The following is a 220,743-nucleotide window of genomic DNA, read 5'->3' as shown; positions in this document are numbered from 1 at the left end:
CGGCTGTGCCAATCTTCAGGTCAGCGGCTATCCCTTGAGCTTCACCGTCTCCTGCGACAACCTCGCCTACGAGGACGATGCCAAGAACATCGCCGCCTCGGCCGGCTCCTTCAATGCCGTCGCCCAGATCATTCAACCCTTGTCCCCGGTTGCCAATCTGCGCGGACCGCTCAGAACCTCCGTCCCGGGCATGATGCCGCTGTGGATCGACTGGGACAATCTGCAGGCCAACGTCAAATTGTGGTACCCGCTGCCGCAGCGTATATCGCTGCAGGCCGAGGGCCTGTCCGGCCAGACCGATCCGGCTGACGACACCGATCCGGTTGAACTGTTCAGCGCCGGCAAGGCCGCTGGCCAGTTGCAGCCGAATGGCGGCGATCTCGACTATATCGGCAGCTTTGGTGATCTCGAGATCGACCCGGATACGATCGGCGGGCGCGTGCTGCCGGCGCTCGATGCCAGCGGCGACGCCACGCTGAAGAACGGCGTTGCGCTGATCGGCACGCAGGTGAAGAGCCTGCGCGGCCAAAGGATAGAGATCTCGCAACCTCGATGTGTCCTCGGGCACGGCGCGGGTTACCGTTTCCGGGCCGCTGTCGGTCGACACCGAAGGCCTGATCGACGCCGATCTGATGATCCGGATCAAGGATCCGAAGGCCGTGGCGTCTATCCTTGCCGGCGCCATACCCGAGCAGAAGAATGCGATCGAACAGGGCTTTGCCGCCCTAGCCATGCTCGGCAGCGAACCGTCGATGCCGCTGAAAGTGGTCAAGGGCAAAGCCTCGCTCGGCTTCATTCCGCTCGGCAAGATCAAGCCGGTGCAATAGCGCGGCCATGGCAAAACCGGTGAGGCTCCTGAGCGTCGGCGCGCTGACACTGGACACCATCCTGCGTGTCGAGACGCTGCCGACGCATCAGGGAAAATTCATTGCCTCCGACGGTGTCCAGATCGCCTCGGGCATGGCAACCAGTGCTGCCTGCGCCGCGCATCGCCTGGGCGCCGACGTATCGCTGTGGGCGAGCGCCGGCGACGATCCCATCGGCGATCAGCTGATTGCCGGGGTCGAGGCCGAGGGCGTCGATTGCACCTATGTCCGCCGCGTCAGCGGCGCCCGCTCAGCACTGGCCTCGATCCTGGTCGACGCGCATGGCGAGCGCATCATCGTGCCTTTCTACGACAAACGCGCCCAGACCGATCCCGAGGCTTTGCCTTTCGCAGACATCGCGGCGTTCGATGCCGTGCTGGTGGACGTGCGCTGGCCGGGTGCCGCTGCCCTTGCCCTCAAGGCGGCGCACGCCGCCGGCCGGCCGGCGATCCTCGATGCCGACACCGCGCCGCTGGCGGTGCTGGAGCAGTTGCTGCCGCTGGCCTCGCACATCGTCGCCTCCGAGCCGGCAGTCCGCATCATATGCGGCCAGGCGCTGGATCTGGAAACCGCTTGCACCGACATGGCCTCCCGCACCGACGCCTTCGTCGCGGTCACCGGCGGCGCGTCAGGCACCTGGTGGTTCGATCGCGCAGCGCGATCATCCCGTCATGTCGCGGCGCCAAAAATCAAGGCAGTCGACACGCTGGCGGCGGGTGATGTCTTTCACGGCGCCTTTGCCGTCGGGCTGGCGGAAGCCATGCCAGTCGAGCAAGCCTTGCGCTTCGCCAGTGCCGCCGCCGCCCTCAAATGCCAGCGCTTCGGCGGCAGGCTGGGCGCACCGGACCGGACCGAGACGCTGGCAATGGTCGCGGCGACCTGGCCTGAAACAGCCTAGCTCTTGACGGGATGCTCGACCGCCTGACGGCCGAAGTCGGGTGCGTCGATATCCTGGCCGGCCTCGATGATCGACCGGCGCACCGCCCGGGTGCGGGTGAACAGGTCGAACAGCTTGTCGCCGTCACCCCAGCGGATCGCGCGCTGCAGGAACGCCAGATCTTCCGAGAACCGCGCCAGCATTTCAAGGATGGCGTCCTTGTTGTGCAGGCAGACGTCGCGCCACATGGTCGGATCCGAGGCGGCCAGACGCGTAAAGTCGCGAAAGCCGGAGGCGGAATATTTGATCACTTCCGTCTTGGTCACCGATTCCAGATCGTCGGCGGTGCCGACGATGTTGTAGGCGATGATGTGCGGCAGATGCGAGACGATGGCGAGCGTCATGTCGTGATGCTGCGGGTCCATCGTGTCGATGTTGGCGCCGCAGCGGCGCCAGAATTCCGACAGCCTCTCCAGCGCTTCCGGATCGGTGCCCGGTACCGGCGTGAAGATGCACCAGCGATTGTCGAACAAATCGGCAAACCCGGCATCAGGGCCGGATTTTTCCGTGCCCGCCAGCGGATGGCCCGGAATGAAATGCACGCCGTCAGGCACATGCGGCTGCATCTGCGCGATCACCGATGCCTTGGTCGAGCCGACATCGGTGAGGATCGCACCCTTCTTCAGCGCCGGCGCAATCTCCTGCGCCACTGCGCCGGACGAGCCGACCGGCACCGAGACGATGACCAGATCGGCATCGCGAACCGCTTCTTTCGCATCGGTCGTGTAGGAGTCGCCCAGTCCAAGTTCCTCCGCCCGCGCCAGCGTCGCGGCGCTGCGGGTCGAGATGGCGACATGGCCAGCCAGCCCCTCGCGGCGGATGACGCGGGCCAGCGACGAGCCGATCAGGCCGATGCCGACCAGCGCGATCTTTTCAAACATCGGTGAGGTCATGGCGTTCAGCTTTTCAGGAATGTCGCGAGAGCGGCGACAACGCCGCGATTGGCCTCTTCGGTGCCGACGGTCATGCGCAGCGCGTTGGGGAAGCCGTAGCCTGAAACGCGCCGCAATATGTAGCCGCGCGCCGTCAGATAATCGTCGGCCGCCGCCGCCGAATGCTTCTGGTCGTCGGGAAAATGGATGAGGAGGAAATTGCCGACGCTGGGTGTCACCCGCAGTCCAAGCCCTGTCATCTCCTGGCTCAGCCAGGTAAGCCAGGTCTCGTTGTGCGCCACGCTGCGCTCGACATGGGCGCGGTCGCGGATCGCCGCGATGCCAGCTTCGATCGCCGTCGCATTGACGTTGAAGGGACCGCGCACGCGGTTGATGGCGTCGACGATGTGCATTGGGCCATACATCCAGCCGATCCGCGCGCCGCCAAGGCCGATCTTGGAGAAGGTGCGGGTCATCACCACGTTCTCGGTGCCGCCGACCAGCTCGATGCCGGCTTCATAATCGTTGCGGCGGACATATTCGGCATAAGCCGCGTCGAGCACCAACAGCACATGCCTGGGCAGGCCGGCATGCAGGCGCCGCACCTCCTGGAACGGCACATAGGTGCCGGTCGGATTGTTGGGATTGGCGAGGAACACGATTTTCGTATGCGGCGTGACGGCGGCCAGTATCGCATCGATGTCGGCGCGCTCGTCGGTCTCCTTGACCGCGATCGGCGCGGCACCGGCCGACTGGATGTAGATCTTGTAGACCATGAAGGCATGTTCGGTGAAAATCGCTTCGTCACCGGGCGCGAGATAGGTTTGTGCCAGCAGGCCCAGAATCTCGTCGGAACCGTTCGAGCAGATGATGTTCTGCGCATTGAGGCCGTGCACCTCGGCGATCGCCTCGCGCAGCCGTTTGGCAGTGCCATCGGGATAGATGTCGAGTTTGGCGGCAACCTCACGCGCGGCCTCAATAGCCTTCGGCGACGGGCCGAGCGGGTTCTCGTTGGACGACAGCTTGTAGACCTTGGCGACACCGGCGGGTGCGGCGCTCTTGCCGGGCACATAGGCGTCGATGTCCATGATGCCCGCGCGCGGGGTTGGACGTGCCTGATCCGGTGTCTGGTTCATTTTTTGCAAAATCCGTCGAAAATGCCTCCATCCGGAGGCCGCAGCGGAAATACAAGCCATGGCCCGCAATGTCGAGAGGCGGCAGTGGTGCCAGCAGCCGGCCCAGACAGCTGGCATTGACGGCAGAGCGGGCGAGTTCTAGAAGGGCAGCGACAGTTCCGTGGTGATTTGGCCGGTCGGCTTGCAGCCACGTTAAACAATTCGCTAAAGGGCCGTTTGCGTGACGTAACCGGCTTTGCGAATGGCAATGCCGGTTTTTTATTGTCCGCGACCGGCCGGACGGACGCATCGTCGGCGATTTTTCGCCTGATATAATGCAGCAAGTGAGACGAGAATGGCCGCTCTGCGCGCAGGAAAGACCAACAACGAGGCCGACCAGCCGTCGAGCCCGGTGTTGCGCTTCGGGTCCGACAAGCCGCTCAAGCTCGACGCCGGCACGCTTTTGTCGCCGTTCCAGATCGCCTATCAGACCTATGGCGCGCTGAACGATGCCCGCTCCAATGCCATCCTCGTCTGCCACGCGCTGACCGGCGACCAGCATGTCGCCAACACCAACCCGGTGACCGGAAAGCCGGGCTGGTGGGAAGTGCTGATCGGCCCCGGCAAGATCATCGACACCAACCGCTTCTTCGTCATCTGCTCCAACGTCATCGGCGGCTGCCTCGGCTCCACCGGCCCAGCCTCGACCAACCCCGCCACCGGCAAGCCGTATGGGCTCGACCTACCCATCATCACCATCCGCGACATGGTGCGCGCGCAGCAGATGTTGATCGACCATTTCGGCATCGAGAAACTGTTCTGCGTGCTCGGCGGCTCGATGGGCGGGATGCAAGTGCTGGAATGGGCGTCGTGCTATCCCGAGCGCGTCTTCTCGGCACTGCCGATCGCCACCGGCGCCCGCCATTCCTCACAGAACATCGCCTTCCACGAGGTCGGCCGGCAAGCCGTCATGGCCGATCCGGATTGGCATGGCGGCAAATATTTCGAGCACGGCAAGCGCCCGGAAAAGGGCCTGGCGGTGGCGCGCATGGCCGCCCACATCACCTACCTTTCGGAAGCCGCCCTGCACCGAAAATTCGGCCGCAATTTGCAGGACCGCGACCACCTGACTTTCGGCTTCGATGCCGACTTCCAGATCGAAAGCTATCTGCGCCACCAGGGCATGACCTTCGTCGACCGCTTCGACGCCAATTCCTACCTCTACATGACGCGGTCGATGGACTATTTCGACCTCGCCGCCGACCATGGCGGCAGGCTGGCGGACGCCTTTGCCGGCACCAAGACCCGCTTCTGCCTGGTCTCGTTCACATCGGACTGGTTGTTTCCGACGGAAGAGAGCCGCTCCATCGTGCATGCGCTCAACGCCGCCGGCGCCTCGGTATCTTTCGTCGAGATCGAGACCGATCGCGGCCACGACGCTTTCCTGCTCGACGAGCCGGAGCTGTTCGCCGCCATCAACGGCTTCATAGGCTCGGCGGCGCGTGCCAGAGGGCTGAGCGCATGACCCCGGAAAGTTGCAGACTTTACGGATCAGGATCATGCGCCATCCAGGAGACGACATCATGAGCGTCAACGGCAGCCAGCGCGTCGACCTCGAGGTCGTCGCCAACCTCATCCCGCCGCAGTCACGCGTGCTCGACGTCGGTTCGGGCGACGGCTCATTGCTTGAATTGCTGCAGGACACCAAGCAGGTCGACGGTCGCGGGCTTGAGCTGTCGCAGCGCGGCGTCAACGAATGTGTGGCGCGCGGCCTCTCGGTCATCCAGGGCGATGCCGACAAGGATCTCGAATTCTATCCCGACAAGGGTTTTGACTTCGTCGTCCTGTCGCAGACCTTGCAGGCCACCCGCAACCCGAAGCTGGTGCTCGACGAACTGCTTAGGATCGGCGACCGGGCGATCGTGTCCTTCCCGAATTTCGGCCATTGGCGGGTGCGCCTGTCGCTGTTCGTCAAAGGCCGTATGCCGGTGACCGCGGACTTGCCCTATTCCTGGTACGACACGCCCAACATCCATTTCTGCACCATCCGCGACTTCGTCAATCTGTGCGAGGAGCTCGGTGCGACGGTGGAGAAGGCAACCGCGCTCGACGCCGCCGGCCAGAAGATCGGCCTGTCTATGCCCTGGTGGTTCTGGAATTTCTTCGGCCAGCAGGCGGTGTTCTTGCTGAAGCGATAGGGCACGGCCCGTCTAGCCAAGCACATCCGTAGCCTTGTGCGGATGCTCGACGCCGTCAACGATGATGACGTCTGAGTGCGAATTATCGATGCGCAGTGGAAGGATCGCCCGGTAGGCTGGCGAATTGTACCAGCTGTGCACCTGATTCCGGTCGGGAAATTCGATGATGATAAGGTTGCCCGGCCATTCGTTCTCGATCACCTCGACGTCGCCGCCATGGACCAGGAAACGGCCGCCGAAAGGTTCCAGCGTGGCATCGATCTTGTGCAGGTACTCGACGATCTGCGGGCCCATCGTGACTTGGCGCATATGGGCAACGGCGTAAGCGGTCATGACGTAACTCCCTTGTCGATCGAGGCCGATTTGCCGGCCTGATGACTGCAGATTGCCAAAGGAAGTGACGGACTTCGATTATGCCAGAGGTAATGGGAGCGATATCGACGCTGCGACCGAATCAGTCCTCGATCGCGCGGAACTGCATTCCTTCCGACCTGCTAACGTGTTGCTATTGGGGCGCGAAATCTCAAATTCGACGTTTCAGACCGGCTGCATTTCGCATCGTGGGATGACACACGAAGATGTTCTTTGTAGCGTCGCGCCGAACGTAATGCTTTGGGCGGGGCATGGAACGCAAATCCCAGACCTATTCAATCGTAGTCGAAATGGAAAATGCCAAATCCATCAACGAAGATGAGATTGGCGTTTCATTTCGCGCTTTGGCGCGGGAGATAGACGGCGCAACGACGCACGATCAATACCCCAAACCGGAGGTTATTGTCGTTCACGGCGGGCAGAAGACCGAGACGCCGTTCCTCCAGCAGCGTATCGCCGAGCTTGTTCCGCAACTTGGCGCGGTTGCCAATCTGGTCTTCAGCGCCAGCACCGGCAGCCGATACTATGAGATCAAGAACGCGGGCATCGGACTGGCCACGGGCGACATCGTCATTTTCTGCGATTCCGACACGGTCATGGAAACAGGCTGGCTGCCGGCGCTCCTTAAGCCGCTACAGGATCGCAAGACGATCGCCGTGAACGGCTACACCTATCTCGGCTACGACGATTTCGCCTCGCGCGCCTTTGCACTCCTATGGTTCTTTCCGCTGCGCGACGGGGATCAGCGTTTCGCTTCCAGACGGGCGATGAACGCCAACAATTGCGCTTTTCGCAGAGACTGGTTGGCCAGCCACCCCTATCCCGCCAGCAATGGTTTCAAGGTTTCCTGCACCTTGCTCACCAGCCAATTGAAAGAGAGCGGACATGACTTCGTCCGGGTCGACGCCCGGGCCAGCCACTATCCTCCGCGCGGCTGGCGGTTTTTCTTCTGGCGCGCGCTGGTCACCGGCCGCGATGCCGACCGGAAGTATGTGGCGCTGGAATCGCCGTCGCGAGCCGCACGGGTGGTGAAGGCAACTAGGCGCTGGTTTTCGACATCCCGCCGGGTGGGCGGTCGCATCCTTACCCATGCGGCGCGGGTCGGGATGCCGATCTGGCAAATCCCGTTTGCGCTGATCGTCGGGATGATCTTTTGCACGCTGGTATTCGTTGCCCAGGCGGCCATGGCGCTGGGCCTGGTCCGCGACGAGCCGGAACACCTCCCTCTCTATGTCGGGCATAGCTGAATGGCCAAGGCCCAGGATACGGCACCCCTCATCACGGTCATCACGCCGACGCACAACCGGCGCGAAACGGTGTTGCGCGCCGTCGAAAGCGTGCTTTCCCAGAGCATGCCGAGGCTCGAGCATATCGTCGTCGACGATGGCTCCACCGATGGCACTGAGGCCGCGCTGGCCCGCATCAGCGACCCGCGGCTGATCTATGTCGGTGCGAAATGGCGAGGCGCCAACGCTGCCAGGAATGCCGGAATCGAGCGTGCGCGGGCGCCGGTGGTGACATTTCTCGATTCCGACGACGTCTACATGCCGCATCGGCTCGAACGGACCTTGGCCTGGTTCGATGACAATCCCACGCTTCAGGTGCTGCTCAGTTCGTTCGTCTCCTTGAAGAGCGGCCGCACCACCAACTGCATCAACCCCGAGGCATTCGTCAGCCCGGCGATGCTGGAGCGGACGCTTGTGGCGCAAACGATCTTCATCGCCGGCTCGGCGATATCAGCCCGCCGCGAGGCCTTGCTGGCCATTGGCGGCTATGACAGCGACATCACCCGGATGCAGGATCGGGAATTGCTGCTGCGCCTTGCCCGGCGCTTCGGCGCGCAACTGTCCGGAGATCTCGACTGGACGAAGCACAATTCGGAGAATTCGATTTCAGGCCGCCGCGACGGCTATGTCGAAGCCTATGCAAATCTGATGGGCAAGCACCCGCATATTGCCCACGCCTATCCGCACATTCCCCCCTACATGATCTCGCGCCAGCTCATTGCCGATATTCTCAGGGGCCGTTTGCCCGAGGCATTTGCCGGGTACATGGCCAACCGGTCTTCCAAGGAGCTTGGCTACTCGCTGCCGCAACTGGTCAACGGCTATGTCTGCGGCCGGCGTTGGCGCCGCGATCTCTACACCGAGTTTCGCAACAAGGTCGGCGTCCGGCCTGCCTGAATCCGTTGCAAGGTCAACGGTCGAGTTCCGGGAAATACGGATCCGACAAAAAGCGCCTGTCCCGTTCGCCTTGCAGGCAGTCGATCGGCGTGTCCGCGTCGACGGGGGTGACCCTCGCCTTGTCCTGAATACCGCTCACTTCAAGGATCAGCTTGCGCCGGATGGCGGTGGAAAATTCGGCGGCCGCATAAATCGGCAGCACGAAGGAGCCGGGGCCACCGGTCACGCATTGCGCATAGTACTGGTCGAGATGGCTGAAGGTCGTCGATGGGTTGATCAGGATCGGCAGGCCGTTGATGACGATGCCTTTGGCTGTTGCCGCATCACGCGTCGCAGTGACCGGCGGGCCGATATTGTTGGGGCCATCGCCCGATATGTCTATGACGCTGCGTTCGCCGGCGACATCCGTCCTGTCGAACAGCCCGGCGCCGAAGGCAAGTGCCGTGGAAATCGAGGTGCCGCGAAAACTCCGAAACGGACGCGCCGCCACCTTGTCGGCAAAGCGGTTGGCGCTCTCTGTGCTGTCGATGATCTGCCAATTGATGACCGCGTCGTCGCGCACCGTGCCTGCCCATTCGAAATAGGCGAGCGCGATACGGCCCGTATTGCCGGAGCGGACGGCCTGGATGAAGTCGGGATGCCGCAGCGCCTCAACATAGCCGGCGCGCTGCAGGGCGAATTCCTTCTCGTCCATCGACAGGGAGATATCGACCGCCAAAACAAGCTTGACATCAACGGCCGGCGCATCCGGCGATGAAGCGACGGGAACTGCCTGGGCGCAGGCAAGGCAGGCAAGCAGGCGCAGCGCATCAAGCATGGCCAATGCCGGGGTTGTTTCTTCGGGAAATCTTCCATTGCGATCACGGCGAAATAAGGTTTGAGCGCAACCAGAGAAAGCAGCCTACTTCTTGCGGCGGGCGGCAGCCGGCGGCGGATCGATGGCGCCGGCTCTGACGCGGGCGGGTTTCAGCGCCGGCGCGCCGGAATCCTTCACGATCGTCAGGCCACGCGGGAAGAACTGATTGTTGTGCTGGCCGCGCCCGATATTGATGATTGTGGCTCCCTTCAGATGCTTTTCCAGCATCGCCAGCACGCGGCGCAGCGCGGGTCCGTCGAACGCATCCATCGCTTCGTCGATGATCACCCATTTCGGCTGCCGCAAGGCGAGCCTGGCCACGCCCAGCAGGCGCTGTTCGTCATCGCCCAACTCATGGTCCCAGCGCCCGACGCGGTCGAGCGACGACGACAGCCGTTCAAGACCGACCTCGGCAAGCACCGCCGCAATGTCGGCATCACTCGCGGGCGCATGTCCGTTCGCGTGATTGAGCACGTCGCGCAACGTGCCGGCCGGCAAATACGGCACGCGCGGCACAAAGATAAGGGTTTCTCCAGCCGGCAGGCCGATCTTTCCGCTGCCCCAGGGCCAAAGCCCGGCAATGGAGCGGAAGAATAGCGTCTTGCCAGCGCCCGGCTCACCGGTGATCATGACGCGCTCGCCGGGGTGGATTTCGACATGCTGGTCGGAGAGTTTTGTGCAACCCTCCGGCGAGGCCACTTGAAGCTTCTCGAAGGTCAGGCTGCCATTGGCGTTTTGATCGAAGGTGATGCGCCTTTCGGTATCGTGCAGCACATCGGTTTCATCGAGCGCGATGCGGAAGTCGGCGACGCGCATCAGCGTGGCGCGCCAGTCGGCGATGCTGCCGATGTTGTTGATGAACCAGCGCAACGAAGAGTGCACCTGGTTGAAGGCGCCGACCGCCATCATCAGCCCGCCAAAGCTGATATCGCCCGAGAAATAGACCGGCGAGGCGACCAGGATCGGCGCCACGACCGTGATCCAGCCATAGGTATCGGTCACCCAGGACAGGTTGATCTGCGCGGTGTAGATGCGCCGCATGGCGCCCAGCACGGTGCCGAGGTCGAGTTCGAGCCGTTGCCTGGCATCGGCTTCGCCATGATAGAGGGCGATAGCATCGACATTCTCGTTGACGCGCACCATCGAGGAGCGCAGCTCCGCCTCTCGCGTGTAGCGGTCGCTGTTGAGGCTGATCAGCGGTCGCCCGACCAGCCAGCTCAGCCATGAGGCGATGCCGGCATAGAGGAACGCGGCCCAGACCATGTAGCCCGGTATGGCCAGCGACCAGCCGTTGACGTGGAAGACGAAGCCCGAAGACAGTTCCCACAGCACACCGACGAAGGACACGAGCAGGATGAGCGACTGTAGGAGCCCGACGCCGAGGTCGGTCGACAGGTCGGACAGATGCGCGGCATCCTGCTGCATGCGCTGGTCGGGATTGACGCCGATGGCGCCGGCATTGGCCAGCCGGAAGGCGCGCGCCGGCCGCATCCACTGGTCGATCAGGTCCAGCGTCAGCGCCTCGCGCAGCTTCAGCCGGATCATCTGGTTGAGCCAGGTCTGGCCGATATTGAGCACCAGCAGCCCGCCGGCGATCATCGCAAAGACAAGAAGCTGGTGCAGGAAAGCCGCCATGTCGCGGCGCGCGAGCGCGTCGTAGAAGGGCTGGTTCCAGCTGTTGAGCAGGACCTGGCCGATCGACGTCGCGATGATGACGGCCATGATGCCGACCGACGTCCACAGCAACCACTTGCGAACCGGCGATCCCACCAGCGCCCGCTTGATCGTCGCCACCTGATCGCGCAGGCTGCTGGCCACAGCGACCGGCTGAACGGTGGCCTGATTGTCCAGTTGATCAGCCATGTCAGGGGTCCTTGCGTTCAGGTGCGATGCTGAAACCGGATGAAGAAAGCCGCCGCCTGTCAACCAGTCCGCGAGACAGATAGGTCGGGAAAATGCCGCGCGAGGAAAGTTTCCGCCTTGATCACGAAGGTTTCACCTGGTGGGACGGCCCTGCCGCGCCTGCGGCCTCGGCCCGGCGGCCGAGACGCGTGGCGCCATGCGGCGACAGCACCGGCACGAAGACGCGGCGAGACGCGCGCTGGGCCACCGGCACACCCTGATAGAGCCGTTTCTGCGCCTCGACGACGATGACGCCGGAAAAGATCGGCCACAGACGCCGGCCGGCGCGCTCCAGCACATTGTGGAAGCGCATCATGAAGCGTCGCCGCGATGGTGGGAAGAACAGTGCATCCGACCAGGAAGCGGGCGTGAAATTCGCCTCGCGCAGCAACTCGGTGAGCTGGCCGCGTGAAAAAGGCCGGCCACTGCCGAACGGCGTATGTTCGAAACGCGCCCAGACACCGCGCCGGTTGGGCACGACGATGACGACGCGTCCCGCCGGCGACAGCACCCGCCAGATCTCGTTCAGTGTCTCGCGCGGGTTTTCGACATGTTCGAGCGAATGGACAAGCAGCATGCGGTCGATGCAGGAATCGACCAGCGGCAGTTCTTCGTCGAAGACCAGCGCCGTTGCCGTCGGCCCCGTCGCCGGCCAGACCACGGCGCCCTGCGTCGCTGGCATGAAGGCAAACACCCTCTCGGCATCGGTGCCGAACCGCTCAAGCCACGGCAACGTATAGCCGAGCCCGACCAGCCGTTCATTGGGGACAGTAGCCCATATCGACGATAGCGCCATGGTGATCGAACGTTCGGCGAACCGGCCGAGCGTTGTCGAATAGAAGGAGCGAAGGTCGACGATGTCGGAATGCATGTCAGGGATGTAGCCGTGATATCTGCCGGTTTCAACAAAGGGCCGGAGGCAGCTGACACATACGCGGATGACATTCGTCATCTCCGGGAATGACATTCAGTCATCTCGTGGATGACATCCGCCCTCTGGCGCCCTATGTCTGCGGCGACAAAGGGAGAGATGCGATGGCGGTCGAAATCGAACAGTTCATGTGCCGCAGCGATAATTTCGGCGTGCTGGTGCATGACCCCAAAAGCGGGCAGACCGCGATCATCGATGCCCCCGAGGAGGCGTCGATCCTGGCCGCGATCAAGCGCACCGGCTGGACACCGACGATGATCCTGACCACCCATCATCATATGGACCACGTGGAGGCCAATCTGGCGCTGAAGGAGCGCTTCAAGCTGCGCATCGTCGGCCCGGAAGCTGAAAAGGCCAAGATTCCCGGCATCGACCAAACCGTCGAAGAGGGCTCCGTGCTTCATCTCGGCGGGGAGCGTATCGAGGTAATCGCCACTCCCGGCCACACCGCCGGCCACGTTTCCTATCACCTGCCGGCATCAAAAGTGGCGTTCACCGCGGACACGCTGTTCGCACTGGGCTGTGGACGCCTGTTCGAGTGCAAGCCGCCGGTGATGTACGAATCGCTGAAGAAACTTGCCGCCCTTCCCGCCGCGACGTCTATCTATTGCGGTCATGAATATACGCTCGCCAACGCCCGTTTCGCACTCACTGTCGACCCGACCAATTCAGCCTTGAAGGAGCGCGCCGCCCGGATCGAGGCGCTGCGGGCCGACAACAAGCCGACGCTGCCGACGACGATCGGCGAGGAATTGTCGACCAATCCCTTCCTGCGCTGGCACGATCCCGCGATCCGCAAGCATCTCGGCATGGAAAAGGCCGGGGATGCCGAGGTGTTCGCCGAAATCCGCAAGCGCAAGGACAATTTCTGAGCACCTTCGACCGATGACCAGTTCAGCAGAAATCATCGCCACGCTCGGACTGAAGCCGCACCCGGAAGGCGGCTGGTACGCGGAGACCTTTCGTGACGAAGCCGGCGGTGTGCGCGGCCATTCAACCGCCATCTATTTCCTGCTGGAACAGCACCAGCTTTCGGCCTGGCATCGGGTCAAGGATGCGGCCGAGGTCTGGCATTTCCATGCCGGCGCGCCACTGGCGCTGTCGATGTGGGAAGAAGGCGCGTCCGTGATCGAGCAGGTGCTCGGCATCGGGCTCACGGCGGGCGAACGGCCGCAGATCGTCGTGCCGGCGGGCTGGTGGCAATCGGCGCGCAGCCTGGGCGAATGGACGCTGGTCGGCTGCACCGTCGCCCCGGGTTTCGACTTCGCCGCCTTCGAATTGGCCGCACCGGGCTGGGAGCCAGGAGAATGATCCCGAAAGGTGCGCCATTTAAACTCTGGTGCAACCAACGTCTGCCAGCCATGTTAGCCGATCCGGCTACGCACCGGATGCCCATCAAGGCCATGCCGATATGAATGATTATCGGCTGCCTATGCGAAACAAAGTGCTCATTGCCGCTTTTTCCGCAGTTGGCGTAGCAGGCCTTCTGCTCCGACCTATTTATCCAAAGAGCATCTTTGTCGCACTATTTGTAATGAGCGTGTTCTTTGCAGCGTATTCAATTTTCTACGTATGCATGTTGTTTCGCGAATGGAATGAGGTTCCGACGTTTCAGAGGCGATTGCTCATGATGATTCTTCTCACCTCTCTCGGTGTTTCCTTGTACATGATTTACCTGACACTGCGTTCCATGCTGGCGCAATGACAGTAGCTAACCACTGAGCATCATCAGCATTGGTTCATCGAATTCGACGGCAAATCCTAACCCAACAGGAACCGGAGCGTGATCGCCAGTTGGGCAGCATAGTACAAAACCCAGACGGCCAAACGCATCCAGGCGCGATGCGGTGAAATTGCGGCGACCAGAAACTTCTCCGTGGCGAGCAGCCCGTCCGATGCCATGAACAGCACCGCCCCGCCGATGACCCAGGCGCTGTTGGTGGTCAGCGCCGCCATGCCCATCGCCAAGATTGCCACGACATAGATCGCGATCGGAATACGCAGGCTGGGGCCGACCCGACGCCAGAGCGCGGCGAGCATGACGACCACGAACACCGCCAGTGCCAGCGCGATCGCCCCGCGCCAGGATTCGGTGCCGAGCAGTCCCAATCCGCCACCGCTGCGCAGGAACAGCGCGATGTAGACGATGTGGGCGACGAGGAAGCTGGCCAGCCCGCCGAGAAACGCCTTTTCGCCGTCGCGCGACAGGAAGGCGTCGCCGACCGCGCTGAGCGCAAGGGCCACGACCAGCAGCAGCGGGCCGCCTTGCAGTGCCGAAAGCACGGCAAGCATCGCCACCGCGAGCGTCTTTGCCGCCGAGCGGGCGAGGCTCGGCGGCATGCCCAGCGTGAAAGCGTAGATCACCGCCGCCACCAGCGAGAAGATCAGCGTCGCATTGGCATTGGCGTCGATGCCGCCGGCAAACGGCATGGTCATGCCCGGGCTCCGCTTTCGGATGCCCCGGCTCCGCTCTCGACTGCCGCCGGCTTGCGCAGGAACAGCGATTTCGCCGCCAGGGCGGCGCCACCGGTGATGAGCACGCAGGCGGCAAGGATGCGCAGCGACGGCTCGGCGACGCCGGCCGCGATCAGCACCAGCGTCGACAAAAGCGGCGCCGCGTAGCTTGCCGCGCCCAGCACCTGGATGTTGCCGCGCTTGACACCGATGTCCCAGGCATAGAAGGCGGCCCCCACCGGCATCAGGCCAAGGCCGAGCACCGCCAGCCACTGGCCGGCGCCGTCCGGCAGCACTGTTTGCTCCAGCGCCAGATGGCAGACGAGCGACAGCACGGCCGTCGCCGCACAGAACCAGGTGACGATGCTGGTCGGCACCGACGGGAAGCGCCGCGACAAAAGCGAATAGGACGACCACAGCACGGCGCAGACGGCGGCCATGGCGTAGCCGAAGGCGTAGCGCGCATCGAAGGCCAGCCCACCGCCCTTGGTGACGATCAGCACGGTGCCGGCAAGGCCGAGCAACGCGCCGACCACATGGTTCCACGCCAGTTTTTCGCCCGGCATCAGCGCTGAACCGAGCACGATCAGCAGCGGCCACAGATAGGCGATCAGGCTCGCCTCGACCGCCGGCGCGTTGCGCAAAGCGGTGAAATAGAAAAAATGGTAGCCGAACAGGCCGGCAATGCCGATCAGCCAAACCTGCGGCGGTATTTTCTGGTTCTTGTCGGCCGCCGGCATGAACAGCCGTGCGACAAGCCCGACGCCGGTGCCGATCGAGAAGGTGATCGCCGACAACAGGAACGGCGGCACCTTGCCGGATGCATCGGTGAGCAGCGCCAAAAGCGCCCACATGGCGACCGCCGAAAAGCCGATCAGTGTTGCGCGCCCCATGTCCTCTCCCGTGGCGCGCCCTCTTCTGTCTCGGTGGCGTGCCTATTGTACCGCTTCGAAACGCCCGGCGCTGATGGTCAAGGTGCCGATCTGAGTTCCCACCGTGGCGTGGATCGGCGCATATACGCCGGTTTGGCCGAGCGGTGCAAACGTCACCATCATACGGCTTTTGTTCCTGAGATAGTTGAGCGCCTTGCGGCCCTTGCGGTAGCCCGCCACCGGCTCGAAACCCATCCGGCAGGTGATGGTGTCGCCCTTGTAGCCCGGCACCGAGATCGTGCCTTTCGAATTGTAGGTCAGCGTCAGGTCGGCGCGCATCTCGCCGTCATAGAACTTCACCGTGCGGCCGCAGACCTGGTCGAGGCTGTCGGCATGGATGACGGTGGCGGCCATCGGATCGAGCACCGCGGCCAGGTCGCCGGCGCCAATCGGCACCCAGGCCTTGGGGTCGCGCTTGCCCGGAGCCGGGATAACCTGCGTCGAAGTCACGGCACCATTGTTGAAGCGGACATCGACCACCGAAGCCTTCTTGCCGGAGGTGTAGTCGGCACGAAATGCCTGCGGCACCAGCTTTTTGCCTGAAATCGTGCCCTTGGACGAGATCGTGCCGCGCGTGTCGTCGAACAGCTTGGCAAGGCCGGCAGCGGTCACGCTGCCTTCGATCGCGTAGGCGCCGTTCTCATAGTGACTTGAGAACGTCGATCTGGCGATAGAGAGACCGAAAAAAGAGACCGTGTATTCGCCTTTGAAGGACTGCGGCGAGGCCGCGGAAGCGGCGGACGGCAAGGCAATCACCAGTGCGGCGAAAAGGGCGTGAGAGGAACGAGGCATGGCGGGGATCGGATCCTTGATTTTCGGCCGGAGGCGGGCAACTCCGGTCTGGCATGTCCCTATGAGACCGCTTATAGGATGAAATCCGGCCTTAATATGAAATGCCGGGCGCTTCCGTGGCGAAGCCGGAGCTTGACGCCCCGGCGAAATGCAACTATGGAACGCCAACTTTTTCCATAAGGCCGCCTGACCAGAACCGCGCGCCACCCGGCGTGGGCACAAAGGTTTGGCAGGTCCCGAGAGAATTGAAGGTTAGAATTATGTCCCGCACCTGCGAACTCACTGCCAAGGCAGTCCAGACCGGCAACAATGTGAGCCACGCCAACAACAAGACCAAGCGTCGCTTCCTGCCGAACCTCGTCAATGTGACGCTGATTTCGGAAGCGCTGAACCAGAATGTGCGCCTGCGCATCTCGGCCAACGCGCTGCGTTCGGTCGAACATCGCGGTGGCCTCGACGCCTTCCTGGCCAAGGCCGACGCCAAGGAACTGTCGCAGCGCGCGCGTCTCTTGAAGAAGCAGATCGCCAAGAAGCTGGCCGAACGGGTCGCTGCGTAACATCAGATAAAGGCGGGGGACGATCGCCCTGGCCAACCTTTTGTTGGCCTCTGGCCAACCTCTCGTTGGCCGCAGGCATCGGATAGATCCGCAAGGTTCGACATCCGGTGCTCAACTACGAAGCGAGCACCGCCCCTATCGGTATGATGCTCCGCTGGTTCCATTACCCAGGATAAAAAAATGACTTCCTTCTCGCGATATTTGCCCTTCGTGGCCGCCATGGCGCTTGTCGTCGTGGCGTCGAACATCCTCGTGCAGTTCCCGATGCAGGGCCAGATCGGCAGCCTGTCGCTGGCCGACCTGCTGACCTGGGGCGCTTTCACCTATCCCTTCTCGTTCCTGGTCACAGACCTCGCCAACCGCCGCTACGGGCCTGCCGTGGCGCGCCGGATCGTCTTTGTCGGCTTCATGACGGCAGTGGTCTGCTCGATCCTCGTTCCGCCCTTCCTGTTTCGCCATGGCCTGATCGAATTCGAGACCGCCGCCGACCGGCTGGTGCGCATTGCCGCGGCTTCGGGCGCCGCGTTCCTGTCCGCGCAATTGCTCGACGTCACCGTGTTCAACCGGCTGCGCCAGCAGAGCTGGTGGCGGGCGCCCATCGTCGGCACGCTGGTCGGCTCGGTGTTCGACACCATGGTCTTCTTCACCGTCGCCTTCTCGGCAGCCTTCGCCTTCGCCGGCCCAAACGACAGTTTCGCGCTCGAAACGGCGCCGCTGATGGGTGTCTTCCACGTCGACGCCATGCGCTGGATATCCTGGGCGCTCGGTGACCTCTCGGTGAAGCTGATCATCGCCATCGTGGCATTGATCCCCTATCGGCTGCTCGCCACCCGTTGGAGCCAGCCGGCAGTCGCGGCCTAGACCATGATCCCGAAAAGTGGCCGCCGGTTTTCGGAAAAGATCATGGTCAGACAAAGATCATGATCCCCTGGGTCCAGCTCGATTCGGCAAAGACCGGGGATGGTGCCCAAGAACTTCGCCTCAAGCGGCGCGGCAGCGAATTCTCGATCATGCTCGGCACCAACGAGCTGATGAACAGCCGCCTGAGCGGTTCCGAGCAGGCGCTGGCGAAACTGTCCTGTGAAAGGATCACGGGCCATCGGCAGCCGAGGATCCTGATCGGCGGGCTTGGCATGGGTTTTACATTGCGCGCCGCCTTGGCCGAGTTGGGCAACGATGCCGAAATCGTTGTCGCGGAGCTGGTGCCGGCAGTCGTCGCCTGGGCCCGCGGCCCGATGGCGGAAGTGTTTGGCGGCTGTCTCGATGATCCCCGCGTCACCATAGAGGAGACCGATGTCGGGCAATTGATACGGTCTAAGCCAGCAGCCTGGGACGCCATCCTGCTCGACGTCGACAATGGCCCGGAAGGCATCGTCCACAAGAGCAATGACGCCCTCTACAGCCTGGCAGGCCTCGGCGCCGGGCGCAGTGCCCTCAAGCCGGGCGGCGTGCTGGCCGTGTGGTCGCAGGGGCCGGACAGCGGCTTTGTCAGGCGGCTGAAGCAAGCGGGCTTCGCGGTCGAGGAGGTCAACACGCGCGCCAACGGCAAGCGTGGCGCGCGCCATGTCATCTGGATCGCCATCAACAGCTCACGGTCCTGACTGAAGCCGTCGCTGGTGGCGTTCAGGTTTAGTTTGACTTCTGCAGTTCGGCGCCAAGGGCCTCCAGCAGGCCCCGGGTCCCCTCTTCCCGCCCCTGGGCAGAATCGACGCCGTCGAAGAAGGCGCCCTGTTCGGTATAGGTCAGCCTGGTGCCGTTGCCCGAGGGTGTCAGCTCCACCGTGGTCAGCGACGCCGACATGGGCTGCGACCCGACTGCCATCCTGTAGGAAAACACGATGCGCTGGTCCGGAACGATGTCCTGAAACTGGGCGTCGAGCCTGACCTCCGGGCCGCCGCCATAGCTGAAGCGCGACACCTCGCCGCCGCCGACACGAAAATCGAAGCTGAATTCGGCGATGGTGAAACCGTCGCCGTCGACCCGCCAGCGCCGCACCGTGGCCTTGTCGGCAAAGGCATGGAAGACTTTGGCAGGCGGTTGCGGATAGGTCCGCTCGATGGTGAATGTGGAGTGGATGACGGAATGCTCGTCCTTCACGGGGGCGATCTGGTTCATTGCTGTTCGTCCTTTTCCTGATTCTTCTTGGGGGATGGGCCTTTTGGGGATGGGTCAATCTCGGCCAGGATCTGGCCAAGCCGGTCGAGGTGGCGTTCCGCCGGTATGCGGCGTTCGGCAATCCAGTCGGCGAGCGGGGCGAGCCCGCCCGGTTCGATCCGGCAGGTGCGCACCCGCCCGATCTTTTCGCTGCGGATAAGCCCACAGGCCTCCAGCACCTGCAGATGCTGCAGTACGGCGGCAAACGTCATGCCGAACGGCTCCGCCAGCTGGCTGACGGTGGCCGGTCCGCGGCTCAACCGTTCCAGGATCTGCCGGCGGGTCGGCTCGACCAGAGCGCGAAGGATGCTGTCGATCTCGGAATAGTTAAGCATGGACTTGAGTATTGCGCCGATCGCATGAATAGTCAAGTCTGAACTAAAGTGTTTTGATCAGCGTAGATCGAGTGACGAACAGTCGACCCCCACTCCGTCGAGCTGCGCTCGACACCTCCCGATCGACGGGGGAGAGCAAAGGTGCCAAGCGATTCCGGCTGGCGCCTTTCCTCTCCCTCCGGAGGGGGAGAGGTGGCGCTGCGAAGCAGCGACGGAGTGGGGAAGGCGTCCGACCAGATCGAACCAGCCGTTAGGTTCGCAGTTGGCGCGCCGCTCAATCCTGGTGGAGGATAAATTCCAGATAGAGATTGCGCTGAAGGATCGAGTGGTTGTCGTCGGAGATCAGCGAGACCATCAGCGCGCCGTCGTCGCGGGTCCAGACGTCGAGCCCTTCCATATTGTCGATCTGGTAGCCCATGTCGGCGTCCAGCAGCACCGGCCCGTCGGCGACAGCGCCCTTCTCGACACTCTCGCCATAGATGCGCCGTAGCCGCATCTTGAGGCCGCCAGCCATCGAAAAGCTGCGCTCCAGCAGCAAAAGGTCGCCATCCGGCAGGAAGGCGCCATCGGTGATGTCGAAGTCGCCGTTGCGCTTGACGGTGAAGACGCCCTTGTGCGGCCCTTCGATGATGGCGGCATAGATGTTGCCCGCCTTGTCGAGGCTCTTTTCCGAGACCACGACCAGACCGCCCTGGTGCTGGCCATTGGCATTGGCATGGGTGACGGTCTCGAAGCCGCGGTTCTGGCGCAGCTCCCGCGCCGGCACCAGGAAATCCAGCTGCCGCAACGGCGCCTTCATATCACTAGGGTCGATCCTGAACTGGGCGACGCGGTGGTTGCGCTCGAAACCGACCGTGGCGATGCCATCCTTCACCGCGAGGCCTTCGGCATCGACTTCCCATTTCTCGTCGATCGGCTGGCCGCTCTGATCGACCATCTGCTGCATGCGAAAGTTCTGGATGCCGATAGGCCGCTTGTCGGCGTCGCGGGCCAACGTGCCGAAGAACCAGTAGCCGGTGTCGGCTACGCCGACGAAATCGCTGCCCGCCTTCAGAAACCGGAAGGCCGACAGCGCGCCGAAATCGCGCGACGGCGAGGTCATTTCCAGCCCGCCGACGAATTCAAGCGGACCGAACTGCTTGTCGGTGCGGCCAATACGGAATTCGGTGATCGGGCGGGCCGAAACCTCGATGGGCTCAACTGGAGCCGACCCAACCGAACCGGCTGGCGCCGAAGCGACGCCGACGAGCAGGGCGATGACGGCGAAAAGCGCCTGCCGAAACCCGCCGCGCGAAAAGATCATCCGGCGCGCCGCATGCCGCCACGCCGCGTGTCGCGGGCGCTTTCCTCGGCAAACAGCGAAGCCAGTTGCTCGGTCATGGCGCCGGCCAGTTCCTCGGCATCGACGATGGTGACGGCGCGGCGATAATAACGCGTGACGTCATGACCGATGCCGATGGCCAGCAGTTCCACCGGCGAGCGCGTCTCGATCAGTTCGATGACGGCCCGCAAATGGCGTTCGAGATAATTGCCCGGGTTCACCGAAAGCGTCGAATCGTCGACCGGCGCACCATCCGAGATCATCATCAGGATCTTGCGCTGCTCCGGGCGTGCGATCAGCCGGTTGTGCGCCCACAGCAGCGCCTCACCGTCGATATTTTCCTTGAGCAGGCCTTCGCGCATCATCAGGCCGAGATTGCGCCGTGCCCGACGCCACGGATGGTCGGCGGATTTGTAGATGATGTGGCGCAGATCGTTGAGCCGGCCGGGGTTCGGCGGCTTGCCGTCCTTCAGCCACTTCTCGCGCGCCTGGCCGCCCTTCCACGCCCGCGTGGTGAAGCCGAGGATCTCGACCGAGACGCCACAGCGCTCCAGCGTGCGTGCCAATATGTCGGCGCAGGTGGCGGCAACCGTGATCGGCCGGCCACGCATCGAGCCCGAATTGTCGAGCACCAGCGTCACCACCGTGTCGCGGAATTTGGTGTCGCGTTCCTGCTTGAAGGACAGCGGCTGCATCGGGTCGATGACGACGCGTACCAGCCGCGCCGGATCGAGATAGCCCTCTTCCAGGTCGAAATCCCAGGACCTGTTCTGCTGCGCCATCAGCCGGCGCTGCAGCCGGTTGGCCAGCCGCCCAACGACGCCGGACAGATTGGCCAGCTGCTTGTCGAGGAAGGCACGGAGCCGGTCGAGCTCTTCCTCTTCACAAAGCTCCTCGGCGCCAACCGTCTCGTCGAAAGCGGTGGTGTAGACCTTGTAGTCGATTTCCTTTGGCAGATTGGTGAAGGGATTGTCGTTGCGCCTAGCCTCGCCGGGCGTCTCGGCATCGGCGTCGTCATCGTCGGACAGATCGTCGGCGGTGGCGTCGGAGGCTTCGGTTTCCGACGATTGCTCGTCATCGGCCGAGGCCTCCGCATCCTCGGACTGCGACTGCTCGGAGCCGGAATCCTCTTCGCCGCCTTCCTCGCTCTGCTCCTCGCCTTGCGGCTGGTTGTCGTCATTGTCCTCGGAGTCTTCGGTCTCCTGGTCGTCGCCGAGTTCCTCGGCCATTTCCATGGAGGCGAGCATCTCGCGCACGACGCGGGCGAAGGCCTGCTGGTCGCCGAGCTTGGCCGACAGGCCATCGAGGTCGGCCTTGGCCTTTTCCTCGACCCAGGGGCGCCAGAGTTCGACCAGCCGCTCGCCGCTCTTCGGGATCGGCCGGCCGGTCAGCTTCTCGCGCACCATCAGCGCCAGCGCTTCCTCGATCGGCGCGTCCGCCTTGTCCTTGACATCGACCAGATTGGCCTTGGCGTATTTGTCCTCCAGCATCGAGCCGATATTGTCGGCGACGCCTTGCATGGCGCGGCTGCCGATCGCTTCGACGCGGGCCTGCTCGACCGCGTCATAGATGGCACGGGCGGCCTTGCCTTCCGGCGCCAGCTTGGTGTGGATGCGTACATCATGGCAGGCGCGCTTCAGCGCCATGGAATCGCCGAGGCCACGGGTGATCGCGATGTCGGTCTTCGACGCTTTCTTCGGCAGTTCGGGCAAACGCGCGCGGCTGCCGGCGAGCGCCGGCCTGTCCTTGGCGAAGCCGACTTCGAGCTCCTTGTCGCCGGCAATGGCGCGCATGCAGACGGTGACGGCTCGTTTGAAGCTGTCTGCTTCAGACCCCGTCTTCGACTTGTTGCGCGTGTTGTCGCCCGGACCCGCCATCGAGACCCTGCTTAGCCCAGCACCACGTTGGCAGCACTTTCCGGCAGATCCTCGCCGAAGGCGCGCTGGTAGAACTCGGCCACCACCGAGCGCTCCAGTTCGTCGCACTTGTTGAGGAAGGTCAGCCGGAACGCCATGCCGATATTACCGAAAATCTCGGCATTCTCGGCCCAGGTGATGACGGTACGCGGGCTCATCACAGTCGACAGATCGCCGTTGATAAAGGCCGAGCGCGTCATGTCGGCGACGCGCACCATCTTGTTGACGATGTCCTTGCCCTTGCTGTCGCGATAGTGCTTGGCCTTGGCCAGCACGATGGCGACTTCATTGTCGTGCGGCAGATAGTTCAGCGTGGTGACGATCGACCAGCGGTCCATCTGCGCCTGGTTGATCTGCTGGGTGCCGTGATAGAGGCCGGTGGTGTCGCCGAGGCCGACCGTGTTGGCGGTCGAGAACAGGCGGAACGCCGGATGCGGACGGATGACCCGGCTCTGGTCGAGCAGCGTCAGCCGGCCCGACGATTCCAGCACGCGCTGGATGACGAACATCACGTCCGGGCGGCCGGCGTCATACTCGTCGAAGCACAGCGCGACATTGTGCTGATAGGCCCATGGCAGGATGCCGTCGCGGAATTCCGTGATCTGCAAGCCGTCCTTGACGACGATCGCGTCCTTGCCGACGAGATCGATGCGGCTGACATGGCTGTCGAGGTTGACGCGCACGCAGGGCCAGTTGAGGCGGGCGGCGACCTGTTCGATATGGGTCGATTTGCCGGTGCCGTGATAGCCCGAGACCATGACGCGGCGGTTGTAGGCAAAGCCAGCGAGGATCGCCAAGGTCGTCGCCTTGTCGAACAGATAGTCCGGATCAATGTCAGGCACATGTTCGCTGGTTACCGAATAGGCCGGCACCACCATCTTGGACTCGAAGCCGAATTTCTCCTTCACCGACACCGTCGTGTCGGGCAGGTTGGCGATGTCGCGATCGACCTTGTTCATATCTCTCAACGTCTCCACGGGCGAAACGTCCCGTTTCGCCGGCAATCGATTTTGTTCGGGGGCGGTCTTAAAGCCTTTTCCAACCTTATGAAAGTTGGAAAACGACACAAACCATAGGGTCGCTCAGCACAGGCCCGCCTGTTTGAGCACGCGATAGGCCTGCAGCACATCGCGGAACCGGTCTTCCGAACCTCTATCGCCACCATTCGCATCCGGATGGTGACGTTTCACCAGTTCCTTATAGCGCGCCTTGATATCCTTGCCAGTCGCCTTTGTATCAAGGCCAAGCGTTTCCAGCGCCTTGGCCTCAAGCGGCTTGGCCTTGCGCTCGCGCGCCTCGCGCGGATCCTTCGGTCCCTTGAACAGGTCGAACGGGTCGCGCATGCGGTTGTAGTAGCCGGCGCGGCCGGAGCGCATCTGCGCCATATCGGGCGACGAACGCGTCGAGGCGCCGTTGACGCCCATCTTCCAGGTCGGCCGATGGCCGGTCATCGCTTCCTTCTGGAAGCGCGCGACCTCGGTGTCCGGCACGCCGGAAAAATAGTTGAAGCCCTTGTTGTATTCGCGCACATGGTCGAAGCAGAAACGGAAATACTCGCCCTCCTTCATCCGTCCGACCGGCGCGCGATGGGTGCCCGCTTCCTTGCAGCCATCCCACTGGCAAATCGGCGAGTGCGACTTCAGCTCCGCGTCCTTGTCGGGGCGGACGCGAATCTTCTCGAAATATTTGGGATACGGCTTCATCTAACCCATTTATGGGGCGTTCGCAGATGCGAAACAAGAATTGACATTTTCGCGATCATCGCCCTAACCGCTGAATCGCGGCTTAAAGCAGGCGAATGGCGAATTTAGTTGCGAAACAGCGGCCCCCCTTGTGAAACCGGTTTCCGGTTTTCACGCTGGTGCGCCAGCCATATGTGGTGAAGGGAGACGGCGATGTCCATACAGGCGACCATGGAAGACAAGCTCAACAAGGCATTTTCGCCGGAGCGAATGGTCATCATCAACGAAAGCCATCTCCACGCCGGCCACCATCATCACGGCTCCGACCATCATGGCGCCTATGACGGCACCGGCGAGACGCATTTTCGCGTCCGCGTCGTCTCATCCACTTTTGCCGGCATGAGCCGCATCGACCGCCACCGCGCCGTCAACGAATTGCTGGCCGACGAGTTGAAGGCCGGTGTGCACGCGCTGGCGATCGAACCGGCGGCACCTGGTGAAAAGACCCGCTGGTAGGCCAGATCCACTCTCGCTGAACTGGGCGGTCAGATCACAGCTTCGATCAGGAACGGCCCGCGCCGCGACAAGGCGCTGTCCAGCAGTGCGTCGAACCGCTCGCACGTGTCGGCACGCGCCGCCTCCACGCCCATGCCTTTGGCCAGCGACACCCAGTCCAGCGCGGGATGGTCGAGGTCGAGCATGCGCCTGGCGTTCTCGCCTATCGCATTGACACCGACATTGCGCATCTCGCCATGCAGGATCGCATAGGTCCGGTTGGCAAAGACGATCGTCACCACGTCGAGATTTTCCCGCGCCTGCGTCCACAGGCCCTGCACCGTGTACATGCCGCTGCCATCGGCCTCCAGATTGATCACCTTGCGGTCGGGGCAAGCGATCGCCGCGCCGGTTGCCATCGGAATGCCGCCGCCGATCGATCCGCCGGTGCCCATCATGTAATCGTGCGGCGCGGCAAAGGCCGACAGCGCGAAGAAGCGCCGCGCCGAAGTGACCGCCTCGTCGCAGACGATCGCATTGTCCGGCAGCTTGCGCGCCACCGACAGCGCGATGGCGTCGTCCGTCAGTCTGCCGCTCGGCGCAGCCTCGTCCGGAAAAGCGGTCGCGAACACCGTCTGTTGCGACGGCTTGACGCCGAGCTCATCGCGAAGCGCTTCCAGCGCAGCATGCAGGTCCTGACCATGAGCGGCGAGCGTCAGCACCTGGCAGTCGTCGCGAACCAGCCGGCCCGGCTTTCCCGGATAGGCGAAGAACGCGACCGGCTCCTTGCCGCCCACCAGCACCAGAACGTCGATATCCCTGAGCAACGCCGTCGCCGCATCGATTGGATAGGGAATGCGGGTTGGCGCGACACGCCCACGCCCGCGGTGCATCCGCGCGATCAAAACCTCGCTGAACAGGCGGACATTGCAGGCCGTCGAGATCTGGCCGGCAATCGCGAGCGCATCGGCCCGCGCCGCCCGGCCGCGAACGATCATGCCGACACGGCCCGGAGCGGCTCGGATCGCAGCGGCGGTCTGGCGCACGGCATCCCTGTCGATCGCAGGCGGCGGTGAAAGGACGACCTTGCCCGGCGATGCCGGGGCAGCGCCACCCCATGCAGCATCCGCCGGCAGGATCAGCGTCGTGACGCAGGGCGGCGTCAGCGAGGCGCGGAAAGCCTCCTCCGTGGCCGGCTGAACGTCGGCTGGCCCCGCGATGCGGCGAACCCAGTTGGACATCGGCGCCGCCAGGCCTTCGATATCACTGGTCAGCGGCGCATCGAGCGGCAGATGGTAGGAGGCATGGTCGCCGACGATGTTGATCATCGGCGTCCTGGCGCGGCGGGCGTTGTGCATGTTGGCCAGCCCGTTGGCCAGGCCCGGGCCTGTGTGCAGCAAAGTCGCGGCCGGACGATCGGTCATGCGCGCATAGCCGTCGGCGGCACCGGTCACCACGCCCTCGAACAGGCCGAGCACGCAGCGCATCTCAGGCTTGCGGTCGAGCGCGGCAACAAAATGCATTTCGGATGTGCCGGGATTGGCGAAGCAGACCGTCACATCATTGGCCAGCAGCACGTCGCACAGAACATCGGCGCCATTCATGCAATTCTTCTCCCATTCACGAAGACCAATTGCACCCACGGATATCCGCACGGCAATAACCCGCCGCCGCTTTTGGCATGATCCAGTTGCAGGGATAGGCGAGCGGAAGTCGCCGGGATCAGCCGACCGTCGATTTCAGGAATGTCAGCGCAGCCGCCGTCAGCGCATCACCATCTTCGCCGAAATCGTGATTGATTGACATATGCGTATAGGCGCTGCCGTCAAACAGGGTGACTTTGGTACCGGTGGCGCGCAGGCGCTCGGCAAAGGCTTTCGAATCCTCGCCACGGCCGGACGCCCTGGAGTAAGCGATGAAAGTCGGCGGATGCTTGCGGCCGTCGACAAAGCTGGCGGGAGAAAGTGCCGCCCATTGCGCAGGGTCGGAAAAGACCCGGGCATAGGCCCGGACCATGCCACCATTTTTCTCAAGCGCCGCAAGATCATAGGCCCTGGTATCGTCGAGCAGCAGCCCGGCGACGCCGGGCAATCCGCCACGCATGCCGGTCAGGGCGATCAGGTGGCAACCGGCCGAATGGCCCATGCCGACAATGCGCTTGGGGTCGCCGCCATGCCCGGCGATGTTGGCCCTGACATACGCATAGGCCTTTTCGACGTCATTGGCCTGAGTGGCCACATCAGCCTGCGGCAGCATGCGATAGTCGATCGAGACGAAACAGAAGCCATTGGCGAGCAGGAAAGCCGGCTTGGCGCCCACCTGGCTGCGTTTGCCAAACTCCCAGGCCCCGCCATGGACGAAAAACACCACGGGCGGGTCTTTCGCGCCATCAGGGGCGTAGATATCGAGCTTGGCCGGGCCGTAGTCGAAGGTTTTGGGAGATGGCGACGATTGGCGCGCAAACGTCGTGGCCGGCAGCAAAGCCGCCATCGAAGCCAGAAGCAGGGTTCGCCGATCGATCATCATGTTCTCCTGAACGCCCGGCGCAAAATGCACCGGGACGCCGCGAAGTTCCAATGAAGGATTGGTAACGTCCCGACAGCACTTTGTTTGACGCAATTCCGGACGGAAACCGTTCACACTTTTCCTGGATTTGCGTTACGTGACCGGCCTAATCCTCAACCGGGCGATCCGGTTCTTGTCGCGCTTCATGACGATGAAGCGTTTGCCGTGGAAGGTGAAGGCCTGCTTCTCGTCGGGGATCGACTGCGCCTCGTGGATGACGAGGCCGGCAATGGTGGTCGCTTCCTCGTCCGGCAGGTTCCAGTCGAGCGCCCGGTTCAGGTCGCGGATCGGCACATTGCCGTCGACGACGACGGAGCCGTCGGCCTCCTGCTTGACGCCCTGGATGTCGACATCGTGCTCGTCGGCGATTTCGCCGACAATCTCCTCGATGATATCCTCCAGCGTCACCAGCCCCTCGACCTCGCCATACTCGTCGACGACGACTGCGAAATGCGCCTTGCGGCGCAGGAAGGCGTTGAGTTGTTCCTGCAGGGTCGTGGTGTCGGGCACGAACCAGGGTTTCGAGGCGATCTTCATCACGTCGATCTTGGAAAAGTCGTTGCCGACTTCATTCAACGCACGCAGCAGATCCTTGGCGTGCAGCACGCCGACAATGTTGTCGAGCGAGCCCTTCCACAGCGGCATGCGGGTGTGCGGGCTCTGCAGGATCTCGCGCACCACCGCTTCCGGTGCATTGTCGGCATTGACCGAGCGCATGTTGGTGCGATGCACCATGATGTCTGAGACTTCGAGCTCTTCGAGATCGAACAAGCCGCCGATGCGGTCGCGGTCCTCGCGCACCACCTGGCCGTCGCGGCGGAAATCGTCGACCGCGCCGCGCAACTCGTCCTGGCTCGAGCGCTGCGGCTCGATGCGCGACAGCTCATAGCCGAACATGGCAAGCAGGCGCTTGCGCACGGCAATGACCAGCAGGATGAGGATGGCAAGGACGGCGGCGACGACAACCCAGCCGGTCTCCATCTCAGCCGGCTTTCCCGTTGGCTGGGTGGTTTTCCCTGAGGAACGACAGCACTTCCGAGGCCGGCACGTCCTTGGCGATGAAGGCCTGGCCGATACCGCGCGTCAGGATGAAGGTCAGCGCGCCGCGCGACACCTTCTTGTCCTGGGTGATGAAGGAAAGCAGCGCTTCGGCATCGGGCAGGTCGCCCGGGATATCGGCCATCCGCCACGGCAGGCCGACGGCACGCAGATGCGTCTCGACGCGCGCGGCGTCGTCAGGGCTGGCCAGATTGAGCCGCGAGGAGAAACGATGCGCCAGCGCCACACCGATGGCCACCCCCTCGCCATGGACGAGCCGGGTTCCATCATACTGCGTGGCGGCTTCGAGCGCGTGGCCGAATGTGTGGCCAAGGTTGAGCAGCGCGCGGTCGCCGGTCTCGAACTCGTCGCGGGCGACGACATCGGCCTTGGCGCGGCAGGCTTCGGCAATGGCCTCTCCCCGCTCCGGCCCACCGGCGAAGACTTTTTCCCAGTTCGCTTCCAGCCAGGCGAAGAATTCCGGCCGGTCGATCAGCCCGTATTTGGCGAGTTCGGCGTAGCCGGCGCGGAATTCGCGGATCGGCAGCGTGTCGAGCACTTCCGTGTCGGCCAGCACCAGCTTGGGCTGCAGGAAGACGCCGACAAGGTTCTTGCCGCGCGGGCTGTTGATGCCGGTCTTGCCGCCGACCGAGGAATCGACCTGCGCTAGCAGCGAGGTCGGGATCTGCACGAAATTCATGCCGCGCCGCACGATGCCGGCGGCAAAACCGGTGAGATCGCCGATGACGCCGCCGCCCAGCGCGATGACGACATCGCCGCGCTCCAGCCTGGCTGCCAGAACGCCATCGACCACCACCTCGAGATGGGCAAAGCTCTTGGTCTTCTCGCCAGGCGGCATCGTGATGACGGTGGGCTGGATGCCACCCTTCTCGAGCCCGGCCTTCAGCGTATCGAGATGCGCGGCGGCGACATTCTCGTCGGTGACGACAGCGGCACGCGTGCCCGGCAGGCGGCGCGAAATCTCCTCGCCGGCGCGCGACAACAGGCCGGTGCCGATCAATATGTCGTAGGCACGGTCGCCGAGGCCAACTTCGACGATGACGGGCTGATCCGCGCTCACGATTCGACCTCGCCCGTCGCTGCGATTTCCTCGATGCCGAAATGCCGGCAGAGTGCATTCAGCACCTCGGCAGCGATGACCTCCTTGCGGTCGTCGCGGGTCGGCACGGTGACATCGGATGTCGCGTAGACGGGATAGCGCTCGCCCATCAGTCGCTCCAGCACGGCGCGGGGATCGGCACTTCTCAACAGCGGCCGGTTCTGCTTCTTCGAAACCCGTTCCATCAGAAGATCGAGTTCGGCCTTCAGCCACACCGAGACGCCATGCGCGGCAATAGCCTCTCGCGTCTGCGCGTTCATGAAGGCGCCACCGCCGGTCGACAGCACCTGCGGGCCGTTCTCCAACACGCGCAGGATGACGCGCTGCTCCAGGGCCCTGAACTCGGTCTCGCCATAGCGCTCGAACAGTTCCGGAACAGTCATGCGCGAGACGCTTTCGATCTCCTGGTCGCTGTCGATGAAGGGCAGCGAAAGCATCGTCGCCACCTTGCGGCCGATCGCCGTCTTGCCGGCGCCCATCAGGCCGACAAAGACGATGGACCGGCTGCCCAGCCGGCCAAGCAGCGCGGCGTGGGTCTCGCCTGGAGGATTTGCCTGGTGCGCGTTCATCAGCTGTTTCTTGGGCCCTCTTTGCCGGCGTATCGACATGAAAAGCCGGTTTGCGTCAAGCGTGCCGAGCACAGTCAAGCCTATATCGACCATGGGATGCCTGCATCAGAAGTTGCTAACAGGCCTCCGCTTCTTCCTTGAATTGGCCGGATTGGCGTCCCATAAGGGCACAGGGTTTGGAACGCAGAACAAGAAGACGGGCGAAAATTGATGCCGACACTGTTTCGCTTTGTCGTGACCCTCGCGATTCTGGCCGGCATTGGCTATGGTACGATGTTCGCACTGGTGATGTTCGTCGAGCCGAAAAAAGCGGAGATGAGCGTGCGTATCCCGCCGGAAAAGCTGAACCCAAAGAAAAACTGAATCCCGAAGAAAACTGACCGACAGGAAATGAACAGCGCCGCCCGCATCGAGGCCTTCCTGGAAATGATGAGCGCCGAGCGAGGTGCTGCCGAGAACACGCTGTCCTCCTACCGCCGCGACCTCGAAGACGCTTCGACCGAGATCGGTGGCGGGCTCGCCGGTGCGGGTGCTGCCGACATCCGCGCCTATCTCGACGACATCGCCGCGCGCGGCTTCGCGCCGACCTCGCAAGCGCGCAAACTGTCGGCGATCCGCCAGTTCTTCAAATTCCTCTACGCCGAGGGCCTGCGCGCGGATGACCCGACCGGCACGCTGGACAGCCCGAAAAAGGGCCGCCCGCTGCCCAAGACGATGAGCGAGGTCGACACCGGGCGGCTGATCGACCGCGCCGCGCAGGAAGCCGGCGACGCCGGGCTCGGCCACAGTGACAGGCTGGCCGCCCTTCGCCTGCATGCGCTGGTCGAGGTGCTCTACGCCACCGGCCTGCGTGTGTCCGAACTGGTCGGCCTGCCGGTGACGGTGGCGCAGCGCGACGACCGTTTCTTCATGGTGCGCGGCAAGGGCGACAAGGAGCGCATGGTGCCGCTGTCGGCCAAGGCGCGCACGGCAATGCGCGCCTGGCTTGCCGCACGGGCCGGGGTGCCCGCTTTCGCCGACAGCCCGTTCCTGTTTCCGGCAGCCTCCGACAGCGGCTATCTCTCGCGCCAGGTCTTTGCCCGCGACCTGAAAGGGCTGGCGGCGCGCGCCGGCATTGCCTCGGCGAAGATATCGCCGCATGTGCTGCGCCATGCTTTCGCCAGCCATCTCCTGCAGAACGGCGCCGATCTCAGGGCCGTACAGCAGCTGCTTGGCCATGCCGACATATCGACGACACAGATTTACACCCATGTGCTGGAGGAGCGGCTGGTGCGGCTGGTCAACGATCATCATCCGCTTGCCGACTAGGCCTCATATCGCTATGTGAGGACGACATTTCACCGCCCGGAGCCTTGGTTTCAACGGTTCCGCAGTCCTTGCCTTCCGAAATATCGGTCCGCTCAAGCATGTACAACTACCTCGATTTCGAAAAGCCGGTGCAGGATCTTGAGCTCAAGATCCTCGAGCTCAAGAAGCTTGCCGAGAACGGCGAGGCGGTCGATGTCGCCGATGAGATCGCCAGGCTCGAGAAGCGTTCCCACGACGCGCTGCGCGAACTCTACAAGGCGCTCACGCCATGGCAGAAGGTGCAGGTGGCGCGCCATTCCGACAGGCCGCACTGCGTCGACTACATCAAGGGTCTGTTCAGCGATTTCACGCCGCTCGCTGGCGACCGTAATTTCGGCGAGGACCAGGCGATCGTCGGTGGCTTTGCCCGCTTTCGCGGCGAGCCTATTGCGATCATCGGCCAGGAAAAGGGTTCGGACACGACGAGCCGCCTGAAACATAATTTCGGTTCCGTTCGCCCCGAAGGCTACCGCAAGGCGGTGCGTTTGATGGAGCTTGCGGACCGTTTCAAGATCCCGCTTCTGACCTTGGTCGACACCGCTGGCGCCTATCCCGGCGTCAGTGCGGAGGAGCGCGGCCAGGCCGAAGCCATCGCGCGCTCGACCTCAGCCTGCCTTGGCCTGAAAGTGCCGTCGATCTCGGTGGTCATCGGCGAAGGCGGTTCGGGCGGCGCGATCGCCATCGCCACCGCCAACCGCGTCTACATGCTGGAACATGCCATCTATTCGGTGATTTCGCCTGAGGGGGCGGCCTCGATCCTGTGGCGAGACACCACCCGCTTGAAGGATGCGGCGACCAATATGAAGATCACCGCGCAGGACCTTCTGCAATTGAAGATCATCGACGCCATCATTCCCGAGCCGATGGGCGGCGCCCAGCGTGGCCCCGAAACGGTTATTGCCGCGACCGGCGACCTCATCGCCAAGACGATGAAGGAATTTGCCGGCGCCAACACCGACTTCCGCGAACAGCGCCGCGAGAAATATCTGGCGATGGGCCGTAGCCTCTGACGCCCCTCTGATGGCGGAACACGGCCATCGGAAGCCCCGCGCCCACAACAATGTGGCGGCAATGAGCAATTTCGCCACAAAAATGCCGCCACATTCGGGTCAATGAAAGTGTCGTGAAGGGCTGGCCGAGGCTTGCGGTAAGGAATTTTCAAGGTTAACGGGCTTACGGTCCGTCAGTGTTCAGCATGCGGGCTCGGCCGTTTCGAAGCCATTGGCCCGAGGGAAAAGACATAGCCGTATCCATGTTTGCCAAGCTCGCCCGTACCGGAGTCCTCATCACCTCGATAGCCATTGCCGGCTGCAATGATTCGTCGATGAAGGACTTTGCCCCGGAAGCCAACAAGCCGCTGCCGGACAAGATCCTGGCCGACATGAAGGCCAAGGGCATGATCCGCACCTCGTCGGTGATGGCGCGCATCTTCAAGGAAGAGGGCAAGCTCGAGATCTGGAAGGCCAAGACCAACGGCCGCTACGACATGGTGGCGAGCTACGACATCTGCAAATGGTCGGGCAAGCTCGGACCGAAATACACCGAAGGCGACCGCCAGGCGCCCGAAGGGTTCTACACGGTCCGTCCGGCGCAGATGAATCCGCGCTCGAACTACCATCTGTCCTTCAACATCGGCTTTCCCAACGCCTATGACCGTGCCAATGGCCGCACGGGTCAGAATTTGATGGTCCACGGTGCCTGTTCGTCGTCGGGCTGCTATTCGATGACCGACGCGCAGATCGAGCAGATCTATGCCTTTGGCCGCGACGCCTTCCAGGGCGGGCAGACCGAATTCCAGGTCGAGGCCTTTCCGTTCCGCATGACCGCCGCCAACATGGCGCGCTATCGCAACGACCCGAATTATGAATTCTGGAAGATGCTGAAGGTCGGCTACGACAATTTCGAGATCACCAAGGTGCCGCCAAAGGTGGACGTCTGCGAGAAGCGCTACGTCTTCAACCAGGTGGCCGCCGACGGCCAGACATTCGATCCGACCGGAGCGTGCCCGGCGACCACACAGCCGGATTCGCTGAAGAGCGCCTACAACGCCTATCAGAGCACCTACGACGCGGCGTACAACGGTGCGCTCAAGGCCAGCGTGCCGCCACCCAAGCCGACCATTGCCGGTGTCAAGGAAGCCAGCATCGTTTCGGACTGGTCGAAGCGCCGGGCGCGCGGCGAGCGCGTGCCGATCGATCCGCCTTCGCTCAACTCCAATGGCACGGTGACCGAGACGGCGCGCATGGGCCGCATCGATTTGCCGGCCGGCCGCAAGATGGCTGCACTCGACGCCGAAAAAGCCGCCAAGCAGAAGGCCGAGGAGCAGAGACTTGCCGCCATAGAGGCCGCCAAGCAAGCCAAGGAAGCCGCAAAGGCTCAGGCGCTGGCCGAAAAGGAAGCGGCCAAGGCTGCCAAGGAAGCCCCGGTCGCCACCGCCACCATCGCCGCCCCGACCGAGGCCGCGCCGGCAGCCGAAACGCAAGCTGCAAGCGCCGATGAGAGCCGGGTGACAAAGCTGAAGAACAAGCTGCTCGGCATGTTCGGCGGCTGAGCCCAGTCTTGGCTGCGGATACCGCTATCTATGACCTCAAGGGCCTGAACTGCCCGCTTCCCGTGCTCAAGGCGAAAAAACGCCTGGCGGGTATGCAGGCGGGCAGCCGGCTGTGGCTCGAAACCACCGACCCCCTGGCGGTCATCGACATTCCGGCATTCTGTGCTGACAGCGGCCATCATCTGGTCGAAACGTCAGCCGTTTCCGGTGGTCATCGCTTTTTGGTCGAACGCGGCGAGACTGTCTGAATTTCGATCTGAACCGCTATCTTCCGGCAATTGCCAGCGGATTATTTTCCAGCGCCGCGCGGTCGGGCGTGTCGATCGACGGCCGGTTGGTGAAGGCCGCAAACAGCCGGCGCACATAGTCTTCCGGCATGTCGAGTGTGATCAGCACCAGCCGCGTGCCGCGTTGACCGTCCGGCCAGGCCGGCAGCCTCGCCGGCGGATGCAGGATCTTCTGCACGCCGTGGATGACCAGCGGACGTGACCGATCTTCCTGCAATTCAATAACGCCCTTCATGCGCAGCAGCTTCTCGCCATGCGTCGAACGCAACAGGTCGAGGAACATTTCTATGCCTGAAAACGGCACCGGACCATCATGGACCAGCGAATAGGAGCGCACGCGCTGATCGTGCCGGTGGCCATGATCATGACCGTGATCGTGGCCATGCCCGTGGTCATGATCGTCATGATGATGGTGATGGTCGTGATCGGGCGCCGCCTCCTCGCCGAGCCAGCGGCGCACGTCGGCTGATTTGGTGGCGGGATTGTAGAGGCCGCAGTCAAACAGCGCCGCTACGCCTGTTTTTGAGTTGCCAGCATCGAGCAGTTCGGCACCCGGATTGATCTGCCGCAGGCGCGCCCGCAGCGTTTCGAGGTCGCCGGCATCGGTAACCAGGTCGGCCTTGCTCAGCACGATGCGGTCGGCGACGGCGACCTGCTTGACCGCCTCGACATGCGCATCGAGCGTGGCATTGCCATTGACCGCGTCGACCAGCGTGATGACGCCGTCGAGCCGGAAAGCCTGGACAAGTACCGGATGCGCCATGATCGACTGCAGCACCGGCGCCGGGTCGGCAAGCCCCGTGGTCTCGACGATGACGCGGGCAAGCCTGTCGATACGGCCGGTCTGCAACCGGTCGACCAGGTCGGCCAGCGTGTCTACCAGTTCGCCGCGCACCGTGCAGCACAGGCAACCATCCGAAAGCTGAATGATGCCATCGGAAGCCTGCTCGACCAGCAGATGGTCGATCGCCACCTCGCCGAACTCGTTGATAATGACCGCCGTGTCGGCCAGCGCCGGGTCTTTCAGGAGCCGGTTGAGCAATGTCGTCTTGCCGGCGCCGAGGAAGCCGGTCAGCACGGAGACGGGGATAGGGAACCCACTCATCGGGTTAGTTCGCGACCTTGGCCGGCTGGTCGCCCTGAGCGGCGGTGCCCACGACTTTCGGCCCGGTGCCTTCCGGTGCCGGCTTGTCGGGCCGCCAACTCGGGATCGGCACGTCGGCATAGTCCTGACCGCCCTGGTCGAGCATCGCCTTCGGCGCCGGACCGGTGGCGCCGCCGAGGCCGACGGCAACCAGCGTCGGCACATGGTCGAGCTTCTCCTGATAGGGCGATTTCGGCACGTCCTTGGCCGCAGTGGCCGGCGGCGCCTCGGATTGCTCCTCCGGCGTCTTCTTCTTGCAGACCTCGTCATGCATGTCGTTGGGCGAGACCGTGTCGCCATAGGGCGCCAAGGTGGTGACGGTGGCCGAGCCGGCGGCGGGCGTGTCAAACCCCTGGTCGAGCAGTTTCGCCGCGGCCTCGGCACGGCTGACCGCCGACTTCTCGCCGAGCACGACCGCGACCAGTGTGCGGCCGTTGCGCGTCGCCGAACCGATCATGTTGAACCCGGAAGGGCAGACGAAGCCCGTCTTCATACCATCGGCGCCGGGATAGCGGCCGATCAGGAGATTGTAATTGGGAATGGCCTTCTTGCCGACGGCAAGACCCTCGATCGAGAACCAGGGCGCATATTGCGGGAACTCGCGGCGGATCGCCATCACCAGCACCGAAAGGTCGCGCGCCGTCGTGTACTGGTCGGGCGAGTAGAGGCCATTCGGGTTGACGAAATGGGTACCGTTCATGCCGAGCCGGGTCGCCTCGGCGTTCATCCTTTCGGCGAAGGCGGCCTGCGAGCCGCCGACATTCTCGCCGACCGCCATGGCGATGTCATTGGCCGATTTGACCAGCATCATCTTCAACGCATTGTCGAGCCGCATCACCGAGCCGGGCTTGAAACCCATCTTGCTCGGCGGCTCGCCGGCGGAGTGTTTCGTCACCTTGATCGGCGAATCGAGCTGGACTTCGCCGGCCGCGATCGCCCGGAAGGTCACATAGGCGGTCATCAGCTTGCTGAGCGAGGCCGGGTACCAGCGCTTGAAGGCATCCTGATGCTGCAGGATCTGGCCGTTCTTCAGGTCGAAAACAACCACCGGATTGGCCAGCGCCGACCCAGCCAGGGCCGACAGCATGATTGCGCCAGCCGAGAATAGTTTGAGGAAATGCCTGTGCCGCATGATCGAATCCGAAATCGCCTCTTGCCCTGATTGCCCCTGGCTCCGTAAGATTTCGTTACGTGACCGCCAGCATAATGGGTCCGACCCTCAAAAACGGACCGCATCGGTGCGGTGCTATTTACCCTATGTGACGCCAAGATGGCAAAGTGCCTGACAATCATAATTCCAAAACCCCGGGCACAATTGTAAAACCCCGGCACAATTGCAGAACACCAGGCTGAAGCCGGCTGCTCCAACGACGAAATGGAACCATCATGCCAATCCTGAACCGCGCCGCTGAAATGCAGGACGAAGTCGCTGGCTGGCGCCAGCATCTGCACCAGACACCGGAACTGAACTTCGACGTCTTCAAGACGGCGGCTTTCGTCACCGAAAAGCTGAAGGAGTTCGGTTGCGACGACGTCGTCACCGGCCTTGGCAAGACCGGTGTCGTCGGCATCATCCGCGGCCGCCAGGGCGAAGGCGCCACCATTGGCCTGCGCGCCGACATGGATGCGCTGCCGCTCAACGAAATCACCGGCAAGTCCTACGCATCGACCGTTCCCGGCAAGATGCACGCCTGCGGCCATGACGGCCACACGGCGATGCTGCTGGGTGCTGCGAAATACCTCGCCGAGACGCGCAATTTCGCCGGTTCCGTGGCGGTGATCTTCCAGCCGGCGGAGGAAGGCGGCGGCGGCGGCAACGAAATGGTCAAGGACGGCATGATGGAGCGCTTCGACATCGCAAAAGTGTTCGGCATGCACAACATGCCGGGCCTGCCTGTCGGCCAGTTCGCCATCCGCCCGGGCCCGATCATGGCGGCGACGGCCGAATTCACCATCACCGTGAAGGGCCGGGGCGGCCATGCCGCGATGCCGCACGGCACGATCGATCCGATCGTCATCACCAGCCAGCTGGTCGGCGCGCTGCAGACGATCGCCTCGCGCAGCACCGATCCGGTCGAGGCCGTGGTGGTGTCGGTAACCAAGTTCCATGCCGGCGACGCCTACAACATCATTCCGGAATCGGCCGAGATCGCCGGCACCGTGCGCACCTTGCGCAAGGAGATCGCCAAGAAGTCGGAAGAGCGCATCCGCACCATCTGCGACGGCCTGGCGACCGCTTTCGGCGCCAAGATCGAGGTCGACTATCAGGCAAATTACCCCGTGACCTTCAATCACGCCGAAGAGACGGTGTTTGCCAGCGACGTCGCGGCAAACGTCGCCGGCGACGCCCATGTCCACCGCGGCATCCAGCCGGTGATGGGCGGCGAGGATTTCTCCTACATGCTGGAAGCTCGGCCCGGCGCCTTCATCTTCATCGGCAATGGCGACACCGCCGGCCTTCACAACCCGAACTATGACTTCAACGACGAGGCCATCCCGCATGGCATGAGCTACTGGGTGAAACTGGCGGAAACTGCGCTCGCCGCCTGATAACTCCAACGCAACAGGCTGGCCGATTTGCGTTCGGCCGGCCTCTTGGCGAAACGGCCCGAAGCGGCTATGTGAAGGGCCGCGTGGTCCCGTAGCTCAGTAGGATAGAGCGGCAGATTCCTAATCTGTAGGTCACAGGTTCGATTCCTGTCGGGATCACCACTCAGTCACTGCAAATATGAGTCGCAGCGGCTGGCTCGAAATTCGGGTGATTTGTCCGAGGGTTAGCCGCAGCTCTGACTCGGCCAGTGGGTCGACTAGACTGGGCGCGGAGCCTTTGCGCGCTTTAGTTATCACCGAAGGCGGCCGTGCCCAGCAATTCGGCGGCGGCGTTGCCACAAAGCATTCGTTCAGCTCGGGTGACCAGCACGCGCCGATGATGGCAAGGAACAGTTGAGGAAGGCATCGGCCGCATGACATCGGGCATCCACCACATCACGCTGGTTACACGCAAGGTCCAGGCCAATGTCGATTTCTATGTCGGCTTTCTCGGACTGCGCCTGGTCAAGCGGACCGGTGGCTTCGAAGACGCCGAGCAACTGCATCTGTGTTATGGCGACAGCATTGGTTCGCCGGGATCCCTGATCACTTTCCTCGTGTGGGAGGACGGATCACCCGGCCGGATTGGCCTCGGTCAGGTAGCGGAAGTCGCGCTGACCGTTCAGCCCGGCGCCATCGGCTTCTGGATCATGCGGTCGTTGCAATTCGGACTGCATGCGAGCGCACCAACGCAGGAATTCGGCGAGCCCGTGCTGCGCCTGACCGATCCGGACGGCGTAGCGATCAAGATCGTTGGAAGCGCCCTGCCCGCGCATGCGTCACCGGCCGTCAGCCAGGGAATCGAGCCGGCCAACGCGATCCAGTGCATCCGCGGCGCGACGATTTTCTCTGCGGTCGCCGAGCAGACGTCGGCATTCCTGCAGGATTATTTCGGCTATCGCCCGCTCAAGCACGCCGGGACCGTGCAGCGCCTCGTCTCGGACAGCGGGGACGTCGTCGATGTCCGTGACGCTGTCGGTTTCTGGCCGGGTGCGCCGGGAACCGGCGTCGTCGACCATATCGCCTTCCGCACGCCGGACGTCGCTGCGCTGGAGACGGTGGAGCGCCGACTTGCGAGCCGCAACTCCAGCGTTACCAATGTTCACGACCGCAAATATTTCGTATCGCTCTATGTCCGTGAGCCGGGAGAGACCTTGTTCGAACTCGCAACGGACGGACCCGGAATGACGGTCGATGAACCCATCGAAACCCTCGGTTCGGTGCTCTTCGTTCCGCCTTCCGACGCCGAGCGGGCGGAGGCCATTCGCACGCGGTTGCCGCAGTTTTCGTTGCCTGGAGAGGATCGCATCCGCTATCTCGACTTGCCCTTCGTGCACCGGTTCCATGTGCCGGCCGACCCGGACGGCACGACGCTTGTTCTGTTGCATGGGACCGGCGGTAATGAGGCCGACCTGATGCCGTTCGCCGCAAGCCTGGCGCCGCGCGCTACCTTGCTGGGTGTGCGTGGGCGCAGCGTCGAAGAAGGCACCTTGCGCTGGTTCCGCCGGTTTTCGGCTACCGCGTTCGATCAAGCCGACATAAGGGCCGAGGCAGCCGCCTTTGCCGCCTTCGTGGATGGTGCGATCGGCGGCTATCGGCTGGACACGAACAGACTGGCGTTCCTCGGATATTCCAACGGCGCCAACCTCCTTGTGGCGGCCATGCTGCTGCATCCGCCCCTGGCCCAGCGCACCATCCTGCTTCGCCCCTCACTGGTCCTCGAGGCCCGGCCGGACGCAGATCTGTCGGGCTGCCGGATAGTGATGATCGAGGGCCGCGATGATCCCTATGCATCGCTTCTCCCCGGTCTTGCGTCGGTCCTGAGCGAGCGTCACGCGACAGTGTCCGCGCTGACAGTGCCTGCGGGCCACGAACTGAGCGATGCCGATCTGCACGTCCTGGGACCGTCGATAGAAAACTGGCTCGCCTGACCATGCGCACCCTTGATAACCACCGGGCAGCGGAGGCGAGCGCGAAACCTCGCCTGCATTGGCATTTCGGCATTCGTCTGCTGCATTGGCTGACGGTGATCGCGCTCGTGGCGCAGATCGTCATTGCCTTCGGGCCGATGCGGGGGCCGGGGATGGCGATGATGAACTGGCTGCCGCTTCACATGTCGATCGGCGTGACGATCCTGGCCATCATCGTCCTCAGGCTTTGCTTGCGCATCTTCACCCGGGCTCCCGTCAGGCCAACCTCACGATTCCTGCGGTTTGCGACGGCTTTCTTTCACATGGTTCTCTACGTCACGATCCTCGCCGTCCTGATAACGGGATGGCTGGGCTACCGGCCAATGCCCTTTATGCCTCCCGCACGGCTTTTCGGAAGCCTGCCCGTGCCGTTGGCGCCATCGGTCGGCGCGCTGTCGGCAAGGGGCTTCGCGTTCGTGCATCAGAAGCTGGTCTGGATACTGCTTGGGCTTGCCGGTGTTCACGTCCTGGCTGCCTTGGCGCATTTCGTGCTGTTGCGTGATGGTGTCATGCAAAGCATGGGGTTCGGTCGGTCGAACAGGCCATCTCGGGAATAAATGTTGAGCGGCTGATCACGCAGTCGCCCACAACCCTCCCGCAATGATCACCGCATAGCGTGCGGCCTTGCCTATTGCGACAAGAGCGACGAACACGCCGAGGTTCATGCGTGCGGCGCCCGCCGCGAGCGTGAGAGCATCTCCGACAACCGGCAGCCAGGCAAACAACAGTGTCCATTCGCCAAAGCGCCGGAACGTTCGGCATGCCTGCTCATAGCGATCGGGAGTGACGGGAAACCAGCGCCTGTTCCGCAGCGTGTCGATGCCACGCCCCAGAATCCAGTTCACCACGGAGCCGAGCGTATTGCCGATCGTGGCAACGGCAAGGAGCAGCCCGGGATCACCACGGCCCGAGACGACAAGGCCGGCGAGCACCATCTCCGACGAGACCGGCAGGACGGTTGCGGCGAGGAACGCGCTGATGAACAGTGTGCCATAGAGCACCACCACGCCGGACTATGCCTGCACGTCGACAATGCCCATCATGCCGAGCTGCTCATGCTCGAGGATGTGGCAGTGATACATCCTCGGCCCCGGCCGGTCCTGCCGCAACAGTAGCCGCACTGTCTCCCCGCGCGCGACGTTGACGGTGTCTTTCCAGGCGCGATAGGCCGGCTTTGATATGTTGCCGCCACGTTCGTGCTCGATCACCTGGAACTGCGTCCCATGCACATGGAATGGATGATCCATGTCCGCCTCGTTGACGATTTCCCAGAGCTCGACCTCGCCTGCCTTGGCGATGACGTCGATGCGGTTCATATCGAATGCCGCACCGTTGATCAGGAACCCCATCTCCATGCCGCTGGCGTTCATGGTCATGGTTTCGGTGAAGACGAAGCGCCGGCTGACGGCAGGAGCGCCGAGCTGCGCGATCGGTCGCAGCCTGTCGGGCAGTGGCGCAACGGGATCCGCCTCAATCTGCGAGACATTGACCGTCAGCAGCGCCAGCCCGGCATCGGCAGGCCGCCCTGGACCCATCCAGCCGCGGTCATAGTCGAGCGTGGTAAGCGTCGCCGCGCCGGGTTTGTCGAAAGAGACGACCAGTTCAAGCCGTTCCGCCGGGCTGAGCAGGATATCTCCGGCTGCGACTGGAGCCTCCAGCAGACCGCCGTCCGTTCCGATGATCGTCATCGCCGCAGCGCCAAAGGAGAGCCGCAAAAAGCGCGCGTTGGTCGCGTTATAGAACCGAAAGCGCCGCTTTGTGCCACGGGGGACGGTCAGTGTCGGATTCTTCTGTCCGTTGACCAGCACATGGTCGCCGACGCGCCCGTTCATCAGGTCCGTCATCGTGTTGTCCGGCAAGCTGCCATCGGCCGCAAGGCGCAGGTCGGTGAACACCAGCACGGTGTCGCCATAGGCCGCCGGGATCGGATCGTCCTTCGGCTTGACCACGAACGCGCCGGCAAGGCCGCGATAGACCTGCTCGGCCGTCTTGCCGTGCGGATGCGGGTGATACCAGTAAGAGCCGGCGCTGCCTTCCGGCAGGTCGAAACTGTAGATGCGATCGGTGCCGGTCGCGACCGGGTCCATCGGATTGCCGTCCTGGTCGGCTGGCACCGGCATGCCGTGCCAGTGGATGGTGCTTGCCTCGTCGGCAATCCGGTTGGCGAAGGTGATCTCGACGCGGTCGCCCTCGACCGCCTCGATCAGCGGTCCGGGGCTGGTGCCGTTGTAACCGAGGATCGGCGTGTCCAGTCCTTCGGCAAAACGCACCGTGGCGGACCCGGCGGTCAGCGTCGCCTTGAACCGGCCGCGCGCACTGGCTTCGTTCGCCAGCAGGGGCAATTCGCGCAACGCCTCGCCTTCGGGCAAAACGGCCGCGCCTTGGCCTGCGTGATCGCCCATATCCATGCCCGGCATGTCGCCCATCTTCATCTGGGCAACGGCACGCTCGCTCACAAGAACCGTCGCAAGACCTGTCGCCAGAAAACCACGCCGATGCATCTGTCGTCTCCTCGATCAGTCGTTGAACGCTAAAGCAATTGCAGGAAAGGTGTGAACCGATTCTCCGTCCGGAATTACGTCAAAACAAAGAAATAGAGCCTCGCCGTTGCCGTGAAACGGCGAACAACTCTAGAGTCGATCCTGAGAAGGCTGCCGATCCCCGGCTGGGTCAATGCGGCGTTTGGGTCGCCTGGTCGACCCCGCGTCATGGCTGCCGGAAAGCTCGTCGTCGATCGAGCTGCGCGGGCGACCATCACAGCCCTCATGGTCTTCCCGAAGGCTCTCGCCGTAAAAAGCCAGCGCTGTGGCTATCCAGATGGGATCAAGATGATCTCACCGCTGGTTTACGGGCTACCAAAGACGCCGTTTGCGAACGACACCTGAAACATCGATTGATCATGCAGCTCGACCCGTCACGGCAGCGAACATAGGGCTGTCTCTCAAAATGCCCGGCAATCTCATTCTGGAGAATTGCTTTCCTTGACGGGAACGACGAAGGCACCAATGTACGACAGCGATATTGCATGCAGGGAATTTTGCCTATGACAGCCCCGATCTACGACATCCCATTGAGCCGCGCCGACGGTTTGACCACGAGCCTTGCGGAATATGCCGACAAAGTCGTGCTGATCGTCAATGTCGCCTCCAAATGCGGCTTCACCAGGCAATATGACGGGTTGGAGGCGCTCTACCGGTCGCATCGCGGCCAAGGTCTTGTGGTGCTTGGCTTTCCGGCCAATGATTTCGCCGGCCAGGAACCGGGCACGGACGCTGAGATCCAGGACTTCTGCAGGCTGACCTACGGTGTAGAATTCCCGGTGCTCGCCAAGATCGCTGTGAAGGGTCCTCAGAAACACCCGCTCTATCAGGCGTTGATCGAGGCGCAGCCAAAAGCTGTCTTCAAACCGGGGAGCACGCTGCTCAGTCGGCAGGCCGCAGGCGGCGCTTCGCGCGCGTCAGACGAAGTCAGTTGGAACTTCGAGAAGTTTCTGGTCGATCGGAAGGGGACCGTCGTCGGCCGCTACGGCTCTGACATCGAGCCGCAGGACGAGGTGATCGTCGACGCTATTGGCAAGCTTCTGGCGATCTGACGCCCGAAACCAATACCGGGCATCCGTCGATCCAAGACTGCGCAATAGACACCACCGCGTGCCCCTATCGTCTGAGGAAACAAGCCATGGATCTGCACCTGAACGGCAAACGCGCACTGGTCACGGGCGGCAGCAAGGGAATCGGCCGCGCCATCGCCCGGCAACTGGCGCTTGAAGGCGTGGATGTCGTCATCGCGGCCCGCAAGGCGGCCGATCTGGACGTCGCTGTGCGCGAACTGGCGGCCGAGACGGGGCGCAAGATCGTCGGACTGACCGTCGACACGCAGGACGATGGCTCCGTGCGGGCGCTGATGGCGGGAACGGTCGCAGCGCTCGGCGGCCTCGACATCCTGGTCAATGCCGCGGCAAAGCCGGGCGGCCGGGCACCGCCGCCAAAGCTGGCCGAGATCACCGACGATCTGTTCTGGGATGACGTGGACGTCAAGGTGATGGGCTATCTTCGCACAGCGCGCGAGGCGGCGCCTCATATGGCGGCCGCCGGCTGGGGGCGCATTATCAACATAAGCGGTCTCGCCGCGCGTCAGACAGGCTCGATCATCGGCTCGATCCGCAATGTCGCGGTCGCGGCCCTGACCAAGAACCTGGCCGACGAATTGGGGCCGAAGGGGATCAATGTGACGGTGGTCCATCCCGGTCTCACTCGCACCGAGAAGACCGCTCCCCTTGTCGCAGCCCGCGCCGCGTCGGGCGGTGTGGCGCCGGAGGAAATCGAACGGCGTCTGGGCGCCAATGTCACGATCGGCCGCATCGTCGATATGTCCGAGGTCGCCGACGTTGTTGCTTTCCTGGCCTCACCTCGGAGCGTTGCCATCAACGGCGACGCGATCGCCTGTGGCGGCGGGACAATGGGTTCTATCCACTATTGACCTTGGTGGCGGCCGAGCGGCAGCGACGGTCATCCGACGCTGACCGCTGGCGCGTAAGAGACGCGCCTTGGCCTGTCAGGCGATTGGCTCGCTGAGGCCCGGAGGCCGCACGCGCAAAGGATAGAAACTCTTACTGAGGCTTGTCGCTCGGCGCCCACTTGAAGTGATCGCCATCCTTCTGAATATAACCGACACCGGGGAACGGGAAGTGCGGCGCAAAGATCAACTCCTGGTCCTTGGCCAGCGCAGCCAGCGTCCTGGCCCTGTTCTGCTCCGCTTCCGGCTTATCTCCGTCGAAGGCCACGGCCCAGCCCGGCCTGGCGAGTGACAGGATCGAGCTGTGTACGGTATCGCCGATATCGAACAGCCGGGCCTTCCCCGATTTGATCTGATAGCCGACATGGCCCGGTGTGTGGCCCTTGAGTGATACCGAGGTGACGCCGGGCGCGACCTGAGCGCCGGCCTTGAACGGTTTGACACGGTCGGCGATGACCTTGACGATGTCGGCCACGTCCTTGTTGGACTTGGCGAAATTCCACTCTACGTCCGACATGCGTATCGTGGCATTGGGGAAGGCCAATTTGCCGTCCTTGACCAGTCCACCGATATGGTCGGGATGAGAATGGGTGATCAGGATCTCATTGACTTCCCCGGCTTTGATGCCCGCCTTGGCCAGACTGTCCTGCAGCGCGCCGCCCGCACCGGTGTCGATCAGGATGACGCTGTTCTTCGATTTTACCAGCAAGGCGTCGACGCTCAGCGTGATCGCATCGGTGGGTGCCCCCGCTGCCTTGAGCACGTCGCCGACTTCAGCAGGGCTGTGGTCGATGCCGAAGGTCTTGCCATCGTTGGGTTTGACGAACTGGGCGTCGTGCAGGGCGACAATGTCGAACTTGCCGAGTTTGAACGACTTGGCATCCGGCTGCTGTGCCGGCATCTGCGCCATTGCCAGCCCTTGATGGAGGACCATCAAGGCCGTCATGGCCAACAGCTTGGCCGTGGAGTTGAACCTTCTCATACAAACTATCCTCTAGCTGCGGAGGCGCGACCGTATCGGAACACCGCTGGTGCGGCAGACAATTCCGGAGCCGGGCCGATCACAAATTCGCTAAGGGATATAGGCCCTGAGCCTGTTCCGACAACGGCAGCCCATTGCGGATATCCGCTTCCTGGGAAGACTCGATCGGCTGGCATAGCGCGTACGCCTTCTCCAGCGCCGCTTCGGCATCCTTGTGCGTTTGCTTTTTCATGATCGCCTCGGCCTTGCCTATGACGCAGTCGAAGTAGGCGTCATCGTCATCCGCACGGGTCATCTCCGTCATCACTGCGGTGGCAAGTATGGCCACCGCAATAAGCGTAAGCAGACGCACCGGCAGCCGGACCTCGGACTGATTTGCCTCATGGTCTGCCGTCGTCCCCTCAGCAGTTGCGGGCTGATAGACCAGCCTGACAACCAGCACAAAATAGCCGATCTGCAACAAAATTGCGCTGGCGGCGGCCCATGCAAGGGCGGCCCCTGGCGAACCTGTTTTGAGATAGGCTGATATCGCGACGGATGCCGACGTCGTCGTCATTCCAATGAGGAACTGTGGTAAATACATCTTTGCCAACCACCGAAAGGTCCCAACTGCCGCGGTAAGGCGACGGGGCCGTGGATCAAGGCGGCTTCCTGGCCGCGTTGCTGCAGGAGCAAATGCCGTGCCAGCCCTTCTGACCCATTACGGGGCATTGGTCATCCAAAGGCCGATTTCCAGGCAAAAGCGGCCGGAGCCAATGCGGCAAAGAAAAACCCGCCATGGCAAACCATGGCGGGTTTCTTGTTGCTTCGATTGCGATCGAGCCTGGTAGGTTCAGGCCACCCGGACCACGAAATGCTTGGTCACCGGCTCGATGATCTTCCATGTGCCCTTGAAATCGGCTTCCACCACGAAGGCGTCGCCGGGGCCGACTTCGACCGGCGTGCCGCCGTCGGGGGTGATGATGATGCGGCCGGCGATCATGTGCACGAACTCATAGTCGGTGTAGGTCGCATGGTAGGTGCCGGGCGACGCCCGCCACGTGCCCGAGATGACCTTGCCGTCCGCGGTCGTGTGCTGGACGGCGGTTTGCATGGTCGGCTGGCCCTCGACCGCGATCCAACCAGGCAGGTCGCCGGCTTCCGCGTGTTCGATCGCGCCGAATTTCAGGATCGTCTTGTTCGTCATGCCGGGCTCCGTTTGCTTCATTCATCCGGGACGTCGGATAGCCTATGCGCATGACGGGAGCAATGCGGACCCCATGAGACGGGTTGCGTTTGCGCATCCAAGCAAGCACAGCTTGGAAAGTCCTGCCGCCGGCGACCGCCTACGGCTTGTGCCGGGCCGAGACCAGTTCCGCCTTGCGCCGCGCCGTCTCCAGCCCGAGGCCGATGAAGGCGCGCGCGTGCTTGGCGAGCGCCATATTGTCGGTCCACAGATTGCGCCAGATCGCGGTCTTCTTCGACAGGTTCTCGTCGACGATTTCCGACGAGAAGGATTCGAAGCTGAGATCATCGGCATAGCCGATCGCGGTCAGCGCATCGAATATCGCTGCAAAGTCGATATTGCCGGTGCCGAGAAAGCCGCGATGGCTTTCGCCGATATGGACATAGCCGATCTTGCCCGCGGCGTGGCGGATCGCCAGCCCGACATCGGCCTCCTCGATGTTCATATGGAACGTGTCGAGATGCAGGAAGATGTTGTCCGAACCGGTGTCCTCGATGAAGGCGAGACCCTGTGAGGCGGTGTTGAGAAGGTTACTTTCGAAGCGGTTGACGATCTCGAGATTGAGCGTGACGCCGGCCGCCTTCGCCGTCTCGGCAACCTTGGCCAGCGTTCCAGCGCTGCGGTTCCACTGGTCGCGCGTCGGCGCCTCGACCTGCAAACCGTGGCTGGTCGACAGGATGCCGGCGACCTTGCGGCCGCCAAGGTCGCGTGTCAGCGCTATGGTCTGGTTGAGAATCTCGACGCCGCGCGCCGCAATCGCCTTATCGGCGCTCGATATGTCGCCGTCAGCAGGCAGTCCGATGCTGATCGCCACGCCGAGATCGAGATCGGCAATGCGTTTGGCGAGCCCGCCAATGTCGACATCGGCGGGCTCAAGATAGGAGAATTCGATCAGGTCGAAGCCCGCCTCCTGGGTGTTGGCCAGCGTGCGTTCGAGCTCGCTTTGCGCCGAGCTCGCCGACCAGACGAAAGAATGGATTCCGATGCGCGACATGATCGTCTCCGGTTTGCGGCGATGAGGAAAGGCGCGGCCGGGTCAACCCGGCCGCGCTTGTTGGAGTGATCAGCGGGCCGCGGTCCAGCCCTTGTAGTCCTTCAGGTTCTCGGCGGTGATCAGCTTGGGATCGAGCAGCACGGTGGCCTCCGCCGGCTTCTTGCCGGCCAGCAATTCAGCCGCCATCGTCAGCGACTGGCCAGCCATCACATAGGGGTCCTGCGAGGCCGAGGCCTTGATCATCGACTTGCCGGAGGAGAGTTCCTTTTCGATATCGGGCGCGCCGTCGACCGCGGTGAAGATGAACTCGGAGCGGTTGAGCTGCTTGGCGGCGAGCTGGGCGCCGATCGCCGTCGGATCGTTGATGGCGAACACCGCGTCGATCTTGTCGAAGCGGGTGAGCAGCGACTGGAACACCTTCAGGCCGCCGTCGCGCGAGCCTTCGGCGTTCTGGTCGTCGGACAGGATCTTGATGTCGGGATGCTGCGCAAGCACGTTCTTGCAGCCCTTGACCCGCTCCAGGATCGACGACGATGCCGGACCGTTGAGGATGACATAGTCGCCCTTGCCGCCGGTGTGGTCGACCAGATACTGGCAGGCCTCTTCGCCGGCCTTGACGTTGTTGGTCATCACCGTGACGTCGGCGCCCGGCGCCGAAACGTCGAAGGCGGCAACGATGATACCGGCGGCCTGCGCCTTCTTCACCGCCGGCGCGATTGCCTTGGCATCGACCGCGTTGAGCATGATCACGTCGACGCCGGCGGCGATGAAGGAATCGACCTGCGAGACCTGCTTGTTGAGGTCATAGTCGGCCGATACCGACGTCACCTCGACCTTCGGATTGATCTTCTTGGCCGCGTCCTCGATGCCCTTGATGGTGGCGACGAAGAAGGGGTTGCCGAGCAGGCCGACCGAGATGCCGACCTTGTTGAGGTCCTTGGCCGATGCCGGCGCGATGGCGACGGCCGCGAATGCGGCGCCGCAGAGCAATTTGGCTATGATCTTCATTACGCTCACTTCCTCCTGATGCCCCGCGCCTCTCGCGGTGCGTTACACAAGCCGGTCGTTGATGCCGGCGACCAGGTCACTCACGTTCTCGCCCCTGCCTGGAGCCGGTAGCGGTCGAGGGCGACCGCCACGATGATGACCAATCCCTTGATGATGTACTGCCAGATGTCCGAGACACCGGCCAAGATGAGCCCGTTGGAAAGCACCGCGATGATCAGGCCGCCGATCAGCGTGCCCCAGATCGAGCCGACGCCGCCGACGAAGCTGGTGCCGCCGAGGATGACGGCAGCGATGGCGTCGAGTTCGTAGGACTGGCCGAGCTGCAGGCCATTGGCGGCGTAAAGCCTTGCCGCCGACATGGCGCCGCCGAGACCGGCGAGCAGGCCGGAGACGCCATAGACGAAGAGCAGCACCAGCGGCACCTTGATGCCGGTCAGCCGCGCCGCTTCGGCATTGCCGCCAACGGCATAGATCCAGGTGCCGAGCACGGTGCGCTTGAGCACCAGCCAGGACAGCACCACCACGGTGAGCGCGATGATGACCAGCCAGGGGATACCAAGCAGCGAGCCATTGCCGATGAAGTCGAACGGCAGGTCCGAGTTGAACACGGTCGTGTCCTGCCCGAGCAGGCGAGCAATGCCGCGCACGGCTGTCAACGAGCCCAGCGTGACGATGAAGGGTGGCAGTCTGATATAGGCGACGAGCAGCCCGTTGATGAGGCCGAAACCGAGACCAGCCAGGATGGCGGCCGGCACGCCGAGCAGGCCCCAGTCCGGCACCAATGACACCATCACGGCCACCATCGCCGCGGCGGCGAGGATGGAACCGACCGACAGGTCGATGCCGCCGGTCAGGATGACGAAGGTCATGCCGGCAGCGAGCACGATGTTGATCGACGATTGCTGGGTGACGATCAGCAGGTTGGTCTCGGTGAGGAAACGCGGATTGATGAACTGGAAGCCCGCCGCCAGCAGCACCAGCACCGGCAGCATGCCGAGAGCGGCAAAGGCCGTGCGCAGCCGCCGGCTCCTGACCGTCGCCTGATCCACGCTCGTCGTCATTCTGTCGGTCATCCCTGGGCCGCTCCCGTCGCAAGTTCCATGATCGCCTCCTGGCGCAGCGGCTCGCCTTCGGATGCCGTCACCTCGCCCGCGATAGTGCCGTCGCGCATCACCAGCACGCGGTCGGCGACGCCGATCACCTCGGGCAGTTCGCTGGAGATCATCAGGATGGCGATGCCGCTGTTGGCGAGATTGTCGATCAGCCGGTAGATTTCCGACTTGGCGCCGACGTCGACGCCGCGGGTCGGCTCGTCGAGGATGACGACCTTCGGCTCGGTCTCCAGCAGCCGGGCGAGCAGCACCTTCTGCTGGTTGCCGCCCGACAGCGAGCCAGCATTGGCCTGCGCCGAACGGGTGCGGATCGACAGGTCAGCAATGGCCTTCGCCGCGCGCCTATCGGCGAGGGTGAAATCGCGAAATCCGCCAACCCGCGCGTCCCTGGTCAGCACGCCCATGCTGATGTTGTCGGAAATCGACATGTCGAGGAACAGGCCGAGTTCCTTGCGGTCCTCGGTGAGGTAGGCGATGCCGGCATCGAGCGCCTCGCGCGGCGAGCCGATGGTTACAGGCTTGCCGTCGAGTTCCAGCGTGCCTGATGTCCGCCTGTCGGCGCCGAAGATCAGCCGGGCAAGCTCGGTGCGGCCGGAGCCGACGAGACCCGCCAGCGCCAGCACCTCGCCCTTGTGCAGGTCGAACGAACAGTTCTTCAGCAGACGGCCGTCGGACATGCCGCGCACCGAGAGCGCGACGGCACGCTTTTCGTCCGGCGGGCGATGGTCCTTCTTGTAGAAGGCGGAGAGATCGCGGCCGACCATCATCGACACCAGGCGCGAGGCGTTGAGGTCGGCGCGCTCCAGCGTGCCGACATAGCCACTGTCGCGCAGCACGCTGACGCGGTCGGCGAGCTGGTAGACCTCTTCCATGCGATGGCTGATGTAGATTATGGCGATGGCTTGCGCCTTCAGCGTCGCGATCACCTCGAACAGCCGGTCGGTCTCGCGCGAGGTCAGCGACGTCGTCGGTTCGTCCATGACGATGATGCGCGCATTGGTCGACAGCGCACGGGCGATCTCGACCAATTGGCGCTCGCCGAGCGACAGGCTGGAGACCAGCGCACGCGCCGAGAAGGAGACGCCGAGCCGCGCGATGATTTCGTTCGCGCGCCGGCTGCATTGGTCGCGGTCGACGATGCCGAAGCGCCGCGGCTCGTTGCCGAGGAAGATGTTCTGCGCCACCGTCAGATTGGGCGCCAGCGACAGCTCCTGGTAGATGACGGCAATGCCGGCGGCGCGCGCCTTGACCGGATCGCCGGTCGCGGCGGGCACGCCATCGATCAGGATCTCGCCGCCGGCATCCGGACGATAGGCGCCCGACAGCACCTTCATCAATGTCGACTTGCCGGCGCCATTTTCGCCCATCAGCGCATGGACCTCACCGGCGTGAACGGACAGCGACACATCCTGCAAGGCGCGGACTGCGCCGAACGTCTTGGAGATGTGGCGCATCTCCAGCACCGGCCGGCGTGCCGTCTCGGTCTTGGCCGTCGCGATCATCGCGCGCCTCCCGCCGTCTTGACGGCAGTGCCCTGCCCGGCAACGCGATCGCGCCAGGCGTCGCGGTAGCCGGCGAGGCCACCGAAGCGCGTCGCATGCACCGCCTCCGGCGCCTCGGCGGCGAATTCGCGGCCGACGCTTTCGAAAGCGAGCGCCGCCGCGCCCGTGGCGCTGCCTTCAAGCGAAGCGCCCTGCAGAAAGCTCTGCCCGGGGCGCAGTTGCGCCAGCAGCCCGGCCAGCAGGCCGCCAGTGTTCAACCCGCCATCGACGATGACGGTGTTTTGCGAATGGATGAGGTCGAGGCAGAGATCGACCATCAGCGCCACGTAAAGCAGTGCCACGGCAGCGCGTTCCCCGGCATCGGGCATGCGGCCGACCAGCCGGCCGGGATGGTCCGGAATCGGCCCGCCCGGCGCGAAGCTCGGCAGCGCCATGAGGCCGGCGTCGATCGCCTGCTGTAGCGAGCCATGCGGGATCGCGCCTTGCCAGCCGCCGCTGATGGTGGCGAATTCGCGGCCGCCCATGAAGCGGATGGTCGGCACCGGGCCGCCGTCGACATCGACATTGACCAGCATGTCGCGATCACGGTCGAGCACTTCCAGCGGACAGTCGGGATTGAGCACGATGACCCAGGTACCGGTCGACACCACGGTCAGCGGGCCAAGCTCTTGCCGGCGATAGGCATAGAGCGCCGCATTCGAGTCGTGGACGCCATTGTGGATGGCGATCGGCCGTGCCGCGTCACCGAGATGCCGCTCGCCGATAATCGCGCCGGCGCGCGCGAAGGCCGGCATCTGGCCGCGCCACCCCTCGGCATCGACCAGCGAGGAAAAATCCCGTTTGCGCGGTGCCCACAAATGCGAATGGCAGCCGAGATAGGACACTTCGCAAACCGGCCTGCCGCCGAGGCGCCAGCTCCAGTATTGGGGATAGCCGAGGATGGATGTCGCCGAGGCGAACGCGTCGGGATCGACTTCCTGCAGCCACAGCATGTGACGGCCATAATTGAAGCCGAGCGGCAGGCGGGGCGAGAACGTCTCGGCAAAATCCGGAATGCGGCGATCGATTCGGGTGGCGATTTCGGCCGGCGGCTCCTGCTCGTAGTCGAGGATCGGATACGTCAGCGCCGTGTCGTCGACGAGGGCAAAGGTGCAGCCATGGCCCGACACCATCACCCCGTCGACGCCATGGTTTTCGACCGCATCGGCGAGGGCACCGAGCGCCCAATCACGGAGGCCGGCCTCGTCGAGCACGCTGAAGCCGTTTTGGCGCACCCACTTCGGCTGGGTCCGGCGCTCGTCGAGGATGCGTCCGTCCTGGCCGAAGACGAACAGCTTCGAATTTGTCTTGCCGAAATCGAGCACCGCCACTTTCACGGGACGGCTCCCGAAGTGGACGCAATCCGCACCATGACGCCGGCGTCCTCCAGCATGCGTGCATCGGTGTCGGAGAGGCCGTCGTCAGTCACCAGCGTGCCGATGCGCGACAGCGGCAGGGCGACATTGCGCGCGTGGATCGACAGTTTGCGGCTGTCGGCCAGCACCACGATCTGGTCGGCGCAGAGGCTGAGCTCGACAATGGAGCGCACCAGCAGCGGATGCGATTCCAGCAGCCCCTCCTGGTTGAGGCCTTGCGCGCCGAGAAAGAATTTCGAGGCGTAGAAGGGCGTCGCCTGGCTCAGCGAGTGGATGATGCCGGGTTCGCGATGCAGGTCGCCACCGGCAACGGTCAGGCTGCAATGGCCATGGTCGCTGAGATAGGCCGCGAGCGGCATCGAATTGGTGTAGAGGCGGATGTTGCGGTCGGCGAGCTTGACGCCGAGATGGAAGCAGGTCGAGCCGCCATGGACGATGACCGCGTCACCGTCGCGCACCATGGTCGCCGCGAGAGCGGCGATCTGCCGCTTGGCCTCGACCGCAAGGTCGCGGTTTTCATCATAGGGCCGGGCATAGGCAACACCTGCCTGTGAAGCGCCATCGAGCGCCGAGATGCCGCCATAGACCTTCCGCGCCTCGCCGGCCTCATCGATCCTGTCGATATCGCGCCTCACCGTCGCCGCCGAAACGCCAAGCCGCTCCTGCAGCTCGCGCACCGAGGCGAACGGGCGGTCCCGCAGCAATTCGACGATCTGACGCTGGCGGCCGAGGTCGCTCAACTTTTTCCTCCCAATGCCATTTTTTTCATGGCAATTGGCGCAACTTACTCAACATTAGTCAGATTGCAAGCCAGTTTTGACGATAGTAGATCACTGTTGACGCAGATCACTCATATCTGCGATATCAGCGCCAACAGCGGCCCGGGCGACGGGATTTCGCACAAGCGTTGAGGGAAAGGCGCCATGGCAACCCAAGCTGATGCGCAGGAACTGGCAGCCTTGCGGGCGCTGTCGGCCAGCATCGGGCTCAACCCGCATATGACGCAGGCGGCGGGCGGCAACACCTCGCTCAAGGCTGGAGACACGCTGTGGATCAAGGCGTCCGGCACATGGCTGAAGGATGCGCTCAGCGACGACATCATGGTGCCGGTGGCGATGGCGCCGCTGCTCAAGGCGGTCGACGAGCGCGATCCGGCCGCCGACACGCCGCAGGCCTTTGCCGTCGATGAACTCAATCCGCGCGGCCTGCGCCCGTCGATCGAAACGACGGTGCACGCCTTGATGCCGCAACGCGTGGTGCTGCATGTGCATTGCGTCGACACGATTTCGCTTGCCGTGCAGGCCGATGGCGAGGCCGAGGTCGCCGGGCGGCTCGGCGGCATCGAATGGGCTTACGTACCCTACTTCCGGCCAGGCCTGCCGCTTGCCCGTGGCATTGCCGAAAAGCTGCGGCCCGGTGTCGACGTGCTGATCCTCGGCAATCACGGGCTGGTCGTCGCCGCCGAAACCGTCGCCGAGGCAGACCGCCTGCTCCGCCGCGTCCGGTCACTGCTGGCGCGCCCGGCGCGCGCAACCGCCGCACCCGATATCGCGGCTCTGACAGCGCTTGCCGGCGACAGCGTCTACCGATTGCCGGCGGATGCCGAAGCCCATGCGGTCGCGCTCGATGCGGAAAGCCGCCGCATGGCTGAGGCCGGCAGCCTCTATCCGGACCATGTCATCTTCCTCGGCCAGGGCTCGGTGGTGGCGAGACCAGGCGAGGATGCGGCCGGTGTTGCCGCGCGGCTCGGCGCGGCACCCGTGGCGATCCTGTTTCCCGGCGCCGGCGTGCTGATGCGCGGCGACGCCAGCGCCGGCGCCGATGCCATGCAACGCTGCCTTGCCGATGTGACGGCACGCATCGATGCCGCGGCACGATTAAACTATCTCACCGCCGCCGAGAATGATGAACTGGTCAATTGGGACGCCGAGCAGTATCGCCAGAAGCTCAATGCCACAGGCGGCTAGCAAAGGACTGAAGACATGATGCCCCTCGTCATCGGCATCGACATCGGCACGTCGGGCGCACGCGCCGTCGCCATGCGCCCGGATTTTTCGATTGCTGGCCAGTCGGCAGTCCGCCTCGACAGATTCGGACAAAATCCCGGCGACCCCTCGGTATGGTGGCAAGCGGTCCAGGCGGCTCTGACGGAACTGCTTTCGAACATTGACCGCGCCGCGATCCGCGCCGTCGCAGTCGACGGCACGTCCGGCACGCTGCTGCCGGTCGACGCCAACGGGCGGCCCCTGGCCGAGCCGCTGATGTACAACGACAAGGTCACAGACACCGACATACTGGCCGCCATCGCCCGTGAGGCGCCGGAGGCCAGCGCCGCGCATGGCGCCACTTCAGGCCTCGCCAAGGCGCTGAGGTTCCAGCATCTTCCCGGCATCGCGGCGGTGCTGCACCAGGCCGACTGGATCGCCGGAAACCTATCCGGCCGCTTCGCTGTCAGCGACGAGAACAACGCGCTGAAGACAGGCTACGACGTCGAGGCGCGCCGCTGGCCGGACTGGATCGCGGCCACAGGCATGCGCATGGACTTGCTGCCTGATGTCGTCGAGCCGGGCGATGTCACCGGCACGCTCACCGCGGTCGCCGCCGAGCTGTTCGGCCTCCCGCGCGATGTGGTCGTGGTCGCCGGCACCACGGACGGCTGCGCCTCGTTCCTGGCGACAGGCGCCACATCAGCCGGCGACGGTGTCACCGCGCTGGGATCCTCGCTCACCATCAAGATCCTCTCCGACCGGCCGATCTCGGCGCCGCGCTTCGGCATCTACAGCCATCGCCTCGGCGACGCCTGGCTGGCTGGCGGCGCGTCGAATTCCGGCGGCAAGGTGCTGGCGCAGCATTTTCCGCTCGCACGCATCATCGAACTCAGTGCCAAGATCGACCCGACGACCGAGACCGGCCTCGACTATTATCCGCTCAGCACGGCCGGCGAGCGCTTTCCAATCGCCGACCCCGCACTGCCGCCGCGCCTTGCGCCACGGCCGGCTGACGACGCCGACCATCTCAAGGCGATGTTCGAAGGCATGGCCGCGATCGAGGCACTCGGCTACCGCAGGCTTGCCGAACTCGGCGCACCGCCGCTGACCTCGGTCAGGAGCGTCGGCGGCGGCGCTGCAAATAAGGCCTGGACGGCAATCCGGCAGCGCAAGTTGAGGGTCGATTTCCTGCCCACACTTTCCGACGAGGCGGCCGCCGGTACAGCGCGACTGGCGCTGAAGGGTGCAAGCAAGGCGGGGCTGTTATGAGCGTGAAAACCATCGAACGCCTCGACGGCATCGGACCGCTGGCTGAGCGCTATCAGGTCTTCCTGCTCGACCAGTTCGGCGTGCTGCATGACGGCCAGGCTCCTTATCCCGGCGCGGTGGAGGCATTGTCGGCGCTGAAGCGCGCCGGCAAGACCGTGGTGCTGATTTCCAATTCCGGCAAGCGCGCCAGGCCCAACGAGGATCGCCTGCTGCAGCTCGGCTTCGCCGCTGGCAGCTGGGACCATTTTGTCTCCTCCGGCGAGGTGGCATGGCGGTCCTTCAACGACATGGCGGCATCGGGAAAGCTGCGCTCGGGTACGAAATGCCTGCTGATCAGCCGCGACAATGACCGCACGGCGATCGAAGGCCTGCCCTTGGTGCTGACGGAGGCCGGTGAGGACGCCGAGCTGGTGCTGATCTCGGCCAGCGAGGGCGATCGCCACGACCTCGACCACTATCGCCGGCTGCTCGCGCCGCCGGCGGCGCGAAAGGTGCCGTGCTTCTGCACCAATCCCGACAGGATAATGCTGACGGCGGTCGGACCCCGCTTCGGCGCCGGAGAGATCGCCGATCTCTACGAAAGCCTGGGCGGCAGCGTCACCCGCATCGGCAAGCCCTATCCGGCGATATTCAACGCGGCCCTGGCGCTGGCCGGCGAGCCGGACCGTCGCAGCGTGGTCTGCGTTGGCGACAGCGTCGAGCACGACATAGCGGGCGGCAACGGCGCCGGCGTCGCCACGGCGCTGGTGCTCGGCGGAATACTGTCGGACACACCGGATCTTGCCGCCGTTTTCGACGAGCAGCAGGCCTGGCCCGATTACATCACGGAATCCTTCAGCTTGCGCTGACTGCTTCGAGCATGCGCTTGGCGCTTTCCTCGTCGGTGATGAGGATCGTCGGCGCGATCAGGTTCATGGCACCGAGCAGCGCCTCGGTCTTCTCCGCACCGCCGGAGGTCAGGATGCGGATTGGCGCCGCGCGCAGGCGGTCGACCTCCACCGACATCACGTGGCTGTTGACGGGATGGTCGACGAGGTCGCCATTGCGGTCGAAGAAATGGAACAGAAGGTCGCCGACCGCGCCGCGCGCAAGCAGCGCCTCGCGGTCCGCTTCCCTGAGAAAGCCGCCGCGAGAGAAGGTGGTGGCCGAAGCGATGCCGCCGACGCTCAGAAGAACGGCATCGAGCACGTTGGCCATTTCAAAGACCTCCTGCAGGCCGCAGCGCTCGACCAGCGCGATCTTGGTCTCGACGCTGTCGACAACGGCCGGCGTCGGGATCAGATAGCCGTCGCCCTGGAAGATTTGCGCGAAGCGCCAGGCGAATTCGGCCGGGTTGTAGCGCCGCACGACGCCGACACCGCCAAGCAGCGAAATGACCTTGAAGTCGGTGAGCGATTTGGCGCTGATGAAGGGCAGGCTCGAAAACAGCGTCTGGCCCCAGCCGACGCCGACGCGCATACCGGATTTCATCGTATCGGAAAGAAAACTGCCGGTCTTGGCGCTGATTGCCGGGATCGGATCGGCATTGGGGGCAGAAAGCGGCGCCACCAGCGCCTGCTGCAGGCCGAACGTCCGCTCCAGCGCGCGCTCCAGCCGCACGATCTCCGACAATTCGCTCTCGATGGTGATCTTCACCTCGTTGCGCGCCCGCGCCTCGGCCAGCATGCGCACGATGGTGACGCGGCCGACGCCGAGCACGTCGGCGATCTCGTTTTGCGTCATCTGCTCGACGAAATACATCCAGGCGGCGCGAATCCTGAGGCGGTCGGTCCGGCTTTCGCTAGCGACCTGCTCGGTCGCTTCGGCCCCTATCCGCCCCTCGTCGGCCCGCCCCTCTCCGGTTTGTCGTCGCCTGGCCAAATCGTCCCTCCCCCGCGGCGACGGACAAGCGTGCTGTCGCCGATTCTGCATGCTGGTCTAGTATCGCCTATTGATCTACCAATCGATAGGAACAATGTAGAGGTGGTAGGCCGGCCCCCAGCTGGCCGCCCTCCATGGCACTTTCGAGGCGATCCGCGATGCTCCGACAAATCTCCGAAGACGTCCGCGTCAATTTGAAGGACCGGTTGCGGGAAGTCCGCGACATCATCCGCCAAAGCCGTCATGACGGCACCGGTGACGCCAGCGTCCTGCGCGAAGCCACCAGCCATCTGCCGCCGTTTCCGGGCAAGGGCATCGAAGGCTTGCTCAGCCATGCCGCCAGCGCCTTCGACGAAGCGCTGTCGATCGCCGAATCCTTTGTCCCGCATGAGCGCCCGATCAAGGTGGACGGCACGACCGTGAAAGGCCTCGGCACCTATTTCCCGGCCGGAAACGAAGAACGGCAGTTGAGCGCCGAGCGCCTGTTCCGGCGCGACATGTACTATCTGACCAAGGCGGTGCTTGCCGGGCTGAAGATCGACAATGCCCGCATTCATGAAGCCGATTTTGCCGCCGTGCATGCCACGATGCGCAAGCGCCATGGCGATCTGCTGGCCACGCTGACCGCACCGGGTACAGGACTGCAGGCAATCGCGGCCACCTGCGCGGCGGTGCTGGTCGAGTTGCTCAACCAGCGTCCGGTCCACTTTGGCGAAGTCGCGCCGGAAACGGCTGCGATTGGTGGTCGGGCGCTCGATATAAGCTGCCTGGCGCCGGTCGTTCTGGCCTGCGGCCCGGCGACAACCGGCCGCGACGGCGCGCCGGAGCCGGACATGCTGGAGATCGCGATCCTGGCTGCCGATATCCGTCATGACCGCCTTGTCCAGGCCTGTGCCAAGGCGAGCCCGATCGAGGAACTGACCCCTGTCTTTGCCACTTTGCTTGCCCACTTGCCGTAACGCCCGGTTGCGCAAAACAAAGAGAACGGCTGCGGAAACCTAATCTCCAGCAGCCATGGCCGTGATCGTCTTCTTGGCGCGCTGGATCGAGGCCGGGCTCATCGAAAGCTCGGTCAGGCCCATCTCGATGAAAGCCGGGATCAGATCCGGCCGACCTGCCGCCTCGCCGCACATGCCCACCATGATGCCTGCGGCGACGCCGGCTTTTGCCGTCAGCTCGATCGCCATCATGACCGCCGGATTGGTGACGTCGTTGAGCTTGGCCACGGTCGGATTGAGCCGGTCAGCGGCCATGATGTACTGGGTGAGATCATTGGTGCCGATCGAGAAGAAGGCCACCTCCTTGGCCAGCGCCGGGGCGATCAGCACGGCGGCTGGGGTTTCGATCATCACGCCGAGATCGAACGTCGCATGCGGTACGCCTTCAGCCTTCAGCTCGGCGGCGCATTCATCGACCAGCGCGCGGGTGCGCGTGACTTCGGAAATATCGGCCACCATCGGCAGCATCACCTTGATGTTGCCGTGCACGGCTGCCCTGAGCAGAGCCCGGAGCTGGCGCTTGAAGATGTCGGGCCGGTCGAGGCACATGCGGATGCCGCGCCAGCCGAGAAAGGGGTTCTCCTCGTCGGGGAACTCGATGCCGGCGATCGGCTTGTCGCCGCCAATGTCGAGCGTGCGCACGATGACTGGATAGGGCGCGAAGGCCTTGGCCAGCGCTGCATAGGTCTCGGCCTGCATGTCCTCCGAGGGCAGGTGCATGTGGCGCATGAACAGGAGCTCGGTGCGGAACAGGCCGACACCCATGGCGCCAGCCTCCTGCGCCGCCTCGATTTCCTCCAGCGAGCCGATATTGGCCGCGACCTCGATCACCTTGCCGTCGGCGCGCTTCGGCGTCACTGTCTTGAAGGCGGTCAGGCCGGCACGCTCCTTCGCCGCCGCTTCGACACGACCGGCATAGTCGGCGCGCGTCGCTGCATCCGGGTCGACGATCACATGGCCGGCGTTGCCGTCGAGCGCCACGTCGCGCGCCGTGCGCAAGGCATTGACCTGGTCGCCAAGGCCCAGAACCGCCGGAATGCCGTGCGAGCGAGCGATGATGGCGATGTGCGAGGTGGCGCCGCCATGGCCGCAAATAACGCCACCAATCCGCTTCAGTGGCGCGCGCGCCAGATCCCAGGCGCCGATGTCGTCGGCGATGAGAATGGCGCCTTCGGGGATGTTTTCGAGACTGACATCGTCCTGGCCGAGCAGCACCAGGCAGATCTGCCGCCCGACGGCATGGACGTCGTCCGCCCGCGCATTGAGATAGTGATCGTCGACGGCGCTGAAATCGGCGGCGATGGTGGCGGCTGCGGTGATGACGGCCGAGACTGCATCATTGCCGCCCTTGATCGCCGTTTCGGCCTCGCCGGTCAGGCTGTCGTCGGCGGCGATATCGCGAAGGGCCGCGACGATCCCCCTGTCTCCGGCCGACAGGCTGTCCTGCGCCAAGGCCCGGTCCATGCGCGCCTGGACGGCGGCGACGGCGGCACGGAACCTGTCGATCTCGCCGGCGATCTCTTCAGCCTGCAGCATGCGGCCCTGTCCGGCGATGTCAGGCGGAAAATGCGCGAAGGCCGGCCCGATGGCGACGCCCTCGCTTGCCGCGACACCGCGCAAGCCGTTCGCTTCGCCGAGTGCAGTCTTTGCGGATTGCGGCGCCGGTGCGGGTGCCGCCTGGCCGGCATCATTCGCCGGGCTCTGCGGCTCGGCCTCGTCATCGAGACCCGCTTTGGGGTTCTCGAGATAGCCGATCAGCGCCTCGATCGCCTCGATCGCGTCGGCGCCGTTGGCCCGCACGGTGACTTCCTGGTTTTCCTTGACCGCCAGCAGCATCAGCTTGACGGAGCTCTTGGCGCTGACCGCCTTGCCGTCCTTGACCAGTTCGACATCGGATTCGAAGCCCTTGGCGAGCTTGACGAACCGCGTGGCGGGGCGGGCGTGCAAACCTTCATGCACTCTGACGATGGTCGAGCGTTCCATGGCAAATACTCTGCTTTTTTAGGCGCCAAAACCAGACGGGCAGGGCGCGAATGCTTTCAGGCGGCGATGGTGATGATCGCGTCTGTCTTAAGGGCTGCCACGAGCGCTTTCGTATCGACCTGCGATGCGCAGATTTCGCCCGGCCTCTCGGCCTCGGTGGCGCCGTTGAACGAGATGACGACGTGGCCCATCTCGAGCACCTTGCTCCACGCGCTGGAGCCAACTGCGGTAATGGTCGCGGAAACATCGCCAAGGGTGATCGACGCGCCCTTTTGAGGCGCGCCGTCGCTGGGTCCGTGCTCCGTCTTGTGGAGCACGGAAACCTCGGCAAGCTCCGGCGGCGAGCCATCCGCAAACAGGATGACCACGCCCCCTTCGGCAAGGTCCGCCACTTCGGGTCCGATGGCAGTGACCCGTGTTCTCAGCAGAACCGTCATATGGCGAACCTCATTTTCCTACTTTGACGCAACTCCGGACGGAAAACCGCTTACACTTTTCCTGGAATTGCTTTTTAGAACACGATCAGGCTGACGACCCATGCGATCAGCACGGATACCGGCCCCATGATCTGGCGGCTGATGAGCACCGCTGGAACACCGATTTCGATCGTCTTCGGCTTGGCTTCACCGAGCGCCAGGCCGACGGGGACGAAGTCGCAGCCCACCTGCGTATTGTAGGCAAACAGCGCCGGCAGGGCCATCGCCGGCGAAATCGTGCCATTGGCGATCTGCGGGCCGATGATCGCCACGCCGATGACCTGCGCGATGACAGCGCCTGGCCCGAGTATGGGCGACAGGAACGGCAGGCCGCAAATCGCCGAGATGATCAGCAGGCCGACGATGTTGTTGGCCAGCGGACCCATCGGCTGTGCCAGAACGTCGCCGATGCCGGTGTAGAGGATCAGACCGATGAGCATGGTCACGAAGGCCATGAACGGCAGCACGTTGCGGATGACCTGGTCGATGGTGCGGCGGCCGGCATTGAAGAAGATGCCGACGACGCGACCCATGATGCGGCCGATCGTGCTGATGAAGCCGATGAGACCGCCCTCGCTGGGCAGCGCCGTCGGCGTCGTGTTGTTATTGCTCGAACTCATCGCTGCTGCTCCCCCCGCAGTGGTGACCGTTTCGGACCCGTCAGCCATTGTGACATCGGCCGGCTTCACGCCCGAAACGTAGATATCCTCGGTGATGAACTGGGCGAGAGGCCCAGACTGTCCGACCGGCGTCAGATTGACGGTCGGGATACGTTTGCGCGGATAGACGCCGCAGCGTGCGGTGCCGCCGCAATCGACGACGACGACCGCCATCTCGCTTTCGATCGGCGGCGCCTTGAAGCCATCGACGGCTTCGGCACCGGTCATGTCGGCGATGAGCTGCGCCACCGGGTGAATGCCACCACCGGTGACGGAAACAACCTTGCTGCGCTGTTCGGTCGGCTCGATCACGAGCGGACCACCCCAACCGGTTTTACCCCGGGTGATGCGTACGGCTTTGTATGTCTTGGCCATGATGTCCTCCCCGCCCCTTACAGCTCGACGCCCTGGCGGCGTGCCATGATGGCGGTGATGCGCTCGGTCAGCATGCCCTTGAGCAGGATGACGACGAGGCCGACAATGGCGTACCAGATCGCTACCTTGACGTGGTAACCGGCGACGACAACGCCCTTCTTCTCAAGCTCGAGCAGAGCCACGAGAATGCCGCCCCAGACGAAATATTCGCCGGGATTGATGTGCGGGAACAGGCCGAGCGGCGGATGCACGTAGGACACGGCCGCGTCATAGAAGGCCGGCTTGTGCTTTTCTTCCAGGAACGATCCGAACGTGTAGGCCATCGGATTGGTGAGGAAGAACACCGCCAACAGCGGCAGCAGCGTATAGCGGGTCAGGGCAATCCTGCCGGCGCCGCGCGCCAGGCCATGCACGCGCTCTTCGCCGACCAGTTCGGTAACGGCGTAGAAGGCAGTCATCAGCACCACCAGCGTCGGAATGATACCGGTGACGAAGCCGGCGAACACTTCGCCGCCCTTCTGGAAGATACCGATGAAGTATTTGCCGATGGCGGTCAGCCAGCCGAGCTGCTCTTCCTGCTGAACGTCCTTCAGCTTTTCCTTGAACTGGTCGACGGTGATCGGTCCGCTGTCGGCTTGCGCCAGGACAACGAGATGATCGGAAGCATGCTCGACGGCGAGCTTGCCATGCAAAGCAGCATCCGAGACCATGGTACCTGCGACATGCAGATTGTGCACGGCCATGTCGGCATGCTGCGCCAACAACGAAAATACAGACATTTCTCCTCCTTATGCCGCCCGCCGGTTATCCCAGTCGGTGCGCGGCGTCCTCTAGGCCCTTGCTACGTTCAAACCGGATAGACCCGGCTTCTTCCCCGGCTCCGACCGTGTTTTGTCGATCTGTTCGATCGCCCGCTTCACGGCCTCGGCCACACCGGGTTCCCCCTCCCCCATGATCGCAGGGTTGGACCGGAGTCGATCGAGGGGAACACCCTCGAATTCTTCATGTCTTTTGAACTTGGTGAAGACGGAGCGGCCGGTCATCACCATCAGGCGGCGCACGATCATGTCAGGCGTCACCACGACCAGCGCGATGGTCCCCTTGGCAAATCGGCCGCGAAAATTGCCGGCTCCGACGAAGCCGTCCTTGTACTGGTCGGTGACGCCCCGGAAGACATCCGAATAGTGCCGCATCTGCAGCCAGACGCCGAGCGACTGCAGCGCCCACACAATAACCAGCAGAAGCAGTCCCCACTGCCAAATCGCCATTCGGTTCTCCTCCCGAAGCCTCCGTCGAAGCCCACCTTGGACCGGCGCGCGACAACAGCAAAGTGAGAACATTTGTTTCCGAGAATGTCAATATGTATGATATTGGCCTCTGCCACGCCATCCACAGGGCCGTCGCCGATTTCGGCGGCGGCTTGGCTGTGCTAGCCTGTCAGCAAACGGGATGCATGCAATGGAACTGCCCTTCAGGGACGAACTGGCCCTTATGCCCGACCTGCGCCACCGGTTGCGGCAGCTGCGCTGGTTCCGCGCCACCTTCCGCGGCAGCGCCAAGGTGGTCTCGGACACGTTCGGCGTGCGCTTCGAGATCGACGAGGCGAAGCTGACAAGGGCTTTTCTCGACTGGGTCGAGATCATGGAAGCGCAGAAGCGCTTCGCTGCGGTCGACCGCGCCGACTTCATCGTCTTTGCCGCCGGCCTGGTGCTGCGCGAGCTGATCAAGCAGGCGCCCGCCAGGGAAATCTCCGGCCTCGACCAGCTGATTGAAACAGATCAGAATGCCGGCACGCTGGAAATCATCCGCTTCTGGCCGGAAGGCTTCCTCTACACCAACTACTGCGTCTCGGTGATTTCGGCGGTCCACGAGCAAGAATTCGGCACGGCGCCCAGCATCGACAAATGCGCCGACGATCTGCGCACCTGGTGGTCCTATCGCGAGAACGTGACCGAGATGCCGGCCTATGCAGTGGCTTTCCTCGACCGCTTCCTCGGCGCCGAACCGAACTGGATCACGCCGGACCGCGCACAATCCCGGCAAGCCATGCAAAGGGCCCTGGGATCCGCGCGCGCAAGCGATGCGCTGCGCCAGCTTTGACTGCTCGCTGTTTCATGCCGAAAACGCGCTCAAGACATCGCGCTATTGAACATTTGACTTTTTGCCGATAGCGATGTGCGAAATTTGACTTGAGGAGACAAGCGCGTGGCGCGACCAAGGCCTATCATTTTCGATTGTGACGGCGTTCTCGTCGACAGCGAGCCGCTGGCCGCCACGGCCTATGAGCGCGTCTATGAAAAGCACGGTATGCCGGGCGTTCATGGCGGCATCATCGCCCAATGCGTTGGCATGAAGCAGTCCGATATCATCGTCAGGATCAGGGAATTGACCGGCCATCAGTTTCCCGCTGCCGCCGACGGCGACATCTGGGCCGAGACCAAGGCCCTGTTCACCGAGGAATTGAAGCCGACGCCGGGGATCGCCGCGTTTCTGGAAACGCTTGAAGGCGACCGCTGCGTTGCCTCGTCATCCTCGGTCGAGCGCATCAACCACAGCCTTGCCGTCACCGGGCTGGCGCATTTCTTCGGCGAGGCGATCTACAGCGCCTCGATGGTCAAGAACGGCAAGCCGGCACCCGACATCTTCCTGTTCGCCGCCGCCAAAATGGGCGCCGACCCGGCCGACTGCATCGTCATCGAGGATTCGCCCTTTGGCATCCAGGGCGCGGTCGCCGCCGGCATGACGGCGATCGGCTACACCGGCGGCGGCCATACCTATGCCGAGCACGCCGCGCGGCTGACGGCGGCCGGTGCCGATTTCGTCTGCGCCGACTGGCAAGACGTTAGCCGGCAATTGGCCGGGCTCGGCGTGCCGGCCTAATTTAGTGGCCACCGAGTCAATCGACGTCGTGCCCATTCGCCCGGTGGGATCAACGGCCCAACATGGAAGTTGAAGGACAGCACCCTCGTCGCATCGGCGTCGACCTCGCACCGGAAGCTCAGATTGTACCATTGAGCTCTCGTGCTGAAGGCGGCATCCGGAGGATCAAGAACATTGCCCTTGTCCAGATCAATGGTTGGTATCCATTTGATCGGATAATCGGCTCTTTGCAATTCTGTGCTCAGAACATTGCCGCAAAGGGTGGCCACGCGCTCGCCACGCGGCACATTCTCCATGGAGCTTGTAGCGAACGCATTGCCGGTTGCCCCCTGCGAGTAAAGCTTTCTGACGCCCGGAAGGCCGGAATAGATCGGTGAACCCGCAACGTCGTTGTTGGTGGGATTTGACCTTCCAGCATTCCCGACCGGGGCCTTGAAAGCTTTTGCTGGTTTGAAAGTCATTGCCTTTGCAGGTTTGGGCTTCGCTTTTCCAGCTGAGGCTGGAGGCGCCGGCTTATCACCGGTCTCGGCCGCCAATGGCTTTGGCGTCACGACCGCTTGCTTCTCGTCGGTTTGCGGCGCCGGCTCCTGCTTGTCCGGCTGTTGTTTATCGTTGTCCTCGGTCGGCTGCTTTTCCTCGGTTTGCGCGGGTTTTTCGTCCGGCGCAACGGTGGCCGGCATCTCGTCGGGCTTGCTGGGCTCTGCCGTCTGCTCTGGCGTTGCAGCCGGGGCGGGCTGGGTCGGCGTGGGTGTCGGTGCTACAGGCGGCTTCGCCGCCTCATCCTTGGCCGGCGACGGCGCGTTGGGTTTAGCGCTGCTTCCGTCGAGTGATTTCTCCGGCCCGGTATCCTTCTGGCCATACTGAAAGACGCGCTTCAGAACCGGGAGGTTCTGCGGCTTAGGCGGCTCCGGAGGCGGCGGCTTCTCCACTTTCTGCTCGGGCGGCTTTTCGGCTTTGGGCAGCTTTGGCGGCGGCGGGGGAACAGGTTTCGGCTTTGGCTGCTCGGGCGGAGGCACGAGTGCGACATTGACCGGCTGCTCCTCCAGCGGCTGTTGGGGTGGCAAGCGCAGGCCATACACCAGGAACACCGCGAGAAGCGCATGCAGGATCAGCGATGCGGGGATGCCCCACAACAGATTCCGACGCCGTTCTCGTGCTTCGTCCTTCATCCCAGTCGATGTGGAATGAAATAGCGGCGGCTTCAAGCATAAGCACAGGATTAGCGGAATTTAGCCGCTGACAGATTGGTGATCTGGGTGATCACATCGCCGAATCGTTGGCGCGACTGAAAGCCGCCAAGCATCCAGCATCATCACGAGACTGCTCCCACAGCCGGGATCAGCCAGCCGGACTTTATCCGCAGCCGTGCCTGGGCTCCGCTCTCCAACACGACCGGGTCTGGCTGCTCAAAATGCAAGGTGAGATCGGGGCCAGCGGCAGCCGTGAATTCGATGCGTGCGGCGCCCCCCTGGTAGATCACCCGCTTGACGAGACCATCGAAGCCCGGGCCATCCGGTGACACATCGAGATCCGCCGACCGGCAGCAGATCTTCGCACCCGCACGCGGCCGCTCGCCGGGGCGGCAGCGGACCACCAGTTCGGTTCCGAGTACCTTGACCTTGCAATGGCCGCCGTCTTCGCCCGTCAAGACATCCGCAGGCAGCAAGATACCTTGCGATATGAAGGAGGCGACCATTTCATTTGCCGGCTCATGATAGAGCTGGCGCGGCGTCGCCAGCTGCGTCAGGCGTCCATGATCCATCACCGCGATGCGGTCGGCCAGCGCCATCGCCTCGGCTTGATCATGGGTGATGTAGACGATGGTCGTGCCCGTGCGCTTGTGGAAGGCGGCGAACTCGTCCTCCATCGAGGCTCTCAGATGCACGTCGAGATTGGCGAGCGGCTCGTCGAACAGCACCAGCGACGGCGCCGCCACAAGGCAGCGCGCCAGTGCCACGCGCTGGCGCTGGCCGCCGGAGAGATTGGCGGGTCTGCGCTCGCCCAGCCCCTGCAGATTGACCAAAGCGAGTGCGTCTTCGACCTTCTGGCGTGCAACACCCTTGTCGAGCTTTGCCACCTTCAGCGAATAGCCGATGTTTTCGGCAACCGTCATGTGCGGCCACAGCGCATAGTTCTGGAAGACGATGCCGACGCGCCGCTTTTCCGGCGCGACGCTGCCGCCGCTGTTCGACACGACCTCATTGCCGATGCGGATCTCGCCCGAGGTCACTTTCTCGAAGCCGGCGACGAGCCGCAGCAACGTCGTCTTGCCGCAGCCCGAGGGACCGAGCACCGCCAGGAACTCGCCGTCGGCGACGTCGATCGAGACATCCTTGACCGCATCGAAGTCGGCGAAGCTCTTGGTCACATGGTCGAGGTTCAATCGCGCCATGGCAGCACTCCGGCCGGAAGATAGGGGGCAAGCAGATTGGTCACCAGCATCAGCACGAAGGTGACCGCGACGGTGATGACGGACATCGCCGCCGCATAGTTGGAATCGCCGCCCTGTTCGAAGGAAAACATCACCACGCCGATCGTTTCGGACCCCGATGACCACAACAGCGCCGAGACGGTGAGTTCACTGAGCGCCGTCATGAAGATCAAAAGGCCGCCGGCGATCGCCGCCGGAGCGACCAGCGGAAAGATGATGGTCCGCATGCGCGTGAACAGGCCGGCGCCCGCCACCTGCGCCGCTTCCTCCAGCGCCCGGTCGATCTGGTGATAGCCGCTGATGGTCGGCCGCAGCGTCAGCACCAGGAAGCGGGCAAGGTAGGCGTAGAGGATGATCCAGACCGTGTTGTAGAGCTGGATGCCGGTCAGCGGGATCGGCCGCAGGAACAGCAGCAGCGAAGCAATCGCCAGCACCACGCCGGGCAAGGCATAGGGCAGTTCGACCGCCAGATTGAGCAGCCGCACCCAGCGCTGCTTGCCCCAGGCAATGAGGTAGCCGACCGGCACGGCGACGATGACCGCGAAGAAGGCGGCCGCGATCGACAGCCAGAAACTGTTGAAGAAGGCGCGGTTGGCGGCATCATGCTCGAACAGCACGAAGCGGTAATTGTCGAGCGTCACGGTCTTGGCGGTGAGTGCGATGCCGTAGCCCGGCACCAGCGAGGTCAGCACCAGCCCGAACAGCGGCAGGAACAGCACCAGCACGATCAGCAGCCACATGCCGGCCCGAACGACCGGTCGCAAGCGGCCAAGCTCGTAGGGCTCGGCTGGCAGTGAGGTAGAACTGATGCGGTAATCGCGGCGGCGGCTCATGAGTTCCTGCGCAAGGATGCCGGCCATGGCGATGACGCCGATCAGCACCGACAGGAACGCGGTTTCGCCCAGCACCGCCGGCCCGCCGCCCGCCAGCTTCTGATAGATCAGTGTCGGCAGCACCAGATAGTTGGCGGGAATGCCGAGGAAGGCCGGAATGCCGAAATTGCCGACGCAGGACACGAAGGCGAGTGCCGCAGCGGCCATGATCGACGGCGTCATCAAGGGCAGCACGATGGTGACCAGCACGGTGAACCAGCCGGCGCCACCGGCGCGCGCGGCCTCGACCAGTTCGCGCGGCAGCTTGCGCAGCCCGGCGCGCACCAGCAGGAAGACCAGCGGCCCATATTGGACACCAAGCAGCAGGATGATGCCCGAGGTCGAATAGAGCGGGTTCTTCGTGCCGAGCGGTGGCGCCGCGCCGAAGAGCTTGAGGAACGGGCTTGCCGGACCGAACAGTTGCAGCCAGGCCAAGGCTGTCACCTGCGGCGCGATCATCAGCGGCATGACATAGCACAGCACCAGGGCGCTGCGGCCGCGTATGTCGGTCAGCGAGACCAGCGCCGCCACCAGCGTTCCCGACAGCACCGCAAGCAGAGTGCCGCCAATGCCAACGACCAGCGTATGCCAGGTGGCGATCCACGTCGCCGGGCTCCGCAATCCGACTTCAATGGCCACGGTCGACAAGGTGCCGCCTGGTGCCACGATCTCCTTGATCAGGCGCAGCATGGGCAGTAGCGAAAGCAGCATGATGACGACGGCCACCGCCGCCGTCAGGGCCATTTCCTGGCCCCGGCTTTCCCTGATGCGTGTCGACATGATTGCGTTTCCTGAGATCCGGGATGCCGTCGAAACGGCATCCCGCGTGATTCTCGGCTCAGCCGCCGAACAGTTCGGAGAACTTCGCCTTGTCGGCGTCAGTCTTGGCGACGATCGCCTTGGTGTCGAACGGCATCACCTTGACCTTGACGCCTTCCGGCAACCAGTCGGGGCGGCCGACCGAGGCGCGCGCCGGCAGGTAACCCATGGACAGCGCCAGCTTCTGGCCTTCATCCGACAGAATGAAGTCGACGAACTTCTTGGCACCGTCGACATTCCTGGCCGTCTTCATGATGGCGACCGGTTCTGTCACCGCAGGCACGCCCTCGGAGGGGAACACGAACTCGACCGGCGAACCCTTCTTCTTGGCGTTCATCGCCATGAAGTCGACAAGGATGCCATAGGGCTTCTCGCCCGATGCCACCGACTTCAGCACCGCGCCATTGCCGCGCACGCTGACTGTGTTGTTGGTCTTCAGCTTCTGGAAGAAATCCCAGCCATAATTGGTATCGCCGGCGAAGCCCGAAAGCAGATAAGCGGCGGCACCCGAATAGAGCGGGCTCGGCATGACCAGGCCGTCGGCATAGGCGGGCTTGGCAAGATCGGCCCAATGTTCCGGCTTTTGCGCGGCCGCGGTGTTGTAGACGATGCCGGTGGTGATCAGCTTGCTGCCGAAATAGGTCTTGTCGGCGTCATAGGCATCCGCCTCGATGCCGTCGAGCTTGGCCTCGGCATAAGGCAGCAGCCGGTCGTCCTTCTTCAACAGCTCCATCGAGACCGCGTCGGCGATCAAAAGCACGTCGGGCTGTGGGCTGCCGGCGGCGAATTCAGCCGCCATCTTGGTCAGGATGTCGCTGGTTCCGGAACGATAAATGGTCACGTCGATGCCGGGCTGCGCCTTCTTGAAGGCGTCCACGGTCTTGGCCGCGTCGGCTTCCGGCTGCGATGTGTAGAGCGTCAGTGTTTCGGCGTTTGCCACGCCGGCAAACAAAGTTACCGCGAGCACCAGCTGGCTGGCCAGCAGCTTGATGAAGTGCGTCTTCATGAGGCCTCCTGTCTTGTCCGTGCATGAACGGTCCGGCGTCCTGACCGGTTTCCATCTCCCTCCTGCACGGCGCATATGACTGGTGGATGACAGCGCGCATGCCTGGTCCGATCAGGCAACAGCTTGGCGCAAAATGCTCTCACGCATAACAATACAGGCCGGCGGAACTGGCGTTCCACGAGCCTCATAACCGCCCTGACGGGCTCGTCTGCTAAACCAGCATGCCCATCGGGTTTTCGATCAGGCGCTTGAAGGCGACGAGCAGTTCGGCACCGAGTGCGCCATCAACGGCGCGATGGTCGGTCGACAGCGTCACCGACATCACGGTCGCGATCTTGATCTCGGCATTCTTGACCACCGCCCGCTCTTCGCCGGCACCGACCGCCAGGATCGTCGCATGCGGCGGGTTGATGACCGCGGCAAAGTCCTTGATGCCGAACATGCCGAGGTTCGACACCGCCGTGGTGCCGCCCTGATACTCTTCCGGCTTCAGCTTGCGGCTGCGGGCGCGGCTCGCCAGATCCTTCATCTCGTTGGAGATGGTAGACAGCGTCTTTTCGTCCGCATGCCGAATGATCGGCGTGATCAGGCCGCCGGGGATCGACACGGCAACACCGACATCGGCATGCTTGTGCTTGACCATGGCGCTTTCGGTCCACGAGGCATTGGCATCCGGGACCGCCTTCAGGGCCATCGCCATCGCCTTGATCACCATGTCGTTGACCGACAGCTTGTAGGCCGGAGCCTCGCCCCCATTAGACTGCTCGCCGGTCTTCTTCACCGGGGCTGCCGCATTGATCTGCGTGCGCAATGCCAGAAGCGCGTCGAGCTCGCAGTCGAGCGTCAGGTAGAAATGCGGGATGGTGGTCTTGGCCTCGACCAGCCGCCGCGCGATGGTCTTGCGCATATTGTCGTGCGGGACCAGCTCGTAGGAGCCGGGTTCGAAGAGGCGCAGAACGTCCCCCTCCCCCTTGAGGGGAGGGTGGCCGGCCGAAGGCCGGTCGGGTGGGGTCGGCTCGGCCGGACTCGGCGCAAAGGCGGTGCCTTCTGAGGCCACCCCCTCCGTCCGCTTCGCGGACACCTCCCCCTCGAGGGGGGAGGAAAGCGCGGCATCGATGTCAGCTTTTACGACGCGGCCGTATGGGCCGGTGCCTGTCAGGGCTGACAGGTTCAGCCCAGCTTCGCGAGCAAGACGACGAGCCAAAGGTGTGGCGCGGGTTTTCCCCTCCCCCTCAAGGGGAGGGTGGCCGGCCAACGGCCGGTCGGGTGGGGTCGGTTCGACTGGTCTCGGCGCCAGGGCGGTGCCTTCTAAGGCGCCCCCCTCTGTCGACTTCGTCGACATCTCCCCCACAAGGGGGAGATTGGCGCCTTGGTCCCGTAAGCCTCGCCATCGGCATAGATCCAGGCCACAGGCGCGCCGACCGGAATGTCGACGCCTTCCTTGCCGGTCACGTCACGCAGCACGCCGCTGGCCGGCGCATCGATCTCCATCGCCGCCTTGTCGGTCTCGATCTCGAACAGCACATCGCCCTTCTTGACGGTTGCGCCCTCAGTCGCAAACCAGCGCGAAATCTGTCCGGTCGCCATATCCATGTCGACCTTGGGAAGAATGACTTCGGTCGGCATATCTCAGCGAACCCCTTTCACGAGGTCGCGCGCGGCGGTGATGATGTCGGGAACCTGCGGAACTGTCGCTTTCTCGAGCTCCGGATTGTAGGGGATCGGCGTCTCGGCGCCGCCCAGCCGCACGATCGGCGCGTCGAGATAATCAAAGGCCTCGCTCTCGGCGATCATGGCGCTGACCTCGGCACCGATGCCCAGTGTCTTGACCGCTTCGTAGACGCACATCAGCCGCGACGTCTTCTTGACGCTGTCGATGACGGTCTGCTTGTCCATCGGCCGGATGGTCCGGAGATCCACGACTTCGACGTCGATGCCTTCGGCTTCCAGCGTAGCCGCGGCGTCGAGTGCCTTCTGCACCATGATCGAGGTGGCGACAATGGTTAGATCGCGGCCCTCGCGGCGGATATCCGCCTTGCCGATCGGCACGGTGTAATAGCCCTCGGGAACCGGGCCCTTCATCTTGTAGAGCAGCTTGTGCTCGAAGATCATCACCGGATCAGGATCGGCGACCGCCGCCAGAAGCATGCCCTTGGCGTCGTAGGGCGTGGCCGGCTGGATGACCTTGAGGCCGGGCACATGGCCGAGCCAGGCTTCCAGGCTCTGGCTGTGCTGGGCCGCGGCACCGGTGCCGGAACCGGCGGGAAAGCGCATTACCACGGGCACCGAAACCTCGCCGCCCAGCATGAAGCGCATCTTGGCCGCCTGGTTGACGATCTGCTCCATGGCAAGCGTCGCGAAATCGGAAAACTGAAATTCGAAGATCGGCCGCATGCCGGTGAGCGCAGCACCAACCGCGACGCCAGCGCCGCCCAGTTCCGAAATCGGCGTGTCGATGACGCGCTCCGTGCCAAAGCGCTCGACCAGATCGCCGGTCACCTGGAAGGCGCCGCCATAGACGCCGATATCCTCGCCCATCAGGAAGACGCGTTCGTCCATGTCCATGGCGATCGCCATGGCTTCCTGGATCGCCTGGGCGTAGCTCAGTTCACGCACCATCGCGTCCATCACGCCTGCTCCGTATACACGTAATTCCCGGTCTCGCTGACGTCAGGCGACGGGCTCGCCTTGGCAAACTCGATACCGTCGGCGATCTCCTGCGCCACCCCACTGCGGATGGCCTCGATGCCCTTGTCGTCGATGAAGCCGAATTCGCGCAGCTCGTTTTCGAACAGCGTGATCGGGTCGCGATTCGACATCCAGTCCTCGATCTCCTCCTTGGTGCGATAGCGGTTGCGGTCGCTCTTGGAATGGCCACGATGGCGGTAGGTCTTGGATTCGATCAGTGTCGGCCCCTCACCCGCACGGGCACGCTCGACGGCTGTGTAGGACGCCTCGGCGACTTCCGAAAAAATGTTGCCGTTGACGATGACGCCAGGCATCGAATAGGCGGCGGCGCGATCGGCGATGTTCTTGACCGCGGTCGAGCGCGCGGTCGATGTCGACATGCCGTAGCCATTGTTCTCGCAGACGAAAATGACCGGCAGCTTCCAGACCGCCGCCATGTTGAGCGCCTCGTGGAAGGCGCCCTCATTGTTGGCGCCATCGCCGAAGAAGGAGACGACCACCTTGCCGGTCTTCATCATCTTGGAAGAGAGCGCCGCACCGACGGCGATCGGAATGCCGCCGCCGACAATGCCGTTGGCGCCGAGATTGCCCTTGGCGACATCGGCAATGTGCATCGAACCGCCACGGCCTTTGCAGTAGCCAGTGGTCTTGCCGAAGAACTCGGCGAACATGCGCTTGACCTCGGCGCCCTTGGCGATGCAGTGGCCATGGCCGCGATGCGTCGAGGTGATCTGGTCATCCTCGCCAAGCGGCATGCAGATGCCCATGGCGCTGGCTTCCTGGCCGATCGACAGATGCATGGTCCCGTGGATGAGACCGCGCGTGTAGCTGTCCTCCGCGCCCTCTTCGAAGCGGCGGATGAGGTACATCTTGTAGAGCACCTGCTTGAGCTGTTCGGCGCTATACTGTCGATAGACGAAAGGCAGGTTGGCGCGACTGTCGGCGACGGCTTTGCTGGCACCGGCCATGATCAGGCTCCCACGGTTCCGTAGACGAGCTTGTCCTGGCGGGCGCGCAGTTCGGCGATCTTGGAGCCCGGGGCCGGGGCGGCATTGGCATAGGTGATGAGCTCGCCCTTCTTGATCGGCGCCGTGACCGAGCCGCCTTGCAGCAGGCCGCAGGGAATGGCCTTGGCGGCATGCGCTTCCGGTGCCGTCATGATCCAGGCGCGATAGCAATATTCACCGATCGCATCGAGCTTCTCGCCGGGCTGCATGTCCTTCTTGGCCACTGCGGCAACTTCAGCCACGGGCTTTGCCAGCGGCACCATGTCGGCCTTGCCGTAGAGCACGACGCGGGCGCAGGTCAGCGGCACTTCGAGCGAGGTCAGGTGATAGGGCCGATGGAAGGTGAAGTACGGGCCCTTGCCCATCTTCAGATCTTCCATGCGCTCCGAAATGCGCGGATGCGACATGTCGGCGACGACGAAGACGCCGGGCGCCACGCCCTTGCCGATCGAATAGTCGACGACGCCGACCCTGGAGAGCACACCACCATCCTTTTCAGGCACCAGCACTTTCGACAGTTCGCCGAGGGTCGCGGCCGGGCCATGCATGCCGGCCTTGTCGGGCACCAGCCCGGTGGCATTGGCGATTGCCGCCATCTCGACCATGGTCTTCGAACCATCGACGAATTCGACCAGCATGCGCACATTCATATGCCGGCGCTTCGCCTCCTCTTCATAGGCGGGCGGGGTGGCGTCGATGTTGAGCGGATTGTTTTTGCCCTTGCCGGCGGCGACGATCGGATGACCCATCGCCGAGACGAATTCGATCAGTTCCATGCACGAGGACGGCTCGTCGCCGGCACCCAGCGAATAGGTGACGCCAAGCCGGTCTGCCTCGCTCTTCAGATAGGCGCCGATGGTAACGTCGGCCTCGACATTCATCATCACCAGATGCTTGCCATGCTCCATGGCGCGCAAGCCGATCTCCGCACCGACCGCGGGAACACCAGTGGCATCGATGACGACGTCGATCAGGTCATTGTTGATGACCAGGCTGGCGTCGTTGGTAACCGCCACTTTGCCGGCCTCCATGGCGGCCGTCATCGCCGAAGCGTTCGACACTTCGCGCGCATGCCCGGTTTCCTGGAAGGCGATATCCACCGCCCTGCTGGCAGCCGGCAGGTTCAGTTCCGAGATGGCGCCGATCTCGATGCCGGACATGTGGGCGACGCGGGTGACGATATCGGTTCCCATCTCGCCGGAGCCGATCAGACCGATGCGGATGGGTTTGCCCGACTTGCCGCGTTCCTCGAGATCGCGGGCAAGGCCCGTCAACGAAACATTGGAAGCCATACCGCTCATTCCTCCCACATTGCAGGCTTGTTCATTCGCTTGACCGGTATTGAACATCTGTATTTCTGTCAAGACTAATGTCCAAATCCGTGTGCTTTTTGGCACCCTTTCGCGGAGCCTCGTGCGGGCCAAAAAAGCACAGTGAAGCGCGGCAACCGCACAGGACGATGCGCGCGGGCAGACGGTCGCCGGGATATGAGCTGCGGCGCACGGAGATGGGAGACACTTTCAGGCGGTCTCGACAGTCGCTTCATCACGACCGCCGCACCCATTCTCTGACTGGAGACCTCTACGGAGCTCGATCCGACACCGCTAGCACCGGAAAATCGTGGAAATGCACGATCACCCCATCGGCGTCGATGAAGATCACGGCATAGGCGGGCGGCTCGTGGCCCAGGCTCCAGCTCTGCGAAAAATCGAGCGCGGTCTGGTGGTTGGTGCTGCGCAGCGTGCTGACCGGTATGCCGCGCCAGCTGCCGGCAATCAGCCGATGGACGTGGCCCGTGAAGATGTGGCGGACATTGCCATGGCGCCGGAGGATCTCATGGAAGCCATCGGCGTCGGCCAGCCTGACCTCGTCAAGCACCGGCATGTGTATCCGGAACGGCGGATGGTGCATGAACAGGAAGGCCGGGCCGCGCGCTTCCCTGAGCTTTTCGTCCAGCCATTCAAGTCGCGCCGAGCACAGCCGGCCCTCGACATGGCCGCTGTCCAGCGTGTCCAGAAGGATCAGGCGACCCTCGCTGCCATCGAAGACACTCTGGACGAACCCGCGCTCGGTGGCAGCCTCCGGGAACATCTCCAGAAATAACGCCCGGTCGTCATGGTTGCCGAGCATCAGCCGGCAGGGTGGAGAAAATTGCGCCAGCCTCTCCCGCAACGCCGCATAGGCGGCGCGCTCGCCGTCATTGGTCAGGTCGCCTGAGATCACCACCAGATCGGCATCGGCATGGTTCTTGCCGATGTCGGTCAGGCAGGCCTCCAGCCTTGCCAGCGGATCGGAGCCGTAGAGAAGGCCACCCGGCGTCATCAGATGCGGATCGGAGAGCTGGATGATTTTCATGGACCTGACTGTACCCTTCCCGCCGGCGCCCGCGCGGCACCGGCCGGAAAACGCAACGCCTCGATTGCCTCTCTACTGTGCCGTCCAACCACCATCCATCGGTAAAGTCGCGCCAGTGATCTGCCTGGCGGAATCCGAACACAGGAACAGCGTCAGCGCCGCAAGTTCCTCGACGGTGACGAATTCCTTCGTCGGCTGTGCCGCGAGCAACACGTCATGCTTGACCTGCTCTTCGGTCATGCCGCGCGCTTTCATCGTGTCGGGAATCTGCTTTTCGACCAGCGGCGTCCAGACATAGCCCGGCGCGATGGCGTTGACGGTGATGCCGTCCTGCGCGGTTTCCAGCGCCACCGTCTTGGTCAGGCCGGCAATGCCGTGCTTGGCCGAGACATAGGCCGACTTGAACGGCGAGGCGACCAGCGCATGCGCCGAGGCCGTGTTGATGATGCGGCCCCAGTTGCGTGCCTTCATGCCGGGCACCACCGCCTTGATGGCATAGAAGGCGGCCAGAAGATTGATGCGGATGATGGCTTCCCACTTGTCGTCGGGAAACTCCTCGATCGGCGCGACATGCTGGATGCCGGCATTGTTGACCAGGATGTCGAGGCTGCCGAACGCCGCCTCGGCGTCATGCACCATGGCACTGACCGCGGCGCCATCCATCATGTTGGCATCGGAATAGCGGCACTTGACGCCGAAATCCTTCTCGATGCCGGCGCGCTCCTGCTCGATGGCCGCGGCGTCGCCAAGGCCGTTGATGGTGACATTGGCGCCTTCGGCGGCGAAGGCGCGGGCGATGGCCAGGCCGATACCGCTGGTCGAGCCGGTGACGAGGGCATTCTTCGAAGACAGGGAACCCATGGTGATCTCGCGAGGGTGGGAGGGAATGAGAGCATATAATTGTGCGTCGCAACATGACAATGACAGAGCCATGTGTCGATGCGATTACAGCCAGAGGGCAGCCCCGGCATGGCCCTCGACCGCCGCGAAATCATGGTCGTCAGGCTGACACGGCATTGTCATGGTGCCGTGCAACATAATCGGGTGCGCATTCGCGCCGTCATTCCTGAAACGAAATTCACCTGACAACACCTTGGGGGTGCAGCTTGGAAATCGCCGATGTCGTGAAGCGCGCCTATGCGATGCCGCTGACCAATCCGTCGTTCCCGCCGGGGCCTTATCGTTTCTTCGACCGCGAATACATCATCATCACCTACCGCACGACGCGCGAGGCGCTCGAAGCCGTGGTGCCGGCGCCGCTGGAGATCGACGAGCCGCTGGTCAAGTACGAATTCATCCGCATGCCGGACTCGACCGGCTTCGGCGACTACACCGAGACCGGCCAAGTCATCCCGGTGAAATACAAGGGCCAGCATGGCGGCTACGTCCATTCGATGTATCTCGACGACGACGCGCCGATCGCTGGCGGCCGCGAGCTGTGGGGGTTTCCCAAGAAGCTGGCCAATCCCAAGATCGTCCATGAAGGCGAGGTGATCGTCGGCACGCTGCACTATGGCAGCGTCCTGTGCGCCACCGGCACGATGGGCTACAAGCACCGGGAAGCCGATCACGATTCCGTGCTCGCAGCACTCGCTGCTCCCAATTTCCTGATCAAGATCATCCCGCATGTCGACGGCACGCCGCGCATCTGCGAGCTGGTGCGCTACTACCTCACCGACATCACGCTGAAGGAAGCCTGGACGGCGCCGGCCGCGCTCGATCTTCGGCCCCATGTCATGGCCGACGTGGCGAAGCTGCCTGTGCTCGACATCGTCTCCGCCGTCCACTTCAAAGCCGACCTGACGCTTGGCTTGGGCGAGGTCATGCACGACTATCTCAGTGATCACAGCCGGCTCGCAACCAGCTCAACCCAGCCGGAGAAAATTCGTGCTTGAACGCAACCGAAACAAGGAAGCCGCCGCCACGATCGAGGAGATCTCGGCGCAGTATGACCGCATCGCCCTGGTGTTCCAGGGCGGCGGCGCGCTCGGCGCCTATCAGGCCGGCGTTTACCAGGCACTTGCCTATGCCGGCTGCGAGCCGAGCTGGCTGTCCGGCGTCTCGATCGGCGCCATCAACGCCTCGATCATCGCCGGCAATGAGCCCAGCCGCCGCCTTCAGCGCCTCGAACAGTTCTGGCAGACCATCTCGGGTCGCAAGATCTGGTCCTACACGCCGGAAGGCGACATCTACCGCGACATCCGCAACCGCACCTCATCCTGGATGACGATGACCATGGGCCAGCCCGGCTTCTTCAAGCCGCGCAACCCCAATCCCTGGCTCGAGCCGCAGGGCGCCGAGGGTGCGACCAGCTTCTACGACACGGCCGAGCTGAAGGACACGCTGGAGAGCCTGATCGACTTCGATATCCTGAACGACGGCAAGAAGCGGCTGAGCGTCGGCGCGGTTAACGTCCGCACCGGCAACTTCGTCTATTTCGATACCGACAAGGTTCGCATTGGACCCGAGCACATCATGGCCAGCGGCGCGCTGCCGCCGGCCTTCCCGTCGGTCCGCATCGAGGGCGAATATTACTGGGACGGCGGCATCGTCTCCAACACGCCGCTGCAATATCTGCTCGACCAGGAGGAGGACCGCTCATCCCTGGTGTTCCAGGTCGACCTGTTCAGCGCCCGCGGCGTCCTGCCGCGCAGCATGCCGGACGTCCTGTCGCGTCACAAGGACATCATGTATTCCAGCCGCACGCGCCAGAACACCGACAATTTCAAGCGCATCCATAGCCTGAAGATGCGGCTGCTCGATGCGCTCAAGCGCGTGCCCAAGGAGCAGCTGACGCCGGCGGAAGAAGCGTTGATCGCCGACTATTCCGATGCCGGCATCGTCAACATCGTGCACCTCATCTACCAGCACAAGGGCTATGAAGGTCACGCCAAGGACTATGAATTCTCCGGCACCTCGATGCGCGAGCATTGGGAGACCGGCCTGGAAGACACGCAGCGCACCTTGCGCCATCGCAAATGGCTGACGATGCCGACCAATGTCGATGGCGTTGCCATCCACGATCTGCACAGAGAAGATCCGACTTAAGGTCAGGCAAGGATCATTCGCAGGGACCTGTGCATACCAGGTACCCGTCGAGTTCCTTCACACCCCCCTCTGTCCTGCCGGACATCTCCCCCGCAAGGGGGGAGATTGGCAGTTTGACCCTCAGCATCAATCTTCTAACGCTGGTAGTTGGCGAAAGTGGGCGGGACATCCGATCTCCCTCCTTGCGGGGGAGATGGCCGGCAGGCCAGAGGGGGGTGCTGTCCCGCAAGCGCTTCAGAATAGCCTAAAAGAAAAAAGCAGCGCCGGCGAACCGGCGCTGCCTTTTGTTTGAGAGCTCTTGCGCCCCGCTCAGAACACCTGGCGGAAGATGATGAACAGCGTGAAGGCAAGCGCGATCGAGCATGGCAGGGTCAGAACCCAGGCCAGCAAAAGATTGCGCACCGTCGACCATTGCAGGCCCGAGCCGTTGGCGGCCATCGTTCCGGCGACGCCCGACGACAGCACATGGGTTGTCGAGACCGGCAGACCGAGCCGGTCGGCCATGCCGATGGTCACCATCGCCACGAGCTCGGCCGCCGCACCTTGGCCATAGGTCAGGTGGCTCTTGCCGATCTTCTCGCCGACGGTGACGACGATGCGTTTCCAGCCGACCATGGTGCCGAGGCCCAGCGCCAGCGCCACCGCGACCTTCACCCAGATCGGGATGAACTTCGTCGCGTTGTCGACGGCCTTATGATAGTCGGTCACCGCCTTGAGATCGGTAGCCTCCATTGGCAGCAGCTGCTTCTTGTCGATCAGCTTGAGCGCCTCGCCGATCAGGTAGATATCGTTACGGGCGTTGCTGACGAGATCGGTCGGCACATTGTCGACCGATGCATAGGGCTGCAGCGAAGCGGTCGTGTTGTGAATGTAGGTCTGCAACGCGACGGTCGTCTGGTCGCTCCAGGTCCGGGTGCGCACGGCATCTTGCACGGCTGCCTTGGCGGCTTTGGCATCGGCAACGGTGACTCCGGGCTTCGCATATTTGCCCAGCGCCGTTTCGACATTGGTCGAAGCCGACTTGTAGGCTTCGAGATAGTTGATGTCGGGTGTGCGGTTCAGCGCATAGGCCGTGGGCACCACACCGATCAGGATCAGCATGATCAGGCCCATGCCTTTCTGGCCGTCGTTCGAACCGTGCGCGAAGCTGACGCCGGTGCAGGTGAAGATCAACAAAGCGCGGATCCACCATGGCGGCGGGGCGTTGCCTTTCGGCGCCTCATAGAGGGCCGGATTGCGCACCAGCAGCTTCATTGCATAGAGCAGGATGGCCGCGGCGAAGAAGCCGATGATCGGCGACACCAGCAAGGTCACACCGACATTGGTCGCCTGCGACCAGTCGACGCCGCTGGTGGCGCTGCCGGCAGGTGCCATGAACTGGTTGGCAAGGCCGACGCCGATGATCGAACCGACCATCGTGTGCGAGCTCGAGGCCGGCAAGCCGAGGAACCAGGTGCCGAGGTTCCACAGGATGGCGGCGACCAGCAGCGCGAACACCATGGCAAAGCCGGAGGAGGAGCCGACCTGCAGGATCAGCTCGACCGGCAGCAGCGACAGGATGCCGAAGGCGACCGCGCCGCTGGAGGTGAGAACGCCGAGGAAATTGAAGGCGCCGGACCACATGACGGCGAATTCGGCCGGCAGGGAGCGCGTGTAGATGACGGTCGCCACCGCATTGGCGGTGTCGTGGAAACCGTTGACGAATTCGAAGCCGAGCGCGATCAGCAAGGCGATGCCGAGCAGGATCCACGGCACGGTCTTGGCCACCGCCAGATCCTGGCTCAACGCGTAGCCGACATAGACCACGCCGACCAGAACCAGCACGCCGAAGGCCGGCAGGAACCACTTCGCGCTGCCCGAACTATCCAGCGGATGATCCGGTCTCGGAATCCCCGCCTCACTGGAAATTATGTCCACCATGTCCCACTCCTATTGCATTGCAGCAAAGAACTGGAAAAGACGCTATGTCCGGTCGATGAACCCTGTGTGACGACGACAGCCGGCTTTAATGCGTTCGACGCGACGCGCTTTTAGGTCCTCGACGCCGCTACACCGGACCGGGGCTTGTCTTCAGGATCGCCGAGAACAGCGGATCGAAGGCGCGGCTGATCGGCGCAGCCGCGGCGCCGAGCGCGATCGACCAGGGGTCGGTGGTGCCGAGTTGCAGGCGCGGCAAAGTCCGGCCCGGCCGGTCGGCGATCGACGGCAGCAGCGGATGCATCGCCTTGAGAAGCCGGCGCGCCAGCCCTTCCGGCGCACCGCTGGTCAGGATGACGGTCTGTGGATCGAAGATCGTTTCGATGAGATGCAAACTCCAGCGCAGATCATGCGCTGCACCATCGATCCAGGCCATCATCCTCGGATCTTCGGCCAGCACCAGGGCGTTCATCTGTTCGTAGATGTCGCTGTCGGCGGGGTTGAGGCCGAGATGCAGGTAGAGCGAGGCCAGCGACGCCCGGTGCTCGAGCGGCGTCGAACCCGGACCGGCCGGTGCGAGCAGCGCCATGCCGATTTCGCCGGCATTGCCATGGCCGCCGCTGTAGAGCTCGCCATTGAGGATCAGGCCGGCACCGATGCCGTAACCGACATAGAGGCAGACCGCGTGATCGACGCCATGCGCCGCGCCGACAATACGCTCCGCCGTGGCGCAGGCGGCGGCGTCGTTCTGTAGGCCGACATTCAGTCCCGTGCCTTTGGCCAGCGTCTCCAGCAATGGAAATTTCTGCCAGGCCGGCATCATCCATTTGTCGTCGGAATCTTTCAGTCCGAAAGGTCCGGGCATGGCAACGCCGAGACCGACCAGCCGTTTTTCCGATTGGGCCGAAATGCCGGCCAGGTCGCGGCGGACGCCCGCGATCAGCTCGAGGATGATCTCGACGCCCTTCGACGGCTCATCGAAAGGCAGGTTCGCCTCTGCCCGCGCCAGCACGCTGCCCATCAGGTCGACGGCGACCGCGCGCGTCAGATGGCGGTCGATATGCAGACCGATGGCGAAGGCGCCTTCGGGCACCAGCCTGTAAGGCGTCGAGGGTTGCCCTCTGCCCTTGCGCACTGCGTCCAGCGCGACCACCAGGCCATCGCTTTCGAGATCCTCGATGATGTTGGAAACCGCCTGCTTGGTGAGTTGCGTCGCCCGCGCCAGGTCGGCGCGCGACAGGGCGCCGTTGAGGCGCAGCGCCTCGATCATGACCCGGCGGTTGTGCGCGCTGGTGCCTTCCTGATTGGTGCCGCTTTTGGCGCGGATCGGGCTGATGTCGTCCACCGGCGTTTCCCCTCTTGACTCCATTAGAATATTGATCGACTAATTAAGTCAAGCGAGTTGACTTAATGCAAACCGACCGACCCAAAACAAGATGGCAAAGGCCTCTGCCTGTCGCCACTGGTCAGCCGGGTAACCATCAGGTCACGCGACATGGATCCGGGAAGACGATGCGAAATATCAGCATCGCCGGCCCGTCAACGCCGGAAATGGGAGAAGTAGATGCTTAAGACAATCACCAAAACACTGGTCGGCGCGGTCTTCGCCGGAGGACTGCTCGTCCCCCACGCTTTCGCCGAAACGACGCTCAACGCGCTGTTCATGGCGCAGGCTGCTTACAGCGAAGCCGACGTGCGCGCCATGACGGACGCCTTCACCAAGGCCAACCCGGACGTCAAGGTCAATCTCGAATTCGTTCCCTATGAAGGCCTGCACGACAAGACCGTGCTCGCGCAAGGCTCGGGCGGCGGCTATGACGTCGTGCTGTTCGACGTCATCTGGCCGGCCGAATACGCCACCAACAAGGTGCTGGTCGACGTCTCGTCGAAGATCACCGACGACATGAAGAAGGGCGTGCTGCCCGGCGCCTGGACCACGGTCCAGTATGACGGCAAGTACTATGGCATGCCCTGGATCCTCGACACCAAATACCTGTTCTACAACAAGGACATCCTGGAAAAGGCCGGCATCAAGACGCCGCCGAAGACCTGGGAAGAGCTCGGCGCACAGGCCAAGATCATCCAGGACAAGGGCCTGCTGAAGACGCCGATCGCCTGGAGCTGGTCGCAGGCCGAAGCGGCGATCTGCGACTACGCCACGCTGGTCAGCGCCTATGGCGGCGACTTCCTCAAGGACGGCAAGCCGGACTTCCAGAATGGCGGCGGCCTGTCGGCGCTGAAATACATGGTCGACAGTTACAAGTCCGGCCTCACCAATCCGAATTCCAAGGAATTCCTGGAAGAGGACGTGCGCAAGGTTTTTGAAAACGGCGACGCCGCCTTCGCGCTGAACTGGACCTACATGTACAACATGGCCAACGATCCGAAGGACTCGAAGGTCGTTGGCAAGGTCGGCGTCGTGCCGGCACCCGGCGTCACCGGCATCAGCGATGTGTCGGCCGTCAACGGCTCGATGGGTCTTGGCGTCACCGCGGTCTCGAAGCATCCGGACGAAGCCTGGAAATACATCGAATACATGACCTCGCAGGCGACGCAGAACCAGTATGCCAAGCTCTCGCTGCCGATCTGGGCTTCGTCCTATGACGACCCGGCCGTCACCAAGGGCCAGGAAGAACTGATCGCCGCCGCCAAGCTTGGCCTCGGCCGCCATGTATCCGCGTCCGACCACGCCGAAATACCAGGAGTTGTCGACCGCGCTCCAGCAGGCGATCCAGGAATCGCTGCTCGGCCAGTCCTCGCCTGAGGATGCCTTGAACACGGCCGCCAAGAACAGCGGTCTCTGAGCAGTTTTCTCCAGTTGCGGGCGGCCTAGTGCCGCCCGTGCTATGTCTGAAATCGTGACGAATGAAGAGAGGCTGCTCCGATGTCGAGCACCTGGATGACAACCCGCGCGTGGCTGCTGATGCTGCCGCTGCTCGTGGTCATGGTCGCCGTCATCGGCTGGCCGCTGGTCGATACGGTCGGCCTTTCCTTCACCGACGCCAAGCTCGTCGGTACCGGCGGCAATTTCGTCGGCTTCGACAATTACACCAACATGCTGTCGAGCTCGAATTTTTCGCGCACGCTGGTCACCACCACGCTGTTCGCGGTCATTTCAGTTGCCGCCGAAATGGTGATCGGCGTGCTCGCCGCCCTACTGCTCAATCAGCAGTTCCACGGCCGCGCCGTCCTGCGCGCCCTGATGATCCTACCCTGGGCATTGCCGACAGTGGTCAACGCCACGCTGTGGCGGCTGATCTACAATCCCGAATATGGCGCTCTGAACGCTGCCTTGACGCAACTGCATCTCATCGACGCCTACCGCTCCTGGCTCGGTGAACCCGGCACTGCATTGGCAGCCCTGATCGTCGCCGACTGCTGGAAGAACTTTCCGCTGGTGGCGCTGATTGCGCTCGCCGCACTGCAGGCGGTGCCCCGCGACATCACCGCCGCTTCGCTCGTCGACGGTGCGGGACCTTTCAACCGCTTCCGCTTCGTCATCCTGCCCTATCTCGCCGGCCCGCTGATGGTGGCGCTGGTGTTGCGCACCATCGAGGCCTTCAAGGTCTTCGACATCATCTGGGTGATGACCCGTGGTGGCCCGGCCAACAGCACGCGCACGCTGTCGATCCTCGTCTACCAGGAAGCCTTCTCCTTCCAGCGCGCCGGCTCCGGCGCATCGCTGGCGCTGATCGTCACCTTGCTCGTCACCGTGCTCGCCGTCGCCTATGCGGCGCTGGTCAGGAAGACCGCCGGGAGTGCCGCCTGATGGAACGCAAGAGCCCCGCCTTCACGATCTTCATCTATGCCTGTGCGCTGCTGCTTGCCGCAATCATCCTGGCGCCCATCGCCTGGCTGTTCATCATGAGCATTTCGCCGGCCGCCGATCTTGCTGCCAAGCCGCTGCGCTGGTGGCCACAGGCGGCCGACTTCTCGCGCTACCAGACATTGCTGTCGACGGCTGAAAACAGCGCCGGCGCCGCCTTCACCTCGTCGCTGCGCAACAGCCTGGAGATATCAGGCATGGCGACGCTGGCGGCACTCGCTCTGGCCATCCCCGCCGGCTGGGCGGTCTCGCGCACGCCGGCGATCGGCTGGTCGCTGTCGATGGTCATCGCCACCTATATGCTGCCGCCGGTGGCGCTCGCCGTGCCGCTTTATATGGGCCTGTCGCATCTTGGCTTGCTCAACAATGTCTTCGGCCTGGCGCTGGTCTACCTGACCATATTGGCGCCCTTCACCACCTGGTTGATGAAGTCTGGCTTTGACTCAATCCCGCGCGAGATCGAGGCGGCGGCGATGATCGACGGCGCCGGTCTGTTCCAGACGCTGCGCATCATCACACTGCCGCTCGCTGCACCTGTCATGGCGACATCGGCGCTGTTTGCCGTGCTGCTCGCCTGGGACGAGTTCTTCTATGCGTTGCTGTTCACCTCCGACCAGCGCGCAAAAACCTTGACCGTCGCCATCGCCGATTTGGCCGGCGGCCGTGTTTCCGACTACGGGCTGATCGCGACCGCCGGCGTGCTCGCCGCTTTGCCGCCGGTGCTGATCGGCCTGGTCATGCAGCGCGCACTGATTTCGGGCCTGACCAGTGGCGGTGTGAAAGGATGATGATGACTGCAACGAAAATTCGGCCGGCCGGACTGGTTGCCATCGACCGCGAAATGGCGCGCCAACACGCGGATGCGCATGCTTCGTTCGAGAACAACACCACCATGGCCGTTGAGGTCGCGGCCTCGATCAGGAAGACCGGGCGTCTGCTTCTGCTGGGCATGGGCGGCTCGCATGCGGTCGGGCGCGCCGTCGAGCCGCTCTATCGTGCGCTCGGCATCGATGCGCTGGCGCTGCCGCTGTCGGAACAGCTCGGCCAGCCAGTGCCGCTCAAAGGCAAGACGGTGCTCATCACCTCGCAGTCGGGCGAGAGCGCTGAAGTGGTCAGGTGGTTCTCGGAGGCCGGAAACCCTGCCGATGTTTTCGGCCTGACGCTTGAAGGCAGCTCGTTCCTGGCGCGCACCGCGCCATGCCTGGTCGGGGCCGGCGGCACCGAACTGGCCTTCGCCGCGACGCGCAGCCTGACCGTGACTTTCGCCTTGCATCTGGCCATCCTTGCAGCCCTTGGCGAAGACCCAAGTGCCGCTCTTGGCGCGCTGGATCAGCCTCAGGACAACGACATCACACAGGGGCTCGCGGCGCTGGACAAGGTCACGAGCATCGTCACCTCCGGCCGCCGCCTGCAAGGCGTTGCCGAAGCACTGGCGCTTGGCCTCACCGAGCTGTCGCGACTTCCATGCTTCTCCCTCGAAGGCGGCCAGTTGCGGCATGGACCGATGGAGATGCTCGGGCCGAAGGTCGGCGTCATCCTATTTCGCGGCAACGACCCAACGGCGGAGTTGGTGACGGCGATGGCTCTTTCCGTGGTCGAGACCGGCGCGCCGCTGGTGATCTTCGACGCCTCCGGGCAAACGCCGGTCGAGGGCGCCGCCACGCTCTCCTTCAAGCCGGCTTCGGGTCTCGCAGCGGTCTTCGCCATGCTGCCGGTGGCACAGCGCCTGATGATCGCCTTCGCCGATGCCCGCGTCGACAATGCCGGCACGCCTGTGCGCTCCACCAAGATCACCAGGAGCGAGTGATGCGTCCGCTTGCTGTGATCGGCAACGTCAATGTCGACCTGATCGTCGGCCCGGTCGCGCCGTGGCCGAAGGCGGGAACGGAAACCGTCGTCGACCATGATGAATTGCGCGTTGGTGGTCAGGCCGGCAACACCGGACTTGCCTGGCAGGCGCTGGGCGTGGATTTCGAGATCGCCGCCAATGTCGGTGACGATCAGTTCGGCCATTGGCTGCGCGAGGCATTCGGCCTCCGCGCCGACAAATGGCCGGTGCGCCCAGAGAGCACGACCCTTTCGGTCGGCATGACCCATCCCGACGGCGAAAGGACATTCTTCACCACGCGCGGCCACCTGCCCCGCTTCAGCCTTGCCGACGTATTTTCGGTGCTCGACGGCAAGCGGCTCGCTGGTGGCTATGCGCTGCTGTGCGGCTCCTTCCTCACCGATGATCTTACCCGCGACTACGAGGCGTTTTTCGACTGGGCGAACGGGCACGACATCGCGGTGGCGCTGGACACCGGCTGGCCGATACAAGGCTGGACGCCGGCGAACTGCAAGGCGGCGCGCACCTGGCTCGCGCGCTGCGACCTTGCCTTGTTCAACGAGGTGGAGACCGTGACCCTGGCCGGCCTGCCCGATCCGGTCGAAGCCGCGCGGCAGATCCAGTCCAGCATGAAGAAGGGCGCGACCGCCGTCGTCAAGCGCGGCCCCGAAGGGGCGATCGCCATCGGCCCGGGCGGAGCGGTGGTCAGGGCGACCGCGCCCGACGTCACGGTCATCGACACGATCGGCGCCGGCGATGTCTTCAACGCCGCCTTCCTCGCTGCTCTCGCTCAGGAACAGCCGCTGTCCGCTTGCCTTGCCGCCGCGACGCATGTCGCCTCGCGCGCCATTTCCACTCTGCCCCGCAACTATGGCGGGCCGATGCAGTTCGAGGAATCCATGCATGAGCGCGCTTGAAATCCGCAACGTCCGCAAGAACTACGGCAGCGTCGAAACGCTGAAGGGCATCGACATCGCGCTGCAGAGTGGCGAGTTCCTGGTGCTGCTCGGCTCGTCGGGCTGCGGAAAATCGACGCTTCTCAACATCATCGCCGGCCTCGCCGAAGCGACGAGCGGCGATGTGCTGATCGGCGGCCGCTCGATCCTCGGCGTCCATCCCAAGAACCGCGACATCGCCATGGTCTTCCAGTCCTACGCGCTCTATCCGAACCTGACTGTCCGCCGCAACATCGGCTTCGGCCTGGAAATGCGCGGCGTTGCCCCCGACGAGCGCGAAAAGGCGGTGAACGAGGCGGCAAGATTGTTGCAGATCGAGGCCTTGCTCGATCGCAAGCCGAGCCAGCTTTCCGGCGGCCAGCGCCAGCGCGTTGCCATCGGCAGGGCGCTGGTGCGCAAGCCGCAGGTCTTCCTCTTCGACGAGCCGCTGTCCAATCTCGACGCCAAGCTGCGCCTGGAAATGCGCACCGAGTTGAAGCGCCTGCACCAGATGTTGCAGACCACGGTCGTCTACGTCACCCACGACCAGATCGAGGCGATGACGCTGGCGACACGCATCGCGGTGATGCGCGACGGCAGGATCGAGCAGCTCGGTACGCCCGAGGAAATCTACAACGACCCGGCAACGCTCTACGTCGCCGGCTTCGTCGGCGCGCCGTCGATGAACATGCTGCAGGCGGTGATCGCTGAGGGAAAGCTGGCCATAGCAGAGCCCGATGTGCGGATCCCTCTGCCGGTACGCTATGCGAACGCGGCGCGCGAAGGCGCTCCGGTGGTCGTCGGCATCAGGCCGGAAGCGCTTCGCGTCGCGACCGGCGCCGCGACGGAGTTGTCACTGCCCGTGGAGATCGAGGTTGTCGAACTGACCGGCCCCGAACTGGTCACGACGGCCCGGATCGGCACGCAACGGCTGACGGCCTGCCTGCCGCCGGCGTCCCGTGTCGCGAAAGGCCAGGCAGCCAACTTCGCCTTCAGCGAAGACGCGCTGCGGCTCTTCGACCCTGACACCGGCAGAGCCCACTGAAGCCCGTCAGGAGCGCTTGCCGGAAGCTTGCGCGCCATCGGCCGAGCCGGCGATCTCCAGCAACGACGCTACCAGCAGCTTGCGCTCGTCCTTCGACAGCACGTCGGACTCGAAAAGGTTCATGCTGCGCAGCCCCTCGATGGCGAGATAACAGACCAGCAGCGACTTCAGATCCGGCGTCTCGCCCTTCAGCCGTTCGAAAAGCTGTCGCTTGAATGTCTTTATCGGCGTCATGAAATCGGGATCCTCGGCGATCGCCGAAAAGATCCAGGAGGCCGAGGGCTGCTTTTCCTCGCAGTCCTCGGCCGAGAGTTTGATATAGACGGCAAGTGGATTCTTGCCGTCGTCGTTGCTGCTGGCGGTTTCCAGCGCCTGCTCGAAATCGCGCAGATAGCCTTCGACCAGCCCCTGCATCAATTTGGCTTTGGTCGGGAAATTATAGAGCAGCCCGCCCTTCGACACGCCGGCGCGGTTGGCCACCGCTTCCAGCGACAGGCTGCCGGGCCCGGATTCCCGGGCGACATCAGCCGCTGCAGCGAGGATCTTCTCGCGCGAATTCGGTCGTTGGGCTCTCATGGCGCCTCCCATCGCAAGCTTAGGCCCAATTGACAAGACCGTCCAGACGGTACAGTAAGACCGCCACTATTTGAAATCGGGACCCGCAGTCGATATGTGTCCCGATGTCCGAGCTTCGCGCCGGATTTCGACTGAGGGGACTTCCTTGTTCAAGCGCATACTTCGTTTCTTTCTCATCATTGTCGTCCTGGCTGTGCTCGCCATCGTGGTCGGTGGCATTGTCTGGTTCAACTTCTTCCGCGACGGCATGATCAAGCAGTATTTCGCCACCATGAAGCCGCCGGCTGCAACGGTGTCGACAACCATTGCCAAGCCGTCGAGCTGGACGCCGGGCGTCGAGGCGATCGGTACGGTGCGAGCCGTGCGCGGTGTCGACCTGACGGTTGAGACCGCAGGCATCGTCAAGGAAATCCCCTTCCACGCCAACGAGAAAGTGGCGGCCAATGCGGTGCTGCTGCAGCTCGACGACGCCGTCGAGCGCGCCGATCTCGACGCGCAGAAGGCGCAGGCCGCCCTCGATCAGACGTCACTGACCCGCGCCATCGAACTGACCAAGCGCGGTGTCGGCTCCGACTCGACGCTGGACAGCGCGCGTGCCGCGGCCTCCGCTTCGGCATCCCAGGTCACCAGGCTGCAGGCCGTGCTCGACCAGAAGCAGCTGACGGCGCCCTTCGCCGGCACGGTCGGCATCCCGAAGATCGACCTTGGCCAATATCTGTCGCCCGGCACCTCGGTGGTGACGCTGCAGGATCTCGACACGATGCGGGTCGACTTCTCGGTTCCCGAACAGCAGCTGCCGCTGCTCAAGATCGGTCAGACGGTTCGGCTCGGCTTGAGCGGCTCGGACATGCCGTTCGCCGGCGCCATTCGCGGCATCGATCCCAAGATCGACCCGTCCAGCCGGCTGGTGAACATCCGGGCCGAAGTCGCCAATCCCGATGGCAAACTGACCCCTGGCCAGTTCGTGCAGGTGCGTGTCGAACTGCCCGAGGAGCAGAATGTGCTGTCGCTGCCGCAGACGGCGCTGACCACCAGCCTCTATGGCGACTTTATTTTCGTCGTGCAGCCGGCCAAGCCCGCCGTGGCCGCCCCGGCACAGCCCGCCGCCGCAAGCGACAAGCCGGCGGACGCCAAGCCCGCTGATGCCAAGCCTGCGGACGCCATGAAACCGACAGCCGATGCCATGAAGCCGGCGGCTGATGCCATGAAGCCTGCCGCCGATGCTGCCAAACCAGCGGACAAAGCCGCTTCCGATGCCACCAAGCCCGCGGCCGACCCGGCCAAGCCGGCGGCGGAAGGCGACAAGCCCGCGCTGGTGCTGTCGCAGGTCTTCGTCAAGCCCGGTCGCCGCAATCAGGGCATGGTCGAGATCGTCGAAGGGTTGAAGGCTGGCGAGGAGGTCGTCACCGCCGGTCAGAACCGCCTCTTCAACGGCATGTCCGTCAGCGTCGACAACACGATCGACCCGACCAAATCGGCGAACAAGCAGGCCGATCAGCAATGAGCTTTTCCGATCTCTTCATTCGCCGGCCCGTCCTGTCGACGGTCCTTGCCTGCATGATCCTGCTCTTGGGTTTCCAGGGCATCTTCAACCTGTCGATCCGGCAGTATCCGAAGGTTGACGAAACCGCGATCACCATCACGACGGCCTATCCGGGCGCCAGTGCCGACCTGATCCAGGGCTTCATTTCCGCCCCGATCGCGCGCGCCGTCGCCTCGACCGAGAACATCGACTACGTCACCTCGTCCAGCCGTCCGTCCTCCAGCACCGTGACGGTGCAGATGAAGCTCGGCTCCAACCCCGACGTGGCGCTGACCGAAGTGCTGTCCAAGGTCCAGGGCGTGCGCGGCACCTTGCCGGACGCCTCCAAGGATCCGGTCATCGTCAAGGGCACCGGTCAGCAATTCGCGATGATGTACATCTCGATGCAGAATCCGAACATGACGAAGGAGCAGCTGACCGAGTATATCGAGCGCGTCATCAGGCCCCGCATGTCGACGGTCGAAGGTGTCGCCGACGTGCAGATCTTCGGCGCCCAAGAATACTCCATGCGCGTCTGGATCGACCCGATCAAGCTTGCCGCGCGCGGCGTGACGGCGGCGGAAGTGCTGGCGGCAATCAACAATTCCAACTTCCTGTCGGCGCCCGGCAACACCCAGAACGAACATGTCGTCTCGTCGATCACCGTGCGCTCGACGCTGCAGACGCCGGAAGCCTTCGCCGAACTGCCCTTGCGCTCGACCGACGGCAATGTCGTACGGCTGCGCGACGTCGCCCGCGTCGAACTCGGCGCGGAAAATACCGACACCAGGGTCTCCTTCAACGGCAAGCCCGGCACCTTCCTCGCCATCTTCCCGACCCCGGCCGCTAACCCGCTGACCACCGCGGCAGCGCTCACCAAGCTGGTGCCGCAGATCCAGGAGACGCTGCCGAAAGGCATGACGATCGAGGTCGTCTACGACGCGACCGGGCAGATCAGCGCCTCGATCGAAGAGGTGTTCAAGACCATCGCCGAAGCGGTTGCCATCGTCATCGTGGTCATCCTCTTGTTCCTCGGCTCGTTCCGCTCGGTGATGATGCCGATCATCACCATCCCGCTATCGCTGATCGGCGTCTGCTTCCTGTTGTTTGCGGTGGGCTACTCGATCAACCTTCTATCGCTGCTGGCCATGGTGCTGGCGATCGGCCTTGTCGTCGACGACGCCATCGTGGTGGTGGAAAATATTCACCGCCACATGGAAGAAGACCACATGACGCCGATGCAGGCGGCATTCAGCGGCATGCGCGAAATCGCCTCGGCCATCGTCGCAATGACCATGACGCTGGCGGCCGTGTTCGCGCCGCTGGCCTTCACCGGCGGCCTCACCGGTGCACTGTTCCGCGAATTCGCGGTGACGCTCGCTGGCTCGGTGGTGCTGTCTGGCATCATCGCCGTGACCATCACCCCGATGATGTCGGCACGCCTCCTGAAGCCCGGCAATGCCGGCCGTTTCCAGCGTATCGTCGACGGCACCTTCGCCCGCGTCGAGCATGTCTATGAGCGTGCCGTCACCGGTTCGCTGAACTATCGCCCGCTGACGCTGATCATCGTGCTGGCGCTCGTCGGCGTGACCGGCTTCATGTTCACCAAGACCTCGACCGAGCTGGCGCCCGAAGAAGACCAGGGCTTCCTGCTGTCGCTGGTGACGGCGCCGACCTATGCGACATCGGATTATACCGAAACCTATGTGAACCAGATGCTCGGCCTGGTTAGGGATATTCCAGAAACGCGGGCGCAGTTCTCCGCGGTCGCCTTCGGTGGTACGACAAACAGCGCCTTCGTCGGCTTTGCCTTCAAGGATTGGGCGGAGCGCAAGCGAAATTCCAAGGAGCTGCAGGCCGACATTACGGCCCGCCTCGCCAAGGTGGCGGGTGTCCAGGCCTTCGTCTTCGCACCGCCGACGCTGCCGGGCTCCGGTGGCGGTCTGCCGATCGCCCTGGTGGTGCGCTCGACCGGCGATTCCGCGGAAGTGTACGAGGCGGCCGAGCAGATCAAGAACAAGGCGCAGGCCTCCGGCCGCTTCATCGTCGTGCAGAACTCGATGTCTTATGACTCGCCGCAGGTAACGGTGACCATCGACCGCGACCGCGCCGCCGCACTCAACCTGCCGATCGCCGATATCGGCCGCACGCTGACGCTACTGGTCGGCGGCGCCGAAGTGGCGCAGTTCGACCGTGACTCCAACAGCTACGACATCATTCCGCAGGTGCCGCAGAAATTCCGCGACAACCCCGAAAGGCTCGGCGAATATTTCGTGCGCAGCGTGACGGGTGAGATGGTGCCGCTGTCGGCCGTTGTAAAGATTTCGAACAATGCGTCGCCGGCGGCAATCGAACAGTTCAACCAGCTGAATTCGTCGACCATCTCCGCGCTGCCACTGCCCGGCGTCACCACGGGCGATGGTTTGAAGGTCCTCGAGGATATTGCCAGGGAGAGCCTGCCCGACACCTTCTTCATCGACTATTCCGGCCAGTCCCGGCAAGAGAAGGAACAGGGCAACACCATCCTGATCGCTTTCGGAGCGGCCGTCATCGTCATCTACCTGGTGCTGGCGGCGCAGTTTGAAAGCTTCCGCGACCCGCTGATCATCATGATGGCGGTGCCGCTCTCGATCTTCGGCGCCATCGTGCCTCTCAATCTGGGCCTCGGCACGCTCAACATCTACACGCAGGTGGGCCTCATCACGCTGATCGGCCTGATCACCAAGCACGGCATCTTGCTGGTCGAATTCGCCAACCAGCAGCGCGAGGCCCATGGCATGCGCCGGCGTGATGCCATCATCGCCTCGGCAAAGGTGCGGCTGCGGCCGATCCTGATGACGACGGCGGCAATGGCGCTTGGCGTCGTGCCGCTGATCACGTCGAGCGGCGCGGGTGCGGCGGCCCGCTATTCGATGGGCCTGGTCATCTTCACCGGCATTCTGGTCGGCACCATGTTCACGCTCTTCGTCGTGCCCATGTTCTACACCTTCATCGCCAGCAAGGACCTGCCGCATCAGGCGGAAAAGCCGGATCCGAAATTGATGCCGGCATTGCAAGACTGATAGAAAACCCAAGAACAAAAAAGAGGCCGGGAAAATCCCGGCCTCTTCTTTTGGCTGCGCTCGATACCGCCGGTTTGAGCGGTGCTCAATACCGCCGGAATGTTCCGGCGGGAGTCCTGAACAGGCGCGGCAGTGCGCCGGCCTGTCCCCAGCCTGCTACTTGACGATGACGATCCTGGTGTTGGCCGGCCCGAAAGTTTCGACAAGCTGGTAGAAATCGGCGGCATTGTCGGGATGCAGCCGCACGCAGCCATGCGAGGCCGGCTGGCCGAGGCGTTTGATCGCATAGGTGGCGTGCACCGCGTAACCGCCGCTGAAGAACACCGAGTGCGGCATCGGCGCGTTGTCGTATTTCTTCGAATACCACATCTCATGCATGCGCGTCGGCTTGAACGAGCCGGTCGGCGTCACATGCGCCCGGTCGCCGGTGGAAACCTTCCAGGCGAAGGTCGGCCGGCCATCGACCGAAACTTCCATGACCTGCTGTGACAGCGAGACCCGCGCCACGATCTTGTTGGCGGCGTGGGCTGCGTTGGCGCCGAACAGAAGTGCTGCACCCGTGAGCGCGGCGGCGGTGATGTTGATGAGCTTGGCGGTGATGGTGGTATGCATGATATCCCCTCTCTCTGCCGGTTCGGCCGGCTCCAATTCGATGACCGGCTTATCGCTGTGGCATGTTTCGAAGGGATTTCGCGAAATGCTCGTTTGTGTTTCGAATCTGTTTCCTGTGGTTAACAAGCAGGCGGTCATAGCGACAGCGATCTCGCCCGCAAAAAGGGGGAATGAGATGCAGCACATAGGTATTTCCCACGAAAAGAAAGTTCGAATACCCCTTATATGAAAGAGTAGAGTTCAATCTCGAAACCAATCGGCAACAAAACGCTGCTTCGGGCGGCATGATCCGGATACGGGCCGGAAGCAAAGTTGACGCAACGAAAGCAGACGGCAACGACCATGGGAACGAAAACGAACATGCGGTCCTGGCTCTTCAGGATCAGCATCATGGCAGCAGTCATCGGCGGTGTCGGCACGGTTGCCGGCGGCCCCGCGGCAAGGCTGGCGGCGATGAGTTCGAGCGAGATCTCTACCCTGCAAGTAGCCCTGTTTTCCGCCACGGTCTGGATTGTTTCCAGCCTGCGCATCGCCCGATTGAAGGCCCTCTGGCGGGTTGGCCTTCGGCTGTTGGCATTGCGCGGCCCCTCCGGCAACTTGCTGCCGAGAGGACCGAAGGCCCGCGCCGCGACGGGGGGCTCCGTAAGCGGCGCGGGCACTTCGGGAGTTTCCTGAAGCGACCCGCGACACTCATTTTTGAAGAATTGGCATTTCTGAGGAGTTGGAACGATGAAAACGAAATTCGCGGCCTCGGTGCTTTCCGCACTGCTCTATGCGCAGGGCCTGCTCGGCTTTGCCGCCCTTGCCACGGTTCTCCTCAAGGACCGCGCCCACGCGAACGAAATCGCCATGGCCAATGACATACCATCGGGTCCGTCGTTGTTGGTGGTACGCTGAGTTTCGGGAGCGTCGGTGAGTTGGAACATCCGATGCTCAGCCAGAAAAATAACCCGAGTGTCCAGCCTTTAGTCGGCGAACTGCTGCGGCGGATCGAACCGGTAGCCGGTGCCGCGTATGGTGGTGATGGTTTCGGTATCGAGCTTGCGGCGCAGCCGCACGATACGCGAATCGATCGATCGATCGAAGGCGTCGGCGTTCTCGGCCGGTGCGGCGGCGATGATGTCGTCACGCGTCAGCACCTTGCGGGGGCTCGCCAGGAACAGCCTGAGCAGCGCCACCTGACCGGGCGAGAGCTGTTCCTCGCTACCGGAGCGGTGCATGACGATCGCCGATCTCAAATCGACGGTCGCGTTCTCCAGCACGATCAGTTCCTGGGTGCCCCTGCCGCGCCGCGAAAGCAGGCCGCCGACCCGGGCGGCCAATTCCCTGACATTGAGCGGGCTTTCGACAACATCGGCCGCACCCAGTTCGAGCGCAAGCACCTTGTCGACGAGATCGGCCGGCCGGCAGATCAGGATGAAATCCGGCCCATCCTCGCCGCCCCCGCCTTGGCCGCCATAACGCCTGAGCAGATCCCGCCCGTCCGCCTGGCTGAGACTGTCACCGACGACAACGACATCGATGCCCCCGCCCGCCAGCAGCGATTCCGCCTCCCAGGGCTGCCGCGCCTGGCGCACATCATGGCCACGCCGCTCGAGATGGTCGGCAAGTTCGGTCGCCACCACCTCGGCGACGGAAACAAGCGCAATGACGGCTCGTGCGGCCATGTTTTCCAACCGTTCCCTTGCAACCAGATATGAGTGCTGGACATCATGTTTATACCCAATCTACTTTCCACTGAAAGTGGGAGCGAGGGCATCGTGCGGGCAAGAATTGTTATCGTCGAGGACGAGCCCGACCTGAGGGACGCGGTTGCCGAATATCTCGGCGCCGCCGGCTATGATGTGGCGACCGCGGAAACTGCGGCAGCCGCGCGCAGCCTGATCGAGACTCAATCCTTTCATCTGGCCATTCTCGACATCGCCATGCCGGGCGAGGACGGTCTGTCGCTCGGCCGCTGGTTGCGCTCGAAAATGCCGATCGGCATCATCTACGCGACCGCCGCCGGCACTGCGCTCGACCGCATCGTCGGGCTGGAACTCGGCGCCGACGACTATATCGTCAAGCCATACGAACTGCGCGAGTTGCTGGCGAGGGTGCGCAGCGTGCTGCGCCGCGTTCCAGAGCCAACGGAGCTGCTCGGCAAGAAAGCCAGGACGGACCGCCGTTCCGTCGCCTTCGGCCCGTTCCAGGCCGATCTTGACGGCCGGCTGGTCACCGGCGCCAACGGCGCCGTGATCGACATGGCCAAGAGCGAATTCGATGTGCTGGAGGTTTTCCTGACCCGCGCCAACCGGCTTTTGACGCGCGCCGCGATCTCGGAGGCCATCGGCTTCACCGAGGATCCGGAATCGTCGCGCGCCGTCGACATCCGCATCATGCGTCTGAGAAAGAAGATCGAGGCGGATCCGGCCAACCCGAAATTCCTGCGCACAGTGCGCGGTGAAGGCTATATCTTCTCGCTGCCGACCGGCGACAGCAACTGAGCGCCAGGCCCACGGGGTCTCAGGTTCACAGCCGTTGCTCGCCGATCGAATTGGGCCGATTGACCCGACCGAATTGGCATGACTTTGGAATAACGGCTGAAAATGACCGGCGAAGCAACAAGCGCGGATACACAGGGTTTCAGGCAGGGCGCGGCGATGGCCGCCGTGCGCGTCGTTCGCCGGCTGCGCGAGGCCGGCGATTGGCAGCGCGAGATGGAAGGCATACTGGAAACGCTGTGCCGCGCCATGGAGTGTCAGCGCGGCATCCTGTTCCGCCTGCGCGAGCTGCCCGGCCAGGGTTTTGCCCAGTCGGTGTCCGCCTACTGGATCGACCCCGACTTCGGCGGGGAACTGGCCTCACCGACCGTTATCATGCAGTCGATCGTCAACTCCGATCCACTGCTGGAGCGCGTGGCCGAGGACGAACGGCAGGGCAAGATCTTTGCCGGGCATACGCGCAATCTCGAAGGGTTCCTGAGAACCGATTTCGAAAAGCAGAACATCAAGTCGTTCCTGTCGGTGTCGGTCTTCGCGCACGGCCATCTGTGGGGCACGCTCGCCGTCAATGATTGCGTCGAGGAGCGCGAGTGGACCGACGAGGAAGAGGCAACGCTGCACATCATTGCGCTCGCCATCGGCGACGCCATCGAACACTCGCCCTCCGACGCCCATGCCAGCGAGGTGATCCGCCGCACCATGCTGCAGGCCTCGCTCGACGCCATCATCGTCATCGACGAGGCCGGATCGATCATCGAATTCAATCCTGCCGCCGAAAAGATGTTCGGCTTCCAACGCAGCGACATCCTCGGCAAGGACCTGCTCGACACCGTCGTGCCGGAATACTACCGCAAGGGCTATTCCTCGGGCGCCGACTACATGTCGGGCCGCGGCGCGCCGATGGTCGGCCAGCGGCTCGAGACCGTAACGCAGAATGCCGCCGGCGAGGTGTTCCCGATCGAGCTGACGGCGACCGAGATGCGGGTCGCCGACCGCCGCCTGATCTTCGGCTCGATCCGCGACCTGCGCGACAGGCTGCGCGCCGAGGAAGAGATCAACCGCCAGCGCGAGAAGCTGCACCAGAACGAGAAGATGGCGGCGATGGGCTCGCTGCTTGCCGGCGTCTCGCACGAGCTCAACAATCCGCTGGCGGTCGTGGTGGCGCAATCGACGCTGTTGCACGAATTCGCCTCCGACCCACAAACCAAGGTCCGCGCCGAGAAGGTGCGTGCCGCCGCCGAGCGCTGCGGCCGCATCGTCAAAAGCTTCCTGTCGATGGTCCGGCTGCATCCGGCGGCCCAGGCCGAGACCGACCTCAACCAGGTGATCCGCGCCGCCCTCGAGGTCACCGCCTATGGCGCACGCTCGAGCGGCATCATCATCGATACCGATTTCGCGCCCGGTCCGCTGCTGGTCATGGCGGATGCCGACCACGTGACGCAGGTGGCGGCCAATTTCCTCATCAACAGCCAGCACGCTTTGGCCGGTGTTGCCGGCGACCGGCTGATCAAGGTGCGGACGTTCCGGAGCGATCTGGACAAACCCGGTTTCTCGGTCGAGGACAACGGGCCCGGCATTCCCGAAGCGATCCGCAACCGCATCTTCGAATCCTATTTCACCACCAAGCCGGTCGGCGTCGGCACCGGCATCGGCCTGTCGATCTCGAAATCGATCATCGAACGGCACAATGGCAATGTCTGGTTCGAGGAAGTGCTGCCCAGAGGCGCCCGTTTCGTCGTCCAGTTGCCAGCCATTTCGGCCGGTATCGCCGCTGCCGGTGAAGCCCAGCCACGCTCGAGCGGCCTGCGTCACGCCCTGATCATCGACGACGAGCCTGACGTCGCCGGCTCCTTGTCCGACATTCTCGAACTGATGGGCATCAAGTCGCGGATTGCCCCTGTCTGGGAATCGGGTACCGCCACCCTGGGCGGCCACATGCCGCCGGACATCGTCTTTTCGGACCTGCGCATGCCCGGCATATCAGGCATGGCCATCTACCGCGAACTGCTGGCCGAAAGGCCCGACCTCGCACGGCGTTTTGTGCTGGTCACCGGCGATCTGATCGGCGCCAAGGCGGAAATCGAGGCCTTGCCGGCGCCGCAGCGGCCGCAGATCCTGGAAAAGCCGTTCAGCACCCTCGATGTGCGTAGCGTGCTTTCAACCATTGCCGAGCAGGCCGTGTTGAAAGGATAAAAAAGAAGCTCCCGGCCGACGAAGCGGCGGGAGCTGAAGGGAGCGCTGGAGGGAGCGCTCGGGGAGGTCAGAGCATGAGCCCGAAGAGGGAACCGGTTTTCGGGATCATGCTTCGACGGAAATCAGAAAACGTTGGGCGTATTGGTCAGCGGCGCGGCATTGGCGATCATGCGGATCGCACGGGTCTTGTGCGTCCCGGACTGCTCGGCGATGGCGCGCAGGCAATCGACGCTCTCGGCACCCCAGGCCTGCCCCTTGCAGGCAAAGTCGAGCGTCGGCATCGGCAGGCGAGCGGTCTTGATTGTCGTCGGTGCGCCGTCAACGACGTTGGCCGGCGGATTTAGCGATGCGAAGGCCGGACCAACCGTCGGCGTGAACGCCATGCCGGCGAAGGCGCAAGCAGCCAGCGCCATGAACATGGCCATGGGGTGGTCGCTGGCGCGCTGGCGCAGGGCCAGCTTCGGGCGGCGGTCAGCGCGCTCTGGAGCCTGGAGGCGGTGTTCGCTGCTGGTGATCTTGACTTTCGCATACATTGCCTTCCCCTTCGCTGCGTTTCTTTTTGGTGATGAAACGAACTTAATCGCACTTTGTAACAGCACAAAATTGGCGCAGGTCTGGCAATGTAACCAGATTGAAACGGTGCTATCGGGCAAGACCGGGCAGAATCGGTCATTCCAGCTCTCATTTTGCCGAAGCAAGCGAATCCCGGATCGACTCCCGCCAGGCTGTCCCGAACCAGACGCCTGCCGAACAGCCGATCAGGCACGCGGGGCGAGCGTTTTGCCTCCGGCGAGGCGTCCTGTTCTTCGGCTCGTACACCTTGTGAAATCGCACGGAAACAGCATTCCGGAACCGAGGCTAACACCCGGATTCTCCGCGATTTTCTTAGGCAGCAGCCGTATCGAATTCCGCCACGGGCGATCCAAAGAACCTGCCTTGCATTCATTCGTATTTTCACAAGCCATTGCATTTCAATGAAAAATATGATTTTATTGAATGATTATTCAACAAAAAGAAGAGACGTTTTATGAACCCGCACCTCCGTGACGTGGCGATCCCCAACGATTGGGACCGGCGGGGACTACCGGGCTGGAGTTACCATTCCGATGCCCTTCTCGAGCTCGAGAAGGAGCATGTCTTCCGCAACCATTGGCAGATCGTCGGCCATGTCAGCGACGTGCCCAACGCCGGCGACTATCTGACCATGGACGTGGTCGGCGAGCGCGCCCTGATCGTGCGCGGCAAGGACGGCGTCGTGCGTGGTTTCAACAACATGTGTCGCCACCGCGGCAGCCGCGTCGTCGCCGACAGCCAGGGCAATTGCAAGAACGCGCTGGTGTGCCCGTTCCATGGCTGGGTCTACAATCTCGACGGCACGCTGCGTGGCGCCGCGCGCCCGCGCTCCTTCCCTGATCTCGACAAGACCGAGTTCGGCCTGATGCAGCTCGATCTCGAAATCTGGATGGGTTTTATCTTCATCCGCTTCCGCAATGGTGGGCCGCAGCCTTCGGTCGCCGAACTGATGAAGCCGATCGAGCCCGAATTCGCGCACTACAAGGCCGCCGACATGGTGCCGTCCTGGGGCATCTGGACCCAGAAGACCCCGGTCAACTGGAAGTCGGTGCGCGATGTCGACAATGAGGGCTATCACGTCGCCATGGCGCATCCTGCCTTGCAGGATCTATATGGCGCGACCTATTTCGACGAGCCCTTCATCAACGGCGTGTCACGGTCCTTCGCCACCTACAATCCGCATGCCGGCCGCCGCTGGAGCGTCAAGAACTACGTCAAGATCGCGCCCGAGCCGACGCACCTGCCGGACTATCTGAAGAAGGCCTGGGTCTATTACGGCATCTTCCCCAATGCGGTCATTTCGGTGATGCCGGAATCGGTGCAGTTCTATCAGGAGTTTCCGCTGTCGACGGGGGAGACCTTGCTGCGCGGTGCCATCTACCGCTACCGCGATGAAAGCCGCGAGCAGGCCGCCGCCCGCTACCTCTCCTTCCGCATCGACCGCGACACCATGTCGGAAGATGTCCAGCTGTCGGTATGGTCGAACGAATCCATGCTGTCCGAGGCGTTCGAGGGCTTTTATCTCTCCGACCTCGAATATGGCGTGCGCACCCACCACGACCATCTGCGCAAGATGCTGCCGGTGCTCGGCCTGGAGACCGCGCCCGAGGAGAAGGACATGTGGAATCTGAACGACGCCCTCAGGTCGCGATCGTAGATGGCAAGCGCCGACAATTGGCGAAACTATCGATGAGAGCGCCCCTCTCCCCGTCACTATACAGGGAGAGGATGCCGGCAGGCAGGTGAGGGGCAGCACCGTGCTTGCGAGATTATCGTGTTGGACTGACGATGCATTTGCGGATGCGGCCAATCGCCAATGTTGGCGCTGCCCCTCATCCGCCCTTCGGGCACCTTCTCCCCGTGAAACGGGGAGAAGGAAGAAGCCTCATCCGCGCCACACGCCTTCTTTTCTGAGATCATCCATAGTCCGCGAAATACCCTCGCGTAAAATGCCGACCATGTCGTCGATCTGCTCGCGCGTGATGATCAGCGGCGGCGACATCACGCACATGTTGATCAGCGGCCGCACCAGCAGGCCAAGTTCGTGGCAATGCGCGTCTATGCGTTTGCCGACATCCTTGTCGAGCTGCAGCGGATCCTTGCTTTCGCGGTCCGCGACGCATTCGACGCAGCCCATCAGCCCAACGCCCCGCACCTCACCGACCAACGGCAGTTCTTCCAGCGTCTTCAGCTGCGCCTGGAAATAGGGCGCGACTTCCTGCGTGTGGGCAAGCACGCCCTCTTCCAGCAGATCGAGGTTTTTCAGCGCCACGGCGCAGCCGACCGGGTGGCTGGTGTAGGTCAGGCCATGGCCGAACATCGCATCGGGATGGTTCGAACGGCGCAACTCTTGCAGCAGCCGTTCCGAGATGATGACGCCGCCGAGCGGGAAATAGCCTGAGGTGACGCCCTTGGCGAAGGTGATCATGTCTGGATCGATGCCGAACACGTCGCCCGAGGCAAAGACATGGCCAAGCCGGCCGAAGCCCGTCACCACCTCATCGGAGACATAGAGCATGTCGTTGTCGCGGCAGATCTCGCGGATGCGCTTGAGATAGCCGTCCGGCGGGATCACGACGCCTCCCGATGCCTGCACCGGCTCGCCGACGAAAGCGCCGATCTTGTCGGCGCCGACGCGGGCGACCGTGTCGCGGAACTGATCGACCAGGAAATCGGTGAAGGCGGCAAGGCTCATGCCGTGCGGACGGCGGAACGGATCGGGCGAGGACAGCTTGATCACCAGTTCGTCGGCGCCGTCCATCCAGTCGCGGTCGCGCGGGCGGCCGTTGAGCGAGGCCGAAAGATAGGTCGAGCCGTGATAGGCGCCGCCGCGCGACAGGATCAGCTTCTTCTCCGGCCGGCCACGCACATTGTTGTAGAACTGCATGAAGCGCAGCGCCGTCTCGACGGCCGAAGAACCGCCGGTGGTGTAGAAGACATGACTGAGATCGCCCGGCGCATGGCCGGCGATGCGCATGGCAAGTTCGGCTGACGGCGCGTTCATCGTGTACCAGGGCGTGTTGTAGGACAGCGCCATCGCCTGGTCGTACATCACCCTGGCCAGTTCCTCGCGGCGATGGCCGACATTGACGCACCACATGCCGGCCGGTCCGTCGATCAGCCGCTTGCCGGTGTTGTCGGTGATGTAGATGCCATCGCCCTCACCGATCAGCGCGCGTGCCTCGGCACCAACCGAACCGGCATAAGGCCAGGGCTGGATGAGATGGCGCTTGCCCAGTTCAATGGCATCGTCGCCGCCGGACGCTGCCGTTTCGGTCGCCTTCAGGTCTCTCACCGCAGCCATTGTCGTCTCCACATCTCTTCGAATTTTCCTGGACCTCAAAAATCGGCGGCAAATGCCGGAAATGGCGGCTTTCTTCACCTAATTTTGAATGTCCGTTCAATCAATATCTCAGAAATAGCGCTTGATTTCAATCCACGGATGCGCGCATGATGAAAGAAAGCCGGCAAGGGGAACGACAGTCGGCGTCAGCACAATGGGATGCGCATGGCGGAACAGCCCAGGCCAGCAACCAAGATCACGCCCAGAGCCCTGCCCTCCGGAGTCTGGCAATGACGGCGGCTGTGGAAGGGTCGCCCCCGCGGCGCATGACGCGGGCCAGACGAAATGCCCTTCTGCAATCCGAACCCGTCCAGGGCTTTGCCCTGATCAGTCCGACCTTTCTCTATGCGCTCATCCTGCTGGTCCTGCCGATCCTGGTGGTCATCGCCCACTCCTTCTGGACGCAGCACTACCTGACCATCGACCGCACCTTCACGCTGGAGAATTACAGCGTCGCGCTGACCGAGCCGATCTACCGTGATCTCTTGTGGCGTTCGCTCTACATCTCGCTGACCGTCAGCCTGTTCACCGTCATCCTGGCCTACCCGATCGCCTACTTCATTTCCTTCCATGGCGGCCGTCACAAGAGCCTGTGGCTGTTCCTCATCACCATCCCGTTCTGGACCAGCTATCTCCTACGCGTCATGTCGTGGAAGGTCATCCTCGGCTACAATGGCGTGCTCAATTCCGGCCTGATGGGCCTCGGCATCATCGACGAGCCATCGACGGCGCTGCTCTACAATTCGACCGCCGTCATCATCACTCTCACCCACGCCTGGGCGGCCTTCGCCATCCTGCCGATCTTCGTCTCGCTGGAAAAAGTCGACCGTACGCTGGTCGAAGCAGCCACCGATCTCGGCGATGGTCCCTTGCGCTCATTCCTGCGCGTGACTTTGCCGCTGTCGGCGCCGGGCGTCATCTCGGCGGCGCTGATCGTCATGATCCCGACGGTCGGCGACTATGTCACGCCGAAGCTTGTCGGCGGCAAGGATGGCGTCATGATCGCCAACGCCATCCAGGCACAATTCGGCAAGGCAGCCAACTGGCCGCTGGGTGCCGCCCTTTCCGTCACCACCATGCTGATCGTCACGCTGATGGCCGGCGCCACGGTGCTGATCATCCGCGCCTTGCAGAGGCTGGCACGATGAGGGCGCGGCGTTTCCTGTCGGGCGGCTGGCTGTCCGTCTATGCGTTCCTCTATGTCGTCTTCCTCTATCTGCCTGTCATCTTCCTGCCGATCTTCTCCATCAACACCGCGCCAACGCCAAAATTCCCGCTCACCGGCTTCACCCTGCAATGGTATGCGGACCTGCCGCACACGCCGGCCTTGCTCGACGCCGCCTGGAACAGCCTGAAAGTCGGCGTCTCCGCCTCGATTCTCGCCACCGTGCTCGGCATCCTTGCCGCCCGTTCGATCACCCGCTACCGCTACCCCGGCCGCCGCACCATCAACGGCCTGATCATGGCGCCGCTGGTGCTGCCCGAGGTTATCGTCGCCATATCGATGCTGCTGGTGATGCTGCAGCTCGGCCTGAGCCTGTCGCTGTTCACGGTCGTGCTCGGCCACGTGCTGGTCTGCATCCCTTATTCGATGACGGTGCTGACCTCCGGCTTCGAAGGCTTCGACCGCAGCCTGGAAGAGGCCTCCGCCGATCTCGGCGAAAGCGCCTTCGGCACCTTCCGGCGCGTGACGCTGCCGATGGTGGCGCCGGCGATCATTTCCAGCCTGCTCGTCTGCTTCACCATTTCGCTCGACGAGTTCATCATCGCCTTCTTCCTGACCGGCACCGAAGCGACGCTGCCGATCTACATCTGGGGCCAGTTGCGCTTCGCGTCGAAACTGCCGGGCGTGCTGGCGCTGGGCACGCTGCTTCTGGTTGCCTCTTTCGTTTTGATGACCGTCGCCGAAATCCTGCGTCGCCGCGCGGCCAGACGCACCCAGAACGAGGGAGGCCTCTATGCCTGAACAGCCGCCGATCGAGCGCCCCCAATCCGATCGAGCCCAATCTGATCGGTCGATGATCGAGATCCGCAACGTCACCCGCAGTTATGGATCGTTCAAGGCGCTCGACGACGCGTCCCTGACCATCCGGGAGGGCGAGTTCTTCTCGCTGCTCGGGCCGTCCGGCTGCGGCAAGACCACGCTGCTGCGCATGATCGCCGGCTTCGACAATCCGACCAGCGGTTCGATCGCCGTCGGCGGCCAGCCTATGGAAGGCATCCCGGCCAACCGCCGGCCGACCAACATGGTGTTCCAGAGCTATGCCATCTTCCCGCACCTCAATGTCGAGCAGAACGTCGCCTACGGGCTGAAGCGGCTGAAACTGCAGGGCGGCGAAGAGAAGCGCCGCGTCGAGGAAGCGCTGGCGCAGGTGTCGCTGACCGGGCTTGGCAAGCGCCTGGCGACAGAACTGTCCGGCGGCCAGCGCCAGCGCGTGGCGCTCGCCCGCGCGCTGGTCATGCGGCCCAAGGTGCTGCTGCTCGACGAGCCGCTGTCGGCGCTCGACAAGAAGCTGCGCGAGCAGATGCAGGTCGAACTGCGCCGCCTGCAGCAGGCCGTCGGCATCACCTTCGTGCTGGTCACCCACGACCAGTACGAGGCGCTCGCCATGTCCGACCGCATTGCCGTGATGTTCGGCGGCAGGATTGCGCAGGTCGCCTCGCCCAAGGAAATCTACCAGCGACCGGTCAACCGCCAGGTCGCCGACTTCCTCGGCGGCATGAACTTCGTCAAGGCCGAGATCGTCGAGGAGAACGGCACCTCGCTGGTCGTCGACACCCTGGGCTTCGGCCGCGTCAAGACCGACAAGCCGAAGGCTTTCGTGCGCAATGGCGGCGGCGCCACGCTAGGCATCCGCCCCGAGCGCCTGCGCGTTTTGTGGGACAATGCAACGGCAAAATTCGAGGTCGCCGGCAAGGTGGTCGAACGCCACTATTTCGGCGAGATCACCCATCTGATCGTCGAAATACCGGGCCTGGAAAAGCCGCTATCGGTAACCGAGACCAACGATTTCGGCGCCGACGACATCCCGGTCGGCACCCCGATCCGTCTCGCCTACGATCCCGAAGCGCTGGTGGCGATGGGAGATTGAAGCAGCGCCACGATCTTGCGCGCCGCGATGCGTCCGGCAACGATCGCACCCTCGACATAACCCGGGAATGACGGCGACAGTTCCGAAGCGGCAAAATGGACTGGCGGTGCACCGGCAAGAATCGTGCGCTCCGCATCCCTGGCCGTCACGTCGACAATGAGGTCGCTGTAGGCGCCGCCGCTCCAGCTGTCCCGTGTCCAGTCGCGCGAACTGAAATCGATGATATTGCCGGCATCCGACCCAAGGGCTTCCTGCAATCGGCTGGCCACTTCCGCACACAGTGCCGCCGCGTCGAGCGCACGCCAGCGCAAAGCCAGTGGGCCGCCGATGAAGACGACAAGCGCGGCATGCTCCGCGTCCCTGCTGGCGTCGCAGGCAAACAGCCCCGGCAGGTCGCGCCACATCACCATGCCGCTCAAACCCTGCTCACGCCAAAATGGCATGGCGTAGCGCACCTGCACCTTGATCACCACGCCGCTTTCCCAGACACCGAGCGCCTTCGCGAGTGCCGCCGGCAAGGCCGGCGCGAAATCGAGCTTCTCGGCCGTCGCCGGCGGCAGCGCGACCAGCACTTGACGCGCTTCGATCACGCCATTGCCCGCAACGACACGACCGCCTTGCGGCCCATGCTCGATGCGCGTGACCGGTTCGCCAAACCGCACCCGGCCGCCGAGATCGCCGGCCAGGTCTTCGGCAAGCGACTGCATGGTCTCGCGCAGGAAATACTGCAGCTCCGGCACTTCATTGGTGATGCGGCGGTCATTGTCGATCAGGTACCAGAGCGGCACCTTGTCCATCGGCAGGCACCACAGGCCTTCGATCATCGACCGAAAAGCCGTCTTGGCATCGATGGGATCATGCTGCTGTTCGAGCCAGGCGGCGACGCTCATGCCTTCTATCGACGGGTCGTCCGGCTCGATGCCGTTCATGCGCTCGCGGATCGCCATCGCGCCGTAATAGGTCTGCTTGGCGTCCTTGGCCGGCATCGGCGGATGGGTGATGAAATCACCCTCGACATAGGTTTCGACGAAGGTCTTGCCGCGCGCCTTCGCCAACGCCATCAGCTGCGGCATGTCCTCGCACAGGAACTGACCACCGCTGTCGATGCGTTCGCCAAGTCCGTTGTGTCTGGCTTCGACCCGCCCGCCGACACGATCGCGTGCTTCGAGCAACAGGAAATCGATGCCGGCCTGCTTCAGCTCAAGCGCTGCCGACAGGCCGGTGAAGCCGGCACCGACGATGACGACGTCGGTTCTTTGCAGTTCGCTCGTCAATAGCCGGCCTTGATCTTTTCGAACTCGTCGACCATGCGCTTCTTCAGCTCGGGCGCGACCGGCTGCTGGAACAGCGTCTTGTCGAGGAACTTGTCGATGTCATCGAAGCCGCGCTCGGCCAGCACCTTGTGGTCGATCGCGGCCATGCCGGCACTGTTGCCGTGGCCGTAGCCGAACGTCGTGACCATGTATTTCGAAATACCCGGCGCATTGACCGCGCTCAGGAAATCATAGGCCTGGTCGAGCTTGCCCGGCGCGTCCTTCATCAGCACATAGCCGCACACCCAGGTCGACATGCCCTCCTTGGTGTCGCGGTTCATGGCGACGGGAACACCTTGCCCGCTCATCGCGATCAGTGTCTGGCCCCACCCCCAGGCGAGGTCGACCTCATTGCCGGAAAACGCCTGGTCGATATCGCTCGAGTCGGTCCAGTAGAGACGGACATTCTTGTGCACCTGGCGCAGGAAGTCGGAAGCCTCCTTGAACTGCGCGTCGGTCATCTTGGTCCAGTCCTTCAGGCCGATGACCAGGCTCGCCAGCGCGTAGGCGTCGTCGACATTGTCGCCGATGGTGACGCGGCCCTTGAATTTCGGATCGGCCAGGATCCGCAGTGACTGCGCCTCTTGAGCCGTCACATTGTCGGTACGGTAGAGCAGTGCCGTATTGCCCCAGTCGAACGGCATGAACCAGGCCTTGCCGTCGGCCGTGGTGGTGAGGTTCTTCATCGCCATGATGCCGGGATTGAGATCCTTCCAGCCGGCAATGCGGGAGGTGTCGAGCGGCTGCAACAGGCCGGCATCGCGCCATTTCGCCACGCTTTGCGAACAGGGATGTGCAATGTCGGTCTTGAAGCCCGCCCGCATCTTCTCGAACGCCTCGTCCTCGTCGCCGAAGAAGGCGAAGGTCGGCTCGGCGCCGTGTTTGGCGGTGTAGGCGGGATGCAGCAGCGGATCCTCGTAACCGGACCAGTCGAACACCACGAGATCGCCGCCGCCTTCCGCCCACGCATAGGCCGCACCGGCGCCGATCATACACGCGGCGGCAAGCGACAGGCGGCGTAGCATTGGCGTCATGGCGAAACCCCCCATCGCGAAAAGCTGCTCGAGGTTAGGAGAAATCATCCGTTTTGGCGAGGCCCGTCCGCCCGCGCTGTCGGCGGCGGACGGGCAGCCTAGACAGGATCAGTATCCGGCTTTGATCTTCTCGAATTCGGCGATCATCTTCAGCTTGAGATCGGACGGCAGCGGCGACTGGAACAGCGTCTTGTCGACGAATTTCTGCACATCGTCATAGCCCTTTTCTTTCAAGATCGCCGGATCGACGCCGGCCATGCCCTTGGCGTTGGCCTGGCCATAGCCCCAGTCCTTGACCAGCACCTTGGCGGTCTCCGGATCGTTGACGGCGTTCAGATAATCATAGGCCTTGTCGACGTTGCCGGGCGCATCCTTGAACAGCACATAGCCGCAGACCCAGGTCGAGATGCCTTCATTGGTATCCTTTACGGACTTGATCGGCACGCCTGCCTTGACGGACTGCACCGTCGCGTCGTTCCAGGCCCAGGCGAGGTCGACCTCGCCGCCGCTCAACAACTGCACGATGTCGGTGGTGTCGGTCCAGTAGGAGCGGACATTCTTGTGCACCTGGCGCAGGAAGTCGGACGCCTGCTTGAACTGGTCGTCCGTCATCTTGGTCCAGTCCCTCAGGCCGATGGCCAGGCTCGCCAGCGCATAGGCGTCGTCGACATTGTCGCCGATCGACACCCGGCCCTTGAACTTCGGATCGGCGAAGGCCTTCAGCGACTGCACGTCCTTGGCATCGATCTTGGAGGAGTTGTAGGTGAGCTGCGTGTTGCCCCAGTCCCACGGCATGAACCATGCCTTGCCGTCATCGGTCGTGGCGAGATTTTTCATCGCCATGATGCCGGGATTGAGATCCTTCCATCCGGTGATCTTCGAAGTGTCGAGCGGCTGCAGCAGCCCAGCCTCGCGCCACTTCGTCACGCTCTGCGAGCAGGGATGACCAAGATCGGCCTTGAAGCCGGAGCGCACCTTCTCGAACGCCTCGTCCTCGTCGCCGAAGAAGGCGAAGGTCGGCGAATCGCCGTTCTTCTCGACATATTTCGGGTGGAAGCTCGGATCCTCATAACCGGACCAGTCGAACACGATCAGGTCCTTGTCGGCGGCGACGGCGAACGCTGCCGCCGAAGCCGCAAGCGCGCCGCCCAGCGCCAATGTCAATGTCAGGCGTCGGCTAAGTTTGTTCATGCTGTTCCATCCTCTTTTGGTCTTGCCGGTCTTGGCGGCCGGCCGTTGCTAACCGTAATGCTTCGGGAAGGCAGCGGCCAAAAAGCATTGGCCGCCTGCAAGGCTGTTTCGCGCGTCGTGTCCTCGGTGCCCATCATCAGCCGCAGCCACAGCCCCTCAAGCATGGCCGACAGCGCCAGCGCCATCACCTGCGGCTCATAGGCATATGAGCCGCTCTGCTTGAGCGTCGTGCAGAGATCGATGAAGACCTGCTGGTAATAATTATCGCGCGAACTGCTCAGCGCCTGGTAGGTCGGCCGCGACTTGGCCTCGCCCCAGAAGGCCAGCCAGGCGGCGAGCTTGCGCTTGTTGCAGATCGAGCGGTCGAAGTCGGCCCACACCAGTTGCTGCAGCTGCCGCGCCGGATCGTCGCCTGCCTTCTGCAGGGAGGCGCGCCAATGCGCCGAATACTCGTCATACATGTGCTGCAGCGTCGCGATCAGCAGCTTTTCCTTGCTCTCGAAATGGAAGTTGACGATGCCGCGCGAGAGGCCCGCGCCATCGGCGACATCGGCCATCGTCGTCTCGGCATAGCCGCGCTTGGCCAGCGAATCGATCGTCGCCTCGATCAGCTGCAGCTGACGGACCTCCTTCGAAGCCTTGCGGCCGCGTTTTTCGGCATCGCCCTTTCGCTCCGTTTCGGCGAGAATGTCCTTGGCCTCGGAAGTCTTCATGGATGTGACGGTCTCCAGCATGCCGGCTATCCAACCGGCTTCCAACCGCGCAGATGAGTGGGACGGTGCTCGCCACTGTCAAGCACCTTCTGCATGGCCTCCCAGGTCTTGATGTTCTTGTCGACATAGGCCGCGCCGACCACGGCGGCGACCGTCGCATAGAGCGGTCCTTTCAGCCTTTCCAGTTCGCCGCGCGCCACCTCGCGGTACCAGGGATTGCGGTCGCGCACGGTGACATCGGCAAAACCGGCGCCACGCATCGCCTGGACATAGCGCGCCGGCGAGGCCATGGCGAAGGACAGCCCCTCGGCGGCGACATAGGCCTTCATCTCGTGCGACGGTTCGCCGTCGTGCCCAATCATCCAGTTGGAAGCGGCAAAGACCCCGCCCGGCTTCAGCACGCGGAAGATTTCGGCGAACAAGGCGTCCTTGTCAGGCACATGCAGCAACGCGTCCTTGGAGAAGACGACATCGAAGGAGCGATCGGTGAAAGGCAATGGCCCGGGTGGCGCCCGAACGAAGCTGGTGCGCTTCGCCAGACCACGCACTGCTGCTCGCCGTCTGGCCGCTTCGATCACCGGCTGTTCGACATCGAAGCCGGTGGCATGAGCGGCGCCATGGCGCTCGACCAGATGCAGGGTGATGCCGCCGGAGCCGCAACCGACATCAAGGATCGTCTTGCCCTGGAGTGAAAGCCCTTCGACCACCCGATCGACCTCTTCCGGCCCACCCGGCGACAGGTAACCCTCGCCCCACAGTGCCTCGAGGAAGCGGATGGCGGTGTCGTCATACTCGGGCTCGGCATCTGCCGTTTCGATCATCGGCCCTCGGTCCCCAATCGCCGAATTGCGCACTGTCGAATGTCGGCAAAGCGTAGCGCATGTCAGGGAAAACGCAATATCATTTGTTGAACATTCATTCAGAATGGCTGGACAGAATGGCCGTTGCCATGCCAAATTCCGCACAATCGGGAACAGATCACGCAAAAATGAACAGCGGGTCGCACAGAGCAATTCCAGGAAAAGTGTGAGCGGTTTTCCCGGGAAACCGCGCAGCGCCTCCCTTGGGAATTGCGTAGAAACAAAGAGACTGGGCCACAATGAAAGCTTGGGACGCGATCATCATCGGCGGCGGACACAATGGTCTGGTCAACGCCTGCTATCTGCAGCGCGCCGGGCTCGACGTGCTGGTGGTCGAGAAGAACGACTGGGTCGGCGGTGCCGCCACCAGCCGCGAACTGACGCCGGGCTTCCTCTACTCCAACTGCTCCTATGTCTGCTCGCTGTTCCGCCCCGAGATTATGCGCGACCTCGAACTGCCGCGCTTCGGACTGCAGGTCATTTCCTATGAGGGCGGCGCGGTGTTCACCCGCGACGGCGACTATCTCGCCAATTACCGCGACCACGACGCACACCGGCGCGAGTTCGCCCGCTTCTCCAGGCGCGACGCCGAGGCTTATGACCGCTACGCCCGCGACGTGACGCGGCAATGCCGCTTCATCCAGCCGCTCTTGATGCGGACCGCGCCCGATCCGACCAGCCTCAAACCGCGCGACCTCGGCGAGTTGCTCTATCTCGGCAAGAAATTCGCCGGCCTGTCGGCGGAAGAGATGGCGCTGACCCTGCGCTTCTGGACGATGTCGATCTCGGAGTTCCTCGACGAATATTTCGAAACCGATGTCATCAAGGTGAACTTCGCTTTGTCCGGCATCATCGGCACAGCGCTCGGGCCGATGTCGCCCGGCACGGCTTACGTGCTGCTGCATCACTATATGGGCGAGGTCGACGGCTCGGTCGGTGCCTGGGGCTATGCGCGCGGCGGCATGGGCGCGGTTACCAAGGCGCTGGCCGCGTCGTTCAAGGCCTCGGGCGGCACCATCCGCACCGGCGCCGAGGTCGACCATGTGCTGGTGAGCCGAGGCAAGGCCAAGGGCGTGGTGCTGGCCGGCGGCGAGGAGATTTACGGCAAGCTCGTCGTCTCCAATGCCGACGTCAAGCGCACCTTCCTGAAACTGGTCGAGGAAAAGGAACTGCCCGACATTTTCCTGCGCCGGGTGAAGAACTTCAAGATCCGCGGCTCGTCCGGCAAGGTCAACATCGCACTCGATTCGCTGCCGGAATTCCCGGCATTGCCGAAGGATTCGCCGGTCTATCGCGGCGACATGCATTTCACCGATTCGATGGAGCGCATGGAACGCGCCTATGACGACTGGAAGGCCGGGCGCTGGTCGGCCGATCCCTTCCTCGACATGGTGATCCCAACGACCCTCGACCCGACGATGGCGCCGCCGGGCAAGCACTTCATGAGCTGCTTCGTGCAATACGCGCCGCCCAAGGTGAACGGCAGCGAATGGACCGACGCTGACCGCGACGGTTTCGCCGAAAGCGTGATTGCGCAGATAGCCGAATACTCGCCGGGTTTTCGCGACCGCATCGTCCACATGGAAGTGCGCACGCCGCGCGAGATCGAGGCCGAGGTCGGCCTCACCGAAGGTAATATTTTTCAGGGCGAACTGACCTTCGATCAGCTGCTGTTCAACCGCCCCGTGCCCGGCTACGCGCAGTACCGCTCGCCGGTCGGCGGCCTCTATATGTGCGGCTCCTCGACCCACCCCGGGGGTGGCGTCATGGGCGCGCCGGGCCGCAATGCCGCCGCCGAAATCCTGCGCGATCTTGCCAAATCCACCTCGCATATGAGCCCGGCCCATGATGTCATTTGATGCAATCGTCATCGGCGGCGGCCACAACGGCCTCGTCGCCGCCGCCACGCTGGCCAAGGCCGGCCGCAAGGTCGTGGTTCTGGAAGCCGGCAATGAAGTCGGCGGCGCCGCGCGCACCGAAGAATTCGCGCCGGGTTTTCGAGTCTCCGCTATCGCTCATTTGCTGAACCGCCTGCATCCCGATGTGGTGAAGACCCTGGAACTGGAGAAGCACGGGCTGCAATTTGGCCGCGCCGACTTCCTGCCGTCGGTTGCCCTGTCCAGGGATGGCCCAGCGCTTATGCTGCATGGCGCCTATGGCGAGGTGCTGACCGGCGCCAGCTCATCCGAGCAATCCGCCTGGAAGGACTTGCGCGCGCAGTTGCTGCGCTATGCCAGCATCCTGAAGCCGTTCCTCTCCCGCCGGCCGCCCGATCTCGCCGGCATGTCGTTGCTCGAAACCGCTGCCCTCGGCCAGACCGCGCTGGCGCTGAAAAAGCTCGGCAAGGAAGACATGCGCGACTTCCTGCGTGTGTTGCTGATGAACGTCGCCGACCTGCTCGACGAACAGCTTGAAGATATCAGGCTGAAGGGCCTGCTGGCCTTCGATGCGACGCTTGGCAGCCATCTCGGCCCACGCTCGCCGACCTCGCTGCTCGGCCTCTACTATCGCCTTGCCGGCGAGACCGGCGGAGCGGCTGGCGCGCAGATCGTGCCGCAAGGCGGCATGGGCGCTGTCGTCGCCGCCATTCGCGCTTCGGCGGAGAAGGCCGGTGTCGTCATCCGCACATCGGTTGCCGTGGCAAAAATCATCGTCGAGAAAGGCCGCGCCGTCGGCGTCGCGCTCGACACGGGCGAGGAACTGCGCGCCAGGACTGTTGTCTCGGCCATTAGCCCGGCAACCACTTTCCTCGACCTTGTCGGATCGCGCGAGATCGACACCGGCTTCGTGCGCAAGGTGAAAAACATTCGCATGAAGGGCGATGCCGCCAAGCTCAATCTGGCGCTCGACCGGCCGCCGCAGTTCACCGGCGTCGGTGCAGCCGGCCACAAGGGCCGGCTGGTCATCGCGCCCTCACCCGATCACGTCGAGCGCGCCTTCAACCCGTCCAAATATGGCGAATTCTCACCCGAGCCGGTGATGGAGATTACGCTGCCCAGCCTCGCGGATTCGTCGCTCGCACCTGATGGAGCCTGCGTGCTGTCGGCGGTGATGCAATACGCGCCCTATGCGTTGAAGGAAGGCTGGGACGCCGGCAAGCCGAAATTCCTCAAGGCTGTTATGGCGCAGCTCGAGGCTTACGCGCCCGGCATCGGCAAAAGCGTTGTCCATGCCGAGCTTCTGACGCCGGCCGATATCGAGACGCGTTACCGCGTGCCGGGCGGCCATTGGCACCACGGCGAATTGCAGGCCGACCAGATGCTGATCTCGCGCCCGGTCTCCGGCTGGTCGGGCTATGACACGCCGCTGGACGGCCTGTTCCTGGCCGGCGCCGGTTCGCATCCCGGCGGCGGCGTCTCCGGTGCACCAGGGCTCAATGCCGCACGGCGCATCATTGCGATGAAGGGATAGGTCATGGCCCAGGCAACCAGGAAGAAGCCTATCTCGAAGGCAGCGGGCTCGGCTGTTTCCGCCCGCATCGCCGCGCAATCCCATTTCCGCACGCTGCGTCTCGGCACGCCGTTCCAGCCGCGCATCGATGCGTTGGCGAAAACCCAAGACTGGTACAATTGGGCCGGCTACCGCGCGCCGCATTCGCTGTGGGACGAGGAACTCGAATACTTCGCCATCCGCAGCCAGGCGGCTTTGTTCGACATCTCACCGATGACCAAATACCGGATCGAGGGGCCGGGAGCCGAAGCCTTCCTCGATCGCATTACCTTGCGCGATGTCACCAAGCTCAGGCCCGGCCGCGTCCACTACACGGCATGGTGCGACGACGAGGGTTTTGTGCTGGACGACGGCACGCTGTTCCGGCTGTCGGCGACGCGCTTTCGTCTCTGTTCGCAGGAGCGACATCTGCCGTGGCTGCTCGACAGTGCCATTGGCTTCGATGCGACGGTCGAAGAGGAAACCGAGGCCGTCGCCGGTCTCGCGCTGCAAGGACCGACCTCCTTCGCCGTGCTGCGCGATGCCGACTTCGCTGGCGTCGAGAAGCTTAAGGTCTTCGACCTTGCTGATTTCCCGCATGATGGCGGTACCGTCACCATCTCGCGCACCGGCTTCACCGGCGATCTCGGCTATGAACTGTTTGTGCCGGCCGACAAGGCGCTGAGCCTGTGGGACCGGCTGATGGCGGCGGGCGAACTGCGCGGCATCCGTGCCATCGGCTACACCGCGCTCAACCGCGCGCGGCTGGAGGCCGGGCTGATCGTTGCCAATGCCGACTTCACCACCGCCGAGCACGCCATTCGTGCTGATCGCCTGCGTAGGCCCGACGAGATCGGCCTCGGCTTCATGGTCGATCCGGAGAAAGGCCACTTCAACGGCCGCCGCGCCATTCTCGAAGCGCGTACCAAACGCAAGCTGCGCCATGTGCTGGTCGGGCTGGAGATCGAAGGCAACATCCCGGCCGAACACGCCATCGTCTACTACAAGAAAAGCCAGGAGGTTGGCCTGGTCAGCGCCGCCATGTGGTCGCCGATGGCCAAGCGCAACATCGCCATCGCCTCGCTGGCGCGGCCTTACGGTGATACCATGGTGGAGGACCTCTGGGTCGAGATCTACGCCATGCGCGAGCTGCAATATCAGAAGCTGATGAAGCGGGCCAAGGTGGTGGCGCGGCCGTTCATCAAGCTCGACCGCCGCACCGCCAACCCACCGGCGGATTTCTGACCATGGCCGACGAAGCGGACAAACAGCAAGAAGATGGGGAGGCCGCCGAACAGTGGGAGCTGGTCAACACCCCGCTCGGCGAGAAATGGTCGGGCCGCACGCGCTATGCCGCCGCCATGTTCTTCTACAAGCGCGATGAGATGAGCGCCGAGACACTTGAAGTCTACCGCATCTGTGCGCGGCTCGATTCGGAAAACCCGCTGCCGATCATTCGCGACCGTGGCGTCGGCAAGGACTGGCTCAAAAGGATCGGTTTCGAATAGCGCCTGCGCGCTATCCGATGGTTCTTTCGAGCATGCTCAGCCAGTTGCGGTAAGCGATCTTCTCGATCAGCGCACGGCCGAAGCCACGCGCTGCCAAGGCATCGATCAGCTTCGGCAGGCCGGCGACGTCGCCGATGACGGCCGGGATCATGGCGCCGTCGAAATCCGAGCCGAGGCCGACGCCATCCTCACCCAGCGCCTGCAGCAGGGAATCGACATGGCGCACCATGATGTCGAGGCTGGTGTCGGCATTCATGCGGCCGTCGTCGCGCAGGAAGCCGGTGGCGAAGTTGAGCCCCACCATGCCGCCGGACTCGCGGATGGCGCCGAGCTGCCAATCGGTGAGGTTGCGCGAATGGGTGCAGAGCGCATGCACATTGGAGTGGGTGGCGACCAGCGGCGCGTCGCTGAGCGCGGCGACATCGCGAAAGCCTTTCTCGTTCAGGTGCGAAAGATCGATCATGATCTTCAGCTCGTTGCAGGCCTTGACCAGCGCCTTGCCGGCGTCGGTCAGGCCCGGGCCGGTATCGGGCGAGGACGGAAAGCGGAACGGCACGCCGTGGCCGAAAGCATTCGGCCGGCTCCAGACGATGCCGAGCGAGCGCAGGCCGGCCGCATGCAGCACGTCGAGCATGGTGAGTTCGGGATCGATAGCCTCGACGCCCTCGATGTGGAACACGGCGGCGATCGTGCCTTTGGCCATCGCGTTGTGTATGTCGGCGGCAGTGCGGCAGACGGCCAGTGCTCCGGCCCGTTCCAGCCGGAACAGGATCGAGGCCATCGCGATCGTCGAGTTGAGCGCATCGGCGCGCGGCACCTCCGGCGGCAGCGGCTCGCTGTCGCTCGGTGCCAACGGGACCGCGCTGCGCCTGGCCTTCTCGACCGGCGGCGGGAAGATCGCGAACATGCCGCCGGCAAAGCCGCCGGCTTTCGCACGCGGCAGATCGATATGACCGCCCGACTTCCCCTCGATGAACAGCTTTTCGACGTCCGTGTCCTTCGACTGATAAAGTCGCAGCAGCGTATCGTTGTGGCCGTCGAAGACGGGGACGAGGTCTGTTTCGGTCATAGGGGGATCATTCACTTCGTTTGTCGGCACGGCGATATATCATATCTAGGCAAGATATCCGGTCGCGGCAAATTACAAAGCCAATCGGCTGCGGCGATCGCCCCTTCTTCCCATGCACACCGATCGACGAGGTGCTTGCGCTCCCCCTACCGTTTCAGCACATCCGCCCATTCCGGATGCCGACGGAACTGGGCGTTGGCGAAAGGACAAAGCGGGATGATCTTCTTGCCCACTGCCCGCGCATCCTCGACGGCGCGGGTGACGAGCCGAAGCCCGGCACCCTGGCCGCGAAATGCGTCCGGCACTTCCGTGTGGTCGATGATGATCTGGTGTTCGCCGATCTTGGTGAAGGTCATCTCGGCCTCGGCGCCACCGGGACCGCGCAGGACATAGCGACCCTTGGAGCCGCGGTCTTCCAATTCGATTTCGGGCAGTTGGTCGGGCATTTCTACACTCCTTGAGCGACACCGGCGAAGAGCCGCCGGGCCGCCTCGATTTCATTCGGCCGCACCTCGTGCCCGCCTTCGTGCCACTCCACTGTGACATCGGCGCCATCGGCACGCAAATAGGCCTCAAGCCGCGTCGTCAGGTTCGGCGGGCAGATCGGGTCGCGCTTGCCGGCGGTCAGCAGGATATGGCGACCGGTAAGGTTGCCCTTCACCTGCGGTTCGAACGGGATCAGCGGATGCATCAGCACCGTGGCGTCGAACAGCTCAGGCTCGGCGAACACCACCGACGCCAGTATGTTGGCGCCGTTGGAGTAGCCGAGGCCGAGCACCGCCGACGGCTTCGCAGCCTCGACATGCGCCTTGATGAATTCAGCCATCTTGCTCGTCCCCCGCGCCAGGTCGCCCATGTCATAGACGCCCTCGCCGGTGCGGCGGAAAAAGCGCGCCGCACCGTGTTCGGACACATCGCCGCGCGGCGAGATGATGGTGGCCTGGGGCACGAGATCGCGGCCAAGCGAGACGAGCTGGCTCTCGTCACCGCCCGTGCCGTGGAAGACGAAAAGCAAGGGACCGCCCGGCGAACCGGGCAGCATCTTGTTGATGTAAGCGTCCTTGCTCATGGTCTCAGCCTTCCAGCTTCTGCAAATGCTGTTCAAGATAGGGCCGCAAATGCTGGTGCTGCGTCGGCAGCTTCAGCGCTTCGCCCAGATGAGCGGTGTCCTCATCCTTGTCGAAACCAGGCTCGTTGGTGGCGACTTCGAACAGCACGCCGCCCGGTGTGCGGAAATAGATCGCCCAGAAGTAGTCGCGGTCAATCACCGGCGTTACGCCATAGCCCGTATCCATCAACGCCTTGCGCACTTCGAGCTGCTTGGCGCGGTTCTCGACGGCGAAGGCGACATGGTGGACCGAGCCGGCGCCGAGATCGGCGAAGGCCGCGGTCGGCAGCGATTCGATGTCGACGACATCGGCGCCGTTGCCGTTCTTCACGGCAAGCCGACTGATAGAGCCTGATTTATCGACTTCCTCGTAGCCCATGAACTTCAACAACTCCTCGGTGGCGCCGCCGTCCTTCAGCCTCAGCGAAACCGAGTGGAAGCCACGGATCGCCTCGTCGGTCGGAATGCCGCCTTTTGCCCATGGCGCACGGCTGTCGGCCTTGTCCTCGACGAGCGCGAAACTGTCGCCGTCGGGGCCGGCAAATCCGAGCCGCTTCTCACCAAAACTCTCCTCGCGGGAAACACCGCTCACGCCTTCGTCGGCGAAGCGCTTCTCCCAATAGGCGAGCGTGCCTTCCGGCACCGAGTAGACCGTCGTGCCGACTTCACCAACGCCGTGGCGACCCTTGCCGATGTTGGGAAACGGAAAATAGGTCATCACCGAACCCGGCGTGCCGGCCTCGTCGCCATAGTAAAGGTGGTAGACATCGGGCGCGTCGAAATTGACTGTCTTCTTGACCCGGCGCTGGCCAAGCTTGTGGGTGAAGAAATCATTGTTCTGGCGGGCATCCCTGGCCATCGAGGTGACGTGATGCAGGCCCTTGATCTGGTCGAGCATTGTCTTGCTCCTTCCCTTGTGTTCGTGCGGCCCTTGCCGCTGTCCACGCCAATATGAGGACACGACCGCTTGCGGCAAAGGCGGCAAACACAGAATGGACTGTGCTGTAAAAGTGAACAATAAAAAGAGAGTTGTTCACCAATCGACTAACACGGGCGGTCTTGCGCCCTTGCCGGAAATCGGTTCCATGAACGGCATTCGACCATCCAGCGAAAGGTATCGCACGTGACAGGAAAAGCCAGGCGCCCGAATGTTCTCCTGATCACCTGCGACCAGTGGCGCGGTGATTGCCTGTCGGCCGCAGGCCACCCCGTGGTGAAGACGCCGAACGCCGACGCACTGGCTGCCGAGGGCGTTTTGTTCAAGCGCCACTATGGCGGCGCCGCACCATGCTCTCCAGCCCGCGCGTGCCTCTACACCGGCCTCTACCAGATGAACAACCGCGTCTGCCGCAACGGCTCGCCCCTTGACGCCCGCCATGGCAACATCGCGCTGCATGCGCGCAGCATCGGTTACGATCCGACGCTGTTCGGCTACACCGACGTGTCGCTCGATCCGCGGCTGCTCGCGCCAAGCGATCCAAGACTGAAAAGTTATGAGGGCGTGCTGCCCGGATTCACGGTTCGCCAATGGTTGCCCGAGCATCAGAAACAGTGGCTCTCCTGGCTGAAGCAGCAAGGCATCGATGCCAGTGCCGGATTTCCGGACATCCACCGTCCCGTGGACGAGGAAAATGACGCTGACGCGGTGACCGAGGCGCCGCCGATCTATTCGAAAGACCAAACGCCGACGGCTTTCCTTGCCGGTGAGTTCATCCGCTGGCTCGGCGAACAGGAGCAGTCCACGCCCTGGTTCGCGCATCTCTCCTTCATCAGCCCGCATCCACCCTTCATCGTACCGGAGCCCTACAACACATCATACGACCCGGCCGACGGCCCGGCTTTTCACCGAGCGGAGAGTTGGCGGGCCGAAGCCCAGAGCCATCCCTATCTCGGCTATGATCTCAGCCGGCGGAAACGCGCGAATTTCCGCCCCGGCGCCGCAGGCTATGTGCATGACTGGAGCGAGGATGATTTTCGCCGCATCCGGGCGATCTATTACGGCATGATCTCGGAGGTCGACGCACAGCTTGGCAGCATATGGCAGTCACTGAAGGCTTCGGGCGCGTGGGACGACACAATCATTGTCCTCACCTCGGACCACGCCGAGATGATGGGCGACCATTTCATGCTGGGCAAGGGCGGCTACTTCGACGGCAGCTACCACATCCCGCTGATCATCCGTGATCCGCGACATCGCAAGGCTGCCGGCAGCACGGTCGATCGCTTCACCGAAGCGGTAGACATCTTGCCCACGCTGATAGATCTGCTTGGCGAGGCCCCCGAACCGCATCTCGACGGACACTCGCTGAAACCATTCCTGAGTGGCGGGACCCCCGCTATCTGGCGCGACGCCGCGCATTGGGAGTTCGATTTTCGCTCGATCGCCGGCGGCGAGGCCGAGCAGCATTTCGGCATCGCCTCGCGCCAGTGCAACCTAGCAGTCATCCGCACCAAAAAATTCAAATACGTGCATTTTGGCGGCGGTTTGCCACCTTTGCTTTTCAACGTCGAGACGGATCCCGGCGAACTGACCAACCTTGCCACCAGCCCTGCACATCTGTCCACCCGTCTGGAATTCGCCGAGCGGCTTCTCGCCTGGCGGGCCGAACATCTCGACCAGTCACTGGCGCTGGCGGAGCTGACGGAAAATGGTGTCACCGGTCACGTCGCCGGTCTTCCTCCTCGCCTGACATAAAAAAACCCGCGCCGTTTTCGGCGCGGGCTTTTTTATCGGCTGAACGAGATTACTGCACGATCAAACGCTGCTGGTCGCGCTTCTGCGCATAGCTGCCTTTGTCATAGGCAGGCTGCGCCTCGAGCTGTTCCTTGGTGAAGGTCGTGTAGAGATACTTCTTGCCGTCCTTGTCGGTCATGAACTTCAGATTATCCAGGCCGACCGCTACTTCCTTCTCGCCAATGCCAAGGAAGCCGCCGACATTGACGATCACTGCGTCGGTCTTCTTGTCAGGCGCCAGCACGACATCGCCGATCTCACCAACCTTGGCGTCATTGGCGCCGTAGACCGTCGCGCCCTTCAGATCGTCGGCCCTGATCTCGCCGACCGGCATCTCCGTCAGCGTCGATTTGTCGATGGCCGCGGTCTGTGTCTGGTCGGGAGCGGCGGCATCAGGGGCCGTAGCCGCTGTCGCCTCGGCAGTCTTGTCCGCCGGTGAGGCAGCAGGAGCCGTGGTCGCGGCTGGAGCTGTTGCCGCAGGCTCATTGGAGGCCGTCGTTGCCGGCACCGGGTCATAGGCCTTGCGGTTGAAATCCGGCTGCGCCTGCAGCTCTTCCTTGGTGGTCTGCGCTACCAGCCAGCGGTCGCCTTTCTTCTCCGCCCACTGTGCCTTGCTGAAATCATAGGTGACGTTCTTGGCGCCGAGGCCAAGGAACCCACCCACGCCGATCACCAGCGATTCGGCCTTACCATCCTTGCTCAGCACGATGTCGTCGACGCTGCCGATGTTCTGCGCATCATCGCCGGTGCCGTTGTAGACGGTCTCGCCGATGATGTTGGTGGCGAGATTTCCATCAGCACGCTTCACCGGCTCGGCCGCGGCAGGCGCCTGTGCGGTATCCGTGGTCGCGGGCGCTGTCGGTGCTGCTGCGTCGGTAGAAGTGGCAGGCGCCGGTGCCGCCCCGTAGGGCTTGCTGTCGAACTCCGGATGCGCCGTCAGTTCGTCCTTGCTCGTCTGGGCAACCAGCCAGCGGTCGCCGTTCTTCTCGGCCCATTGCAGCTTGTCGTAGTCGAAGGCGACGTTCTTTGCGCCAACGCCAAGGAAGCCGCCGACGCCGATGACAACCGATTTCGCCATGCCATCCTTGTCGAAGACGACATCGGTGACCTTGCCGATGTTCTCGGCATCGTCGGCGGTGCCATTATAGACGGACTCGCCGATGATGTTGGTGACGATGCTGCCTTCGGCGCGCGGCACCGGAGCGGTGGCCGCAGGCTTCTGGACGGCAGGAGCGGCGGCCGGAGCCGGGGTCGTCGCGGTCTGCGCAAAGGCGCCCGTCGCGATCAGCGTTGCGAGTGCGGTCGTGGCTAAAAGGGTGCGGATCATGGTGGTCTCTCCTGATGCGTGATTTCGTGTAAGCCGCGCCCCGGTCAAAGCGTCGCTGAGAAGATTGGCGCGGCATCTCTACGGGTTCACAACGTCGTGACCATGCTGTTGTTCCGACAAAATTCGCGCGGATTTCTCAGCGAAAAAACACAAAGCGGTTGTGCGGCGGCCGAAGAACACGCGCCGAATTGCGCCTTTCCAACGGAACCTTTCCCGCATCGCCACGTTTCAGCCTACGGCTGGGTTTTCCCGGTCTGTTTTGGGTTGGCATACGGAGCGGGGCATGAAATTTGCGGCGGTGCTGAACCGGGACGGTGGCACCTTGCGCACCACCGACCTTGCCGCTTTTTCCGACAGGATGCGTCAGACGCTGGAAGCGGCAGGCCACTCGCTGAGCATCGACGTGGTTGCCGGCAAGGACGTGGTGGAAGGCCTCGACAGCGCTGCTTCGCGCGGCACCGTCGACGTCTTGCTGGCCGGTGGCGGTGACGGAACCATTTCAGCGGCGGCCGCCAGGCTGATGGGCAAGAAAAAGGCGCTTGCCATCTTGCCGGCCGGCACCATGAACCTGTTCGCGCGTGGCCTCGGCATTCCGCAGTCGCTCGATGCCGCGCTTCAATCCTTCGCCGACGGCGAGATCATCGCGGTCGACATGGCCACGGCCAACGGCCGGCCCTTCATCCACCAGTTCTCGATCGGCATGCATGCCAAGATGGTGCAGCTGCGCCAGGGGATGGAGTTCGGCTCGCGCCTGGGCAAGATCGGGGCTTCGGCGAAAGCAGCGTGGGCGACGATCAAGAACCCGCCGGCGATGAACGTCACGCTCGGCATTGGTGAAGCCGAGATCACGGTGCGCATATCGGGCATCGGCGTCACCAACAATCTGTTCGGCGAGGGCCACCTGCCCTATGCGGACAACCCTTCGGGCGGGGTGCTCGGCATCTATGTCACGGTGGCGCAGCAGCGCGCCGAACTGGTGAAGTTCCTCTTCAATGTAGCGCGCGGCAAATGGCGCGACAACGAACATGTCGAAATCCATCAATCCGACCGCACCGTCCTGAAAATCCATTCCGGCAGCAGAAAGTTCCGCGCTGTCATGGATGGCGAACTGGTCAGGCTGGAGCGCGAGACGACGATCGAAATTCGGCCTGGCGCGCTGAATGTCCTAGTGCCGGCCAGCATTGCCGCGGCAAAGGCGGCCTGATGCGATCTCGAACGATGACGGCCGAAAATCTAGCCGCGCGGCACATTTCCTTGCTCCGTCGCCGACGTCTTGGCCGCCTGACCATAGATTTCAGCGATGCCCCAGGCGGCGAAGGCCAGAAGCAGCGCGGCGATCAGGATACGAAGGCCATGCCAGCCCCACCGCCCCTGACGCGCTTTGTCTTCGGGAATGATCTTGGTCATGGTGGGTCCTTGTCTCGTTTTGTCCCGGCCAGCCCGCTCGGCAAATCACGGTCGGGTAACGGTTCCTTGTTAGGATGGTTCCGAGGAAGCCGGGCCCACAGGGTAAGACGGCGGGAGCCAGGCATTGGGGATTGGCTTGCATAGCAAGGCGGAAATAGGGGCAAGCCTGCCGGCCGAGGTGGCGCTTGCCGTCAATGCCGAGGACCGGCTGGCCGTGCTACACGGGCTGGAGATGCTGGATACGGCGGCCGACCCGGATTTCGACCGCATCAGCAGCCTTGCCGCGGCCGTCATGCAGGCGCCGATCGCCCTGGTTACGCTGGTCGATCTCGAGCGGCAATGGTTCAAGTCGTGCGTTGGCCTCGACGAAAGCGAGACCGCCACCGACATCTCCTTCTGTGCCCACGCCATTGCCGCCGGCGACGATCCCATGGTGGTGACGGACGCCACGGCGGACCTGCGCTTCAAAAACAACCCGCTGGTCACCGGCAAGCATCATGTGCGCTTCTATGCCGGCGCGCCGATGCTGGTGGCAGGCGCCAGGATCGGCACGCTGTGCGTGCTCGACCGCAAGCCGCATGCCTTTCCATCACAGGCCAAGCTCGACCAGTTGAAGACGCTGGCCGACCTTGCCGCCAGCCTGTTCACCTTGAAGGACGCGACGCGCAGCGGCGCCATTGCCGAGGCAGCCCTGGCGCGCGAGGAAAAGCGACGCGCCATCGCGCTCGACGCCGCCTCGCTCGCCAGCTGGGCATGGGACATCCGCACCGATATGATCGAATGCGATGTCCGGCTTTCGGAGCTGTTCGACCTGCCGCGCTCGACCCGGCTGCGCGCACGCGACATCCTGACCGCCATCGATCCGCGCGACGTCTACCAGACAGAAACCCGCTTTCGCGATGCCTTGTCCGGCAGCGACGACTATTTCGGCGAATACCGGGTGAAAGGCTTTCATCCGCCGCGCTGGGTGGCCACGCGCGGCCGCGTCATCGAGCGCGACAGCGACGGCAAGCCGACACTGATCTTCGGCGTCAACTACGACATCTCCGAACGCAAGCTCGGCGACGAACGGCAGCGGCTCCTGCTTCGCGAGCTCAACCACCGCGTCAAGAACACGCTGGCGACCGTCCAGGCGCTGGCGACGCAGACCGTGCGTCATGCCCGCCAGCCGAGCGAATTCCTCGAAGCCTTCGGCGCCCGGCTTCAGGCGCTGGGTATCGCCCACAATCTCCTGTCCGACCGCGAGTGGCGTGGCATCGGCATCCGCGAGCTCGTCCAGATCGAGATCAGGCCCTTTGACACAGCCGATCAGCCGCGCATCACCATCTCCGGCGCCGACCTGTTGCTGTCGCCCGACCGGGCCGTCGGCCTCGGACTGATCCTGCACGAACTGGCCAGCAACGCACTGCAATACGGATCGCTGTCGGTTGCATCGGGCAAGGTCGATCTCGCCTGGAAGACACAAGGCAAGAAGGGTGACCAGCGCCTAGTGCTGACGTGGCGCGAAAGCGGCGGACCAAAGGTCGCCCCGCCCGAACGGCACGGCTTCGGCTCGATCCTCATCCGCCGCAGCCTGGCCAAGGTCATTTCAAGCGAAGTGGCCCATGAATTCCGGCCGGAGGGGGTCTTCGCCGAAATATCGCTTCCTCTGGAAGATCTGTCGAAGTGACGGATGTCTGATCCGAGGCCGGGCGCCGACGTTACTTCCCCTCGCCGGCATCCGGATCGTCGGGCTTCACATTCTCACGGTAGATGGCATAGGCGGCGAGCGCCACGGCCGGACCGAGAATGACCCCGAGGCCGCCCTTTCCCTTGAGCAATGTCGGCAGCACGGCGATTGCTGCTGTGATGCCGAGCGCCTTCATGTCGGCGTTGCGCCGCCTTGCCGCGCGGCGGGCACGGGAGCCGGACATCAACCGATGGATCAGAAGGACGAGGCCCGCGATCACCAGGAAGCCGACACCGAAACCAAGCGCCGCCTCCTGCGATCCATAGCGGGCCGCGGCCCAGATATAGGCTGCCCCGACCAGGAAGCCGAGACCGCAGAATGCCGCCAGCGCGGCAAGCGCATAGGCGATGGCCGCCGTGCGCGCACGGCGTATAGCGGCCACGGTTTCACCCGAGGCGAAACCCGAGAGCAGGGATGCCAGCAAACCCATCTCAAGCGGAACTAGCGACGCGCAAGCAGCGCGAAGAGGAAGCCGACGCCAGCGGCGATCGCCAGCGACGTCACCGGCTTTTCGCGGACATTTGACAGCAACTGCGCCTCTATGTCCTTGGCACTGCCGCGAAGGTTGTCAAACGCGGCCTCGCCCTGCGCGCGCAATTGCTCGACGCCCTCGGTGGCCGCGCGGCGGGCAGTGCCATAGCCATGTTCACCGGTCTTAGCCAACTGCTTGGTGAGCTTGTCGATATCAGCCTTCAACTGCCGGATGTCGGCTTCGAGGTCCGAATTCGCCCGCGCTTCGTTGGCGGTCTTTCCTGCGGCGGTTGCCATTGCTTAACTCCTTGTGATTGCTCGATTTCAAACGCGCCGTGCGTCTCAAGGTTCCGGCATCGGGATAAACTAGAGCAACTCCAGGAGAAGTGTGAAACGGTTTTCCGTCCGAAGTTGCATCAAAAACAAAGAAATAGGGCAGTTCGCTGTTTCCGTGAAACAGTGGACTGCTCTAGCCGAAAAGCTTTTCGTGCGCACCAATCGCCAATACACCGCGACAGGCACTTCGTCATATCAGCGGCCGGCGGCCCTCTCCCAGCCCTTCCCAGCCGGCGAGCGACTTGAGCCCCTCGGTATCGACGACCTCGCAACCACCATCGCGCCAGAGGATCAGCTTGCGGTCCATGAGCTTGCGAATCGTCTTGTTGGTGTGAACCAGCGACAGGCCAAGCGTGTCGGCGATATGTTGTTGCGTGATCGGTATCTGGATGGATTGCTTGCCGTTCAGCCCGACAACCTTTGCACGGCTCGCTATGAAAGCAATCAGATAGGCCGCGCGCTCAATCGCGCTGCGGCGGCCGACGCTGAGCAGGTTCTCATCCAGCATGCGTTCTTCACGCGATGCGATCCAGGTGATGTCGTAGCCGAGGCCCGGATGGCTGCGGTAGAGCTCGTGCAGATTGTCGCGCTCGAAGACGCAAAGCAGCATCGGCGACAAGGCCTCGACGGAATGCTGCATTTCCCCCATGACGCTGCCTTGCAGGCCGATGAGATCGCCAGGCATGAGGTAATTGAGGATCTGCCGACGACCGTCCGGCAACAGCTTATAGCGGAACGCCCAGCCTGACAGTACCGTGTAGAGATGGGCGCTGTGGCTGCCCTCGACCAGCACCGTCGCGCCCTTGTCGACCGCGAGTTCCCCCTTTTTGAACCTGCTGATGAAAGCCAGTTCCTCCTTCTCGAATTCCCGGAAAACCGGCAATGGCCGTAAAGGACAATTCTCACAAGGATACTGGCGGCCGGAAAAGGCACGCCCATTCTGGCTTGGCATTTCGACCCCTCTCGAAAGCCTGCCGTTCAGCAGGTACGTCTAAACGTTTTGCCGGGATCAGAGTTCCGGGGTTGAAGGCATGTCTTTTTTAAATGACAACACACGCAATAGCGATCATGACTCCCGGCGTTTCAAGGAGCCTCCACCTGTGCCCACATTGCTTGACGGATTGCGGATTCTTGTCCTGGAGGACGAGTTCCTAATCGCCATGGATGTCGAGCAGCTTTGCCGCGACCACGGTGCACAAGAGGTGGTCATCGCCCGGGACCTCACGGAGATCGATGGCCGAGAGGTCGCAACGCAATTCGACGCGGCCATCGTCGACCTGATGCTGGGCGGCACCTCGACGCTCGAATTCGCCGCCGGCTTGCGTGAAACGGGCGTCCCTTTCGTGTTTGCCTCCGGCTATTCGGACGCGGACGAGATCAGGTCATCCTTTCCAGGGGTGAGGCTGGTCACCAAACCCTATTCAGGCGACGATCTCGTCGAAGCGGTGGCGCGGGCCTACGGACGCGGTTCTCCGGGGTGAGTTTGATACAGCAGGTCCGGATCGCGAAATCCGGACCTTACATCAGTGTGCCGCCGTCCCCGTGACCTGGGCCGAGATCGCATCGGGGCCATATTCGTCCTCGCCGGAGATCTTCAGGATCTCCTGCAGGCGCGTGCGGGCCCTGCTGACGCGGCTCTTGATCGTTCCCACCGCACAGCCGCAGATTTCGGCGGCTTCCTCATAGGAGAAGCCCGATGCGCCGATGAGGATGATGGCCTCGCGTTGGTCCTCCGGCAATTGCTCGAGAGCGCCACGAAAATCCTTGAGGTCGAGTTGGCCGTGCTGGGCCGGATGCACGGCAAGCCTGGCCGTCATGATGCCGTCGCTGTCCTGCACCTCGCGGCCGCGTTTGCGCATCTGCGAATAGAATTCATTACGCAGGATCGTGAAAAGCCATGCCTTGAGGTTGGTCCCGGGCTGGAAGCTCTCATGCTTGTCCCAGGCCTTGACCAGCGTTTCCTGAACGAGGTCGTCGGCCTTGTCGGCATTCTGCGTCAGCGAAACGGCAAAGGCCCGCAAGCTCGGGATTGCCCCAAGCAGATCGGTCTTGAAGCCTTGGGAGACCGCGGCCATGCCTCAGTCCTTCTTCTGTGCGGGTTCGGTCTGTTCCAATTGGCTGAGCAATTGGGCAAAGCGATCCGGCACGTCGTCGGAGACCAGCTCGTCATAATATTGTTTGAGTTTTCGCCCGATTTCGGAGTTGGTCCCGAGTGGGTCGCCTGCTCCGTTCCGACGCCTGCCTGCGGCGCCAGTCAAAATATCTTTCGTCATATCCTTCATTTTGCCCTTATATCCCCAGCACCCAGGCCGCTCATATTCAACGCAACACAACGCAAGCGGCACCCTCGTCTGGTTGCCCATCCCGTCACGAAACGCCGTTACCGCCTATTCGTTCCATATGGGCGGAACTTTTTCGGAAACCCCGCGTTGTATTAGCGGGGCTTGCAATAAGCTTGACCTGCAATCCAAGCAATTACGTCATTCTGAGGGAGACGTCTTACCATGAGTTTATCTGCTACCATCGCACCGCACCTGCCGTTCCTGCGCCGCTTCTCGCGCGCCGTCTCGGGATCGCAAGAGAGCGGCGACGCGCTGGTCGCTGCGATGCTTGAGGCCATCATCGCCGACGTCGATATTTTCCCGGAGGCCTCGAGCGACCGTATTGCCCTGTACAAGGTTTTCGCCAAACTCTTCACCTCGATCGCTATCCGCGTGCCGCAGGAGCAGGCACAATCGGCGTGGGAGCAGCGCGCCGCCGCCAATCTCAACGCGATCGCGCCCCTGCCCCGCCAGGCCTTCCTGCTGGTTGCCGTCGAAGGCTTCAGCGAGGACGAGGCGGCCGAGATCCTCGACGTCGGCGACCAGCAATTCTCCGAGCTGCTTGCCCAGGCAAGCAATGAGATTTCCCGCCAGGTGGCGACGGACGTGCTCATCATCGAGGACGAACCGCTGATCGCCATGGACATAGAGGAAATGGTCGAGAGCCTCGGTCATCGTGTCGTTGGAACGGCGCGCACACACTCCGAAGCGGTGACGATGTTCGGCAAGACGCGCCCGAAGATGGTGCTGGCCGACATCCAGCTCGCCGACGGCAGTTCGGGCATCGATGCGGTCAACGAGATCCTGTCGTCGACCTCGGTGCCGGTGATCTTCATCACTGCCTTCCCCGAGCGCCTGCTGACCGGCGAGCGCCCCGAACCGGCGTTCCTGGTGACCAAGCCGTTCAATCCCGACATGGTCAAGGCGCTGATCAGCCAGGCGCTGTTCTTCGACCGGCAGGCGAAGGCAGCCGCATAGTTTCGCTGCTTTCCGGCAGGGAATACCCGAAATCAAAGGCCGTCTGATGCGATGCATCGGGCGGCCTTTTTGTGGCCGAACCCATCACCGAGAATTTCGAGGGGGTTCCACCTGAACCATTTGCAAGCATCGCCTTTTTCGGCAAATGGTGGAACAAACCGCATCCACCCACGTTTTCATCGCACCATTCGGAAGGAGATGAACCATGCTTTACTGGGCGCTCGTATTTCTCGTCGTGGCGATCATAGCCGGCGCGCTTGGTTTCGGCGGCATCGCCGGCACGTCTGCCGGCATAGCGCAGATATTGTTCTTCATCTTTCTCGCTTTCCTGGTCATTTCGCTTCTTGCCGGCCTGTTCAAACGGGCGTGAGGGCGAACGATTGTAGAGGAACACTGGAAGCCGCACCCCTCAAACGGTTTCCAGCAACCGCCGAGCGGTGTCCCTAAAAGGACACCGCTCGGCGGACCCCTTTTTGGAGGATGCTCGGGGGGATTTCATTTTGGGAACCCATTTGAGAGTGGGCCGTTCAGCGTGAGTTGGATGGACAGATTTGACCGATGCGTTCCTGGACTGCAGATAAAGAGGCAAGCACACGGAGCGACGAAGTCATCGCGCTGCATCCTGCCGAAAGTGGCATGCAGCTTGGCCGGGCTCTTCTTCATGCGCTGCACAATGCCGGCATTTCCGTCCTCTATCAGGATCGTGAGATGAAGACCGTCTGGGCTCGCAACATGCGCGCGCCCTGGGTTTCGGACAGTACCGACAGCAATGGCATACTGCCGGTGGCACAGGCCGACCGCATCAGCGCCGCCAAGCGCGATGTGGTCGCGACCGGCAATCCGGAGCGCCTTGAGATCAGTGTTCCGGTCGAGAATGGCGTCCGCTGGTTTCAGGTCTGGGTCGATGCCGACCGGGGCGATGCCGGCGACGTGCAAGGTGTCGTCACCACCATGGTCGAGACCACCGAGCAGAAGCGGCGCGAACAGACACTGACAACGCTGCTGCGCGAGGTCAGCCACCGCTCGAAGAATCTGCTGGCGATTATCCAGAGCATCGCGACCCAGACCGGTCGCTATTCCGACGGCATCGGCGATTTCCTGACACGCTTTCGCGGCCGGCTGCAGTCGCTGGCCTCCTCGCAGGATCTGGTGACCTCCTCGAACTGGCGCGGTGCGGCCCTTCATGAACTGGTGACGAGCCAGGTCGGCCGCTACCGGGCAAACACATCACACAGCCTTCGCTTCCGGGGCGCAGCAAACCCCTATCTCAATCCCAATGCCGCGCTGCATATCGGCCTGGCGATGCATGAACTTGCCGTCAATTCGGTCAGCTACGGCGCCTTGTCCCGGCAAGATGGATTCGTCGAAGTGACCGCCAATCTCAACAGCGCGGCCACTGGCGAGGTCGCCCTGTCGCTGACATGGGCCGAAACCATAGGAGCCGATGCCGGTCGTAATCAAAAGCGCTTCGGCAGCGTCGCGCTGGAGCGGGTGGTGCCGACATCTCTGAGCGGAACCGCGAGCCTCGACATCGCGGACGGCCACCTTGAATACCGCCTTGTCGTCCCGCACAGCAATTTCGAGACGCAGTGAACGGCCTGCGGCAACAACGATCCTTAACCGGCCGTTCACCATAAGAGCGGATGCTGTTTTACCCAGATACCGCCGCAATCCGCTGGGTTGCGGCACGGTGTGGGGAGGAATGCGTGACAGTCGCCGACATGAACAGGCTGGAACAGGCCGCCCGCGTTTCGATGGGCGAATTTCAGGATCCCCAAGCTTCCGCGGAACCGCTTTCCCCGCCGCATCACACATTGCTGTGGGGCATCGTGCTGGCGGCGGTCGCGACAATTCTCGTCATCGCCTTGTTCCAGCTGACCTGACCGAAATCCGATCCTGGTAATAGTGCGCAGTGTTTAACCGCTTGCTGCAGCGGCATTTATTAGCGTGTCATCTCGACCGCTCAGGAACTTTTGACCGATACAGGCCGTTATTGTGGCGAGAGGGCATGTCGCCATGGAACACATCGCCGCATTTTTGCTTGTCATCGGTTGCACCAATTCAATGACCGAGTGCCGTGAGTTGCAGGTGCCGGTGAGCATTTTCGAAACCGCCGACGAATGCACCGCCGAACGTCCCTTCGCCATGGGCGACGTACAGGGACAGGCGCAGCACATCCTCGCCAAGTGTCTCGCTGTCGATCCCGCGCTCGAGGATGACTACGATCAGATCGTCTGGAATGTACACCCCGATGGTAACCTTGACGCCTCGCTTGCAATTTCCAGCCTGGTCATGGCATCAAACGCAGTGCGCTCAGAAAAAGACTATCTTAGCCAACAATAAATTCCGGCAGCAAAGGCCATCATTTCGTGCTAAATGGCTGTTGGAGCTTACCAAAGTGTGGACACAAAGTGAGGAGTGACTCAATGCGGAAAATGATTATTGCCATGGTTGCAATGGCTGCTCTCAGCGGCTGCACATCGACCGAGCAGGACGTCGTCGGCGGCGGCCTGATCGGCGCCGGTATCGGCGGCCTGGTCGGTGGCGGCAAGGGCGCGCTGATCGGTGCGGCTGTCGGTGCCGGTTCCGGCCTGCTGGTGCGCAAGCTGCAGAACGGCTATTGCCAGTATCGCGACCATCGCGGCCGGATCTACACGGCCCGCTGCAACTAGTTCGGCGATAACAGTCAATCCGGAGACCGGTTCGCCGGTCTCCGGATTTCCACGTCCGATCGCTCCATTCCTTCCGTCTGACGGCGCGCCGTCAGCCCGTGAGCGGAATTTTTATTTCCACCTTCAGACCATCGGCCTGAAAATCGCGCTTGATCGTGCCGCGCAGCTCGCGCGTGACGTTAAGGTCGATCAGCTTGGTGCCGAATCCGGTCTCGGCCGGCGCCTCGACTTTCTTCTTTCCGGCCTCCCGCCAGTTCAGCGCCAGCGTCCGCTCGCGCCCACGCCCTTCCACCGACCAGTCGACCTTGAGCGCCCAATCACTCCGGAGCGAATTGGCGGAATTGCCGGCGTCGCCATATTTCAGCGCATTGGTCGCTAGTTCATGGAAGGTCAGGCCAAGCGCCTGCGTCGTGGTCTCGTCGAGCAGCACCTCCGGCCCAGACAGGAGACCCTCGGGCAGGTCCTTGCCGAACACCTGGCCAAGCTCGATGCGCAGGAGATCGGCGAGATCGGCCTTCTGCCAGCGCGAGCGCGTCAGCATGTCCTGGGAGGCCGCCATCGCCTGCAGCCTGGCTGAGAAGGATGCCGAAAACTCGTTGACGTCGGTCGCCCGCGAAGCCGTCTGCCGCGCGATCGCCAGCACCCTGGTGATCGAATTCTTGATGCGATGCTTCATCTCCTGCAGCATCAGGTCTTTTTCGAGCAAGCTCTTTTCGGTCGTCTCGTGCAGGCGCGATGCCGCCTCATAGGCCCGCTCCTGATAGCGCGCCACCAGCGCGATGGCGCCCGCCGCCAACAGGCCGAGCAGCCCCAGCATCACCGGAATGGTGCGCGACGACGGCTGCGAGAAGGCGCTGGTCGGCCTGAACAACACCGTCCACGGGCGGCCGGCCACCGTGATCTTGCGGGTGACCAGCAACCGGTCGCCAAGGGATGAAGCCGGCGGCGTCTCCGACCGGAACAACAGGTCGTCGCTGTTGACCGCGCCGTCATAGATCTCGGTGTTGACCGGCAGCAGCGGCGCCCGGCTGAGCGCGATCTGGAACAGGTCGCGGGCCCGGAAGGCCGCGTAGAGAAAGCCCGCGGTCGAGGATCGCGATGCGTTGATGACCTCCGGCGCGGTCTCGACATTGAGCCGCACAAAGACCAGGAAGCCGGTGAAGGTCTGCGTCGCACCCGTGCCCTGGCCCAGTTGCACCAGTCCGCTCGCATGCTGCTGGTCATCGGCCATTGCCTTCTCGATCGCCGCGCGCCGCACCGGCTCGCTGAACATGTCGTAGCCGATGGCAGCCTGGTTGGACGGGTCCAGCGGCTCGAACAGCATGATGGGCGCACGCCAAGGCTGCGTCGTGTCCGGATAGACCGGATGGCTGGCCCCGAAATCGTGGAGGATGTCACGTTCGACCGCCGCTTCGTCACCCGTCTTGACGAGCCCGATGAAGCCGATGCCGCGCAGGCCGGCGAAATTATTGTCGACATCCAGCGCGTTGAAGAACGCCTTGAACTCGCTCTGGGAGATGTCGCCATTGCGGGCGTCGAACAGCGCCTGCGTCGAGCGCAGCAGCGACAAATGCAGATCGATCCGGCTCTCGATTCGGTTGAGGGCGTCGTCGGCAGCCGCTTCGAACTTGATGCGGGAGGCTTCCTGCGTCGCGAAATAGGCGAACCCCGCCATGGTCATGCTGATCAGCGCAACGGCGATGAACGCGACAATCGGAAAGAGTTTCTTCAACGGATGATGCGGTCCATGGGGCAACACCGGACCTTTATGGGCAAGTCATCAGGCCAACACAATGCCAAGGCCAAGCCATGGCGATCACTGGCATATCACGTGAGCGGCAACCGGCCATGCCCGGTCAGCCCATACCGGGCCGCCGGCAGGCCTCAGGCCGCGATCTTCAGCGCGCCAGGCCCGGGAATGGCGCCCGGAGGACATTTACCCAGGATGATCATGCCGAGCACCTCGTCCTGCGTGACATCGGTGGTGCGCGCGGTGCCGACGACCTGGCCGTTCTTCATGACGCAGACCCGGTCGGCCAGCTCGAACACATCGTGGATGTCGTGGCTGATCAGGAAGATGCCGATACCATCGGATTTGAGCTGCTTGACCAGTTCGCCGACCTGCGCCGTTTCCTGCGGGCCAAGGGCTGCGGTCGGCTCGTCCATGATCAGGATGCGGGCGTTGAACAGGATTGCACGTGCAATCGCCACCGATTGCCGCTGGCCGCCAGACAGCTTGATCACCGGCTCCTTGAAGCGCTGGAAGCGCGGATTGAGCCGGCCCATGACCTTGCGTGCCTCGGCCTCCATCGCAACGTCGTCGAGCGTGCCCCAGGCGGTCATCAGCTCGCGGCCGAGGAACAGATTGGCGGCAGCGTCGACATTGTCGGCCAAAGCGAGCGTCTGGTAGATCGTCTCGATGCCGTATTTCTTGGCATCGCGCGGATTGGCGATCGAAGCCTCCTCGCCATTGACGAAGATCTGGCCGGCATCGCGCTTGTAGGCGCCGGACAGGATCTTGATCAGCGTCGATTTGCCGGCGCCGTTGTGGCCGAGCAGCGCCACGACCTCGCCGGGGAAAAGATCGATCGAGGCATCATCGACGGCGCGAATGCCGCCAAAGGCGATCGAGATGTTGCGCATGTCGATCAGCGGCGTGCCAGTGGGGGCAGTTGTGGGGGCAGTTGCGGGAGCGGTTTTGTCAGCCATGATTATTCTCCCCTAAACCCGCTTGCGATAGACGGTGTCGAGCCACACCGCGATGACCAGCACGGCACCAACGACGATGCTCTGCAGCGGCGAGTCGATGCCGAGCAGCACCATGCCCGACTGCAATGATTGCATCAAAAGCGCGCCCAGCATGGCGCCCATCACCGTGCCGGCGCCGCCGGCGAGCGACGTACCGCCGATGACAGCGGCGGCGATGACCAGAAGCTCGTCCAGTGTGCCCAGCGCATTGGTCGACGCGTTGAGCCGGGCCGACGAGATCGCCGCGCTGATCGCGGCCAGCACGCCCATGATCATGAACACCTTCATGGTCACCCAGCGCGTGTTGATGCCGGCAAGTGCGGCCGCCTCCGGATTGCCGCCAATGGCGAAAACATAGCGGCCGAAACGCGTGCGCTTGGTGATGAAGGTCATGATAATGCCGACAGCCACCGCCATCAGCACCGGTATGGCAACGCCATGGGCGATGAACAGCCCGCCTTCGGGAAGGGTAATGCCGTTCTGCTGGGCGTACTGGCGCACGATGCCGATCGGCCATGGATAGGAATTGGCGATCCAGACGGCGCCAAGGATAGCGGCGCAAGCAACCACGCCAAGCAAGGTCTCGGCCCAAACTGGGCGCAGCGGAAAGTTGAACCGCTTGCGTTGCGACCTGCCGTTGAGCAGCATGAAGGCAACCGCCACGCAAGCGACCACACCGACGATCCAGCTCGCGGTAGCGCCGATCGAGCCGCGTGGTCCGCCGCCCATCAGCTGGAAGGTTGTGTCGAGCGGCGCGACCGTGCGCCCGCTGGTGATCAGCCATGCCATGCCGCGCCAGACCAGCAGTCCGCCAAGCGTCACAATGAAGGCCGGAACCTCCATATAGGCGATGATGAAGCCCTGGAACGCACCGATCAGGAGACCCAGCACCACACCGGCCGCCAGCGCGATGATCCAGAGCCACGGATTTCCAAGCTGGAAACCCATGACGCGAATGAGGAATTCGGCCTGCGCCACACCCATGATCATGCCGATCACGCCTTCGACGGATCCGACCGAGAGGTCGATGTTGCGCATAACGATAACCAGCACCATGCCGGTCGCCATGATCGCGACCGACGAGGTCTGCACCGACAGGTTCCACAGATTGCGCGGTGTCAGGAAAAGCCCGCCCGACAGGATATGGATGCCGACCCAGATGACCAGCAGCGCACCGACCATGCCGAGCATGCGTGTGTCGAGTTCGGTAGCCTTGAGAAACCGTCCAACGGCGCTGAGTTCGGATGCACGCGCCTTATCCGCCGCAGTGCTGCCGACCGGTTGATTAGAGGTCGTGTCGGTCATGCTATCCTCCCACCGGTTTACCGTCTGGCGCGGGTGCCGGAACATGGATGCTATTTGCTTGCCGCAGTCATTTGAAGCGGAAGCCCCTTGAGAAACGCCGCGGCTTTTGGGCCGCGGCGTTGATATCGAACGGTATTGCGCCGTTTAGTTGCAGGCCGCGACGCTGCCGGCGGCGACGCCTGCGCAGACTTCGTCCTTCTTGATCCAGCCGGCGTCGATGACGACGTTGAGATTGTCCTTGGTGATAGCCACCGGGGTCAGGAACAGTGACTTGACGGTGTTGCCGCCAGGCGTCGTGAAGTCTTTGACGCCAGCGATGTCGGTCATCTTCTTGCCGTCGGCCAGCTGCGAGGCGATCTCGGCGGCATTCTTGCCGAGTTCGCGCGCGTCCTTCCACACCGATACGGTCTGCGTGCCGAGAGCGATGCGGTTCAGCGCGGCATGATCGCCGTCCTGGCCCGAGACCGGCACGGTACCAGCCAAACCCTGCGCCGTCAGCGCCGCGACGACGCCGCCGGCGGTGCCGTCATTGGCCGCGACCACGGCATCGACCTTGTTGTCGTTGGCGGTCAGGAACTGCTCCATGTTCTTCTGAGCGTTGGCGGGCAGCCAGCCGTCCGTATAGGCCTCGCCGACATTCTTGATCTTGCCGCTGTCGATGGCCGCCTTGAGCACTTCCATCGAGCCCGAGAACAGGAAATCGGCATTCGGATCGGCACCCGAGCCCTTGATGAAGACATAGTTGCCTTCCGGCTTGGCCTTGAACACCGCAGCCGCCTGCAAGCGCCCGACTTCCTTGTTGTCGAAGGTCAGATAGAAGACGTCCTTGTTCTCGATCAGGCGGTCATAGCCGACGACCGGAATACCTTCGTCCAGCGCCTTCTGCACGGCCGGACCGATGGCCGAGGCGTCCTGCGCCAGGATGATCAGCGAATTGGCGCCCTGCGAAATCAGGCTTTCGACATCGGTAAGCTGCTTGCCGGGGTTGGACTGCGCATCGGCGGAGATGTACTTGTCGCCGGCGGCTTCGATCGCCTTCTTCATCGCGGCTTCGTCGGTCTTCCAGCGCTCTTCCTGGAAGTTGGACCACGAAACGCCGATGACCTTGTCCTTCGCCTGCGCGACCGACACGAGCGTCAGCGACATGGCGACACCCGCCAGGATGGCGGCTGTGAATCTCTTCATGATATTCCTCCCTGCGCCGCGTATGGCGCGACCAAACTGGCCCTAAGGCCGGCACAAAGGCTCTATTTTTTCGAGCCTCGAAAAAACACTGATGCAACACCGGAACGCTGTCAACAACGATTCTGATGGATTTTGATGTCCTCGCGAATTTTTTTCGAGCCTCGGAATAAATAAATGACAGGGCGGGCCGCTTCTGCCAGTATTTGACCGTGTCGCTGGCAGCGTTCGAGGGGCCGGAGGAACCGCGGCGACCGGGAGGATGTGGGAAAACATGTCGGTCGGAATCCGCCACGACGATCTGCGCCGGCGCAACCGCGCCATGGTGATTGCGGCCGTGCGCCGGGCCGGTCGGCCGTCGCGCACCGAGATTGCCGCGACCACCGGCCTCAGCCACTCGACCATATCGGCGATCTCTTCCGACCTGATCGGCGAAGGCATCCTGGCCGAAGGCAAGCCGAGCGAGGCCGGCGCGCTCAAACGCGGCCGGCCGCAGGTCGGCCTCGGCCTGAACCCCGAGGCCGCGGCTGTCATGACCGTGGTGCTGTCGCTGAATTTCCTCTCCGTCGCCGTCATCGACTATGCCGGCCAGGTCGTATCGGAAGAACAGCGCCGGCTGGACACGCTGACCATGTCGCGCGAAGCGCTGATCGGCGAATGCGTCGCCATCGTGCGGCGGCGCCTCGAGGATCCCGATATCGACGTGCGCAGCGTCGCCCGCATCGCGCTGGCGATCCAGGGCATCACCGACACCGCGGCCCGGGCGATGCTCTGGTCGCCGATCACGCCGCAGACCAACATCGCCTTCGCCGACATACTCGAGGCCGAGTTCGGCATCCCCGCCACCATGGAAAACGACTGCAACATGATGGCGGTGGCGCTGCGCTGGCGCGATCCCGAGCGCTACCGCGACGACTTCATCGCCATCCTTCTGTCGCACGGCATCGGCATGGGCCTGGTGCTGAAGGGCGAGCTGTTCACCGGCACCCATTCCTCGGGCGGCGAGTTCGGCCACATGATCCATCGGCCCGGCGGCGCGCTCTGCCGCTGCGGACGCCGCGGCTGCGTCGAGGCCTATGCCGGCAACTACGCCATCTGGCGTAACGCCAGGCAACTCAGTGAGGACACCGAGCCGGTCGCCGATGTCAGCGACGCGCAGATGCGGGCGCTCGCCGCCACGGCACGCGAACGAGACGGACCCGAGCGCGAAGCCTACCGCAAAGCCGGCGAGGCACTGGGCTACGGCCTCGGCAGCCTGTTCGCTCTGATCGATCCCGCACCCGTCGCCATGGTCGGCGTCAGCGCCGCCGCCTTCGACCTGATCGAGCCGGCATTGCGCGAGGCCATCGCCCAGACCGCCGGCGGCCAACACTCGAAATCGATTTCCTTCGACACCGAACCGAACGAACTTCCCCTCATCCGCGAAGGCTGCGCCATGCGCGCATTGACCTTCGTCGACCAGGAGATTTTCGCGCCAGGCGTGCAGGCGAAATCAGGCCTTGCCGCAAAGAAAAACGTAGCCTGAATCAGGTCGCGCTCAATCCTCGCGGATCGCGTAGCCCGCCCCACGAATGGTGCGGATAACGTCCGGCATGCGGCCATTGTTGACCGCCTTGCGCAGCCGGCCGACATGCACGTCCACCGTGCGCTCGTCGATATAGATCGTCTCGCCCCAGACATTGTCGAGCAGCTGGCTGCGCGAGAACACGCGGCCGGGATGGCGCATCATGAATTCAAGCAGGCGGAACTCGGTCGGGCCGAGCCGGATCTCGCTCTTCTTGCGATAGACCCGGTGCGATTCACGGTCGAGCACGATATCGCCGACCTTGAGCACGCTTGACAGAACTTCCGGCTTGGCGCGGCGCAGCAGCGCCTTGACGCGAGCCATGAATTCCGGCGTCGAGAACGGCTTGACCAGATAGTCGTCGGCGCCGGTCGAGAGCCCACGTACGCGGTCGCTTTCTTCGCCCCGCGCGGTCAGCATGATGATCGGCAGCCGCTCGGTCTCGGGCCGCATCCGCAGGCGCCGACAGAGTTCGATGCCGGACACCGCCGGCACCATCCAGTCGAGCACCAGAAGGTCGGGCACGTTCTCCTGCAGGCGGATTTCAGCCTCGTCGCCGCGCGGCACCACCTCCACCTGGTAGCCTTCGGATTCAAGATTGTAACGGAGCAGCACCCCCAGCGGCTCCTCATCCTCCACCACCATAATGCGTGGCGCGATCATTGATTGGTCACCTCTTGCGTCAGGCCGCGGGCGCCGACATCGCCGTCTCATCCTGCTTGGGACGATTGGCGGGCAACTGCGTGCCGGTCAGGACATAGTAGGCGTTTTCGGCGATGTTGGTCACGTGGTCGCCGATGCGTTCGAGATTCTTGGCGCAGAACAACAGATGCGTGCACGCCGTGATGTTGCGCGGATCTTCCATCATGTAAGTCAGCAGTTCGCGGAAGACGGAGGTGTATTTGACGTCGATGCGTTCGTCGTCGGCGCGCAGCTTCGCCAGTGCCGCGGCATCGCGCGCCGCATACTCTTCGATCACGCCCTGCACCTGGATCAGCACCAGCTGCGCCATGGCGTCGATGGAGTGCGACAGGTCGCGCGGCGTGGCGCTGAGACCGACGGTGCCGACGCGCTTGGCGATGTTCTTGGCAAGGTCGCCAATGCGCTCGAGGTCGCCGGCCATGCGGATCGAGCCGACGACATGGCGCAGATCATCGGCCATCGGCTGGCGCTTGGCGATCAGCGTGATGGCGCGGTCGTCGAGTTCGCGCTGGCGCGCGTCCATGATGGCATCGTCGGAGACCACACGCTGTGCCAGCGCGTTGTCGGAATTCAGCAGCGCCTTGGTGGCGCCGCCGACCATCGAGCCGGCGAGGTCGCCCATGTCGCTGATCAGCCTGCTGATCTGTCCGAGATCCTCATCGAAGGCTGCGACTGTGTGTTCGGCCATGATCCTGGTCCTCGTATGCGTGCGATCAGCCGAAGCGGCCGGTGATGTAGTCTTGCGTGCGCTTCTCGCGAGGCGACGTGAATATCTTCTCGGTTTTGTCGAACTCGACCAGTTCGCCCAGATACATGAAGGCGGTCTGCTTCGAGACGCGCGCCGCCTGCTGCATATTGTGGGTGACGATGACGATCGTGTAGTCGGCCTGCAGCTCGTCGATCAGCTCCTCGATCTTGGCGGTCGACAGCGGATCGAGCGCCGAGGCCGGCTCGTCGAGCAGGATGACTTCCGGCTTCACCGCCACCGTGCGGGCGATGCACAGCCGCTGCTGCTGGCCGCCTGACAGGCTGAGGCCGCTGGCATTGAGCTTGTCCTTGACCTCGTTCCACAGGGCTGCGCGCTTCAGCGCCTGCTCGACGCGGCCGTCCATCTCGGCCTTGCTGATCTTCTCATAGAGCCTGACGCCGAAGGCGATATTCTCATAGATCGACATCGGGAACGGCGTCGGCTTCTGGAACACCATGCCGATCTTGGTGCGCAGCAGGTTGAGATCCTGCGAACGGTCGAGAACGTTCTTGCCGTCGAGCAGCACCTGGCCCTCGGCGGTCTGCTTGGGATAGAGTTCATAGATGCGGTTGAAGACGCGCAGCAGCGTCGACTTTCCGCACCCCGACGGTCCGATGAAGGCGGTGACGCTGCGCTCGGGCAGCGACAGCGTGATATCCTTCAGCGCCTTCGACTGGCCATAATAGAAGTTGAGGTTCTTGACCTCGATCTTTACCTTGGCGGCTGCCTCGGCGGCGATCGTCATGTCTGGAGACAACATCTGGCTCATTTGTCCTCTCTGCGTCCGGTCAAGCTGCGCGCAAAGATGCTGAGCGCGAGAACCGTCAATGTGATGATGAGTGCACCAGTCCAGGCCAGTTGCTGCCATTCCTCGTAAGGGCTGAGAGCGAACTGGAAGATGGTCACAGGCAGGCTGGCCATTGGCGCGTTGAGATTGCTCGACCAGAACTGGTTGTTCAACGCCGTGAAAAGAAGGGGTGCCGTCTCGCCGGAGATGCGGGCGATGGCCAGCAATATGCCGGTGACAATGCCCGACAGCGCGGCGCGGTAGGCGACTGACTTGATGACCACCCAGCGCGGCGCGCCGATCGCGGTGCCGGCTTCGCGCAAGGCGTTGGGCACCAGGTTGAGCATGTCCTCGGTGGTGCGCACGACGACCGGGATGACCAGGATGGCAAGCGCGACGGCGCCGGCGATCGCCGAGAAATGCCCCATCGGCCGCACCATCAGCTCATAGACGAACAGGCCGATGATGATCGACGGCGCCGACAGAAGGATGTCGTTGATGAAGCGCACCACGGTGGTGAGTTTCGAGAAGCGGCCATATTCGGCCATGTATGTGCCGGCCAGAACACCGATCGGTGTGCCGACGATGATGCCGATGATGGTCATCACGATGCTGCCGTAGATGGCGTTGAGCAGACCGCCGGCATCTCCGGGCGGCGGCGTCATTTCCGTGAAGACCGCAAGATTGACACCGGAAAGGCCCTTGTAGAGCAGGGCGCCGAGGATGAGCGCCAGCCAGACAAGGCCGATTCCGGCGGCGACGACGCACAGCGTCATCATCACCCCATTCTTGCGCTTGCGGCTCTGGTGAAGCGACGTGGCTGTCGACATCGGTCAGGCTCCGGTGCGGGCGTCGATGCGCATCAGCATGTAGCGTGCGATGGCAAGGATCAGGAAAGTGATGACGAACAGGATCAGGCCGAGCGCCACCAGCGAAGAGGTGTAGAGATCGCCGACCGCTTCGGTGAATTCGTTGGCGATGGTGGCCGAGATCGTCGTTGCCGGCGCGAACAGCGAGGTCGAGATGCGGTGCGCGTTGCCGATGACGAAGGTCACCGCCATGGTTTCGCCGAGCGCGCGGCCGAGGCCGAGCATGACGCCGCCCATGATGCCGATGCGGGTGTAGGGAATGACGACGCGGCGGGTCACTTCCCAGGTGGTGCAACCAATGCCGTAGGCCGATTCCTTAAGCACCGGAGGCACCGTGTCGAAGACGTCCTTGGTGATCGAGGTGATGAAGGGCAGCACCATGATGGCAAGGATCATCGACGAGGTCAGCAGGCCGATACCATAGGGCGGGCCGGCAAACAGGCTGTTGAGGCCGGGAATGCCATGGAACACGCTGATGATGAAGGGCTGCACGGTCGTCTGCAGGAACGGTGCCAGGACGAACAGGCCCCAGATGCCGTAGATGATCGAAGGGATGCCGGCCAGCAGTTCCACCGCCATGCCGATCGGGCGCCGCAGCGGGCGCGGGCAAAGCTCGGTGAGGAAGATGGCGATGCCGATGCCGAGCGGCACGGCTATCAGGATGGCGATGGCCGAGGTGATGATGGTGCCGTAGATCGGCGCCAGAGCACCGAATTTCTCCGTCACCGGGTTCCAGCTTTCGCTGGTCAGGAAGGAAAAGCCGAAGGTGGAGAGGGCTTGCCAGGAGCCGGCAAACAGCGAGATCGCAACGCCGCCGAGCAGAACCAGCACCAGGATCGCGGCAGCGCGGGTCATTCCATGGAAGATCGAGTCGGTCAGCGCGAACCGTCGGACGGTGGCATCGCGCGAACTTCTAACGGCTGGCAAGGCTTCCTGGACAGCGCTCATGTCAAGCTCGGCTCTTTTGAATGGAAGGAAAAGGAGCGCCGCGAGCGCGGCGCTCCTTCAAGGGATGTTACTCGCCGACGTAGACGGGCTTGCCGTCGGCCTGGATGTCGGTCTTCCACGAAGCCTTGATCAGGTCGACGACGCTGTCGGGGATCGAGACATAGTCGAGCGCCTTGGCGGTTTCCTTGCCGTCCTTGTAGGCCCAGGCAAAGAACTTCAGGGCCTCGCCGGTGGCGGCGGCATCATCCGGAGCCTTGTGGATCAGGACCCAGGTCGAGGCTGCGATCGGCCAAGTGGCGTCGCCAGGCTCGTTGGTGATGATGACGTTGAAGTTCTTGGCCGTCTTGAAGTCGGCATTCGAAGCGGCAGCGCCGAAGGATTCGAGCGACGGCTCGACGACCTTGCCGGCTGCATTCAGCATCTTGGAGTAGGACAGGTTGTTCTGCTTGGCATAGGCGTACTCGACATAGCCGATGCCGCCATCCGTCTGCTTGACGGTGTTGGCAACGCCTTCGCTGCCCTTGGCGCCGACGCCCGTGGGCCATTCGACGGCGGTGTCGGAACCGACCTTGTCCTTCCAGTCGGGCGAGAGCTTCACCAGATAGTTGGTGAAATTGAAGGTGGTGCCCGAGCCGTCCGAACGATGCACGACGGCGATCGCGGTCGACGGCAGGGTGAGGGTGGGGTTCAGCGCCTTGATCGCGGCATCATCCCAGGTGGTGATGGCGCCGAGATAGATCTGGGCAATCGTCTTGCCGTCGAGGACGAGCTCGCCCGGCTTGACGCCGGTCAGGTTGACGATCGGCACGATGCCGCCCATCACCATCGGGAACTGCACGAGGCCGTTCTTTTCCAGATCGGCATCGGACATCGGCTTGTCGGTGGCGCCAAAAGTCACGGTCTTGGCGATGACCTGCTTGATGCCGCCGCCCGAACCGATCGACTGGTAGTTGAGGCCGATGCCGGTGTCTTTCTTGTAGGTGTCGGCCCACTTGGCGAACACCGGATAGATGAAGGTCGAACCGGCGCCGGAAAGATCAGCTGCCATGGCTGCGGAAAGGGTGAAAGTAGACGCTGTAGCCATTGCAATCGCAACGGCCGCCGAGCGGATGAAATGTCTCATGTGGCCTGCTCCTGTTCGGAAGATGGTCTCTCGGCGCCATTCCTAACCAGCGCCCGCTGAGGCCAATAGCCCTCGATTATAACAGTCGCATGACAGTTTCGTGTCAGCCCGGTAACGCGTTGCCGGCACTGGAAAAGGCAGTGGCGTCGGGCGATCGTCGCCTGATCCGAGTTTGCCTCCGGAATCAGGGGCTTGAGCCATCCACCGGCTCGAGCCGCCGTCGGATTCGACGGGGCTTTCTCAGGTGAAGAAAATCCGGACGGGAGTGCGTTGCTCAAGACCAGAGCGTGTCATGGCCGGGCCATCGCCAAAAACAGGTCCGTTGGGGTAGGTTGACGCTGTTCCATACTGGCGGTCGCTGCTCCCGCCCGTAACTGCAAGGGCGGAATTCGATTTTGCCATTCTCCCGGCTGGGCGCCGCCTTTGATATGGTGCGATCGCACCATAGGCATTGCACGCAGGGGTAGCAGCGAATCGGCGATTGATTCCCTCGCTTGCCTCTTCGGATCCCTGAAAGCGCGCGGCGGGATGCTATCCCGCGTTGCGCTGGACCTGGCTGCCGGCGCCGATCCAGCGCTCGACCTTCTCCAGCAGGGCCCTGGGGCTGATCGGCTTGGGCAGATAGTCGTCCATGCCCGCCTCCAGGCAGCGTTCGCGGTCGCCCTTGAGCGCATGCGCAGTGACGCCGACGATCGGCACATGCGTGCCGGTTTCCTCTTCCAGCCGGCGGATCGCGGCGGTCGCCTCGAGCCCACTCATCTCCGGCATCGAGACGTCCATCAGGATCATGCACGGATTGAGCTTGCCGAAGGCGTCGAGCGCCTTGCGGCCATTGCCGACGATCTCGAAGCCGTAGCCGGTCTCGCCGAGGATCTGGGTGAAGACCATCTGGTTCACCTCATTGTCCTCGGCAACGAGGATATCCAGCCTGTGTCCGCCATCGCCGGTGGCAGGCAGCCTCGGGCGAACCGGCGGCGGCTGCAATTGCGCGCGTTGTTCGGACGGCGCCAGCGGTGGCCGCTGGGGGGCAGCGAGCGCCTCGCCTGCGAGCGGCTGCGCGGGGTGGCCGTCCGTGGTGTGGCGATGGCGCTGGATGGTCGCCACCAGCGTTTCCAGAAGCACGGAGGAGCGCGCCGGCTTGATAAGTTGGGCATCGATGCCGAGATCGCGGTAGCTGGTGTTGGCGAGCGACTGGTCGACCGAGGTCAGCATGATGATCGGCGTGTCGGCGAGGCCTTCGGTGTTGCGCACGATGCGCGCCATTTCGGCGCCGCTCATCTCGGGCATCTGGTAGTCGAGCACCACGCAATCCACGGCCACGCCATAGGCAGCGGCGGCGATCAGCACTTTCAGGCCCTCGGCGCCGCTCTCAGCCGCACAGGAATCGAACGTCCACGAGGTCATCTGCTCTGTCAGGATGGCGCGGTTGACGGCATTGTCGTCAACGATCAGCACGCGTGCGCCCGTCACGTCCACCGGCATGATGCGCTGCCCGTTCTGCTGACCGGCCCTGGGCAGCGTCACGGTGAACCAGAAGGTCGAGCCCTTGCCCTCGGCGCTCTCGACGCCGATGGTGCCGCCCATCAGCTCGACCAGCCGTGAGGTAATGGCAAGGCCAAGCCCGGTGCCCTCGTGCCGCCGTGTCGAGGAGGTGTCGACCTGGCTGAATTTTTCGAACACCAGTTTCAGTTTTTCCTCGGGGATGCCGATCCCGGTGTCGGTGACCGAGATCGTCAACCTGGTTCCGGTCGGCACCTTCTCGCCGGTCACGTCGACCAGCACATGGCCCTCATCGGTGAATTTCACCGCGTTGCCGACGAGGTTGGTGACGATCTGCCTGATGCGGCCGACATCGCCGATGAACAGGCTTTCGAGCCTCGGCTCGACACGCACGATAAGCTCGAGGTCCTTTTCCTTGGCGCGCGTCGACACCAGCGTCGCCACATCCTCGATCGCCTCGGCAAGATTGAAAGGTGCCGGATCGAGTACCATCTGGCCGGCATCGATCTTGGAGAAATCCAGGATGTCGTTGATGATGGTCAAGAGCGCGTTGCCCGACTTGACGATGATGTCGGTGAACGTCTTCTGCTTCGGATCGAGATTGGATTTGGCCAGGAGTTCCGCCATGCCCAGCACACCGTTCATCGGCGTGCGGATCTCGTGGCTCATATTGGCGAGGAATTCTGACTTGGCGCGGTCGGCGAGCACGGCGCGCTGGCGCGCCTCGCTGAGTTCGGCCTCGCGCATCTTCAGTTCCGTGATGTCGGTGGTCGATCCGATTAGGTAGAGCGAACCGTCCGACGCGATCATCGCGCCCTTGCGCGCGAACTGATGCCTGACGCTGCCGTCGGCAAGCCGCACGGTCTCCTCGATCTCCTGGGTGTCGCCGGTGCGCAGCACGGCCAGATCGCCGGCCACGAAAGCCTCGCCGTCCTCCCCGAAAATCTCGATGTCGGTCTTGCCGATCGCATCTTCCCTGCTGAGACCGGTCAGATCGCACCAGCCCTTGTTGACATAAAACTGCCTGAGATCGGAGCGCTTGGCGTAGATCGACACCGGCACATTGTCGATCAGGCTGCGGAACACCTCGTTCTCGCGCATGCTCTCTTCCAGCGCCTGCTCGCGCGCCTTGACGTCGGTGATATCGGTGCTGGAGCCGACCAGGTGCATCGATCCGTCGATGGCCACCAGCCGGCTCTTGCGCGTCATCAACTGCCGCACCGTGCCGTCGCGATGGGTGACGGGCTCCTCGATCTCGAGGCCCTTGCCGGTTACGACGACCTCGGTGTCGTCATGGCTGTAGCTTTCCGCGTCTTGCGTGCCGAACAGCTCGCGGTCGGTCCGGCCGATGACGTCTTCCTTGGCAAGGCCCGTAATCGCGCACCAGGCCTTGTTGACGAATTCGATGCTCAGGTCCTGCGCCTTGATGAAGGCCGCCACCGGCAACTCGTCCATGACGTGTCGGAAGAGATCGATCTGGCGCATCGAATCGCGCAGCGCCGCCTCGCGGCTCTTGATGTCGCTGATGTCGACGCGCACGCCGATAAACGTGCCGTCCTCGGTGCGCATGTCGTAGACCTGGTACCAGCGCCCATCGGCATTGAGGCGCTCGTAGGACGAATTTGGCAGATGGTAGCGCGCCAGCACGCCGTCGGCCCAGCGTTCGGTGTCAACGTCGTAAAGCTTGTCGAGCTCGGGATCGCCACACGAGCGGAAATAGCCGACCGCATGGCCGAACTCCAGCGCCTCGCGGAAGGTGCAGCCGGGCTGCCAGACGGGCTTCAGCGCCGGCAGCGAGTCCTGCAGCTTGCGGTTGGCGAAGACGAACTTGTCGTCGCGGTCGTAGATGATGACGCCGGCCGGCAGCGATTCCAGCACGCTGGCGAGATGCTTGCGAGCGTCCTGCGCCTCAGTCTCCCGGCCCTTCATGTCGGTGACGTCGACATAGGAAATGAGCCGCTTGCCGCCTGGCAGCGGCGCCAGCGATGCGACAAGCGTGCGCCCGTCATTGTGTGGCAATTGCCTAGAGCCGGCGATGCCGGCCCTGATTTCGGCTTCGCGCTCGGCGGTATGACGTTGCCAGGCAATTTCATCGGCGCCGTAAGGGTCAATAGCCCGGCTGGCTTCCATCAACTCGCGAAAGGCCGAGCCGATACCGGCGCGGCCTGGATCGATCCTCCAGAAATCATAGAAGGCGCGATTGATGATTTCGGCGCGCATATCGGCATCGAGGACGAGAACGCCAATCGGCATCTGATCGACCATGGTGCGCAGATTGACGAAGGTCTCGGCGATCTTGGCGTTGGCGCTTTCGATCTCGGCATCGCGACGCTTGAGTTCGGTGACCTCATAGTAGGTCAACAGCCGCTTGCCCCCGGACAGCGCCGTCACCGAGAACATCATCGTCCTGCCGCTTGCATGGACAAATTCGCGTGGCGCGACGGAGCCGGCGCGGATCTCCTCGATACGGGCGGCGAGATAGCGCCGCCACTGCTGGTCGTCGATGTCGCCATAGATGCCATTGCGGCGGTTGAGGTCCATCAACTGGCTGAACGGAGCGCCGACGGTCACGGCACCATCCGCAATCCCGGACAGATCGCGATAGGCCTTGTTGACGATCAGCGTGTCGAGCTTGGCATCGAGAAGCACGACGCCCATGTGCATGGCGTCCATTGTCCGTTCGAGATCGGAAAGATGCCGGTCGGGTTCGCTGCCCGGCAACGGGTTCTGTTCCGCGGTCTCGAAGGCGCTGGCCAGCGTGGTAACGTTGCGGCCTATGCCGCGATAGCCGGCAAATTTTCCTTCGCTGTCGAACCGTGGGAAGCCTGACGTCAACACCCAGCGGCAGTCGGCGCCGCCTCCCTTCAGTTCGTAGACGAAGTCGCGAAACGGCCGGTGCGCCTGCAGATCTTGCAGATGCGCTGCCGCGCTGTGGTTGCCCTTCAAGACCTGATTGAGGAAATCGAAGCGGAACCGGCCAAGCACATCGGCCGGATCGATGCCGGTGGCCGCCTGGTAGGTGGGGGAAAGCCAGGAGAATCGCAGTTCGGCGTCGGTCTCCCAGATCCAGTCCGAGCCCAGCTCGACCAGTTGGCGAAGCGCGGCGGCCGAATCCATGTACGCGCGAGGCGGCGCGTCGCCGCGGTCTACCGCCTTGCCGGGCCCACGCTTGCCGCGCGCGCCGATTGCTTCGTCCGCTTCCGCCATCCCGTCCCCACCCCGAAAATCAAGGCCGAACCCTCCCTCCACGGTTCGTCGGCGGAATGTGCCCGAGAAGCATTAACGATCCGCTAACCTTAACGGCGCAACCAGTCCGTTCCTCCTGCGTTATTCAGTCCGGTTGTCGGGTGCACCAAGGCCGCGTTATAAGCCTGTGCAGGGGTGTTGCTTATGACTGGACGGATAGGGCCTTTCTTGCTGGGCGTGGTGCTGCTTTTCGGCAGCGGCTGCTCGCGCAGCTATGACGGCACGGTCATCATCCCGCGGCCGCTCGACGCCAGGCGCTTCTGGGACCGGCCGCCACCCAATGTCGACTACGCGCCGCAGGCCGACAACGGTGCCTTTCCGGTGCCGCCACAGCCGCCGCCCGGACGATTTTCCGAGCGCAGGGTCTCTAAACCTGGCGTGCAGAGACGGCATCAGACGCGATTATCACCGCCGCCTCCCCCGCCCTCGGACCCGGTAAAGCAGTTGGCGTGCAAGAACGTAAGCGCGCCGGGACAGCGGGTTCGCATGGTCTGCGAATAATTTCGGGAAAAATCTGGAGCCTTATACGACAGGGCCTATAGCGATGCCGCGCCCTTCTTCGGTTCCTTCGCGCCAAGCTTGTCGAGCGCAAAGCGAACCTGGCGCAAATCGTCCTGCCAGCCGTCATCGTCGCCCATGGAACTCTCCGACGCGGCCCGCTGCAGGCCCCGCGCCTCGGATTCGATCTCACGCAGTTCGGCGATCTTCTCGTCATTGGTCAGGGAGCCGTTTTCGACGATCTCCAGAACCCGCATTTCCCTGAACGTGGCCATGGCGTTTCTCCTGGCTGATGTCGATCACAACGCCGTGAGCGCCCCTCTGTTCCAGGTGGGTCCTACAGCCGGCTGCACCATGGCAGCCCGCTGCGTTATCCGATGGTTGCGCAGAGAGGGGCGGTCATTCAGCCGGGAAGAAGGCCGGGCCAACCACGCGCACCGGCCGCTTGCTGGCCTCGATCGACTGCTCCTGAGCGGCACCAGGGGCTTCTGTGCCGGATTGCGCGATTGCCGCAACGCTGCCGACGTCCGGGCTGCCGACGTCCGGCTTTCGCTGCGGCAGGGGAATGATGGCATTGCTCATGTCTGCTGGCGTCACCGTCCTTGCCCTCAGTTCGGCGACCCGCTGGTAGTAGCGCTTGACGTCGCAGGCCTTGAAATTGGCATCGTCGCGGTAGCGGAAAGCCGACGGCAGTTCGGTGTAGGGTTTGCGCGTATCGAGCGCGACCATCTTTTCGGTTTCCAGACTGGCATCGCTCAGCGTGTAGAGATCGACGGCCGGATCATCGCAGATGTAACGGCACTGATCGGCCATATCCTTGACATCGTCGCTGCCGGCGAATTGCGACTTTGGCGCCGGGAAGAAATATCCATCCGAAAGGCGCACGCAAAACAGCATCGAATTGCCGGCATAAATTGCTCCGCCCGCGGTGGACTGGGTCTTCGATGCCGGGCGCTGATCCTTCGCCCCGCAGCCAAGCGCCGCGAGCCGTGCCTGCAGGCCCGAAACGTCCCGGCCGGAACCGGCCGCGATCTGGCGCAGCACCTCCGTCCGGTTCTTGGCAAGATCGGCACAGGCGTTGAAGAAGCCGCCCGTGGCACTTTGCGCCGTGCACCTGCGCTGCCTCTCCAGGCCCTGTATCGCGACAAGCTGGCGGCGCAACTGCGCCAGTTCGGGGCTCACGCCCCCATCGCGGCCACCAGAAAGCAACTGACCTCTGATCACGCTGCAGCTATCCGCATAGGAAGCCGTCGTGCCGAGCGCAAAGGCGGCCACCGTCAGCGCGATCATCATGAGAAGCCAGGAGCGGATCATCGGGACGACATTGTCCTTGCTGTTGACGGACTGGAATCACATTCTTTCGACTGGGGTAATCTTCGACCAAATGAGCTATACCTAATACTTAAAGAATTATAACCTGAGCAGACTTTCATCCAGTGTAATAGAACGGCCCCTGTGAATTCGATATTACACTTTTATTTCAAGATTGAGACGAACCGGAAAACAATTCGGCCAGACCGGCGGCTGTCGGAATTGCGAGGCCATGGCATCAGCCAACGATCAATCCGGCGTTATCGGCACCTGACGCTGAAACCTTTGCCTGAGTGCGGCGTTGATAGGCAGAGGAGAACGCAGATGTCGATCCACTTCACGGTATCGGAACTGACAAGGAACCTTTTCCATTCTCTCGGGCTGGATCATGAGCGCGCGCCACGACCGCTCAATCCCGAGCAAAACCTGTTGCTGGAGTGCTATCTGGCCGGGCAAATCCCGGAATCGGCCTGGAGTGACTATGTCTTCGAGACACCGGACCTGGCACGGCATGCCAAGGTTCGGCGCCTGAGCCATTGAGCAATTGGTTGTGAAAAGCAGCCTGGCGGAGGCATAAAGCCTTGCCGGGCGACGCGCTTTAGTCTCGCCATTTTCTCGCTGAAATGCCGGCGCGAGCCGCTATTGCTTCGGGGAAGCCAATTGCAGCGTAAAGACGTTGCCGCCTATGCCTTTCGCCAGCGCCGGTGAAAGGGTCAGGGGCGTGCAATTCTTGACAGCCGCGATGGCCGCCTCGATGAACGCCTTCCGCGCCTTGTCATCGCCGGCCACCTTGGCGGCGGTCGGCCGCGGCGGACCGATCAGCGAGCCGTCGCGCTTGAAGCTGAAACTCAACGTTACGGTCGAATTCCCGGCATCCGCCGGCGGCGTCCAGCACGCCTGGATTGCGTCCCCGACATCATCCATTGTGTTGAGCGTCGCGGCCTGTGACGGGAGAAGCGTTCCAGCCAGCATGCCGCCGGAGATTATCAGCATTGCCGCCACGCATTTCATCGCAACCCCTCATCTCATCCAGGTCGGCATTCCAAGCCGAATCTGCTGAAGGGATGTTAGAGCCAACACCGGCGATGACAATATCGTGGCGCAAAAAGTTGATGCGCCGGCGCTGCCTGATCACCGTCCCGCGATGTCCCGGCATGAGGCGCGCAAAAAGCAAAAAGGCCGGCACGGAGCCGACCTTTCCTTCCACCGATAGTGCGCCAGTACATCCGTGGTCGCGCGGTGAATTCCCAGCAGTAGACAGGGCTTAGGTTAACGAATCCTTAAGCTGGAGCCTTCGCCTGCGACCGCACATAGGCGATGTAGCCACGCACGTCGCCGGCCGGCTCGGCGTAAGCCTTGCCGAGCTTCTTCTCGATTGCCGCCATGTACTCCTTTGCCCATTTGGGCAGCGGATAGTCGATGACCGCCAGGAACTCGAGCGTTGCCGCCAGCCGGATGTCGGCGATCGACGGGTGCTTGCCGCCGATGAACGGCTTGCCGTCCCTGAAGAAGCTGTGAAAAACCTCCAGCGGCTCGGCGATCGCAGCCATGGCCGCCTTCTGTGCTTCCGACTTCTTGTCCGGGTGGGCGTCGCTGTGGCCGACCTCGCCGGGATAGTGCGGGAAGCCGAGCGCCGGATAGGTGGCGCGCGCCACATAGGGGTAGAGCGTGCCGATCAGGTAGAACATGGCGCTGTCGACCATCGCCCGCTTGGCCGGCGCCTTCGGATAGAATTTCTCCAGCCCGTGCTTGTTGGAGAGATACTGCATGATGGCACAGCTTTCCCAAAGCACGCCTCTGGGCAGCCCCTTGTCCTCGATCATCGGTGTCAGATGCGCCGGATTACGCGCCATGTATTCGGGCGAGCGGGTGTGGCCCCAGGCGTCGGTCTCGGCGGCGTCGAACCCGGCCGCGCGGGCAAACACCCGCACTGTCATGTTGTTGACGCTCGGCTTCAGCATGCTGAGCTTCAGCGCCGGCTTTTTCGCAGATTTCGCCTTGGCCTTCGGTGCGGACGTCTTGGCCGCCGGTTTTGCCGCCTTCGCGGCAGCCTTTGGCGCCGGCTTGGCCGCAGCCTTGCTTGCCGGTTTGGCAGCTGCCTTGGCCGCCGGCTTCTTCGCACTCTTACTCACTGTCTTTGCCATTGTTGTCCTCCCTCTGTCTTGTTGGCCGTCAGTATGGATTCTTCGGCGCCCGGTCGTCCGACAGGGTCGCGCGGGAACTCTCGACAAGCGCCTGGATCGCGTCGGCAAGGTGCGCCTCGGCAATGTTGTAATCACCGCGCGCGACCCGCAGCCTGTGCGCCTGCATCAGCACGTCGGCATGGGTGAAACCCGCCGGCGGCTCGAAGCGGTAGGAAGCAAGCTCGATCAGCAGGCCAAGCGGATCCTCGAAGTAGATCGAATCCATGAAGCCGCGATCCTTGACGCCGCTGTGCTTGATGCCGCGCTCGTCGAGCCGGGTGACCGCCTGCAGGAAGGTGACGCGCGACACCGCAAACGCGATGTGGTGGACGCAGCCCGGATCGGTCGGCGTGCGCCGCTTCGGCGGCGTGCGGCTCTCATCGGTGAAGACGGTGATCAGCCGGCCGTCGCCTGGATCGAAATAGAGATGGCTTTCGCTGGCCTTGTCGAGGTTGGGCTGCTCGAAGATGAACGGCATGCCGAGCACGCCTTCCCAGAAATCGATCGAGGTCTGGCGCCCGGCGCCGACCAGCGTGATGTGGTGGACGCCCTGCGCTTGCAGCTTCTGCATTGGCCTTCTCCCCGCGGCATCGATTGCCCGTCAGGATCTCAGTGGCACCCGGCATTCTGTGAGCCGCTTGAGCCGTGCCTCGAAATCCCTGACGTGATGCTAATGCAATCGGCCCCGCCGCGCCAGAAGCGGCGAGTCCTATCGTTGCACGACGGTGAAACCGCTCTTGGCCGTATAAGCCTGCAGAATCCATTCAAGAGATGGCGGACGCGATCGCAACGCGGAAGCCGCCCTCATCGCGTCCTTGCCGAAGCCGCGGCTACGCGACGGCCTTGAGCTCAGCTTCCACCAGCATCCCCAGGCCGCCACATTCGGCGCACGCGACGGTCTTCCCCGGGCAACTGATCTGGTGCGTCCCTTGCGGGCAGCAATGCCCTTTCGACGCAGACCATCTCGAGCAATCGAAAACCTTGCCGCCGCCATGGCAGCGCGAGCAAATCGTCTTCCCTGACGCCATTCCAACTCTACCCAACCCAAAATCCGCGCTGCCGCGGATGCTACCCCGGCCCCGTAAGTAGCAGGGATTGTTGCGCTTTCAAGCGTCGCGGGCTGACTTAAATTGGGGGTATTCGGGGATGCGGAGCCGCCGGGTCGCGGGCGTCGCCAGTCAAGAGCAACCTACATAGGTGCCTTGTCTGAATGCCGCCAATGCTAGTCGAGAAACCTGATCTTGGTGAAGGACATCATCTCTCCCATCACGTTGCCGCTGTCATCGACCTGCTGCCCTTGCCCGGCTGTGACGGTCACGCGTTTTCCCTTGTAGCGGGACGGCATCACGGTTTGCTCGTTCCAGCTTTCGCACTCGGGCGCGGCACACAGGCCGACTTGCTCCACCTTCTTGCGGTCGACAATGGTCAGATAGCAATTGTCGCCACATTCGAAACCTCGAATGGTGCCGGTGATCTTCTTGTCCTTGGAGAACGACGGACCGCACTGGGCAATCAGGGACGCGGAAATGAGGAGCGGCAAAGCCAATTGTTTCATGCAGCCAACTTGCTGCAACATGCCGTACAGCGCAAGCATCGCATCTGGCAGAAAACATTGGTACGCCCAAGGGGAATCGAACCCCTGTTCCCGCCGTGAGAGGGCGGTGTCCTGACCGCTAGACGATGGGCGCGTTCAAGAACCGGCGATATAGGCTGACGGCCGGGAAAAAGCAACTGGGGTTCGGCCGCTTTCCCTTATCGGGGAAAAGTCGGCTGCAGGCCTAGCGTTTCGGCTCGATCAGGTCCCAGAGATTGCCATGGAGATCGGCGAAAACCGCGACCGTGCCATAGGGCTCGAAACGCGGCGCCTCGCGGAATTCGACGCCCTTTTCCAGCATCGCCGCATGGTCGCGGGCAAAGTCGTCGGTTTCCAGGAACAGGAAGACCCGGCCGCCCGTCTGGTTGCCGATGCTTTGCCTTTGCGCCTCGTCGGACGCCTCGGCCAGCAGCAGTCTGGCGCCCTGCCCGTTGGCCGGCGCCACCGTGACCCAGCGCTTGCCATCGCCGAGATCAACGTCCTCGAGGAGCAGGAAACCCAGCCGCCCGACATACCAGGCGATCGCCTCGTCATAGTCGCGGACAACCAGTGCCACGGTCGCGACACGACGATGTTCGGCAAAGCCGGTCATTTCTGCGACACGCTTGTTTGTTGCACTGTTGCGGCCAGCCTATTTGTTGCGAATTGCGAACTGGCCGATCAGGCGGCGCTCGGCGATATCATAGACGAAGATCGCGCGGCCGCCGTCGGCAAGCTCGGCGTCGATCGAGATGCGATTGCCGGACAGCGACTGGCTGACCACTTTTGCGCCGACCGGCAGCACGATGTCGCCGCCCAACGGCTCGCCGGCGGGCACCTGGATATCGCCAGCCAGCGGCGGGGTCGCCGATGGCGCTTTGCGGGCTTTGTAGACAATCGCCGCGATCACCACCATAAGGGCCAGCAGCAGCAGGCCGAGATTGATGGCCATGAAGCGGACGAGCTTGCCACGCATCTTTTCGACCTCGGGGTCGAGCGGCTTTTCCTGATCTTCGTCGGCATCGGGCCGGGCCATGGCAAATATTCCGGAACGGTTTTTCGATGAGCGCTCATAGCGAAGAGGACCCTGAATTGATAGAGGCGGCACCAACTGTGCTTGTGGCAGGCCCGGACGCGGCCGGACAGCGCCTCGACCAATGGCTGGCGGCGAGCCTCGGCCCCGACATGTCGCGCAGCCGCGTGCAGATGCTGATCCGGCAGGGCGCGGTTTCCATCAACGGCAAGCCGGTCGACGAAACCAAACGCAAGATGACCGCAGGCGAAAGCGTGTCGGTCGTGATGCCGGAACCGGAGCCGGCCTCGCCGCAGGGCGAGGCCATCGCGCTCGATGTGCTCTATGAAGACGACACCCTGATCGTCATCAACAAGCCGGCGGGGCTTGTCGTGCATCCCGGCGCCGGCAACTGGACCGGCACGCTCGTCAACGCGCTGATCCATCACTGTGGCGACAGCCTGTCCGGCATCGGCGGAGTGCGCCGGCCGGGCATCGTGCACCGCTTGGACAAGGAGACCAGCGGCGTCATGGTGGTGGCCAAGACTGACCGTGCCCATAAGGCGTTGTCCGAAGCCTTCGCCGATCACGGCCGGACGGGTGATCTCGAACGCGCCTATCTGGCGCTGGTCTGGGGCATACCGCAGCGGCCGACCGGAACGGTCGCCGCGCCGCTTGGCCGTGCCGCCGACCGGGTGCGCCGTGCCGTGGTGCCGGAAGGCCGCGACGACGCCCGCCATGCCATCACCCATTTTGCCGTGCAGGAGCGCTTTGGCGAACAGCAACAGGAGTTCGCCACCGCAAGCCTGGTCGAATGCCGGCTGGAAACCGGCCGCACCCACCAGATCCGTGTCCACATGGCCCATATTGGCCATCCGGTCATCGGCGACCCCGACTACGGCCAGGCTTTCCGCACCAAGGCCAACCGGCTGCCGGAACCGCTGAAAAGTCAGGTCAAGGCGTTTTCCCGGCAAGCTTTGCATGCATGGCTCCTTGCATTTCGCCATCCGGATACCCATTTAGCGATGAGGTTCGAGGCGCCGATACCGGGGGACATGGAGGAACTCGTCGGCGGTTTTCGCAATCTCTGAACCTGCCACCGTCAAGCTCGAAACCAGCCATCAAAAACCTGACTGACATTGTTCACTTTAGCGTGACACACTGTTTCGTGTTGAACAAATGCCTGTCTTTTCTGGTTTTGTTCCTGTATAAGATCTGATGTCGCGGGCGAGCCCTTATGGTGCTCGCGTCACATGCCCGCCGCGTTTCGGGGGCATCACTCCAATAGAGAGGGGGCGCTATCATGGCCCAGTCACTACCCAGTATTGTTTCCGGCGAAGGCGGCCTCAGCCGCTACCTGGAAGAAATCCGCCGCTTTCCCATGCTTCAGCCGCAGGAAGAGTACATGCTCGCCAAGCGTTATGCCGAGCATGAAGACACCAGCGCTGCGCACAAGCTCGTCACCAGCCATTTGCGGCTCGTCGCCAAGATCGCCATGGGCTATCGCGGCTACGGCCTGCCGATCGGCGAAGTGATCTCGGAAGGCAATGTCGGTCTCATGCAGGCCGTGAAGAAATTCGAACCCGAGCGTGGCTTCCGCCTCGCGACCTACGCCATGTGGTGGATCAAGGCCTCGATCCAGGAGTACATCCTGCGCTCGTGGAGCCTGGTCAAGATGGGCACCACCGCCAACCAGAAGCGCCTGTTCTTCAATCTGCGCAAGGTGAAGGGCAAGATCCAGGCACTGGACGACGGCGATTTGAAGCCCGATCAGATCACCGAGATCGCCACCAGGCTGAATGTGTCCGAGGCCGAAGTGGTGTCGATGAACCGCCGCCTGTCGGGCGACGCGTCGCTTAACGCCCCAATCAGGGCAAGCGAGGGCGAGTCCGGCGAATGGCAGGACTGGCTGGTCGATGACCACGAAAGCCAGGAAGACATGCTGATCGAGCAGGACGAGCTGGAAAACCGGCGCGGCATGCTGTCAGGCGCTCTTGCCGTGCTCAACGAGCGCGAGCGGCGCATCTTCGAGGCCCGTCGCCTCGCCGAGGAGCCGCTGACGCTGGAAGAGCTGTCGGCCGAGTTCGACATCAGCCGCGAGCGCGTGCGCCAGATCGAGGTGCGTGCTTTCGAAAAGGTGCAGGATGCCGTCAAGGCCGCTGCCAAGCGCCAGACCCAGGCGCTGCGCACCATCGAGGCACAGCCGGCGGCTTAAAAGCCGGCTTCGGCCAGGAAATATCAAGGCGGCGTCAGGAAACTGTCGCCGCCTTTTTCGTACAACTTGCCTCAAAGCCCATCCAGCGGAAACTTCAGATAGCGCCTTCCATTGGCTTCCGGTTCCGGCAGCCGGCCGCCATTCATGTTGACCTGGAGCGCATGCAGGATTAGGCGCGGCATCGGCAATGTCTTGTCGCGCGCTTCGCGTAGCGCCACGAACTCAGCCTCGCTGTGGGCGGCAACGAGATGGATGTTGGTCGCCTTCTGCACGGCCACCGTGCTTTCCCACAAGGCCTCGCGGCCACCGGCCTGATAGTCATGGCCGACGAAGATTCGCGTCTCATCGGGCAACGCCAGTATGTCCTGGATCGAGCGCCACAGCCGCGCGGCGCTGCCGCCGGGAAAATCCGCGCGTGCCGTGCCGCTGTCGGGCATGAACAGCGTATCGTGAATGAAAGCGGCGTCGCCGACCACATAGGTGATCGAGGCCAGCGTGTGGCCGGGTGAGAACAGCACCTTGACTGGAAGGCTGCCGATCGCAAACGTCTCGCCTTCCCGGAACAGCCGGTCCCACTGCGAGCCGTCGGCGGGAAAATCCGGCCAGTTGTAGATCACCTTCCACAGCTTCTGGACGTCGACAACCCTGTCGCCGATCGCCGTCGGCGCCCCGGTCTTCTGTTTCAGATAGTGCGCGGCCGAGAAATGGTCGGCATGCGGGTGGGTGTCGAGGATCCACTTGAGCTCCAGCCCGTTTTCCCCTACGAAATCGAGCAAGGCATCGGCGCTCTTCGTACCCGTCGCGCCGGATCTCTCATCGAAGTCGAGGATCGGATCGATGATGGCACACCGCTTCGTCGCCGGATCGGTGACGACATATTGGATGGCCCCGGTGGGCTTGTCGTAAAACCCCCTGACCATTGGCCCGGCCAAAGTTACGTCCACTTCCGGCTCCCTCAACCCGCCGGCAGGAACGATTTTCTCCACCGGAACCCAACAAGAGCATGGTCGTCCACCCTTGCGGACCAGTCAAGCATGACTGGGCTCGCAAGGGCGGAAACGGCAAAAAACCGTTCCGGCGCCTGTCTCAGGCAGAGGGCTGCTTGGTCTTCCTGAGATAGGGCAGGATGGTTTCGTAGGCGCCGAAGCGCTTGATCGCATCCTCGTTGGAAACGGCGGCGGTGATGATGACGTCCTCGCCCTGCTTCCAGTTGGCCGGCGTCGCCACCTGATGCTTGGCGGTGAGCTGCATGGAATCGACCGCGCGCAAGATCTCGTCGAAGTTGCGGCCCGTGGTCATCGGGTAGGTCAGCACCAGCTTGATCTTCTTGTCGGGCCCGATGACGTAGACCGAGCGCACGGTGGCGTTGTCGGCGGGCGTGCGGCCTTCCGAGGTCTCGCCGGCACCCGCGGGCAGCATGTCGTAAAGCTTGGCGACCTTGAGATCCTTGTCGCCGATCAGCGGATAGTGCACCGTTTGGCCGGTCGCCGTCTTGATGTCGGCCTGCCATTTGTCGTGGCTCGCAACCGGATCGACGGAGATGCCGATGATCTTGACGTTGCGCTTCTTGAACTCGCCCTCCAGCCCCGCCATCGTGCCGAGCTCGGTCGTGCAGACCGGTGTGAAATTCTTCGGGTGGCTGAACAGGATCGCCCAGCCGTCGCCGATCCAGTCGTGAAAATTGATCGCGCCTTGGGTGGTCTCGGCCGTGAAGTCCGGCGCTATGTCGTTGATACGAAGGCTCATGGTCCCTACCCCTGTGAATGCCGCCGGTTGGCGGTCTCCGACCCTTTTACCACTCCCGCGGCGACCTTCAAACACTGAGGTCGCCGGCAGCGATACGGGCCGCGAAAAATCTTCGCAATTTGTTGGAGAATGCAGAAATTTCGCTGCGGACGCTGAAAGAGTTCTAGGATTTCACCGCCAGCGTCGACGTCAAATCTTCCATGCGCTGCGCCAGCGCGCCGAGCGCGTTGGTCAGCACGCTGTCGCTCTTGTCAGCCTTGGTCAGCGCCTCGTCGCGCGTCTTGCGCAAGGTCAGCACTTCGCTTTCCATGCCCTTGACGCGTTTCTGCAGTTCCGAAAGCTCGTCCATCACCATGATGCCGGCCATGACCGTCAGCCGCTGGTCACCGATCTCGCCGAAGGAATCTTTCAGATGCGAGACATAGCGGTCGAAGCGTTCGGCGAGGTCGATCAGATGCTCTTCCTGACCTTCGTCGCAGGCCATCCGATACTGTTTGCCGTCGATTGAAACCGTGACCTGTGCCATGGGCCAGCTCCTATCTGTCCAACACGGCGCGGATGGTTTCCATGGCGGTCACCAGCCGTCGCGAGACTTCCTTGTTGGCGTCTTCCAGCCGTTCGGCGCGCGCTTCGGAATTGTCGAGTTCCTGCGCCAGCCGCGAGCGGTCGGCATTCATCCGCTGCACTTCGGCCTCGGCTTCCGAGTAGTCGCGCTCATGCTCAAGCTTGGCCGCGACGGCATTTTCCAGCCCCTCGATGGCCTTGCCCAGCCTGGCGATGACTTCCTTGAGTGTGGTTTCCCCGGTCATGGCCTTCGTCCTGTGCCCTGCCCATCACCGAATCGTTCGCGTTCAGAACGCCTTATCCCGGAAACATTAGGCACCGGGTGAAGGCAACGTCAACAAAGCTCTCGCGACTGTCCCCCGCTAACGCTAATGTAGACCCGCCGCCGGCATCACAAGACCGGCAAATGTGCACCCGATTTGTTGACTAAAAGCCCGCGCCTGCTATGTGTCGCGCACCCTTTTCAAGGGCTCTCCCAAGCCCCAAACCCCCATATCTGGAGGAACCATGACGTCGCGTGAACAACATGACCGGATGGCCAATGCGATCCGCTTTCTCTCCATGGATGCCGTTGAGAAGGCCCAGTCCGGCCATCCCGGCCTGCCCATGGGTTGCGCCGACATCGCCACGGTGCTGTTCACCCGCTTCCTGAAATATGATCCCAAGGCCCCGCACTGGCCCGACCGCGACCGCTTCATCCTGTCGGCCGGCCATGGCTCGATGCTGCTCTATTCGCTTCTGCATCTGACCGGCTACGAGGACATGACCCTCGACCAGATCAAGCACTTCCGCCAGTTGGGCTCGAAGACGGCAGGCCATCCCGAATACGGCCATGCCACGGGCATCGAGACGACGACCGGCCCGCTCGGCCAGGGCCTCGCCAATTCGGTCGGCTTCGCGCTCGGCGAGCGCATCATGAACGCCGCCTTCGGCAACGACCTCGTCGACCACTACACCTATGTGCTGGCCGGCGACGGCTGCCTGATGGAAGGCGTGTCCCAGGAAGCCATCGCGCTTGCCGGGCATCTGAAACTCAACAAGCTGATCGTCTTCTGGGACAACAACAACATCTCGATCGACGGTCCGGTTTCGCTCGCCGACAACACCGACCAGGTCGCCCGCTTCCAGGCCTCCGGCTGGAATGCCAGCCATATCGACGGCACCGATCCGGAAGCTATCGCCTATGCGATCGAAGCCGCTCGCCATTCCGACAAGCCGACGATGATCGCCTGCAAGACCACCATTGGTTTCGGCGCCCCGACCAAGGCCGGCACCAACAAGGCGCACGGTTCGCCGCTCGGCGCCGACGAGATCGCTGGCGCGCGCAAGTTCTTCAACTGGGAGTCGCCGCCCTTCGAGATCCCAGCCGACATCCTCGATGCCCGGCGCACCGCCGGCAAGGCCGGCGCCAAGCCGCGCACCGACTGGGAGGGCCGCCTCGCCAAGGCCGAGCCGAAACTGAAGGCCGAGTTCGAGCGCCGCCTCGCCGGCAAGCTGCCGTCCAACTTCGACGCCGTCATTGACGACTACAAGAAGAAGCTCTCGGTCGACAAGCCGAAGGTCGCCACCCGCAAATCGTCGGAAATGGCGCTGGAAGTCATCAACGGCGCCGTGCCGGAAACCATCGGCGGCTCCGCCGACCTGACCGGCTCCAACAACACCAAGACCAGCCAGACCAAGAACATCACGCCGGACGATTACGGCCAGCGCTATGTCCACTACGGCATCCGCGAGCATGGCATGGCTGCGGCCATCAATGGTCTCACGCTGCATGGCGGCCTCATCGCCTATGGCGGCACCTTCATGTGCTTCTCCGACTATGCCCGCCCGTCGATGCGGCTTTCCTCGCTGATGGGCATCCGCTCGATTTTCGTCATGACCCATGATTCCATCGGTCTGGGCGAAGACGGCCCGACCCACCAGCCGGTCGAGCATCTTGCGGCACTGCGCGCCATCCCGAACCACAACGTCTTCCGTCCGGCAGACGCCGTGGAAACCGCCGAATGCTGGCAGATCGCGCTCGAATCCGAGAAGACGCCGTCGACGCTCGCGCTGACCCGCCAGAACCTGCCGACGGTGCGCACCGAGCACTCGGCCAAGAACCTGAGCAGCCAGGGCGCCTACGAACTGGCTGCGGCCAGCGGCGAGGCGGCGGTGACGATCTTCGCCACCGGCTCCGAGGTCGAGATCGCGCTTGGCGCCCGCGACTTGCTCGAGAAGCACGGCCACCCGACCCGCGTCGTCTCGGTGCCTTGCTTCGAACTGTTCGACAAGCAGAGCGACGCCTACCGCAAGAAGACCATCGGCAATGCGCCGATCAAGATGGCGATCGAGGCCGGCATTCGCCAGGGCTGGGATCATCTCATCGGCTCGGACGGCATCTTCGTCGGCATGACCGGCTTCGGCGCCTCGGGCACGATCGAACAGCTCTACCCGCATTTCGGCATCACTGCCGAGGCGGCGGCCAAGGCGGCGGAAGTCCGCCTGCACGGCAAATAACGGATTGAGGCGCCCGTCCCACGAAACCGCATGCGGCGATTTCGTGGGCTGGCCCAACCTAATCGATTTAAATCCATGCCTTGGATGGCTGGATTCTTCGACCGTCCACCGCTATGAAGCTGCGGACCAAATTGCCTTCCAGCTCCCAGGGAGAGAAAAATGACCGTCAGAGTTGCCATCAACGGATTCGGCCGCATCGGCCGCAACATCCTGCGCGCCATCCATGAGTCCGGCCGCAAGGACATCGACGTCGTCGCCGTCAACGATCTCGGCCCGGTCGAGACCAATGCCCACCTGCTGCGCTACGATAGCGTGCACGGCCGCTTCCCTCACGAGGTGAGCGTCGATGGCGACCAGATCACCGTCGGCAAGGAAAAGTTCAAGGTCACCGCGATCAAGGACCCGACGCAGCTGCCGTGGAAGGAACTCGGCGTTGACATCGCGCTCGAATGCACCGGCATCTTCACCGCCCGCGACAAGGCCGCAGCCCACCTGACCGCCGGAGCCAAGCGCGTGCTGGTCTCGGCACCTGCCGACGGTGCTGACCTGACCGTCGTCTACGGCATCAACCATGACAAGCTGACCAAGGACCACATCGTCATCTCGAACGCGTCCTGCACCACCAACTGCCTGGCGCCGCTGGCCGCCGTGCTGCACGAGACGGTCGGCATCGAAAAGGGCATGATGACGACGATCCACTCCTACACGGGCGACCAGCCGACGCTGGACACCATGCACAAGGATCTCTACCGCGCTCGCGCTGCGGCCCTTTCGCAGATTCCGACCTCGACCGGCGCCGCCAAGGCGATCGGCCTCGTGCTCCCCGACCTCAAGGGCAAGCTCGACGGCATCTCGATCCGCGTGCCGACCCCGAACGTCTCGGTCGTCGACTTCAAGTTCATCGCCAAGCGCCCGACCACCGTGCAGGAAATCAACGAAGCGGTCATCGCAGCCTCCAACGGCAAGCTTAAGGGCATCCTCGGCGTCACCCATCACCCGAACGTCTCGATCGATTTCAACCATGATCCGCGTTCGTCGATCATGGCACTCGACCAGACCAAGGTCATGGACGGCAACTTCGTTTCGGTGCTGTCCTGGTACGACAATGAATGGGGCTTCTCCAACCGCATGAGCGATACCGCGGTCGCCTTCGGCAAGACCATCGCCTGATCGAAGACTCTACCTTCTCGAGACTTGAAACGCCCGGCTTCGTCCGGGCGTTTTTCATTTGCCGGAGCAGCAACGCTTGGCCGTCCGAAATCGCCGGCATAGTGCAAAAAACCACCCTTGCGCCTTGCACTGGCCATGCCTTCGCCCCACTCTCCCGTAAATCGATAGAAAGAGGAATTCGAGGGGCAAATCACGGATGGAGCATGCGATCTATCTCGTCACGCTGGTCGGCACGGCGCTCGTTGTCGCCGCCGCGTTTTCGAGCCTGATCGCCTTCCGCTTCGGCGCCCCTCTCCTGCTTCTGTTTCTCTGTATCGGGCTGGCCACCGGAACCGACGGCCTCGGCATCGAATTCGACAACGCCCGCATCGCCTATTTTGTCGGCTCACTGGCGTTGGCCGTCATCTTGTTCGATTCCGGCTTCGGCACGCCGCTCAACGCGCTGCGGCAAGCGGCGGGGCCGGCGCTGTCGCTGGCAACCTTCGGCGTCCTTATCACCACCGGCCTGTTCGGCGCCGCCGCCCACTACCTGCTCGACCTGACCTGGCTGGAATCCTTCCTGCTCGGCGCCGCCGTTGCTTCGACCGACGCGGCGGCGGTGTTCTTCCTGCTGCGCGCCGGCGAAATCAATCTGCGCGAGCGCGTGCGCTCTACGCTCGAGGTGGAATCCGGCACCAACGACCCGATCGCCATTTTCCTGACCATCACCCTGGTCGAGGTGATCGCCGCCCACGCCAACCCCGAAACCAATGTCCTGGTCACCAACCTGATCCTCGGCTTCCTCATCAATATGGGCGTCGGCGCCATTGTCGGCGTGCTCGGTGGCCTCGCCATCGTGCGTCTTGTCGACCGGCTCAATCTCGACCACGGCCTGTTGCCGATCTTCGTGCTGACCCTGTCGCTGATGGTCTTTGCCGCTGCCGGCGCCATTGGCGGCTCGGGCTTCCTGGCGGTCTATATCGCCGGTCTCATTGCCGGCAATTCCGACATCCGGGCGGTCACCATCCTGAAGCGCTTCCAGGACGGCATGTCGTGGCTGGCGCAGATCATCATGTTCCTGATCCTTGGCCTGTTCGCGACACCGTCGCAGTTCCCGGCGATCATGGTGCCGGCGATTGCGCTTGGCCTGTTCCTGATGTTCATCGCGCGGCCGATCGCGGTCTGGCTCTGTCTGATCCCGTTCCGCCTGCCGCGCCCCGAGGTCGCCTTCGTCTCCTGGGTCGGCCTGCGCGGCGCCGTCTCGATCCTGCTCGCCATCACCCCGCTGCTCGGCGGGCTGGAGAATGGCCGTGTCATCTTCAATACCGCCTTCATCATCGTCCTGGTGTCGCTGGTCATCCAGGGCTGGACCGTCGGCCCACTGGCGCGTCGCCTCGGCCTCATCGTGCCGGCGCGGCTGGGACCGCTGGACAAGGTCGAGCTTGAACTGCCCGGCTCCGCCCACCATGAACTTCTCGCCTATCGCGTGGCGCATGGCAGCCCGGTGGCGCGCGGCGAGCGCATTCCGCGCTGGGCGCGGCCCTCGCTGGTGCTGCGCGACGGCCGTTCGATGCGCTTCCAGGACATGGGGCGGCTGGCGGCCGGCGACCAGGTCTACATCTTCGTGCCGGACCGCTATCCGCGCCTGCTCGACAAGCTGTTCGCCAGCCGCGCCGTCGTCGATCCGGAAGATGCAGATTTCTTCGGTGCCTTCGCGGTCGACCCGGCCCGCTCCGCCGCCGAGTTGGAGGCAGCCTACGCGCCGGGCCTGACCGAGGCGGAGCAAAAGCAGACCGTCGGCGCTCTGGTCACGGCGCGGCTCGGCGGCCATGCCGAATATGCCGATCGCGTTCTGATCGGCCAGATCGAGCTGATCGTCAGGGATGTTGACGACAAGGGCAGGATCACGGGCCTCGGCCTTTCTTTCGAACCGACCGCGCCGGTGGCGCGGGTGCCGGTGTTCCTGAGCGCCGGCGAGATGGGCGACCGCCTCAGCGCCTTCATCCGCAACTGGCGCAAGCCAACCGAGTCGCAGGTGCAAGCGGCTCAGACGGATCAGAAACCGGCTCCGGAGCCAGTGGTGGAAAAGGCAACGACCGAGAGCTGACAATCGCGATCGTTTGCCGCGCCCCATCCGCATGGGGCGATCTTCACGCACTATGTCTCCGCGAGCCTCAAAATTTCGCACAGCACCGCGGCCAAAGCCTTGCATCGTCGTTGGCGCGGGGTATGGTCCCGGCGATTTTCGCGAAAGGAATCCGCATGGCCGCCTTCAAGACACTGGACGATATCGGCAACATCAGCGGCAAGCGCGTGCTGGTGCGCGTCGACCTCAACGTTCCCGTCGCCGACGGCAAGGTCACCGACGCCACCCGCATCGAGCGTATCGCGCCTACTATCGCCGAATTGTCCGGCAAAGGCGCCAAGGTCATCCTGCTCGCCCATTTCGGCCGGCCCAAGGATGGTCCCTCGCCCGAATTCTCGCTCGAGCCGATTGCCAGGGCCACAGCCGAGGTGCTCGGCCGTCCCGTCGGCTTTGCCGCCGATTGCGTCGGCGACACGGCGGGCAGTGCGGTCGCGGCCATGAACAAGGGCGACGTGTTGCTCTTGGAAAACACCCGCTTCTACAAGGCCGAGGAGAAGAACGACCCGGCCTTCACCGAACGGCTCGCCGCCAATGGCGACATCTTCGTCAACGATGCCTTTTCAGCCGCGCACCGGGCCCACTCCTCAACGGAAGGGTTGGCGCGTCTGTTGCCTTCCTTCGCCGGTCGCACCATGCAGGCAGAACTCGAAGCGCTGGAGAAGGGCCTGGGCAAGCCGGTCCGTCCTGTCGTCGCCATCGTCGGCGGCGCCAAGGTCTCGACCAAGATCGACCTGCTGATGAACCTGGTGAAGAAGGTCGACGCGCTCGTCATCGGCGGCGGCATGGCCAACACCTTCCTTGCCGCGCGCGGCACCGATGTCGGCAAGTCGCTGTGCGAGCATGACCTTGCCCCCACCGCCAAGCAGATCATGATCGAGGCGGCCGAGGCCGGTTGCGCCATCATCCTGCCGGTCGACGGCGTCGTCGCCAAAGAATTCAAGGCCGGTGCTGCCTGCGAGACCGTCGCCATCTCCGACGTGCCGGCCGACGGCATGATCCTCGATGTCGGCGCCAAGACCGTGACCACGATCGGCGAATGGATCGACCGCGCCGCGACGCTGGTCTGGAACGGCCCGCTCGGCGCCTTCGAGATCGAGCCCTTCGATCACGCCACGGTGGCGGCGGCAAAACACGCCGCCGCGCGCACCAAGGCCGGTAAGCTGGTTTCCGTTGCCGGTGGCGGCGATACGGTGGCGGCGCTCAACCACGCCGGGGTCGCCGACGACTTCACCTATGTCTCGACCGCCGGCGGCGCCTTCCTGGAATGGATGGAAGGCAAGCCGCTGCCCGGCGTCGACGTGCTGAAGAAGTAGGCTCCGGCGGGATCGACGGCGCTGCGGACGGCGCCCGAAACTTTCAATCGATTCGAGCTTTCCGATGCCATTCCTTTGGCGGTAGACTTCCGTTAAGCGCGGAACGAACCCCTCCAGGAGAAGCATGATGAGCGAACGTCTCGAAGACATTGCCGCCGCGATCGTGGCCAACGGTAAGGGCCTGCTGGCCGCCGACGAAAGTTCCGGCACGATCAAGAAGCGCTTCGACGTGATCGGCGTCGAATCGACCGCCGACAGCCGCCGCGACTATCGTGAGATGATGTTCCGCGCCAAGGACGCGATGACCAAGTATATTTCCGGCGTCATCCTCTATGACGAGACCATCCGTCAGAAGGCCGCCGACGGCACGCCGCTGGTCGACATCATCAAGGCATCCGGCGCCATCCCAGGCATCAAGGTCGATGCCGGCGCCAAGCCTCTGGCCGGCTTTCCCGGCGACACCGTGACCGAGGGCCTCGACGGCCTGCGCGAGCGCCTCGCCGACTATTACAAGCTCGGCGCCCGCTTCGCCAAATGGCGCGCGGTGATCGACATCGATACCGGCAAGGGCGTGCCCTCCGTCAATTCGATCAACGCGAACACCCATGCGCTCGCCCGCTATGCCGCCCTTTGCCAGGAGGCCGGCATCGTGCCGATCGTCGAACCGGAAGTGCTGATGGACGGGGCCCACGATATCGACACCTGCTACGAGGTTTCCAAGGCGACGCTGATAAAGCTTTATGATGAACTCCATGCGGCCGGCGTCGTGCTCGAAGGCACGATCCTGAAGCCCAACATGGTCCTGTCGGGCAAGAAGTCGGGCACCGTGGACAGCCCCGAGGAAGTCGCCGAGAAGACGATAAAACTGTTCCGCGAGACGGTGCCGGCGGCGGTGCCGGGCATCGCTTTCCTTTCCGGCGGACAGGAGGACGAGGAGGCGACCGCCAACCTCAACGCCATCAACGCCATCGGCCCGCACCCATGGAAGCTGACCTTCTCCTATGGCCGTGCGCTGCAGGCCGCCCCGCAAAAGGCATGGAGCGGCAAGGCGTCGAACGTCGCCGCCGGCCAGGCCGCCTTCACCCATCGCGCTCACATGAATTATCTGGCCGCGCTCGGAAAGTGGAAGGCGAGCCTCGAACAGGCCGCCTGAAGACAATTCTTTCGTCTTCTTCGAACCCGGGCCAATGCGCCCGGGTTTTTGTTGCCTGCGGATTTGGGGGAAGGCCCCCTCATTCCCATTTCCTCTGGGCGTTGCCGGCAGCGATGTCGGTTTGCGCCCATCCCGAACGTCCTTGGGGTGAGAGACAGGGAGAAGTTCATGCATCGCAACAAGGTCGTTTCACGCGAAGACTGGTTCCAGGCGCACAAGGCACATCTGGCGCGCGAGAAGGAACTGACACGGCTACGCGAACGCATCGCGGCCGAGCGGCGCGAACTGCCCTGGCTGAAAATACGCAAGGACTATGTCTTCGAGACCGGGCAAGGGCCAAAGAACCTGGCCGGACTGTTCGGTGCCAACAGCCAGTTGATCGTCTACCACTTCATGTTTGGGCCGGGCTGCACGCATCATTGCGAGGGCTGCTCCTTCCTTGCCGACCATATTGACGGCGCCAACCGGCATCTCGGGCATCACGACGTATCGCTGGTCGTGATCTCGCGCGCGCCGCTGGCGGAACTTCTGCCCTATAAGCAACGCATGGGCTGGAAATTCGACTGGGTGTCGTCCTATGCCTCGGATTTCAACTTCGACATGCAGGTCTCCTTTACCGACAGGCAGATCGCCGCCGGCGACACCACCTACAATTTCGAAACCCGTCCGCGGACGTCGAAGGAGCTGCCCGGCACCAGCGTTTTCTACAAGGACGAGAACGGCGACATCTTCCTGACCTTCATGTCGCGCGCCCGCGGCGGCGAGGCGCAGATCGGCGCCTATGATTATCTCGACATGACGCCGAAGGGCCGCAACGAAAATGGCCCCTATCATGGCCTGATGGACTGGGTGCGGCTGCACGACGAATATCAGGACAAGCCGACCGGTAAGGCGGACTGCTGCGACTGAAGGCGTTCACCTCGGCCCAAACATGCGCTAAGCCTGCCGCAGATCATTCCACGGTACCGCCATGCGCTTCCCGGCTCTTCTCACCTGGCTCGCCTTCCCCGTCTATGTCTGGCAGGGGCTCGGCGTGCGCCGCCGCACCTCGCGCATGCTGCCGGCGCAAGGGCCGGTCATGCACGAGATATCAGGCGAGCCGCCTGATATCTCGCTGCTGGTGCTGGGCGATTCCTCCGCCGCCTCGGTCGGCATCGGCAACTCGGAGAACGGGCTTGCCGCGCAACTCGCCATGCTGATCTCGCAGCGTACCGGCCGCGCCGTGCGCTGGCGCGCCGCCGGCTTCAATTCGGCGACGTCGGGCCAAATCCGCGACCATGTCCTGCCCAATCTGTCGGCCGATCCATGGACGCATATCGTGCTTGCCATCGGCACCAACGACGCGAAGAATTTTCATTCCGTGCCGCGCTTCAAGAAGGAATTCGGTGGCCTGCTCTACGCGCTGCGCGCCAAATGGCCGGAGGCGCGGGTGGTGTGGTCGCCGGTGCTGGAGTTTACGCGCGCACCGGCCATGCCGCCGCTGCTTGGCAAGATCCTCGAGATCCGCGCCGCTGCAATGAACCGGATGGGTGAACGGCTCTGCCTGGAGCGCGGCGCGGTGCCGGCGCCACGCCTGCCGATCACCAACCCCGAACAGGGTTTCGCCTCGGACGGCTTTCACGCCTCGGAAGCCGGCTACCGCGCCTGGGCGGAACACCTCGTCGGTCTGGTGCTCGCCAGCTCAACGCCGGGTCCGCTGTTGTCGGTGTGAGCGTTAGGTCAAATGCCCGAGCACGGCCGCCAGCGAGATCGCCGCCATCGCCAGCAGCGCCAGCTTCCAGAAATCGCCGCGGCGCTTGAGCCCGGGCCAGCCGATCGGTTTGATCAGCTGGATGACCATGAAGCCGACTATGACAAGGGCGAGGAGTTTCGTCATGCCGCCTTTGACCAGCAACGCGGCCGGCTGTCAAAACTTGCGTCGTTTGGTCTCTGAGAAGAACGGGCGCCTGGTTCCTGAACCGGCACGTGGCGCCCGCTGGGGGCCGTTCTACTTTAACGGCTTCAGGCCGGCCTCGATCGAGGCGCGCTTCGGTTCGAGGAAAGGCGGCAGGGCAAGGCTTTCGCCCAGCGTCTCCAGCGGCTCGTCGGCGGTGAACCCCGGCCCGTCGGTGGCGATCTCGAACAGGATGCCGTTCGGCTCGCGGAAATAGAGCGAGCGGAAGTAATAGCGCTCGACCTCGCCGCTTGACGGCAGCCGAAATTCGGCCAGGCGGGCGGTCCACATGTGCAACGTCTCCTGATCCGGCGCCCTGAAGGCGACATGGTGAACCGCACCGGCACCTTGCCTTGCGGGCGCCAGCCCGGGCTGCACGGCAACATGAAGCTCGGCTGCCGGCCCACCCGCACCCATTTCGAAGACGTGGACCTGGCCCTCGCCATCCGGTGAGGCATAGTCGCGGACCTTGCGCATGTTCATCACCCGGGTCAGCACCGCCTCGGTGGTGGTGATGTCGGGAACGCTGATGACGATCGGCCCGAGCCCGCGGATCTGGTGCTCGGCCGGCACTGGGCTTTGCACCCAGGGGTGGCTGCCGCCCTTGCCGCCATCGCTGACCAGCCGCAGGCGCTGACCTTCGGGATCTTCGAAATCCAGCGACGGCAGGCCACCGATGTCGGCAATCTCTTCTGTCACGATGTTTTCACCGGCGAGGTGCTGCTTCCACCAGGCAAGGCTTTCCGGGCTGCCGACCCTGAGGCTGGTCCGCGCGATGCTGTTTGTGCCGCGCCGCTCGCGGCCAACCGGCCAGTCGAAGAAGGTAAGGTCGGTGCCCGGCGTCGCTTCGCCGTCGGCATAGAACAGATGGTAGGCCGATGTGTCGTCCTGGTTCACCGTCTTCTTGACCAGCCGCAAGCCCAGAATCTTCGTGTAGAAATGAAGATTACCCGGCGCATTGGCGGTGATGGCAGTCAGGTGGTGGATTCCTGTCAGTTGCAGGCTCATGGTCGTCTCCCTGGTTTTGGGGAAGAATTTTCTCCTTTCATATCAGAACTGCGAGCACCTAACTAAAGACCGCCTGCCCTGACAGTCCGTCGCCATGCGGTGAACAATTTCGTCTTCACTGTCATCCGATTGGTGAACAATCGGCGCCTGCAGGCTTGCTGGAGCAAGGCACGACGGCGGCGGAAAACAATGCTCTCCCCCAGCGGACGCATCGAACGAAACTATCGTCGAGCGCCTGACATCCTCCTGACAGACTGCTGTCAGGAGCGGTGTGCGATAGTGTCTCCATCAAGAGAGAGGAGACTGGTCATGAACGGTTACACCATTCTGCGCGGCATGCAGCACTATGTCGGTAAGGTTCGCACCATGCGCAACGAAATCCGCACGCAGCGCTTCATGAATTCACTTCCCGCGGACATCCGCAAGGACATCGGCTGGCCCGATATGTATTCGGAACGTCGCTCCCGCGGCAATTGAGGCGAATTTTTCGACGTCGATATTGGACATGGACGCGCCAATGCCCAGATATCAATGCATGTCGCCCAAAAGTTGCCCCCGGTTTTGGGGGCACGACATGCATGAAAACAAAGCTGCGGCGCGCCGGGGGATGGAGCGAGCTTATGCCCGATCAGAAGACAATCGGCTTCCTTTTCATCGAAGGTTTTGCCGACTGGGAATACGGCTTGCTGGCGGCCTCGGCGGTTGAATGGTTTGGCGCCCGCGCCGTTTCGCTGACACCCCAGGGCAAGCCGGTGACCGGAATCAGCGGTTTTCGGCTGACGCCCGATCGTTCGGTCGATGTTGATGAGAATGCCGATCTCGATGCTGTCGCCGTCATCGGCTCCGATCAGTGGGCGGGTAAGGCGCCGCCGGATGTCGCCGAACTGCTCAACGCCGTCGCAACGCGCGGCGGCGTGGTTGGCGGTATCTGCGCTGGCACGCTGGCGCTGGCCCGGGGCGGCATATTCGAAGAAGCCAAGCATACCAGCAATGGCCGTGACTGGATCAACGGCCATGAAGCCGGCTATGCTGGCGACAGCAACTATCAGGACGTGCCGCATGCCGTCGCCGACGGCAAGATCGTGTCCGCGCCGGGTTCGGCGCCTGGCACCTTTGCCCTTGCCTTTTTGAAGACGCTCTATCCCGAAAGAGGCAGCGATCTCGCGCAGATGCGGACGCTGTTTGCCAAGGAATATGCTGAAGCCTCCTGACAGTATGCTGTCAGGAGGGGCGTGCGATGGTTGGATAATGCGCATGGCCGGCCGAGAGGACGATCGATGAAAAGCTGGAACGACAGGCTGAACACGCCTGGCATCAACGGCGTGAAACCGACGCCGCGCACGATGGGAGATGTCATCGAGGGCCAGCCGATGCTGGTGCCGACGGCTCGCCAGGTCGACGATTTCATCCGCTCGATTCCGCAAGGCGTCGAGATGGATATCCGTGCGTTGCGCACCGCCCTTGCCATCGAACACGGCGCCGAAGTGACATGTCCGGTCACTATCGGCTATCATCTGCGCACGGTTGCCGAAGCCGCCAAGGAAGACCTTGAGCGCGGCATGACGCTGAGTGACGTCGCGCCCTTCTGGCGCGTGCTCGATGCGAAGACGCCGACAACGAAGAAACTGTCCTTTGGCGCGGAGTTCGTTGCCGCCCAGCGCAAGCGCGAGGGACTGAAGCCGTAATGCATGTCATCTGGAAGTGGGCCTGGTTCCGGGACCACGGCATGCATAGAGAAAAAACTGGGGAAGCAAACGATGCGCCGCGCCGACAGGCTCTTTCAGATCGTGCAGCATCTGCGGGGTGGCCGTCTGGTCACCGCACAGAAGCTCGGCACGTGGCTCGAGGTTTCCGAGCGAACGATCTATCGCGACATAGCCGACCTGCAGTCGACCGGAGTGCCGATCGACGGCGAGGCCGGCGTCGGCTACATGATGAGGGAGGGCTTCGACCTTCCGCCGCTGATGTTCACGCGTGACGAGATCGTGGCGCTGGTTGCCGGCGCGCGCATGGTGCGCGCCTTTGGTGGCGCCGCCATGGCACGCGCCGCCGACGAGGCGCTGGTCAAGATCGGCGCCGTGCTGCCCGATGCCGAAAAGGACCGCATCGCCCGCACCGAGATCCACACGCCGATGTGGGTGGTCAGCGACGCCGCCCGCGAGGCGATCGACCTGATCGAGCGTGCGGTCGAAAAGCGCCAGGTGCTGACCATCGACTACTCAGACGAGGCCGGCCGCGGCACCGCGCGCGACATCAGGCCGCTCGGCTTGTGGTTCTGGGGCAAGGTGTGGACGCTGGTCGCCTGGTGCGAGATGCGCGACGACTTCCGCGCCTTCCGCATCGACCGCATCGCCTCGGTGGTGATCGCCGGCCGCATCTTCAAACCGGAGCGGGGCAAGCAGCTTGCCGATTTCTACCGGGCCGTGGAGCGCAGCGAGGATTACGGCATGGCGCCGGACCGCGTGGCGCGAAGCTGAGTCGGTCAGACGGCACAAAAAAGCCCGCTCGAAGCGGGCTTTTTCTTGAGTTCGCGACAATCTTACTCGTCGTCGTCCGCGTCCGTATTCTTCGACTTCAAGGCCGAGAGCTTGGCGAAAACCGCGTTGGCGTCGAGCTCGGCATCCTCGTCCTTCGGCTTTTCCGGAGCCGGCACCAGCCGCTCGGTCAAGGCCGCCGGCAGCAGCGTGTCGCCAACCGGCTGTGCCTGCTCGCGGCCGCGCGAGGCGCGGTTGACTTCCATGTCGAGGTCGATCTGCGAGGCCAGACCCAGCGTCACCGGGTCCATCGGCTGCAGATTGGCCGAATTCCAGTGCTTGCGTTCGCGGATCTGCTCGATCGTCGACTTGGTGGTCCCGACGAGACGCGAAATCTGCGCGTCCTTGAGTTCGGGATGGTTGCGCACCAGCCACAGGATGGCATTCGGCCGGTCCTGACGCTTCGACAGCGGCGTGTAGCGCGGACCCTTGCGCTTGGATTCCGGCACCCGCACCTTGGGGTCGGAAAGCTTCAGGCGCTGGTTCGGGTCTTTCTCGGCGCGCGCGATCTCGTCGCGGGTCAGCTGACCGGTCATGATCGGGTCCATGCCCTTGATGCCTTGCGCCGACTCGCCGTCGGCGATCGCCTTGACCTCGAGCGGATGCAGCCCGCAGAACTGTGCGATCTGCTCGAAGGAGAGCGCGGTGTTGTCGACCAGCCAGACGGCGGTCGCCTTGGGCATCAGCAGCGTATTGGCCATTTTCAAAAATCCTTCTCGTTCGCCCGCGTTCCCGCGCGGGCGGTGGTTTAGAGCCACCAAAATGGGAAATTCGCGGCCTGTATAACCGTTCCCTGCCTGTTTCGCAACGTTTTTGGAAAGGCGCAGAGGTCCGATACTTTCAGAACCGGCAAGCGCATTCGAATGCCCAGACGGCCGGCGATGTCAGCCAAAGGGGCCGGCGCTTTTGAGCAAGGCGACGAGCTGGCTTTGCTGGCGTGTCCCGGTCTTGGCGAATATTCGCTCCAGATAGGTCCGGGCGGTCTTTTCGGTGATGTTGGAACTGACTGCCGCGGCCTTGAGCGCATGGCCTTGCGACAGCGCCGTGGCGAGGCGCGCTTCCGCCGGTGTCAGATCGAACAATCCGGCAAGCAGCGTTGGCGAAGGCACGAGCGAACTGGCGCTGAGCGCCGTCGTCGCCACCAGAATGTCGGCGCCTGAAAAGATCTCATGCGCCGAACGGCGCAACGGCAGCATGTGCAGAACCATCGGCGGCCGGTTCTCCACACCCTGTACCGGTATGGAGCGAACCGTCGGCTCCAATTCGTTGCGCGCGGCGACGACGGCCTGCTGGAACAGCCGATTGGCTTCGGCGTCGGCAATGGCCATGCCGCCAAAGGCGGTGGGCAGGAACAGGGAGGACAGGCCGTCGAACAATGCGTTGGCGACCATCACCCGCCCTTTCAGCGACAGGACGGCCGCCGGCAGGCCCATCGCCGTCATGGCGGCAACCGTTCCCTCGGCGCGTTCGAGGCCGAGCCGCCCTGCGATCAGGCCGGCGCGCGCCATGGCCGGCCGCAGAGTGTCGAGGACATCCAGGCTCTTTTGGTCATAGTCGCCCTCACCGAGCCGTCGCTGGAAGACGAAAATCGCCAGCTCGCCGCTGGGCATCGGTATCGCGGTGCAGGCATGCGCGCCGATGCCCATGGCGCGAAGCCGTTTGCGTACCGGATCGTTCTCGATCTCTTCTGGTGTCAGGAAAGCCTCGACATCGACGAAGCTCGCCGGCTGCAGCGCGCACATGCGCGAAACCGCTGTCGAAAACTGAAGCGTATCGCTCGCCAGTAACTCGCCTTGCAAATCCTGCAGGAATTCGATCGCCCTGCCGCGCGGGGGCTGGTCGTCACCGAACAGGAACACGGCTCCGCCCACGGAACCGGACACGGAATCGATGTCCTCCAGCACATCAGGCCAGAGATCCGGCACGAAGGCCGTTTCATAAATCCTGTTCGTCAGGTCATCGAACATCGACACGAAGCCTTTCCGGGGGGCAGCATGTTTGCCGGAGCCAAACAATCAGCGCTTCAGGCCGGCTGGTCTTCCCGGACGTCAGCATGCCACGGCAGTCACCGCGGTCAATCTTGGATAAGCAAAATGCCACAGAACGGAACCGTTCGGGCAGCGCCGTTGAACGGGCTTCCTGTCTTGCGCAACCGCACGGGGGAGGCGCGACGCGTTCCTGGATTGTCAGAGCGATTGCCTGGATCCCAAAAAGACAAAACCCGCTGGACAAGGTCCAGCGGGCTCGGAACCGGAAACGGGGAACGTCTGCGACGGCTCTACTTCTCAACATGAGCCCGGCCTTGCGGCCGGGTCGTGCCTGAAATCAGATCGCCTGGCGGGCAATCCGTTCGATGTCGCCGCGGTTGATGCCGAGATCGTTGAGCTGACGGGCGTTGAGCTTGTTCAGTTCGCGCACGGTCTCGTTGTACATGCGCCAGTTACGGAAAGCGCGGATCGGGTTCATGGTAGTCCTCCTGATGGGGTGTTCGTTTCGATGCTGCACAGATAGTGATCATCGATGAGGACTTGAACGGCCGATTTTGCATAGCAATGATGCAAATGGTGCATTGCACCATTAAGCCTCTGTTCATCTTGTAGGCAGTGACGCATCGGCCCAGGACGTGTCGAGTTTCAGGAGAGGCCGAGCCGAGAATGGTGGGGTCCGAGAACCGGAGCGGAGCGTACTCAAAGTACGTGAGCACCGGACGCGCAGGTATCAGCCATCCGCAGGCCGGCCTCACCTGAATATCGGCACGTCCTAGCCGACGTCGAGCACGATCTTGCCGATATGATCGCCCTCCTCCATCCGCTCATGCGCGCGCCAGGCATCCGAGAGCGGGTAAATCATGTCCATGACAGGTGCCACCTTGCGCGTGCCGAGCAGGGGCCAGACCTGCGCCTCCAGCGCCGACGCGATCGCCGCCTTGAATTCGACGGTGCGCGGCCGCAGCGTCGAGCCCGTATGGATCAACCGCTTGACCATGATCTTGGAGAAATCGGCGCTGGCGACGGCGCCGGCCTGCACGGCGATCTGGACGATGCGGCCCTCGACGGCGGCGGCTTCATAGTTGCGCTGGACATAATCGCCGCCGACCATATCGAGGATGACATTGGCGCCCTTGCCATCCGTCGCCTCCTTGACCGCGGTGACGAAATCCTCCTCACGGTAATTGATCGCCCGGTCGGCGCCGAGCTTCAGGCAGGCGTCGCATTTCTCCTTGCTGCCGGCGGTCGTGATCACATAGGCACCGAAGGTGGAAGCCAGTTGGATCGCCGTGGTGCCGATGCCGGACGAGCCGCCATGCACAAGCAGCGTCTCGCCCTTCTTCAGGCCGCCGCGTTCGAAGACATTGTGCCAGACGGTGAAATAGTTTTCCGGCACCGCCGCGGCCTCCGTGTGCGTGAAGCCGGCCGGCAGCGGCAGCACGCTGCCGGTATGGACCTTGACATACTCGGCGTAGCCGCCGCCGGGGGTCAGCGCACAGACCCGGTCGCCAATGCGCCAGCGCGATATCTCGTCACCAAGGGCAGCCACTTCGCCCGATACTTCAAGGCCCGGCAGGTCCGATGCGCCGGGCGGCGGCGGATAGGCGCCCTTGCGCTGCTGCACGTCGGGCCGGTTGACGCCGGCGGCATGCACCTTGATCAGGATCTCACCGGGGCCAGGCTGCGGCACGTCGCGCGTTTCCGGTTTCAGCACCCGTGGGCCACCCGGCTCCGAGATCGCGATCGCCGTCATTCTTGCCGGAATTTTCTGTCCGCTCGCCATGAAGTTTTCCGTCTTTCCTCGCCGCATTCTTACCGGCTGTTTGCATCGACGCCCCTGCCCTATGTATGCTCATTGCCAAATCAGGCAAATGCCAATCTGGTGTGGCGGAGGAGGAGCAACGATGGCGATCTTCGACGACGAACCCAAGAAGAAAGCGCGTCCGCACGAGATCGGGCAGGACCTGTCGCTGCTCTCCGTGGGCGAGCTGTCCGAGCGTATCGGCATCCTGCGCGACGAAATCATCCGGCTGGAAGCGGAGCTCAAGGCCAAGGACAACACCAAATCGGCCGCCGAGGCGTTGTTCCGCCGCGGATAGGCAGACGGCGTAACGGCCCGCCGCTGAAAAGCCGGAATGCGACTGTCTTCAGAGCTTGCGTCCCTCCCAGAGTCCAGCCGGATCAAAAAATGCTCGCATCCTACCGACCGATCCTCTCCCTGCTTCGCGGCACGGCCTTCCTGCTCGCGGCATCGGGTCTGCATGGGCTGCTGTTGCCCCTGCGCGGCCAAGTGGAAGGATTCTCGACCGCATCGCTTGGCCTGATGGGCACCGCCTGGGCCGGTGGCTTCGTCACCGGTTGCTTCTTCGCACCGCGCCTTGTGCGCCGTGCCGGGCATGTACGCGCCTTCGGCGCCTTTGCCGCGTCCGGCGCCATCGTGGCGCTGCTCACCGGGCTGATCATCGATGAATATGTCTGGATCCTGTTGCGCGCCTTCACCGGCTTCACCATGGCCGGCGCCTTCATGGTCATCGAAAGCTGGCTGAACGAGAAAGCCACCAACGAGAACCGCGGCACCGTCTTCGGCCTCTATATGATGGTCACCTATGCCTCGATCATGGGTGGACAGATGATCGTCGCCGGCGGCGACGTGAAATCGGCGTCGCTGTTCATGATCACCGGCATCCTGTTCTGCCTGTCGCTGATCCCAACCGCCGTTTCGACGGCGTCGCACCCCAAGCCGCTGCAGGACGTCAAGCTCGACGTGAAGGGGCTCTATGCCAACTCGCCGGTGTCGGCGGTCGCTTGCCTGTTGGTCGGCATCGCCAACGGCGCTTGGGGAACGCTTGGCGCGGTCTACGGCGCCCGCATCGGCATTTCCACGGCCGAGATCGCGTTGATGATGAGCCTTGTCGTCGTCGCCGGCGCCGCCATGCAGCTTCCGGCCGGGCGTCTGTCCGATAAGACAGACCGGCGTTTCGTGCTGGCCGGTGCCGCCTTCGGCGGGGCGTTGGTAGCGCTGTTGATCTTCCTGTTCGAACCGCGCTCAGCCGTCTTCGTCATCGTCTTGACCGCCGCTTACGGCGCTTTCGCCTACACGCTCTATTCGATCGCCGTGGCGCATGCCAACGACCACGCGCGGTCAGAGGATTTCGTCAAGGTATCGGGCGGCTTGCTGCTGCTTTACGGCTTCGGCACCATGATCGGCCCTTTGCTGGCGGCGGCGCTGATGGGCTGGATGCGCCCGGAGGGCCTGTTCCTGGCGACCGCCTTCGCGCATCTGTCGCTGGCCGGCTACACGCTGCTGCGCATCAGCCGCCGCGCTCCGGTGCCGATCGGCGATCGCGATGCGTTCAAGACACAACCGGCCGACCGCTCCGTGACCCCCGAAGCACTGCGGCTCGACCCAAGAAGAAAAGCAGAAGCAGACAGTTGAGATTCGAAAAACTTTGCCTCACAAATGAGGCATGATGTTTTCCGACGCCTTCATGGCGATCGCCGACCCCAATCGGCGCCACCTTCTGGAAGAACTTCGACGCGGTCCGAAGACCGTCAACGAGTTGGCCGCCGGGTTGCCAGTCTCACGTCCGGCCGTTTCACAGCATCTGAAAGTGTTGCTCGACGCCGGATTGGTCAACGCCAAGGCTGAAGGCACGCGGCGCGTCTATACCGTAAGCAATTCCGGTTTCCTGAAACTCAACATCTGGCTCGATCAATTCTGGGAAGCCTGATCCACACGCGCATTATCATCAACACCGCCACGATGGTCAGGCTTGTACTTTCAGGAAAGCGCCTAGGGCATCGAGCAGTTCACCCGTTCCATGCTCACGCGTGGCCGAGGTGTCGTGGCCGTCGAGGAAGGCGCCCTGTTCGGTCATCACCAGCCGCGTGCCTCCTGCTTCCGCCACAAGCTCGATCGTCGCCAGCGACACAGAGACGCGGGTTTCACCAAACAGCAGCTCATAGCTGTAGACGATGCGCTGGTCCGGCACGATGTCCTGATAGACCGCGTTGAAGAAATGCATCTGCCCGTCGCTCGGGCATCCGGCATTGACCTCCTTGCCACCGACGCGGAAGTCCATTTCATGCCGGCTGGGCATCGGATCGTGGGGATCGACGAACCAGCGCCGCTTGGCATCTGGACTGCTGAACGCGGAAAAGACTTTCGCCGGCGCCACCGGATAGCTCCGCTCGACGACAAAGGTGGAGTGGACGACGGATCGCTCGGTCATGGATTGAGTCCTCGTTGGTCAGCTTGATTGGTTCGGTGGGATGAAGGCACCGTCGCGATAGGCAGCGCCGAAATAGACCTCGACGCTGCGCAGGCGGTCGTCGCGAAACGCGTGCAGCTCTGTGTTGCGGAAGGTCTTTCCCTCTACCGTTTCACAGCGGTAGAGAACAAAAGCGGCGTCCCCGTCTTCGCAGATCCGCTCGATGGTGATCGACTTGAAAGCGGGACTGTCCGGCCAGCAACGCGCGAAATAGGTCGCGCGGTCGATGGCATCGTCATAGGGGCTGGTGAACGTGAAGTCATCCGCCAGCATCGTCGCGGCAACACCGCGCTCATTTGCCTGATAGGCGGCAAAATAGCGGCGAATCAACTGCGCCCTGTTTTTGGCAGCCATGGTCGTTCTCCCTGTTGTTCAGCTCATTCGCTCTCGGCGAGAAAATCGCCGAGCCGGTCCAGCCGGCGCTCCCAGACGAGACGCCGCTCGTTGATCCAGTGTTCTGCCGCTCTCAAGGCCTTCGGCTCGATCTGGCAGGTGCGCACCCGGCCCAGTTTTTCCGAGCGCACCAGGCCGCTCGCCTCCAGCACATTGAGATGCTGGACGACGCCCGACAGCGACATCGCCAGCGGCTCTGCCAGTTGGCTGACCGAGGCGGGGCCGCGCGACAGCCGGTCGACCATCTGCCGCCGCGCCGGATCGGCAAGCGCCTGAAACATCAGGTCGAGCTGGGCGGGATCGTGCAGCATCGCGGTCAGCCGTTATTGTAGGGAAAGAACTTGAAGTAGGGTTGCGCCTCCTCGATCACCCTGGCGAAAGCAGGGCGCTGCAGCAGCCGGTCGTGATAGCGTTTCACGGCTGGATATTTGTCGCCGAACGGCTCGACCTTGTTGGCGTAGAAGAGCGCGGGAGACGCCGCGCAATCGGCCATGGTGAAGGCGTCGCCCACCGCCCAAATCCTCGACTGCATCTCCTGTTCGATGATGCCGTAGGAATTGCGCAGCTGGCCGCGCGCCTGCTCGACGCCGAACGGATCGGTCTTCTCCAGAGGGCGCAACCGGTCGCCGACGATCTTCTGCATCGGCTCCTGCACATAGAAATCATAGAAGCGATCGGCCTGGCGGACCGCCAGCGCCAGGTCGACGCCGGCGGGCACGAGGTCGACCGGCCCCGGATAGTGCGCGGCCAGATATTCCACGACGATGGTCGATTCCAGCACCGTGCGGTCGCGCGCATCGTCGCGCAGCGCCGGCATCTTGCCGGTCGGCGATATCTTCAGGAAGGCCGCCCGCGAGTGTTCGTCGCCGAGATCGACGATGACCGGGTTGAAGGCGATGGCGTTCTCGTAGAGCGCGATCAGCGGCTTCCAGCAGAAGGAGGCCAGCGGATGGAAATACAGGGTCAGAGACATTCTGTGCTCGTCTGTTTCTGGTTCATCGATGGGCGGGTGCTGTGCGTCGCCAAAGTCAACACTGAAGCATTTACTTAACTATTGCGATAGGCCTAGTCCGTCAAGACCGACCGGCGAGGACTTAATTGGACCTGATATGCGCGACCATGGCGGCTTCCAGCGCCGGCCAGTCTTGCGGATGCAACTCGTGGCCGCCGCCCTCAATGCGAAGGAGTTTCGCGCCGGCGACCGTCTTGGCCAGCATCTCGCCGTGTTCGACCGGAAAGATCGGATCTGATGTGCCATGGATGACCAGCAATTGCGCTTTCATCTCGCGCAGCCGGCCCTTCCATTCATCACCACCCTTGAGCGAAAAATGATTGGTTGCGCTCTGGAACCCACCGGAGCGGTCGTAGTCCTGTTCGATGAAGGCTCTTATCCCAGCCTCATCGAACGGATGCGCGGTGCTGGCGATCGCCCTGGCATCCCTGACCATGAAATCGATCACCTGGCGGCGGTCCGCCCAGTCGACATCACCGCCCTCGGCCGAATGTTTGATATAGGCGTCAGTCGTCTGCGGCAGATGCGAGGTGTCCGTCCCCACCGGTGAACTGCTGACCACGGTCAGCGACACGACGCGGGAAGGATGCTTGAGCGCCACGAGTTGCGCGATCATCCCACCCATCGACATGCCGGCGACATGCGCGTTGCCGATACCATGGCTGTCGAGCACACCGATCGCATCGTCCGCCATGTCGTCGAATGTGTAGGGCGGCATGCCCGGCGGATATTTGGTCGAGCGGCCGGTATCGCGATTGTCGTAGCGGATCACGTACAGGCCGGCATCCGCCAACTCGCGGCAAAATGCCTCCGGCCACCACAGCATCGAAGCCATCGCGCCCATGATCAGCAGCAGCGGGGGATTTTCCGGGTCGCCGAAAGCTTCGGATATGATCTCGGGCCGATTGATCGCGGTCATCGCAGTGCCTCCTTATCTGATTGCATTTTGCAATCGGTTGCACCATAATAAAACTGATACGATAATGCAACTGGTTTTGTGTGGAGAGAATCGAATGAGCCTCGATCGCCGGTCCGGCTGTCCGATCAACCTGTCGTTGGAAGTGTTCGGCGACCGCTGGAGCCTGATCATCCTCCGCGACATGATTTTCGGCGGCAGGCGCCATTTCCGCGAGCTGCTCAACGGATCGATGGAAGGCATTGCCTCCAACATCCTTGCCGACCGGCTGAAACGCCTGATGGAATTGGGCATGCTGACCAAGGCCGACGATCCCTCACACAAGCAGAAGGCGATCTACAGCCTGACCGAGATGGCCATCACGCTGGTGCCGATCCTGGCCCATCTCGGCGCCTGGGGCCGGGTCTGGCTGCCGACCAGCGAGGAACTCTCGATCCGAGCCGAACTCCTGGAAAAGGGCGGGCCGCCAATGTGGGAGAAATTCATGGACGAGTTGCGCCATGAGCATCTGGGTACGCCGCTCGATACGGCATCTGGCCCGTCTGTCCGCGCGACCCTGCGGGCCGCCTATGAGGCCGTGGTCGCCAGCAAGGCTCTCAGCGCCAGCCCGGCTGCGTAAACAACTATTTTCCCCGTTGAGAGGCCGGCTCTGCTAGAAGAAACGGAAACCACAATTCACGGGATTGGATAAGGTCTTGGTTGAGAACTCTCGGGATGCTGCCCGCGCGCGCGCAGATCTGCGCTTCAAGAAGCAGGAAGAAGCGGCGACCGTCCGCCAGAAGGCAATGGCGGAATATGCCGCCGAGAGCGACGCCCGCAAGGCCAAGACCGACAAGCTGCGGGCGCTCCGCCTCGCCAAGGAAGCCGACGACCTTGCCAACGCGCCAGCAGTGCCCGCCAAGAAGCCTGCCCGCGCAAAGAAGAAATAACGCGCCGCTCTGCGGTAACCCGAGTTGCTCGCCTGTCGCCGTTCAACGGCGCCATCCAGACAACCGTCCTTCATCCCACCGCTTCACAAGAAGCAATTTCAACCGAAACCGGGATTGCTTCGGCCGGCCGGCCGCCGATGATTGCCTCTTTCAACAGGAGATTGCCATGACCGCACTGCCGCTCGAGAAAGCCAGGCAAATCATCGATGCTGCCTTCGCCAAGGGCGCCGATCTCAAGCTCAAGCCGCTGGGCGTCTCGGTGCTCGACGCCGGCGGCCATCTGGTCGCCTTCCAGCGCCAGGACGGCGCCTCGTTCCTGCGCCCGCAAATGTCGGCGGGCAAGGCCTATGGCGCGCTGGCCATCGGCATGGGCTCGCGCAAGGTCGAGGCCTTCGCCAAGGAGCGCCCGCATCTGGTCGCCGGCATTTCCGACGTGTCGGGCGGACGTGTGCTGCCGGTGGTCGGCGGCGTGCTGATCCGCGACAAGGCCGGCACCGTCATCGGCGCCGTCGGCATATCAGGCGACACCTCGGACAATGACGAGGCTGCGGCCATCGCCGGCATCGAGGCCGCCGGCTTCACCGCCGATCCTGGCTGAGCCCCTAGTCTAGTTGACGTTGATGTCCCGGCTCGCCGACCGCATCGACACCGCGAACCCGGCCAGCACATCGAACAGCGCGATGATCATCAGCGTGAAGAAGATGGAATGCGCCGCGCCCTTGACCAGCAGGAACTCGACCAGGAAAGCGACGAAGACCAGCGTCGACAGGAGATGGTCCATGATCGAGGCGCTGGTCGTGCGCGCCGACTTCACCATTTCGAGGAACAGGAAGATTAGCCCGATCAGGATCATCAGGTCGCCGAGCGTCATCGAGAACACCCCGCCCGACATCATGCGGAACGAGAAGATCTCGCTCGCCCACGGATCATCACCGCCGCCGAAAATTCCGAGCAGGCCGAGATTGTAGAGAATGAAAGGCACGATCAAAAGCGGGACGGCACCGAACATCTGGCGTCTCCATATGGGGGCACCTTCTGTAGAATGCGCCACAGCCACGGCGTCAAGATTTTTCGTAAAAAGCCGCCAACACGGTCGAAGACCGGATGCAACAACCACGTCAGCCGGTTGTCCGGATTACATTGGCCTCGGCTCGGCATTTTGCCCGGCTTGGTCAACCTCTGAGTGCCAAACGCAGAAAGACCGGCCAGAGGCCGGTCTTTCTGTAACTCAAACCCCGGGAAAAGCTGGTCTCAGCTTTCCTTGGGGGTCAGCACCTGGCGACCGCGATACATGCCGGTCTTCAGGTCGATGTGATGCGGGCGGCGCATTTCGCCGGAATTCTTGTCCTCGACATAGGTCGGGGCCTTGAGGGCGTCGGCCGAGCGGCGCATGCCGCGCTTGGACGGAGAAGTTTTGCGTTTCGGAACGGCCATGGATATGCTCCACTACATGGTCAAAAGCCCCGCTCGCCCTCGTGAAAGGGCCATGTCGGGGCCTAAATCTGAGAAAGTCGGGTGCCTATACACGCCCTGTGCCGTTTTGGCCAGCGCTACCATGAACTTTTTTGAGTTGGCTAGTCGAGACATCCGACATAGGCGCCGGAACGTCCGGCCCTGCGCTCGATCAGATTGGCGAGCCGTCTCAGCCCTGGGCCGGGTTTTGCCGGATTGCGGGCGATCGGATTGGGCAGGGTAACGGCGAGCAACGCGGCCTGCCGTCTGGACAACTGCTTTGCCGAAATGCCAAAATGATGCTGTGCCGCGGCCTCGATGCCATAGATGCCCGGCCCCCATTCGGCGATGTTGAGATAGATTTCCATAATGCGGCGTTTCGACATCACCGCGTCGAAGTAGACCGCCAGCGGCAGTTCGACGACCTTGCGCACGGTCCCCAGCGGCCGCGACCAGAGAAAAAGGTTCTTCACCGTCTGCATGGTGATGGTCGAGGCACCGCGCGTCGCCTCGCCGGCCAGCGCGTCATCGACGACGCCACGCAATTCGCCGAGATCGACGCCGCGGTGGAAGCAGAATTGCCCATCCTCCGACATGATGACCGAATGGGCCAGCACCGGCGCGACATCATCGATCGATACCCAGCGCCGGTCATAGCCGGAGAATGTCGCCAGGTCTTTCAGCATCAGCGTCGACACCGGATGCACGAAGGACGGCAGGTAAAGAAAGGTCAGCACTGTCGGGATCAGAGCCAGCACGGCGGCCACGACAATGCCGCGCCGGACCCAGCGCCTGAGACTGCGGCGGTTCACGCCGCGCGATCTCGTCGCCATGTCCAGCTTTTCGGTTTCATGATCGACGATCGGTTCCGCCAAGCCGCCCAACCCGTACATCTGCCTGCTCCGGCATAATGGCGCTTGCCTTCTTGCGCAACGTCTGAGTGTCGGCTACCGCTCCCGGCCATGACGAATGACGACGAAATGGCGTTCGAAATGGCGCTCATCCGGCGGGCGGCGGCCGTCGAGGTGCTGCTGCGGCGGTTGCTCGACGATCGCCCGCTTTCGGGCGAGATCGCCCGGCCCGATCGGCTGATGGCGGCGATGCGCCACGGCGTGCTGAACGGCGGCAAGCGCCTGCGCCCCTTCTTGGTCATGGAAGGTGCGGCCCTGTTTTCCGCCGATGGCGAAGCCGCGTTGCGCGTCGCGGCGGCACTCGAATGCGTGCACTGCTATTCGCTGATCCATGACGATTTGCCGGCGATGGACGACGACGATCTGCGCCGCGGCCAGCCGACCGTGCACAAGGCTTTCGACGAAGCGACCGCCATCCTGGCCGGTGATGCCTTGCTGACGCTCGCCTTCGACATCATCGCCGGCGAGGCGACCGTGCTGCCGGCGGAGCGGCGGGCTGCTCTGGTGCTGGCGCTTGCCCGTGCTGCCGGCGCCGGCGGCATGGTCGGTGGCCAGAAGCTCGACCTCGAAGCCGAGCAGACGCCGCCAGACGAGGCCGGCATCATAAGGTTGCAGGCGATGAAGACCGGCGCGCTGATCCGCTTCGCCTGCGAGGCCGGCGCCATCATCGCCGGCGCTCCCGCTGATGATCGCGAAAGGCTGGCCGAGTTCGGCTCGGCGATCGGCCTTGCCTTCCAGCTTGCCGACGACCTGCTCGACCTGACGGCGGACGCCGGCCAGATGGGCAAGGCGACCGGCAAGGACGCCGCCGCTGGCAAGGGAACGCTGGTGGCGCTGCACGGCGCGAATTGGGCGCGCAGCCAATTGCATGGCCTTGTTGAGCAAGCGCATGCGCTGCTCGACCCCTATGGCGACAAGGCGGCGCTGCTGAAGGAAGCCGCCACATTTGTCGCGACACGCAACAGCTGAGTTTTTGGTTCGAACAGCCGGCCTGGCAGGGCAGGCAGGTTTACCCCCGCCCCGCGGCATTCGCCACGACGAAGACCGAATAGAGCGACTGCCGTGCCGTGATGAACAGGCGGTTGCGCTTCGGTCCGCCGAAGGTCAGGTTCGCCACCGTCTCCGGAATGCGGATCTTGCCGATCAGCGTGCCGTCGGGGTCGAAGCAATGGACGCCGTCTCCGGCACCTGCCCATACGCGGCCTGACATATCCACCCTGAACCCGTCGAACAGGCCGGCCGTGCAGGGGGCGAAGACGCCGAGTTCTTTCAATGAGGCGCCCTCAACGGCGAACTTGCGGATGTGTCTCGGCCCGTCCTTCTGGTGTGTGACACCGCTGTCGCCGACATAGAGGATGGTCTCGTCCGGTGAAAAGGCGAGGCCGTTGGGCTTCGCCATCGTCGAGACGACGCGTGTCACTGCGCCCGTTGCAGGGTCGGCGCGGTAGACGTGGCAGCCCTCGATCTCCTGCTCGGCGCGGTCGCCCTCATAGTCGGTCGCGATGCCGTAGGGTGGATCGGAAAACCACACTGTGCCGTCCGAGCGCACCACCACGTCGTTTGGCGAATTCAGCCGCTTGCCCTCGAAGCGGTCGGCGATCACCGTGATCGATCCGTCATGCTCGGTACGCGTGACCCGTCGCGCCCGGTGCTCGCAGGTGACCAGCCGCCCTTCAGTGTCGACTGTGTTGCCATTGGCATTGCTGGACGGCGCGCGGAAGACCGAGACCACGCCGTTGGTGTCGTCGTATCGCATGATACGGTCATTCGGGATGTCCGAGAAAACCAGATACCGGCCGGCCGCGAACCAAGCCGGTCCCTCCAGCCAGCGCCCGCCCGTCCACAGCCGCTCGACCGCCACATGGCCGACGAAACAGCTCTCGAAACGCTCATCGAGAACCTCGAAGCCTGCGCCCTCTATGTCTCCGAACATGCCTTGTCCTCCATGAAACCGGCCTATCGTTAGCCTTCGCGGCGCGCCATTTTCAAGACTTGACCTGCAAAAATGTTAGCGATAACATCCATGCCAATTCAGTCCGTTTGTTTTGGCTTGGGAGGGCCATAGATGCGGCCCAAGCTCATCGAATTCATCGACATCTCCAAGCGCTTCGGCGGCACCCTGGCGTTGAAGTCGGTCTCGCTCGACATCCACGAGGGCGAGATCGTGGCGCTGCTGGGCGAGAACGGCGCCGGCAAATCGACTCTCATCAAGACGCTCGCCGGCATCTACAAGCGCGACCAGGGAACGATCCGCTTTCGCGGTGAGGACTATCAGCACCGCCCGCCCCGGCCCAACCAGCCGCAGAAGGTCGCCTTCATCCATCAGGATCTCGGCCTCATCGAATGGATGACGGTGGCCGAGAATGTCGGCATGGCGCAAGGCTTCTCGCGCCGCTCGGGCCTCATCGACTGGCGCGACACCGAGCGTCGCGCCGAGAGCGCCCTGGCCCTGGTCGGCTGCGCCTTCGATCCGGCGACGCGCGTCCAGGATCTTTCGCGCACCGAGAAGTCGCTGGTGGCCATCGCCCGCGCGCTCGCTACCGAAGCCGACGTGCTGGTGCTCGACGAGCCGACGGCAAGCTTGCCCGCGGATGAGGTCGAACGCCTGTTCCAGGCGCTGCGACCGTTGCGCGAGCGCGGCGTCGGCATGATCTATGTCTCGCACCGCCTGGACGAAGTGTTCCGCATCGCCGACCGGGTCGCCGTGATGCGGGACGGCCGCATGGTGGCGGTCAAGCCGGTCGCCGAGACGACGCCGCAGGAACTGGTCGATCTCATCGTCGGCCGCCCGGCGCACCAGATGTTCGCCAAGTCGCGCTGGCAGGACGGACCCGAGCGGCTGAAAGTCGAGGGCCTGTGCTGCGGCAGTGTCGGACCGGTCCACTTCGAGGCGCGGTCCGGCGAACTTCTGGGACTGGTTGGCCTGCGTGGTGCTGGACAGGAGGCCGTCGGCCGCGCGCTGTTCGGCGCCGACCCTTTCGACGGCACTGTATTACTCGACGGCAAACGCCTCGACCTGTCCTCGGTTGGTGCAGCCCTTGCCGCCGGCGTCGGTCTGATCGCGCGCGACCGCACCGAGGAGTCGGTAGCGCTGTCGCTGTCCGTGCGCGAAAACATGTATCTCAACCCGTCCGCCGTCGGCCGCGGGCTTTTCTCCTTCATGACGCCGGCGCGAGAGAGCGAGCTGACGCAGGAGCTCGGCGCGCGGCTCGGGCTGCGGCCCAACGATCCGCATCTGCCGATCGAGGCGCTCTCCGGCGGCAACCAGCAGAAGGTGGTCGTCGGCCGCTGGCTGGCGACAGGACGCAAGCTGCTGATCGCCGAGGATCCGACGGCGGGTGTCGATGTCGGCGCCAAGGCCGAAATCTACCGGCTGATCGCAGCGGCCGTCGAAGCCGGGCTGGCGGTCGTCGTCGTCTCCACGGATTTCGAGGAGGTCGCCCATATCTGCCATCGCGCCCTTGTCTTTTCGCACAACCGCATCGTGCACGAACTGGCGGGCGATGCCTTGACGACGACGGCGCTTATCCATGCCGCCTCCGTGTCCGAAGCCGCCTGAGGAGTATCCATGAACTCGATCAAATCGACGGCGCTGGAGCCGACCCGCTCGGAACTCTCCGGGCTCAGCTTTGGCCAGAAGGCGGCGCGCTACCTGCCGGTCTACGGCCTGCCGATCCTGACGCTGCTGCTCATCCTGCTGTTCTCGCTGCTCCTGCCGCGCACCTTCCCGACGCTGCTCAATTTGCGTTCCATCGTCTCCGACAAGGCGATCATTGCACTCCTGTCGCTGGCGGCGATGATCCCCATGGCTTCGGGCCGGATCGACCTGACGGTCGGCTACGGCATCGTGCTGTGGCATATCCTAGCCATCAGCCTGCAGACCGCCTTCGGCATCCCCTGGCCGATCGCGGTGCTGATCGTCCTGATGCTCGGCGTCGTCACCGGCTTCATCAACGGCCTGCTGGTCGAGGTGGCGCGCATCGATTCCTTCATCGCCACGCTCGGCACCGGCACCGTGCTCTATGCACTCGCCATGTGGTACACGGGCGGCCGCCAGGTCGTCGGCGTGCTTCCCGAAGGCTTCCTCGCCCTCAACGGGACGATGCTGTTCGGCCTGCCGATCACTGGCTACTACGTCATCGTCCTGGCGCTGGCGATGTGGCTAGTGCTCGAATACATGCCGATCGGCCGCTACCTCTACGCCATCGGCGCCAATCCCAAGGCCGCCGCGCTCAACGGCATACCGGTGCAGAAATTCGTCATGGGCGCCTTCGTCGCCTCCGGCGCGCTGACGGCGCTTGGCGGCGTGCTGCTCGCCTCGAAGCTACGCATCGGCCAAGCCAGCGTCGGCCTCGAATATCTGCTGCCGGCGCTGGTCGGCGCCTTCCTCGGATCGACCACCATCAAGCCCGGCCGCGTCAATGTCTGGGGCACGATCATCGGCGTCGTCATCCTCGCCGCCGGCATTTCCGGCATCCAGCAGTTCGGCGGCTCGTTCTGGGTCGAGCCACTCTTCAACGGCGTCACCCTGCTCGTCGCCATCGGCATTGCCGGCTACGCGCAGCGCCGTCGCGGCGCGGTTGTGCCGCCTCCAGCAGCCACCAGCCAACCAACAAAGACAAACGACAATGCTTAATGGGAGAAGAAACATGCATCGCAGAACAGTCCTTCAGCTCGGCGTCGCCTGCCTGGCGCTTGGCATTGCCTCGAACGCGCGGGCCGACCCGATGGCCGACGCCAAGGCGGTGGTCGACAAATATGCCAGCAAGGTCGACAAATGGGATGGCCCGACGACCGGACCGAAAGGCGCGGCCGGCAAGACGATTGTGGTGCTTGGCGCCGATATGAAGAACGGCGGCATCCTTGGCGTCACCAAGGGCGTCGAGGAAGCGGCGGCGGCCCTTGGCTGGACCGTCAAGACACTTGACGGCGCCGGCTCCATCGGCGGCCGCACGGCGGCCTTCGGCCAGGCGCTGGCGCTCAATCCCGACGGCATTATCATCAACGGCTTCGATGCCGTGGAGCAGAAACCGGCTATGGAGCAGGCCAGGGCGGCCAAGATTCCGATGGCGGCATGGCATGCCGCGCCGACGGTTGGCCCGATCGACGATCTCGGCATCATCGCCAACGTCTCGACCGATCCGATGGAAGTATCGAAGGCTGCCGCTGACTGGGCTTTTGTCGACGCCAAGGGCAAGCCCGGCGTCATCATCTTCACCGACTCGACCTACCAGATCGCCATCGCCAAGGCCGACCGCATGAAGAAGGAAATCGAGGATCTCGGCGGCAAGGTGCTCGAATATGTCGACACGCCGATCGCCGAAACCTCGCAGCGTATGCCGCAGCTCACCACCTCGCTGCTGCAGAAATACGGCGACCAGTGGACTCACTCATTGGCGATCAACGATCTCTATTTCGACTTCATGGGACCGTCGCTGGCGGCGGCCGGAAAGTCGGGCACCGACGCGCCGATCAACGTGGCGGCGGGCGACGGTTCCGAATCGGCCTACCAGCGCATCCGCTCCGGCCAGTTCCAGAAGGTGACGGTTGCCGAACCGCTGAACCTGCAGGGCTGGCAGCTCGTCGATGAGCTCAACCGCGCCATGGCCGGCGAGAAATGGTCGGGCTACATCTCGCCGCTGCATGTTGTGACATCGGACAATGTCGAATTCGACGGCGGGCCGGACAACCGGTTCGATCCGGGCAACGGCTACCGCGACCAGTACAAAAAGATCTGGGGCAAATAGGCGTCGACGAGTACCTCTGCCAACGAGCAGGACGGTCAGCGGCCGGCGGTTAACCCGCCGGCCGTTCTGTTTCGCCCAGGCTCAGGCCGTATGACGCGCGATCACCTTCGGCGTCATGCCGACGACCACCCGGTCGTCAGGCGCCCGGCGCCCGTTGAGCAGGTCGAGCACGAGTTCGGCGACACGGATGCCGATCTCATGCGCCTCGACATCGATCGTGGTGATCGACGGCACCGACTGCTCGGCGAGGTCATAAGCGCCGAAGCCGGCGATCGCGACATCCTCGGGGACGCGGATGCCGCGCCGCAGGCATTCCATAAGCGCACCGAAAGCGGAAAGATCCGACACACACATCACCGCCTGCGTGTCCGGCCAGCGCGAAATCATCTCGACCATGGCGGTGGCGCCCTCGCGCATCGATATCGGCGGCACGCCGGAAGCGATAATGCGCGAGGCGTCGAGGCCACGGTCCTGCAGTGCCGCGACGAAGCCGCGGCGGCGATCGAGGCCACGCGTGTCGCGCGATGTGTCACCGCCGATGAAGCCGAGCCTCGAATAGCCCCGCGCGACGAAATGATCGACCATCAGCCGTCCGGCCTCGGCGTTGGAAAAGCCGACGACGTGACCGATCGGATCGGCCGGCAGGTCCCAGGTCTCCACCACCGGGACGCCGGCATTCTCCAGCATCTTGCGGCAGCGCGGCGTGTGCCGTCCGCCGGTGACGATGATCGCCTCCGGCCGCCGCCGCAGCAACTGGCCGACAAGGCGCTCTTCCTCCTCGACATTGTAGTCGGTGAAGCCGAGCAGGATCTCCAGCCCGCTGTCACGCAAGCCCTCGGTCATGCCGCGCACCGTGTCGGCGAAATTGGCGTTGTTGATCGAAGGTATTGTCACCGCGACAAAACCGGACCGGCGCGACGACAGGTTGGCGGCGATGCTGTCGAAGACATAGCCGAGTTCGTCCGCGGCCCGTATGATACGGTCGCGCGTGTCTGCGCTGACCGAGGTATCGCGCTTGAAAGCGCGCGACACGGTCATCGTCGAGACGTTCGCGCGACTGGCGACATCGGCCATGGTCGGGCGTTTTGGCGAAGGCTGCATGCCCGTACGTTATCGATATCACGACGGAATGCAACGCACCGCCGTGGCTTACGCGAAAGCGATCTGAACTTTCATCGCCTGGCTGCGGTCGTTGGCGATTTCGAAGCCGGACAGCGCCTCGGCGAATGCCACGGTGTGGGTGATCAGAGGCTTTACGTCGATGAGCCCCTTGCGCATCAACTCGACGCCCACGGCGAATTCCGGATGGAAGCGGAACGACCCGTTGATGGACAGTTCCTTGGCAGTGACCACCGACATCGGCAATGCCATCTCGGCACCACCAAGGCCGAGCTGAACGATCGTGCCGCGCGGCCGCAGCGCCGCGATGCCCAGCGCCAGCGCTGCGGCGGCTCCTGAACATTCATAGAGGATGTCGAACGTCCCCTTGTCGGCGAAATATGGCGCCAGCCCATCCGGATCGGTTCGTGTGTTGATCGTGCCGTCGGCGCCGGCACGCTTTGCCATGGACAGGGTAAAATCAGTGATGTCGACGGCGACGATCTCGGCGGCTCCGGCGCGCCGCGCGCAGAGGATCGACAACAGGCCGATCGGCCCGCAGCCAGTCACCAGCACACGCTTGCCCAGCATCTCGCCGGCCCGGCGCGTCGCGTGGAGACAGACCGCCAGCGGCTCGGCCATCGCTGCTTCGGCAGCACTCAACCCATCCGCCGGCACACATTGCGGCGCGTCCGCCACCAGCATTTCGCGGAACGCGCCCTGTATGTGCGGGAATGGCATGGCGCTGCCGTAGAAGCGCATGTTGAGGCACTGGTTGTGCATCCCTTCCCGGCAGTACCGGCAACTGTAACAGGGCCGCGACGGCGAGACCGCGACCAGCTGGCCGGGCTGCAGCCCGTCGACGCCGGGACCGACCTTCTCGATGACCCCGGAGACCTCATGGCCGAGGATCATCGGCTCCTTCAGCCGCACCGTGCCGAAGCCGCCGTGATTGTAGTAATGCAGGTCACTGCCGCAGATGCCGCCGGTGGCCAGACGCAGCAACAGCTGACCCTGGCCCGGCGCCTCGACCGGCCGCTCCTCGATGCGAAGGTCCCTAGCGGCGTGGATGACAATCGACTTCATGGTGGCGAACTCCTCGAGCAATTCCAGGAAAAGTGTGTGACGGTTTTCTGTTCGGAATTGCGGCAAACAAATCTAGAGCACGGGCGTGAGCAGCGGCTGGCCGGCAAAATGGGCGGCAAGGTTGTCGCGCAGAAGCTTGCCCATGGCCTTGCGCGTTTCGAAGGTGCCGGACGCATGGTGCGGCTGCAGCAGCACATTGTCGAGCGCCAGGAAGCGCGGATTGAGCTTCGGTTCGCCTTCGAAGACGTCGAGTGCGGCGCAACCGAGTGTCTTCTTCTCGAGCGCGTCGAGCAGCGCATCCTCATCGATGTTGGAAGCGCGCGAAATGTTGATCAGCATGCCTTCCGGCCCGAGTGCCGCCACCACATCCTTGTTGACGATGTGGCGCGTCGCGGGCGACGCCGCAAGCGTCACGAAGAGGAAATCCGAACGGCTGGCCAGCGCGACCGGATCGGCGACGAACGCCCAGTTCGACGCGAAATCCTTCGGCGTGGGGCTCGAATAGGCAATGTCCATGCCGAAGCCGGCGAGGCGTTTGGCCACCTCATGGCCAATGCGGCCGAGGCCGAGCACGCCGGCCCGCCGGCCCCAGACGCGGCGCTGCAGCGGGTACAGCCCCTTGGCCGCCCAGCTGCCGTCGCTCACCCAGCGCTCCGCCCCTATCATGCCGCGCGACAGGGTGAGCATCATGGCGATCCCGAGATCGGCGACATCGCCGGTCAGCACATCGGGCGTGTTGGTCACACGCACGCCGCGCTCCCGGCACGCCGCGATATCGACCGCGTCGAAACCGACACCATAGACGCTGATGACCTCGAGCGAAGGACAGGCCGCAATCATGGCCCGGCTGGCGCCGAGTTCGCCGCGTGTGGCGATGGCGCGTATCCGCGGCCCGACCTCGGCGAGAAAGGACGGCTTGTCGCCCGCGTCGAAATAGCGGTGGACAATGAAGGCCTGATTGAGTGGCTCCTCGTCCCACGCTGGATAAGGTCCAACCTGAAGGATGTGAGGCCGCTGCATCGGTTTTCGCTCCAACTGACTTGACAACAATGTTATCGATAACATAACAACATTCAACGACGAGAGGCAATCGGGAAAATGTCGTCCACACTGTTCGATCTCACCGGGCGCACGGCGCTCGTTACCGGCTCCTCCCAGGGCATCGGCTTTGCGTTGGCCAGGGGACTGGCCGAAGCCGGCGCCAAAGTGGTCCTCAATGGCCGCGACGGGGCAAAGCTCGCCGAGGCTGCGGCGCGGATACAAGGGGCGCGAACACTCGCCTTCGACGCCACCGACCATGACGCGGTCCGCTCCGCCATCGACGGCTTCGAGCTGTCCGGCGGGCCGATCGACATACTGGTGAACAATGCCGGCATGCAGTTCCGCACGCCGCTCGAGGACTTTCCCGCCGATGCGTTCGAGCGCCTGCTGCAGACCAATGTCGCCAGCGTCTTTCATGTCGGCCAGGCGGTCGGGCGCCACATGATCAGACGCGGCCGCGGCAAGATCATCAACATCGCCAGCGTGCAGACCGCACTCGCCCGCCCGGGCATCGCGCCTTACACGGCAACGAAAGGCGCGGTCGGCAACCTGACCAAGGGCATGGCGACGGACTGGGCCAAACACGGACTGCAGTGCAACGCCATCGCACCTGGCTATTTCGACACGCCGCTCAATGCGGCATTGGTCGCCGACCCGGCATTCAGCGGATGGCTCGAAAAGCGCACGCCGGCCGGCCGCTGGGGCAAGGTCGAAGAACTGGTCGGGGCCTGTGTCTTCCTCGCCTCCGACGCGTCGTCCTTTGTCAACGGGCACATCCTCTATGTCGATGGCGGTATCACAGCGTCGATCTGATCCGTCGCGCCGCATGGTCATCATGGGCGTCGCCGGTTCGGGCAAGACAACGATCGGCGAGGCGCTCGCCGACGCGATCGGTGCGAAATACGTCGACGGCGACCAACTGCATCCCGACGCCAACATCGCCAAGATGAGCGCCGGCACCCCGCTTGCCGACGCCGACCGGTGGCCTTGGCTGGCCAGGGTCGGCGAAACCCTGAGGTCAGGCACAGGTCCCGTCATCGTCGGCTGCTCGGCGCTGAAGCGCGCCTATCGCGATTTCATCGCCGAACGGGCCGGAGCACCGGTCCTGTTCATCTATCTCGACGGTTCGCGCGAACTGATTTCCCGGCGCATGCGCGAGCGCACCGGCCACTTCATGCCGACAAGCCTGCTCGACAGCCAGTTCGCGACATTGGAGGTGCCGGGAAAGGACGAGAACGCGATCGCCATAGCGATTGACGCGCCGCTCGACCGGATTGTTGCCGACATAACAGCCAAGATCGGGGTTCCACCGTCATGACCAAGACCATCGCATTGATCGGCGCCGGCGCCATGGGCGGGGCGATCGGCGAGCGTCTGCTCGCCACCGGCAATCGCCTGTTGGTATTCGATCTCGACAAAGCCAAGGTGGAGGCGTTGCTCGCCAAAGGCGCCGCGGCCGCGGTGAGTGCGGCCGAGGCCGCCGGCGCCGCCGACTGTGTCATCCTCAGCCTCAACTCAGCGGCGATTGTGCGCCGCGCGGTGTTCGGCGAGGGCGGCGTCGCTGCCGGTGCGAAGCCCGGCACGTTGATCATAGACATGTCGTCCATCGACCCCGACGCGACACGCCAACTGGCAGCCGACGCAAGCGAGAAGGGGCTGCGCTGGGTCGACAGTCCGCTCTCCGGCGGCGCGCCGAAGGCGCTGACTGGCGAATTGACGCTGATGGCCGGCGGCGAGGCACAAGACGTCGCCGATGCGCACGAGGTGCTGCGCCACGTCGCGACCAACTACACCCATATGGGGCCGGCCGGTGCCGGCCAGACGACCAAGCTGGTCAACCAGGTGCTGTGCGCGCTGAATTTCATGGCCGTAGCGGAAGCGACGCGGCTGGCGATCGACGCCGGCGTCGACGTGCTCAAGATCCCGCAGGCACTGAAAGGCGGCCGCGCCGACAGTGCCATCCTGCAGGAATATTTGCCCCGTTTCGCCACGCGCGACTACCGGCGCACGGGTCGCATCGACAACATGGTCAAGGATCTCAACGCCGCGCAGGATCTGGCGCGGCGCACGCACACGGCGATGCCGCTGACGGCCGTCTGCGCCGAAATACACCGGTTGCTGACGGCGGCCGGGCTGGGCGGCGAGGATCAGGCCGCATTGATGGAATTCTTCCAACGCAACAACGACCAGGAGAACGCGACATGATCACGCGCTATGCGCTGTTTGAAGGCAAGGTGAAGGACGGCGAGACCACGGCATTCCGTCAGGCCGTCCTCGACACCGTCCTGCCAAAGTGGAAGGCGTTTCCCGGCGCGCTCGACGTGCGCGTCAGCTTCGCCGAAAAGCGTGACGACGGCGCGCCGGAGTTCCCGTTGATCCTGGCGATCAACTACCGCGACATGGCGGCCGTCGACGCGGCCCTTGCCAGCCCCGTCCGCGCTGAATCGCGCGCCGCGACCGAGGCGGTTCTGGCCAGATACTTCGAGGGCCGCATCCACCATCACGTCACGATCGCCAATGAGTTCCCTCTGGTCGGAGGGTAGTGGGGCAATCTATCCGGGTTTCCGGCCGCGGCCCGCTTCCAGGCGGGCCATGTCATCGGACATGCGCGCGAACGAAATCTTAATGTAAATGAAGCGTAATCCCGACCATTAAAATAATGCGTATGTGTTGGGGTTGCGCATGCCGGAATATTCTTCCTTCATCCGGTTTGTCCGGATTCGCTATCTTTCAGGATTGCTGATTTTCGCGCTGGCTTCCACGGCCGTCATGGTTGCGCTCAACCGTGTCAATTCCTTCCGTCATGAGATCGATGCGCTGAGCAGCAACCTCGTCGTCTTCACCCGCGACCTGCGCAACGCGACCAGCTTTGCCGAGACAACCGGCTCCGCCTGGCGCAACGAAACGCGCGATGCGCTGACCGCCTCGGCGCGCGACCATTCCGAACGCCTGACCGGCGAGATCGATACGCTGACCGCCCAGTTCGCCGCGATACGCTCACGGCTGTCGGCCAGGACCATCAACGAACTCGAAACCGCCTCGGTCAACGGCGACCTGTTCTGGTCGGCGCATGACATGGTGCGCAATTTCAACCTGATGTCGGTGGCGCAGAAGGCCGATGAATGGAGCTATCGGGAAATCCGCAATCAGAACGACCTGTTCGTCCAACCGATGCTGGTCCGCTTCCGCACCGCCATGGACGACGAGCGCCATTTGGCCGATGCCTCCAGCGACCGGTTGCTGCTGTGGGCGAGCGGCCTGTTGTTCGCTGTCCTGGCCATCGTCGCCTTCTGGGTCTTCCGACCGATGGAACAGGCGATCCGCCGCGCCTTTGCCCAATCGGCCGAATCCCTGTTCAAGGCCGAGGCCGCCGACCGCGCCAAGTCCGAATTCTTGGCCAATATGAGCCACGAGATCCGCACGCCGATGAACGGCGTGCTCGGCATGGCCGAACTCCTGGCCAAGACCGAATTGACCCCACGCCAGAAGACCTTCACCGACGTCATCGTCAAATCGGGCAATGCGCTGCTCACCATCATCAACGACATCCTCGATTTCTCCAAGATCAATGCCGGCCAACTCACCCTGGACCCTGCCCCTTTCCGCCTCACCGAAGCGGTCGAGGATGTGGCGACGCTGGTCTCGGCACGCGTCGCCGAAAAGAACCTCGAACTGATCGTGCGTGTCGATCCGCGCCTGCCGGCCCATGTCGTCGGCGACGCCGGCCGCTTCCGGCAGATCGTCACCAATCTGGTCGGCAATGCGGTGAAGTTCACCGAGAAGGGCCATGTGCTGATCGATGTCGGCGGCGAAACCGTCAATGACGTCGTCCAGCTCAAGCTGCGGGTCGAGGACACCGGCATCGGCATCCCGGCCGAGAAATTGCAGAACGTGTTCGAGAAATTCGCGCAGGTCGATGGCTCCTCGACACGCCGCCACGAAGGCACCGGCCTTGGGCTTGCCATCGCCGCCCGCCTCGTTGATTTGATGGCCGGTAAAATCGGTGTCGAGAGCGAGATCGGGCGAGGCTCCGTCTTCTGGTTCGGAGTGCCGCTGCCCGTGCACCATGCCGAGGCTCGCGATGCGATCGTGCCGGTCGACGTCACCGGAGCGCGCGTGCTGGTCATCGACGACAATCCGGTCAACCGCGAGATCCTGCTCGAGCAGCTCAGGAGTTGGAGCTTCGACTGCGCTGCCGCTGAAAGCGGCGCCATGGGGCTGGCCTTCCTTGATCGCGCCTGCCAGTTGGGCGCCAGCGTCGACTGCATCATCCTCGACTACCAGATGCCCGGCATGAACGGCGCCGATGTTGCCAGGGCGATCGCCGCCGACAGCCGGCTGTCGGCCATCCCGATCGTCATCCTGACCTCGGTCGACCAGGTCGATTTCGGCAAGATGATCATCGACTTCGGCATATCGGCCCATCTGACCAAGCCGGCGCGCTCGGCGGTCCTGCTCGGCACGGTCATCTCGGTCATCCAGAAGGCCCGCTCACAAGTCGGCAAAGCGCATTTCGTCCGCGAGCCGGTCCAGCCGATGCCGCAGCCGGTTCCACCTGCCTTCACCGTCATCCGTGGTCCCGCAATACCGATCGCGACAGCACTGGAATCGACCACCACGCCGAACGGCCCGATCGACATCCTCATCGCCGAGGACAATGACGTGAACCAGCTGGTGTTCGGCCAGATCCTCAATGGTCTGGGCCTGAGCTACCGCATCGCCGGCAATGGCCGCACGGCGGTCGAGATGTACCGGTCGCTGCATCCGAAACTGATCCTGATGGATGTCTCGATGCCGGAGATGAATGGCTACGAGGCAACTCGAGCCATCCGGGCGATCGAGGCCTCGTCGGGCGGTCACATCCCGGTCATCGGCGTCACCGCGCATGCGCTGAAGGGCGATCGCGACAAGTGCATCGAGGCCGGCATGGACGACTATCTGCCCAAGCCGGTTTCGCCCGATCGCCTCGGCGCCAAGATCGGCACGTGGCTCAGCGAAACGGTGGTGGCCAAGACGGCGTGAGGTGGGTGAGGTCGGGCTGCCGGATCAGCGCAGCCGGCCGATCGGGATGATTTCCGGCGAAGTGGCGACATAGGGTTCGCCCTGCCAGTTGCCGAACCATTGCTCGACCAGCAGGCCGGCCCCGGCGAGCAGCCCGGCAAGATCTTCCTTTGCCGGGAACGCGATCTTCGATTCTGCGCTCAGAACCGCGTTGCCACCTGGAATTTCATAGAACGTCGAATAGGTGACGATGCCGGTCACGATATCGCACTGAACGTCGTTCCAGGATTTCACCGCGCCAAGGTTGGGATGCAACACGATCCTTTTGGATCGCTGAGGTGTCCATTCCAGCCACTCCTTCGCGACAGGATTACGGCTGTCGAAAATGAAGCGACCATCCGCTGCAAGATGCTCGGCGATGGTGCGCAGCACAGCTGATTGATCCTCGGCTGTCAGAAACACCTGGAAGGCATGGCCGGTCAGCAGCACGAGATCGAAGCGCCGGCCGAGCCGAACGGTTCGCGCATCTCCCTCAACCCAATCGACTTTGTCTCCATCAGGCCTGCCGCGCGCGACATCGAGCATCGGCGATGCCGGATCGACGCCGGTGACTCTGCGGCCTTGGCTGAGCGCTGCAGCCAACTGCCCGGTGCCGCAGCCGAGATCAAGGACCGAGCGGGCATTGCCGGCGAAACCGACACAGTAATTGAAATCGTCGCCGCCTGTGTTCTCGATGTCATAGAACTGGACGAGGTCGGGGTCGCTGTAGAGAAGATCGGTCATGGCGGTCGCCTATAGCCGAAATTCCCGCTGGATGCGACGGGGCGTGCTGGAGATGGAGCTGCTCGCCGTTTCCGCGAAACCTGTGAACGCCTCAGCCGCGCCGGAAGGGATAGAGGAATTGCCGCCAATATCCTTTCGGCACGGGATGGCCGTGAATGCCATAACCCTTCGGCCACCGTCCCTCAGGCAGATGGTAGGTGCCGAACAGCCGGTCGAGCAGCGGGAAGTGGATGGCGAAGTTGACGTCGATCGCCTCTTTCTCCAGGCCGTGATGCCAATGATGATAGCGCGGCGACACCAGCAATTTTTCGGCCGGGCCAAAACTGGTTCCGATGTTGGAATGGATAAACGACGAATAGACATAGACGATCAGGATATAGGTCTGGATCGCTGATTCATCGAACCCCAGCACGAACATCGGCGTGGCGGTCAGGCTGCGCAGCACGATGATTTCCAGGAAATGCATTCGCGCGCCGGCAATCCAGTCCATCGACTTGGCTGAATGATGCACGGCATGGAAATTCCACAGAAAGGGAATGCGATGGAAGGCCCTGTGCACCCAATATTGGGCAAGATCCGTCAGGAACATCACCGCCACCAACTGCACCAGCCAAGGCAGGTCGTGGACCCAGGCGCGCACCGAACCAAGCCCGCCCTGCGCATTGACCAGATTGGACGGCGCGAGCGTCAGGTAGGTCAATATCTGCACCAGCAGCGACGAGACCAGATAGTAAAACAGGTCTTCGCGCCATTCGTCGCGGAACACCGTCTGGTCCTTGTTGCGGGCGAGAATGCGTTCGAGCGGAACGAACAGCACGCCCATGAAGAGCGCGTTCAGAATGAAGAAATCGAGGCCGAAGAAGACGCCGTCAATCTGCAGCTGATGACGGACCGGAAGCATGCCGAGCAGCGATGCCAGCAGCACGGTGAACATCGCCGCCGCGCCGAGCGTCTTTTCCCTGCGCAGCATCATGCTCAGTATGGCCAGGATATAGCCGGAGATGAGCACGAAATAGAGGACCGGCTTGAAGAACAGCATCTGATGGATAGGCGCCAGATCCGGCATCGAGGTCAGCGACGGGTAGCGCAACACGATGACCATCAGCAGGCCAGTGACGCCGGCAAGCAAAGCGATCGAGCCGGACAACCAGCCGGAACCGAATGGCCGCTTGGAGCGCGGCGTTTCGAGTTCGCCGACAATCTTTTTAAGGAAGTTTGCCATCGGCATGATGCCCCTGCGTTAAAGACCCCGAATACAACCCGTTTTATAAAATCTGATTCTGTTCTTGCTATAACAGAACTCTTTAAGATTTGATCGAAACCGCCCTGATCGGTCGCTTTTTGCTGCAACATCAGCGATTGGCTGTTGACGTTGTTGACGAAAGCAGTGGCCGCAGCAAAAGATGCCGGGCGCTACGACAGGGATTTTTGCTGGATCTGGCGTATCCGAGCGGCGTGAGCCAGCGGGTGCCGAATTCGAGAACCCCCTCAGACCATCCGGCTCCGAATCGGACTACCGGTTGCGTACCACCACGCAGGCCCCGCCGACGCTTTGCAATTTCTGGCAGATGACATTGGCGGCGGCACGATCATCGATCCCGATCCTGACTGCGTAGATACCGCGCCGGCCGATCGGCGTGCGCACCCGGCTCACCACCGGATCATGGCCGGCGAGCAGAGCCGGAAAGCGGCTCCTCACCCGCAACCACTGGCTGATCGCGGCACTGCGGCGGAAATTGCCGGCCACCTGGATGCCCCATGGTTTGACATTGATCGAGGCCATCGCCACGGTCTGCGACATGATCACCGGCAGTTTGCGGCAGGCGACGGCAAAATCCGTCTTGGCGTCGAGCGGCTCGATTTTTCCGGCATAGGCGGAGTCGGTGAACTTGTCGACCGGCTCGCCCATGATGTCGAAGACATAGCTCTCGGTCTCCATCGGCAGGAAGCCGCCCGATCCCAGCCAGCGCGACACCCGGCTTTCGCCGGCATTGTAGGCGGCCGCCGCCAGGCCAAGATTGCCATAGCTGGTTTTCATTTCGGCGAGATACTTCGCCGAGGCCGGGATCGCCTGGTTGATGTCGAAGGAATTTTCGAGCCCCCGCATCTTGGCGGTGCCCGGCATGAACTGGGCGATGCCTTCGGCACCGACGGGGCTGACGGCGTTAGGGTCGAAACGGCTTTCCTTCCAGATCAGCCTTGCGAAGAAATCCCTGGGCAGTCCGTTCTGGTCGGCATGGGCCTGGATCAGGTTGCAGACCTTGTCGATCAGCCGCTGCTTGGCCGATTGCGGCGGATCGGCCTCGGCAAGAGTCGACCAGGCCATACCGCACAAGACAATCAGCGCCGCCCAGAGGAAACGCTGCATCTGACCTACTCTGCCGCGGCTTTGCCGCCGCGACCGAACCGCTGCTCGATATAGTCGGCGACCATCTTCTCGAAATCCGCCGCGATCGACGGTCCGCGCAGCGTCGCCGCCTTCTTGCCGTCGACGAAGACGGGCGCCGTCGGCGTCTCGCCGGTGCCGGGCAGCGAAATGCCGATATCGGCATGCTTGGACTCACCCGGTCCGTTGACGATGCAGCCCATCACCGCGACCTTGAGGTTCTCGACGCCTGGGTATTTTTCGCGCCACACCGGCATATTCTTGCGCAGGTCCGCCTGGATGTTCTGCGCCAGCTCCTGGAACACGGTCGAGGTGGTGCGGCCGCAGCCGGGGCAAGCGGCGACGATCGGCACGAACTGCCGGAAACCCATGGTCTGCAGCAGCTCCTGCGACACCTGCACCTCGCGCGTGCGGTCGCCATTCGGCTCCGGCGTCAGCGAGATACGGATGGTGTCGCCAATGCCTTGCTGGAGAAGGATGCCCATGGCGGCGGACGAGGCGACGATGCCTTTCGAGCCCATGCCGGCCTCGGTGAGGCCCAGATGCAGCGCATGGTTGGAGCGGGTCGCGAGTTCGGTATAGACGGCGATCAGATCCTGCACGCCGCTGACCTTGGCCGACAGGATGATCTTGTCGCGGCCGAGACCGATCTCTTCGGCCATCTCGGCCGACAGGATCGCCGACTGCACGATCGCCTCGCGCGTCACTTCCTGCGCCGTCAGCGGAAACCCCTTGTCCTGGTTGTCGTCCATCAGCCGGGTCAGAAGCTCCTGGTCGAGCGAGCCCCAGTTGACGCCGATACGCACCGGCTTGTCATGCTTGATCGCCATCTCGACGATATCAGTGAACTGTCGGTCCTTCTTATCCTTGAAGCCGACATTGCCGGGATTGATGCGGTATTTGGCCAGCGCCTCGGCGCAGGCCGGATGATCGGCCAGAAGCTTGTGGCCGATATAGTGGAAGTCGCCGACCAGCGGCACGTTGATGCCGAGGCGCAAAAGCCGCTCGTGGATGCGCGGTACGGCGGCCGCACTCTCGTCGCGGTCAACGGTGATGCGCACGATCTCCGAGCCGGCGCGGTGAAGCGCCGCGACTTGCGCAACGGTCTGGTCGATATCGGCGGTGTCGGTGTTGGTCATCGACTGCACGACAACCGGGGCGCCACCGCCGACGACCACGCCGCCAACATCGACGCCGACCGAGGTGCGGCGGGGAAAGGGAAAGGAAAAATATCCGGTCATGCCGGGCAGCCTTTTGTCTCTGAAGCTCCGTGCGTCCGCTTGGACGCACAAGCACTCCCCGGGGCCGATGCGCTGAGGTTCGGGCATGAGGTGGAGGAGCAAAGATGGCTTGTCAATGGCGACAGGTCGCCACTGGCCGCAATTGATCCCCGCCGGCGATCCAAAAACAGGGCGTGGCCCGGCGATGGTCAGGTCTGAAAGGATATTAGCTGCGGCTTATGGCTCGGTGCTGAAACCAAAGCAACCACACCGGCGGCGATCGCCGCCGGCAAGGAAGACCGCAATAGTGGGCGGCTATGTCAGTCAGTCATCAATGCGTGGTCGGTTGCGCTTTCAATTTCTCAATCGCATCCTTGAGTGCCAGCTTGCGTCGCTTGAGATTCACGATTTCGAGGTCGTCCACCGACGGGTGGTTCATCGCGTCATCGATTTCGCGTTCGATGTCGCCGTGTTTCCGCTGCAACTCATCAAGATGGGATGCAAGAGACATGATTGGTTCTCCCTTTCATGGTTTCCTCGATTGCAGCCGTCAAGGCGCGTCCACCGCAGGTCGCTTCTGTGACGGCACAATGACACTTTGCCACCTTCCGACTGCGATGTCGAATGCTGCGTGGTAGCATTCCACGACAATGTGAAATGTGATATGGGCTGCGCGCCGGTGGCAGAAATTGCCGCCCCCGCCCAATCAGGCCCAGTTTTTGGGCGCCGCAGACGTGCAGACGGTAGAGAATGTCCGATCAGGAAAAGGCCGATATTCGCCTCGAATTTTCCCGGCTGAAGCAGGAACACGCCGATTTCGACGCGGCGATCAACGCGATGATCGCCACGAACTGCGACCCGCTGCAGATTCAGCGCATGAAAAAGAAGAAGCTGGCGCTCAAGGACCGGCTGATGACCCTGGAAGACAAGATCATCCCCGACATCATCGCCTGAACCGCGGGCGCCACGCGCTCGCCGTCACGTTTCGCTATCCACCGATCGAAAGCCTGCCCGCGCGGTCGCGCAGCAGGCCGATGAGGCTGCCGGTGCGCTCGTCGGACGTGTCGATAGGAACCACCAGGCACATCGTCGCCTCAACCTTGCCCGGCGCTGAAAAGACCGGCACGGCAAGGCATTTCGTATAGGCATCGACCAGGCCCGAGGTCACGCAGTAACCGGTAACCCGCGCCTTGGCGATGTCGGCGATGAAATCGTCGAGCCGCAGCTTGCGGCCATCGGGCAGCACGAGATCGTCTTCCGACACCATGGCTTCGATCTCGGCCTTCTCAAGCCCCGCCAGCAGCAGCCGCCCCGACGCGGTCCAGGGCAGCGGTATCTGCAGACCGGTGGCGGAGCTGATGCGGAACGGCCTGGTGCCCGGGCTTGCATGGACGATGGTGTAGCGGCCGCTCTGCAGCATGCACAGTTCCGACGTCTCGCCGGTCTCCCGCGACAGATTGTCGACCTCCTGGCGCCCGCGCCGCAACAGGTCGTTGCCGCGCACATAATCCATTCCGTAGAGATAGAGCTTCTTGCCGAAATAGACGCGGTTGCCGTCGCCTTCCATCTCCAGCAGGCCGGCGTCCACCAGCGACCGCACCAGCGTATAGGTCGTCGAACGCGGGGCGTTCACACCCTTGGCAAGGTCGCCAATGCCGATGGCCCGCTGCGTCGTGTGCAGAAAATCCAGGATCTCGAGCACCCGGTTGAGCCCCTTCTCGCGGGAAGCCGTCGTCTTTTCGTCGGCTGAAACTGCCAAGGCATTGCCATCTTGCATTGTCGATTCCTGGTGCTAGTATCTGTCTTGTACAGGATACATGCGTCTCTTGTAAGGGACAATCTTCTCATGATCACCGTCGCGTGTATTGCCTGTGCATAGGGGAACACAACACGAAAGGAGGTCGCCGTGAACGACACATCCGGAAGACGTGATTTTCTGAAATTGGGAATGGCGGGGCTGGCCACCGCCGGCGTTCTGGCAACCGTTGATGCCCAGAAGGCCGCTGCCCAGGCCGCATCCGACAGCCTGCTGCGCACCGTGCTCGACCGCGGCAAGCTGATCGTCGGCACCGGCAGCACCAACGCGCCCTGGCATTTCGAGAACGATGCCGGCGAACTGGTCGGCATGGACATCACCATGGGACGCATCCTGGCCAAGGGCCTATTCGATGATCCGACCAAGGTCGAGTTCGTCATGCAGGATCCGGCGCAGCGCATTCCCAACGTCACCACCAACAAGGTCGACATCACCATCCAGTTCATGACGATGACGGCGCAGCGCTCGCAGCTGATCAACTTCACCCGGCCATACTACGTCGAAGGCGTTGCCTTGCTGACGCTGCCCACCGCCGAGAACAAGACCTTCGACAAGCTGCTTGCCGGCGGCGCGGCGACGCGCATCTCCATCCTGCAGAATGTCGATGCCGAAAGCTCCGTCCACTACGCCTTGCCGCAGGCGCAGGTGCTGCAGATCGACACCCAGGCCAACGTGCTGCAGGCGCTGGAATCCAAGCGCGCCGACGCTGCCGCGGTCGATCTCTCCACCGTGCGCTGGCTCGCCTCGCGCAACCCGGACAAGTACTTCGATGCCGGCAAGAGCTGGTATTCGATGCTCTACGGCGCGGCCTTGCGGCAAGGCGATCTCGACTGGCTGACCTTCGTCAACCAGACCTTCACCATCGCCATGTTCGGCCATGAATCGGCGCTCTACGACGCTGCCTTCAAGGATTATTTCGGCCAGGAGCCGCCGGCGCGCCATCCCGGCTTCCCGGTCATCTGATCCCGGATTGCGGAGGGGCGGAATTCCCGCCCTTCCGCAATCCATTCGACGCCCTTCACACCGAGGCGGACGTATGGGCTACGCCCTCAATTTCAATCTGATCTGGCGGCATTTCGACAAGCTCTGGGGTGGGTTGCTGCTCAGCCTCGAGCTTGCCGTGATCTCGATCGCCATCGGCGTCGTCATCGGCCTGGTGCTCGCGGTCTGGTATGTCTCGGCCGGACGCACGGTGCGCACCATCATCGCCGCCTATGTCGAATTCATCCGAAACGTGCCGCTGATCCTGCTGGTCTATCTCGTCTTCTACGGCCTGCCGACCGTAATTGATCTCGCCTACAGCGCGCCGACATCGTTCGTCCTGACGCTGTCGGTCTATAGCGGCGCCTATCTGGTCGAGGTGTTTCGCTCAGGGCTAGAGGCAGTCCCGCGCGGCCAGCTCGATGCCGGCAAGGCGATCGGACTGACGCCCTGGCAAAGGCTCATCCATGTGCGCCTGCCGACCATGCTGCGCATCACGCTGCCGGCGCTGTCGAACACCTTCATCTCGCTGTTCAAGGACACCTCGATCGCCTCGGTCATCTCGGTGCCGGAGCTCACCTTCGGCGCCCAATGGATCAACTTCAACACCTTCCGCATCGTCGAGGTCTATCTGGTGACGACAGCGATGTATCTGGTGACCGGCTACATCCTGCTTTTCGCGCTCAGGCTCGTCGAGCGCCGGTTCAGGGCGGCGCGCTGACATGCTGAGCCAGATCCTCTACGCCCTGCCCTTCCTTGCCAAAGGCTTCGCCCTGACCTTGTGGGTGTCGCTCCTGGTCGTCACCTTGTCGCTCATCGCCGGCGTCGTGCTGGGTGTCGGCCTGGTCTATGGCCCTGCCCCGCTGCGCTGGGCGGTGCGCATCTTCTCCGACACCATCCGCGGCATTCCGATCCTGGTCTTGATGTTCTTCGTCTATTATGGCCTGCCCGCCATCGGCCTGCATCTGCCGTCCTTCTGGGCCGCCGTGCTGGCGCTGACCCTGTTCAAGACGGCGCAGGTCATCGAATACCTCAGGGGTGCGGTCGGCTCGATCCCAAAAGGCCAGTCCGAGGCCGCGATGGCGATCGGGCTGACCTTCCGCCAACGGCTCACCTACGTCATCTTTCCGCAAGCCTTCAGGCGCTTCCTGCCGCCCTGGATCAACGGCGTCACCGACGCGGTCAAGGGCAGCGCGCTGGTGTCGCTGCTCGGCATCACCGATTTGATGCAGGCCATCAACCAGGTCATCGGCCGCACCTATGAGGCGATGCCGCTCTATATCCTCGGCGCGCTCATCTATTTCGCGGTCAACTACGCGCTCTCGCTCGCCAGCCGGCGGCTCGAGCGGCGTTTTTCTTTCATTCGGGAATAGCATGATGTCCGACGCTGCAAATGCCAGTCCCGCGCTGCTCGACGTGCGCGATGTCTCCAAGGCCTTCGGCTCCGTCGAGGTGCTGCGTTCCGTCAGCCTTCAGGTGAAGCCTGGCGAGGTGGTCACCGTCATCGGCCCCTCGGGCAGCGGCAAGACCACACTACTGCGCTGCGTCAACTTCCTCGAAAGCTACGACAGCGGCTCGATCCGCATCGACGGCAAGGAGGTCGGCTACCTCTCAGCCGGAACGCGCCAGCGCCGCAGCGAGCGCGACTTGTCCAGCATGCGCGCCGAGACCGGCATGGTGTTCCAGAGCTTCAACCTGTTTCCGCATCTGACGGCAGCCGGCAACATTATGCTCGGCCTCACCAAAGTGCGGGGCAAGAGCCAGGCCGAGGCGCGTCAGGCCGCCGAACACTGGCTCGGCCGCGTCGGCCTCGCCCACAAGGCCGACAGCCTGCCGGCCGAACTCTCCGGCGGTCAGCAGCAGCGCGTCGGCATCGCGCGTGCCGTGGCCATGGAGCCAAAAATCCTTTTGCTCGACGAGATCACCTCCGCGCTCGACCCCGAACTGGTCGGCGAGGTGCTGGCCGTGGTGCGCAGCCTCGCCGAGGACGGCATGACCATGCTGATGGTGACGCACGAAATGGCCTTTGCCCGCGACGCTTCGAGCCGCATCGTCTTCATGGCCGATGGCGGCGTCAGCGCCGTCGGCCCGCCCAAGGAGATCCTCGCGGCGGAGACCAGCAACGAGCGCCTCCGCACCTTCCTGGCGCGCTTCCGCGCCTCGCATTTTTGACGTTGGACGGCCGACGCCGCTCATTTTGAACATCGGATGGCTGAAGCCATCCAAGGGAGCCTTCTTCCATGACGCCTTACATCCGGCTCGCCGAACTCGGCCTGACGCTGCCCGAGCCGCCGACGCCCATCGCCAACTTCGTCACCCATGCCGAGAGCGGCCGGCTGATTTTCCTGTCCGGCCAGGGGCCACTGCGCGCCGACGGCACGCTTTGCACCGGCAAGGTCGGGGAGGATGTGACGGTCGAGCAGGCCTATGAGCATGCGCGTCTGACCGGGCTCAACCTGCTGGCCGTCATGCATGCCGCCGCCGGCGATCTCGGCCGCATCGTGCGCGTCGTCAAGCTTCTCGGCTTCGTCAACGCGACGCCGACCTTCAGCGACCACCCGAAAGTGGTGAACGGCTGTTCCGATCTTTTCGCCGATGTGTTTGCTAATATTGGCGGCCATGCCCGCTCGGCGATCGGCGTCGGCTCGCTGCCTGGAAACATCACTGTCGAAATCGAGGCGGTCGTCGAAATCGCCGCCTGACCTGCCACTCACGGGATCTGCTGACATGAAAACCACTTCCGCCGCCGGCTCCAACACCACCATCCGCGAACGGCTCAGCCTTCGCCCAATCATCAATGTCTCCGGCACCATGACCGCGCTCGGCGCGTCGATCATCGTCCCGGAAGCGATCAGCGCCATGGCCGAAATGGCCTCGCAATGGGTGGAGATGGATGATCTGCAGCGTGCCGCGAGCACCATCGTCGCGCGCCTCACCGGCGGCGAGGCCGGCTTCATCACCGCCTGCTGTGCCAGCGGCATCACCATGGCGATCGCCGGCGCGATGACCGGAAACAACCTGCTCGCCATCGAGCGGCTGCCTGATGACACCAGCGATCTCAAGTCGGAGGTCGTCATCCAGCTTGGCCACATCGTCAATTACGGCGCGCCGATCGATCAGTCGATCCGCGTCGCCGGCGCCAAGGTGGTGCCTGCCGGTACGGTCAGCGTGACGCAGGACTATCATGTGCGCGAAGCGATCAATGAGCGCACGGCGGCCGGCCTCTACGTCGTTGCCCACCATACCGTGCAGTACGGCATGCTGTCGCTGGAGGAATTCTGCGAGATCTGCCACGCCAAAGGCGTGCCGGTGATCGTCGATGCCGCGTCCGAATACGATCTGCGCGGGTTCCTGGCGCGCGGCGCCGACGTCGTCATCTACAGCGGCCACAAATTCCTGAGCGGGCCGACCAGCGGCATCGTCACCGGCCGCAAGGACCTGGTGCGATCAGCCTATCTGCAGAACCGCGGCGTGGCGCGGGCCATGAAGGTCGGCAAGGAAAGCATCGCCGGCACCATGGCGGCACTGGAAGCCTGGGAAAAGCGCGACCATGCCGGCATCCGCCGGCGCGAGGAGGCGGCGCTCAATCTCTGGAAAGACGCGTTGCAGGGACTGCCGGGCATCTTTGCAAAAATTATCCCGGACCCGACCGCCAATCCGCTCGACCGGCTGCAGATCTTCGTATCGCCCGAGAGCCGCTTCAGCGCCGCCGGCCTCACCTCGGCGTTGGCCGCAGGCTCGCCGCCGATCATCGTGCGCAACCACGAAGTCGAGCGCGGCCATTTCTTCCTCGACCCCTGCAACCTCCATCCCGGTGAAGCGGAGATCGTCGCCGAACGCCTGCGCGCCATATTGACCGCGACGGACCGTCCCGCCGATGCCATGAAGGCCGCCCGCAAGGATTCTTCCGGCGTGTTGCGCTGGCCGGATTGAGCGTCAAACCGACCAAGAATCCCAAAAAGCACCGGCTGATCACGCGACTGTGAACAGCTGGATTTAAGCGCGGCGGGAATAAACCGGCGCCGCGACAGGTCTTCTCGGCATACGCCACGGCTGGCGTTGAGGAGATCGGCATGTCCCATCATGGCAAGGACAGGGAACATGGCTGCGGCACAGGCCGTGACCATGCGCTGGCGCGCATGATCGTCAGCAGGCCTTCCTCCGTGGCGCTTGACACCGGTGATGCAGATGAATTCAGTTTCGGCAAGGCAGGCGGCTCCACCTGTTTCCGGGGGCTTTCCCCCACGAGCAGGGCAAGGTCGCCGTCGCATCTTGAGGCGGCACGGCCCGGAGTATCGGATCATGGTGCGGCTTTGAGCGAGAGAGCCCTGGCAGAACGCTTCAACCAGGTGGTGCTGCCGCATCTCGGCGACGCGCTGGCACTTGCTCGCTGGCTGACCGGCAATGCCGCCGATGCCGAGGATGTTGTGCAGGACGCCTGCATCAAGGCGCATGCCGGCATAGCAGGCTATGCCGGCGGCAACGCCCGCGCCTGGCTGCTGACCATCGTGCGCAACACCTCTTACACCTGGATGGCGCGCAACCGGCCGCGCGCCATGATGGCCGTCGGCGACCTCGGCGATCTCGACGACATGGCCGCGGCACACGGCACCAGCCTGCCGGACGAGGATGGCCCCGAGGCGAGCCTGATTGCCAGGGCCGATACGGCGGCACTCGAGGCGGCGATCGCCGCCCTGCCGCAGCCGTTTCGCGAAACGCTGGTGCTGCGCGATATCAACGGCCTCAGCTATCGCGAAATATCGGCCATGCTCACCGTGCCGATCGGCACGGTCATGTCCAGGCTTGCCCGTGCGCGCGGCCTGCTAGCGTCTGAACTGGGGAGAGCGTCATGACGCACGACGACGGACTGCCCAACGATCCCGAAGGTATCAGACTGATGATCCATGCCCTTGTTGATGGCGAACTCGATGCGGCGGCTGCACTCGCGGTCGAGCGTCGCATCGCCGCCGACCCCAAGCTTGCCGCCGAACATGCCCGCATTGTCGCCTTGCAAGGCGCGGTCAGCCGCTTACCGCGCCCCGATGTCAGCGACGCCTTTCGCGCCCGCATCGCGGCGATCGGCATAGCGACCACCGAGCCGCAGGAGCCGGCCGGGCCGACAGAGCCGCAGCGGGGCGCACCGTCGGCGCTGCCGGGATTGATTGCAGTCCCTGGTGGTGGCCAGAGGCGAGACGCCGGAACACGCCCCTCCCAAACGCGTGCACAGCCAAGGGCGCGCCGTTTCGGCTCGTTCGACTGGCGCGCCATGGCCGCGTCGATCATGATCAGCGCCGTGCTGGCCAGCGGGGCGACGCAATGGGTAATGCAAAGCGGCGTCGATGACGGCTTTGCCGCCGCGGTCGCCAGCGGCCATCGCCGCAGCCTGCTTGCCGCGAGCCCGATCGACATCGTCTCGTCCGACCGCCATACGGTGAAGCCGTGGCTCGACGCCCGCATCGGCGTCTCGCCGCCGGCGCCCGACCTTGCCCAGGACGGTTTCGCGCTGATCGGCGGCCGGGTCGAGGTGATTTCTGGTCGGCCGGTACCGGCACTGGTCTACCGCCACCGCGAGCACCTGATCACCCTGGTCGCCGAACCGCAGCAGGGCGGCAAGACCACCCAGCCGGACGACCTTTCATCCGGCGGCTTCTCGATGGTCCACTGGAGCGACGGTGCCTTCTCCTACTGGGCGATCTCCGACATGGAACGGCCCGAACTCGACGACTTCGTCGCCCGCTTCCGCAAGGCGGCGGTGTGAGGGCGGTCCAGCCCCATTGTTGATCCTAACGCTCTGAGGCAGTCGCCCGACCGGCAGACTGCCGGCGCGCCCGTGCGTGCTCAGCTCCGGCTGCGGGCCAGGTCGCCGGCCTCGCGGGCTTCTTCAAAACAATAACTTTACAAATATTCGTATTTATGTGAAGTCATGGTGATTGAAGGATCGTCCATGACAACCCATCGTTTCGCCACGCGTCTCAATTCCTTTGCCTCGCGGCCACAGGCCGAATGGCCTGATCTTACCGGCAAGCCGTCGCTGATGCAGATGGCGGCGCGCGCCGCCAAGGTCGAGGGGCTTACCGATCTCGACCTCAATTTTCCTGACCATGTCGCTGAAAAGCCTGCGGAAATCGCACGCAAACTGGGCGATCTCGGGCTTTCCATCAATGGCTTTGCCATGCGCTACTACTCCAACCCCGCCTTCAAGCTCGGCGCCTTCACCAATCCCGATCCGGCGGTGCGCCGCGAGGCCATCGATCTGACCAAGGCCGGCATCGACGCCACGCGTGAAGCCGGCGCCAGCCTGATGACGGTGTGGCTGGGACAGGATGGCTTCGACTATGCCTTCCAGGCCGACTATGCGACGCTCTGGCAACACGAGATCGATGGAATTCGTGAAGTGACCGCACATGACCCGGGCTGCCAGATCAGCCTGGAGTACAAGCCCAACGAGCCGCGTTCCTATTCGCTGATGCCGGATGCCGCGACCACCTTGCTGGCGATCCGCGAGGTCGGCCTGCCCAATCTCGGCGTCACCCTCGATTTCGCTCACGTCCTCTATGCCGACGAGCAGCCAGCCTTTGCCGCTGCCCTCGTCGCCCGGCACAGCAAGCTTCTGGGCGTGCATCTCAATGACGGCTACGCCAAGCGCGACGACGGCCTGATGGTCGGCGCCGTGCACACGCTGCAGACGATCGAATTGCTGCGTCAGATCCGGCGCGACGGCTACGCCGGCGCCATCTATTTCGACACCTTTCCCGACATGACCGGGCTCGATCCGGTGCGCGAGTGCGAAGTCAACATCGCCACCGTCAAGCGCATGCTCGGCGTCGTCGAGCGGCTCGACAGAGACAACCGTCTGTCATCCGCCATCGACCGCCAGGACGCCGTCGCCACGCAGGCCATCGTCCAGGAGATCATGCTCGGGCCCTGACCGCCGAAGCCGTTTTTCAACTGCACCATCGTTTTCAAACCAGGGAGGAAGACCATGAAGTTTCTGCTCGCCGCCGCCACCGCCACGCTGATGGCGCTCGCCATTGCACCGGCCTATAGCGCCGATCTTGCGCCGCTCAATTCCGACACCGAGAAGGACCGCATCGACTGGTCGCAAGTCGAGGCCAAGTTCGGCGCATTTCCGAAGCTGCCCGCCGGCACCAAGGCCGGTGCCGTCTCGAAGACGCTGACCAACGAATACTGGCGCTCGCTCGGCGAAGGCTACAAGGCGTTCGGCGAGAAGGTCGGCGTGCCCGTCGTCTATCAGGCGGCGCAGAGCGAGGGCGACCAACTCGGCCAGCTCACCATCGCCGAAGGCCTGGTGACGCAGGGCTACAATGTGCTGCTGGTCTCGCCGCAGACGGACGCCAACCTGCAACCGATCATGGAACAGGCCAAGGCCGCCAATGTGCCGGTCGTCAACGTCAACGACGCGGTCATCCCGCAGGCCGAGCACTATGTCGGCAATGTCCAGCGCGACAATGGCGTGCGCGTCGCCAAATGGTTCATCAAGAACAGGCCCAATGGCGGCAAGGTCGCCATCGTCGAGGGCCGAGGCCGGCGTCTATGCCGCCGTCCAGCGCACCGACGGCTTCAAGTCCACCATCTCCGAGGGCGGCAAGTTCCAGGTCGTCGCCAGCGTGCCCGGCAATTGGGATCGCCAGACGTCCTATGACGCGGCCACCAACATCCTGCAGCAGCACCCCGACCTGATCGGCTTCTATGCCAACAATGACGGCATGGCGCTGGGCATCGTCGAGGCCGTCAAGGCTGCCGGCTTGCAGGACAAGGTCGCAGTCTTCGGCACCGACGGTATTTCCGACGCCTATGCCTCGATCCGCGCCGGCGAACTGACCGGCACGGTCGACTCGTTCCCGGTGCTGACCGGTGAAGTCGCGCTGGAAACGGCGTTGCGTCTCGTTGCCGGGCAGAAACTGCCGCGCGTCGTCGCGACGCCACAGGCGCTGATCACCAAGGACAATGCCGACCGCTATTCCGGCCCCGATGTACGCAAGGCGCTGCTCGAGGACGCGGCCGCCGGCCAGTAGGGCATCGACCCTATCCCAAGACAAAGGCGGGGCGGCGGGTGCCGGCCAGGACATTTCGCTCCCGGCTGGCACCCTTGCCCGCGGAACAGGACCCCATGTCACCCCGGCTGCAATTCGAGGGCATTTCAAAGGACTTTCCGGGCGTGCGGGCACTGAGCGACGTGTCCTTCTCAGTCGGCGCCGGCGAAATCCATGGCCTGCTCGGCGAGAACGGCGCCGGCAAGTCGACGCTGCTGCGCATCCTGTCGGGCGTCTACCGGCCGAGCGGCGGACGCGTGCTGATCGACGGCGTGCCGGTGGCGCTCACCAACCCGGTCGCGGCGCGTGCCGCCGGTGTCGCCATGATCCACCAGGAACTGCAGCAGGTGCCGCGCCTCAGCGTCGCCCAGAACATGTTCCTCGGCCATCCGCTGACGCGCGGCGGCCTCTTCGTCGCGAGACGCGAGCAGGAGCGCCGCGCCGCATCGGCCCTTGCCGCGCTCGATGCCACGATCGATCCGGCGGCTCCGCTTGGCAGCTTGAAGGTGGCGCAGCGACAGATCGTCGAGATCGCCCGCGCGCTGCTCGACTGTGCTCGAATCGTCGCCATGGACGAGCCGACATCGAGCCTGACCCCGAGCGAGTTCGAGCGGCTGGCCGAAGTCATCAAAGGCCTCGCTCGCGACGGCGTCGCCGTCGTCTATGTCTCGCACAAGCTGGACGAGGTGTTCGGCATCTGCGGCCGTGCCACCATCATGCGCGACGGCGTCGTCGTCGAGTCCGCCGATCTGGCAGAGATCTCGGAACAGGCCGTGGTTTCGATGATGGTCGGCCGCGAGCTTGCCCAGGAGGAACACCGCTCCCACGCCACTAGGGATGTCAGGCTCGGTGTGCACGGGCTGTCGTCGCCAAAGGTCCGCAACGTCTCCTTCGACCTCCATCGCGGCGAGGTGCTGGGCATTGCCGGCCTGGTCGGTTCAGGCCGCACCGAGCTGCTGCGGCTGTTGGCCGGCGCCGACCGCGCCTCGTCGGGCACTGTCGAGATCGACGGCAAGGCGATCCGGCTGTCCAGTCCGCGCGATGCGATTGCCGCCGGCATCGGCCTGGTGCCGGAGGAACGCAAGCGTGAAGGCATCGTGCCGCTGCGTCCGATCACCTCCAACATGGCGCTTGCCTCGATGGGCGTCTTCGCCGGGCACGGCGTCATCGACCACGCCAGGCTGAGGCGCGTGGCTGCCGAGAAAATGAAGCGGGTCAATCTCAGGCCCTTCCTGCTCGACCGGCCCATCCGCCTGTTCAGCGGCGGCAACCAGCAGAAGGCGATCATCGGCCGCTGGCTGGCGGCGGGCACGCGGATCCTGCTGTTCGACGAGCCGACGCGCGGCATCGATGTCGGCGCCAAGGCTGAAATCTACCATCTGATCGAAGAGCTCGCCGCCGAAGGCCATTGCGTCATCGTCGTCTCGTCCGAACTTCCCGAGGTGATCAGGCTCGCCGACCGCGTGCTGGTGATGCGCGAGGGGGTGGTTGCCGCCGAGCTCGATGGGGCAAGCCTCAGCGAGCAGGCGATTGCGGCGCACGCCATACCGCAGTCGCAAGGCGCGGCCGGCCGGGCAGGCGCGCAAGGAACCGGCGCATGAAAAAGAAGAACAGGATTGCCCATGTCTGACCTATCGCAAGCCGCGCCGGCACGGCCGGGCGCCGCCATCCTGCAGCGTTTTTCCATGCGCGACGCCGGCACGCTGATCGGCCTCCTGGTGATCCTCGCCGTCTTCGGCGCGCTGGTGCCGGGCTTCTTTGCCGAGCGTAACCTGATCAACATTCTGCAGCAGTCGAGCATCAATGCCTGCCTGGCGCTGGGCATGACGCTGGTCATCATCTCCGGCGGCATCGACCTGTCGGTTGGACCGACGGCAGCGCTTTCGGCCGTCATCTCGGCCTCGATGCTGGTTGCCGGCGTGCCGTTTCCGCTGGCCATCGCCGCCGGCTTCGCCATCGGGCTGCTCTGCGGCGTCGTCAATGGCGTTCTTGTCGCCTATGTCGGCCTGCAGCCCTTCATCGTGACATTGGGAACGCTGAGCACCTACAGGGCGCTGGCGCTGATCTATACCGGCGGCAATCCGGTGCTCGGCCTGCCCGCCAGCTTCCGCGCCATTTTCAACGGCTCGTTGTTTGGGTTGCCGCTGGCGGTGATCATCGTCGCCTGCGTAGCCGTTATCGCCTGGATCGTGCTGAAGAAGACTCCGTTCGGCGAATATCTGCTCGCCGTCGGCGGCAATGAGGAGGCCGCCTATATCGCCGGCGTGCCGATCGCCCGCACCAAGATCGCCGCCTATATGATCTCCGGTCTGCTGGCCGCCCTTGCCGCGCAGATCCTGATCGGCCGGCTGGGCGCGGCCGAACCCATCCTCGGCAATCTCTGGGAACTTGACGCCATCGCCGCGGCAGCCATTGGCGGCGCGTCGCTGATGGGCGGCAAGGGCAGCGTCGTCGGCACCATCCTCGGCGCCGTCATTCTTGGCGCCATGCGCAACGGTTTGACGTTGATGAACGTCCAGTCCTTCTATCAGCTCTTGGCAACTGGTCTTATAATCCTCGCCGCGATGCTTATCGATCGCGTGACGAGGGGGCGTGGATGACCTTGAGCGGGCTGGACCTGAAAGCGGTAGGACCGCGCATCCGCATGATGATGCCGCACCTCACCCCACTGGAAGCCAAGGTGGTGGAAACCGTCTTCGGACGGCGCGGCTTCGACGAGACGATCCCGCTGAAGCAAATCGCCGAGGAGTCCGGCGTGTCCGAGGCGATGGTGGTCAAGATCGCCAAGAAACTCGGCTTCTCCGGCTACCGCGACTTCCGCACCGCCGTCTATGAATACAGCCGCCTGCCGACCGCCGAGATGCATCAGGAACTGTCGCCCGACGACAGTTCGGCCGAGATCGTGCAAAAAGTGTTCCGCACCTCGATCCAGGCGCTGGAGGAGACGCTGGCCATCCTCGATATCGAGGATTTCGACCGCGCGGCCGAGCTGCTCTTCCGGGCGAAGAACCGTGATTTTTACGGCGTCGGCGGTTCGGCGCAGATCGCCCGCGACGTTTCGCACAAATTCCTGCGCATCGGCATCCGCGCATCCGTCTACGACGATTCGCACATGATGCTGATGTCGGCGTCGCTGCTTGGCGCGGATGACATTGCCGTCGGTTTCTCGCATTCGGGCAACACCTCGGCCGTCATCGACGCCATCCAGCTCGCCCGCAAGAACGGCGCACGCACGCTGGCCATCACCAATTACGACAACTCGCCGCTGGCGCAGGTCGCCGACATCGTGCTGTGCTCGACCGCGCAGGGGTCGCCGCTGATGGGCGAGAACGCCGCGGCACGCATCGCCCAGCTCAACATTCTTGACGCGCTGTTCGTGGCGGTGGCGCAACGCGACTACCAGGCGGCGGAACGCAATCTCGGCCGCACCATGTCGGCGGTGGCATCGAAACGCAAAGACCGGGGCTCATGACGCCGTCGAAAACCCCGCTCGTCACTGTCTTCGGCAGCCTGCACTACGACATCATGGTCGACGCCCCCGACCGCCCGCGGAAGGGCGAGACGGTGACCGGCCATGCCTGGCACCCGAAATGCGGCGGCAAGGGCGGCAACCAGGCTGTTTCAGCGGCACGGGCCGGCGCCAGATCCGCGATGATCGGCGCCGTCGGCGACGACGATTTCGGGCGCGCACTGCTGGCCAATCTCGACCGCGCCAAAGTCGACCGCCGCTTTGTGCGGGTGGACACAGGCGCCGGCTCCGGCATGAGCGTGGCGATCTTCGACGCAGGCGGCGACTATGGCGCGGTGATCGTCTCGGGCAGCAATCTCACGCTCGGCGAAAAGGATGTCGCGGCTGCTTCCGAAATGATCGCCCGAACGGCGGTGCTCCTGTTGCAGAATGAGGTGCCGGAGGCCGCCAACATTGCCGCCGCTCGCGCGGTGAAGGCGCAAGGCGGCCGCGTCGTGCTCAACGCCGCTCCGGCACGCAAACTCTCAGGCGACTTGATCGCGCTGGTAGACATCCTCGTGGTCAACGCCATCGAGGCGGAATTTTTGGCCGGCATGGCGGTGGTCGAGACGCTCGACGGCGCCGCGCAAGCGGCACGGCTTCTGGTCGATCTCTGCCCCGTGGTGATCGTCACAGCGGGGGGCGACGGCGTCGCCTGTTGCGACCGGACCGGCGAGGCCTTCGCGCTGCCGGCCATCCCGGTCAAGCTCGTCAGCACGCATGGCGCGGGCGACGAATTCGTCGGCGCGCTGGCCTCGGCACTTGCCCGTGGTGACGACATGCGGGCGGCCGTCACCGCCGCCAACGCCGCTTCGGCTCTTTTGGTCTCGACGCCGGAGGCCGGGCGTCACGGCATCTGATGGGGGGGTTCCGCCTTGCCAAACGGCAAGCATGCCTGCCCATCCTTGCCGTCGCTGCCGAATTCCGCTAAGGCGCGCCTTTGTCGCCGGGGAACAGAAGCTTGGACGATCAACGCGCCGACGTCGCCATCATCATGGGCAGCCAGTCCGACTGGGCAACGATGCGCCATGCCGCCGAAACGCTGGAGGCGCTGGGCGTCCCGCACAAGCGGCTGATCATCTCCGCACACCGTACACCCGACCGGCTCTATGAATTCGCCAAAGGCGCCAAGGCCGCCGGTTACAAGGTTATCATCGCCGGCGCCGGCGGTGCGGCGCATTTACCCGGCATGACGGCGGCGATGACGCCGCTGCCGGTGTTTGGCGTGCCGGTGGAATCGAAGGCGCTGTCGGGACAGGATTCGCTGCTCTCCATCGTCCAGATGCCGGCAGGCATTCCCGTCGGCACACTGGCCATCGGCAAGGCCGGCGCGGCCAACGCGGCCTTGCTGGCCGCCGCCGTGCTGGCGCTGAACGACGACAAGCTTGCCCAGCGCCTCGATGCCTGGCGAGCCGCGCAGACCGCCAAGGTCGCCGCTGAGCCGACGGACACGCCGTGAGCCTGCCCGCAGGATCGACCATCGGCATCATTGGCGGTGGCCAGCTCGGCCGCATGCTGGCGATGGCTGCCGCCCGCCTCGGCTACCGCACCATCGTGTTGGAGCCGCAGCCGGATTGCCCGGCCGCCCAGGTCGCCAACCGGCAGATAACGGCCGCCTATGACGACCCGACAGCGCTTGCCGAACTGGCGGCGGCGAGTGCCGTCGTCACCTACGAGTTCGAGAACGTTCCGGTCGTGGCGGCAGAAGCGCTTGCCGCCACGGTTGCGGTCTACCCGCCGGCGCGCGCGCTTGACGTGGCGCAGGACCGGGTGAGCGAAAAGACATTCCTTAACGGCATCGGCATCGCCACCGCCGAGTTTCGTCCGGTCGACACTGACGACGAGCTGACGGCGGCGTTGAAGGTGT

226 protein-coding genes, 2 tRNA genes, 5 pseudogenes and 1 riboswitch (2 of these 234 cut by a window edge) are annotated in these 220,743 nt (G+C 63.4%); of the genes and pseudogenes, 112 read left to right on the top strand and 121 right to left on the bottom strand.

Features of this window, described 5'->3' with window-relative positions; genetic code table 11:
* From AC56QX_RS09900 to AC56QX_RS09890, 3 genes and pseudogenes are all read left to right on the top strand, one after another.
* Nucleotides 1–358, top strand: a pseudogene (locus tag AC56QX_RS09900) (DUF2125 domain-containing protein); its annotated part reaches 395 nt to the left of the window's first position; the annotation flags it as partial.
* A gap of 196 nt (nt 359–554) precedes the next feature.
* A complete protein-coding gene (locus AC56QX_RS09895; RefSeq protein ID WP_497115600.1) occupies nt 555–827 on the top strand; it encodes a DUF2125 domain-containing protein in 273 nt (90 codons plus the stop codon).
* A gap of 7 nt (nt 828–834) precedes the next feature.
* Nucleotides 835–1,764 carry a sugar kinase gene (locus tag AC56QX_RS09890; RefSeq protein WP_497115598.1) on the top strand — a complete coding sequence of 310 codons (930 nt, stop codon included), beginning with the start codon at nt 835–837 and terminating at the stop codon, nt 1,762–1,764.
* On the opposite strand, the gene AC56QX_RS09885 is transcribed toward AC56QX_RS09890, so the two are convergent.
* The gene (locus AC56QX_RS09885) at nt 1,761–2,696 is read right to left on the bottom strand and encodes a prephenate/arogenate dehydrogenase family protein (protein ID WP_497115596.1); all 936 of its coding nucleotides are present in this window, start codon (nt 2,694–2,696) and stop codon (nt 1,761–1,763) included. The genes AC56QX_RS09890 and AC56QX_RS09885 overlap by 4 nt on opposite strands.
* A gap of 5 nt (nt 2,697–2,701) precedes the next feature.
* Nucleotides 2,702–3,811, bottom strand: coding sequence for a histidinol-phosphate transaminase (gene hisC / locus AC56QX_RS09880; RefSeq protein ID WP_497115595.1), 1,110 nt, complete (start codon nt 3,809–3,811; stop codon nt 2,702–2,704).
* Nucleotides 3,812–3,961: 150 nt separating this feature from the next.
* Nucleotides 3,962–4,039, top strand: a riboswitch (SAM riboswitch).
* Nucleotides 4,040–4,145: 106 nt separating this feature from the next.
* Here hisC and metX point away from each other — a divergent pair.
* Complete coding sequence (gene metX / locus AC56QX_RS09875) at nt 4,146–5,315, top strand: homoserine O-acetyltransferase MetX (RefSeq protein ID WP_497115593.1); 1,170 nt, start codon at nt 4,146–4,148, stop codon at nt 5,313–5,315.
* Nucleotides 5,316–5,373: 58 nt separating this feature from the next.
* Nucleotides 5,374–5,988, top strand: coding sequence for a methionine biosynthesis protein MetW (gene metW / locus AC56QX_RS09870; protein ID WP_497115591.1), 615 nt, complete (start codon nt 5,374–5,376; stop codon nt 5,986–5,988).
* Between the two features lie 12 nt (nt 5,989–6,000).
* Here metW and AC56QX_RS09865 read toward each other — a convergent pair whose 3' ends face one another.
* Complete coding sequence (locus AC56QX_RS09865; protein WP_497115589.1) at nt 6,001–6,321, bottom strand: DUF1330 domain-containing protein; 321 nt, start codon at nt 6,319–6,321, stop codon at nt 6,001–6,003.
* 290 nt (nt 6,322–6,611) lie between these two features.
* Here AC56QX_RS09865 and AC56QX_RS09860 point away from each other — a divergent pair, with 290 nt between their 5' ends.
* Together AC56QX_RS09860 and AC56QX_RS09855 are read left to right on the top strand one after the other, a co-directional pair.
* Nucleotides 6,612–7,607, top strand: a complete 996-nt coding sequence (locus AC56QX_RS09860) for a glycosyltransferase family 2 protein (protein WP_497115587.1) — start codon at nt 6,612–6,614, stop codon at nt 7,605–7,607.
* The gene (locus tag AC56QX_RS09855; RefSeq protein ID WP_497115585.1) at nt 7,608–8,543 is read left to right on the top strand and encodes a glycosyltransferase family 2 protein; all 936 of its coding nucleotides are present in this window, start codon (nt 7,608–7,610) and stop codon (nt 8,541–8,543) included.
* 13 nt (nt 8,544–8,556) lie between these two features.
* Here the strand turns inward: AC56QX_RS09855 and AC56QX_RS09850 are convergent, their stop codons facing one another.
* From AC56QX_RS09850 to AC56QX_RS09840, 3 genes are all read right to left on the bottom strand, one after another.
* On the bottom strand, nt 8,557–9,360 hold the full coding sequence (locus tag AC56QX_RS09850; protein ID WP_497115584.1) for a DUF1194 domain-containing protein: 804 nt from the start codon (nt 9,358–9,360) through the stop codon (nt 8,557–8,559).
* Nucleotides 9,361–9,444: 84 nt separating this feature from the next.
* Nucleotides 9,445–11,262, bottom strand: a complete 1,818-nt coding sequence (locus AC56QX_RS09845; RefSeq protein ID WP_497115582.1) for an ABC transporter ATP-binding protein/permease — start codon at nt 11,260–11,262, stop codon at nt 9,445–9,447.
* A gap of 121 nt (nt 11,263–11,383) precedes the next feature.
* Nucleotides 11,384–12,172 carry a class I SAM-dependent methyltransferase gene (locus AC56QX_RS09840; protein ID WP_497115580.1) on the bottom strand — a complete coding sequence of 263 codons (789 nt, stop codon included), beginning with the start codon at nt 12,170–12,172 and terminating at the stop codon, nt 11,384–11,386.
* A gap of 164 nt (nt 12,173–12,336) precedes the next feature.
* On the opposite strand from AC56QX_RS09840, the gene gloB reads away from it, so the two are divergent.
* From gloB to AC56QX_RS09825, 3 genes are all read left to right on the top strand, one after another.
* Nucleotides 12,337–13,104, top strand: coding sequence for a hydroxyacylglutathione hydrolase (gene gloB / locus AC56QX_RS09835; RefSeq protein WP_497115578.1), 768 nt, complete (start codon nt 12,337–12,339; stop codon nt 13,102–13,104).
* Nucleotides 13,105–13,117: 13 nt separating this feature from the next.
* The gene (locus AC56QX_RS09830; protein ID WP_497115576.1) at nt 13,118–13,543 is read left to right on the top strand and encodes a cupin domain-containing protein; all 426 of its coding nucleotides are present in this window, start codon (nt 13,118–13,120) and stop codon (nt 13,541–13,543) included.
* Between the two features lie 100 nt (nt 13,544–13,643).
* Nucleotides 13,644–13,937, top strand: coding sequence for a hypothetical protein (locus tag AC56QX_RS09825; protein WP_497115574.1), 294 nt, complete (start codon nt 13,644–13,646; stop codon nt 13,935–13,937).
* 56 nt (nt 13,938–13,993) lie between these two features.
* Here the strand turns inward: AC56QX_RS09825 and AC56QX_RS09820 are convergent, their stop codons facing one another.
* The 3 genes from AC56QX_RS09820 to AC56QX_RS09810 are packed head-to-tail and all read right to left on the bottom strand — an operon-like array spanning nt 13,994 to nt 16,410.
* On the bottom strand, nt 13,994–14,668 hold the full coding sequence (locus AC56QX_RS09820) for a lysoplasmalogenase family protein (protein WP_497115572.1): 675 nt from the start codon (nt 14,666–14,668) through the stop codon (nt 13,994–13,996).
* The gene (gene yddG, locus AC56QX_RS09815) at nt 14,665–15,579 is read right to left on the bottom strand and encodes an aromatic amino acid exporter YddG (RefSeq protein WP_497115571.1); all 915 of its coding nucleotides are present in this window, start codon (nt 15,577–15,579) and stop codon (nt 14,665–14,667) included. Before yddG ends, AC56QX_RS09820 begins: the two co-directional genes overlap by 4 nt.
* Before the next feature lie 42 nt (nt 15,580–15,621).
* A complete protein-coding gene (locus tag AC56QX_RS09810; protein WP_497115569.1) occupies nt 15,622–16,410 on the bottom strand; it encodes a DUF3108 domain-containing protein in 789 nt (262 codons plus the stop codon).
* Nucleotides 16,411–16,670: 260 nt separating this feature from the next.
* Between AC56QX_RS09810 and rpmB the strand changes: the two genes are divergently transcribed.
* The 3 genes from rpmB to AC56QX_RS09795 all read left to right on the top strand — a co-directional run bounded on the left by rpmB (nt 16,671) and on the right by AC56QX_RS09795 (nt 18,568).
* Nucleotides 16,671–16,967, top strand: coding sequence for a 50S ribosomal protein L28 (rpmB, locus tag AC56QX_RS09805; RefSeq protein WP_497115567.1), 297 nt, complete (start codon nt 16,671–16,673; stop codon nt 16,965–16,967).
* A gap of 180 nt (nt 16,968–17,147) precedes the next feature.
* Complete coding sequence (locus AC56QX_RS09800) at nt 17,148–17,828, top strand: queuosine precursor transporter (protein WP_497115565.1); 681 nt, start codon at nt 17,148–17,150, stop codon at nt 17,826–17,828.
* Between the two features lie 59 nt (nt 17,829–17,887).
* Entirely contained in the window at nt 17,888–18,568 is a 681-nt protein-coding gene (locus tag AC56QX_RS09795) for a spermidine synthase (RefSeq protein ID WP_497115563.1), read from the top strand.
* 28 nt (nt 18,569–18,596) lie between these two features.
* Here AC56QX_RS09795 and AC56QX_RS09790 read toward each other — a convergent pair whose 3' ends face one another.
* The 6 genes from AC56QX_RS09790 to AC56QX_RS09765 all read right to left on the bottom strand — a co-directional run bounded on the left by AC56QX_RS09790 (nt 18,597) and on the right by AC56QX_RS09765 (nt 24,396).
* On the bottom strand, nt 18,597–19,082 hold the full coding sequence (locus tag AC56QX_RS09790) for an SRPBCC family protein (RefSeq protein ID WP_497115561.1): 486 nt from the start codon (nt 19,080–19,082) through the stop codon (nt 18,597–18,599).
* Nucleotides 19,079–19,456 carry an ArsR/SmtB family transcription factor gene (locus AC56QX_RS09785; RefSeq protein WP_497115560.1) on the bottom strand — a complete coding sequence of 126 codons (378 nt, stop codon included), beginning with the start codon at nt 19,454–19,456 and terminating at the stop codon, nt 19,079–19,081. The genes AC56QX_RS09790 and AC56QX_RS09785 overlap by 4 nt, the downstream gene beginning before the upstream one ends.
* Nucleotides 19,457–19,730: 274 nt before the next feature.
* Nucleotides 19,731–20,759, bottom strand: coding sequence for an esterase-like activity of phytase family protein (locus AC56QX_RS09780; RefSeq protein ID WP_497115558.1), 1,029 nt, complete (start codon nt 20,757–20,759; stop codon nt 19,731–19,733).
* Entirely contained in the window at nt 20,756–22,654 is a 1,899-nt protein-coding gene (gene cobT, locus AC56QX_RS09775) for a cobaltochelatase subunit CobT (RefSeq protein WP_497115557.1), read from the bottom strand. Before cobT ends, AC56QX_RS09780 begins: the two co-directional genes overlap by 4 nt.
* A gap of 11 nt (nt 22,655–22,665) precedes the next feature.
* The gene (gene cobS / locus AC56QX_RS09770) at nt 22,666–23,652 is read right to left on the bottom strand and encodes a cobaltochelatase subunit CobS (RefSeq protein WP_027041764.1); all 987 of its coding nucleotides are present in this window, start codon (nt 23,650–23,652) and stop codon (nt 22,666–22,668) included.
* A 123-nt stretch (nt 23,653–23,775) separates the two neighbouring features.
* Nucleotides 23,776–24,396 carry a J domain-containing protein gene (locus AC56QX_RS09765; protein WP_023776799.1) on the bottom strand — a complete coding sequence of 207 codons (621 nt, stop codon included), beginning with the start codon at nt 24,394–24,396 and terminating at the stop codon, nt 23,776–23,778.
* A gap of 192 nt (nt 24,397–24,588) precedes the next feature.
* Between AC56QX_RS09765 and AC56QX_RS09760 the strand changes: the two genes are divergently transcribed.
* Entirely contained in the window at nt 24,589–24,891 is a 303-nt protein-coding gene (locus tag AC56QX_RS09760; RefSeq protein WP_497115556.1) for a BolA family protein, read from the top strand.
* A 29-nt stretch (nt 24,892–24,920) separates the two neighbouring features.
* On the opposite strand, the gene AC56QX_RS09755 is transcribed toward AC56QX_RS09760, so the two are convergent.
* The 5 genes from AC56QX_RS09755 to AC56QX_RS09735 form a co-directional block, all read right to left on the bottom strand.
* Complete coding sequence (locus tag AC56QX_RS09755) at nt 24,921–26,474, bottom strand: acetolactate synthase large subunit (RefSeq protein WP_497115555.1); 1,554 nt, start codon at nt 26,472–26,474, stop codon at nt 24,921–24,923.
* A gap of 118 nt (nt 26,475–26,592) precedes the next feature.
* Nucleotides 26,593–27,393 (bottom strand): alpha/beta hydrolase, encoded by an 801-nt coding sequence (locus AC56QX_RS09750; RefSeq protein ID WP_497115554.1) that lies wholly within the window; start codon nt 27,391–27,393, stop codon nt 26,593–26,595.
* A 135-nt stretch (nt 27,394–27,528) separates the two neighbouring features.
* Nucleotides 27,529–28,416 (bottom strand): HlyC/CorC family transporter, encoded by an 888-nt coding sequence (locus AC56QX_RS09745; protein ID WP_497115553.1) that lies wholly within the window; start codon nt 28,414–28,416, stop codon nt 27,529–27,531.
* A gap of 1 nt (nt 28,417) precedes the next feature.
* Complete coding sequence (aroB, locus tag AC56QX_RS09740; RefSeq protein WP_497115552.1) at nt 28,418–29,554, bottom strand: 3-dehydroquinate synthase; 1,137 nt, start codon at nt 29,552–29,554, stop codon at nt 28,418–28,420.
* On the bottom strand, nt 29,551–30,162 hold the full coding sequence (locus AC56QX_RS09735) for a shikimate kinase (protein ID WP_497115551.1): 612 nt from the start codon (nt 30,160–30,162) through the stop codon (nt 29,551–29,553). The genes aroB and AC56QX_RS09735 overlap by 4 nt, the downstream gene beginning before the upstream one ends.
* A 210-nt stretch (nt 30,163–30,372) precedes the next feature.
* On the opposite strand from AC56QX_RS09735, the gene AC56QX_RS09730 reads away from it, so the two are divergent.
* The 5 genes from AC56QX_RS09730 to AC56QX_RS09710 all read left to right on the top strand — a co-directional run bounded on the left by AC56QX_RS09730 (nt 30,373) and on the right by AC56QX_RS09710 (nt 34,308).
* Entirely contained in the window at nt 30,373–30,525 is a 153-nt protein-coding gene (locus AC56QX_RS09730) for a histidine kinase (protein ID WP_497115550.1), read from the top strand.
* A 27-nt stretch (nt 30,526–30,552) separates the two neighbouring features.
* Nucleotides 30,553–31,470, top strand: coding sequence for a site-specific tyrosine recombinase XerD (locus AC56QX_RS09725; RefSeq protein WP_497115548.1), 918 nt, complete (start codon nt 30,553–30,555; stop codon nt 31,468–31,470).
* 98 nt (nt 31,471–31,568) lie between these two features.
* Entirely contained in the window at nt 31,569–32,519 is a 951-nt protein-coding gene (locus AC56QX_RS09720) for an acetyl-CoA carboxylase carboxyltransferase subunit alpha (RefSeq protein ID WP_172223486.1), read from the top strand.
* A 242-nt stretch (nt 32,520–32,761) separates the two neighbouring features.
* Complete coding sequence (locus AC56QX_RS09715; protein ID WP_497115547.1) at nt 32,762–34,060, top strand: L,D-transpeptidase family protein; 1,299 nt, start codon at nt 32,762–32,764, stop codon at nt 34,058–34,060.
* Nucleotides 34,061–34,068: 8 nt separating this feature from the next.
* On the top strand, nt 34,069–34,308 hold the full coding sequence (locus tag AC56QX_RS09710; protein ID WP_497115546.1) for a sulfurtransferase TusA family protein: 240 nt from the start codon (nt 34,069–34,071) through the stop codon (nt 34,306–34,308).
* Nucleotides 34,309–34,324: 16 nt separating this feature from the next.
* Here the strand turns inward: AC56QX_RS09710 and AC56QX_RS09705 are convergent, their stop codons facing one another.
* Both AC56QX_RS09705 and AC56QX_RS09700 read right to left on the bottom strand, forming a co-directional pair.
* Nucleotides 34,325–35,452: a CobW family GTP-binding protein gene (locus AC56QX_RS09705; protein WP_497115545.1), complete on the bottom strand. Its 1,128-nt coding sequence runs from the start codon at nt 35,450–35,452 to the stop codon at nt 34,325–34,327.
* Between the two features lie 4 nt (nt 35,453–35,456).
* On the bottom strand, nt 35,457–36,623 hold the full coding sequence (locus AC56QX_RS09700; protein ID WP_497115544.1) for a serine hydrolase: 1,167 nt from the start codon (nt 36,621–36,623) through the stop codon (nt 35,457–35,459).
* 254 nt (nt 36,624–36,877) lie between these two features.
* Here AC56QX_RS09700 and AC56QX_RS09695 point away from each other — a divergent pair, with 254 nt between their 5' ends.
* From AC56QX_RS09695 to AC56QX_RS09680, 4 genes are all read left to right on the top strand, one after another.
* Entirely contained in the window at nt 36,878–38,041 is a 1,164-nt protein-coding gene (locus AC56QX_RS09695; RefSeq protein WP_497115543.1) for a M20 aminoacylase family protein, read from the top strand.
* 85 nt (nt 38,042–38,126) lie between these two features.
* Nucleotides 38,127–38,203: transfer RNA gene (locus AC56QX_RS09690), tRNA-Arg, on the top strand.
* A 251-nt stretch (nt 38,204–38,454) separates the two neighbouring features.
* On the top strand, nt 38,455–40,011 hold the full coding sequence (locus tag AC56QX_RS09685) for a VOC family protein (RefSeq protein ID WP_497115541.1): 1,557 nt from the start codon (nt 38,455–38,457) through the stop codon (nt 40,009–40,011).
* Nucleotides 40,012–40,013: 2 nt separating this feature from the next.
* A complete protein-coding gene (locus tag AC56QX_RS09680) occupies nt 40,014–40,607 on the top strand; it encodes a cytochrome b (protein WP_497115540.1) in 594 nt (197 codons plus the stop codon).
* A 15-nt stretch (nt 40,608–40,622) separates the two neighbouring features.
* Here AC56QX_RS09680 and AC56QX_RS09675 read toward each other — a convergent pair whose 3' ends face one another.
* Complete coding sequence (locus AC56QX_RS09675; protein ID WP_497115539.1) at nt 40,623–41,057, bottom strand: YqaA family protein; 435 nt, start codon at nt 41,055–41,057, stop codon at nt 40,623–40,625.
* Nucleotides 41,058–41,063: 6 nt separating this feature from the next.
* Entirely contained in the window at nt 41,064–42,551 is a 1,488-nt protein-coding gene (locus tag AC56QX_RS09670; protein ID WP_497115538.1) for a multicopper oxidase family protein, read from the bottom strand.
* Between the two features lie 207 nt (nt 42,552–42,758).
* Between AC56QX_RS09670 and AC56QX_RS09665 the strand changes: the two genes are divergently transcribed.
* The 3 genes from AC56QX_RS09665 (at nt 42,759) to AC56QX_RS09655 (ending at nt 44,529) form a co-directional block, all read left to right on the top strand.
* On the top strand, nt 42,759–42,935 hold the full coding sequence (locus AC56QX_RS09665) for a hypothetical protein (protein ID WP_497115536.1): 177 nt from the start codon (nt 42,759–42,761) through the stop codon (nt 42,933–42,935).
* A gap of 158 nt (nt 42,936–43,093) precedes the next feature.
* Nucleotides 43,094–43,642, top strand: coding sequence for a glutathione peroxidase (locus AC56QX_RS09660; protein ID WP_497115534.1), 549 nt, complete (start codon nt 43,094–43,096; stop codon nt 43,640–43,642).
* Nucleotides 43,643–43,728: 86 nt separating this feature from the next.
* Nucleotides 43,729–44,529 carry an SDR family NAD(P)-dependent oxidoreductase gene (locus tag AC56QX_RS09655; protein ID WP_497115533.1) on the top strand — a complete coding sequence of 267 codons (801 nt, stop codon included), beginning with the start codon at nt 43,729–43,731 and terminating at the stop codon, nt 44,527–44,529.
* A gap of 130 nt (nt 44,530–44,659) precedes the next feature.
* Here the strand turns inward: AC56QX_RS09655 and AC56QX_RS09650 are convergent, their stop codons facing one another.
* The 9 genes from AC56QX_RS09650 to AC56QX_RS09610 all read right to left on the bottom strand — a co-directional run bounded on the left by AC56QX_RS09650 (nt 44,660) and on the right by AC56QX_RS09610 (nt 53,543).
* The gene (locus AC56QX_RS09650) at nt 44,660–45,547 is read right to left on the bottom strand and encodes an MBL fold metallo-hydrolase (protein ID WP_497115531.1); all 888 of its coding nucleotides are present in this window, start codon (nt 45,545–45,547) and stop codon (nt 44,660–44,662) included.
* 79 nt (nt 45,548–45,626) lie between these two features.
* On the bottom strand, nt 45,627–46,130 hold the full coding sequence (locus AC56QX_RS09645) for an exopolysaccharide production repressor protein (RefSeq protein ID WP_497117722.1): 504 nt from the start codon (nt 46,128–46,130) through the stop codon (nt 45,627–45,629).
* Nucleotides 46,131–46,379: 249 nt separating this feature from the next.
* Nucleotides 46,380–46,733, bottom strand: coding sequence for a cupin domain-containing protein (locus tag AC56QX_RS09640; RefSeq protein WP_497115530.1), 354 nt, complete (start codon nt 46,731–46,733; stop codon nt 46,380–46,382).
* Nucleotides 46,734–46,872: 139 nt separating this feature from the next.
* A complete protein-coding gene (locus AC56QX_RS09635) occupies nt 46,873–47,766 on the bottom strand; it encodes a sugar phosphate isomerase/epimerase family protein (RefSeq protein WP_497115528.1) in 894 nt (297 codons plus the stop codon).
* A 69-nt stretch (nt 47,767–47,835) separates the two neighbouring features.
* Complete coding sequence (locus AC56QX_RS09630; RefSeq protein ID WP_497115526.1) at nt 47,836–48,774, bottom strand: ABC transporter substrate-binding protein; 939 nt, start codon at nt 48,772–48,774, stop codon at nt 47,836–47,838.
* An 80-nt stretch (nt 48,775–48,854) separates the two neighbouring features.
* Nucleotides 48,855–49,847, bottom strand: a complete 993-nt coding sequence (locus AC56QX_RS09625; RefSeq protein ID WP_497115524.1) for an ABC transporter permease subunit — start codon at nt 49,845–49,847, stop codon at nt 48,855–48,857.
* Nucleotides 49,844–51,388: a sugar ABC transporter ATP-binding protein gene (locus AC56QX_RS09620; protein ID WP_497115522.1), complete on the bottom strand. Its 1,545-nt coding sequence runs from the start codon at nt 51,386–51,388 to the stop codon at nt 49,844–49,846. The genes AC56QX_RS09625 and AC56QX_RS09620 overlap by 4 nt, the downstream gene beginning before the upstream one ends.
* Nucleotides 51,385–52,764 (bottom strand): FGGY-family carbohydrate kinase, encoded by a 1,380-nt coding sequence (locus AC56QX_RS09615; protein ID WP_497115520.1) that lies wholly within the window; start codon nt 52,762–52,764, stop codon nt 51,385–51,387. The genes AC56QX_RS09620 and AC56QX_RS09615 overlap by 4 nt, the downstream gene beginning before the upstream one ends.
* The gene (locus AC56QX_RS09610; RefSeq protein WP_497115519.1) at nt 52,761–53,543 is read right to left on the bottom strand and encodes a DeoR/GlpR family DNA-binding transcription regulator; all 783 of its coding nucleotides are present in this window, start codon (nt 53,541–53,543) and stop codon (nt 52,761–52,763) included. Before AC56QX_RS09610 ends, AC56QX_RS09615 begins: the two co-directional genes overlap by 4 nt.
* A gap of 183 nt (nt 53,544–53,726) precedes the next feature.
* On the opposite strand from AC56QX_RS09610, the gene AC56QX_RS09605 reads away from it, so the two are divergent.
* From AC56QX_RS09605 to AC56QX_RS09595, 3 genes are read left to right on the top strand one after another with little or no spacing between them, the layout of a single operon-like run.
* A complete protein-coding gene (locus AC56QX_RS09605) occupies nt 53,727–54,770 on the top strand; it encodes a class II aldolase/adducin family protein (RefSeq protein WP_497115517.1) in 1,044 nt (347 codons plus the stop codon).
* Nucleotides 54,771–54,785: 15 nt separating this feature from the next.
* Nucleotides 54,786–56,060 carry an FGGY-family carbohydrate kinase gene (locus tag AC56QX_RS09600; protein ID WP_497115515.1) on the top strand — a complete coding sequence of 425 codons (1,275 nt, stop codon included), beginning with the start codon at nt 54,786–54,788 and terminating at the stop codon, nt 56,058–56,060.
* Nucleotides 56,057–56,908 (top strand): TIGR01459 family HAD-type hydrolase, encoded by an 852-nt coding sequence (locus AC56QX_RS09595; RefSeq protein WP_497115513.1) that lies wholly within the window; start codon nt 56,057–56,059, stop codon nt 56,906–56,908. The genes AC56QX_RS09600 and AC56QX_RS09595 overlap by 4 nt, the downstream gene beginning before the upstream one ends.
* Here AC56QX_RS09595 and AC56QX_RS09590 read toward each other — a convergent pair.
* Nucleotides 56,895–57,920 carry a sugar-binding transcriptional regulator gene (locus tag AC56QX_RS09590; RefSeq protein WP_497115511.1) on the bottom strand — a complete coding sequence of 342 codons (1,026 nt, stop codon included), beginning with the start codon at nt 57,918–57,920 and terminating at the stop codon, nt 56,895–56,897. The two genes, AC56QX_RS09595 and AC56QX_RS09590, sit on opposite strands and share 14 nt — an antisense overlap.
* Nucleotides 57,921–58,078: 158 nt before the next feature.
* Here AC56QX_RS09590 and AC56QX_RS09585 point away from each other — a divergent pair, with 158 nt between their 5' ends.
* Nucleotides 58,079–58,879, top strand: coding sequence for a hypothetical protein (locus AC56QX_RS09585; RefSeq protein WP_497115509.1), 801 nt, complete (start codon nt 58,079–58,081; stop codon nt 58,877–58,879).
* 39 nt (nt 58,880–58,918) lie between these two features.
* On the opposite strand, the gene ptsP is transcribed toward AC56QX_RS09585, so the two are convergent.
* The 5 genes from ptsP to AC56QX_RS09560 all read right to left on the bottom strand — a co-directional run bounded on the left by ptsP (nt 58,919) and on the right by AC56QX_RS09560 (nt 63,679).
* Nucleotides 58,919–60,901, bottom strand: a complete 1,983-nt coding sequence (ptsP, locus tag AC56QX_RS09580) for a phosphoenolpyruvate--protein phosphotransferase (RefSeq protein WP_497115508.1) — start codon at nt 60,899–60,901, stop codon at nt 58,919–58,921.
* Between the two features lie 56 nt (nt 60,902–60,957).
* Nucleotides 60,958–61,338 carry a PTS glucitol/sorbitol transporter subunit IIA gene (locus tag AC56QX_RS09575; RefSeq protein ID WP_497115506.1) on the bottom strand — a complete coding sequence of 127 codons (381 nt, stop codon included), beginning with the start codon at nt 61,336–61,338 and terminating at the stop codon, nt 60,958–60,960.
* 74 nt (nt 61,339–61,412) lie between these two features.
* Complete coding sequence (gene srlE, locus AC56QX_RS09570; protein WP_497115504.1) at nt 61,413–62,411, bottom strand: PTS glucitol/sorbitol transporter subunit IIB; 999 nt, start codon at nt 62,409–62,411, stop codon at nt 61,413–61,415.
* Nucleotides 62,412–62,428: 17 nt separating this feature from the next.
* A complete protein-coding gene (srlA, locus tag AC56QX_RS09565; RefSeq protein WP_497115502.1) occupies nt 62,429–63,190 on the bottom strand; it encodes a PTS glucitol/sorbitol transporter subunit IIC in 762 nt (253 codons plus the stop codon).
* 51 nt (nt 63,191–63,241) lie between these two features.
* On the bottom strand, nt 63,242–63,679 hold the full coding sequence (locus tag AC56QX_RS09560) for a transcriptional regulator GutM (protein ID WP_497115500.1): 438 nt from the start codon (nt 63,677–63,679) through the stop codon (nt 63,242–63,244).
* Nucleotides 63,680–63,869: 190 nt separating this feature from the next.
* On the opposite strand from AC56QX_RS09560, the gene AC56QX_RS09555 reads away from it, so the two are divergent.
* Nucleotides 63,870–64,511 (top strand): hypothetical protein, encoded by a 642-nt coding sequence (locus AC56QX_RS09555; RefSeq protein WP_497115498.1) that lies wholly within the window; start codon nt 63,870–63,872, stop codon nt 64,509–64,511.
* 105 nt (nt 64,512–64,616) lie between these two features.
* A complete protein-coding gene (locus AC56QX_RS09550; RefSeq protein ID WP_497115496.1) occupies nt 64,617–65,291 on the top strand; it encodes an HAD family hydrolase in 675 nt (224 codons plus the stop codon).
* Here AC56QX_RS09550 and AC56QX_RS09545 read toward each other — a convergent pair.
* From AC56QX_RS09545 to AC56QX_RS09500, 10 genes and pseudogenes are all read right to left on the bottom strand, one after another.
* Nucleotides 65,288–66,460, bottom strand: coding sequence for a DUF930 domain-containing protein (locus tag AC56QX_RS09545; RefSeq protein WP_497115494.1), 1,173 nt, complete (start codon nt 66,458–66,460; stop codon nt 65,288–65,290). The genes AC56QX_RS09550 and AC56QX_RS09545 overlap by 4 nt on opposite strands.
* 143 nt (nt 66,461–66,603) lie before the next feature.
* Nucleotides 66,604–67,683, bottom strand: a complete 1,080-nt coding sequence (locus tag AC56QX_RS09540; protein ID WP_497115492.1) for an ABC transporter ATP-binding protein — start codon at nt 67,681–67,683, stop codon at nt 66,604–66,606.
* On the bottom strand, nt 67,671–69,374 hold the full coding sequence (locus AC56QX_RS09535; protein ID WP_497115491.1) for an ABC transporter permease: 1,704 nt from the start codon (nt 69,372–69,374) through the stop codon (nt 67,671–67,673). The genes AC56QX_RS09540 and AC56QX_RS09535 overlap by 13 nt, the downstream gene beginning before the upstream one ends.
* Before the next feature lie 58 nt (nt 69,375–69,432).
* A complete protein-coding gene (locus AC56QX_RS09530) occupies nt 69,433–70,419 on the bottom strand; it encodes an ABC transporter substrate-binding protein (protein WP_497115490.1) in 987 nt (328 codons plus the stop codon).
* A gap of 211 nt (nt 70,420–70,630) precedes the next feature.
* Nucleotides 70,631–72,045, bottom strand: a pseudogene (locus tag AC56QX_RS09525) (pyruvate dehydrogenase complex dihydrolipoamide acetyltransferase).
* A gap of 3 nt (nt 72,046–72,048) precedes the next feature.
* Nucleotides 72,049–73,047: an alpha-ketoacid dehydrogenase subunit beta gene (locus AC56QX_RS09520; protein WP_183463635.1), complete on the bottom strand. Its 999-nt coding sequence runs from the start codon at nt 73,045–73,047 to the stop codon at nt 72,049–72,051.
* A complete protein-coding gene (locus AC56QX_RS09515; protein WP_497115489.1) occupies nt 73,047–74,075 on the bottom strand; it encodes a thiamine pyrophosphate-dependent dehydrogenase E1 component subunit alpha in 1,029 nt (342 codons plus the stop codon). Before AC56QX_RS09515 ends, AC56QX_RS09520 begins: the two co-directional genes overlap by 1 nt.
* A 2-nt stretch (nt 74,076–74,077) precedes the next feature.
* Nucleotides 74,078–75,406 carry an NAD(P)H-dependent oxidoreductase gene (locus tag AC56QX_RS09510; protein WP_258589039.1) on the bottom strand — a complete coding sequence of 443 codons (1,329 nt, stop codon included), beginning with the start codon at nt 75,404–75,406 and terminating at the stop codon, nt 74,078–74,080.
* A gap of 289 nt (nt 75,407–75,695) precedes the next feature.
* Nucleotides 75,696–76,469, bottom strand: coding sequence for a phosphodiesterase (locus tag AC56QX_RS09505; RefSeq protein ID WP_497115486.1), 774 nt, complete (start codon nt 76,467–76,469; stop codon nt 75,696–75,698).
* A 72-nt stretch (nt 76,470–76,541) separates the two neighbouring features.
* Nucleotides 76,542–77,330, bottom strand: a complete 789-nt coding sequence (locus AC56QX_RS09500; protein ID WP_497115485.1) for a 3-hydroxybutyrate dehydrogenase — start codon at nt 77,328–77,330, stop codon at nt 76,542–76,544.
* 245 nt (nt 77,331–77,575) lie between these two features.
* Between AC56QX_RS09500 and AC56QX_RS09495 the strand changes: the two genes are divergently transcribed.
* Complete coding sequence (locus AC56QX_RS09495) at nt 77,576–78,364, top strand: acetoacetate decarboxylase (RefSeq protein WP_497115484.1); 789 nt, start codon at nt 77,576–77,578, stop codon at nt 78,362–78,364.
* Entirely contained in the window at nt 78,357–79,517 is a 1,161-nt protein-coding gene (locus AC56QX_RS09490) for a patatin-like phospholipase family protein (protein WP_497115482.1), read from the top strand. The genes AC56QX_RS09495 and AC56QX_RS09490 overlap by 8 nt, the downstream gene beginning before the upstream one ends.
* A gap of 309 nt (nt 79,518–79,826) precedes the next feature.
* On the opposite strand, the gene AC56QX_RS09485 is transcribed toward AC56QX_RS09490, so the two are convergent.
* Nucleotides 79,827–81,437 carry an inorganic phosphate transporter gene (locus AC56QX_RS09485; RefSeq protein ID WP_497115480.1) on the bottom strand — a complete coding sequence of 537 codons (1,611 nt, stop codon included), beginning with the start codon at nt 81,435–81,437 and terminating at the stop codon, nt 79,827–79,829.
* A gap of 127 nt (nt 81,438–81,564) precedes the next feature.
* A complete protein-coding gene (locus tag AC56QX_RS09480; RefSeq protein WP_497115479.1) occupies nt 81,565–82,779 on the bottom strand; it encodes an ROK family protein in 1,215 nt (404 codons plus the stop codon).
* Nucleotides 82,780–82,998: 219 nt separating this feature from the next.
* Between AC56QX_RS09480 and AC56QX_RS09475 the strand changes: the two are divergent.
* From AC56QX_RS09475 to AC56QX_RS09450, 6 genes and pseudogenes are all read left to right on the top strand, one after another.
* Nucleotides 82,999–84,238: pseudogene (locus AC56QX_RS09475) on the top strand (extracellular solute-binding protein).
* An 80-nt stretch (nt 84,239–84,318) separates the two neighbouring features.
* Nucleotides 84,319–85,203, top strand: a complete 885-nt coding sequence (locus AC56QX_RS09470) for a carbohydrate ABC transporter permease (RefSeq protein ID WP_497115477.1) — start codon at nt 84,319–84,321, stop codon at nt 85,201–85,203.
* Nucleotides 85,203–86,048: a carbohydrate ABC transporter permease gene (locus AC56QX_RS09465; protein WP_497115475.1), complete on the top strand. Its 846-nt coding sequence runs from the start codon at nt 85,203–85,205 to the stop codon at nt 86,046–86,048. Before AC56QX_RS09470 ends, AC56QX_RS09465 begins: the two co-directional genes overlap by 1 nt.
* Nucleotides 86,045–87,067 (top strand): SIS domain-containing protein, encoded by a 1,023-nt coding sequence (locus AC56QX_RS09460; RefSeq protein WP_497115473.1) that lies wholly within the window; start codon nt 86,045–86,047, stop codon nt 87,065–87,067. Before AC56QX_RS09465 ends, AC56QX_RS09460 begins: the two co-directional genes overlap by 4 nt.
* Nucleotides 87,067–88,005, top strand: a complete 939-nt coding sequence (locus tag AC56QX_RS09455) for a PfkB family carbohydrate kinase (RefSeq protein ID WP_497115471.1) — start codon at nt 87,067–87,069, stop codon at nt 88,003–88,005. The genes AC56QX_RS09460 and AC56QX_RS09455 overlap by 1 nt, the downstream gene beginning before the upstream one ends.
* Nucleotides 87,992–89,068, top strand: coding sequence for an ABC transporter ATP-binding protein (locus AC56QX_RS09450; protein ID WP_497115470.1), 1,077 nt, complete (start codon nt 87,992–87,994; stop codon nt 89,066–89,068). The genes AC56QX_RS09455 and AC56QX_RS09450 overlap by 14 nt, the downstream gene beginning before the upstream one ends.
* A 6-nt stretch (nt 89,069–89,074) precedes the next feature.
* On the opposite strand, the gene AC56QX_RS09445 is transcribed toward AC56QX_RS09450, so the two are convergent.
* Nucleotides 89,075–89,644, bottom strand: coding sequence for a TetR/AcrR family transcriptional regulator (locus AC56QX_RS09445; RefSeq protein WP_497115468.1), 570 nt, complete (start codon nt 89,642–89,644; stop codon nt 89,075–89,077).
* A 145-nt stretch (nt 89,645–89,789) separates the two neighbouring features.
* Between AC56QX_RS09445 and AC56QX_RS09440 the strand changes: the two genes are divergently transcribed.
* Both AC56QX_RS09440 and AC56QX_RS09435 read left to right on the top strand, forming a co-directional pair.
* Complete coding sequence (locus AC56QX_RS09440; protein WP_497115466.1) at nt 89,790–91,148, top strand: efflux RND transporter periplasmic adaptor subunit; 1,359 nt, start codon at nt 89,790–89,792, stop codon at nt 91,146–91,148.
* The gene (locus AC56QX_RS09435; RefSeq protein ID WP_497115465.1) at nt 91,145–94,228 is read left to right on the top strand and encodes an efflux RND transporter permease subunit; all 3,084 of its coding nucleotides are present in this window, start codon (nt 91,145–91,147) and stop codon (nt 94,226–94,228) included. The genes AC56QX_RS09440 and AC56QX_RS09435 overlap by 4 nt, the downstream gene beginning before the upstream one ends.
* A 156-nt stretch (nt 94,229–94,384) precedes the next feature.
* Here the strand turns inward: AC56QX_RS09435 and AC56QX_RS09430 are convergent, their stop codons facing one another.
* Complete coding sequence (locus tag AC56QX_RS09430; RefSeq protein WP_497115463.1) at nt 94,385–94,840, bottom strand: L,D-transpeptidase; 456 nt, start codon at nt 94,838–94,840, stop codon at nt 94,385–94,387.
* 221 nt (nt 94,841–95,061) lie between these two features.
* On the bottom strand, nt 95,062–95,232 hold the full coding sequence (locus AC56QX_RS09425; RefSeq protein ID WP_497115462.1) for a hypothetical protein: 171 nt from the start codon (nt 95,230–95,232) through the stop codon (nt 95,062–95,064).
* Between AC56QX_RS09425 and AC56QX_RS09420 the strand changes: the two genes are divergently transcribed.
* A complete protein-coding gene (locus AC56QX_RS09420; protein ID WP_497115460.1) occupies nt 95,231–95,515 on the top strand; it encodes a hypothetical protein in 285 nt (94 codons plus the stop codon). The genes AC56QX_RS09425 and AC56QX_RS09420 overlap by 2 nt on opposite strands.
* A 54-nt stretch (nt 95,516–95,569) precedes the next feature.
* Nucleotides 95,570–95,737 carry a hypothetical protein gene (locus AC56QX_RS09415; protein ID WP_497115458.1) on the top strand — a complete coding sequence of 56 codons (168 nt, stop codon included), beginning with the start codon at nt 95,570–95,572 and terminating at the stop codon, nt 95,735–95,737.
* A 68-nt stretch (nt 95,738–95,805) separates the two neighbouring features.
* Here AC56QX_RS09415 and AC56QX_RS09410 read toward each other — a convergent pair whose 3' ends face one another.
* Nucleotides 95,806–96,507, bottom strand: coding sequence for a winged helix-turn-helix domain-containing protein (locus AC56QX_RS09410; protein WP_497115456.1), 702 nt, complete (start codon nt 96,505–96,507; stop codon nt 95,806–95,808).
* 45 nt (nt 96,508–96,552) lie between these two features.
* Between AC56QX_RS09410 and AC56QX_RS09405 the strand changes: the two genes are divergently transcribed.
* Both AC56QX_RS09405 and AC56QX_RS09400 read left to right on the top strand, forming a co-directional pair.
* The gene (locus AC56QX_RS09405) at nt 96,553–97,326 is read left to right on the top strand and encodes a response regulator (RefSeq protein ID WP_497115454.1); all 774 of its coding nucleotides are present in this window, start codon (nt 96,553–96,555) and stop codon (nt 97,324–97,326) included.
* Between the two features lie 102 nt (nt 97,327–97,428).
* The gene (locus AC56QX_RS09400) at nt 97,429–99,516 is read left to right on the top strand and encodes a PAS domain S-box protein (RefSeq protein ID WP_497115452.1); all 2,088 of its coding nucleotides are present in this window, start codon (nt 97,429–97,431) and stop codon (nt 99,514–99,516) included.
* 122 nt (nt 99,517–99,638) lie between these two features.
* Here AC56QX_RS09400 and AC56QX_RS09395 read toward each other — a convergent pair whose 3' ends face one another.
* Nucleotides 99,639–100,049, bottom strand: a complete 411-nt coding sequence (locus AC56QX_RS09395; RefSeq protein WP_497115450.1) for a hypothetical protein — start codon at nt 100,047–100,049, stop codon at nt 99,639–99,641.
* 494 nt (nt 100,050–100,543) lie between these two features.
* Between AC56QX_RS09395 and AC56QX_RS09390 the strand changes: the two genes are divergently transcribed.
* Nucleotides 100,544–101,746, top strand: coding sequence for an aromatic ring-hydroxylating oxygenase subunit alpha (locus AC56QX_RS09390; RefSeq protein WP_497115448.1), 1,203 nt, complete (start codon nt 100,544–100,546; stop codon nt 101,744–101,746).
* 228 nt (nt 101,747–101,974) lie between these two features.
* On the opposite strand, the gene AC56QX_RS09385 is transcribed toward AC56QX_RS09390, so the two are convergent.
* Nucleotides 101,975–103,393 carry an aminotransferase gene (locus AC56QX_RS09385; protein ID WP_497115446.1) on the bottom strand — a complete coding sequence of 473 codons (1,419 nt, stop codon included), beginning with the start codon at nt 103,391–103,393 and terminating at the stop codon, nt 101,975–101,977.
* Between the two features lie 269 nt (nt 103,394–103,662).
* Here AC56QX_RS09385 and AC56QX_RS09380 point away from each other — a divergent pair, with 269 nt between their 5' ends.
* From AC56QX_RS09380 to AC56QX_RS09370, 3 genes are read left to right on the top strand one after another with little or no spacing between them, the layout of a single operon-like run.
* On the top strand, nt 103,663–104,580 hold the full coding sequence (locus AC56QX_RS09380) for an ABC transporter permease (RefSeq protein ID WP_497115444.1): 918 nt from the start codon (nt 103,663–103,665) through the stop codon (nt 104,578–104,580).
* Nucleotides 104,577–105,398 (top strand): ABC transporter permease, encoded by an 822-nt coding sequence (locus AC56QX_RS09375; protein WP_497115442.1) that lies wholly within the window; start codon nt 104,577–104,579, stop codon nt 105,396–105,398. The genes AC56QX_RS09380 and AC56QX_RS09375 overlap by 4 nt, the downstream gene beginning before the upstream one ends.
* Before the next feature lie 52 nt (nt 105,399–105,450).
* Nucleotides 105,451–106,524, top strand: coding sequence for an ABC transporter ATP-binding protein (locus tag AC56QX_RS09370; RefSeq protein WP_497117721.1), 1,074 nt, complete (start codon nt 105,451–105,453; stop codon nt 106,522–106,524).
* On the opposite strand, the gene AC56QX_RS09365 is transcribed toward AC56QX_RS09370, so the two are convergent.
* The 5 genes and pseudogenes from AC56QX_RS09365 to AC56QX_RS09345 form a co-directional block, all read right to left on the bottom strand.
* Nucleotides 106,488–107,798: a flavin monoamine oxidase family protein gene (locus AC56QX_RS09365; RefSeq protein ID WP_497115440.1), complete on the bottom strand. Its 1,311-nt coding sequence runs from the start codon at nt 107,796–107,798 to the stop codon at nt 106,488–106,490. The two genes, AC56QX_RS09370 and AC56QX_RS09365, sit on opposite strands and share 37 nt — an antisense overlap.
* Nucleotides 107,795–108,871, bottom strand: coding sequence for an extracellular solute-binding protein (locus AC56QX_RS09360; RefSeq protein WP_497115438.1), 1,077 nt, complete (start codon nt 108,869–108,871; stop codon nt 107,795–107,797). Before AC56QX_RS09360 ends, AC56QX_RS09365 begins: the two co-directional genes overlap by 4 nt.
* A gap of 108 nt (nt 108,872–108,979) precedes the next feature.
* A complete protein-coding gene (locus AC56QX_RS09355; RefSeq protein WP_497115436.1) occupies nt 108,980–110,062 on the bottom strand; it encodes an ABC transporter substrate-binding protein in 1,083 nt (360 codons plus the stop codon).
* Nucleotides 110,063–110,110: 48 nt separating this feature from the next.
* A pseudogene (gene betI / locus AC56QX_RS09350) lies at nt 110,111–110,796 on the bottom strand (transcriptional regulator BetI).
* 5 nt (nt 110,797–110,801) lie between these two features.
* The gene (locus AC56QX_RS09345) at nt 110,802–111,596 is read right to left on the bottom strand and encodes a methyltransferase domain-containing protein (protein ID WP_497115434.1); all 795 of its coding nucleotides are present in this window, start codon (nt 111,594–111,596) and stop codon (nt 110,802–110,804) included.
* Between the two features lie 278 nt (nt 111,597–111,874).
* Here AC56QX_RS09345 and AC56QX_RS09340 point away from each other — a divergent pair, with 278 nt between their 5' ends.
* From AC56QX_RS09340 to AC56QX_RS09325, 4 genes are read left to right on the top strand one after another with little or no spacing between them, the layout of a single operon-like run.
* On the top strand, nt 111,875–113,494 hold the full coding sequence (locus AC56QX_RS09340; RefSeq protein ID WP_497115432.1) for a phytoene desaturase family protein: 1,620 nt from the start codon (nt 111,875–111,877) through the stop codon (nt 113,492–113,494).
* Nucleotides 113,481–115,046, top strand: a complete 1,566-nt coding sequence (locus AC56QX_RS09335; protein WP_497115430.1) for a phytoene desaturase family protein — start codon at nt 113,481–113,483, stop codon at nt 115,044–115,046. The genes AC56QX_RS09340 and AC56QX_RS09335 overlap by 14 nt, the downstream gene beginning before the upstream one ends.
* A 3-nt stretch (nt 115,047–115,049) precedes the next feature.
* Nucleotides 115,050–116,309 (top strand): aminomethyl transferase family protein, encoded by a 1,260-nt coding sequence (locus tag AC56QX_RS09330; RefSeq protein WP_497115428.1) that lies wholly within the window; start codon nt 115,050–115,052, stop codon nt 116,307–116,309.
* 2 nt (nt 116,310–116,311) lie between these two features.
* Nucleotides 116,312–116,572 (top strand): hypothetical protein, encoded by a 261-nt coding sequence (locus AC56QX_RS09325; protein WP_497115427.1) that lies wholly within the window; start codon nt 116,312–116,314, stop codon nt 116,570–116,572.
* A 10-nt stretch (nt 116,573–116,582) separates the two neighbouring features.
* Here AC56QX_RS09325 and AC56QX_RS09320 read toward each other — a convergent pair whose 3' ends face one another.
* The 4 genes from AC56QX_RS09320 to AC56QX_RS09305 all read right to left on the bottom strand — a co-directional run bounded on the left by AC56QX_RS09320 (nt 116,583) and on the right by AC56QX_RS09305 (nt 119,647).
* Nucleotides 116,583–117,641: a dipeptidase gene (locus AC56QX_RS09320; RefSeq protein WP_497115425.1), complete on the bottom strand. Its 1,059-nt coding sequence runs from the start codon at nt 117,639–117,641 to the stop codon at nt 116,583–116,585.
* Between the two features lie 146 nt (nt 117,642–117,787).
* Nucleotides 117,788–118,087 carry a GNAT family N-acetyltransferase gene (locus tag AC56QX_RS09315; RefSeq protein ID WP_497115423.1) on the bottom strand — a complete coding sequence of 100 codons (300 nt, stop codon included), beginning with the start codon at nt 118,085–118,087 and terminating at the stop codon, nt 117,788–117,790.
* A 2-nt stretch (nt 118,088–118,089) separates the two neighbouring features.
* The gene (locus AC56QX_RS09310) at nt 118,090–118,710 is read right to left on the bottom strand and encodes an alpha/beta hydrolase (protein WP_497115421.1); all 621 of its coding nucleotides are present in this window, start codon (nt 118,708–118,710) and stop codon (nt 118,090–118,092) included.
* Nucleotides 118,711–118,714: 4 nt separating this feature from the next.
* A complete protein-coding gene (locus AC56QX_RS09305) occupies nt 118,715–119,647 on the bottom strand; it encodes a VOC family protein (RefSeq protein ID WP_497115419.1) in 933 nt (310 codons plus the stop codon).
* Between the two features lie 225 nt (nt 119,648–119,872).
* Between AC56QX_RS09305 and AC56QX_RS09300 the strand changes: the two genes are divergently transcribed.
* Complete coding sequence (locus AC56QX_RS09300) at nt 119,873–121,444, top strand: alkaline phosphatase family protein (RefSeq protein WP_497115417.1); 1,572 nt, start codon at nt 119,873–119,875, stop codon at nt 121,442–121,444.
* A gap of 49 nt (nt 121,445–121,493) precedes the next feature.
* On the opposite strand, the gene AC56QX_RS09295 is transcribed toward AC56QX_RS09300, so the two are convergent.
* Entirely contained in the window at nt 121,494–122,810 is a 1,317-nt protein-coding gene (locus AC56QX_RS09295; protein WP_497115415.1) for a PRC-barrel domain-containing protein, read from the bottom strand.
* A 283-nt stretch (nt 122,811–123,093) separates the two neighbouring features.
* Between AC56QX_RS09295 and AC56QX_RS09290 the strand changes: the two genes are divergently transcribed.
* Complete coding sequence (locus tag AC56QX_RS09290; RefSeq protein WP_497115413.1) at nt 123,094–124,014, top strand: diacylglycerol/lipid kinase family protein; 921 nt, start codon at nt 123,094–123,096, stop codon at nt 124,012–124,014.
* Between the two features lie 29 nt (nt 124,015–124,043).
* Here the strand turns inward: AC56QX_RS09290 and AC56QX_RS09285 are convergent, their stop codons facing one another.
* The gene (locus AC56QX_RS09285) at nt 124,044–124,217 is read right to left on the bottom strand and encodes a hypothetical protein (protein ID WP_497115412.1); all 174 of its coding nucleotides are present in this window, start codon (nt 124,215–124,217) and stop codon (nt 124,044–124,046) included.
* 136 nt (nt 124,218–124,353) lie between these two features.
* Between AC56QX_RS09285 and AC56QX_RS09280 the strand changes: the two genes are divergently transcribed.
* On the top strand, nt 124,354–125,886 hold the full coding sequence (locus tag AC56QX_RS09280; protein WP_497115410.1) for a sensor histidine kinase: 1,533 nt from the start codon (nt 124,354–124,356) through the stop codon (nt 125,884–125,886).
* A gap of 31 nt (nt 125,887–125,917) precedes the next feature.
* Here AC56QX_RS09280 and AC56QX_RS09275 read toward each other — a convergent pair whose 3' ends face one another.
* From AC56QX_RS09275 to AC56QX_RS09265, 3 genes are all read right to left on the bottom strand, one after another.
* The gene (locus AC56QX_RS09275) at nt 125,918–126,376 is read right to left on the bottom strand and encodes a hypothetical protein (protein ID WP_497115408.1); all 459 of its coding nucleotides are present in this window, start codon (nt 126,374–126,376) and stop codon (nt 125,918–125,920) included.
* 11 nt (nt 126,377–126,387) lie between these two features.
* On the bottom strand, nt 126,388–126,714 hold the full coding sequence (locus AC56QX_RS09270) for an ElaB/YgaM/YqjD family protein (protein WP_497115406.1): 327 nt from the start codon (nt 126,712–126,714) through the stop codon (nt 126,388–126,390).
* 229 nt (nt 126,715–126,943) lie between these two features.
* Nucleotides 126,944–127,705, bottom strand: coding sequence for a Crp/Fnr family transcriptional regulator (locus AC56QX_RS09265; protein WP_497115404.1), 762 nt, complete (start codon nt 127,703–127,705; stop codon nt 126,944–126,946).
* Nucleotides 127,706–127,784: 79 nt separating this feature from the next.
* Here AC56QX_RS09265 and AC56QX_RS09260 point away from each other — a divergent pair, with 79 nt between their 5' ends.
* The gene (locus AC56QX_RS09260; RefSeq protein ID WP_497115402.1) at nt 127,785–128,234 is read left to right on the top strand and encodes a response regulator; all 450 of its coding nucleotides are present in this window, start codon (nt 127,785–127,787) and stop codon (nt 128,232–128,234) included.
* A gap of 42 nt (nt 128,235–128,276) precedes the next feature.
* Here AC56QX_RS09260 and AC56QX_RS09255 read toward each other — a convergent pair whose 3' ends face one another.
* Together AC56QX_RS09255 and AC56QX_RS09250 are read right to left on the bottom strand one after the other, a co-directional pair.
* Nucleotides 128,277–128,828 (bottom strand): RNA polymerase sigma factor, encoded by a 552-nt coding sequence (locus AC56QX_RS09255; protein WP_010911883.1) that lies wholly within the window; start codon nt 128,826–128,828, stop codon nt 128,277–128,279.
* A 3-nt stretch (nt 128,829–128,831) separates the two neighbouring features.
* Nucleotides 128,832–129,035: a NepR family anti-sigma factor gene (locus tag AC56QX_RS09250; protein ID WP_497115400.1), complete on the bottom strand. Its 204-nt coding sequence runs from the start codon at nt 129,033–129,035 to the stop codon at nt 128,832–128,834.
* A gap of 222 nt (nt 129,036–129,257) precedes the next feature.
* Between AC56QX_RS09250 and AC56QX_RS09245 the strand changes: the two genes are divergently transcribed.
* The 6 genes from AC56QX_RS09245 (at nt 129,258) to AC56QX_RS09220 (ending at nt 132,724) form a co-directional block, all read left to right on the top strand.
* Nucleotides 129,258–130,052 (top strand): response regulator, encoded by a 795-nt coding sequence (locus AC56QX_RS09245; RefSeq protein ID WP_497115398.1) that lies wholly within the window; start codon nt 129,258–129,260, stop codon nt 130,050–130,052.
* Between the two features lie 205 nt (nt 130,053–130,257).
* Nucleotides 130,258–130,422: a DUF1328 domain-containing protein gene (locus tag AC56QX_RS09240; protein WP_027031438.1), complete on the top strand. Its 165-nt coding sequence runs from the start codon at nt 130,258–130,260 to the stop codon at nt 130,420–130,422.
* A gap of 188 nt (nt 130,423–130,610) precedes the next feature.
* Entirely contained in the window at nt 130,611–131,645 is a 1,035-nt protein-coding gene (locus AC56QX_RS09235) for a sensor histidine kinase (RefSeq protein ID WP_497115396.1), read from the top strand.
* A 113-nt stretch (nt 131,646–131,758) separates the two neighbouring features.
* On the top strand, nt 131,759–131,935 hold the full coding sequence (locus AC56QX_RS09230; RefSeq protein WP_497115394.1) for a hypothetical protein: 177 nt from the start codon (nt 131,759–131,761) through the stop codon (nt 131,933–131,935).
* A 133-nt stretch (nt 131,936–132,068) separates the two neighbouring features.
* Nucleotides 132,069–132,395: a hypothetical protein gene (locus AC56QX_RS09225; RefSeq protein WP_497115392.1), complete on the top strand. Its 327-nt coding sequence runs from the start codon at nt 132,069–132,071 to the stop codon at nt 132,393–132,395.
* An 83-nt stretch (nt 132,396–132,478) separates the two neighbouring features.
* The gene (locus tag AC56QX_RS09220; protein ID WP_497115391.1) at nt 132,479–132,724 is read left to right on the top strand and encodes a YMGG-like glycine zipper-containing protein; all 246 of its coding nucleotides are present in this window, start codon (nt 132,479–132,481) and stop codon (nt 132,722–132,724) included.
* 91 nt (nt 132,725–132,815) lie between these two features.
* Here AC56QX_RS09220 and AC56QX_RS09215 read toward each other — a convergent pair whose 3' ends face one another.
* The 4 genes from AC56QX_RS09215 to xylF all read right to left on the bottom strand — a co-directional run bounded on the left by AC56QX_RS09215 (nt 132,816) and on the right by xylF (nt 137,962).
* A complete protein-coding gene (locus AC56QX_RS09215) occupies nt 132,816–134,456 on the bottom strand; it encodes a CHASE domain-containing protein (protein WP_497115389.1) in 1,641 nt (546 codons plus the stop codon).
* A 152-nt stretch (nt 134,457–134,608) separates the two neighbouring features.
* Complete coding sequence (locus AC56QX_RS09210) at nt 134,609–135,433, bottom strand: ATP-binding cassette domain-containing protein (protein WP_497115387.1); 825 nt, start codon at nt 135,431–135,433, stop codon at nt 134,609–134,611.
* Between the two features lie 12 nt (nt 135,434–135,445).
* Nucleotides 135,446–136,777, bottom strand: a complete 1,332-nt coding sequence (locus tag AC56QX_RS09205; protein WP_497115385.1) for a sugar ABC transporter permease — start codon at nt 136,775–136,777, stop codon at nt 135,446–135,448.
* A gap of 144 nt (nt 136,778–136,921) precedes the next feature.
* Nucleotides 136,922–137,962, bottom strand: a complete 1,041-nt coding sequence (xylF, locus tag AC56QX_RS09200) for a D-xylose ABC transporter substrate-binding protein (RefSeq protein ID WP_477223203.1) — start codon at nt 137,960–137,962, stop codon at nt 136,922–136,924.
* Between the two features lie 271 nt (nt 137,963–138,233).
* Between xylF and AC56QX_RS09195 the strand changes: the two genes are divergently transcribed.
* On the top strand, nt 138,234–139,484 hold the full coding sequence (locus AC56QX_RS09195) for an ROK family protein (RefSeq protein ID WP_497115383.1): 1,251 nt from the start codon (nt 138,234–138,236) through the stop codon (nt 139,482–139,484).
* Between the two features lie 12 nt (nt 139,485–139,496).
* On the opposite strand, the gene phoB is transcribed toward AC56QX_RS09195, so the two are convergent.
* The 7 genes from phoB to AC56QX_RS09160 form a co-directional block, all read right to left on the bottom strand.
* Nucleotides 139,497–140,186, bottom strand: coding sequence for a phosphate regulon transcriptional regulator PhoB (gene phoB / locus AC56QX_RS09190; protein ID WP_032917568.1), 690 nt, complete (start codon nt 140,184–140,186; stop codon nt 139,497–139,499).
* A 19-nt stretch (nt 140,187–140,205) separates the two neighbouring features.
* The gene (gene phoU, locus AC56QX_RS09185) at nt 140,206–140,913 is read right to left on the bottom strand and encodes a phosphate signaling complex protein PhoU (RefSeq protein WP_010911897.1); all 708 of its coding nucleotides are present in this window, start codon (nt 140,911–140,913) and stop codon (nt 140,206–140,208) included.
* 25 nt (nt 140,914–140,938) lie between these two features.
* Nucleotides 140,939–141,742, bottom strand: coding sequence for a phosphate ABC transporter ATP-binding protein PstB (gene pstB / locus AC56QX_RS09180; RefSeq protein WP_497115380.1), 804 nt, complete (start codon nt 141,740–141,742; stop codon nt 140,939–140,941).
* On the bottom strand, nt 141,739–142,590 hold the full coding sequence (gene pstA, locus AC56QX_RS09175; protein ID WP_497115378.1) for a phosphate ABC transporter permease PstA: 852 nt from the start codon (nt 142,588–142,590) through the stop codon (nt 141,739–141,741). The genes pstB and pstA overlap by 4 nt, the downstream gene beginning before the upstream one ends.
* Nucleotides 142,591–142,593: 3 nt before the next feature.
* On the bottom strand, nt 142,594–143,577 hold the full coding sequence (gene pstC, locus AC56QX_RS09170; RefSeq protein ID WP_497115376.1) for a phosphate ABC transporter permease subunit PstC: 984 nt from the start codon (nt 143,575–143,577) through the stop codon (nt 142,594–142,596).
* 67 nt (nt 143,578–143,644) lie between these two features.
* On the bottom strand, nt 143,645–144,700 hold the full coding sequence (pstS, locus tag AC56QX_RS09165; RefSeq protein WP_172223134.1) for a phosphate ABC transporter substrate-binding protein PstS: 1,056 nt from the start codon (nt 144,698–144,700) through the stop codon (nt 143,645–143,647).
* A 531-nt stretch (nt 144,701–145,231) separates the two neighbouring features.
* Nucleotides 145,232–149,407 (bottom strand): PAS domain-containing protein, encoded by a 4,176-nt coding sequence (locus AC56QX_RS09160; protein ID WP_497115374.1) that lies wholly within the window; start codon nt 149,405–149,407, stop codon nt 145,232–145,234.
* Between the two features lie 216 nt (nt 149,408–149,623).
* On the opposite strand from AC56QX_RS09160, the gene AC56QX_RS09155 reads away from it, so the two are divergent.
* Nucleotides 149,624–149,947, top strand: coding sequence for a hypothetical protein (locus AC56QX_RS09155; RefSeq protein WP_497117719.1), 324 nt, complete (start codon nt 149,624–149,626; stop codon nt 149,945–149,947).
* Nucleotides 149,948–149,982: 35 nt separating this feature from the next.
* Here the strand turns inward: AC56QX_RS09155 and AC56QX_RS09150 are convergent, their stop codons facing one another.
* Both AC56QX_RS09150 and AC56QX_RS09145 read right to left on the bottom strand, forming a co-directional pair.
* Nucleotides 149,983–150,219, bottom strand: a complete 237-nt coding sequence (locus tag AC56QX_RS09150; protein WP_477223198.1) for a hypothetical protein — start codon at nt 150,217–150,219, stop codon at nt 149,983–149,985.
* 124 nt (nt 150,220–150,343) lie between these two features.
* Nucleotides 150,344–151,258, bottom strand: coding sequence for a DUF2865 domain-containing protein (locus AC56QX_RS09145; protein ID WP_497115372.1), 915 nt, complete (start codon nt 151,256–151,258; stop codon nt 150,344–150,346).
* Nucleotides 151,259–151,579: 321 nt separating this feature from the next.
* Here AC56QX_RS09145 and AC56QX_RS09140 point away from each other — a divergent pair, with 321 nt between their 5' ends.
* Entirely contained in the window at nt 151,580–151,795 is a 216-nt protein-coding gene (locus tag AC56QX_RS09140) for a hypothetical protein (protein WP_056575764.1), read from the top strand.
* Between the two features lie 99 nt (nt 151,796–151,894).
* Here the strand turns inward: AC56QX_RS09140 and tolA are convergent, their stop codons facing one another.
* From tolA to AC56QX_RS09105, 7 genes are all read right to left on the bottom strand, one after another.
* A complete protein-coding gene (gene tolA, locus AC56QX_RS09135; RefSeq protein ID WP_497115370.1) occupies nt 151,895–152,266 on the bottom strand; it encodes a cell envelope integrity protein TolA in 372 nt (123 codons plus the stop codon).
* A gap of 269 nt (nt 152,267–152,535) precedes the next feature.
* Nucleotides 152,536–153,399: a glutathione S-transferase family protein gene (locus tag AC56QX_RS09130; RefSeq protein ID WP_497115368.1), complete on the bottom strand. Its 864-nt coding sequence runs from the start codon at nt 153,397–153,399 to the stop codon at nt 152,536–152,538.
* Nucleotides 153,400–153,427: 28 nt separating this feature from the next.
* Nucleotides 153,428–154,009 carry a VOC family protein gene (locus AC56QX_RS09125; RefSeq protein ID WP_497115366.1) on the bottom strand — a complete coding sequence of 194 codons (582 nt, stop codon included), beginning with the start codon at nt 154,007–154,009 and terminating at the stop codon, nt 153,428–153,430.
* A gap of 651 nt (nt 154,010–154,660) precedes the next feature.
* A complete protein-coding gene (locus tag AC56QX_RS09120; protein ID WP_497115364.1) occupies nt 154,661–155,032 on the bottom strand; it encodes a hypothetical protein in 372 nt (123 codons plus the stop codon).
* Nucleotides 155,033–155,051: 19 nt separating this feature from the next.
* Nucleotides 155,052–155,126, bottom strand: a tRNA-Glu gene (locus AC56QX_RS09115).
* 90 nt (nt 155,127–155,216) lie between these two features.
* Nucleotides 155,217–155,624 carry a VOC family protein gene (locus AC56QX_RS09110; protein ID WP_497115362.1) on the bottom strand — a complete coding sequence of 136 codons (408 nt, stop codon included), beginning with the start codon at nt 155,622–155,624 and terminating at the stop codon, nt 155,217–155,219.
* A 39-nt stretch (nt 155,625–155,663) separates the two neighbouring features.
* Entirely contained in the window at nt 155,664–156,047 is a 384-nt protein-coding gene (locus AC56QX_RS09105) for a fimbrial protein (protein WP_497115360.1), read from the bottom strand.
* Between the two features lie 26 nt (nt 156,048–156,073).
* Between AC56QX_RS09105 and AC56QX_RS09100 the strand changes: the two genes are divergently transcribed.
* Both AC56QX_RS09100 and rpoH read left to right on the top strand, forming a co-directional pair.
* Nucleotides 156,074–157,114, top strand: a complete 1,041-nt coding sequence (locus AC56QX_RS09100; RefSeq protein WP_497115358.1) for an RluA family pseudouridine synthase — start codon at nt 156,074–156,076, stop codon at nt 157,112–157,114.
* Nucleotides 157,115–157,326: 212 nt separating this feature from the next.
* Nucleotides 157,327–158,238: an RNA polymerase sigma factor RpoH gene (gene rpoH / locus AC56QX_RS09095; protein ID WP_027041896.1), complete on the top strand. Its 912-nt coding sequence runs from the start codon at nt 157,327–157,329 to the stop codon at nt 158,236–158,238.
* 71 nt (nt 158,239–158,309) lie between these two features.
* Here rpoH and AC56QX_RS09090 read toward each other — a convergent pair whose 3' ends face one another.
* From AC56QX_RS09090 to AC56QX_RS09075, 4 genes are all read right to left on the bottom strand, one after another.
* Nucleotides 158,310–159,158 (bottom strand): MBL fold metallo-hydrolase, encoded by an 849-nt coding sequence (locus AC56QX_RS09090; RefSeq protein WP_497117718.1) that lies wholly within the window; start codon nt 159,156–159,158, stop codon nt 158,310–158,312.
* 166 nt (nt 159,159–159,324) lie between these two features.
* Entirely contained in the window at nt 159,325–159,984 is a 660-nt protein-coding gene (locus tag AC56QX_RS09085; protein WP_497115357.1) for a peroxiredoxin, read from the bottom strand.
* A 163-nt stretch (nt 159,985–160,147) separates the two neighbouring features.
* A complete protein-coding gene (locus AC56QX_RS09080) occupies nt 160,148–160,510 on the bottom strand; it encodes a cell division protein ZapA (RefSeq protein ID WP_027041899.1) in 363 nt (120 codons plus the stop codon).
* Nucleotides 160,511–160,520: 10 nt separating this feature from the next.
* Nucleotides 160,521–160,793 (bottom strand): DUF4164 domain-containing protein, encoded by a 273-nt coding sequence (locus AC56QX_RS09075; RefSeq protein ID WP_006200774.1) that lies wholly within the window; start codon nt 160,791–160,793, stop codon nt 160,521–160,523.
* Between the two features lie 262 nt (nt 160,794–161,055).
* Between AC56QX_RS09075 and tkt the strand changes: the two genes are divergently transcribed.
* From tkt to AC56QX_RS09040, 7 genes are all read left to right on the top strand, one after another.
* A complete protein-coding gene (gene tkt / locus AC56QX_RS09070) occupies nt 161,056–163,047 on the top strand; it encodes a transketolase (RefSeq protein WP_497115354.1) in 1,992 nt (663 codons plus the stop codon).
* Between the two features lie 159 nt (nt 163,048–163,206).
* Entirely contained in the window at nt 163,207–164,217 is a 1,011-nt protein-coding gene (gene gap, locus AC56QX_RS09065; RefSeq protein ID WP_497115352.1) for a type I glyceraldehyde-3-phosphate dehydrogenase, read from the top strand.
* 196 nt (nt 164,218–164,413) lie between these two features.
* Complete coding sequence (locus AC56QX_RS09060; RefSeq protein WP_497115350.1) at nt 164,414–166,303, top strand: potassium/proton antiporter; 1,890 nt, start codon at nt 164,414–164,416, stop codon at nt 166,301–166,303.
* 155 nt (nt 166,304–166,458) lie between these two features.
* On the top strand, nt 166,459–167,655 hold the full coding sequence (locus tag AC56QX_RS09055) for a phosphoglycerate kinase (RefSeq protein WP_497115348.1): 1,197 nt from the start codon (nt 166,459–166,461) through the stop codon (nt 167,653–167,655).
* A gap of 127 nt (nt 167,656–167,782) precedes the next feature.
* Nucleotides 167,783–168,808, top strand: a complete 1,026-nt coding sequence (locus AC56QX_RS09050) for a class I fructose-bisphosphate aldolase (protein ID WP_497115346.1) — start codon at nt 167,783–167,785, stop codon at nt 168,806–168,808.
* Nucleotides 168,809–168,976: 168 nt separating this feature from the next.
* The gene (locus AC56QX_RS09045; RefSeq protein ID WP_497115344.1) at nt 168,977–169,717 is read left to right on the top strand and encodes a DUF899 domain-containing protein; all 741 of its coding nucleotides are present in this window, start codon (nt 168,977–168,979) and stop codon (nt 169,715–169,717) included.
* A gap of 61 nt (nt 169,718–169,778) precedes the next feature.
* Entirely contained in the window at nt 169,779–170,519 is a 741-nt protein-coding gene (locus AC56QX_RS09040) for an SGNH/GDSL hydrolase family protein (protein WP_497115342.1), read from the top strand.
* Nucleotides 170,520–170,522: 3 nt separating this feature from the next.
* On the opposite strand, the gene AC56QX_RS09035 is transcribed toward AC56QX_RS09040, so the two are convergent.
* Together AC56QX_RS09035 and AC56QX_RS09030 are read right to left on the bottom strand one after the other, a co-directional pair.
* Nucleotides 170,523–170,684, bottom strand: coding sequence for a hypothetical protein (locus AC56QX_RS09035; protein ID WP_080512074.1), 162 nt, complete (start codon nt 170,682–170,684; stop codon nt 170,523–170,525).
* 111 nt (nt 170,685–170,795) lie between these two features.
* Nucleotides 170,796–171,749: a ring-cleaving dioxygenase gene (locus AC56QX_RS09030; protein ID WP_497115340.1), complete on the bottom strand. Its 954-nt coding sequence runs from the start codon at nt 171,747–171,749 to the stop codon at nt 170,796–170,798.
* A 309-nt stretch (nt 171,750–172,058) separates the two neighbouring features.
* Between AC56QX_RS09030 and AC56QX_RS09025 the strand changes: the two genes are divergently transcribed.
* The 4 genes from AC56QX_RS09025 to AC56QX_RS09010 all read left to right on the top strand — a co-directional run bounded on the left by AC56QX_RS09025 (nt 172,059) and on the right by AC56QX_RS09010 (nt 174,226).
* Complete coding sequence (locus AC56QX_RS09025; protein WP_081850348.1) at nt 172,059–172,226, top strand: hypothetical protein; 168 nt, start codon at nt 172,059–172,061, stop codon at nt 172,224–172,226.
* Nucleotides 172,227–172,369: 143 nt separating this feature from the next.
* Nucleotides 172,370–172,960, top strand: coding sequence for a DJ-1/PfpI family protein (locus AC56QX_RS09020; protein ID WP_497115338.1), 591 nt, complete (start codon nt 172,370–172,372; stop codon nt 172,958–172,960).
* Between the two features lie 66 nt (nt 172,961–173,026).
* Entirely contained in the window at nt 173,027–173,434 is a 408-nt protein-coding gene (locus AC56QX_RS09015) for a hypothetical protein (protein WP_497115336.1), read from the top strand.
* A 72-nt stretch (nt 173,435–173,506) separates the two neighbouring features.
* A complete protein-coding gene (locus AC56QX_RS09010; RefSeq protein WP_027041910.1) occupies nt 173,507–174,226 on the top strand; it encodes a helix-turn-helix transcriptional regulator in 720 nt (239 codons plus the stop codon).
* 62 nt (nt 174,227–174,288) lie between these two features.
* Here AC56QX_RS09010 and AC56QX_RS09005 read toward each other — a convergent pair whose 3' ends face one another.
* The 4 genes from AC56QX_RS09005 to AC56QX_RS08990 form a co-directional block, all read right to left on the bottom strand.
* Nucleotides 174,289–174,984 carry a DUF1013 domain-containing protein gene (locus AC56QX_RS09005; RefSeq protein WP_497115334.1) on the bottom strand — a complete coding sequence of 232 codons (696 nt, stop codon included), beginning with the start codon at nt 174,982–174,984 and terminating at the stop codon, nt 174,289–174,291.
* A 183-nt stretch (nt 174,985–175,167) separates the two neighbouring features.
* Nucleotides 175,168–176,250 carry a helix-turn-helix transcriptional regulator gene (locus tag AC56QX_RS09000; protein WP_497117717.1) on the bottom strand — a complete coding sequence of 361 codons (1,083 nt, stop codon included), beginning with the start codon at nt 176,248–176,250 and terminating at the stop codon, nt 175,168–175,170.
* A gap of 358 nt (nt 176,251–176,608) precedes the next feature.
* Complete coding sequence (locus AC56QX_RS08995) at nt 176,609–176,749, bottom strand: DUF1127 domain-containing protein (protein ID WP_081850349.1); 141 nt, start codon at nt 176,747–176,749, stop codon at nt 176,609–176,611.
* A gap of 294 nt (nt 176,750–177,043) precedes the next feature.
* On the bottom strand, nt 177,044–178,054 hold the full coding sequence (locus tag AC56QX_RS08990) for an NAD(P)H-quinone oxidoreductase (RefSeq protein ID WP_497115332.1): 1,011 nt from the start codon (nt 178,052–178,054) through the stop codon (nt 177,044–177,046).
* Between the two features lie 121 nt (nt 178,055–178,175).
* Here AC56QX_RS08990 and AC56QX_RS08985 point away from each other — a divergent pair, with 121 nt between their 5' ends.
* The 3 genes from AC56QX_RS08985 (at nt 178,176) to AC56QX_RS08975 (ending at nt 180,002) form a co-directional block, all read left to right on the top strand.
* Complete coding sequence (locus tag AC56QX_RS08985) at nt 178,176–178,370, top strand: DUF1192 domain-containing protein (protein ID WP_497115330.1); 195 nt, start codon at nt 178,176–178,178, stop codon at nt 178,368–178,370.
* 89 nt (nt 178,371–178,459) lie between these two features.
* Entirely contained in the window at nt 178,460–179,707 is a 1,248-nt protein-coding gene (locus tag AC56QX_RS08980; RefSeq protein ID WP_497115328.1) for an MFS transporter, read from the top strand.
* A gap of 31 nt (nt 179,708–179,738) precedes the next feature.
* Entirely contained in the window at nt 179,739–180,002 is a 264-nt protein-coding gene (locus AC56QX_RS08975) for an ArsR/SmtB family transcription factor (RefSeq protein WP_027041916.1), read from the top strand.
* 36 nt (nt 180,003–180,038) lie between these two features.
* Here AC56QX_RS08975 and AC56QX_RS08970 read toward each other — a convergent pair whose 3' ends face one another.
* The 5 genes from AC56QX_RS08970 to AC56QX_RS08950 form a co-directional block, all read right to left on the bottom strand.
* Nucleotides 180,039–180,503: an SRPBCC family protein gene (locus AC56QX_RS08970; protein WP_497115326.1), complete on the bottom strand. Its 465-nt coding sequence runs from the start codon at nt 180,501–180,503 to the stop codon at nt 180,039–180,041.
* An 18-nt stretch (nt 180,504–180,521) separates the two neighbouring features.
* Nucleotides 180,522–180,896 carry a nuclear transport factor 2 family protein gene (locus AC56QX_RS08965; protein ID WP_497115325.1) on the bottom strand — a complete coding sequence of 125 codons (375 nt, stop codon included), beginning with the start codon at nt 180,894–180,896 and terminating at the stop codon, nt 180,522–180,524.
* Between the two features lie 23 nt (nt 180,897–180,919).
* Nucleotides 180,920–181,246, bottom strand: a complete 327-nt coding sequence (locus AC56QX_RS08960) for an ArsR/SmtB family transcription factor (protein WP_497115323.1) — start codon at nt 181,244–181,246, stop codon at nt 180,920–180,922.
* 5 nt (nt 181,247–181,251) lie between these two features.
* Nucleotides 181,252–181,908 carry a glutathione S-transferase family protein gene (locus AC56QX_RS08955; protein ID WP_497115321.1) on the bottom strand — a complete coding sequence of 219 codons (657 nt, stop codon included), beginning with the start codon at nt 181,906–181,908 and terminating at the stop codon, nt 181,252–181,254.
* 121 nt (nt 181,909–182,029) lie between these two features.
* A complete protein-coding gene (locus AC56QX_RS08950) occupies nt 182,030–182,866 on the bottom strand; it encodes an alpha/beta fold hydrolase (protein WP_497115319.1) in 837 nt (278 codons plus the stop codon).
* A gap of 94 nt (nt 182,867–182,960) precedes the next feature.
* Here AC56QX_RS08950 and AC56QX_RS08945 point away from each other — a divergent pair, with 94 nt between their 5' ends.
* The 3 genes from AC56QX_RS08945 (at nt 182,961) to AC56QX_RS08935 (ending at nt 184,390) form a co-directional block, all read left to right on the top strand.
* The gene (locus AC56QX_RS08945; RefSeq protein WP_497115317.1) at nt 182,961–183,482 is read left to right on the top strand and encodes a winged helix-turn-helix transcriptional regulator; all 522 of its coding nucleotides are present in this window, start codon (nt 182,961–182,963) and stop codon (nt 183,480–183,482) included.
* Between the two features lie 76 nt (nt 183,483–183,558).
* Nucleotides 183,559–183,792: a hypothetical protein gene (locus AC56QX_RS08940; protein ID WP_477440916.1), complete on the top strand. Its 234-nt coding sequence runs from the start codon at nt 183,559–183,561 to the stop codon at nt 183,790–183,792.
* A gap of 166 nt (nt 183,793–183,958) precedes the next feature.
* The gene (locus AC56QX_RS08935) at nt 183,959–184,390 is read left to right on the top strand and encodes a GlcG/HbpS family heme-binding protein (protein ID WP_497115315.1); all 432 of its coding nucleotides are present in this window, start codon (nt 183,959–183,961) and stop codon (nt 184,388–184,390) included.
* A 9-nt stretch (nt 184,391–184,399) separates the two neighbouring features.
* On the opposite strand, the gene AC56QX_RS08930 is transcribed toward AC56QX_RS08935, so the two are convergent.
* The 3 genes from AC56QX_RS08930 to AC56QX_RS08920 form a co-directional block, all read right to left on the bottom strand.
* The gene (locus AC56QX_RS08930; protein WP_095201239.1) at nt 184,400–184,801 is read right to left on the bottom strand and encodes a hypothetical protein; all 402 of its coding nucleotides are present in this window, start codon (nt 184,799–184,801) and stop codon (nt 184,400–184,402) included.
* A 242-nt stretch (nt 184,802–185,043) separates the two neighbouring features.
* Nucleotides 185,044–185,226, bottom strand: a complete 183-nt coding sequence (rpmF, locus tag AC56QX_RS08925) for a 50S ribosomal protein L32 (RefSeq protein WP_008834724.1) — start codon at nt 185,224–185,226, stop codon at nt 185,044–185,046.
* A 140-nt stretch (nt 185,227–185,366) separates the two neighbouring features.
* Nucleotides 185,367–186,128, bottom strand: a complete 762-nt coding sequence (locus AC56QX_RS08920) for a biosynthetic peptidoglycan transglycosylase (protein ID WP_497117716.1) — start codon at nt 186,126–186,128, stop codon at nt 185,367–185,369.
* A 78-nt stretch (nt 186,129–186,206) separates the two neighbouring features.
* On the opposite strand from AC56QX_RS08920, the gene AC56QX_RS08915 reads away from it, so the two are divergent.
* Entirely contained in the window at nt 186,207–187,124 is a 918-nt protein-coding gene (locus tag AC56QX_RS08915) for a polyprenyl synthetase family protein (RefSeq protein ID WP_497115313.1), read from the top strand.
* A gap of 40 nt (nt 187,125–187,164) precedes the next feature.
* Here AC56QX_RS08915 and AC56QX_RS08910 read toward each other — a convergent pair whose 3' ends face one another.
* Nucleotides 187,165–188,088 (bottom strand): SMP-30/gluconolactonase/LRE family protein, encoded by a 924-nt coding sequence (locus AC56QX_RS08910; protein WP_497115311.1) that lies wholly within the window; start codon nt 188,086–188,088, stop codon nt 187,165–187,167.
* Between the two features lie 132 nt (nt 188,089–188,220).
* Between AC56QX_RS08910 and AC56QX_RS08905 the strand changes: the two genes are divergently transcribed.
* From AC56QX_RS08905 to AC56QX_RS08895, 3 genes are read left to right on the top strand one after another with little or no spacing between them, the layout of a single operon-like run.
* Nucleotides 188,221–189,714, top strand: a complete 1,494-nt coding sequence (locus tag AC56QX_RS08905) for a sugar ABC transporter ATP-binding protein (RefSeq protein WP_497115310.1) — start codon at nt 188,221–188,223, stop codon at nt 189,712–189,714.
* Between the two features lie 9 nt (nt 189,715–189,723).
* Nucleotides 189,724–190,791 carry an ABC transporter permease gene (locus AC56QX_RS08900; RefSeq protein WP_497115309.1) on the top strand — a complete coding sequence of 356 codons (1,068 nt, stop codon included), beginning with the start codon at nt 189,724–189,726 and terminating at the stop codon, nt 190,789–190,791.
* Nucleotides 190,792–190,804: 13 nt separating this feature from the next.
* The gene (locus AC56QX_RS08895) at nt 190,805–191,902 is read left to right on the top strand and encodes an ABC transporter substrate-binding protein (protein WP_497115307.1); all 1,098 of its coding nucleotides are present in this window, start codon (nt 190,805–190,807) and stop codon (nt 191,900–191,902) included.
* Between the two features lie 81 nt (nt 191,903–191,983).
* On the opposite strand, the gene AC56QX_RS08890 is transcribed toward AC56QX_RS08895, so the two are convergent.
* From AC56QX_RS08890 to AC56QX_RS08880, 3 genes are all read right to left on the bottom strand, one after another.
* Entirely contained in the window at nt 191,984–193,003 is a 1,020-nt protein-coding gene (locus AC56QX_RS08890) for a LacI family DNA-binding transcriptional regulator (RefSeq protein ID WP_497115306.1), read from the bottom strand.
* A 48-nt stretch (nt 193,004–193,051) separates the two neighbouring features.
* Nucleotides 193,052–194,086 carry an L-idonate 5-dehydrogenase gene (locus tag AC56QX_RS08885; RefSeq protein WP_497115305.1) on the bottom strand — a complete coding sequence of 345 codons (1,035 nt, stop codon included), beginning with the start codon at nt 194,084–194,086 and terminating at the stop codon, nt 193,052–193,054.
* Nucleotides 194,087–194,158: 72 nt separating this feature from the next.
* Entirely contained in the window at nt 194,159–195,106 is a 948-nt protein-coding gene (locus AC56QX_RS08880) for a 2-hydroxyacid dehydrogenase (protein ID WP_497115304.1), read from the bottom strand.
* Between the two features lie 78 nt (nt 195,107–195,184).
* Between AC56QX_RS08880 and AC56QX_RS08875 the strand changes: the two genes are divergently transcribed.
* From AC56QX_RS08875 to AC56QX_RS08855, 5 genes are all read left to right on the top strand, one after another.
* On the top strand, nt 195,185–195,940 hold the full coding sequence (locus AC56QX_RS08875) for an SDR family oxidoreductase (RefSeq protein WP_497115302.1): 756 nt from the start codon (nt 195,185–195,187) through the stop codon (nt 195,938–195,940).
* Complete coding sequence (locus AC56QX_RS08870) at nt 195,909–196,445, top strand: gluconokinase (protein WP_497115301.1); 537 nt, start codon at nt 195,909–195,911, stop codon at nt 196,443–196,445. The genes AC56QX_RS08875 and AC56QX_RS08870 overlap by 32 nt, the downstream gene beginning before the upstream one ends.
* Nucleotides 196,442–197,332, top strand: a complete 891-nt coding sequence (locus AC56QX_RS08865; protein WP_497115300.1) for an NAD(P)-dependent oxidoreductase — start codon at nt 196,442–196,444, stop codon at nt 197,330–197,332. Before AC56QX_RS08870 ends, AC56QX_RS08865 begins: the two co-directional genes overlap by 4 nt.
* The gene (locus AC56QX_RS08860) at nt 197,329–197,670 is read left to right on the top strand and encodes a hypothetical protein (RefSeq protein ID WP_497115299.1); all 342 of its coding nucleotides are present in this window, start codon (nt 197,329–197,331) and stop codon (nt 197,668–197,670) included. Before AC56QX_RS08865 ends, AC56QX_RS08860 begins: the two co-directional genes overlap by 4 nt.
* 139 nt (nt 197,671–197,809) lie before the next feature.
* The gene (locus tag AC56QX_RS08855) at nt 197,810–200,149 is read left to right on the top strand and encodes a response regulator (RefSeq protein ID WP_497115298.1); all 2,340 of its coding nucleotides are present in this window, start codon (nt 197,810–197,812) and stop codon (nt 200,147–200,149) included.
* 24 nt (nt 200,150–200,173) lie between these two features.
* On the opposite strand, the gene AC56QX_RS08850 is transcribed toward AC56QX_RS08855, so the two are convergent.
* The 5 genes from AC56QX_RS08850 to AC56QX_RS08830 all read right to left on the bottom strand — a co-directional run bounded on the left by AC56QX_RS08850 (nt 200,174) and on the right by AC56QX_RS08830 (nt 205,028).
* Complete coding sequence (locus AC56QX_RS08850) at nt 200,174–200,911, bottom strand: class I SAM-dependent methyltransferase (protein WP_497115297.1); 738 nt, start codon at nt 200,909–200,911, stop codon at nt 200,174–200,176.
* A 91-nt stretch (nt 200,912–201,002) separates the two neighbouring features.
* Nucleotides 201,003–202,133 (bottom strand): sterol desaturase family protein, encoded by a 1,131-nt coding sequence (locus AC56QX_RS08845; protein ID WP_475456428.1) that lies wholly within the window; start codon nt 202,131–202,133, stop codon nt 201,003–201,005.
* 291 nt (nt 202,134–202,424) lie between these two features.
* On the bottom strand, nt 202,425–203,279 hold the full coding sequence (locus AC56QX_RS08840) for a transglycosylase SLT domain-containing protein (RefSeq protein ID WP_497115295.1): 855 nt from the start codon (nt 203,277–203,279) through the stop codon (nt 202,425–202,427).
* A 5-nt stretch (nt 203,280–203,284) separates the two neighbouring features.
* Nucleotides 203,285–204,538 carry a flavodoxin-dependent (E)-4-hydroxy-3-methylbut-2-enyl-diphosphate synthase gene (ispG, locus tag AC56QX_RS08835; RefSeq protein ID WP_497115294.1) on the bottom strand — a complete coding sequence of 418 codons (1,254 nt, stop codon included), beginning with the start codon at nt 204,536–204,538 and terminating at the stop codon, nt 203,285–203,287.
* 310 nt (nt 204,539–204,848) lie between these two features.
* On the bottom strand, nt 204,849–205,028 hold the full coding sequence (locus AC56QX_RS08830; protein WP_010911953.1) for a YdcH family protein: 180 nt from the start codon (nt 205,026–205,028) through the stop codon (nt 204,849–204,851).
* 239 nt (nt 205,029–205,267) lie between these two features.
* On the opposite strand from AC56QX_RS08830, the gene AC56QX_RS08825 reads away from it, so the two are divergent.
* Nucleotides 205,268–205,471, top strand: coding sequence for a YdcH family protein (locus AC56QX_RS08825; protein ID WP_477221778.1), 204 nt, complete (start codon nt 205,268–205,270; stop codon nt 205,469–205,471).
* A 34-nt stretch (nt 205,472–205,505) separates the two neighbouring features.
* Here the strand turns inward: AC56QX_RS08825 and AC56QX_RS08820 are convergent, their stop codons facing one another.
* A complete protein-coding gene (locus AC56QX_RS08820) occupies nt 205,506–206,294 on the bottom strand; it encodes an IclR family transcriptional regulator (protein WP_475456419.1) in 789 nt (262 codons plus the stop codon).
* Between the two features lie 171 nt (nt 206,295–206,465).
* Between AC56QX_RS08820 and AC56QX_RS08815 the strand changes: the two genes are divergently transcribed.
* From AC56QX_RS08815 to AC56QX_RS08740, 16 genes and pseudogenes are all read left to right on the top strand, one after another.
* Nucleotides 206,466–207,296, top strand: coding sequence for a transporter substrate-binding protein (locus AC56QX_RS08815; protein ID WP_258589308.1), 831 nt, complete (start codon nt 206,466–206,468; stop codon nt 207,294–207,296).
* 73 nt (nt 207,297–207,369) lie between these two features.
* Entirely contained in the window at nt 207,370–208,035 is a 666-nt protein-coding gene (locus AC56QX_RS08810) for an amino acid ABC transporter permease (protein ID WP_497115292.1), read from the top strand.
* Nucleotide 208,036: 1 nt separating this feature from the next.
* Nucleotides 208,037–208,687, top strand: coding sequence for an amino acid ABC transporter permease (locus tag AC56QX_RS08805; RefSeq protein WP_027041938.1), 651 nt, complete (start codon nt 208,037–208,039; stop codon nt 208,685–208,687).
* Nucleotides 208,688–208,691: 4 nt separating this feature from the next.
* A complete protein-coding gene (locus AC56QX_RS08800) occupies nt 208,692–209,486 on the top strand; it encodes an amino acid ABC transporter ATP-binding protein (protein ID WP_497115291.1) in 795 nt (264 codons plus the stop codon).
* A gap of 68 nt (nt 209,487–209,554) precedes the next feature.
* Nucleotides 209,555–210,016: a RidA family protein gene (locus AC56QX_RS08795; RefSeq protein ID WP_477221773.1), complete on the top strand. Its 462-nt coding sequence runs from the start codon at nt 209,555–209,557 to the stop codon at nt 210,014–210,016.
* 25 nt (nt 210,017–210,041) lie between these two features.
* Nucleotides 210,042–211,247, top strand: a complete 1,206-nt coding sequence (locus AC56QX_RS08790; protein WP_497115290.1) for an aminotransferase class V-fold PLP-dependent enzyme — start codon at nt 210,042–210,044, stop codon at nt 211,245–211,247.
* A gap of 380 nt (nt 211,248–211,627) precedes the next feature.
* Entirely contained in the window at nt 211,628–212,167 is a 540-nt protein-coding gene (locus AC56QX_RS08785) for a sigma-70 family RNA polymerase sigma factor (RefSeq protein WP_497117714.1), read from the top strand.
* Nucleotides 212,164–213,072, top strand: a complete 909-nt coding sequence (locus AC56QX_RS08780) for an anti-sigma factor family protein (RefSeq protein ID WP_497115289.1) — start codon at nt 212,164–212,166, stop codon at nt 213,070–213,072. Before AC56QX_RS08785 ends, AC56QX_RS08780 begins: the two co-directional genes overlap by 4 nt.
* Nucleotides 213,073–213,258: 186 nt before the next feature.
* Nucleotides 213,259–214,242: a sugar phosphate isomerase/epimerase family protein gene (locus tag AC56QX_RS08775; RefSeq protein WP_497115288.1), complete on the top strand. Its 984-nt coding sequence runs from the start codon at nt 213,259–213,261 to the stop codon at nt 214,240–214,242.
* A 54-nt stretch (nt 214,243–214,296) separates the two neighbouring features.
* Nucleotides 214,297–215,350, top strand: a pseudogene (locus AC56QX_RS08770) (sugar ABC transporter substrate-binding protein).
* Between the two features lie 95 nt (nt 215,351–215,445).
* Entirely contained in the window at nt 215,446–216,969 is a 1,524-nt protein-coding gene (locus tag AC56QX_RS08765) for a sugar ABC transporter ATP-binding protein (protein WP_497115287.1), read from the top strand.
* A gap of 21 nt (nt 216,970–216,990) precedes the next feature.
* Complete coding sequence (locus AC56QX_RS08760; RefSeq protein ID WP_497115286.1) at nt 216,991–217,968, top strand: ABC transporter permease; 978 nt, start codon at nt 216,991–216,993, stop codon at nt 217,966–217,968.
* Nucleotides 217,965–218,840, top strand: a complete 876-nt coding sequence (locus tag AC56QX_RS08755) for a MurR/RpiR family transcriptional regulator (RefSeq protein ID WP_497115285.1) — start codon at nt 217,965–217,967, stop codon at nt 218,838–218,840. The genes AC56QX_RS08760 and AC56QX_RS08755 overlap by 4 nt, the downstream gene beginning before the upstream one ends.
* Entirely contained in the window at nt 218,837–219,736 is a 900-nt protein-coding gene (locus tag AC56QX_RS08750) for a ribokinase (RefSeq protein ID WP_497115283.1), read from the top strand. Before AC56QX_RS08755 ends, AC56QX_RS08750 begins: the two co-directional genes overlap by 4 nt.
* Before the next feature lie 101 nt (nt 219,737–219,837).
* Complete coding sequence (gene purE / locus AC56QX_RS08745; protein ID WP_497115281.1) at nt 219,838–220,335, top strand: 5-(carboxyamino)imidazole ribonucleotide mutase; 498 nt, start codon at nt 219,838–219,840, stop codon at nt 220,333–220,335.
* Nucleotides 220,332–220,743 carry the 5' portion of a 5-(carboxyamino)imidazole ribonucleotide synthase gene (locus AC56QX_RS08740; RefSeq protein WP_497115279.1) on the top strand. It continues 665 nt past the right edge of the window, so 412 of the gene's 1,077 nt are visible here — the first part of the coding sequence; the start codon lies at nt 220,332–220,334; its stop codon lies beyond the right edge, outside the window. Before purE ends, AC56QX_RS08740 begins: the two co-directional genes overlap by 4 nt.

This window comes from Mesorhizobium sp. RCAM 06353 (assembly GCF_059683585.1).
This window is presented reverse-complemented; position numbering and strand designations above follow the sequence as displayed.

Bases quoted from the DNA above. Each gene is read 5' to 3' on its own strand.
- AC56QX_RS09360 (WP_497115438.1), bottom strand. From the start codon at position 108,871: ATGACGCCAATGCTACGCCGCCTGTCGCTTGCCGCCGCGTGTATGATC.
- AC56QX_RS09640 (WP_497115530.1), bottom strand. From the start codon at position 46,733: ATGACGAACAAGACGATCCTGAAATTCGGCGCGATCGAACACGCGGAA.
- AC56QX_RS08780 (WP_497115289.1), top strand. From the start codon at position 212,164: ATGACGCACGACGACGGACTGCCCAACGATCCCGAAGGTATCAGACTG.
- AC56QX_RS09060 (WP_497115350.1), top strand. From the start codon at position 164,414: ATGGAGCATGCGATCTATCTCGTCACGCTGGTCGGCACGGCGCTCGTT.
- AC56QX_RS09465 (WP_497115475.1), top strand. From the start codon at position 85,203: ATGGAACGCAAGAGCCCCGCCTTCACGATCTTCATCTATGCCTGTGCG.
- AC56QX_RS09595 (WP_497115513.1), top strand. From the start codon at position 56,057: ATGAGCGTGAAAACCATCGAACGCCTCGACGGCATCGGACCGCTGGCT.
- AC56QX_RS09120 (WP_497115364.1), bottom strand. From the start codon at position 155,032: ATGCTTGCGCTGTACGGCATGTTGCAGCAAGTTGGCTGCATGAAACAA.
- AC56QX_RS09840 (WP_497115580.1), bottom strand. From the start codon at position 12,172: ATGCATTCCGACATCGTCGACCTTCGCTCCTTCTATTCGACAACGCTC.
- AC56QX_RS09755 (WP_497115555.1), bottom strand. From the start codon at position 26,474: ATGAATGGCGCCGATGTTCTGTGCGACGTGCTGCTGGCCAATGATGTG.
- AC56QX_RS09830 (WP_497115576.1), top strand. From the start codon at position 13,118: ATGACCAGTTCAGCAGAAATCATCGCCACGCTCGGACTGAAGCCGCAC.
- AC56QX_RS08765 (WP_497115287.1), top strand. From the start codon at position 215,446: ATGTCACCCCGGCTGCAATTCGAGGGCATTTCAAAGGACTTTCCGGGC.
- AC56QX_RS09500 (WP_497115485.1), bottom strand. From the start codon at position 77,330: ATGGGTTCCCTGTCTTCGAAGAATGCCCTCGTCACCGGCTCGACCAGC.
- AC56QX_RS09520 (WP_183463635.1), bottom strand. From the start codon at position 73,047: ATGGACGCGATGGTGCGTGAACTGAGCTACGCCCAGGCGATCCAGGAA.
- AC56QX_RS09600 (WP_497115515.1), top strand. From the start codon at position 54,786: ATGATGCCCCTCGTCATCGGCATCGACATCGGCACGTCGGGCGCACGC.
- yddG (WP_497115571.1), bottom strand. From the start codon at position 15,579: ATGGGGCGCGCAACACTGATCGGCTTTTCGGCGGTCGCCATGTGGGCG.
- AC56QX_RS09325 (WP_497115427.1), top strand. From the start codon at position 116,312: ATGGCCGACGAAGCGGACAAACAGCAAGAAGATGGGGAGGCCGCCGAA.
- AC56QX_RS09275 (WP_497115408.1), bottom strand. From the start codon at position 126,376: ATGGGTTTGCTGGCATCCCTGCTCTCGGGTTTCGCCTCGGGTGAAACC.
- AC56QX_RS09315 (WP_497115423.1), bottom strand. From the start codon at position 118,087: ATGCCCGACCAACTGCCCGAAATCGAATTGGAAGACCGCGGCTCCAAG.
- hisC (WP_497115595.1), bottom strand. From the start codon at position 3,811: ATGAACCAGACACCGGATCAGGCACGTCCAACCCCGCGCGCGGGCATC.
- metW (WP_497115591.1), top strand. From the start codon at position 5,374: ATGAGCGTCAACGGCAGCCAGCGCGTCGACCTCGAGGTCGTCGCCAAC.
- AC56QX_RS08870 (WP_497115301.1), top strand. From the start codon at position 195,909: ATGTCGATGGCGGTATCACAGCGTCGATCTGATCCGTCGCGCCGCATG.
- AC56QX_RS09885 (WP_497115596.1), bottom strand. From the start codon at position 2,696: ATGACCTCACCGATGTTTGAAAAGATCGCGCTGGTCGGCATCGGCCTG.
- AC56QX_RS09415 (WP_497115458.1), top strand. From the start codon at position 95,570: ATGAAAACGAAATTCGCGGCCTCGGTGCTTTCCGCACTGCTCTATGCG.
- AC56QX_RS08795 (WP_477221773.1), top strand. From the start codon at position 209,555: ATGACGCCTTACATCCGGCTCGCCGAACTCGGCCTGACGCTGCCCGAG.
- AC56QX_RS09505 (WP_497115486.1), bottom strand. From the start codon at position 76,469: ATGAAAATCATCCAGCTCTCCGATCCGCATCTGATGACGCCGGGTGGC.
- AC56QX_RS08865 (WP_497115300.1), top strand. From the start codon at position 196,442: ATGACCAAGACCATCGCATTGATCGGCGCCGGCGCCATGGGCGGGGCG.
- AC56QX_RS08860 (WP_497115299.1), top strand. From the start codon at position 197,329: ATGATCACGCGCTATGCGCTGTTTGAAGGCAAGGTGAAGGACGGCGAG.
- AC56QX_RS09150 (WP_477223198.1), bottom strand. From the start codon at position 150,219: ATGGCCACGTTCAGGGAAATGCGGGTTCTGGAGATCGTCGAAAACGGC.
- AC56QX_RS08845 (WP_475456428.1), bottom strand. From the start codon at position 202,133: ATGGCAAACTTCCTTAAAAAGATTGTCGGCGAACTCGAAACGCCGCGC.
- AC56QX_RS09725 (WP_497115548.1), top strand. From the start codon at position 30,553: ATGAACAGCGCCGCCCGCATCGAGGCCTTCCTGGAAATGATGAGCGCC.
- AC56QX_RS09045 (WP_497115344.1), top strand. From the start codon at position 168,977: ATGCATCGCAACAAGGTCGTTTCACGCGAAGACTGGTTCCAGGCGCAC.
- AC56QX_RS09050 (WP_497115346.1), top strand. From the start codon at position 167,783: ATGAGCGAACGTCTCGAAGACATTGCCGCCGCGATCGTGGCCAACGGT.
- AC56QX_RS09555 (WP_497115498.1), top strand. From the start codon at position 63,870: ATGGAACTGCCCTTCAGGGACGAACTGGCCCTTATGCCCGACCTGCGC.
- AC56QX_RS09860 (WP_497115587.1), top strand. From the start codon at position 6,612: ATGGAACGCAAATCCCAGACCTATTCAATCGTAGTCGAAATGGAAAAT.
- AC56QX_RS08790 (WP_497115290.1), top strand. From the start codon at position 210,042: ATGAAAACCACTTCCGCCGCCGGCTCCAACACCACCATCCGCGAACGG.
- AC56QX_RS09435 (WP_497115465.1), top strand. From the start codon at position 91,145: ATGAGCTTTTCCGATCTCTTCATTCGCCGGCCCGTCCTGTCGACGGTC.
- AC56QX_RS09700 (WP_497115544.1), bottom strand. From the start codon at position 36,623: ATGCGGCACAGGCATTTCCTCAAACTATTCTCGGCTGGCGCAATCATG.
- AC56QX_RS09545 (WP_497115494.1), bottom strand. From the start codon at position 66,460: ATGAAGGACGAAGCACGAGAACGGCGTCGGAATCTGTTGTGGGGCATC.
- rpmF (WP_008834724.1), bottom strand. From the start codon at position 185,226: ATGGCCGTTCCGAAACGCAAAACTTCTCCGTCCAAGCGCGGCATGCGC.
- AC56QX_RS09260 (WP_497115402.1), top strand. From the start codon at position 127,785: ATGTCTTTTTTAAATGACAACACACGCAATAGCGATCATGACTCCCGG.
- AC56QX_RS09705 (WP_497115545.1), bottom strand. From the start codon at position 35,452: ATGAGTGGGTTCCCTATCCCCGTCTCCGTGCTGACCGGCTTCCTCGGC.
- AC56QX_RS09760 (WP_497115556.1), top strand. From the start codon at position 24,589: ATGTCCATACAGGCGACCATGGAAGACAAGCTCAACAAGGCATTTTCG.
- AC56QX_RS08840 (WP_497115295.1), bottom strand. From the start codon at position 203,279: ATGCAGCGTTTCCTCTGGGCGGCGCTGATTGTCTTGTGCGGTATGGCC.
- AC56QX_RS09310 (WP_497115421.1), bottom strand. From the start codon at position 118,710: ATGAGCAAGGACGCTTACATCAACAAGATGCTGCCCGGTTCGCCGGGC.
- AC56QX_RS09535 (WP_497115491.1), bottom strand. From the start codon at position 69,374: ATGTCGACACGCATCAGGGAAAGCCGGGGCCAGGAAATGGCCCTGACG.
- AC56QX_RS08800 (WP_497115291.1), top strand. From the start codon at position 208,692: ATGTCCGACGCTGCAAATGCCAGTCCCGCGCTGCTCGACGTGCGCGAT.
- AC56QX_RS09270 (WP_497115406.1), bottom strand. From the start codon at position 126,714: ATGGCAACCGCCGCAGGAAAGACCGCCAACGAAGCGCGGGCGAATTCG.
- AC56QX_RS09385 (WP_497115446.1), bottom strand. From the start codon at position 103,393: ATGGCTGCGGTGAGAGACCTGAAGGCGACCGAAACGGCAGCGTCCGGC.
- AC56QX_RS08970 (WP_497115326.1), bottom strand. From the start codon at position 180,503: ATGACCGAGCGATCCGTCGTCCACTCCACCTTTGTCGTCGAGCGGAGC.
- AC56QX_RS08945 (WP_497115317.1), top strand. From the start codon at position 182,961: ATGAGCCTCGATCGCCGGTCCGGCTGTCCGATCAACCTGTCGTTGGAA.
- pstS (WP_172223134.1), bottom strand. From the start codon at position 144,700: ATGAGACATTTCATCCGCTCGGCGGCCGTTGCGATTGCAATGGCTACA.
- srlA (WP_497115502.1), bottom strand. From the start codon at position 63,190: ATGTCTGTATTTTCGTTGTTGGCGCAGCATGCCGACATGGCCGTGCAC.
- AC56QX_RS09375 (WP_497115442.1), top strand. From the start codon at position 104,577: ATGAGGGCGCGGCGTTTCCTGTCGGGCGGCTGGCTGTCCGTCTATGCG.
- AC56QX_RS09890 (WP_497115598.1), top strand. From the start codon at position 835: ATGGCAAAACCGGTGAGGCTCCTGAGCGTCGGCGCGCTGACACTGGAC.
- AC56QX_RS09000 (WP_497117717.1), bottom strand. From the start codon at position 176,250: ATGTTCGATGACCTGACGAACAGGATTTATGAAACGGCCTTCGTGCCG.
- AC56QX_RS09080 (WP_027041899.1), bottom strand. From the start codon at position 160,510: ATGGCACAGGTCACGGTTTCAATCGACGGCAAACAGTATCGGATGGCC.
- pstC (WP_497115376.1), bottom strand. From the start codon at position 143,577: ATGAGCGCTGTCCAGGAAGCCTTGCCAGCCGTTAGAAGTTCGCGCGAT.
- AC56QX_RS09140 (WP_056575764.1), top strand. From the start codon at position 151,580: ATGTCGATCCACTTCACGGTATCGGAACTGACAAGGAACCTTTTCCAT.
- AC56QX_RS08900 (WP_497115309.1), top strand. From the start codon at position 189,724: ATGAACTCGATCAAATCGACGGCGCTGGAGCCGACCCGCTCGGAACTC.
- AC56QX_RS08875 (WP_497115302.1), top strand. From the start codon at position 195,185: ATGTCGTCCACACTGTTCGATCTCACCGGGCGCACGGCGCTCGTTACC.
- tkt (WP_497115354.1), top strand. From the start codon at position 161,056: ATGACGTCGCGTGAACAACATGACCGGATGGCCAATGCGATCCGCTTT.
- AC56QX_RS08805 (WP_027041938.1), top strand. From the start codon at position 208,037: ATGCTGAGCCAGATCCTCTACGCCCTGCCCTTCCTTGCCAAAGGCTTC.
- AC56QX_RS09790 (WP_497115561.1), bottom strand. From the start codon at position 19,082: ATGAACCAGATCGCCCCCGTGAAGGACGAGCATTCCGTCATCCACTCC.
- AC56QX_RS09400 (WP_497115452.1), top strand. From the start codon at position 97,429: ATGACCGGCGAAGCAACAAGCGCGGATACACAGGGTTTCAGGCAGGGC.
- AC56QX_RS09005 (WP_497115334.1), bottom strand. From the start codon at position 174,984: ATGGCCAATACGCTGCTGATGCCCAAGGCGACCGCCGTCTGGCTGGTC.
- AC56QX_RS09225 (WP_497115392.1), top strand. From the start codon at position 132,069: ATGGAACACATCGCCGCATTTTTGCTTGTCATCGGTTGCACCAATTCA.
- AC56QX_RS09645 (WP_497117722.1), bottom strand. From the start codon at position 46,130: ATGTATTTACCACAGTTCCTCATTGGAATGACGACGACGTCGGCATCC.
- pstA (WP_497115378.1), bottom strand. From the start codon at position 142,590: ATGTCGACAGCCACGTCGCTTCACCAGAGCCGCAAGCGCAAGAATGGG.
- AC56QX_RS09305 (WP_497115419.1), bottom strand. From the start codon at position 119,647: ATGCTCGACCAGATCAAGGGCCTGCATCACGTCACCTCGATGGCCAGG.
- AC56QX_RS09235 (WP_497115396.1), top strand. From the start codon at position 130,611: ATGCGTTCCTGGACTGCAGATAAAGAGGCAAGCACACGGAGCGACGAA.
- AC56QX_RS08885 (WP_497115305.1), bottom strand. From the start codon at position 194,086: ATGAAGTCGATTGTCATCCACGCCGCTAGGGACCTTCGCATCGAGGAG.
- xylF (WP_477223203.1), bottom strand. From the start codon at position 137,962: ATGAAGAGATTCACAGCCGCCATCCTGGCGGGTGTCGCCATGTCGCTG.
- AC56QX_RS09245 (WP_497115398.1), top strand. From the start codon at position 129,258: ATGAGTTTATCTGCTACCATCGCACCGCACCTGCCGTTCCTGCGCCGC.
- AC56QX_RS09430 (WP_497115463.1), bottom strand. From the start codon at position 94,840: ATGCATACCACCATCACCGCCAAGCTCATCAACATCACCGCCGCCGCG.
- AC56QX_RS09290 (WP_497115413.1), top strand. From the start codon at position 123,094: ATGAAATTTGCGGCGGTGCTGAACCGGGACGGTGGCACCTTGCGCACC.
- AC56QX_RS08950 (WP_497115319.1), bottom strand. From the start codon at position 182,866: ATGACCGCGATCAATCGGCCCGAGATCATATCCGAAGCTTTCGGCGAC.
- AC56QX_RS09635 (WP_497115528.1), bottom strand. From the start codon at position 47,766: ATGTCGCGCATCGGAATCCATTCTTTCGTCTGGTCGGCGAGCTCGGCG.
- gap (WP_497115352.1), top strand. From the start codon at position 163,207: ATGACCGTCAGAGTTGCCATCAACGGATTCGGCCGCATCGGCCGCAAC.
- AC56QX_RS09540 (WP_497115492.1), bottom strand. From the start codon at position 67,683: ATGGCGCGATTGAACCTCGACCATGTGACCAAGAGCTTCGCCGACTTC.
- AC56QX_RS09825 (WP_497115574.1), top strand. From the start codon at position 13,644: ATGAATGATTATCGGCTGCCTATGCGAAACAAAGTGCTCATTGCCGCT.
- AC56QX_RS09515 (WP_497115489.1), bottom strand. From the start codon at position 74,075: ATGGCCGGTGCCAGCAAAGCCGTCGCCGACAGTCGCGCCAACCTGCCT.
- AC56QX_RS09655 (WP_497115533.1), top strand. From the start codon at position 43,729: ATGGATCTGCACCTGAACGGCAAACGCGCACTGGTCACGGGCGGCAGC.
- cobS (WP_027041764.1), bottom strand. From the start codon at position 23,652: ATGAACAAGGTCGATCGCGACATCGCCAACCTGCCCGACACGACGGTG.
- AC56QX_RS09255 (WP_010911883.1), bottom strand. From the start codon at position 128,828: ATGGCCGCGGTCTCCCAAGGCTTCAAGACCGATCTGCTTGGGGCAATC.
- AC56QX_RS08955 (WP_497115321.1), bottom strand. From the start codon at position 181,908: ATGTCTCTGACCCTGTATTTCCATCCGCTGGCCTCCTTCTGCTGGAAG.
- AC56QX_RS09025 (WP_081850348.1), top strand. From the start codon at position 172,059: ATGAACGGTTACACCATTCTGCGCGGCATGCAGCACTATGTCGGTAAG.
- AC56QX_RS09460 (WP_497115473.1), top strand. From the start codon at position 86,045: ATGATGATGACTGCAACGAAAATTCGGCCGGCCGGACTGGTTGCCATC.
- AC56QX_RS09680 (WP_497115540.1), top strand. From the start codon at position 40,014: ATGCGCACCCTTGATAACCACCGGGCAGCGGAGGCGAGCGCGAAACCT.
- AC56QX_RS09470 (WP_497115477.1), top strand. From the start codon at position 84,319: ATGTCGAGCACCTGGATGACAACCCGCGCGTGGCTGCTGATGCTGCCG.
- AC56QX_RS09160 (WP_497115374.1), bottom strand. From the start codon at position 149,407: ATGGCGGAAGCGGACGAAGCAATCGGCGCGCGCGGCAAGCGTGGGCCC.
- AC56QX_RS08815 (WP_258589308.1), top strand. From the start codon at position 206,466: ATGGCGGGGCTGGCCACCGCCGGCGTTCTGGCAACCGTTGATGCCCAG.
- phoB (WP_032917568.1), bottom strand. From the start codon at position 140,186: ATGATCGCGCCACGCATTATGGTGGTGGAGGATGAGGAGCCGCTGGGG.
- AC56QX_RS09450 (WP_497115470.1), top strand. From the start codon at position 87,992: ATGAGCGCGCTTGAAATCCGCAACGTCCGCAAGAACTACGGCAGCGTC.
- AC56QX_RS09085 (WP_497115357.1), bottom strand. From the start codon at position 159,984: ATGAGCCTTCGTATCAACGACATAGCGCCGGACTTCACGGCCGAGACC.
- AC56QX_RS09850 (WP_497115584.1), bottom strand. From the start codon at position 9,360: ATGCTTGATGCGCTGCGCCTGCTTGCCTGCCTTGCCTGCGCCCAGGCA.
- cobT (WP_497115557.1), bottom strand. From the start codon at position 22,654: ATGGCGGGTCCGGGCGACAACACGCGCAACAAGTCGAAGACGGGGTCT.
- AC56QX_RS09240 (WP_027031438.1), top strand. From the start codon at position 130,258: ATGCTTTACTGGGCGCTCGTATTTCTCGTCGTGGCGATCATAGCCGGC.
- AC56QX_RS09670 (WP_497115538.1), bottom strand. From the start codon at position 42,551: ATGCATCGGCGTGGTTTTCTGGCGACAGGTCTTGCGACGGTTCTTGTG.
- AC56QX_RS09405 (WP_497115454.1), top strand. From the start codon at position 96,553: ATGTTTATACCCAATCTACTTTCCACTGAAAGTGGGAGCGAGGGCATC.
- AC56QX_RS08930 (WP_095201239.1), bottom strand. From the start codon at position 184,801: ATGTTCGGTGCCGTCCCGCTTTTGATCGTGCCTTTCATTCTCTACAAT.
- AC56QX_RS09865 (WP_497115589.1), bottom strand. From the start codon at position 6,321: ATGACCGCTTACGCCGTTGCCCATATGCGCCAAGTCACGATGGGCCCG.
- AC56QX_RS08855 (WP_497115298.1), top strand. From the start codon at position 197,810: ATGCCGGAATATTCTTCCTTCATCCGGTTTGTCCGGATTCGCTATCTT.
- AC56QX_RS09510 (WP_258589039.1), bottom strand. From the start codon at position 75,406: ATGGCTTCCAATGTTTCGTTGACGGGCCTTGCCCGCGATCTCGAGGAA.
- AC56QX_RS09285 (WP_497115412.1), bottom strand. From the start codon at position 124,217: ATGACCAAGATCATTCCCGAAGACAAAGCGCGTCAGGGGCGGTGGGGC.
- AC56QX_RS09410 (WP_497115456.1), bottom strand. From the start codon at position 96,507: ATGGCCGCACGAGCCGTCATTGCGCTTGTTTCCGTCGCCGAGGTGGTG.
- AC56QX_RS08990 (WP_497115332.1), bottom strand. From the start codon at position 178,054: ATGGCGAGCGGACAGAAAATTCCGGCAAGAATGACGGCGATCGCGATC.
- AC56QX_RS09015 (WP_497115336.1), top strand. From the start codon at position 173,027: ATGAAAAGCTGGAACGACAGGCTGAACACGCCTGGCATCAACGGCGTG.
- AC56QX_RS09800 (WP_497115565.1), top strand. From the start codon at position 17,148: ATGACTTCCTTCTCGCGATATTTGCCCTTCGTGGCCGCCATGGCGCTT.
- AC56QX_RS09575 (WP_497115506.1), bottom strand. From the start codon at position 61,338: ATGACGGTTCTGCTGAGAACACGGGTCACTGCCATCGGACCCGAAGTG.
- AC56QX_RS09560 (WP_497115500.1), bottom strand. From the start codon at position 63,679: ATGGCGATTTGGCAGTGGGGACTGCTTCTGCTGGTTATTGTGTGGGCG.
- AC56QX_RS08975 (WP_027041916.1), top strand. From the start codon at position 179,739: ATGATGTTTTCCGACGCCTTCATGGCGATCGCCGACCCCAATCGGCGC.
- AC56QX_RS09035 (WP_080512074.1), bottom strand. From the start codon at position 170,684: ATGACGAAACTCCTCGCCCTTGTCATAGTCGGCTTCATGGTCATCCAG.
- AC56QX_RS09040 (WP_497115342.1), top strand. From the start codon at position 169,779: ATGCGCTTCCCGGCTCTTCTCACCTGGCTCGCCTTCCCCGTCTATGTC.
- AC56QX_RS09855 (WP_497115585.1), top strand. From the start codon at position 7,608: ATGGCCAAGGCCCAGGATACGGCACCCCTCATCACGGTCATCACGCCG.
- AC56QX_RS09650 (WP_497115531.1), bottom strand. From the start codon at position 45,547: ATGAGAAGGTTCAACTCCACGGCCAAGCTGTTGGCCATGACGGCCTTG.
- AC56QX_RS09820 (WP_497115572.1), bottom strand. From the start codon at position 14,668: ATGACCATGCCGTTTGCCGGCGGCATCGACGCCAATGCCAATGCGACG.
- AC56QX_RS09425 (WP_497115462.1), bottom strand. From the start codon at position 95,232: ATGATGCTGATCCTGAAGAGCCAGGACCGCATGTTCGTTTTCGTTCCC.
- AC56QX_RS09695 (WP_497115543.1), top strand. From the start codon at position 36,878: ATGCCAATCCTGAACCGCGCCGCTGAAATGCAGGACGAAGTCGCTGGC.
- AC56QX_RS09745 (WP_497115553.1), bottom strand. From the start codon at position 28,416: ATGGAGACCGGCTGGGTTGTCGTCGCCGCCGTCCTTGCCATCCTCATC.
- AC56QX_RS08915 (WP_497115313.1), top strand. From the start codon at position 186,207: ATGACGAATGACGACGAAATGGCGTTCGAAATGGCGCTCATCCGGCGG.
- AC56QX_RS09810 (WP_497115569.1), bottom strand. From the start codon at position 16,410: ATGCCTCGTTCCTCTCACGCCCTTTTCGCCGCACTGGTGATTGCCTTG.
- gloB (WP_497115578.1), top strand. From the start codon at position 12,337: ATGGCGGTCGAAATCGAACAGTTCATGTGCCGCAGCGATAATTTCGGC.
- AC56QX_RS09335 (WP_497115430.1), top strand. From the start codon at position 113,481: ATGATGTCATTTGATGCAATCGTCATCGGCGGCGGCCACAACGGCCTC.
- AC56QX_RS08960 (WP_497115323.1), bottom strand. From the start codon at position 181,246: ATGCTGCACGATCCCGCCCAGCTCGACCTGATGTTTCAGGCGCTTGCC.
- AC56QX_RS09730 (WP_497115550.1), top strand. From the start codon at position 30,373: ATGCCGACACTGTTTCGCTTTGTCGTGACCCTCGCGATTCTGGCCGGC.
- AC56QX_RS09685 (WP_497115541.1), top strand. From the start codon at position 38,455: ATGACATCGGGCATCCACCACATCACGCTGGTTACACGCAAGGTCCAG.
- AC56QX_RS08760 (WP_497115286.1), top strand. From the start codon at position 216,991: ATGTCTGACCTATCGCAAGCCGCGCCGGCACGGCCGGGCGCCGCCATC.
- AC56QX_RS09130 (WP_497115368.1), bottom strand. From the start codon at position 153,399: ATGGCAAAGACAGTGAGTAAGAGTGCGAAGAAGCCGGCGGCCAAGGCA.
- AC56QX_RS09485 (WP_497115480.1), bottom strand. From the start codon at position 81,437: ATGGTGGACATAATTTCCAGTGAGGCGGGGATTCCGAGACCGGATCAT.
- AC56QX_RS08775 (WP_497115288.1), top strand. From the start codon at position 213,259: ATGACAACCCATCGTTTCGCCACGCGTCTCAATTCCTTTGCCTCGCGG.
- AC56QX_RS09420 (WP_497115460.1), top strand. From the start codon at position 95,231: ATGGCAGCAGTCATCGGCGGTGTCGGCACGGTTGCCGGCGGCCCCGCG.
- AC56QX_RS08890 (WP_497115306.1), bottom strand. From the start codon at position 193,003: ATGCAGCCTTCGCCAAAACGCCCGACCATGGCCGATGTCGCCAGTCGC.
- AC56QX_RS09795 (WP_497115563.1), top strand. From the start codon at position 17,888: ATGATCCCCTGGGTCCAGCTCGATTCGGCAAAGACCGGGGATGGTGCC.
- AC56QX_RS09370 (WP_497117721.1), top strand. From the start codon at position 105,451: ATGATCGAGATCCGCAACGTCACCCGCAGTTATGGATCGTTCAAGGCG.
- AC56QX_RS08905 (WP_497115310.1), top strand. From the start codon at position 188,221: ATGCGGCCCAAGCTCATCGAATTCATCGACATCTCCAAGCGCTTCGGC.
- AC56QX_RS09605 (WP_497115517.1), top strand. From the start codon at position 53,727: ATGGCAACCCAAGCTGATGCGCAGGAACTGGCAGCCTTGCGGGCGCTG.
- metX (WP_497115593.1), top strand. From the start codon at position 4,146: ATGGCCGCTCTGCGCGCAGGAAAGACCAACAACGAGGCCGACCAGCCG.
- AC56QX_RS09320 (WP_497115425.1), bottom strand. From the start codon at position 117,641: ATGACCGAAACAGACCTCGTCCCCGTCTTCGACGGCCACAACGATACG.
- AC56QX_RS08830 (WP_010911953.1), bottom strand. From the start codon at position 205,028: ATGTCTCTTGCATCCCATCTTGATGAGTTGCAGCGGAAACACGGCGAC.
- AC56QX_RS09090 (WP_497117718.1), bottom strand. From the start codon at position 159,158: ATGGTCAGGGGGTTTTACGACAAGCCCACCGGGGCCATCCAATATGTC.
- AC56QX_RS09735 (WP_497115551.1), bottom strand. From the start codon at position 30,162: ATGAACGCGCACCAGGCAAATCCTCCAGGCGAGACCCACGCCGCGCTG.
- ptsP (WP_497115508.1), bottom strand. From the start codon at position 60,901: ATGGAACGCTCGACCATCGTCAGAGTGCATGAAGGTTTGCACGCCCGC.
- AC56QX_RS09585 (WP_497115509.1), top strand. From the start codon at position 58,079: ATGCTCCGACAAATCTCCGAAGACGTCCGCGTCAATTTGAAGGACCGG.
- AC56QX_RS09345 (WP_497115434.1), bottom strand. From the start codon at position 111,596: ATGATCGAAACGGCAGATGCCGAGCCCGAGTATGACGACACCGCCATC.
- AC56QX_RS09625 (WP_497115524.1), bottom strand. From the start codon at position 49,847: ATGACCGACAGAATGACGACGAGCGTGGATCAGGCGACGGTCAGGAGC.
- AC56QX_RS08750 (WP_497115283.1), top strand. From the start codon at position 218,837: ATGACGCCGTCGAAAACCCCGCTCGTCACTGTCTTCGGCAGCCTGCAC.
- AC56QX_RS09220 (WP_497115391.1), top strand. From the start codon at position 132,479: ATGCGGAAAATGATTATTGCCATGGTTGCAATGGCTGCTCTCAGCGGC.
- AC56QX_RS09010 (WP_027041910.1), top strand. From the start codon at position 173,507: ATGCGCCGCGCCGACAGGCTCTTTCAGATCGTGCAGCATCTGCGGGGT.
- AC56QX_RS09630 (WP_497115526.1), bottom strand. From the start codon at position 48,774: ATGAAGATCATAGCCAAATTGCTCTGCGGCGCCGCATTCGCGGCCGTC.
- AC56QX_RS08880 (WP_497115304.1), bottom strand. From the start codon at position 195,106: ATGCAGCGGCCTCACATCCTTCAGGTTGGACCTTATCCAGCGTGGGAC.
- AC56QX_RS09205 (WP_497115385.1), bottom strand. From the start codon at position 136,777: ATGACCGACACGACCTCTAATCAACCGGTCGGCAGCACTGCGGCGGAT.
- AC56QX_RS09330 (WP_497115428.1), top strand. From the start codon at position 115,050: ATGGCCCAGGCAACCAGGAAGAAGCCTATCTCGAAGGCAGCGGGCTCG.
- AC56QX_RS09125 (WP_497115366.1), bottom strand. From the start codon at position 154,009: ATGCAGAAGCTGCAAGCGCAGGGCGTCCACCACATCACGCTGGTCGGC.
- AC56QX_RS08820 (WP_475456419.1), bottom strand. From the start codon at position 206,294: ATGCAAGATGGCAATGCCTTGGCAGTTTCAGCCGACGAAAAGACGACG.
- AC56QX_RS09780 (WP_497115558.1), bottom strand. From the start codon at position 20,759: ATGATCTTTTCGCGCGGCGGGTTTCGGCAGGCGCTTTTCGCCGTCATC.
- AC56QX_RS09390 (WP_497115448.1), top strand. From the start codon at position 100,544: ATGAACCCGCACCTCCGTGACGTGGCGATCCCCAACGATTGGGACCGG.
- AC56QX_RS08935 (WP_497115315.1), top strand. From the start codon at position 183,959: ATGACCGCACTGCCGCTCGAGAAAGCCAGGCAAATCATCGATGCTGCC.
- AC56QX_RS08850 (WP_497115297.1), bottom strand. From the start codon at position 200,911: ATGACCGATCTTCTCTACAGCGACCCCGACCTCGTCCAGTTCTATGAC.
- AC56QX_RS09395 (WP_497115450.1), bottom strand. From the start codon at position 100,049: ATGTATGCGAAAGTCAAGATCACCAGCAGCGAACACCGCCTCCAGGCT.
- AC56QX_RS08755 (WP_497115285.1), top strand. From the start codon at position 217,965: ATGACCTTGAGCGGGCTGGACCTGAAAGCGGTAGGACCGCGCATCCGC.
- AC56QX_RS08895 (WP_497115307.1), top strand. From the start codon at position 190,805: ATGCATCGCAGAACAGTCCTTCAGCTCGGCGTCGCCTGCCTGGCGCTT.
- AC56QX_RS08985 (WP_497115330.1), top strand. From the start codon at position 178,176: ATGGCGATCTTCGACGACGAACCCAAGAAGAAAGCGCGTCCGCACGAG.
- AC56QX_RS09665 (WP_497115536.1), top strand. From the start codon at position 42,759: ATGGCTGCCGGAAAGCTCGTCGTCGATCGAGCTGCGCGGGCGACCATC.
- AC56QX_RS09720 (WP_172223486.1), top strand. From the start codon at position 31,569: ATGTACAACTACCTCGATTTCGAAAAGCCGGTGCAGGATCTTGAGCTC.
- AC56QX_RS09075 (WP_006200774.1), bottom strand. From the start codon at position 160,793: ATGACCGGGGAAACCACACTCAAGGAAGTCATCGCCAGGCTGGGCAAG.
- AC56QX_RS09055 (WP_497115348.1), top strand. From the start codon at position 166,459: ATGGCCGCCTTCAAGACACTGGACGATATCGGCAACATCAGCGGCAAG.
- AC56QX_RS08980 (WP_497115328.1), top strand. From the start codon at position 178,460: ATGCTCGCATCCTACCGACCGATCCTCTCCCTGCTTCGCGGCACGGCC.
- AC56QX_RS09530 (WP_497115490.1), bottom strand. From the start codon at position 70,419: ATGAAGACGCACTTCATCAAGCTGCTGGCCAGCCAGCTGGTGCTCGCG.
- AC56QX_RS09445 (WP_497115468.1), bottom strand. From the start codon at position 89,644: ATGAGAGCCCAACGACCGAATTCGCGCGAGAAGATCCTCGCTGCAGCG.
- tolA (WP_497115370.1), bottom strand. From the start codon at position 152,266: ATGAAATGCGTGGCGGCAATGCTGATAATCTCCGGCGGCATGCTGGCT.
- AC56QX_RS09110 (WP_497115362.1), bottom strand. From the start codon at position 155,624: ATGACCGGCTTTGCCGAACATCGTCGTGTCGCGACCGTGGCACTGGTT.
- srlE (WP_497115504.1), bottom strand. From the start codon at position 62,411: ATGGCCAAGACATACAAAGCCGTACGCATCACCCGGGGTAAAACCGGT.
- AC56QX_RS09660 (WP_497115534.1), top strand. From the start codon at position 43,094: ATGACAGCCCCGATCTACGACATCCCATTGAGCCGCGCCGACGGTTTG.
- AC56QX_RS09845 (WP_497115582.1), bottom strand. From the start codon at position 11,262: ATGGCTGATCAACTGGACAATCAGGCCACCGTTCAGCCGGTCGCTGTG.
- pstB (WP_497115380.1), bottom strand. From the start codon at position 141,742: ATGAGCCAGATGTTGTCTCCAGACATGACGATCGCCGCCGAGGCAGCC.
- AC56QX_RS09105 (WP_497115360.1), bottom strand. From the start codon at position 156,047: ATGGCCCGGCCCGATGCCGACGAAGATCAGGAAAAGCCGCTCGACCCC.
- AC56QX_RS09765 (WP_023776799.1), bottom strand. From the start codon at position 24,396: ATGAAGCCGTATCCCAAATATTTCGAGAAGATTCGCGTCCGCCCCGAC.
- AC56QX_RS08965 (WP_497115325.1), bottom strand. From the start codon at position 180,896: ATGGCTGCCAAAAACAGGGCGCAGTTGATTCGCCGCTATTTTGCCGCC.
- AC56QX_RS09785 (WP_497115560.1), bottom strand. From the start codon at position 19,456: ATGCTTAACTATTCCGAGATCGACAGCATCCTTCGCGCTCTGGTCGAG.
- AC56QX_RS08995 (WP_081850349.1), bottom strand. From the start codon at position 176,749: ATGAACCCGATCCGCGCTTTCCGTAACTGGCGCATGTACAACGAGACC.
- AC56QX_RS09295 (WP_497115415.1), bottom strand. From the start codon at position 122,810: ATGATCCGCACCCTTTTAGCCACGACCGCACTCGCAACGCTGATCGCG.
- AC56QX_RS09020 (WP_497115338.1), top strand. From the start codon at position 172,370: ATGCCCGATCAGAAGACAATCGGCTTCCTTTTCATCGAAGGTTTTGCC.
- AC56QX_RS09750 (WP_497115554.1), bottom strand. From the start codon at position 27,393: ATGATCGATCGGCGAACCCTGCTTCTGGCTTCGATGGCGGCTTTGCTG.
- AC56QX_RS09455 (WP_497115471.1), top strand. From the start codon at position 87,067: ATGCGTCCGCTTGCTGTGATCGGCAACGTCAATGTCGACCTGATCGTC.
- AC56QX_RS08910 (WP_497115311.1), bottom strand. From the start codon at position 188,088: ATGTTCGGAGACATAGAGGGCGCAGGCTTCGAGGTTCTCGATGAGCGT.
- AC56QX_RS09380 (WP_497115444.1), top strand. From the start codon at position 103,663: ATGACGGCGGCTGTGGAAGGGTCGCCCCCGCGGCGCATGACGCGGGCC.
- AC56QX_RS08825 (WP_477221778.1), top strand. From the start codon at position 205,268: ATGTCCGATCAGGAAAAGGCCGATATTCGCCTCGAATTTTCCCGGCTG.
- AC56QX_RS09715 (WP_497115547.1), top strand. From the start codon at position 32,762: ATGTTTGCCAAGCTCGCCCGTACCGGAGTCCTCATCACCTCGATAGCC.
- AC56QX_RS09355 (WP_497115436.1), bottom strand. From the start codon at position 110,062: ATGAACAAACTTAGCCGACGCCTGACATTGACATTGGCGCTGGGCGGC.
- AC56QX_RS09210 (WP_497115387.1), bottom strand. From the start codon at position 135,433: ATGGCTGACAAAACCGCTCCCGCAACTGCCCCCACAACTGCCCCCACT.
- phoU (WP_010911897.1), bottom strand. From the start codon at position 140,913: ATGGCCGAACACACAGTCGCAGCCTTCGATGAGGATCTCGGACAGATC.
- AC56QX_RS08810 (WP_497115292.1), top strand. From the start codon at position 207,370: ATGGGCTACGCCCTCAATTTCAATCTGATCTGGCGGCATTTCGACAAG.
- AC56QX_RS09620 (WP_497115522.1), bottom strand. From the start codon at position 51,388: ATGATCGCGACGGCCAAGACCGAGACGGCACGCCGGCCGGTGCTGGAG.
- ispG (WP_497115294.1), bottom strand. From the start codon at position 204,538: ATGACCGGATATTTTTCCTTTCCCTTTCCCCGCCGCACCTCGGTCGGC.
- AC56QX_RS09100 (WP_497115358.1), top strand. From the start codon at position 156,074: ATGAGCGCTCATAGCGAAGAGGACCCTGAATTGATAGAGGCGGCACCA.
- AC56QX_RS09145 (WP_497115372.1), bottom strand. From the start codon at position 151,258: ATGATCCGCTCCTGGCTTCTCATGATGATCGCGCTGACGGTGGCCGCC.
- AC56QX_RS09030 (WP_497115340.1), bottom strand. From the start codon at position 171,749: ATGAGCCTGCAACTGACAGGAATCCACCACCTGACTGCCATCACCGCC.
- rpoH (WP_027041896.1), top strand. From the start codon at position 157,327: ATGGCCCAGTCACTACCCAGTATTGTTTCCGGCGAAGGCGGCCTCAGC.
- AC56QX_RS09250 (WP_497115400.1), bottom strand. From the start codon at position 129,035: ATGAAGGATATGACGAAAGATATTTTGACTGGCGCCGCAGGCAGGCGT.
- AC56QX_RS09195 (WP_497115383.1), top strand. From the start codon at position 138,234: ATGTCGGTCGGAATCCGCCACGACGATCTGCGCCGGCGCAACCGCGCC.
- AC56QX_RS09265 (WP_497115404.1), bottom strand. From the start codon at position 127,705: ATGCCAAGCCAGAATGGGCGTGCCTTTTCCGGCCGCCAGTATCCTTGT.
- AC56QX_RS09340 (WP_497115432.1), top strand. From the start codon at position 111,875: ATGAAAGCTTGGGACGCGATCATCATCGGCGGCGGACACAATGGTCTG.
- rpmB (WP_497115567.1), top strand. From the start codon at position 16,671: ATGTCCCGCACCTGCGAACTCACTGCCAAGGCAGTCCAGACCGGCAAC.